This window comes from Jannaschia sp. M317, assembly GCF_025141175.1.
Classification (GTDB): domain Bacteria; phylum Pseudomonadota; class Alphaproteobacteria; order Rhodobacterales; family Rhodobacteraceae; genus Jannaschia.
Map to the genome: position 1 here is coordinate 2,565,458 of NZ_CP081155.1, position 223,744 is coordinate 2,789,201.

Genomic DNA, 223,744 nt, shown 5'->3' on the forward strand with positions numbered 1-223,744 from the left:
AGCCAATGATCGCGGGTTTGAATGCCTGCTGATCGAAGATGCCACGGAAAGCTACTTCCCCGAATTCAAGGCTGCGACGCTGGAAATGATCCGCGCACAAGGCGCGATCGTCGGCTGGACATCCACCTTCGCAGAATTGAAAGACGCCTTGAATGGATAAGCCGCTTTCCCTGAAAGACTTCGTCGACACCTGGCAAGAATTGCCCTTTGAGTATTTTCGCGAAGGTGTGGACATTCACCACATCCGGAAAACCTCCCCGGCTGTCGCCATTCTACGCTATGCTCCCGGTGCGAAAGTACCGCTTCATTTACATACCGGGCTTGAATCGATCCTTGTTCTTGATGGGGTTCAATCCGATGAACGGGGCGATTATTCCAAGGGCGCGCTGATCCTCAACCCGGAAGGCAGCCAGCACTCTGTCTGGTCAGAAACGGGTTGCGCGGTCTTGATCCAATGGGAACGACCTGTCCAAATCCTGGGGTAAGACGCGCTGGAAAACTGACAGGCAATTCTCCGCGCCGGATATCGATGACATAATCGGCCACGGTCGCCCCGAACCGATGGATGTTCGCGGACGCAAGTCGCATGGGTGTCGCAGAACCTGGCGATCGCCCCCGCTCTGCCCCCCTCACTTACTCACGGCCGCCGGTTCAATCTGAACTGTCCACGTTAACAGTCATCCGTGTCCCCAAAAGCCAGAGCGCGGCGGCAGTGAACCGCCGCACACGTCTGTTGCCACCATGAAACCGCCCCGCGACCTGCGTCAGGTGCACGCCGGGCGGATTGCAGTCAGGCCCAAAACTTCCAGAATGGGCGTTTGGCCGGTGCCGCCGGGGCATTTGCAGGCGTCGGCGTGGCTGCAAGGGGGGCTGGCGCGGGATAGGCTGCGTCCTTCATCACGCCGGCCAGAATGCCATAGGCGGTAGCCCAGGCGTCCTTGACGTCCGGGGTAAACCCCTCCCCCAGGCCTTTTTCCAACGTCCGGAGCAGGGAGGCACCGACCTTGTCGTAGTCCTCGGCCTTCACGCCGTAAGCCACGTGCCCGACAGCCAGTTTCTGCGCCACCGGCACGATCTTGTCGAGGTCGCGCAACCCGTTGACCACGACGCCCAAGGTGGCCATCAACTTGGTCCCCTGCTCTTTCATGTCGGAGTTGGCAAAGTAGGGTTTGACCTCGGGCGAGGTCTCGAAAAGGTCGGCGTAAAAGATCTCGGCGGCGGCGTCCTTGATCGGCACGACCTTGGCAAAGCTGTCCTGCACGAGGGTGATTTGTGCGTCGTTCATTGTTCAATCCTGTCTTTGGCTGTCCCATTTGCCCAGTCCAACGCGGGTCGTCGCCCGCCGCTGGCCCAGACCATGAAAGCCACGGCGGCACGCACCTCTGCATCCGAGAGGTCGGGATTGCCGCCGCGGCTGGGCATTTCGGCGTACCGGGGGCCGATGAACCCCTCGATCGCATGGGTGAATAGGGTGGCAAGCCCGGTTTCGATCCTCGGACTCCAGTCCTCGGTCGAGGTGATCTTGGGCGCTCCGGTCAGACGATTTCCGCCGTGACAGATTTCGCACGTGCCACCCCAGACATCCCGGCCAACACGCAAGGCGGGGGCCTCGGGGACCGGCAGGCGGTCCACGGTCACAAAACCGTCCAACCCGCGCGGCCCCGCCTGCCCCAAGGCAGGACCGGACAAGGCGGCAAGCGCCCCGAGTACCAGGCCCGCGCGCCGCATCAGTCCATCGGAATGCGGATGACCACACCACCCATGACATCACCGGCGTCGAAATCGGTACGCGGGCTATCCTTGTGGTCGTTGTGGCAACTGTAGCAGGCCGTCGCCACGGCAACGTCCGGGTAGACGGCAGTGAAATAGTTCGTCCCGCCCAGCTCTTCCTCGCCGTAGAAATTTTCGCCCGGATTGGCCGAGATGAATTCCAGACCTTCCTTTTCCATTTCCGTGGTCGGCGCATTCTGCTTGTTGATCGGCCAAAGCGACAGCAACGAGTAAGAAAATTCGTCGGTTTCTTCGGCGACCATTTCTGCGCCGAACCGGAACATCTGGGCAGGCAACACGAGGGCCTTTTCATCCTCGAAATGTTCAGAGGCCTTGATCACCCCTTCCTCGACCGCGAGGCGGTTCACGATCATGCGGGTATAGACCGTCCTGTCCGAGCTCATGACGAGGTGGAGAAGGTCCGTAACCGTCTCGTAATCCATACCTTCGGCGGTGGCTTGGCCGCCTGTGGCCAGGACACATCCGACGACAAGGGCTTTGACCTTTGCGTTCATCGTTCTCATATCTGTCTTTCCTGTTTCTGTTCCAGTTGCAGGGAGCGTGGCCGGCCGGTCATTGGTTGGCGCCTTCGTCCGGTCGGTCCACGCGGTTCACCGCCCAGTCGATGCTTTCGACATGGCGATCCGGTTCACCCGAGAAATTCCGTCGCACCAGATCCGCATCGGCCAGCGCGTCGATCGAGAATTCGAGGCTGTGGCAGGACATGCAGACGGGACGGATCATCTTTTCATTCGGGCGAAGAGTGTCGTTCTGGTTGTGATTGGTGCTGACCACACCGCGGCGCTCGGCCTGGGGCATGTGACAGGTGGCACAGGTCACCCCAGACCCGGGCGGCAAGTCGCCCGCCCGTTCGGCCAGCACCAGGTCGTGGTGCGGGCTGTCCTGGTAGGCCTGGCTGTGGTCGTCGGAATGGCAGGTCAGGCAGGCCCCGACGGACGCAACCTGCAGATCCTGTTCGTGCGGGGCGTGACAGGTGGAACAGGTGACGTGGCGGCCCAGGGCCTCTGGGTGCAGATCGACGCGGGCCTCGGACGTGGACATCAGAGGCGGCGGCGCGGTGTCGCCCAGATAGGCCTCCAGCGCGGTCACGACGCCTTCGGCAGGGTCGTCCCAGCCCAGCCGCTTGAGCATCCGTTCGGTGTTTCGCGGACGCGCAATTTCGGGATGGCCGCGCATGCCGTGGCGCCCCAGGGCGAATGTCTTGGCCTGACCGCGATGACAGTCGGTGCAGACGGCCTCCTCCGGGGCGTCGATCCAGGCGGCTTCGATCTCGGCCGGGGTTTCGGCCTCGGGCGCATGACATCCGCCGCAACCGACGTCCGCCGCCGCATGGGCGGAGGCGGCCCAGTGGGTATCGGCCTGCGTGCCCTGTGCGACCTCGGGCGCGACGACCGCTGCAAGGTAGCCTGCCAGCGCATCCGCATCCGGGCGCAGACGGGCACGGGCCAGCACGGCGGGCGGGTGCACAGGCTCGGGCGCGAGCCATGGCTGACCGGCGTGCTTGACCAGAAAGTCCTCATAGAGCGCGCGGTTGTCATGAAAGTTGTGGCACCCCGAAGACGCGCAGGTATCGAACGTCAGCCCCTCGTGCGTGGGGCGATTCACGCGCACATCCTGTTCACCTTCGGAATGGCAGGCGACGCACAGGTCACCGGGCAGGGTCAGCAGACCGGCCAGTGTGATCTCGGGTTCATGTTCGGAATGACACGATGTGCAGAACCGCGCGTCGATCCGGTCCCAATAGGCGGCCATCCTTGGGTTCTTGAATTTCTTGACCGGATGGCTGTCGTTGGCCTCTTTCAGGTCGTCCTTGTGACAGGTGACGCAGGTCTTGTTCAGATCCTTGCGAATGGAGTTCTGATCCTCGAAAGGCTCCGAGGTATGGCAGGTTTCGCAGGCGACCTCGAACTGATGGTGCACCCCGGATGTCTCCCCCGGCAGAAACGCCGTCCGATCGCCACCGACGTACAACCGGGCTGAGGCGGCAAAGCCCAGCCCCACCGTCAGCGCGATCCACAACAGCCAAAGATGCTTGGTCTTCATCAGGCCCCCTCAGAACGCATAGGACGCAAGCGCGTGAAACAGGACGAGCAACGGCAGCGGCCAAAGCAGCAGGATGTGCGCCCAAGTCGGAACCCGGCGCGGCGGGTTGCGGGCGGTTCCGATCTGGCGCGCGCGCAGGGCATGATCCCCACCGGTCGCAAGCCCCGCCAAGGCACCGATCAGGATGGCCCCCAGAAACGTCAGCCCCAAAGCCAGGTTCCAACCGGATCCAAGCGCAAAACCGGTGTGCAACAGAAACCCGGCCAAGGCGACCAGCCCGATGCCGTTGTGCACCAACCGCCACCCATTGAACCCGCCAAGCCTGTCCAGCCAGCGTACCCGCTTGCGCAGACCCAGTGCAAAGGCGGCCAACGTCAGGCCGACCAGCAGAAACCCTGTCCATTGCTTGACGATGTTGTCCCGCCACAGCCAATCCCGCAGGCTGTCGGGCGCGTAGCTGTCCGGAAACGGCACGGCCCCGACCACCAGGGGTACAGCCCCGATCAGCATGGCCACCGACGACAGCCCCAGCACCGGTTTCCACAAGGGGATCGGTTCCGGCGCGCCACCCGCGTCGATCATCTCGGCCATCAGCGGCTGGCAGGTACCGCAGACGGTCCCTGCCCCGGTCGCCGCAGACAGATCCGGGACGGTCGCGGCACCCTGCGACATGGCACGGCGCAGCTGACCCGCAGTCACCCCCGTGCAATTACAGACCGTCGCGCCATCGGCCATCACCTCTGCGCTGTGGTCGCTTTCCGGCCAGAGGTGACCGTTGGCGCGAAACCGGAAGACCATCCAGGGCTGCACCGTCAGCCCGTGACCAACCGCGTCCTGCACCCGTCCGACATCGCGCCAGCCGCCGACTGCGATGGCGGCGACCAGACGCCCCCGCTCGATAAAGATGCGGCGGTAGGCACCGCCGCTTTGCCAGGCATGGGTGCGGACGTTTGCGCGGGCCTCCAGTTGTTCGACCGGTCCTGCGGAAAAAACCTCGGCCCCGATGACCTTCAGCTTTGTGGCGGGTGGGCGGGCATCGAACCGCGACGCGTGACCCGCGATCCGGTCGGCGGCGACCTCTGCCTGCAACAGGCCGGGACCGACCAGCCCGTAGAGCTGACCATCATGTTCGGCGCATTCGCCGACGGCCAGGATATCCGGGTCCGAGGTCTGCATGCGATCATCGACCGTGATGCCCCGACCAAAGGCCAGCCCGGCGTCGCGCGCCAGGTCCAGATTGGCGCGGATGCCGGTGCAGATCACGACCGTGTCGCAGGCGATCTCCGTCCCGTCGGACAGCGCGAGTCCTGCGACACGTTCCGTGCCGGTGATTTCCTTGACCGCGACCCCTGTGCGCACGACGACCCCCATGTCCGCGACCCGGTCCGCCAAAAGGGCACCGCCTGCGGCATCCAGCTGACGTGGCATCAACCGGCCCTCGTGTTCGACAATGGTGACCGCACAACCGCGCTGTGCCATGCCGCGCGCCGCCTCCAATCCCAGCAGCCCGCCACCGATCACCGCGACACGCCGCGCCGAAAACGACCGCGCCAGCAGGGCCGAGGCGTCATCGGCGCTGCGAAAGCGGAACACACCGTCGCGATGCCGTCCGGGGATGTTGGGTACAAAGGCGCGCGATCCGGTCGCCAGGACCAGCTTGCGATAGGGCCAGATCGCCCCTGCGGCTGTCACGACCTTGCGCGTGGTGCGGTCGATTCGCACAACGTGCTGCCCCAGGCAAAGCTGCGCGGCCTGCTCGGGCCTTGTTGGCCCCGGCAGGATGATGTCCCGAAACTGTGCCTCGCCCGCAAGCAGGGGCGTCAGTTGCACGCGATTGTAGGGATCGACCGTCTCATCCGTCAGCACGACCGATGCCAGGCCCGCGCGTGCCAGCACCTGCGCCGTGCGCATTCCAACCGGGCCACCCCCGACGATCACGATCCCGTCGTGCGGGGCCGCCGTTCCGGGGTTGGATATGGAGTTGAACTCTGCGGACACAGAAACGCTCCTTTCACGGGAAAACCCGATCCGATGAGCGTCTTTGCCCCTTGTCGATCCTAGCGACGCGACCACCATTGCTCGCGCTGCGCCCTCAGGATTGTGCAGGTGCAGAAACTGTCAAGGCAGATGCGGCAGGGGCCGCGAAATTGGCCTGTCTCGGCGGTTCATTGCGCCGGTGTCCTGCGCCGGATGCACAATGTCGCGGCTTGATTGCGCGATTGTTGACCGGTCTGGGCACATCCTTCAGGGCACGTGCAGGACCCGACGGAATGCCTCGATGACAAGAATCACGTCTCGTCGATCATGTCTGTGCGCCCCAGGTCCAAGATAATGCCGCGCACGCCCCCGACGCAGACGCAACCCGGGCCGCAACCGCTTGCACCGATGGCGTCGATGGCGTCTATTCTGGGCAAAACACACGAGGGAGTTCCAAAATGATCCGTCTGACACTGACCGCGTCCGCGCTGGCCCTTTCCGCCGCAGCCGCACAGGCCGCCTGCGAAGAGGTCAACTTTGCCGATGTTGGCTGGACTGACATCACCGCAACCACAGCCGCGACCTCCGTTCTGCTGGAGGCGCTGGGCTATGAGACGGATGTCAAGGTGTTGTCCGTTCCGGTGACCTACACCTCGATGGCCGCAGGCGATATCGACGTGTTCCTGGGCAACTGGATGCCCACGATGGAAGGTGACATCGCCCCCTACCGTGAGGCCGGGACCGTGGACACGGTTCGCGCCAATCTCGAAGGGGCCAAGTATACGCTGGCCGTGAACGACGCCGCGCAAGCCCTTGGAATTGCGTCCTTCGGGGATATTGCAGCCTATGCCGATGCGCTGGACGGCAAGATCTTTGGCATCGAGCCGGGCAATGACGGCAACCGTCTGATCCAGTCGATGATCGACGCCGACGCCTTTGGCCTGTCGGACTTCGAGGTGGTCGAATCCTCCGAACAGGGGATGCTGGCGCAGGTGGAACGTCTGACCCGGCGCGAAGAGCCGATCGTCTTTCTCGGCTGGGAACCCCACCCCATGAACGCCAACTTCGATCTTACCTATCTGGAAGGTGGCGACGATTTCTTCGGGCCGAACCTGGGTGGCGCGACCGTCTACACCAACACCCGCGCCGGCTATGTCGCGGACTGCCCGAACGTTGGCAAACTGTTGGAAAATCTCAGCTTCACCTTGTCGATGGAGAATGAGATCATGGGCGCAATCCTCAACGACGGCGAAGACCCGGAGGATGCGGCAACGACCTGGCTGAAGGCGCACACCGACGTGCTGGACGGCTGGCTTGACGGTGTCACCACCCTGGACGGGGGCGATGCCCTCGCCGCCGTGACCGCCGCTCTTCAATAATTACCCCATGAAATGACGGGACGCTGCCGGGCCGCTTGCCCGGTGGCGACCGTTTCCGACAGAACTGGCAGGCACGATGGACTGGCTAACCGACAACAAGATCCCGGTGGGAAAGGTCGCGGCCAGCGTCTTCGACTGGCTGCAAGACAACTTCTACTGGGCGTTCGACGCCTTCGCCGTGGCGATGGAAGTTATGATCGACGCGATCCTCTGGGTGCTGCAAACACCGCATCCCTTGATCATCGTCGGCGTTTTCGTCGCCTTCACCTGGTATCTGCGACGCAGCTGGAAAACCTGCCTGTTCATCGCCCTCGGTTTTCTGTTCATCCTGAACCAAGGCTATTGGGAAGAGACGACCGAAAGCCTGACATTGGTCCTGTCGGCTTGCGTCGTATGCATGGCGGTCGGGGTCCCGATCGGCATCGCGGCGGCCCACCGACCCAGGTTCTACGCCACGATCCGCCCTGTTCTGGACCTGATGCAGACCCTGCCGACCTTCGTATATCTGATCCCGGCCATCGTGTTCTTTGGCATCGGCATGGTGCCGGGCCTGATCGCGACGGTGATCTTTGTGCTGCCCGCACCGATCAGGTTGACCTACCTCGGCGTCGTGTCCACCCCGATGCCCCTGTTGGAAGCCGCGCGCGCCTTTGGTGGCACCCCGCGTCAGGTTCTCTGGAAGGTAGAGCTGCCCTATGCGCTGCCCCAGATCATGGTCGGCCTGACGCAAACGATCATGCTGTCGCTGTCGATGGTCGTGATCGCCGCGCTGGTCGGGGCCGACGGGCTGGGCGTGCCGGTTGTGCGTGCGCTCAACCAGGTGAACACGGCGTTGGGCTTTGAAAGCGGCTTCGTCATCGTGGTCGTCGCCATCATGCTCGACCGGATGCTGAACCGCGGAGACAGCCAATGACCGCCGTGCGTTTCGACAACGTTTCCATCGTTTTCGGGGACAAGCCCCAAGTCGCCCTGCCCCTTATGGACCAAGGGCTTGACCGGTCCGAGATCCAGAAGAAAACGGGCCAGGTTCTGGGCGTCCACAACTGCTCGCTCGATGTGGCCGAAGGTGAGATCCTGGTGCTGATGGGTCTGTCCGGTTCGGGCAAGTCGACCTTGTTGCGGGCGGTGAATGGTTTGAACCCGGTGGTGCGCGGGTCGGTTACGGTGACCGACGGGGCCTGGTCGTCGACCCTGCCCGATTGCTCGGCGGATGATCTGCGCAAGCTGCGGCGCGAATGCGTGTCCATGGTTTTTCAGCAATTCGGCCTGCTGCCCTGGCGCAGCGTGCGCGACAACGTGGGCCTGGGGTTGGAGCTGTCCGGCATCGCCGCGCCTGAAATCGCGACCCGCGTCGATCGGCAACTGGCGCTGGTCGGCCTTTCGGATTGGGCCGACCGCAAGGTGGGCGATCTGTCGGGCGGGATGCAACAACGTGTGGGCCTGGCCCGTGCATTCGCAACCGAAGCCCCGATCCTGCTGATGGACGAGCCGTTCTCGGCGCTCGACCCGTTGATCCGGTCCCGCCTTCAGGATGAACTGTTGGAGCTGCAATCGGACCTGCAGCGCACGATCATTTTCGTCAGCCACGACCTGGACGAGGCGTTCAAGATCGGCAACCGCATCGCCATCATGGAGGGGGGGCGCATCGTTCAATGCGGCACCCCGCAGGAAATCATCGCCACACCCGCGAACGACTATGTGGCGGATTTCGTGTCGCACATGAACCCGCTGACCGTTCTGACCGCAGGTGACGTTATGGTCACCGGCACCCCCGCGCCAGAGGCGACCGCCCTGCCCCACGACACCCCGGTCGAAACGGTGATGCGCGAGGTGCTAAGCACCGGACCGGTTGCCATCCATCAGAACGGCAAACCGGTCGGTCAGATCAGCGAGACGGACATCCTGCGCGCGCTGTCCAAGGACGATCAGCCAAGCGCATAGCCCGCGCCCCGAACCGTACGGATCGGGTCGTCGGATCCACTGGCATTGCGCAGCGCCTTGCGCAGGCGCCCGACGTGGACGTCGACGGTGCGACTGTCGACATAGATATCGCGCCCCCAGACCCGGTCCAGCAACTGATCCCGCGACCAGACCCGTCCCGGCCGTTCCATGAATGTCGTCAGCAGGCGGAACTCGGTCGGCCCCAGGTGCAACTCGGCCCCCTGGCGGAAGACGCGGTGTTCCTCGGTGTTGACAGAAATGTCATCGAATTCAAGCACCTCGCCAACCGATGCGGGCCGCACACGGCGCAGTTGGGTGCGGATACGGGCCATCAATTCGACCACGGAATAGGGTTTGACCACGTAGTCATCGGCCCCGGTTTCCAACCCCCGCACCCGGTCCACTTCTTCGGACCGCGCAGAGATCATGATGACCGGAATGCCGCGCGTTTCCGGCCGGGATTTCAGGCGACGGCACACCTCGATGCCCGACACCTCGGGCAGCATCCAGTCCAGCAGGATCAGATCCGGCGCATCTTCGCGCGCCAGATCCATGGCGGCATCACCCGAAGTGGCCTGACGCACGTCATAGCCTTCGGCCTCCAGGTTGTAGACGAGGATTTCCCGTTGCGGGGCCTCGTCCTCTACAACCAGGACAGAGGGGTTTGCAGACATCTCAGCTCACCGTGCCGCCCTTGGTGGACGAGGTGATGTCGGCCTTCGTCCGCTCATCATCGGGCATTTCGCCGGTCACCAGATAGATGACCTGTTCGGCGATGCCGGTGACCAGATCGCCCATGCGCTCTATGTTCTTGGCCATGAAATGCAGGTGCATGCAGGCCGTGATGTTGCGCGGGTCTTCCATCATGTGGGTCAGATATTCACGGAACAGACCGTTATACATCTGGTCCACTTCTTCGTCGCGGGCGCGCACGTCGGCGGCCAGATCGGCATCGCGCTGGATATAAGCGTCCAGCGCATCCTTCAGCATCAGCTGAACGGCCTTGGACATGCGGCGCAGGCTGGCGGTGCCACCTTCGACCGGATGCAGCTCCAACAGGATTTCGGACCGCTTGGCCATGTTCTTGGCATAGTCCCCGATACGTTCCAGCGCCGCCGAGATGCGGAAGATGGTCAGCACGGTGCGCAGGTCGGTCGCGATGGGCTGGCGCAGGGCGATGACGCGCGCGGCCTCTTCGTTGACGTTGTGTTCCATGGCGTCGATGATCTTGTCCCCGGCGCGCACCTTGGCCGCCAGTTCCGAGTCGCCCTCGATCAAGGCGATGGTTGCCTTGTCGATGGCGTCCTCGACCTGCCCGCCCATTTTCATGATCAGGGCCTGGATCGCCTCCAGATCACGGTCAAACGCCGTCACGATGTGGTTCGATTGGATCATTGTCCTGCTCCTCAGCCGATCCGGCCGGAAATGTAGCTTTCGGTGCGACTGTCTTCCGGCTGGGTAAAGATCTTGCCGGTTTCGCCGTATTCCACCAGGTTGCCGAGGTGGAAAAAGGCCGTGCGCTGACTGACCCGCGCCGCCTGCTGCATGGAATGGGTGACGATCACCACGGAATAGTTCTGCCGCAGCTCGTCGATCAGCTCTTCCACCTGGGCGGTGGCAATGGGGTCGAGGGCCGAACAGGGTTCGTCCATCAGCAGGATCTCGGGGCTGGTCGCGACGGCCCGTGCAATGCAAAGCCGCTGCTGCTGCCCGCCCGACAGGCCGGTGCCTGGCTGTAGCAACCGGTCCTTGGCCTCATCCCAAAGAGCCGCGCGGCGCAGGGAGGATTCCACGATGTTGTCCAGATCCGCCTTGTCCGTCGCCAGCCCGTGAATGCGCGGGCCGTAGGCGACATTGTCATAGATCGACTTAGGAAACGGGTTCGGTTTCTGGAAAACCATGCCGACCTTGGCGCGCAGCTGCACCGGGTCGACCCGTTTGTCATAGATGTCCTCGCCGTCAATACGGATGTCGCCTTCGACGCGGGCCACCGAGATCGTATCGTTCATCCGGTTGATGCAGCGCAGGAAGGTGGACTTGCCGCACCCCGACGGGCCAATGAAGGCGGTGACCATCTTGTCGGCGATCTCTACGTTCACGTCCTTGATGGCATGGGTGTCGCCGTAATAGACCTGCACGCCGCGCGCGGTGATCTTGGCCTCTTGATTGTCCACGGCTCTCTCCGTCAATCGCATATCGTTCATTGTATCGGCCCCTTACCAGCGGCGTTCGAATTTGCGGCGCAGATAGATCGCCGTCAGGTTCATGATCAGCAGGAAAACCAGCAGCACGATGATCGCACCCGAGGCCCGTTCCACAAAGGCCGGATCGGACCGTTGCGTCCAGTTGAAGACCTGCACCGGCAAGGCGGAGGCCGGGTCGAAGAAGCCTTCGGGCGGGGCGTCTGGATATTCCCGCACGAAAGCCACCATGCCGATCAGCAGCAGCGGGGCGGTTTCCCCCAGGGCCTGCGCCAAGCCGATGATCGTGCCGGTCAGGATACCGGGCATGGCCAGAGGCAGAACGTGATGAAACACCGATTGCATCTTGGACGCGCCCAGGCCCAGGGCCGCATCGCGGATCGACGGCGGCACGGCTTTCAACGCGGCACGTGTGGCGATGATGATCGTCGGCAGGGTCATCAACGTCAGGACCAGCCCGCCCACGATGGGTGCCGATTGGGGCAGCCCCGCAAAGTTGATGAAGATCGCCAGACCCAGGATGCCGAACACGATGGACGGAACAGCCGCCAGGTTCGAGATATTGACCTCGATCAGGTCGGTAATCCGGTTTTGCGGCGCGAACTCTTCCAGATAGATGCTGGCGGCGACGCCGATGGGCAGGGCCAGAACCAGCACGATCAGCATCATGTACAGGGATCCAAGGATCGCGACGCCCAGACCCGCAGCCTCTGGCCTTGTGTCCGATGCATCGGGCCAGGTCAGGAATTTCCAGTTGAAACCGGTCCGGAGCAGGCCCGCTTCCTCCAGCGCGACGGCCAGATCAAGCTGTGCGGGCGAGACGTTGTTGTCCAGCTCTGCCGAAGCATAGGTGACGCGCCCCTTGTAGAAACCGTCGATGCGTCCATTGGCCAGCACCTCGACCGGGATCGTGCTGCCGACGATCTCCGGGTTGGCCAGAACGTAGTTGCGCAGCTGCGCCACGCTCTCGTCCGAAATGATCTCGGCGGCGTCCTTGGCGGACAGCTCGGTTTTGATGCCGTTGGCTTCCAACGTGGCGGCCAGACCTGCGCGCAGCAGCGGCGCATACCCGAAGGTCGTGACCTTCCGCATGACGTCCAGATCCCGAACGCCGGATTTGTCCAGCTTGTCCTCGGGCAGTTCGACCATGATCTGGATCGAGGTCTGGCGGAACGCGGAAAGGCCCGCGCCCAGGATCGAAGTCATCAGCAGGATCAGCATCAGGATGCCGATACAGACCGCGGCAAAGCCGTACATCTTGAACCGGGCTTCTGCCGCGTTTCGTTTCGTCGTGTGGGCGTCGGCGGACATGAGAGAGCCCTTGCCGGCCCCGGATGCCGCAGGTGCGGTGGCGTCGGTCATTCGTACTGCTCCCGGTACTTGCGCACGATATAGAGGGCGAGGACATTCAGCCCCAGCGTGATCACGAAAAGGGTGAGGCCAAGGGCAAAGGCCACAAGCGTCTCGGGCGAAGCGAAATCGGTGTCGCCGGTCAATTGGCTGACGATCTTGACCGTCACGGTGGTCATCGCCTCGAACGGGTTCAGGCCCAGCCGGGCCGCGGCCCCCGCGCCCAACACCACGATCATCGTCTCACCGATGGCGCGCGAAGCCGCCAGCAGGATGGCCCCCACGATGCCAGGCAAGGCGGCGGGCACGATGACCTGGCGGATGGTTTCGGACTTCGTCGCCCCCAGACCCAACGATCCGTCGCGCATCGCCTGCGGCACCGCGTTGATGATGTCGTCCGACAGCGATGACACGAAGGGGATAAGCATGATGCCCATCACCAACCCGGCCGTCATGACCGACGAGGCAGAGTTGCCAAGGCCCATCGGTTCGGCGATGACATCGCGCAACAACGGGCCCACGGTGATCAGCGCGAACAAGCCGTAGACGATGGTCGGGATGCCGGCCAGGATTTCCAGCAAGGGCTTGGCAAAGGCGCGAAACTTGGGCCCCGCGTATTCCGACAGATAGATCGCTGCGAACAGACCCACCGGCACCGCGACCAGCAAAGCGATCAGCGAGATGTACAGCGTCCCCCAAAGCAGCGGCAGGATGCCCAGCTCCGACGCGCCGCCCCGGCCCGAGAAACTCGGCGACCAGGTGGTCGAGAAAAAGAAATCCTGCCAGCGATACTGCGAGAAGAAGTTCATCGTTTCGAACAACATCGACAAAACAATGCCCAACGTCGTCAGGATCGCGATGGACGCAGCCGCCATCAGCAGGACCAGAACACCCTTCTCGACGACGTTGCGGGCACGAAAGGCCCCATCGCTGCGCTTGATCGCCCAGGCAGCCCCGATCAGGGCCAGGACGGTGACAGCGGCAAACATCATCATCGACAGCGTGGCGCGCGCACCGCGGTAGTCGTTTGCCGCATCCAGAATGGCCGCGTCCAGATCCGCACCAAGCGCCACACCCCCAGAGGCGAGCGCGGCGGAAATGTCTTCGGTAGACATGGCCGACAGCCGCTGTGGCGCGATGCCCGAAACGTCCAGCCCGTCGGCCACGCGGCGCACGTCGGACATCACCAACCCGATGGTCGATCCTTCGGGGATCGCGCTTTCGGGAAAGTCGGCGGCAACGGAGCGTTCCAATATCATGGGCTGCACCAGCAGCCAGACGACCAACAGCCCCAAAGCAGGCGTCAAAGCCATCAAGAGACCGTTCAATCCGTAATAGATCGGCAGGCTATGCAGCTCTCGCGCATCGCCCGAGACAGAGGCCAGCGCCCGACCTCGGGCCAGAATGAATGCAGCCGTCCCAAGGACGGCCAGCAGGATAATCAACCATGACAACGGCATCGAAAGCTCCGGTCAGCGCGGGCAAGGATGGGTTGGGGCACGCCGCATGCGCGCCCCAACCCGGTGGTGACTTAGTTCATGGTCACTTCATCGGACACCGTCGCCTGCACGGCGGGCAGTTCCGGGTCGGACACCAGACCGTAGTCCGACAGCGGGCCGTCGGGGCCCGAGATGTCGTCGGAGACGAAGAATTCTGCGAATTCCTTCAGGCCGGGGATCGCGCCGATGTGGGCCTTCTTGATGTAGAAGTAGAGCGGGCGCGACACGGGGTATTCACCGGTCGAAATCGTCTCGGTCGAGGGCGCGACGCCGTCCATCGTGGCGACTTTCAACTTGTCGGTGTTGTTCTCGTAGAACGACAGACCGAAGACACCGATCCCGTTCGGCGAGGCGTCGATGCGGGCCAGGGTTTCGGTGTAGTCGCCGTCGATGTCGACCGAACGTCCGTCGGTGCGAACCTCCAGGCAGGCGTCCTCGGCGTCGTCTTCCGACATGCCGGCGGCCATCATCGCCTCAAAGGCACCGGTGGCTTCGCAACCCTCGGCGATCACCTTCTCTTCGAAGACTTCGCGCGTGCCGTGCTTGGTGCCCGGAATGAAGGCCAGGATCTCGGCGGCCGGCAGGTCGGCGTTGAAATCCGACCACTGGGTGTACGGGTTGTCGACCAGGGCACCGTCAACCATGACCTTGGGGGCCAGGGCGTTGAACAGGTCGGACGGCGTAAAGGCGGTGAAGGCCGGGCCCGACTGCTGGCTGGCAAAGACGATGCCGTCATAGCCGATGCGGACTTCGATGATGTCGGTCACGCCGGCCTCGGCACAGGCGGCGATTTCCTTGTCGCGGATCTTGCGCGAGGCATTGGCGATGTCGATGGTGTTCTCGCCCACGCCTTCGCAGAAACGCTTCAGGCCAGCGGAGGAGCCACCGGATTCGACGACGGGCGTCGGAAATTCAAAGTTCTCGCCAAAGGCCTCGGCAACGATGGAGGCATAGGGCAGCACGGTCGAGGAACCGGCAACCTGGACCTGGTCACGGGCGGCAGCGGCGGTCGCGGAAACGGCGGCAACGGCCAGCACGGACACGGCGGTCTTGGTGAAAGACATGACAACTCCTGTTTGTGTCTTCGAACATGACCGCCCCCTTGGACGATCATCTGACGCGGCAGCTAGGCATCGGGTGTTGGGCTTTTGTGACGGCTTGGTAACAGTTTTATGACGGCGGCCGATTTAGGCAAAATTTGCAGAAAATCGGACGCTGATCACACCTGCGCGGGCACGGTGATGGTCACCCGCGTCCCCCGACCTTCGCGGCTGTCGATCCGCATGCGGCCTCGGTGGCGATTGACGATGTGCTTGACGATCGACAGGCCCAGACCGGTGCCGCCCTGTTCCCTGGATCGCCCTGTATCGACCCGGTAAAACCGCTCTGTCAGGCGCGGCAGGTGTTCCGGCGGGATGCCCGGTCCGTCATCGCGCACCTCCAACACCCAGGCAGGACCGCGCAGCACGGGTTCCCGCGCGATTTCCACAAGCGATACATCGACCGCCCCCGGACGCCCGCCATATTTGATCCCGTTCTCGATCAGGTTCATGGCAACCTGCATCAGCTGATCCCGATCGCCCACAACCATGGCCGTTTCCGGCAACACGGGGCGCAGCGCGACTTCGGCCAGGTCGGCCCCCATGGACAGGGATTCAACCGCATCGCGCAGCACCTGGGCCAGATTGACCTGATCCTTGGGGCGCCTGCGCGTCAGTCCTTCCAACCGGCTAAGCGCCAGCAGGTCGGACACAAGCCGGTTCATCCGCGCCGTTTCCAGCGCCATAAGCCCCAGAAACCGCTCCTGCGCGGAAGGATCCCGGCGCGCCGGTCCTTGCAGCGTTTCGATAAAGCCCATGATCGCGGTCAGGGGGGTCTTCAGCTCGTGACTGACGTTGGCCACGAAATCCCTGCGCATCGATTCCTCGTTGCGCTTGGCCGACACGTCCCGAAACACCAGCAAGACCATGCGCCGTCCGGGCTGGGCCGCGATTGGCGAGACGGACACCTCGAACAAGGTCTCTACCGCACCCGCAGAATGCGAAAACTGGGCCGTTCCGGCGCGTCCGTATCCAAAGGCATCCTCGACAGGGCCAAGCAGATCCGGCTGCCGCAGAACGCTGACGTATGATTGACCGTCAATCCACGTGCCAAACCATTCATGCGACGCCAGATTGGCCGCCGCCACGCGACCATTCGGATCCAGCAGGAGCGTCGGCTCCTTCAGGGCATCCACCATCTGTTCCAGCAACGGCAGCGATTCAGGTACGAGCGGCGGCATTGATCAGGTATCCTTGCGACAGGGCGTGTGGGGCTGTCCTGCGAAAGCTACGCACGGAATGTGATACTGACCAGACAAGGCCGCCCGTCCTAGGGCGCGGCGACTGCGTTCAATGCATTGGTGAAATCGTTGGTCAGCAAGCTGATCGGTTCGCAGCCGACGGACACGCGAAAGAACCCTTCGGTGATGCCCAGTGCCGCACGCCCCTCTGCCGTCAGGCCCCTGTGGCTGGAGGACGCCGGATGCGACAGCGTGGTACCCACATCCCCAAGCGTCGGCGCAAACGCAACCTGCGGCGCCGCGCGCGTCAAAGCATTGGCCTGATCGCGCCCGCCATGCAGACGGAAGCTGAGCATGTTGCCGAATTGTCCATTCAACAGCGCCCCCGCCCGGTTGTGATCGGGGTGGTCGGGCCGACCGGGGTACAGCACCGCCTCGACTGCCGGATGCGCGGCGACGACCTCGGCCAGGGCGGCGGCATTGGCCTGCGCCCGTTCAAACCGCATGTCGAAAGTATAGAGCCCCCGCTCCGCCATCCAGCAGTCCCAGGGGCTGGGCGTAAGGCCCAGCGTGACGATGGTGTCGTAGATCGCCTTGCGATGCGTCGCGTCGCGCGTCAGCACATAGCCAAGCGTGACATCGCTATGGCCAGCCAGCAGCTTGGTCACCGAATGGATGACCACATCCGCGCCACGCGCGTAGGCCGGAAAGCCGTAGGGCGTCGTAAAGGTGTTGTCGACGACCAGGATCAACCCGTGTTCCTGCGCCAGCCGTTCGATCCCTTCCATGTCGGCCACGCGCAGCGTGGGGTTCGAAACGACCTCCACCAGGATCATCTTTGTAGCGGGGGTGATTGCGGCCTTCATCGCCGCAACATCGGTCGGGTCCGCCAGGGTCGAGGTGATGCCCCATCGCGGCAGATCCTGCGTCATCATACGCAAGCTGCGGCCATACAACTGATTGCCGCCCACGATGTGATCGCCCTGCCCCAACAGCCCCAGGATCACACCGGTCACAGCAGACATGCCGGACCCGGTGACAATACCACCTTCGCCGCCTTCAAGCCGGTCGATCATGCCTGCCAGGACATCTGCGTTGGGGTGTCCTTCGCGGCCATAGGTATAACCGCGCGTCTTGCCGTCATATTGCGCGTCCAACGCGTCAGGGTCGGGCGACGCGTAGACGACCGAAGGCTGCAAGGGCGTGACGACCGCGCGGCTGACGCTGTCGGGAAAAACCGTGCGACGCACGAGGTTTGGGCGCTCTGACATGAACGTCACCTTTCAGGGTATTGATTTAACGGTGTTACCCGCGAATGGCACCATCGGCGGTGACGAGGTATTTGAAGCTGCAAAGCTGCTCTGCTCCGACGGGTCCACGGGCATGCATCTTGCCTGTCGCGATACCGATCTCGGCCCCCATCCCGAACTCTCCACCGTCGGCAAACTGGGTCGAGGCATTGTGCATCAGGATCGCGCTGTCGAGCCGGTTGAAGAACCGCTCCACCGGGGCGGCATCCTCGGACAGAATGCAGTCCGTGTGGTTCGAGCCGAAGCGCCGGATATGCGCGATTGCTTCGTCAACGTTATCAACAACTTTTGCTGCGATCTTCATGTCGAGGAATTCATGCCCCCAATCCTCATCGCTCGCCTCTTCGGTGCCGCGCAGCCCCGGTCCGGCATGCACATCGACACCGGCTTGCATCAACATGTCCAACAGATCCTGCCCCAAACCGGAGACGAGATCGCGGTGAATCAGCAGGCATTCGGCCGATCCGCAGATGCCCGTGCGGCGCGTCTTGGCGTTCAGCACGACCTTGCGCGCCATCTCGGGATCGGCGGACACGTCGACATAGATGTGCACGATCCCTTCCAGGTGCGCGAAAACGGGCACGCGGGCCTCGCGCTGGACCAGACCGACCAACCCCTTGCCGCCGCGCGGCACGATCACGTCGATGTGGTCGGTCGCGGTCAACATGGCGGCCACCGCGGCGCGGTCACGGGTGGGGACCAACTGTATCGCCGCCTCGGGCAGGGCCGCTGCGCGCAGCCCCTCGACCATGGCGCGATGAATGACCTGCGACGAATGGAACGACTCCGACCCGCCGCGCAGGATCACCGCGTTCCCGGCCTTCAGGCACAGCGCACCTGCATCGGCGGTCACATTCGGACGGCTTTCATAGATCACGCCGACCACGCCAAGCGGCGTGCGTACCCGGCGGATATGCAAGCCGTTCGGCTCGTCCCATTCTGCCAGGACCTGCCCCACGGGATCGTCCTGCTGCGCGATCGAACGCAGGCTGTCGACGATGCCCTGGATACGGCTCTCGTCCAGGGCCAGCCGGTCCATCATGGCATCTGACAGACCCTTGTCACGACCATAGTCGAGGTCGCGCGCGTTGGCCTCCAGAACCTCTGCGCGCAGGCCCCAAAGGGCATCGGCAGCCGCATTCAGGGCCTGGCGTTTCTGCGCCGGACGGGCCGAAGCGAGGTCGGCGGCAGCAGCACGGGCATCCGCGCCGATTTTCGCCATCAGGGCGGGAATGTCGTCGCTCAGGTCTTTCATCAGATCACCATATCATCCCTGTGGATCAGTGCGGCGCGGCCGGGATAGCCCAGCGTCGCCTCGATATCGCCGGAGCGCAAGCCCTTGATCTGCCGCGCTTCGTCCCCGGTGTAGCGGATCAGGCCCTGCCCCATCGCGCGCCCGTCGGGGCCCTCGATCGTGACCGGCTCGCCCCGGCCAAAGCTGCCGCCGACAAAGGTAACCCCCGCAGGCAGCAAGGATTTCCCCGCCATCAACGCGCGCGCCGCCCCGTCATCGACCGCAATCGTCCCGCGCGGTTTCATCGACCCGATCCAGCGTTTGCGCGCCACCTGAGGGTCGTCCTTGGGCAGGAACCAGGTCGCGCGCGCGCCCTCAGCCAAGGCCGTCAACGCCCGGTCACCGCCCAGGGTGATCGCCAGCGCGCACCCGGCTTCGGTGGCGATGCGCGCGGCCATGATCTTGGTGATCATGCCGCCCTTGGACAGGCCCGACACTCCTTCGCCCGCCATGGCGGCAATATCAGGCGTGATTTCCGACACGACCGGCAGGTGTTCCGCCGCCGGGTCCAGATTGGGGTTTGCGGTATACAGGCCATCGACATCCGACAGCAATACGCAGACATCCGCCCCTGCCATCGCCGCCACCTGCGCGGCCAACCGGTCGTTGTCGCCAAAGCGGATCTCATCGGTGGCGATGGTGTCGTTTTCGTTCACGATGGGCACGACACCCAAGGCCAACAACGTCTCAAAGGTCGCGCGCATGTTTAGATACCGCCGCCGGTCCGAGCTGTCGTCCAGCGTCAACAGGACCTGAGCAGAGGTCACGCCCAGCGGATCCAGAACCTCCGCATAGGCCCCGGCCAGACGGATCTGACCGACCGCCGCCGCGGCCTGCGATTGTTCCAGCGACAGCGGCGGCGTCAGGGACAGGACATTGCGGCCAAGCGCGATGGAGCCGGAGGAGACAAGGATCACATCCGTCCCCCGTGCCCGCAGCGCAGCCACGTCCGATGCCAACCCGCGCAGCCAGTCGGCGCGCACCGAACCAGTGGCCGTATCGACCAACAGGGCCGATCCGATCTTGACGACGACGCGGCGGGCGGCAGAGAGGGTTAAAGCGGTGTCCACGGCGCATCGGACGGGGCTGTTTCGGCCGCGACCGCCTCCCGTTTGATGAGCTTGCGCAGCGCGCGGAGCACGTCTGTCACGCCGTCGCCGGACACGCCGGACATGGTCATGACATCGGTGCCGGCGGCTTCGGCAAGGGCTGCGCGACGGGCTTCGACCTCGTCTTCGGGGACGGCGTCGATCTTGTTGAGAACCGTGAGGCGCGGCTTGCTGGTCAGCCCCTCACCATACATCTCCAACTCGGTGATGATGGTTTGGTAATCCTCGACAACGTGATCCGATGTGCCGTCGACCAGATGCAGCAACGCGCCGGACCGTTCGACGTGCCCCAGGAACCGGTCGCCAATGCCCCGCCCCTCGTGCGCGCCCTCGATCAGGCCGGGAATATCGGCCACCACGAATTCCACCCCGTCCACGGCGACAACGCCCAGATTGGGGACAAGCGTGGTAAACGGGTAATCGGCGATCTTGGGGCGTGCGTTGGACGTCGCGGCCAGAAAGGTCGACTTGCCCGCATTGGGCAGGCCGAGCAGGCCCACATCCGCGATCAGTTTCAGCCGTAGCCAGATCGTCCGTTCGACCCCCGGCTGGCCAGGGTTGGCGCGGCGCGGGGCCTGGTTGGTGGCGGATTTGAAATGCTGGTTGCCAAAACCGCCGTTGCCGCCCTTGGCCAGCACGATGCGCTGTCCCAGCTCGGTCATGTCGGCGATGACGGTTTCCTGATCCTCGTCCAGGATTTCGGTGCCCACGGGCACGCGCAGCAGAATATCTTCGCCATCCTTGCCGGTGCGTTGACGGCCCATGCCGCCCTGCCCCGACTTGGCAAAGAAATGCTGTTGATAACGGAAATCGATAAGGGTGTTCAGACCCTCGACCGTTTCGATGATAACATCGCCACCGCGTCCGCCGTTGCCGCCGTCGGGGCCACCAAATTCGATATACTTCTCGCGGCGGAACGACACCGCGCCCCCACCTCCGCCGCCGGAGCGGATGTATACCTTGGCAAGATCCAGAAACTTCATGTGGTGCCCTTACGCCCCGCGTGCGTCAGCCTCAAGTCATCTGACGGATATAGGTCCATTGGGGCACGATTGCCCCACGCGCCACCGAGAAAGCTTCGGCGTCACCGATATAATCGAACCCCGCGTTGGTCAGAACGCGGGCGGATGGCGGATTGTCCTGAAACACCTTGCCGAACACCTGGGCATTGCCAAGTGGGTTCGCCTGCATGAGACCTGTGACGGCTTCGCTGCCCAGGCCCTTGCCCCAAACGGACGGCGCGACCCAATAGCCGATTTCAGCCTGATTGCGGTCCATCGGATGCAATGAAATCAAACCGACCAGTTCCCCCAAGGCGATGTCGACCGCGTCCATCACCCAGACGATTTCCCCATCCGGGTCCGACATGCAGCGCGTCACAAAGGCATCGGTGGCACCGGGGGGCAAGGGATGCGGAATCGTGGTGGTCATGCGCGATACGCGCAGGTCGCCGGCGTAATGGTCGATCAGACCCATGTCGGATCGGCGCACCGGTCGCAGGGTCAGGCGCGACGTCTTAACCACGGCCTGGTCGGCGGTGGCGACAGCATCCAGACGAACGGGAGCTTTCTGTGGGGTCATGTCGTTCCTCCTCCGAACAGCACGAACAGGACGCTGGCCACGGTAAGCGCGGCCAAGGTCCACATCAGGTAACGTTCTGCGGCGGTGCCGCGAATGTGACGGGCCATGAGGCTGCCGCCCCAGGTCCAAAGCGGGTGCATCAACAGCTGGCACCCCAGCAGCACCGCCGCGATGGTCGCCGTCGCCTCCAACGACGGCGTCCCCGGGGCCACGAAGGCGGTGAAACCGCCGGTGATCATGGCCCAGGCCTTGGGGTTGAGCGGATGCACGATCAGGCCCGCGGCAAACCCGGGTGCCCGCGCGTCCTGACCTTCGCCCAGGCGCATGTTGGCCACCTTCCAGGCAAGCCAGATGATATAGGCCGCCGACACCCATTTCAGGGCTTCGAAGATCAACGGCGCACGGGCGGCCATTTCCATCAGGCCGAAGCCGACGGGCCAGATGATCAACTGCTTGCCAAGTGCCACACCTGCCACGAACGGCAGCGCCGCGCGCAAGCCGAAGCGCGCGCCCGTGGCCATGAGCGCCAGGTTCGCGGGACCAGGCGTGCCAACCTGGGACGCCGCAAAGATCGCAAAGGAGGCGACGGCCACGCTCATGCTCTTGCCCACCGGCCGAGGCAGAACGCAGGCCGCATCAGGGCGGGCAATCGAGACTGCGTGGCATACATGGCGTGGGTCCTTTGCGGGCCCGGAAAGGACAAAGGGGACCGGCTCTCGCCGATCCCCTGAATGCTTGAAACCTTGAGGTTCGGCTTACTCGGCGGCCTCCGCCACCGGGAGAACCGAAATATAGGTGCGGCCCTTGAAGCCCTTGCGGAACGTCACGGCGCCTTCGGTGGTCGCAAAGATCGTGTGGTCCTTGCCTTGACCCACGCCTTCACCCGGCCACCACTTGTTGCCGCGCTGACGCACGATGATGTTGCCCGCGATCGCGGCCTGACCACCATAGAGTTTCACGCCCAGGCGGCGACCAGCAGAGTCGCGGCCGTTACGGGAGGAGCCACCGGCTTTTTTGTGTGCCATTGATCTTTACTCCTGTTCTGCGGCGAAGGTCTTCGCCTGGTCGATCCAACCGTCGCGCTCAATGCGACCTTTGAACGACAGCTTGTCATCCATATAGGCGATTTCGTCTGATCCCCAAGCGGCGATCTGGTCGAAGTGGAACACGCCATTCTCGTGCAGCAGGCCTTCCAGCTTGGGACCAACGCCGGAGATCTTCTTCAGATCGTCGGCACCACCCTCGCGGGCTTCCTTCAGCAGGTTCGCAGGCTTGGTGCCCGACAGCTCGGCCACTGGGGCTTCGTTGTCGGCAACCTTGGCAGCCGGAGCGGCCTTCTTGGCGGGCTTCGCAGCCTTCTTGGCGGGCGCTGCCGCCTCAACCGCGGCAGCGGAGACAGAGCCGGAACCGATAGCGGCCTTCACGCCGGTCGCATCCGCGCCGGAGGCCAGGATCTCGGTCACGCGCACCAGCGTCAGCTTCTGCCGGTGGCCCTTCGTCCGCTTGGACGAGTGCTTGCGGCGGCGCTTGACGAAGTGGATCAGCTTTTCGCCCTTGATCTGGTCGATCACGTCGGCCTGAACGGCGGCGCCGTCCACGGTCGGCGCGCCAACGGTGACCGTGTCACCGCCCAGCATCAGCACTTCGTTGAACTGGATCTTCTCACCGGCTTCGCAAGCCAGCTTTTCGACACGCAGCACGTCACCTTCAGTGACCCGGTACTGCTTGCCTCCGGTCTTCAGAACGGCAAACATTCCGCTCTCCTTGATCTGTCGCGCCCTGTGGTCCCCTTTCGGGTGTTCGCGCGGCCCCCACTTGGGAAGGCACCGCACCTCGGACAGCGTGCCCTCTGGGGGCAAAGTTACGTCGCATCAAGCGACTCAAAATAGGAACGGGCCGCAAGTTCCCTTACGGCCCGGCGTCCCTATCTCAGGGCGACCCGATCATGTCAAGCAGCTCAGGTATCGGTTTGCAGAATGAACTCCGCCGCCGCCCGACCCAGATCGTACGAAGTCACTTCGAACACGCGCCCGAACCCGTCGAACATCGCCGCGTTATAGCGTCGTCCGGCATCGGTGCGCGAAAAGCTGACATAGTCTTGCAGCTCTCCGTCGCTCAGCGGCGCATAGGCGATCATCAAATAGGCGTCGAGCCAGTCTTCGGTCGCCGAGCGGATCTCGCTCTCCTGCTCCCGGACCATAGCCAGCATCTCCATCTCGCCCAACCGTTTTACCATGGCGCCGCCATCCGACAGCCCACGATAAAAGGCAAAATTGGCGTTCATCCCCGCCGACACATTGGTCGTCACCAGGTCCAGGGCGTCTTTCAGATCCGCAATCAGCGCGGCGCGCGGGGTCATCGCCTCGATCAACACGGCAGAGGCGCTCTTGGCCTGCATCTCGATCTCACTGTCGAGCATGGCACGCCGGGCCGAAAGCTCCCCTTCGATCACGGATCGCCCCAGATGGCTGGAAAAGAAGCGTTGCGCCGCAGCGGCGTCGCCGGGACGCAGCATTTCCTCCAGGCTGGCGCGGATCAGCGGCGTCAGGCGGTCCGGAGACTGAATGCGACCGACAACCGCGCCCCAGCGATCACCGCCCCGGCCCGGAAACATCGCCGGCTCCAACGAGCGGCCATGGCGCGCGCCCTCGGTGGCGACCACCTGCATCAAGGCGGGCACGCCCGTCACCTCCAACAGGTCGGTCAGTTCGTAGCCGGCCATCGGGGCCGCCGTCGCCGTCTCGGCCCGCGCCCCGTCCCAACCAAACACCGACACCAGGCAGACCGCAGCGGTCATCAGCATAAACGGTTTCATCGACTGCTCCTCGGTTCGTTCCGGAATCGGACCACAGGCAAACAGCCTTGCAAAGGGTCGCATCAGAAATTGTGGCGAAGTGATGATTTCCCGTCTCATCCACTTGCACGCCTCCGGCAACCTGCCTAAAGACGCGCCACCACTGGTGCGGAGAGGTGCCGGAGTGGTCGAACGGGACGGTTTCGAAAACCGTTGTGGATGCAAGTCTACCCAGGGTTCGAATCCCTGTCTCTCCGCCATCCCCCCAGATACCGACCCACTGCATCCATCGACACAGGTGGGCCGTGGCCGTGGTCAATTGCCGGGACGGCGTGCGGAGCTGCGCAGGATCAGCGGTCCTTCGATCTGGATGCGTTGCGCCGGTCGGGTTGGGTCCTTGATCTGGTGCAACAACGTCTCGACCGTGGCCTCGACCATCCGGTTGAGCGGTTGGCGCAGGGTCGTGAGGTCGTAGGCCCGCCAGGCCGCTTGCGGCACGTCATCGTAGCCGACCACCGAAACGTCACCCGGAACCGATAGTCCCATTTCGTGCCGCAGGGTGTCGAGCACCGCCAAGGCCATGTGGTCGTTGCCCACGAAAATCGCATCCGGCACCCGGTGGGCGGCCATCAGATCGCGCGCCGCCTGCGCCGCGACGCTGCGGTCATACATGCCGTCAATGATTGCGACCGGTGTCATCCCCGCCGTGGCCATCGCCTCTTCAAAGCCAGAGCGGCGGTCGCGCCCGGTAGAGGATCCCTGCCACCCCGCGATATGGGCGATATGGCGGTGGTTTCCGGCCAGCAGGAACTCGGTCACCCGGCGCGCGCCATCGACGTTCGCGGACGTGACAGAGGACAGGCCGACCCCTTCCTGCCCCCGGTTGAACATCACCACGGGGATGCCGGCCGCGGTACACCGCGCAGTCAAGGCACCCGTCATGTCGACCGATGCAGTTATGATGCCATCGACGCTGTAGTCCGTCAGTTCCTGAACGACGGTTTCGATCGCTTTGGGATTGTTTTCGGCCATGAAGACCAGGATGTGATAGCCCTGCGCCTGCAACTGCATCGACAGACGTTCCAAGGCCGCAGGGTAAAACTGATTGTCGAGGTAGGCCACGACCAGGCCGATGATCTTGCTTTGCCCCGTGACCATGGCCCGTGCCAGCGGATTGAGGCGATAGCCAAGTTCGGACGCGGCGCGGCGGACCTTGTCTGCGGTGGCCGCGCTGGCCGAGGCCCCCGAAAATACACGGCTGACCGCCGATTGGCTGACCCCCGCGCGGCGCGCAACGTCCAGGGATGTGACCCGTCCGGTCACCGCATCGGCAGGGGCGAGCGGCCCCTGCCCTGTGTCGGTGTTTCTGTCACTCGGCCGCCGCGCCATAGGGCACGTTCTGCCCGCCATAGCGCCGCACCCGCAGGTTGCACTGCTCGGCGTGGCCCACGAACCCCTCCAGCATGCACAGCCGCGACCCGTAGGCCCCGATCTCGGCGGCAGCCGCGTCGGACGTCACCTTCTGATAGCTGTGGGTCTTGAGGAACTTGCCGACCCAGAGGCCGCCAGTATAGCGCCCTGCCTTCTTGGTGGGCAGGGTGTGGTTGGTGCCGATCACCTTGTCACCATTGGCGACGTTGGTGCGCGGCCCCAGGAACAACGCGCCATAGCTGTGCATATTCTCCAGGAACCAATCGTCGCGGTCGGTCATGACCTGCACATGTTCAGAAGCGATATCATTCGCGACGTCAAGCATCTCCTCATAGGTTTCGCACAGGATCACCTCGCCGTAGTCCCGCCAGGACGCCGAGGCGGTGTCGGCGGTCGGCAGGATCGTCAGGATGCGGTCGATTTCGACCAGCGTTTCCTCGGCCAGCTTGCGCGAGTTGGTCAGCAGGACAGCGGGCGAGTTGTAACCATGTTCGGCCTGCCCCAGCAGGTCGGTCGCGCACATCTCGGCGTCGACCGTGTCGTCGGCGATGACCATCGTTTCGGTCGGGCCCGCAAACAGATCGATCCCGACGCGCCCGTAAAGCTGCCGTTTGGCTTCGGCAACAAAGGCGTTGCCGGGGCCAACCAACAGATCGACAGGCGCCATCGTCTCGGTGCCGATGGCCATGGCACCGACGGCCTGAATGCCGCCCAGCACATAGATCTCGTGCGCCCCGCCCAGATGCATGGCGGCGATCACGGCGGGGTTCGGCTTGCCCTTGAACGGCGGCGTGCAGGCGATGATGCGCGGCACCCCCGCGACCGAGGCCGTGGCCACGGACATATGAGCCGAGGCAACCATCGGAAACTTGCCGCCCGGCACATAGCAGCCGACCGATTGCACGGGGATGTTCTTGTGCCCCAGAATGACGCCCGGCATCGTTTCCACCTCGATGTCGAGCATGGAGTCGCGTTGCGCCTGGGCAAAGTTGCGGACCTGCTGCTGGGCGAACTTGATGTCCTCCAGGTCGCGGGGCGCGACTTCTGCGATCAGGGCGTCGATCTGGTCCTGGGTCAGGCGGAAGGCGTCGGGCGTATAGCCGTCGAATTTCTCCGACAGGTCGCGCACCGCCAGGTCCCCGCGCGCCTCGATATCGGCCAGGGTGCCTTCGACGATGGCGCGAACCTTGGCGTCGTCCTCGGCCCGCTCGGTGTCCGGGCGGCTTGTCTTGAGGTATTCGATGGTCATCGGGGTCTCACTCGGGTTTTGCAGGTTGCGCGTCGCCGCGGTCATAGGTTTCCCAACCATGGCCCTCGAACACGTCGCGGCCCAGTTGCATCATGACACTTGCGAAATCGACAGACACCGGGTTGTCGGCGATGCGCCCGTCCTCGACGCGCCAGAAATCCATGTATGGAATTTTCACGCGCTTTCCGGTCGCCGGAATGCCCATGAATTCGCCGCTATGGGTGGCTTCGATATGGCCAAAACAGGCGGCCCATTCGCCGTCCGCCATGAAGTGTTCGGTCTTGTAGTCCCGCTCGGTAAAGGCGGCGCGGATCGGGAATTGCCAGTTGCGCTGAAACTCCTCGACACCTTTCTTGAGGCCGCAGCCCTGATTTCCACGCCAGACGAAGTCTTCGTGGAAATACTTCGTCATGTCCATTTCGTTGCGGGCCAGCCCCTCTTCCATCCGTTTGACGGCGGCGAGGCTTTCGGCAGTTTGGGTCGCGTGATCGGTCATCGGTAACTCTCAGACTTGGGCATCGGGGGTCCAGCCACGACCATCCAGACGCTCGCCCGAGGCGGCATCGAACAGGTGGCAGATTGCGGGCGGAATGCTGAACGCCGCCGGAGATCCGATCTCCGCGCGGAAATCCTTGGGCGCCTTGACGGAGGCAAGTCCGCCGCCCGCCTTGACGGTGATCATCGTCGCGTCGCCCAACAGCTCCAGCGAATAGATCGGCGCGGCGATCTGGCCATCCGCCGGGGCCAAGGCAGCATCCTCTGCGCGGTAGCCCAGCACCACCTTGCCGTCCTTGTGGGCCGGCAGGCCAGTCACGCGCACGTTCTTGCCCTCGAACACGCCGTCTTTCAGCGTGCCGTCCAGCAGGTTCATCGCGGGGCTGCCGATGAAGCTGGCCACAAAGGTGTTCGACGGGGTGTCATAGATGTCCGTCGGCGTACCGACCTGCTGCACCACGCCCTTGTTCATCACGACCACACGGTCGGCCAGGGTCATCGCCTCGATCTGGTCGTGGGTCACGTAGATCGTCGTCACCTGCAATTCATGGCTGAGGTTCTTGATCTGTGCCCGCGTGGATACGCGCAGCTTGGCGTCCAGGTTCGACAGCGGCTCGTCCATCAGAAAGACGTTGGGTTGACGGACAATCGCACGGGCCAGGGCCACGCGCTGCCGTTGACCGCCGGACAACTCGGCGGGGCGGCGGTGCAGAAAATCGTCAAGCTCCACCATAGCCGAGGCGCGGCGCACCCGCGCGTCGTGTTCCGCCTGCGGGATCTTGCGAACCTTCAGCGGGAAGCGGATGTTTTCGTAGACATCGAGGTTGGGGTAAAGCGCGTAGCTCTGGAACACCATGGCCACGTCGCGATCCTTGGGATCCAGGTCGTTGACCCGCTGTCCGTCGATCAGGATGTCCCCACCGGACGCTTCCTCCAGACCGGCGATCATCCGCATCGTGGTCGTCTTGCCGCAGCCCGACGGCCCAAGCAAAACAAGGAATTCACGGTCAGGAATGGTAAGGTCGAAATTGTCGACGCCCACAAAATTTCCCCAGACCTTCGAGATGTTTCTCAGCTGGACTTCAGCCATGGCGCGACTCTCTTTTTTGCATTCGAATGCAAAATAACTAGGCTCGTTTCTGTTTACTTGGCAAGAAATCTTTGTCCCAGCGGCTTCGATGGTGAAAATTCTTGCAATCGTATGCGACGGCGGGTCACCTTTGACGAATAACAACGCGGTCGCTCGATTCGGGTGGCCGATATCCTTAGGACAGGCGCGGGCATTCCGCGTCTCCGACACGGAGGTCACGACTATGAACCACAAGACAACAATCGCGGTCGCAGGCGCGCTGGCCCTGGCCGGCGGCGCGGCACAGGCCTGCGAAATCGGCGCTGACGTTTCTATTCTCGGGAACGATTTCGGGCCCATCCACGCAATCGTCGACCGCGCCAGCGCCTGCACAGGCGCCGAAGTCGAGGCCAACCTCACGACCGAGCACCGCGACATCCAGGTCGCCGCGCTGACGGCCAGCCCGGCGCAATATTCCGTGGCCATCGTCGCAAACAGCTCCATCGTGCCACTGCTCAACGACGATCTGATCCGCCCGCTAGATGATTTGGTCGCCAAGCACGGTCAGTCCATCGGCAAGGGCCAGCTGATCACCGTCGGCGGCAAGGTCATGGCCGTGGCGTTCATGGCAAACGCCCAGCACCTGTTCTACCGCGCCGACATCCTGGAAGCGGCTGGCGTCGAGGTTCCAACGACCTACGAAGACGTCGTCGCGGCGGCCAAGGCCATCGAAGACGCGGGCATCATGGAAGATCCCTTTGCCTTGAACACCGCCACCGGTTGGAACCTGGGCGAAGAGTTCGTGAACATGTACCTGGGACACGGCGGCACCTTCTTCGAGCCCGGCTCGGCCGCGGTCTCGATCAACAACGAACAGGGCGTCGCGACGCTGGAGATGCTCAAGGCGCTGACCGAGTATTCCAAGCCCGACTTCCTGACCTTCGATTCCAACGCGACGACCGCGCTTTGGGAATCGGGCAGCCTGGCGCTGGCGACGATGTGGGGGTCGCGCGGCGCGCCGATCCTCGACGACGAAGGCTCCACCGAGGCGATCGTGGCGAGCACCGTTCTGGCCGCCGCCCCCAGCGTTGGCGGCAACGATACACCGGCCACCACCCTGTGGTGGGACGGCTGGACCATCGCCAAGAACCTGTCGGACGAAGCCGCAGAAGCAGCCTTCATCGCGATGACCCATGGTATCGATCCGGCCATCCTGGAAGAAAACAACGACCTCGCTGTCTGGCTACTGGATGGCTATCGGCCCGCCCCCGCAGCCGCCGGCGTCTCTGCCAGCGCCCAGGCCGGTGCCAAGCCCTATCCGATGGTTCCCTACATGGGCCTGCTGCACACCGCTGCCGGCAACGAGCTGTCGCAGTTCCTGCAAGGCCAGGAATCGGCTGAACAGGCGCTTGCCGATATTGAAGCTGCCTATACGACGGCAGCCAAGGAACAGGGCTTCCTGAACTGATCCGATCAATCCGCAGCCGCCCCGGAAACGGGGCGGCTTCTTTCTTCGCAGGCTAACCCGGAGAGCCGCGACATGCCTCACAGAACATTCATTTGGTTCATTCTTCCGTCCCTGTTGGCCATGCTGCTGTTCATCGCGGCACCGCTGGTCTCTGTGGTGATCCAGTCCCTTCATATCGAACACGAACAGGTCGTGATCACCGTCGAGAACTGCGGCCCCTTTGGCTGCACCGAAGAGACGATGGTGGACAACGAAGCGACCGCCGCGCTGCGCGCCGAGGCCCCGCTGGGCCGGTTCAACGGGCTGAGTACGTATTTCGACCGGGGCCACCTTGCCACGCAGGAATTCGCAGCCGCCTGGGCCGAGGCAGACGGCATCGCCGATTTCACCAACCGCTTGATGAACCTGCCGTTCTATCGCGCCCTGGGTTTCACGCTGGCCTATACCTTCATCGTCACGCCGCTGACGATCATCCTGGGTCTGGCCATCGCGTTGGGCGTCAACGGCCTGCCGCGACTGTTGCGGGGACCGACGATCTTTTTCTCGTTGTTGCCGATGATCGTGACGCCGCTGATCGGGTCGCTGATCCTGTTCTGGATGATCGACGCCGAAGGCGTGATCGGCGCGACGCTGCAAAACCTCACGGGGGATCCGAACCTGTCGCTAAAAGGCTCGCCCGCACTGACATGGGTGACCTTGATGGTCTACGGCACCTGGAGCTCTGCGCCCTTTGCCTTCATCGTCTATTACGCGGGCCTGCAGACAGTCCCAGGCGAAACCCTGGAGGCCGCGATGATCGACGGGGCCAGCCGTTGGGAACGCATCCGCTACGTGGTCATCCCGCACCTGGCCCCGCTGACCGTCTTCATCATGCTGATCCAGTTCATGGACAACTTCCGCGTGCTGGAGCCGATCATCGGCTTCTCCGCCGAAGCGAATGCAAGTTCGCTCAGCTACAATATCTTCAGCGACCTGCGTGGCGACACGGCACGCTTCAACTCTGCCGCCGCAACCTCGGTGCTGACGGTGCTCGGCGTGGCGGTCCTGCTAACCCCGGTGCTGATCCGCACCTGGCGTGACTTCAACCGGAAAAGGGTCTGAGCCATGAGCGACGCCGCAAACAAGCGTTCCCCCGCCGTCATCTGGGCCTCGACCGCCTTCGTCCTCGTCTGGCTGCTAATCGCCGCCTTCCCGTTCTTCTGGACGGTCTGGGGCTCCTTCAAGGTAGAGGCGGACTTCTTCTCCAAGGCCGACTGGACCAACGCCTTGTCCGGAACCCGCACAATCGCGGAAACCGGCTCTGCCTTTACGCTCCGGGGCTATGAAGGGGCCTGGATCGAAGAGGAGTTCTGGCGCGCGACATTGAACACCTTCATCGTCGTGGTCTTTACCGTCATCATTTCGCTGACGCTGGGCACGTTGGGTGGCTATGCGCTGGCGCGTTCCGGCTATCGCTATGCGTTCTGGCTGCTGATGCTGGCGCTGGTTTTCCGGGCGATGCCGCACATCACGCTGGTGTCCGGCTATCTGCTGCCGTTTTTCGAATGGAATCTCTGGGGGCATTTGCCTACGACGATCATCGTGCTCGTCGCAATCAACCAACCCTTCACGCTCTGGATGCTGCACTCCTTCTTCCTCAACATTCCCAAGGATCTGGACGAAAGCGCGATGGTCGACGGCTGTACCCGGTTTCAGGCATTCCGCCATGTGATCGTGCCGGTCATGTGGCCGGGTGTGATCACCACGGGCCTGTTCAGCTTTTTGCTGGCCTACAACGATTTCACGGTCACCGCCCTGCTGCTCAATCAGGAAAACCAGACCATGGTGCCCAAGATCGCCTCGTTCCTCGGGTCCGTGTTTGAAGCCGGGAACGTGATGTTCGCAGTGGCCGCGGTCGTTTCGGCGACGGTGCCGCTGTTCATCCTGATCCTGTTCTTCCAGCGTCAAATCGTCAGCGGCCTGACCGCCGGTGCCGTCAAAGGATAAAATCAAGACATGACTTTCCAGGCCGAAAAGGCGCTGGTTTCGGAACATTACGCGGCCCTTGCGAAAGCAGGGGCCGCAGATGTTGCGGCGACCCTCGCCAAAAGAACATCAGACGACTGGCTATGGCGTGGCGTGCATCCGTTCCACGAACAAACGGGCGCGGCGGATGTAGCCGCAACCTTCTGGACCCCGTTTCTGACCGCGATGTCGCGGGTACAGCGGCGCCAGGACATCTTTATCGCCGGGCACAACGGCCTGGACGCGGCCCATGGCACCTGGGTCATTTCGATGGGCCATCTCATGGCGCTGTTCGACAAGCCGTTTCTGGGTATCCCCCCCACACGCAAGATCGCCATGCTGCGCTATGCGGAATTCAACCGCGTCGCTGACGGCAAGATCGTTGAAACCGCGTTCTTCTGCGATCTGATCCATCTCATGCACCAGGCGGGGCTGAACCCCCTGCCCCCGCAGACCGGGGCCCATCTGGTGCAGCCGGGTCCGGCGACCCATGACGGGCTGCTGTTCGGTGACAGCGACCCGGCCGAAGGTGCCAAGACGCTGGACCTGATCGAGCGGATGATCCGCGACATCGGCCGCAACTCCAACACCGGCGAGGGCAGCACACCCTATGACGCCACCCCCCAGGATGAGCTGTCACGCTGTTGGCATGACGACATGCTGTGGTGGGGGCCCGACGGGATCGGCGCGACCTACACCATCGACCGTTACATAGAGCAACACCAAAGACCGTTCCGGACACATCTGAGCAACCGGACCTTCAACGGACATGTCTGCCGCCTGGGCGAGGGCAACTTCGGCGGCTTTTTCGGCTGGCCCAACCTCACGATGACCCCGGTGGGGGGCTACATGGGGTTACCAGCCGGTCCCCCCGCCGACATGCGCGTCGTCGACATGTATCGGCGCGACGGCGACAAGCTGGCCGAGAACTGGATCTTCATCGACATGCTGCATTTTCTGAACATGCAGGGGCTGGATGTTCTGGGACGGATGGCGGCGCTGGCGGTGCGCTAGACCGCGACGCTGTGGCGACCGGCCTGGGTGACGTAGCCGTCGAACTCGGCGGCGATCATCCGGGCCAGGTGCTCCGCCTCGGGCAGGATGGCGACCCTGTTCCCGCGGCGCACCATTGCCCCCGGCCAGGCGGCCATGGCGCGGTCGATCAACTGACGGATCATTGCCGGGTCCGAGCTGTCGTCGGCGTCCAGAGCGAAATCGCACAGCAACCTTTCGATCGCGGCCCCCCGCACCCGGTCATCCGACGTCAGGGTATGACCGCGCACGACCGACAGCCGCCCCGCCTGAACCCGTGCCTTCCAGTCGGCGGTCCGGGCGGCATTCTGGGCAAACCCGTGGGGCAGCATGGAAATCGCCGATGCACCCAGCCCGACCAGGTATCCGGCATCATCGGTCGTATAGCCCTGAAAATTGCGCCGCAGCCGTCCGTCACGTGCTGCGGTGGCCAACGGATCATCCGGGCGAGCGAAATGGTCGATGCCGATCCGTTCGAACCCGGCCTGGACCAGCCGCGCCCTCGCCAGGTCGAACATGGCCAGGCGGCCCTCGCCATCGGGCAAGGCATCGGCCTTGATCATGACCTGTCGTTTGGACGCCCAGGGAACGTGGGCATAGCCGAACAACGCGATGCGGTCCGGGTCCAGTGTCTCGGCCAGGTCCAGCGTGTCGCGCAGTGTCGCCTCGGTCTGATGCGGCAATCCGTAAAGCAGATCGAGATTGATCCCCGTGATGCCCCGCGCCCGCAGACCGTCGATGGCCGCCTTGGTCTGAGCAAAGCTCTGGTGCCGCCCGATGGCGTCCTGAACCTGCGGCGCAAAATCCTGCACCCCCAGACTGGCACGGGTCACGCCCGCCTCGGCCAGGGCGTCCAGCCGGGCTTCGCCCAGTTCGGTCGGATCCACCTCGACGGATACTTCGGCACCGGGGCGCAGCGGGAACAAGTCGCGCAGCCCCGCGAACAGGCGCAACAGCAACGGCGCAGGCAGCAACGTCGGCGTGCCCCCGCCCAGATGCAGATGCGACAGACCGACGCCAGCAGGCAGGGCTGCGGCCACCGTCTCCGCCTCGCGCAGCAGGTCGTCGACATAGGGGGCCAACGGCGCGTCGGTGCGCGTGCCCTGGGTCCGGCAGGCACAGAACCAGCACAACCTGCGGCAGAACGGAATATGTGCGTAAAGGGATATGGCGGCCCCCGCAGGCACCGCGCCCAGCCAGCGCCCCGCAACCTCGGGTCCGACCGATCCGTCGAACTGCGTCGCGGGCGGGTAGCTGGTGTAGCGGGGCACGCGAGCGGTCAAGGCGCGGGCGGTCAGGGCCGGGTCGAACTGTGTCATGTGGACGGAATGCCGCGTTCGGGCGGATCGCGCCTTGATGCAGGTCAACACCGGTGCGAAACAAGGGTATGGTGAAACTTGATCCCTTTCTCGCCCTCGCCTCTGACGATTGTTCCAATTGTCCGATTCGCCACCGTGCCGTCTGCGCATCCTGCGAAGGGGAGGAATTGGAACGTCTCGCAAGGATGAAGTCCTACCGCAGCTGGAAAGCCGGTGAGACGATCGTCATGGAGGGCGACGCTCTGCCCTTTGTCGGCTCTATCGTGTCGGGCTGCGCCACGCTGACACGCTCGATGGAAGACGGGCGGATGCAGATGGTGGGTCTGCTCATGCCGTCGGATTTCGTGGGCCGCCCCGGGCGAACGACTGCCCCCTACGAAGTGGTGGCCGCCACGGACGTGACCCTGTGCCTGTTCCGGCGCAACAGCTTTGAGGACATGATGCAGGACACGCCGCATGTGTCGTCGCGCCTGCTGGAAATGTCGCTTGATGAACTGGACGCCGCGCGGGACTGGATGCTGGTTTTGGGCCGCAAGACAGCGCGCGAAAAGGTCGCGACCCTGCTGGCGATCGTGCTGCGCCGGGCCGCCACCAGCGGCCACCCGCTGCGCGCCGAACTGCCCCTGACCCGCGAAGCGATGGCCACCTATCTTGGCCTGACCATCGAAACCGTCAGCCGTCAGATCGGAGCCCTGAAACGCGACGGCATCATCCGGCTGGAAGGCAAACGCGGCGTTCTGTGTGACGATCTGGGCGCGCTGTTGACCGAAGCGGGCGACGACGAAGACGGGGCCGTCCTTGGCTAGGACCCAAGGGCCGCGCCCGCCCTGCTAACCGCGTCGCCGCATGGCAAGCGCGTCTTCGGTCGTCAGAACGTTGCCCGCATACCCGTAAGAGCCGCTGCGCACGTCATGGATCCTGACTGATGTGCCGCCTCTGATCGTCTCGCCGGCGACAGACCCAAAGGCATCGGTCACGCGGCGAATGATCTCGGCCTTTTCCGCGTCCGAGAAAACACCTTCGAGAACCTGGATATCAATGGACGGCATGGGCCACGCTCCTCTGGGGGTCCTGATACCTAGACACTATTTCGCCGCCCATCCCCCTTGTCCACCGCGCGCTTGACCCAGATCAAGGCTGCACATCGCAACCCATCCTAAGCCCAGCCTCGAAGGGGTCCGTTTGACGACCCCTCTGAGACGGAAGGGACGACCGGATGGACTATTTCAAGCTCGTTGCATTCGGGCTGGTCGGGTTGCTTGCGGCTATTTTGGCCAGCAAGGCACACGACGCAGCCTATATGTTGCACGCAATTATCATCATGTTGCTGTCTGCGGGGGCCTTCCTGTGGACCCTGCGGCACATGGAAACGGGGGCCCCGCGCGTCGTGGCCGCCGAAACCGGCTATATGGACGGGCCGATCCGCTATGGCGTGATCGCGACGGCGTTCTGGGGCGTGACCGGGTTCCTCGCCGGGACGTTCATCGCGTTTCAGCTGGCCTTTCCGGAGCTGAACTTCGACTGGGGTCAGCCCTTCACGAACTTCGGTCGCCTTCGCCCGCTGCACACCAGCGCGGTGATCTTCGCCTTTGGGGGCAACGCCCTGATTGCCACGTCCTTTTATGTGGTGCAGCGAACCTCGGCTGCGCGTCTCTGGGGCGGCAATCTGGCCTGGTTCGTGTTCTGGGGCTACAACCTGTTCATCGTTCTGGCGGCCACCGGCTACCTGCTGGGCGCGACCCAGTCCAAGGAATACGCCGAACCCGAATGGTACGTGGACATCTGGCTGACGCTGGTCTGGGTAGCCTACCTGGCCGTGTTCCTGGGCACGATCCTGAACCGGAAAGAAAAGCACATCTACGTGGCGAACTGGTTCTTCCTGGCCTTTATCGTCACCGTCGCGATGCTGCATATCGTCAACAACCTGTCGATCCCGGTCAGCATCTTCGGCTCCAAATCGGTGCAGGTCTTTGCCGGTGTACAAGACGCGATGACGCAGTGGTGGTATGGCCACAACGCGGTCGGCTTCTTCCTGACGGCGGGCTTTCTGGGGATGATGTACTACTTCGTGCCCAAGCAGGCGGGCCGCCCTGTATACAGCTACAAGCTGTCGATCATCCACTTCTGGGCGCTGATCTTTCTGTACATCTGGGCCGGTCCGCACCACCTGCACTACACCGCGCTGCCTGACTGGGCCTCGACCCTGGGCATGGTGTTCTCGATCGTTCTGTGGATGCCCAGCTGGGGTGGCATGATCAACGGTCTGATGACGCTGGAAGGTGCCTGGGACAAGATCCGCACCGACCCGATCATCCGCATGTTCGTGGCGTCGCTCGCCTTCTACGGGATGTCGACCTTCGAGGGCCCGATGATGTCGATCCGCGCGGTCAACTCGCTGTCGCACTATACGGACTGGACCATTGGTCACGTGCATTCGGGCGCGCTGGGCTGGAACGGGCTGATCACCTTTGGCTGCCTCTATTTCCTGACGCCAAAGCTGTGGAACCGCGCGCAGATGTACTCGGTGCCCGCGATCAACGCGCACTTCTGGCTCGCGACGGTCGGCATCGTTCTCTACGCCGCCTCGATGTGGGTCACCGGCATCATGGAGGGCCTGATGTGGCGCGAAGTGGATGCCAACGGCTTCCTCGTGAACTCTTTCGCCGACACGGTTCAGGCCAAGTTCCCGATGTATGTCGTGCGCGGCCTGGGCGGGGTTCTCTACCTCAGCGGTGCGCTGATCATGGTGTGGAACATGTGGATGACCATCCGCAGCCCCCGCACCGCCGCAAACGCCGACAACGCCATTCCCGCGGAGTAAACGGATATGACCGATACGAAAAATCCCCGCGATCCGAACGCAACCCCGGAGGCCCCGGCCTCCGGCACCGAGAAGATCACCTTCCATCAGCGGTTTGAACGCAATGCAACGTTGCTGATGGTCGGCTCCTTGTTGGTGGTGACGGTGGGCGGCATCGTCGAAATCGCACCGCTGTTCTGGCTGGAAAACACCATCGAGGACGTGGAAGGCATGCGCCCCTACACCCCGTTGGAGCTGACCGGGCGGGACATCTACGTCCGCGAAGGATGCTATGTCTGCCACAGCCAGATGATCCGCCCGATGCGCGATGAGGTGGAACGCTACGGCCACTACTCGCTGGCGGCGGAATCGATGTACGACCACCCGTTCCAATGGGGCTCCAAACGGACGGGGCCGGATCTGGCACGGGTCGGCGGGCGCTATTCGGACGAATGGCACGTCGATCACCTGCGCGATCCGCAGTCGGTCGTGCCCGAAAGCATCATGCCGAAATACGCCTTCCTGGCCGATACCAAGCTGGAGACGGAGCACGTCGGCGACCTGGTGGCCACGCACCAATTCGTGGGCGTCCCCTACACCGACGAAATGGTCGAGATGGCGCGCGCCGACATGGCCGTGCAGGTCGATCCCTTCGGCGACTACGACGGGCTGCAGGAACGGTATCCCGGCGCGCAGGTGCGCAACTTCGACGGACTTCCCGCGCTGACCGAGATGGATGCGCTGGTGGCCTACCTTCAGATGATGGGCACGCTGGTGGACTTCTCCACCTTCGAACCCGACGCGAGCCGTTGAGGAGACGCGACCATGGACCTCTATTCTATCCTGCGTGAATTCGCCGACAGCTGGGCGCTGCTGGCCTTGTTCACCTTCTTCATCGGGATGGCGCTGTTCGTGTTCCGTCCCGGATCCAAGGCGCTGCATGCGGACGCGGCCCAGGTGCCGCTGCGCGAACGCGATACGCCGATGACCTGTGCGGGGGCCTGCCCGGCCTGCACCTGCGCCACGATCCCGGAAGGGGGTGCGAAATGAGCGGCAAGCGTCTGGACGAAGCCACCGGCACCGAAACCACCGGCCACAGCTGGGACGGCATCGAAGAGCTGAACACACCCCTGCCCCGCTGGTGGCTGTGGACGTTCTACGCCACGATCGTCTGGGGGATCATCTATGTGATCCTCTACCCTGCCTGGCCCCTGGTGTCGGGTGCGACCAGCGGTGTGCTCGGCTGGTCCACCCGCGGCGAGGTGGCCGAACAGATCGACGCGGTGAACCTGTCCAACGCAGAGCTGATCGACAGCCTGACGACAACCGATCTGGCCGTTCTGCCTGCCAACGAGGCGCTGCATGGCTTTGCCATTCAGGCCGGGGCCTCGGTCTTTGCCAACAACTGCTCGCAATGCCACGGTCGTGGCGCGGCCGGGGTGCAGGCGGCGGGCTATCCCAACCTGCTGGACGATGACTGGCTTTGGGGCGGCACGTTGGACGACATCGCACAAACCGTCCGCCACGGCATCCGCAACGACGAAGACCTGGACGCCCGCTGGTCCGAGATGCCCGCCTTCGGCGAGATGCTCGAGGACGAGGAAATCACCACTCTGGTCGCCCATGTCCGCAGCCTGTCCGGCCTGACCGAGGCCCCCGGCACGGCGGGCGAGGAGCTTTACCTCGACAACTGTGCGTCCTGCCACGGCGACAACGGCCTGGGCGACCGCGTGGTCGGTGCCCCGAACCTGACGGACGCCATATGGCTTTACGGCGGCTCGGCGGAAGACGTGGAATACACGATCCGCAATGCCCGCTTTGGCGTGATGCCGCCCTGGCAGGGCCGCTTGGGCGAAGCCCAGGTCCGCGCCGTGGCCGCCTACGTCCACAGCCTCGGCGGCGGCGAAGCGCAAATCGGCGAGTAAAGGAACGCCCGCGCTGGTCTGAGGGGACCGGCGCGTGGCCAGCGGCCGGCTTGAGGGAGCCTGGCCCACGCCCCCGGTGTCCATCCGCACCGGGGGTGTTTTCATTTCGGCATCGGTGCCTGCGGCAAACTGACTTCGCACGCGGTTGGACCGCGCGCTTGATCCACGTCAAGGAAGCCACCGCGCCTGCGTGCAATCCAACGGCCAGCGGACTCCCTCCCCCGCGAAGGATCGACCAATGACAGACCAACCACTTTTTGCCGCGCAGGAACCCATCTTTCCCCGCAAGGTCCGCGGCACGTTCCGCAACCTGAAATGGGTCGTGATGATCGTGACCCTGGGCATCTATTATCTTGTGCCCTGGATCCGCTGGGATCGGGGCCCGAACCTGCCCGATCAGGCCGTCCTCGTGGATCTGGCCGGACGCCGGTTCTATTTCTTCTGGATCGAGATCTGGCCGCACGAATTCTACTTCGTCGCGGGCCTTCTGATCATGGCGGGGCTGGGGTTGTTCCTGTTCACCTCGGCGCTGGGCCGGGTTTGGTGCGGCTATACCTGCCCACAGACCGTCTGGACCGACCTGTTCATCCTGACCGAACGCTGGATCGAAGGCGACCGCAACGCCCGTGTCCGCCTGTGGAAGGCGAAATGGGACGCCCACAAATGGCGGCTGCGCCTGACCAAATGGGTGATCTGGGGGCTGATCGGTCTGGCGACCGGGGGGGCTTGGGTGTTCTATTTCGCGGATGCGCCGACCCTGCTGGGGGATCTGGTGACCGGACAGGCGCACCCGGTGGCCTATACCACCATGGCGATCCTGGCCTTTACCACGGTCCTGCTGGGTGGCTTCGCACGCGAACAGGTCTGCATCTACATGTGCCCCTGGCCGCGTATCCAGGGCGCGATGATGGACGAAGGCACCCTGACCGTCGGTTACCGCGACTGGCGCGGAGAGCCGCGCGGCAAGCCCCGTCAGAACCGAGAGGGCGACTGCATCGACTGCATGGCCTGCGTGAACGTCTGCCCCATGGGCATCGACATCCGCGAAGGTCAGCAGATGGCCTGCATCACCTGCGCGCTGTGCATCGATGCCTGCGACGAGGTGATGGACAAGATTGGCAAGCCGCGCGGCCTGATCGACTATCTCGCCCTGTCCGACGCGCCGCCCGACACCCTGGCCGAACGTGTGGCCGCCAATCCCATCGGCATCCGCGCCACCGGTGACGCCAGCACGATCCCCGCCCCTGGTGCCCCCGCCCCCGCGCCCAATGCCAGCCCGGTGCCGATCCTGACCCGCGCCGACATCAAGGGATGGAAGCCGCAGCCGGTCTGGAAACACATCCTGCGCCCGCGCACGATCTTCTACACGATTGCCTGGGCATTGATCGGCGTGGCCCTTGTCGTCGCGCTGTTCATCCGGCCGGAAATCGACATGACCGTCGCTGCGGTCCGCAATCCGACATATGTGACCCTGTCGGACGGGACGATCCGCAATGCCTATGATATCCGCCTGCGCAACAAGCACGGCGAGGCGCGCGATTTCCACCTGTCGCTGAACTCGGACGAGATTCTGCGCATCGTGGTCGAGGGCCGCGACGATCTGGTCGTCCCCGTGCCCCCGGACAGCACCACCCGCACCCGCGTCTATGTACAGGCCCGGCCGGGCGATCCGGCGGCAGGCGCCAACCGCGTCGACCTGCGGTTCTGGGTCGAAGACCTGATCAGCCAGGAACGCGCCTACGTCGACACCCACTTTCTCGGAACGGAGAGCAACTGATGACTGCCCTGCTCACAGGCCCGCTGACGGGCCGCAAGGTCCTCGCCATTTTCACCCTGCTGTTTGGCACGATCATTGCCGTAAACCTGACGCTGGCCTTCAACGCCGTGCAGACCTTTCCAGGGCTGGAGACGAAGAACAGCTACGTCGCCTCGCAGAAATTCGACGCCGAACGCGCCGCGCAGCAGGCGCTGGGATGGCAGGTCGCCGCCCATGTCGAAGGCGGGATCCTTGTCCTGGACCTGCGCGACGCGCAGGGGGGGGCCGTGGGCACTGCGGACATCTCGCTGACGCTGGGCCGCGCCACCAACGTGGCCGACGACCAGACGCCCGCATTGGCCTTTGACGGCACCGTGTGGCGTGCCCCGGTCGACGTGGCGCCGGGCAACTGGGACATCCGCATGGTCGCCACGGCCGAAGACGGCACCACCTTCCGGCGCCGCATCAAACTGGGCCGCATCCAATGACCGCCTTCGCCGATCCCGCCGATCTGCAGACGCCCGCGCCTATCCGCAGCCTGATCCTGTCGGTGCCCGACATGCGTTGCGCCGGGTGCATCGGCGGGGTGGAGGGCGCGCTGACCGCCCTGCCCGGCGTCACCGGGGCCCGCGTCAACCTCAGCGACAAGCAGGTGCGCGTGACCGGTGCGGACCTGGACGCCGCGCCGCTGATCGCGGCGCTTGACCGGGCCGGTTTTACCGCCGCCGAGGTGGACGCCGCCGCGCTCGCCCCCACCACCGACGCCGAAGGCCGTCGCCTGCTGTCGCGGATCGGCGTGGCCGGGTTCGCGATGATGAACGTGATGATCCTGTCGGTCGCGGTCTGGTCCGGCGCGACCGAGGCGACGCGCACTCTGTTCCACTGGATTTCCGCCCTGATCGCCGTGCCCGCCTTGGCCTATGCGGCGCGGCCCTTCTTTGCCTCGGCGTTGACCGCGTTGCGGGTGGGGCGCGTCAACATGGATGTGCCGATCTCGCTCGCCATCGTTCTGGCGGCGGGCGTGTCGGTGCACGAAACCTGGATCGGCGGGGCCGAGGCCTGGTTCGATGCCGCCCTGTCCCTGACGCTGTTTCTGCTGATTGGCCGCTACCTCGACCATCGCACCCGGCGTGCTGCCCGGTCCGCCGTGGCCGCCTTGACCGCGCTGGAGGTGCCGCGCGCCACGCTGATCGACGAGGCGGGCGCGCGCGCCGTGCCGACGGCGGACCTGCGTGTCGGTGACCGAATCCGCGTGGCCCCCGGCGCGCGCATCCCCGTCGATGCCGAGGTTCTGGACGGCTGCGCCGATCTGGACCGGTCACTGATCACGGGCGAAAGCTTGCCCGTCCGTATGACGCCCGGCATGGCCGTCGCCGCCGGGGAAATGGTGCTGGACGCGCCCCTGACCCTGCGCGCGACAGCCGTGGGCGAGGATACGTCGCTGCGCCGCATGGCCCGCGCCGTGGCCGTGGCCGAAGGCGCGCGCGGGCGGCACGTGGCCCTGGCGGACCAAGCCGCCAAGATCTATGCGCCGCTGGTACACGGGTTGGCCGCCGCAGGGTTCCTGGGCTGGTGGCTGACGACGGGGGATGTGCACCACGCGATCCTCGTGGCCGTCTCGACCCTGATCATCACCTGCCCCTGCGCGTTGGGCCTGGCCGTGCCGACGGTGGCTGTCGCCACGTCTGGCCGGTTGTTCCGGGCGGGGCTTCTGCTGACCTCCTCCACCGCGCTGGAACGTCTGGCCCAGGTCGATGCGTTGATCCTGGATAAAACCGGCACGCTGACCACGGGCACCGCCCGATTGGACCATCTGGACGCCGAGGCGGCCTCGGTCGCGGTCGCGCTTGCCCGCACGTCGGATCATCCGGTGGCGCGGGCGGTCATGGCCGCCCTGCCCGACGTGCCCGCCGCCGAGTTGACCGACATTCGGGAAAATGCAGGCACGGGGATGACCGCGCTCTGGCACGGGAAACCGGTGTCACTGGGCCGTGGCGCGCAGGGAACCGAGCTGGGCCTGCCAGGCCGCGCGCCCATCGACGTCTCGCCGGTGGAAACCCTGCGCCCCGGCGCGGCAGAGTTGATCCGCGCCGCACAGGCGCGCGGCCTGCCCGTGACACTGCTGTCCGGGGACAGGACCCGCGCGGTGCAAAAGGTGGCCGCGGACCTGGGCATTCCCGATTGGCGGTCCGAAGTGTCCCCTCAGGACAAGCTGGACCTGTTGCGCAGCGAGGCCAAGGCCGGCCGCCAAGTCCTGATGGTCGGCGACGGGTTGAACGACACCGGCGCGCTGGCTGCGGCCCATGCCTCCATCGTGCCGGCGACCGCGCTGGACGCGGCGCGGGTGACCGCAGACGCGGTGCTTCTGGGCGGTGACCTGTCGGTCATCGCGCAGACCCTGCGCGCGGCGCGAACGGCACGGGCGCGGATGTTGCAGAACTTCGGCCTGGCTGCCGCCTATAACGCGATCAGCATCCCCTTTGCGCTGGCAGGCCTTGCCACACCGCTGATGGCGGCGGCCGCGATGTCGGCCTCGTCGATCTTCGTCGTCCTCAACGCCATCCGCCCAGAAAGGAAGTCATGAACGTTCTGGTTTTTCTGATCCCGGTGTCGCTGTTGCTGGGGGCCTGCGGGCTGCTGGCGTTCCTCTGGACCCTGCGCAAGGGACAGTACGAAGATCTGGAGGGCGCGGCGGCGCGGATGCTGACCGACCGCGACCCGAACTAGGTCCTTGGGCGCGTCGTCTCGCCCACCAACAGATCAAGCGGCAGATCGACCGTGGACGGACCTTCGCCCCCGCCCCCCCGCAAGCGGGCCAGCACCATCTGCCCGGCCCGCCGTCCGATTTCCGTGCGCGGCGTGCGGATGGTGGTCAGGCGGGGGTGGATGCCGTCGCGCATCTCCAACCCGTTGAAACCGCCGATCGCGATGTCGCCCGGCACGGCCATCCCCTGTCCCATGCAGTGAAACATCGCGCCAAGGGCCAGGTCGTCGTTGGCAAAGAACAATGCGTCCAGGTCGGGATGCGCGCCCAGCAGGATCTGACAGCTTTCCGCCCCGGCTGCGAAGGACGACGCCGCATCCGTGATGTGGCGCGCGGCCAGGGGCGTGCCCAGTTCCGCCAGACGTTCCTCAAAGGCCAGCCGCCGTTTCAGCGACCGCACAGGCCGTTCCCCCCAGGCCCCAACATAGCCGATCCTGCGATAGCCGTTGGCGTGCAGGTGATCGGCCATCAGACGCCCTGCGCGCCGCTGCGAAAAGCCGACGCTGCTGTCGATGGGGGCGCCGTCGGTGTCCATTACCTCCACCACCGGACACTCTGCCGCGCGCAGCAGGGCGGCGGACCCGTCGCTGTGTTCCAGGCCCGAGATGATCACGGCAGAGGGGTTCCAGGACATCAGGTCGCGCAGCACCTCTTCCTCCTCTGCCATGTTGTAGTGGGTCAGGCCCAGAACGGTGCGGAACGACGTGCCGACGAACGCGTCGTTGATGCCGTCCACGATGTTGGAAAAGACGTGATTGCTCATCGAGGGGACGATGACGGCGATCAGATCGGTCGTCTGACCGCGCAGTGATCCGGCGATCCGGTTGGGCGTATAGCCCAGATCCGTCGCCGCCGCCTGCACCTTGGCGCGCAGCTTGGCGGAAATGTGCGGCGCATCCCGCATCACCCGCGACGCAGAGATGAGGCTGACGCCTGCCTGCGCCGCGACATCCTTCAAGGTCGGTTTGGTGCTGTGTTTCATGGTCCGCCCGGTCGATCATTCGGCGTCAGGCTACGCCGTATGATTCCCGTTGACAACGTTATCATCCTGCATGACAACGTTACCAATGGATCATTTGGAGGTGATCTGTCGCTTTCTGGGAGGAACTCGAAAATGAAACTGACTCTGTCCTGCGCCGCAGTCACAGTGGCGGCCGCACTGGTCGGCACCACCGCACTGGCCCAAGATTTTCCGCAACGCCCCATCAATCTGGTCGCGCCGTTCAACGCAGGCGGCGGCACGGATCTGTTGCTGCGCGGCCTTGCCCCGCATCTTGCCGAGGCGTTGGACGGCGACGTGTTCGTGTCGAACATGGCCGGCGGCTCCGGCACGGTGGGCGCTGCCGCGCTGGCCGGACAACGGCCCGACGGCTATCAGCTGGGCTATTGGTCGGTGACCGTGGCCACCATCCAGCCGCAGATCAAGGACGTCCCCTACGGCGTCGACAGCTGGACGCCGATCTGCTCGGTCGCGGCCTCGCCCACGATCCTGTTCGTGAATGCGGACAGCCCGTTTCAGACGATCGAAGACGTGGTGACCGCCGTCAAGGCAGAGCCGGGCAAATACATCTACGGATCCTCGGGTCCCGGCGCGATCACCCATCTGACCGTGGTGTCCGCCTTTGAAGGGTTGGGCATCATCGACGACATGAAGCATCTGCCGTTCCAGGGCTCTGGCCCCGCGCTGCAGGCGATGGCGGCGGGCACGATCCAGTTCTTCGGCGATACCGAGATCCTGCTGACGCGCGGTGATTTCCGCCCCCTTGTGGCGTTCAACAGCGAACGGCTGGCGTCCCTGCCCGATGTGCCCACCGCCGCCGAAGTCGGCATCGAGGCGCCATTGAACGAGCTTTACCTCTGGGGCGGTCTCTTCGCCCCCGCCGGGTTGGAGCCGGATGTGACGGAGAAGCTGTCGTCGGCATGCGAAACGGCCGTGGCCTCTGACGGGTTCCAGGCCTTCGCCGAGCAGACGTCGACGGTCATCGACTATCGGAACGCGGCGGATTTCGATGCGTTCTTCCGCGCGCAATACGGCTCGAACGGGGCCTTGATTGAGGCCGCCGGCCTCTGACCTGACCCGTTCCCTCGCGCGCCGGCAGCCCCGGCGCGCGACCCTTTTCCCGCTCAAGGGTATGCTCATGCTGGCTCGTCTTTCGTCTGAACGCGCGGTCATCGCGCTTTGCCTGCTACTGCTTGCGGTCGCGCTCACGATTTCCACTTTCGGGCTGCAATTCGCCGATCTTGGCGGGGCCTTCGATCCGACCTTTTTTCCACGCATCATTCTGATCTGCTGGGTCCTGCTTGCGGCCCTGAACCTGGCTGTCGACATGCGCGCCGACGGCGGCTGGAAACTGGCTGGCTTTGCCAAGGTCGTTCCGATGGCGCTGGCGACCTGCGTCTATGTCTGGTTCCTGCCGACCTTGGGGTTTTTCGTCTGCTCGGTTATCCTCGCGACCGTCTTTCTGTTGATCCTGGGCGTGCGCCATCCGATCGGCTTTGCGCTGGTCGCGCTGGGCGTTCCGCTCTCTCTTGTCATCTTGTTCAACCACGTGCTGAAAATGCCGCTGCCGACCTCCCCTTGGGTCTGGTGGATCTGAGGAGCACGCGATGCTGAGCGTCCTGCCCGAGGCCATGGGCCTTATCTTTACCGTCGAGGGGCTGTTGGTCCTGACCCTTGGCACCATGTTGGGGATCGTCCTGGGCGCCCTGCCCGGCATCGGGTCCACCGTTGCCGTGGCGATGATCCTGCCCTTTACCCTGACCATGAGCCAGGCCCCCGCGATCCTGCTGCTGCTGGCGATCTACGCGGGGTCGGTTTACGGCGGCTCGATCTCGGCCATCCTGATCAACACACCCGGCACGCCGCAATCGGCGGCCACCTGCCTTGACGGCTATCCCATGTCGCAGCGCGGCGAGGCGGGCAAGGCGCTGGGCTGGGCCACAATCGCCTCGGTCGTGGGCGGGCTGGTCTCGGCGGTGGTGCTCATATTCGCGGCCCCGCAACTGGCGGCCTTCGCGCTGAATTTCGGGCCGATCGAAACCTTCACCCTGATCCTTCTGGGCATGACCTGCATCGTCTCCGTCTCCGAAGGATCGCTGATCAAGGGGTTGATGGCGGGCATGATCGGCATCTTTCTTTCGACCGTTGGCGGCGACCCGATTACCGGCGAGGCGCGGTTCACCTTCGGGAATTTCCAGCTGATCGCGGGGCTCAATCTGCTGGCGGTCGTCATCGGCGTCTTCGCCCTGTCCGAAGTCCTGATCCGTGCCACTCGTGGTGAGGACGATACGGCCAGCCTGATCGACTTCAACGGCATCGTGCTGCCGAAGCTGGCCGAATGGAAGGGCCGGTGGAAAAACCTGGCCAAATCCGTGGCCATCGGCAACGGCATCGGCATTCTGCCGGGCACGGGTGCTGCGACGGCCGCCTTCATCAGCTACGCCGAGGCCCGCCGCTCCGCGCCCACACGCGCGAATTTCGGCAAGGGGGAACCCGATGGTTTGATCGCCTCGGAATCCGCCAACAACGCGGTGACCGGCGGCGCGCTGGTGCCGACCATGGCGCTGGGCATTCCCGGCGACGCAATCACCGCCGTGATGCTGGCCACGCTGACGCTGCACGGGGTCACGCCCGGCGTCCGCCTGATGGAGGACAATCCGATCCTCATGGCGGCGATCTTCTCGGGGTTCTTCGTCATCAACCTGATGCTGCTGCCGCTGGGCATGCTGGTCAGCCGCGTGTCCGCCCCGCTGCTGCGCATGCGCGAAGCTTACATGCTGGTGGTCATCACCCTGCTCTGCACGCTGGGCGTCTATTTCGTGCGCGGCAATCCGTTCGACCTGCTGGTCATGGTGGCGGCGGGGGTCGGCGGGTTCCTGCTGCGCCGTCAGGGCTATCCGATGGCGCCGCTGGTCATCGGCATGGTGCTGGGGCCGACGCTGGAAATCAGCCTGCGCCAGGGTCTGATCATCACCGACGGCAGCTTTGTCGCCTTCTTCGTGGGCCACCCGATTGCCGCCGTCCTGCTGGTCGCCGCGCTGGGCATGCTGTCGCTGCCGTTCGTGCGGATGTGGCGTGAACGGGGGACGCGCGCGTGATCGCCGGGTTTTCCATCGCGGCGCTGGCCGGGCTGACCATCGGGCTGCTCATCACCGGGGCGATTGCGGGGGTCTTGGCCGGGCTGCTGGGCGTGGGCGGCGGGATCGTCATCGTGCCGGTGTTGATCGTCTTCGCCGAGATCTTTGACGTGCCCCGCGATGTGGCGATGCTGACGGTCGTGGGCACCTCGCTGGCGACGATCATCCCGACCTCGATGTCTTCGGCCCGGGCGCATCGGCGCAAGGGGTCTATCGACACGGGCATTCTGCGCGGCTGGGTCGTGGCCATCTTTCTGGGCGCGCTGGCGGGCGGCTTTGCGTCCCGGGTCTTCGGCTCCGACGGGTTGACCATCGTGTTCGGCGTCGTGGCGCTGGCGGTTTCCGTCAACCTGGCCCTGCCCCGCACGATGCAACTGGCCCCCGCGCCCCCCGCCTCCGCCGCTGGACGCGCGGCCATCGCCGCGCCGATCGGGTTCACCTCGGCGCTGATGGGGATCGGTGGTGGCACGCTGTCGGTGCCCGTGATGACCATGCTGTCGGTGCCGGTGCACCGCGCCGTCGGCACGGCGTCGGTCTTTGGGCTGGCAATTGCGGTGCCCGCCGTCGTGGGCTTTGTCTGGGCCGGCTGGGGGGTCGAGGGGCGCCCGCCCGGATCGCTGGGCTTCGTCAACCTGCCTGCCGCCGTGGTCCTGTTTTCGACCAGCGTTCTGACCGCGCCCTTTGGCGCGACGCTGGCGCACAAGCTGGATGCGCGCAAGCTGAAGCTGGCCTTCGCCGGGTTCCTGTTTCTCAGCGGGCTGCGCATGTTGTGGAAGGCCCTGGCCTGATGGCAATGACCCACGTCGACACCCCGCGCCTGCGCATTCATATCCGCCACGAAGGGCGCGGCCCGCGTCTGTTGTATCTTGGCGGCTCCGGGTTTGATCTGTCGCTGCGCGCGCCGATCTTCGACAGCCCGCTCGTCGACCTCTACGAGATCGTGGCAGCCGATCCCCGCGGCCTTGGCCTGACCGACGCGCCGCCGGGCGACTGGACGATGACGGACTATGCCGACGACGCCCTGGCCCTTTCGGATGCGCTGGGATGGGACCGGGCGCATGTCCTGGGCGAAAGCTTTGGGGCAATGACCGCGCTGCACCTGGCCGCCGCCGCACCCGATCGTATTGACCGGCTGTGCCTCAGCGTCGGCGCGGCCGGGGGCGCGGGCGGGCAATCCTTTCCCATCCATCAGTTCCAGGACCTGACCGACCCCCGCGCCCGCGCGGTCGCCTCACTGACGTTGCAGGATCGCCGGTTCGCGGATCTGTGCGCCCGTGATCACGCCACCGCAGACGCAATGGTGACCGCCCGGATCGAGACGGAGCGCGCGTTCCTGGCACATGCGGGCAATGCCACCGGGTATCTGCGGTTGCTGGCGGCGCGGGCCGGGCATGATTGTTGGGACAAACTCCCTGACATTCCGCATCCGACCCTGATTCTCAGCGGACGCTACGACGATCAATCGCCGCTGGATCGGTCACAGGCCATTGACCGCGCGTTGCGCGACAGCAAACTTCGGATCATTGATGATGGGCACGGACTTTTGTTCCGTCACCCCGACGCAGTGCAGGCCGTGCGGGATCACCTCGCCGCAAAGACGTAAGGACAACGACATGAATGCGACCAATATCGGGGTCTTCGGGCTAGGCTCCATGGGCTACGGCATGGCGCAATCGGCGCTGAAGGCCGGGCTGGTGACCCATGGGTTCGACATCAATGCGGCCCAGGTCGCGCGCTTTCAGGCCGAAGGCGGCGCAGCCGGTGCGCCTGCGGATGTCGCCGCGTCGCTGTCCGCCGCAGTGATCGTGGTGCTGAACGCCGCCCAGACCGAAGCAGTCCTGTTCGGCGACGCCGGGATCGTGCCCCAGATGACCACAGGGGCCGTCGTTCTGGCCTGCGCCACCGTCCCCCCCGCCTTCGCCCGCGAGATGGAGGCGCGTTGCGCCGCGCATGGGGTCTATTACCTCGACGCGCCGATTTCGGGCGGTGCGAAAAAGGCCGCGTCCGGCCAGTTGTCGATCATGGCCTCTGGCACGCCACAGGCCTTTGCCGCCGCCCAGCCCGTGCTGGACGCGCTGGCCGAAACCGTCTTCCGCCTGGGCGACGCCGCAGGGGCCGGATCGGCCATGAAGGCGGTCAACCAGCTGCTGGCCGGGGTGCACATTGCCGCCATGGCCGAGGCGATGACCTTCGGCATCAGCCAGGGCGTGACGCCCGAAGCCTTCATGGAGGTGATCCCGAAATGTGCGGGCACCTCCTGGATGCTGGAAAACCGGGGGCCGCATGTGCGCGACGGCGACTACACCCCCCATTCCAGCGTCAATATCTGGCCCAAGGATCTGGGCATCGTGCTCGACATCGCGAAATCCGCCAGCTTTGGTGCCCCTATCGCCGCCGCCGCGCTGCAACAGTTCCTGGCCGCCGCCGGGTCGGGTCTAGGGGCCGAGGATGACGCCGCCGTGGCCAAGGTCTATGCCCGCAACGCGAGGCTGGCCCTTCCGGGGGATGGCTGATGTTTTCGCACAATACCTCGGGCCGGCCGGCGCGCGCATCCGATCGCCGCACCGGACGTGTCCACTTTTCGCGACAACCGGCGTTTGACCCGGCAGGAGGCCCGTCATGACCATTTTTTCCGCCAACCTCGGCTTTCTCTGGGCCGACCGGCCCCTGCCCGACGCGATCCGCGCGGCCAAGGCGGCGGGCTTTGCCGCCGTCGAATGCCACTGGCCCTATGACACCCCTGCCGCAGAGGTGCGCGCCGCGCTGGATGAAACGGGGTTGCCGATGCTGGGCCTGAACACGGCGCGGGGCGATGTGGCGGGCGGTGAAAACGGCCTGTCCGCCCTGCCCGGACGCGAGGCGGATGCCTGCGCGGCCATCGATCAGGCGCTGGACTACGCGGCGGCCATCGACTGCGGCGCGGTGCATGTCATGGCCGGTTTTGCCAAGGGCCCGGACGCTGAGGCCGCCTTTGTCGCCAACCTCGCCTATGCCTGCGCGCGCGCAGGCGACAGAACGATCCTGATCGAGCCGCTCAACCGCTACGACGCCCCCGGCTACTTTCTGAAAACGACGACACAGGCCATCCGTCTGATCGAGACGGTGGGCGCCCCCAACCTGCGCCTGATGTTCGACTGCTATCACGTGCAGCTGATGGAGGGGGACCTGACCCACAAGCTGACCGAGCTGATGGATCGGATCGGCCACGTGCAGTTCGCCTCCGTCCCCGACCGCGCTGCACCGGATCGGGGCGAGATCGCCTTTGCCCACATCTTCGCGCACCTGCGGCAGATGGGCTACGACCGCCCGCTGGGGGCCGAATACAAACCCGGCGGCGACACTGACGCGACGCTGGGCTGGATGTCGGACCCGACGCTGACCGGGGCCTGACGCAACAACCTGACGCAAAAAAAGGGGCCGCGGCGAACCGCGACCCCCACCCTGCTCGATCAGTCGTCCCCTCAGCTACAGCCGGAGGTTCCGCCGCAGGTGTTGCACTTCATGCAGGTGCCGTTGCGGACCAGCGTGTAGTTGCCGCATTCGCCACAAGCCTCGCCCTCATAGCCCTGCATCTTGGCCTTTGCGCGCGGGTCCAGTGCAGTGGCCATGGCCACGGTCGAGGTTTCGGTGGTCTTGACGGCCACGGCGGTCTCACCGCTCACCAACTCTGCCGCGACCCGGTCGGCCCCGCCGCGCAGCGCGACCAGATCCTTGGGCAGACGCTTGCGCAGGTAACCAGACGAGGTGACCGACTTGATGACCTCCAGCGATTGCGATGCGGACGATCCGACCGGGGCCAGGTTTCCATCCTCGGCCCGCGCCTTCTCGGCTTCGCCGATGGAGTCGAACGTGGCCCCCTGCGGCTTTACGTGGGCCAGGTCTTCGCGGTCCAGATAGCTGACGGCCAGCTCGCGGAAGATGTAGTCCAGAACGCTCGTCGCGTTCTTGATCGAGTCGTTGCCCTGCACCATGCCCGCCGGTTCGAACTTGGTGAAGGTGAAGGCGTCCACGAACTCCTCCAGCGGGACGCCGTATTGCAGGCCCACGCTGACGGCGATGGCGAAGTTGTTCATCATCGCCCGGAAGCCAGCGCCTTCCTTGTGCATGTCGATGAAGATTTCGCCCAGGTTGCCGTCCTTGTATTCACCGGTGCGCAGGTAAACCTTGTGCCCGCCAACGACGGCCTTCTGGGTATAGCCCTTGCGCCGTTCCGGCATCTTTTCGCGGTGCGAACGGACGATTTCCTTGACGATGACCTTTTCGATCACCTTCTCGGCCAGAACCTGCGCCTTGGCGGCAGGCGTCCCGCTTTCCAGAATCTCGGCGGCCTCGTCGTCATCCTCGACCAGCGACGCGGCCAGCGGCTGCGACAGTTTGGAGCCGTCACGGTACAGCGCGTTGGCCTTCACGCCGAGGCTCCAGGACAGCTCATAAGCCGCCTTGCAGTCGTCGATCGTGGCGCCGTTGGGCATGTTGATCGTCTTGGAAATCGCCCCCGAGATGAACGACTGTGCCGCCGCCATCATGTGGATATGGCTGTCGACGGACAAGAAGCGCTTGCCCTTTTTCCCGCAGGGGTTGGCGCAGTCGAAGACGTTCAGATGCGCCTCCTTCAGGCCCGGCGCGCCTTCCAGGGTCATCGTCCCGCAGACGTGGTCATTCGCCGCCTCGATCTCGGCCTTGGAGAAACCCAGGTGCCGCAGCAGGTCGAAGGTCGGATCGTTCAGCTTTGCCGCCGGAATGCCCAGCGTCTGCGTGCAAAATTCCGCGCCCAGGGTCCACTGGTTGAACACGAAGCGGATGTCGAAGGCCGAGGGCAGCGCGGCCTCGATCTTCTTGATCTCCGCCTGGCCGAAGCCGTGGCCGATCAGCGCAGTGTGATTGATGCCGGGTGCCTGCCCCAGCGATCCATGGCCCACCGCATAGGCGATGATCTCGGCGATCTGCGCCTCGCCATAGCCCAGCGTGCGCAGGGCGGCGGGAACCGACTGGTTGATGATCTTGAAGTAGCCGCCACCGGCCAGCTTCTTGAACTTCACCAGCGCGAAATCCGGCTCGATGCCCGTCGTGTCGCAATCCATGACCAGACCGATGGTGCCCGTGGGCGCAATCACGGTCGACTGCGCGTTGCGGTAGCCATGCGTCTCGCCCAGCTTGACGGCCTCGTCCCAGACTTCGCTTGCCAACGCGGCAAGACGCGCATCGGGACATCCAGCAATATCAAGGGGAACGGGGGCGACGTTCACGTCCTCATACCCTTCGCGCAGGCCCTTGGACGCGGTGCGGTGGTTGCGCATCACGCGCAGCATATGATCGGCGTTCTTGGCGTAACCCGGAAACGGCCCCAGCTCTCCGGCCATTTCGGCCGAGGTGGCATAGGACGTGCCGGTCATCACAGCCGTCAACGCACCGCACAGCGCGCGCCCTTCACGGGAATCGTAGCCCAGGCCCAGGTTCATCAGCAGACCGCCGATGTTGGCATAGCCCAGACCCAGCGTGCGGAAATCATAGGACCGCTGCGCGATTTCCTTGGACGGAAACTGTGCCATGGCGACCGAAATTTCCAGCGTGATCGTCCAGAGCCGCGAGGCGTGGACATAGAGCTCGTGATCGAACTGCCCGTCCTCGCCGAGGAACTTCAGCAGGTTCATCGACGCCAGGTTACAGGCCGTGTCGTCCAGGAACATGTACTCCGAACAGGGGTTCGAGCCGCGGATCGCGCCGTCTTCCGGGCAGGTGTGCCAGGCGTTGACGGTGTCGTGGAACTGGATGCCGGGATCGGCGCAGGCCCAGGCGGCGTGGCCGACCTTGTCCCACAGATCGCGCGCCTTGACGGTGCGGGCAACCTTGCCGTCGGTGCGGTTCGTCAGCTCCCAATCCGCGTCCTTTTCGACCGCATAGAGGAACGCGTCGGTGACCCGGACGGAGTTGTTGGAGTTCTGGCCAGAGACCGAGTTATAGGCCTCGCTGTCCCAATCGGTGTCGTAGGTCGGGAATTCGATGCTGTCATAGCCCTGGCGCGCGTACTGCAGCACGCGCATGATGTAGGCTTCGGGGATCATGTGCTTTTTCGCGGCACGGATCACGCCCTTCAGGGTGTCGTTGACCGCCGGATCGCAGGCGTCGTCCAGCTTGCCGTCCCAGGCGCGCACGGCTTCCATGACTTTGGTCAGCTGCGCCTGATGCGCCTTGGACCCGGCGACCAGGGCCGCGACTTTCTGCTCTTCGATAACCTTCCAGTCGATGAAGGCCTCGATATCGGGGTGGTCCATGTCGACGATGACCATCTTGGCCGCGCGCCGCGTGGTGCCGCCCGACTTGATCGCGCCCGCCGCACGGTCGCCGATCTTGAGGAAGCCCATCAGGCCCGACGATTTGCCGCCGCCCGACAGGGCCTCGCCCTCGCCGCGCAGATGGCTGAAGTTGGTGCCCGTGCCCGAGCCGTATTTGAACAGCCGTGCCTCGCGGACCCACAGATCCATGATGCCGCCGTCGTTCACCAGGTCGTCGTCGACCGACTGGATGAAACAGGCGTGGGGCTGCGGGTGCTCATAGCTGGACTTGGACCGCGTCAGCTTGCCGGTCTTGGGGTCGACATAGTGGTGCCCCTGCGCTGGGCCGTCGATGCCATAGGCCCAGTGCAGGCCGGTGTTGAACCACTGCGGCGAATTCGGCGCGCCCATCTGGCGGGCCAGCATCACGCGCATTTCGTCGAAATAGGCGCGGGCGTCGTCCTCGCTGGTGAAATAGCCACCCTTCCAACCCCAATAGGCCCAGGCCCCTGCCAGACGGTCAAACACCTGCTTGGACGACGTCTCGCCGCCAAAGCGGTCTTCTTCTGGCAGTTCGGCCAAGGCGGCCTCGTCGGGGACGGATCGCCACAGAAACTCCGGCACGTCCTTTTCGCGGACGGCCTTCAGGCGGGCGGGCACCCCGGCCTTGCGGAAGTATTTCTGCGCAATGACGTCAGAGGCAACCTGGCTCCAGCCTTCGGGAATCTCGACGGCGTCCAGACGGAAAACGACCGTGCCGTCGGGATTCTTGATCTCGGACGTCGTGGTCGTGAAGGCAAGCGCCGCGTAGGCGTCTTTGCCCGCCTCAGTGAGTTTCCGTTCCAGCCGCATCTGTCGTGATCCCTATCGTCAGTTTGTCTATCCGGCCGTCCCGTGAGGTGGACGGCTGCTTGCCCTGTGTGGTGGCGCCGCGCACAACGACAAATGATCCGAACCGAAGTTCGAAGGCATTTCCATTTGTCATCAAGCGCCTGCTCGCCTGTCCAACGTGCCACTATATGTAGTGGCTTCGCCCGACGACCACACTAATGGATGACAGAATGGTGACGCGTCAATGTGGATAACGGGGATAACCCTGAATCATTTTTCTTGACTTGCGCGGTGCCCATCCGTCCCGCCGACTGCCGCGAAAAACGACGCTTATGGATCAACAAGATACTCCGATCCGCCCCGAATCTGCGCCGCACCCCAGCCGATGCACAATCACCACAATCCCCGCTCAGCCCCCTCGGACACGCCCCGTCCCCGCCCCCCCCTGTGGAGGAATCGGGCGCCGCGCGGTCGCTTGACGCGACATCACGCGGACCGCAAAACACCACGACCAGACCCGGAGGAAGCCCATGTCCAAGAGTGTTGCGCGCGTCGAAACCGCGGCCAAGGCCGCCGGTCTGGACATCACGGTGCAGCGCATGCCCGACAGCACGCGCACCGCACAAGAGGCGGCGGCGGCCTGCGGATGCGCGGTCGCTCAGATCGTGAAATCCATGATCTTCGAAGGCCAGAACAGTGGAACGCTCAAGCTGTTGCTGGTCAGTGGCGACAGGACCGTGGACCTGGACCAGGCCGCGCTGCACCTGGGAGAGCCGCTGTCACGGGCCGACCCCAAACGCGTCCGGTCCGAGACCGGATTCGCCATCGGCGGCGTTGCCCCCATCGGTCATCTTTCGATGCGGGACTGCTGGATGGATGCCGCGCTGCTGTCGCAAGAAACCGTCTGGGCGGCTGCGGGGGCACCGAACGCGGTCTTCTGCGTGGTCCCCGATGCGCTGCGCCGGGCGTCGCAGGCGCAGGTGTTGGATTTCGACCGAGCGAGCGGCGATTGAAATCAAAGTGGTCGGGGCGAGAAGATTCGAACTTCCGACCCCCTGTACCCAAAACAGGTGCGCTACCAGGCTGCGCCACGCCCCGACTGCGCGCCGACTAGCACCCCCCGCACAGGAAGGAAAGCCTCAGTCGCAGGGCCAGACCGATCCGTCTTGCGGCATTGCCGGCGACCGTAGCTGATCGCCCGCTTCGATCCCCAGAACCGCCGCCATGCCGCCGTTCAACTCCAGCACCGCGCGGGCGGGAACCTCGGACAGGATCACGGTCTCATCCCGGGGCTGTGCCTCGGCGTGAACCTTTACGACGGTTCCGGTTTCATCGACGAAAATCATGTCCAGAGGGATCAGCGTGTTGCGCATCCAGAATCCCAGTTGCTGGGTCCGATCGTAGACGAACAGCATTCCCGCCATCCGGGCCATCGACTCTCGGAACATCAGACCACGGGCCTGGTCTTCTGGGGTCAGGGCCAGTTCGACGCGGAACCGGGCGGATCCCCAATCGCCCCGCAGGTCGACACGACTGTCCGAACAGGCGGCCTGGACCGTACCCGAAACCGCAAGAACCATCACCGCCGCAGCGGCAAGGGCCCTCAGACCATGTAGTATTCCCATCGCCGCACCTCTACCGCCAACTCTCCGCGCGCGCCGTCGATGGCACGCAGGCAGATTGCCTCTCCGGGGGCGAGGTCCGCAAGACCGAAGCGGCGCAACACTTCGATGTGAATGAAGATGTCGCTGTCATGGCCAAAGGCATTCGCAAACCCGAAGCCCTTGGACTTATCGAACCATTTCACCCGTGCGGGCAGAAACGGCAGGTCCTGCGAATAGGGCTGAAGGTATTCCGGTACATCGTTTCCGACGTAGGCGATTTCTTCGGGCTCCGGCGGGGTGATCGACAGGATCTCGACGGCCTGCAGGCCGCGATCACTGGCCTGGATGCGCAGGGAGATCTCGCTCCCGTCCGCGACAGAACTCTGGCCAAAGTTGCGCAGAACATTGACATGAAGAAGCACGTCCCGGTCCGCACCATCGGAGACGATAAAGCCAAAGCCGCGGGCGGCGTCGAACCACTTCACCCGGCCCGAGACAACCTCGCCCTGTGTTCCCGTGCCGACGGCGTCCTGATCTGTGGCGCTGCTCACAACGTCCCTCATTGGTTTGGATCGATGTTGTTATCGTTAACACAAGCGGTCGTGATATCCGCCTCGGACCTGGGAACAAGACCGTTTCTGTCATGCCGCAGCGGCAGCTTCAATGGTGCGTGCCGACTTGAACAGCCCAGAACGCAGCATTCAGGGGTTGAGGCGTGAAACCGCCCAATGCGCACAGTCGTTGTGCGTTTTTGTCCAGCGGAATCGGTCATGCAGCCGGAAGGCGCCGTCCGCCCAGAACTCGATTTCAACGGGGCGGATTCGGAACCCGCCCCAGAACGGCGGCCGCTCCGGGTTGGTCCCCTGGGTGGCCGTCACGCGCGCCACCTCGGCCATCAGCGCGGTGCGACTTTCCAACGGGCGCGACTGCGCCGACGCCCAGGCCCCAAGGCGCGACTTCAGACTGCGCGACATGTAGTAGGCATCGGCCTGCGCATCCTCGACCCGCTCGACCGGACCCCGGACCCGGATCTGACGCCGCAGGCTTTTCCAATGCATCACAAAGGCGGCTTTCGGCGTCTGCGCCAATTCCTGCCCCTTCGTGCCATCGAAGTTGGTGTAGAAGACGAAGGCATCGGCCTCGATCTCCTTGAGCAGGACCATCCGCACGTTCGGCAACCCATCGGGGTCGACGGTGGCCAGCGCGATGGCGTTCGGATCTTCGGCCTCCGTGCGGGTCGCTTCGTCCAACCAGCCCTGCGCCAACTGGAAGGGGTCCTCACCGGCGAAAATCCCGCTGCGATCCGCTGCCATGCTGTCCTGCCTTCCGTAAACCTTGCCGCCCTAACGGCAATCGCCTAAAGCCTGCGACAACGCAAGCATCGGGCACAGCAATCGGGGGTGGACCATGTCGGGACTTATGGCGGGCAAGCGCGGGCTGATCATGGGGCTTGCCAACGACAAGTCCATCGCGTGGGGCATCGCGCAGGCCTGCGCCGAACAGGGCGCAGAACTGGCGTTCAGCTATCAGGGCGAGGCGTTGAAAAAGCGCGTCGATCCGCTGGCCGCGAAACTGGGATCGTCGCTGGTGCTGCCGTGCGATGTGGGCGACGGGGCCTCGATCGACGCCCTCTTCGACAGCCTGAAGGACCATTGGGACAGCCTGGACTTCGTGGTCCACGCCATCGGCTTTTCCGACAAGTCGGAACTGCGCGGCCGCTATCTGGACACCTCGCTCGACAACTTCCTGATGACCATGAACATCTCGGTCTATTCCTTCACCGCCGTGCTGCAACGCGCCGAAAAGATGATGACCAACGGCGGTTCGGCCCTGACGCTGTCCTACTACGGTGCCGAAAAGGTCATGCCCCATTACAACGTGATGGGCCTGGCCAAGGCGGCGCTGGAATCCTCGGTGCAATACCTGTCCGAGGATCTGGGCAAGGACGGCATCCGCGTGAACGCCATTTCGGCGGGCACCATCAAGACGCTTGCCGCCTCCGGCATCGGTGATTTCCGCTACATCCTGAAATGGAACGAAAACAACTCTCCGCTGCGGCGCACCGTGACGCAGGAAGAGGTGGGCAAATCGGCGATGTACCTTCTGTCTGATCTGTCGTCGGCGGTCACCGGGACGATCCACCACGTCGATGCCGGCTACCACGTTGTCGGCATGAAAAACCCCGAAGCCCCCGACATCACGTTGGACAAGAAAGCCCCCTGATGGAGGTGTTGACCGCCGGACATCTGCTGGCGTTCAACGCAGCGCTGTTCCTTGCCATGGCGGGTCCGGGGCCTGCGTTCGTGCTCTGTGTGCAGTCCAGCCTGCGCGGGGGCCGCAAGGAAGGCATCCTGACCGGTGCCGGTCTGGCCGTGATGGCCGGGCTCTGGACGCTGGCGGCCCTTCTGGGTCTGGAAACCCTGTTCGCGACCTTCCCTGCGGCCTACACCGTTCTGCGGATCAGCGGCGCCGTATTGGTTCTGGCCTTTGCGATCCACACCTGGCGCACGGCATCGACCCCCGTCGGCACGGCCGCCGCGATTTCGTCCCGGCGCGCGTTTTTGCGGGGTTTCCTCGTGAATCTTGGCAACCCCAAAAGCATTCTGTTTGCCGCGGGTGTTTTGCTGGTCATCTTTCCGCCCGGCCTGTCTGCGGCCGAGATGGGGCTGATCACCGTCAACCACATCGTCCTTGAAATGATCGTCTACACCGGCCTTGCCGTGTTGCTGAACCACCCGGCGGTGCAGATGCGCTATCTTGCGTGGAAACCGGTGATCGCCAAGGCGACGGCGGTCGTGCTGGGCGGCTTGGGCCTGCGTCTTCTGGTGACCTCATGACGGGCCGATCCTTCTGGTCCGGCCCCTGCCCGACCCTGCCCGATTTACCGGCCCGCCCGACTTAGGAGAGTGACATGTCCGAAAAACTGCCCCACGAAAAAGGCTTTCACATCAGCTGGGACCAAATCCATCGCGACAGCCGTGCCCTGGCCTGGCGCCTGGACGGACGCGGCCCCGACGGCGGTGCATGGAAGGCGATCGTGGCGATCACCCGCGGCGGCATGGCCCCGGCCATGATCATCGCGCGCGAACTGGACATCCGTCTGGTCGATACGATCTCGATCAAATCCTACGACCACCAATCCCAGGGCGAGGCGCAGGTCCTGTCGAAACCCGACGACGCCATGGTCGGCGACGGCACCGGCGTTCTGGTGATCGACGACCTGGTCGACAGCGGCAAGACATTGGAAGTGGTGCGCAAGATGTATCCCAACGCGCATTTCGCAACCGTCTACGCCAAACCCAAGGGCGAGCCGATGGTCGACACCTTCATCACCGGCGTCAGCCAGGACACATGGATCTTTTTCCCTTGGGATATGGCGCTTCAATACGTCCAACCCTATCGCGGCAAGGACTGAAACGAGCGCACCGTTTGCGGTCACCGATACCGCAAGGGTGCGCAAATCGCGTCGGACGGAAATCCGACCTGGATCACCCGTCAGTACCCCCCCGATATGCGCCGGGTCAGACGGAGTCGAATGCCGTCTTGCGCCCGCACCGTCAGATGGGCCACCGGCACTGGTGGCGGCCCCACCGGTTCCAGCCGGAAGGCACCGACCATGCGCGACAACAGCAATACCCCCTCGGCCATGGCAAAGCCCGCGCCGGTGCAGACACGCGGCCCCGTGCTGAACGGCATATAGGCCGCGCGCTGGCTGTCCGCTGTCTGGGGTCGGGACCAGCGCAGCGGGTCGAAGCCGTCGGGATTTTCCCACAGCCGCTCGTGCCGATGCAGGTGCCAGGGGCTCAGCACAACCTGCGCGCCCTTGGGCGCAGACCGGCCCCGGAACACCTCCGGCTGGACCGTCTCGCGCACCATCATCGGCACAGGCGGATACAGCCGCAGCGTCTCGCGGAATACGTCCCGCGTCAGGGGCAGACGGCTCAGCTGTCCCAGGTCGAAGGCGTCCCAGTCCACCGGTGTCTCTGCCGCGACCCGTTCCTGAAAATCCTCATGCGTGGCAAGCAGATAGAGAGCCCAGGCCAAAGCAGAAGCCGAGGTTTCGTGTCCCGCCAGGAAAAAGATCGCGACCTGATCCACCATCTCTTCGGGGCTGAACAGATGCCCGGTTTCCGGGTCCGCAAAGGTCATGATCTTGGTCGCCAGATCATCGGGCGCGGTGCCCTGCGCGATCTCCTCGCGGCGTCGGTCCACCAGCGCCGCGAGGCTGCCCCTGATGGCCGCCGCCGCCGACAGCGTCCGCCGTCGGTGCAACCGCGGCACCCAGCGGGGCAACGGGATCAGGGCCGCCAGGTTCAAAAGCGGCTGCGTCCGTTGATAGTCGCGGAACTGACGAAAGACTTGCGCGGCCAACCGATCCTCGATCGGGACGGAAAACAGCGTGCGAAAGATCACGTCGGCGGCGGCATAACTCGCCACCTCCTCCACCTCCTGCTCGCCCTCCTCCAGGCGGGTCACCATGGCGGCGGCGGCATCCTTCATCGCCGGAAACGCATCCCGCAAGCGCCCCTTCCCAAAGGCCGGATCAATGATCCGTCGCTGCCGCTTCCACTCTTCTCCGTTGGTCACAAAGACCGACCGCCCCAGCAACGGGGCCAACCCTTCGCGGACGCGGTCGGACTTTGGAAAGTCATCGGGACGCTGTTTCAGGACAAGATCCAGAAGGGCCGGATCATTCATCATGTAGCTGCGGAAAAACGGCGTCCGAAACTCGGCCATCCAGGCCCGATACAGGCGCGCGGGCTGTGCCGACAGGATGTCGCGCCGAAACCGCCGACCGTATTCCAGCAGCCCCACCCGGTCCGGGCGCGGCTGGGGTTTGGGGGGGGTCATGCGGCCATCGCACGGTGCCGATTGACCGGTTCGGTCAGGCGCGACGGACTGGGCGCGCGTCCGGCAAAACGTTCGCCCAGGGTCTGCGGACCCGCCGTAATGCGAAAATAGTCGTAGTCGCCCGGCCGATCAAAGGCACAGAGATACTGGAAATGCAGCCGAAAATACCGCCGCTTCAACTCCGCCCAGCGTTCGGGCGACAGCGTCTTGGTAAAGGCCGCCGAAATCACGAGAGGCCAGCGTTGCTGCGCAGGGGCCACTCCGGTCACGGCCACCGGATCGCACAGCGCAAAGGCGCATCCGTCACCGGGCGCCGTGACATCCACCCAAGGGATCAGGGCCTGGCCGCCCATCACATGAAGGTCGGCGCGCAACCGATTGGCATCCGGCAGAAAACTGACCATTGGCACGACATGCCCCAGGCTGAGAAAGGCACACTTTCCTTCGGGCACGCGCCCTGCCCGGATCAGGTCGGCCAGCACCGAAACCGCCAGATGCGCGCCCGAGGAATGGCCCACGACAAGCACCTCATCCACGTCAGAGGCCAGTGCCGCCGCGATCACCTCCCCAAAGGCTGCCATGCGCGCCTCCAGCTCGGGCGGGTTGGCGCCGTTCCAGCGGGCGGAAAAGGCGTAGTCATGCATCAGGTAGTAGGCGAACACCTTGGAATCCTGACCTTTGAACCAAGCGAGAACCGCCCAGGTCACGCCCCCGCCCAGGATCAGACCCACAACCCAGCCGGTCACCAAAAGGTCCACCCCCATCGGCAAGGCGCGAACCCCCGTCGCGGCCAAGGTGCCGGCCCCCCATCCCAGACCCAGGGCCACGGCAAGTTGCACCAACAGGAACACGATCGGATAGAGCGCCGCGATCACCGGTCCCTTGCGAAGCCGCATCAACCGGAACAAGGCACCCGACCCGATATAGGCCCAGGCAGTGCGCGCCAGCTGCCGATAGGTGGCTGGGATCGACCGGGACATGGATGTGGCGACAATGTCCGACCAGACCAGAACCTCGACCTCGGTTTCGACCTCGGCCCCCTCCATCTTGCTGTCCACGATCCAGGAATAGGGCCCCGCCCCCTTGCGTTGAGACAGCGAATAGCCAGACACCTCGGCCTGCGCGGCGCCTTCCTTGCGGTACAGCTCGCGGTAGCGACGGGGATGGAACGGGTCATAGCCCGGAATATAGAGCACGCGCCGGCGGGTGACGGGCATCGGGGAACCTCTGACTTGCACCTCTGCCCGGCATGATGCCAGAAGCATCGGGCGAAAATAAGGACCCGCCATGCACACCGATCTGGACGTCGATGCCCTTGGCCTGTTGTGCCCCCTGCCCGTCCTGCGGCTCCGGAAACGGATGGCCGACCTGCCGTCCGGCGCGCGGGTCCGCCTGCTGGCCGACGACCCTGCCGCGCTGATCGATGTTCCGCATTTTTGCGCCGAGGCCGGTCACACCTTCGAGGGCAACGACGGCCACACCTACCTTATCCGCAAGGGCTGACGCAGTCTTTAGTGGTCGGGGATGCGCCCTCCGATCCGGGTGCCCCGGACCGGAGGACGCGGCCTGTCACTCCGCGGCTTGCGACACCGATGGGCCGCCCGCCCGGATCACGGCCAACAGCTCTTCGCGCCGCTTGGCTGCCGTGCGCTCGTTGGCTTCCTTCACCGGGCCAAAGCCACGGATCGACATGGGCAGGGCCGCCAGGGCCGTGACCGCGTCGCGCGTTCCTTCGGACAGCAGAGGCAGAACCTCGGCCATGTCGGCCTCGTATTGCGCGATCAGGGCGCGTTCCATGCGCCGCTCGGCGGTCCGGCCGAACGGGTCCAGAACCGTGCCGCGCAGAACCTTGCCCCGCGCCAGCCAAGGATAGAGCCGTTCAATCCAGGCCCCAAAGGCCCGTTTCGCGGGGCGCCCATCCGGGCCCTGCTTTGACAGCATCGGAGGGGCCAGATGATAGGTCAGCTTCAGGTCGCCGTCAAAGGTGGCTCGGGCCTTGGCACGGGTGTCACGCAGCAGGCGGGCCACCTCGTATTCATCCTTGTAGGTCAACAGCTTGTGATACCCTCTGGCCACCGCATCGCGCACCGCAGGATCGGTAATTCCGTCCAGCATCCGGGTGTAGCGTTTGGCATAACGGGCGGACTGATACGCCGTCAGGTGGGTCAGACGCGCCGCTTCGCGCGCCTCGGGCGTGGCGGGCAGTTGGACGACCGTGTCCTGCAGCATCGCCGCAGCTTCGGCCCCGTGAACCACGGCCCAGCGGCCCAGGTCAAAGGCGCGCTGGTTCTTTTCGACGGCAGCCCCGTTCAATTCCACCGCGCGCAAGATGGCGTCGCGTGACAGCGGGATCAGACCCTTTTGCCAAGCGGCCCCCATGATCATCATGTTGGAAAAGATCGTATCGCCCAACAGCTTTTCAGCCAGTATCGACGCGTCGAAGATCGTCAGCCCATCCCGCAGCCGCGCCTCCAGCGACAGGCGCAGACGGTCGGCGGGCAGCTTGAAATCGGCGTTTCGAGTGAATTCGCCGGTCACGATCTCATGGCCGTTGACCACCGCGCCGGTGCGCCCGGTCGTGGTCAGGGCCAGGGTCTTGGCCCCTGCGCTGACCACCAAATCACCCCCGATCAACGCATCCGCCTCGCCCAGGGCCACGCGGATTGCGCTGATATCCGATGGCTTTTCGGCCAGGCGGCAGTGCAGCGCCACCGCGCCGCCCTTTTGCGCCAGACCGGCCATTTCCATCAGGCCCGCGCCCTTGCCGTCCAGATGGGCGGCCATGGCCATAACCGCGCCGATGGTGACCACGCCGGTGCCGCCGACGCCGGTGATGACCGTGTTCCAGGTCCCGTCGATCACAGGCAGCACCGGGTCCGGCAGGTCGGGCAGGTCAACGTCTGCCGTCGCGGCCTTTTTCAGCTTGGCCCCCTCGACGGACACGAATGACGGGCAGAACCCTTTGACGCAGCTGAAATCCTTGTTGCAGCTGGATTGGTCGATGGCACGTTTGGTGCCGAACGCCGTTTCGACCGGGACAAGCGACACGCAATTCGACTGCACCCCGCAATCGCCGCAGCCTTCGCAGACGTCGGTGTTGATAAAGATGCGGCGGTCGGGGTCGGGGAACTGGCCGCGCTTGCGGCGACGGCGTTTCTCGGCGGCGCAGGTCTGGATGTAGAGGATGGCGCTGACGCCCTCGACGGTCTGCATATGCGCCTGGACCTGAGGCATCTCTTCGCGTTCGTACCAGTTCAGGCCGGTGGGGAATTTGGACTTATCGACGTCCTCCTTCTCGTCGTAGACGACGGCGATTTCACGCACGCCCATGGCCTGCAACTCGCGCGCGATCTGTTCGGGGGCCAGATCGCCCTCATTGTGCTGACCGCCGGTCATGGCGACGGCGTCGTTGTACAGGATCTTGTAGGTGATCGTGGTTCCCGCGGCCAAGGCCGCGCGAATGGCCAGAATGCCGGAATGGTTGTAGGTCCCCTCACCCAGGTTCTGGAACACATGCTTGCGGGTGGAAAACAGCGACTCTCCCACCCAGTTCACGCCTTCGGCGCCCATGTGGGTATAGCCCTCGGTCGAACGGTCCATCCACAGCGCCATCACGTGACAGCCGATCCCCGCCCCCGCCCGCGCGCCGTCGGGCACCTTGGTAGAGGTGTTGTGCGGGCAGCCGGAGCAGAACCAGGGCGTGCGGGCCGCCACCTCAGGCGCGCTGTCGGCGCGGCGCGCCTCTTGCACGCGGGCCAGCCCGGCCTCGATCCGGTCCGTGCCGCGACCTTCTTCCTTGAGGATCTCGCCCAGCTTGGCTGCGATATCGGTCGGGTCCAGCGCATAGGCCTGCGGGAACAGGATCGGGCCGCCCGATTGCTTGCGATAGCCATAGACGCGCCGCCCGCGGCGGTCGTCGAAGATGGCTTCCTTGACCTGAACCTCGATCAGCTTGCGCTTTTCCTCGACGCAGACGATCAGATCCAGCCCTTCGGCCCAATCGTGCAGGCCTTTCATATCCATGGGCCAGGTCTGTCCCACCTTGTAGGTGGTGATGCCCAGCCGGTCGCATTCCGCCTCGTCCAGACCCAGCAGGCCCATGGCGTGCACCAGGTCCAGCCAGTTCTTGCCATGGCTGACAAAGCCGATCTTGGCCCCCGGTTTGCCGTGCACCCGGCGGTCCATCTTGTTGGCGTGGCTAAAGGCCTCGGCGGCCCAGCGTTTGTGACCCAGCAACCGGTGTTCCTGCGGGATCCAGTGGTCGTTGAGGCGGATGTTCAGGCCGTCCTCGGGCAGGTCGAAATCGGGCGTGACGAAAGACATGCGATCCGGGCGTCCGTTCACGACAGAGGTGACCTCGACCGTGTCCTTCATCGTCTTCAACCCGACCCAAACGCCCGCATACCGCGACAGCGCCCAGCCATAGAGGCCGAAATCCAGGATTTCCTGCACACCTGCGGGCGACAGCACCGGCATATGCACATCGACCAGCGCCCAGTCAGATTGGTGGCAGACGGTCGATGATTCGCCCGTGTGGTCGTCGCCCATGGCCATCAGAACACCACCATGGCGCGACGTGCCCGCCATATTGGCATGGCGCATCACGTCGCCGGACCGGTCGACGCCCGGCCCCTTGCCATACCAAAGGCCGAAAACCCCGTCGAATTTCCCCTCGCCGCGCAGCTCCGCCTGCTGCGTGCCCCACATGGACGTCGCGGCCAGATCCTCGTTCAGGCCGGGACGGAACGTGATGTCGTTGGGTTCCAACACCTTGCGGGCCTTGCCCATCATCAGGTCGACATTGCCCAGCGGGGAACCGCGATACCCGGACACGAACCCGGCGGTATTCAGCCCGGCCTGCCGGTCCCGCTCCTTCTGCATCAGCATCAGGCGCACAAGCGCCTGCGTGCCGTTCATCAGAACGTGTTCCTTATCAAGGTCGTACCGGTCGGATAGCGAAACGTCATGGCGCATGGATGGATCCTCCTGCACGGGTATATAGGTCACAATTGCTGACCTATAAAGCGATTTCTTGCTCGCCTTCACTGTAACTTCACGTATGGGATGTGCGAAGGGAGGACCCTTCGACAGCTGGATTTGTGATGGACTGGGACAAGCTAAGAATTTTTCACGCGGTTGCCGACGCGGGGTCCCTGACCCACGCGGGTGATGTGCTGCACCTGTCGCAATCGGCCGTCAGCCGCCAGATCCGCGCGTTGGAGGAGAGCCTGGACACCACCTTGTTCCACCGGCACGCGCGCGGACTGATCCTGACCGAACAGGGCGAATTGCTGTTCGATGCGACCCAAAGCATGACCAAACGGCTGGACGCCGCCGCTGCGCGCATTCGCGACACCGAAGAAGAGGTGTTCGGCAATCTGCGTGTGACCACCACGATCGGCTTCGGGTCCATCTGGCTGGCCCCGCGCCTGCCGAAGCTTTATGCGAAATATCCCGACCTCAGCATCGACCTGATGTTGGAGGAACGCGTGCTGGATCTGCCCATGCGCGAGGCGGACGTCGCGATCCGCATGAAAGAGCCGTCGCAGGCCGACCTGGTCCGCAAGCGGTTGATGGATATCCGCATGCAACTGTTCGCGACACCCGCCTACCTGAAGGAGAACGGCACCCCGCAGTCCCTGCACGACCTGTCCCGGCATCGGCTGATCTGTCAGAATGTCGGCTCTACCCAGGTCAGCGCAGGGGCCACGTTGATCCGGGAGCTGATGTCCTACGAAATCGGACGGACGCTGACGGTGAACAACTATTTCGGCGTGTTGCAATCGGTGCTCAGCGATCTGGGGATCGGTGTCCTGCCGGACTACCTGCAACAGGATTTTCCAAACCTTATCCGCGTGTTGCCCACAGTTGAATCGAACGAAGTCCCGGTCTTCCTGGCCTTCCCGGAGGAGTTGCGCGGGTCGCGCCGGATCGAAGCTTTCCGCGATTTTGTCGTCGAAGAGGTGGTCGCCTACCGCAAGGCTCGACAAGGAAACGCTACGTAAGCCATGCGCTGAACGCATAGCGGCATTGCACCTGTCAGTTCAGATTCTGCCTTGCCCGATGGCAGGGTGACGCTTAATTCAGCAGGTGAAGGACGGCGCGACGCGCCCCTTCACCTCCCTGTTGGACTTGGCCGAGCTTCGTGCTCGGCCTTTTTTTTGCCTAGCCCACTGCGGACGCGGCAACCTGGCGAATCCGTTCCACCATGGCACGCAGACCGTTGGACCGTTGCGAAGACAGGTGTTCGTTCAGACCCAGCCGCCCCATTTCCGCGATTGCATCGACTTCGCCCACGGCCTTGACCGTCAGCCCGCCATACAGGTCGTGCAGGACGGCGATCAGGCCGCGGACGATCATCGCGTCGGACTCTCCGTCGAAATCGAACGTCGCGTCTGGTCCCTGCCCGTCGATCCGGGGATGCAGCCAGACCTGGCTGGCGCAGCCGTCGACCTTGGTGGCGGCCACCTTCAGGGCGTCAGGCAACGGCGGGAACGCCTTGCCCATGTCGATCACATGCCGATAGCGGTCTTCCCAGTCGTCGAGAAACTCGAAAGTCTCCACCAGATCTTCGAACCGGTCCTGTGCCATGCGCGCCCTTTCCTTGTCATGCAGCAGGTAGGACGCCCACACCGGAACGTCCAGCCGCTTCCCAAAGGGGACGCGATGGGCTAGCCCGAACAGGCAGAATTCGAGGGGGCTTCGATGGGCTTGGGAACGAAGATCGCGCTGGGCGCACTGGTGCTGACGATTGCGGGCTGCGGGCTTGGCCAATCGCGTCTGAACCCGCTGACCTGGTTTGGTCGCGACAGCTCCGAGGCCATCGATGCGGCCCGCGCCACCCCGCGGGAACCGGTGATCGATCAGGTTCTGTCCCTGACCGTCGACCCGACGCCGGGCGGGGCCATCGTGTCGACCGTCGGCCTGCCACCGACCCAAGGCTTCTGGGAGGCGGAGTTGGTGCAGGTCCCGACCGACGACGCCACCACGTTGTTGTTCGATTTCCGCATCCTGCCCCCGCTGCAGCCGCGCCGCACAGGCACGCAGCCCTCGCGCGAGGTGCTGGCCGGCACGATCCTGTCGAACCAGGATCTGGCCGGCATCCGCACCATCGCCGTGCAAGGTGCACAGAACCGGCGTAGCGTCCGCCGCTGATCAAGGCGGCGACGCTTCTGCCCAGGGCGCTACAGACGTCCGTTCGCCAGCGCCGTGCCCTGCGCCAGGGCCTCCAGCTTGGCATAGGCAATATCCGGGTCCACGGCCCCGAACCCCGCAAAGGTGCCAAAGCCGCAATCGCTGCTGGCGATGACCCGATCACCGCCGACGATGTTCGCAAACCGGCCCAGGCGTTCGGCCACCACCTCAGGGTGTTCCACGAAGTTCGAGGTGGAATCGATCACGCCGGGCACCAGGACCTTGTCGTCCGGGATCTCCGCGGCGCGGTCGCGGAACACCTGCCATTCATGGGCATGACGCGGATTCGAGGTTTCGAACAGCAACTGCGAGGCATTGACCCCCAGAAAGGTCGAAAAGACCGTATCCATGTCGATGTCGCAGATATGCGGCCCCTCGTAGTTCCCCCAACAGATGTGAACGCGCACCCGTGTCGGGTCGATCCCGTCCAGCGCCGCGTTCAATGCCTCTACGTGCGCAGCTGCGATCTTGAGAAACTCTGCATCCGTCAAATCAGCGAACAGCATGTGCCGCGACAGCGCCAGATCCGGGCAATCCAACTGCAGATACAGACCCGCATCGACAATCGTCCGGTACTCCTCGCGCATCGCATCGGACAGCGCCGCCAGATAGGCGTCCCGCGTCGGGTAGAAATCGTTTTGCAAGAACAGCGAAATGACCCCGGGCGAGGCTGCATTCATGAACCCTTCGGACGCACCATGGGTGGCCATAGCCTCCTTGAGGTTCGCGATATCGGTCAACAGCTCGCCTTGGCCCTTGGACCGCACCTCGCCGGTGCACATCGGGCGGGCATATTTCGGCGTGCCGCCATCTGCCGCCAACCGCTTCAGGAACGTCGGGAACCGTTTCAGATCAGCCGGCGCGTTGCGGGGGCTGTCACCGGAAAACCCGGTGTAACGGTCCTTGACGTAGGTCGCATAGCTGATCTTTGACGTCTCGCCGTCGGACACGACGTCAATCCCCGCTTCGACCTGTCGCCGAACCGTGTCCGCGCAGGCCGTGGTCATCTGGCGGGCAAAGGCGGCGGCGTCAAAGTCCGCCCCCTGTTCGCGCGCAAAAATGAAATCGACCGTTTCCTGCGTACGCGGCAGGCTGCCCACATGGGTTACTTTTATGGTCATACTCGTCTCTCCCTCACCGCGCCGACCGGCCCGTTTCCTACAGATGTTGACGCGGCCAACGGCACGATCCCACCCCAAATTTCAAACGCACCCTACCCGCTCCTTCCTCTGGCCATAAATACCTCGGGGGAGTCCCGCAGGGACGGGGGCAGAGCCCCCCGGATCGGGGCCGCAGGCCCCGATCCCAAGCAAACGGCATGCGGCGTCAGCCGCGCCAGCTGGTTCCCGCGCGATCACCGGTGGCGACCACATGGTAAAGCGCCGCCTCCCCTTCCATCGATGGCACCACACGATGCGACAGCCCCGCAGGCACCGAGGCCGTGTCGCCGGGGGCCAGCGTGTCCGACCCGCCGTCCCAGCTCAGCCGCCAATGCCCCCGCACCGGCATCAGAACGGATGGCCGGTCATGCGCATGAGGCGTGTCATCGGCGGACGCCCGGGTGATCAGGTCGATCTCGAAACCGGGCTTGTCGCGGATGATGCCGGTCTCGCCGATCACCTTCGCGGGCGTCCCGGAGGCAAGCGCGACCATGTCCCAGTACCGGCGCACGCCCCAGCCCACGACCTCGGCGGGCGTCAATTCGGGGTAGCCCTCCAACTCGGCCTCCGACAGCAAAGGCATGGGCTTTACCCCCTCGGGCAGGCGCTCCCCCTTCTTGCTGTCATAGAGCTTGCCCGTCTCGGCCAGAACAAGGCCGTGCTCCGCCGCGTCCTCGATCACCTGAGGGGCCCAGATCACCCCGCCGCCCGCGTCGTCGCCCCCCAGCACCGCCATGATCATCCCGTAGTCCGTGCCGATATTCTCGAAGCCACGGAAGATCCCTGTCGGAATGTTGATGATGTCGCCCTGTTCCAGCACGACCTCGCCTGCGGTGCCCCAGCGGCCCCAGAAAAAGCGCCAGCGCCCCGACAGCACGAAGAACACCTCCGCCGTGCGGTGCGAATGCAAGGAGTTGCGGCACTTCGGCGGTTGCCCCGCAGCCCCGATGTTGAAGCCGTGTGGCGTGGTGATGTGGACATGCTGGTCCGCGCTTTCGGAGACGCCGCCACCAATGATGGTAAAGTTCTCCTTCTGGTTCGACCCCGGCGTATGGGCGTCGATGAAGGCGGTCTTGCAGGGGCGGAGCTCTCCGTAGCGGACGATCTCGGGGGTCATTTTCGGTTCCTTAGGGGCGGGATTGGCAATGGTCATGGTGTCTCGCCCAGGGCTCTCAGGCGGGCCTCCAGGCTCTTGATACGGTCTTGCTGGCGGCTGATTTCGGGGCCAAGCATGGCGGCGATCTGCGCCTCGTCGAAATGGGGTGTGATGAACTGCGGGCAGTTCCAATCCGTCGCCTCGACCTCGATGGTCAGCAGGCGTTCGACACGCCCCTGCCCGTCGACCGCCACTTGCCCCGCAAGTTCGACGTCGGCCTCAACCGGGACCATGCGCGCGCGGCCCTGAATCTTCAGACGCGCCTTGCGGGCGTAATCCATTGCAAAGACAGATACGCGGTCGTCGCGGATCAGGTTGCCCTGGGTGATGAACTGCCGGTTGCCGCGATAATCGGACATCCCGATCGTCTGTGGCCCGACCTGCCGCAAGAACCCCTTGGGCCCGCCGCGATGCTGAATGTAGGGCCACCCCTCTTCGGTCAAGGAGGCGATGTAGATCGACGTGCGGTCCGCCAGAAAGGCCCATTCGTCGGGGCCCAGCCCACGTGGGCCAAGATGCCGATACCGTGCGGCGTTCGCCTCGCGCGAAGACGCGGCCTCCTGCAGGGCGCGCGTCTGGGCACCGAACATGATATCATCGTAGGCGCGCATCGGATCAGGCCGCGCCAAGCAGGATCTGTTTCCAGATGGCTGTTTCGTCGTAGACGGTCCATTCCCGGCGCAGACCCCAGGGCCCGAATTCCGCATGGGTGATCCCCATGACGTGAACCATCGCCCCCGTCGGTGCCCCGAACCCGCCCCAGCCGGAATGTCGACCAGTCAGGGACCAGCGCACCGCGGCGCGCGGCGGCATCATCGGATCATCGCGACCGATGACGTGGTGGATTTCGAACGTCGCCTCCGGGAAGGCGGCCCGAAGTTGGATCCAGAACCGGTCGGCATCGCCCGGACCATGCGCCGTGACGCCACCGGGGTATTCCAGTTGGGCGGCGCGGTCATAGATCTCGGGGATCGCGCGCAAATCGGCCCCCATGATGCGGGTCAGCAGCTCGGCCAGCTTTGCCCCCCATGCGTTGTCGTTGCCGCGCCCCTTGTAAGGACCCGGCTGATCAATGTCGGGGGTGAACGGACGCGTTGCCGTCTCGCGCCCGCCTTCCCGCTCGATCAGGTCGGCGGCGTAGGCCTCGGGCGTCCAGCCCAATTGCCGGACGATCGCCCCCTGGTCACGGATCAACCATTCATCGTCGATGGCGATCCCCCGGACGTGGCAATCGGCCATGATGCGATAGACCAGCGTCTTGCCCGTGGCCTTGCCATAGACACCGTCGCCCAAATGGGTCGCCGTCGACAGCAGGCGGTGCGACGACAACATGCCGTCTTCGGGGCTGTCGCCAGACCAGATCACGTCTTCGCCCAGCAGCGTGCGGTCGGGGAATTCCGCCAGCGTCGCCATCGTGGCCCCGATGACCTTCTGATTGCCGATCACGACCGACCCGGGCGAGCGCACGACGATGTCAGGCGCGTAATAATCGTGCAAGGTGGCGAGGCCGCGATCTTCCCAGATCTCCTTGGTGATGCCGATGATGTAGTCAGGCAGGTCTTTCCAGCGGTCGCTGAAGGTCATTGAACATATCCTTGGAGGTGTCGGCAGGAGTCCCGGACCACCAGCGGTCCGTCGATTTCGATGCGGCGGGCGCTGCGGTCCGGATCTTCGATCTGGGCAAGGATTTCCGCCACCGTCGCCTCGACCAGCCGGCGCACCGGCTGGCGCACCGTTGTCAGGCGATAGGCGGGCCAGTCGGCCATGGCGATGTCGTCGTAGCCGATGACGCTGACGTCATGCGGCACCCGCACCCCCATCTCGAAGCGGAGCATATCCAGCACCGCCAGCGCCATGTCGTCATTGCCCACGAAAAGCGCGTCCGGCGGAACAGCCGCCTCCATCATGTCACGCGCGGCGGCGCAGGCGATTTCGCGGTCATAGGCACCATCGGCCAGGGCGTGCAGGTCCTGCCCGGCCGCCTCCAACCCCGCGCGCAGACCTGCCAGGCGGTCGCGTCCGGTCGACGCCCCCTGCCAGCCCGCGACATGCGCAATCCGGGTGTGGCCGGTTTCGATCAGGAACTCCGCGACCTTGCGCCCCCCGGCCCGGTTGTCAGAGGTCACCGCCGACAGGCCGGGCCGCTCGATCGAGCGGTTGAACAGCGCGATCGGCAGTCCCGCCGCCGCGCATTTTTCGACCAGATTGCCCGACAGGGTGACCGAGGCCGCGATAAGCCCGTCCACCTGATAGTCCATCAGCTGATCCACGACCTGATCCAGGTCGATCCCGGACTCGCCCATGGTAAAGATCAGCAGGTGATAGCCTTCCGCCTGCAGCGCGTGGCTCAGCTTCTCGACGGCATCCGCGTAGAACAGGTTGTTCATGTTGGCGACGACGAAGCCGATGATCCGGGACCGCCCGGTAATCAGGCTGCGCGCCAGGACGTTGGGGCGATAGCCCAACTCCTCGGCGGCGGCGCGGACGCGTTTGTCCATCGCGGCGCTGACCGAGGTGCCCTTGGAAAACACCCGGCTGACCGCCGACTGGCTGACCCCGGCCAGGCGGGCAACATCAAGCGAAGTGACCCGTTTGCCCATCAGCCTGCCGTCCAGCCGCCATCGACAAGGATCGACGTGCCCGTGATCATTGCCGCGGCATCCGAGGCCAGGAACACGACCGGGCCCATGATGTCCTCGACCTCACCCACGCGCGGAAGCTTGATCTTCTCGTCGATCCACGCGCGGCGTTCGGGGTCGTTGAACGTGCCTTCGGTCAGGGGTGTGCGGATAAACGTGGGACAGATCGTGTTGACGCGGATGTTCCTTGGCCCCCATTCGATGGCCATGGCCTTGGTCATGCCTTCGACCCCGTGTTTCGTCGCGCAATAGACGGCCCGGTCGATCCCGCCCACATGGCCCATCTGGCTGCTGATCTGAATGATCGAACCGCCCTGGGTCATGCGCCGCGCCACCCGCTGCGCCAGGAAATAAGCGGCCCGCAGGTTCAGGCCGGTCACCGCATCGAAATCCTCGGGCGTTGTGTCCAGCGCCGGACCATGCCGGGCGATGCCAGCGGAATTGCACATGATGTCGAACCCGTCGCGCGCATCCAGAAAGCCATCCAGCGCAGTCAGATCGGACACGTCCAGCGGGGCGCCTTCGGCCTCGTGACCCGCGTCGCGCAGGGCCGACACGGCCTCGGATACCTGTGCCGGCGTGCGCGCGGCAACGGTCACATGCGCCCCGGCCTGCGCCAGGGCCGCCGCGCAGGCAAGGCCGATGCCACGGGTCCCGCCAGGGACGAAGGCGCGGCGGCCGTCTAGACGGAAGGCAGGCGTGCGAGGCAGGGACATGGACGACTCCGAGAAGAATGCATACCTATGCAAACACCTTCGGGCGCGCGCTGGCAAGGGGGCTGCGAACCTTTCATTCCCTCGCGGCATGGTTTTCGTGGCAAGGTGCCGCAGACGAATGGACCAAATCGGTACGGCGGCACCCCTCGCCGCTTTCGTCAGGGTCCGATCCCGTCTGATCGATCAGCGCGGCAGAGCCTGCAACCAGGCGGTCAGGTCCGCGATGGCCGCGGGCGTGTGCCCGGGACTGAGGATGTCGCCCGCGATGACATGGTGATGGGGGTCGTCGCCAGCAGGCAGGGTCACGCGCGATATCTGCACCGGTCCGGCCCATCGCGCGGCCACCCCTTCCGTCGTTTCTGCGTCCACGACGGTATCCTCAGGCGAGAAATAGAACAGCGCCGGAATCTCTGCCTGCGCCCAGTCCAGCCGCATTGCGTAGTCCAACAACGCCTGCATCGGCAGCAGGGCGCGGGTTGGGTATTCGTGCGTCCAGTGTTTCGCGTGCCGGGCATTCGCTGGTTCGAACCTCCGGGTTTCACCGGCGATCAGCGGAACCCATTGGCGCGCAGCGGGCCAGGACAACAGCGATGCAATCGGGTTGGCCACCTTGAAGTTCGGTGAGATCAGGATGACGCCTGCCAGGTCGCGGCGTTGGGTGGCCAGCCCCGGGTCGGCCGCCAGCACAGCGGCCAGGGTTCCCCCCGTCGACGCCCCGATGATCACCACCCGGTCGCCGATCCGACGTCCGATTTCCATCGCCTCGGCCACATCCTCCAACCAGTCGCCCGCCGCAGGTTCGGCCATGGCATCCCCATCGCGCCCGTGCCCGGCCAGCCGTTGATAAAAGACGTTGGCCCCAAGCGTTTCGGCCAGGCGATCGGTCACGGGCCGGGTTTCCCAAAGATCGGCCGAAAACCCGTGCAGATAGACAAGCGACACCGCACTGCGTTGCCCCGGTGCCCCCGCCCAGAGAACGCGTTTTGCCGCGTCCGGTCGCAGGTCCGCCACCTGGCTTTCCCGGTCCGACAGCCAACCGTCGATATCGGCGGGCACGGCCGCAGGGTCGAAGTCGATCTGCGTCTCGACCTCTTCATAGGGGCCGAAAAGCCAAATCGCGGTCCCCGCCAGCCCCAACAGGATCAAACCCCAGATCATACCGCGCAACATCTTTGCCATCGCCCCATCCTCCGCGACGCAGAAAGGCGCAGGGGGTGGGGGCGGGTCAAGCGTTCTGGGCGTCCAGAACCTCTGTGACGCTGCGTTCGATCAGTCGCAGACAGGCATCGTCGGAAAACCGATGGTCGGCGCCATCGACCAACGTCAGCCGCATATCGGGGCTGTCGGCATGGTCCAGCAGGCGCAGCGCCGTCTGGGTCGACACGGCTGCGTCCGCCGTTCCCTGCATCATCCGCACCGGAAACGGCAGCGACAGTGGGTCGCGCAGGACAAGGCGCGCGCGCCCCTCCTCGATCAGGTGGCGGGTGATGATGTAGGGGTCGCCATAATCTGACGGCACGGCAATCTGCCCGTCCCGCGCCAGGGTATCCCGCTGGTCGGCATCGAAAGACGCCCAATACCCATCTTCGGTAAAGTCGGGGGCCGCCGCAATCGTCACCAATCCCGCGATCCGATCTGGGTGCGCCCGGGCCAGCAGCAGGGAAATCCAGCCGCCCATCGACGAGCCGACCAGAACCACAGGGCCCGCATCCACAGCCGCGATCACCGCTTCGGCGTCCTGAAACCAATCCCCGATGCACCCGTCTTCGAAGGCGCCGCCCGATTGGCCATGACCGGAATAATCCAGCCTCAGAAACGCGCGCCCCGCGGCGCGGGCCCACTCCTCCAGGGCGATGGCCTTGGTTCCCTCCATGTCGGATTTGAAACCGCCGAGGAACACGACGCAGGGCCCCTGCCCCGGCGTGTAGTGATAGGCCAGCGCGTTTCCGGCGCGCGTGATGAAGTCCGGCATTTGTCCCCCAGTCGAGTCGCTTGCGGTCAAGACACCCCCGATCGTCTTCAGTTGCAACTGGGTTTGACCAGCGGTGCATTTCAATAGGTGACTATGTGGTCACCTATATTGACAAGTGACCACACAGTCTCCTATCACCGATCCATGGATTCGGTCTTCAAGGCCCTTGCCGACCCGTCTCGGCGCGACCTGCTCGACGCCCTGCGGCGAGAGGATGGACAGACGCTGTCTCAGCTGGAGGCGGCGCTGCCCCTGTCGCGCTTTGGCGTGGCCAAGCACCTGACGGTGCTGGAGGCATCGGGGCTGGTGACCCGCGTGAAACGGGGACGCTTCACGCATCACTACCTCAACGCCGTGCCCCTGGCCGAAGCGTTGGTCAGGTGGATCGAACCCTATCGTGTGGGGCCTGCCGTCAAGGGGGTCCTCGACCTCAAGGCTCGATTGGAGGGCACTGCCATGACCGACAAACCCGACTACGTTCTGCGGACCTACATCCGTTGCACACAGGATGCGCTGTGGGATGCGTTGACCCAGGCGGATGCCGCCGCCAATTATCACCCCTACACCCCCGATGCGGTGCGCGACGGCGACGCCCTGATCTACAAGCTGCCCGACGGCAGCGACATGCTGATCTGTCGCGAGACATCAAGGACCCCCAAGACCCGGATCGAAAGCGAATTTGCCCCCCAATGGGCCCCCGACATCCCGGTCAGCCGCTTTGTCTGGCTGATCGCGCCCGAGGGGGACGCCTGCCAGCTGACGTTGGAACACTACGACATCCCAGACGGCGGCGAAGGCTATGCCGAGGGTTGGGAGCGTCTGACCGCCGGCCTCAAGACCTGGCTGGAAACCGGAACGCCCGCGCGCCTCGCACCGGAGATGCCGCAATGACGCCGGAGCTCTGGTGGATGACCTGGACCGCGATCCTGGCCGGGTCGCTGTGGATTCCCTACATCGTCGGCGTCAATACGGAGCCTGCCACCGAAGGTGCGCGCCCCGAAGATCCCTTTACCCGCCCGCCCAGTCAATCGGACATGCGCCCTTGGGTTCACCGCGCCCACCGCGCGCATCTGAACCTGTTGGAACAGTTCCTGCCGATGCTGGCTCTGGTCCTGATCGCGCATGCGGCGGGTGTCAACACGGGGGTCACCGTCTGGGCGACCGGGCTCTTCTTCGCGGCGCGTGTCCTGCATGCGGTCGGCATGATTACCGGCAAGGCTGGCTTTCCCCTGCGGCCGATGATCTTCAACTTCGGCTGGTTCTGCATCCTCGCGATGGGCGGTGCGATCCTGCTGTCGGCCTGATTCGGAAACCTGTCGCCGCCCCGCGCGTTGGGCGGCGACAACAGGAGGTCCCGATGGTCAAGAACAACCCGACCGGTCAGCAACCCATGCCCGCCAGCCCCGACGCACCAGGCAAACCGAAGCAGCGCGCCTACGGCGAAAGCGCGGCCAAGCCACAGGGCGACGGCCAGACAAAGTGGGACAAGCCCGCACAGGGCGCGGACGATTTCGCCATAGACGAAGAGCGGTCCAAGCCGATCCGGGGCAACGAGGCCCCGAAAGATTAGTCCGCGTCTTCGTCCACCAAGGGCCGGAACCCCATGGCCACGACGAATTTCTCGGAGGAGTCGGACCGGCTTGCTCCGGGTTTGACGTTCGCGACCTTGTCGAAGCGGGTCTTCAGCTGCTTTTGCAACTCCCCCTCCGCGCCGCCTGCCAGGACCTTGGCCACGAAGGTGCCGCCGGGGGCCAAGACTTCGAACGCCAGTTCCGCCGCCGCTTCGCACAGGGCGATGATCCGCAGGTGGTCGGTCTGCTTGTGCCCCGACGAAGACGCCGCCATGTCCGACATGACAACATCGGCTTCGCCGCCCAGCCAGGCCTTCACCTGATCGTCGGCGCCATCCGCAAGGAAGTCGAGCACGTGGATCTCCGCCCCCGGAATCGGGTCGACCTCCTGAAGGTCCAGACCGATGATCCGGCCCTGCGGCTTCTTGGGGTTGTCGCCGGTGGCATTGATGCGCGGCGCGGCAACCTGCAGCCAGCCACCGGGCGCGCATCCCAGATCGAGCACGCGGGCCCCCGGCACGAGGAAGCCGTATTTGTCGTCCAGCTCCATGATCTTGAAGGCGGCGCGTCCGCGATAGCCTTCGGCCCGCGCACGCTGCACGTAAGGGTCGTTCAACTGCCGCTCCAGCCACAGCTTGGACGACAGCCGACGCCCGCGCGCCGTCTTGACCTTTACCGTCAGATCACGGCGACCGCGACCAGAGGTGTTCTTTGTGGGTTTCTTGACCATCAGCGGCAGATACGCCCGCGCGGCGCGCTTGGCCAGCGGGGATCAGGCTTTTCGAAAAGCCTGATCAAATCCTTCGAAGGATTTGACGCCTCAATACGGACCATCGTCCAACACCCCGTCTGCAGACATCTGCGCATAAAGCAGTCCTTCGCGCAGGCCGCGATCCGCGACCGACAGCCGGTCCGTCGGCCAGACCCGCAAAAGCGCCTGCAAAATCGCCGCCCCCGACATGATCAACGTGTGCCGGTCGCGTCCGATCCTCGGATCATTGCGCCGCCCTTCGGGGCCAAGCGCCAGGTACCCCCGGATCACCCGGTCGATCTGATCGGTGGTCATGCTGAGCCCGTCGACCTTGTTGCGGTCATAGCGGCGCAGGTTCAGGTGCGTGGCCGCCACCGTGGTCACCGTGCCGGACGTCCCGACGATCTGGAATCCCGGATCGCTGTCGCCTTCGGCATCGGCGTAGGGGGAAAACTCGGCCAGGCATTCCTCGAAGTGCCAGGACATCAGCGCAAAGCGCGCCGCGTCGTCGGTCACGTCGCGGAACTGATCCTTGAGCGTCGCAACCCCCAGCGGGATCGAGATCCAGTCGACCACCTTGGCGGCGGGAAACGGGCTGTCTGCCCCGGCCTGAAACCCGGAATGCAGGCGCATGATCGCCCGCGCCCGGTCGTGACGCGGCACACGGGTCAGGTCGATCCAGACCAGCTCTGTCGAGCCGCCGCCGATGTCGACGACCAGCAATTGTTCCGTCTTGGTCGAGACCAGCGGCGCGCAGGACACGACGGCCAGACGCGCTTCCTCCTCCGGCTCGATGATTTCCAGCGGCAGGCCGGTTTCCCTTTCGACCAGGCGGATGAATTCATCTGCGTTGGTGGCCCGGCGGCAGGCCTCGGTCGCGACCAGGCGCATGCGCTTGACCTCGTGCGTATCCAGCTTGCGGCGACAGATCTTGAGCGCGCCAATGGTGCGCGCCATCGACGACCGGCTGAGCCGGCCCGATTGCTCCAACCCGTTGCCTAGTTGGACCGACTTGGAAAAGCTGTCGACAACATGCAACTGGCTGCCCTTCGGCTGAGCGATGAGCATGCGGCAGGAATTCGTGCCCAGATCGAGCGCGGCATAAAGCTCCGCCGGGTCAGGGCGGTTTTCGTCGGGTCGGCGAACGGGCGCGGGACCCCGGGCGCGGTGCGGCGCGCTCTGAAGGGGGCGACCGCGGCCAGCCGGGTCTTCCGGTGGCATCTGGGCCTCCGTATTTCAGGTTAAGATCACATTAGCGGTGCAAAAGCCGGTCCGGCAACCATTCTTCATGATGAACTTGAAGGATTCCACGGCTTTCCCCCCTCGCGCGGGGGCGCGCCCTGCCCTATCCCTCGGGTGTCGCCATCGGACGTGGCGATGTCGAAATTCGGCGCATTGCAGCACGGCTCCGGCTTTATAGGTCGGGAAATCGCTTGGCAGGAGGCATCATGGCCCAGATTACGGTCGTCTATTGGCGGGACATTCCCGCCCAGGTCATCGTCGGCAAAGGCCGGCGCGCGGCCAAGGTGCAGCTGTCGGAACGCTTTGAGCAGGCCATCGACCGCGCCGCCATGCGCTCTGGCGCCTCCGAGACCGACGCCTACCTTGCCGATTGGCGCAAGGTGGCAGAGCCGGAGGTGCCTGGCCCCGATGCAGAGGTCGCCGCCGCACGCGCGGCAGAGTTGGAGGCCGCCTGGACCCCGGACCGTCTGCGTGACGCGGCCCTGGCCGGCGGCCATGAAACGCGGGACGCCGCCTGATGGCGATCTTCGGCTTCAAGCGCCGCGAAGAAAAGCCCCCCACCGACGCCGCCCTGACCGGGTTCCTGCAAGGCGCGTCCATCGAAGTGATGCCGCGCACCGCAGAGAAAATCGAGGATTTCGCGGCCATTCTGCCCTTGGGCACACGCGTCTACATCGCGCACATCGACGGCACCCCGATCGCCGAGATGGTCGCCACGGCCGCGCGTCTGCGGGCGCAGGGTATGAACCCCATGCCTCATTTCCCGGCCCGCATCATCGCGGACCGGGCCACCCTGATCGACTGGATCGCCCGGTATCAGGGCGAGGCGGACGTGGATCAGGGTTTGATCCTGGCTGGCGGCGTCACCACGCCGGTGGGTGACTTTGCGACGTCCATGCAATTGCTGGAGTCGGGGGCCTTCGACAATTTCAAACGCCTGCATGTGGCCGGTCACCCCGAGGGCAACCGCGACATCGACCCCGACGGCAGCATGAAGAACGTGTCCGAAGCTCTTCTCTGGAAACAGAAGTTTTCCGATCGCACCGATGCCGACATGGCCATCGCCACGCAGTTCTGCTTTGAGGCGGGCCCCGTCATCGACTGGGCGAACGGCATCAAGGCGGCGGGTGTGGATCTGCCGGTGCATATCGGTGTGGCCGGGCCTGCCAAGCTGCAGACGCTGATCAAGTTCGCCATCGCCTGCGGCGTCGGCCCTTCGCTGCGGGTGCTGCAACGACGTGCGGCGGATGTGACCAAACTGCTCGTCCCGTTCGAGCCGACCGCGCTTCTGAGCGAACTGGCCGCCCACAAGGCCGCCAATCCCGACTTTAACATCGCATCTGTCCATGTTTTCCCCCTGGGCGGAATCAAGGCGTCGGCCACCTGGCTCGACACCCACTCAAAGGATGAAGAATGACCCGCACGGTACTGGAATCAAAAACAAAGACCGTCGTGATCGGCTTTGACGATCCGTTCTGCGTCATTGGCGAACGGATCAACCCGACCGGGCGCAAGAAGCTGGCCGCAGAGTTGGAGATGGACGATTTCTCCACCGTGGAGCGTGACGCAGTGGAACAGGTCGCCTGCGGGGCCATGGTGCTGGACGTCAATTCCGGCGCCGTCTTTACCAACAAGATGGCCGACGATCCGCGCTATGCCGACAACAACTTCGTCGAGCCCATGCTGATGCCGGAATTGGTGCGCCGCGTTCAGGCGCTGGTCGATGTGCCGCTGTGCATCGACAGCTCGGTCCCCGGAGCATTGGAGAACGGGTTGGAGGCCGCCGAGGGCCGCCCCCTTCTGAACTCCGTCACCGGAGAAGAGGAGCGCCTGGAACTGGTCCTGCCCCTGGTCAAGAAATACAACGTACCCGTCGTTGCGATTTCCAACGACGACACCGGCATTTCCGAGGACCCGGACGTCCGCTTTGCCGTCGCCAAGAAGATCGTGGAACGCGCCGCCGATTTCGGAATTCCCGCCCATGACATCGTGGTCGACCCGCTGGTCATGCCCATCGGGGCCATGGCGACCGCCGGACAGCAGGTGTTCACCCTGGTCCGCCGCCTGCGCGACGAGTTGGGCGTGAACACGACCTGCGGGGCGTCCAACGTCAGCTTTGGCCTGCCGAACCGGCACGGCGTGAATGCCGCCTTCCTGCCCATGGCCATCGGCGCCGGCATGACCAGCGCCATCATGAACCCCCTGCGCCCGCAGGAGATGGAGGCGATCAACGCCGCCAACCTGTTGATGAACCACGATGCCAATGGCGGCAACTGGATCGGTTTCACCCGCGTTCTGGACGCCATCAAGGAGGGTGCGACCTTTGCCGAGGCGGCCACGGCCGCCAAGGCATCCGGGGCACGGTCGGGCGGACGCCGCGGCGGACGCCGCCGCGTCTGACGCCACAGACGCGCCCCCGGGCCGGGCCACCGCGCCCGGTCTCCCCCCTGACGAAGAACTTAAGGTCCGCCCACATGAGTGATCCGCTCGTCATTTTCATGCCGTCCGGCAAGCGTGGGCGGTTCCCCACCGGCACCCCCGTCCTGACCGCCGCCCGACAGTTGGGCGTCGACCTCGACAGCGTCTGCGGCGGGCGCGGCATCTGTTCCAAGTGTCAGGTGCAACCAGGCGAAGGCAGCTTTTCCAAGCTGGGCGTGACCGTGGCCCCGGACGCCCTGTCGCCCTTCAACGCGGTCGAGCAGCGATATGACGAAAAACGCGGGCTGCGGCCCGGTCGGCGTCTGGGCTGTCAGGCGACGGTCCAGTCGGACGTGGTCATCGACGTGCCTGCCGAAAGCCAGGTGCACCGTCAGGTGATCCGCAAGGCCGCGTCGGACAGGGCGCTGACCGTCGACCCGGCGACGCGCCTGCACCTCGTCACCGTCGAGGAACCTGACATGGATGCGCCGTCGGGCGATCTGGAACGGCTGCGCGACGCACTGGCGGCGCAATGGGACCTGCGAGACCTGACCATGCCGCTGCCGGTTCTACGGACATTGCAGACCGCGCTGCGCAAAGGAAATTGGCAGGTGACCGTCGCGGTCAATCATCACGCGGGGGCCATCGCGGGCGTTTATCCGGGCCTGCGGACTGACGGCCTGCTTGGGCTGGCAATCGACCTCGGCTCGACCACCATCGCGGCGCATCTGTGCGACCTTGCAACGGGCGAGGTGCGGGCCTCGGGCGGGATCATGAATCCGCAGATCCGCTTTGGCGAGGACCTGATGAGCCGGGTCAGCTATGCCATGATGAACCCGGGCGGCGACGTCGAGATGACGACCGCCGTGCGCAGCGCCCTGGCCGATCTTGCCGCCGAACTGTCGGGTGAGGCGGGCGTCGATGCGCGCGACATCGTCGAGGCGGTCGTGGTCTGCAACCCGGTCATGCACCACCTGTTGCTGGGTGTGGACCCGGTCGAGCTGGGCCAATCCCCCTTTGCGCTGGCCACGTCCGACGCGCTCCGGCTGGAGGCGCGGGACCTGGGGTTGGACGCCTTGTCACCCGGTGCGCGCGCCTACATTTTGCCCTGTATCGCCGGGCATGTGGGGGCCGATGCCGCCGCCGTCGCCCTGTCGGAGGCACCCGATCAGGCCGACCCTCTGACCCTGATCGTCGACGTCGGCACGAACGCGGAAATTCTGTTGGGCAATCGCGACCGCTTACTGGCCTGCTCCTCGCCCACCGGCCCCGCCTTTGAGGGCGCACAGATCAGCGCCGGGCAACGCGCGGCACCGGGTGCCATCGAACGGGTAGAGATCGACGCCGACACCAAGGAACCGCGTTTCCGCGTGATCGGGTGCGACCTGTGGTCCGACGATCCGGGATTTGCCGCCGCGACCGAGGCCACCGGGATCACCGGTATCTGTGGATCGGGCATCATCGAGGCGGTGGCCGAAATGCGGCTGGCGGGCCTGTTGGATGCCGGCGGCCTGATCGGGTCCGCAGCCCAGACCGGGACCGACCGGTGCGTGGCCGAGGGCCGGACCCATTCCTTTCTGCTCTGGCAAGACGGCGATCGCCGCATCCTGGTGACCCAAGGCGACATACGCGCGATCCAGCTGGCGAAATCGGCGCTATATGCGGGGGCGCGGTTGCTGATGGATGAACTGGGCGTCGATACCGTGGACAAGGTTACCCTGGCCGGTGCCTTCGGGGCACATATCTCGCCGCGTCATGCCATGGTTCTGGGCATGATCCCGGACGCGCCGCTGGACGCCGTCGGCTCTGCCGGGAACGCGGCGGGACATGGCGCGCGCATGGCGCTGTGCGATGTATCCGCGCGTGACCGGATCGAGACATTGGTGCGCCAGATCCAGAAGGTCGAGACCGCCGTGGCCCCTCGTTTTCAGGAACATTTCGTGGCCGCGAATGCGATCCCCCACGCCACGGCCCCGTTCCCGCATCTGGGACCCTTGCCAGACGTCAGCTTCAACCAATCCAGCGGGGGACGTCGCCGGCGGCGGTGACGCGTCCGTGCAGGGACGTGATCGGCGTCACAGGCGAAGGATAGCGCCCCCCGCGGCGTTTGCGTCCTCGGCGTCGTGGGTGACCATGACGACGGGCACGCCCACCGCGCGGGCCCGACCGAACACCAGGTCGCGCATCTGCCCCCTCAGCTCGGTGTCCAGCTTGGCGAATGGTTCGTCCAGCAACAGACCATCCGGTGCCGACAACAGCACCCGCATCAGGGCAACCCGCGCCGCCTGACCGCCCGACAGGGTGGCGGGATCGCGCGGGCCATACCCCTCCAACGCGATGTCCGACAGCGCGGCGTCGACGGCTGCCCGGCGTGCCGCCCCGCCGCCCCCGCGAGGCAGGCCAAAGGCGAGGTTCGTGGCCACATCCAGATGCGGGAACAGCAACGGATCCTGATAAAGGATCCCGATCCGCCGAGCCTCGGGGGCAAGGCCGGTCAGGTCACGCCCGTTCAGGGTCACCCGACCCTCCGCCCGGAACACCGGGGCCAAGTCCCCCATAAGATAGGACAGCAAGGTCGATTTCCCGGCCCCGGACGGGCCCATCAGGGTCAGAACCTCGCCCGGTCCGACACGAGCGGTCACCGACAGAAGCGTCTGCCCCCGGCGCGCGATCCGCACACCGTCCAACACCAATCCCTCAGCCATGTCGCAGCCCTCGCCGGTCCCGATGCACGATCGCCGGTATCGCAAGCGCCAGAGCGAACGGCAGAAACGCCGCGACCGTCTGCCCCAATCCCCAGACCCCGATGGCCCGGCGGTCCCCTCCGGCGGCCAATGCCACCGCCTCGGTCGCGAGGGTCGAAACCCGCCCCCCGCCCAGCAAAAGCGTCGGCAGGTATTGCCCCACGCTGACCGCCATGCCCACGGCCGTCGCCGTCAGGATCGGGGCCAGCAACATCGGCACCCGCACCCGCCAAAGCACCCGGTCCTGCCCCGCCCCAAGCCCCGCGCCCACGCGGGCATAGCGCACGTCCCAGGCGCGGAACGGGCCGGACAGCGCCAGAAAGACGTAAGGCAGCACGAAAATCAGGTGGCCAAAAATCACCAGACCCAGCGTTGGCCCGAACCCCAGACTGGCTGGCAGCAACTGCAATCCCGGCAGAAATGCGACCTGCGGGATCACCAACGGCAGATACAACAGCCAAAGCGCGCGTTGCCCGACCGTCAGCCCAAAGCGATGCTCTGCCTCCAGGCAGCCGATGGCCAACAGGACCGAGGCGCCCGTGGCCAGTGCCGCGATCAACAGGGTGTCGGCTGCGACCGAGATCATCTCGGGCCCGAACCGCATCCAGCTACGCGCGGTCAGCGCGTCAGGCAGAAGATCCGGGAACCGCCAGCCAGCAGCCACGGACCAAAGCGCCAGCGCCACGATCCCGGCCAGCACCGCCAAGGCAGAGATCACCGCAAGCGTCAGGCCCAGGCCGCGGGCCGTCCCCTCCGGCAGCCCGCGGCCGGACCAGATCCAGCGTCGTGCCAGGCGCGCGGCGACCCGTTCGCCCAGCCACCAGACCGCCAGGGCCGCAAGCACCAGACCAAGCTGTATCAATGCCCCGGCGGCGGCCACCGCCCGCTGTCCCAGGTCCGGGTCCAGCATCCAGCGGGTGACCTGCACCGACAGGGTCGACGGCGTGTTCGGCCCCAGGATCGTGGCCACATCCACGTTGGTCATCGCGTAGACAAGCACCACCAGAACCGGCAGCCGCACCTGGGCATAAAGGCCCGGAAACACCGCCTTCAGCCAGCCGGCAATGCGCCCCTGCCCCAGACTGCGCGCCACCGCCAGACGGCGGGCGTGGCCGACCTGACCGATGGCGGCAAGCATCATCAGCAACAGGAACGGCAGCTCTTTGGCGATCAACCCGGCGGTCAGGGACAGGCCCAAGGGATCCTGCAGGATCAAAAGGTCCGGCGGCACGTCCCAACCCAGCCCCAACGCGGGGATGCGCGCGATCCAGCCCGAAGGCGCGATCAGGAACGCGAGGCCCAGGGCCGCAGCCGCATGGGGCACCGCCAACAAGGGCGACAACAGACGTTCCAGCCAGGCAAATGCGGGCGTGCCATACCACCCCGCCAGGATCAGCGTCGCCACCGCCAGCGCGCCCATAGTCGACAACAGACCAGAGCTCACCGACAATGCCATGGCACGCGGCAGCCCCGGCCAGTCCAGAACGGCCCGCACCGGGTCAAGCGACAGCCCACGGCCCAGCGGCCCCAGCCCGAGCGCCGGCAGGATCGTTCCGACCAGCCCCAGCAGGACCGGGCCCGCCAGAACCGCCGTCATCAAAAGCGGCAGCGGGCGCAGCACTTAGTTGGCGACACCGTAGCGCGCGACCCAATCGGCGGCCAGGCGTTCGGCCCAGCTCGGGTGCGGCTCTGGCAGGGCCTGACCCAGGTCTGCGGGCGACAGGGTCGCGACGCCAAGGTCCAGCGCGTCGAAGGCGGCGCGGTCCGCCTCGGACAGTGCGTCCATATCGAGGACGGTGCCGTAGCCCAGGACGTCAGGCGTCTGCGCGCGCAGCTGTGCGGCGGGCGACAACAGGATGTCGGCCACGACCATCGCCCCTGCCTTGGCGTTCGCGTTGAACGGGATCGCCACAAAGGACGCGTTGCCCAGCGTGCCCTTGTCCAGAACGTAGGTCCGCGCGGTCGACGGCAATTCGTAGTTCGCAATCGCCGCCGTCGCCTCGCCGGGCGAGAAGCTGATGGCGATGTCGATTTCTCCGTCGTTCATCAGTTGCAGTTGGCGCGGTCCGGTCTGCGGATAGGCGCGGCCCTGGCGCCAGAGAACGGGGGTGATCGCGTCCATGAAGTCCCACAGTGGCGCGCTGATCTCGGCATAGTCGGCCCCGACCGGCGCTTGCAGGGCGGCGGGATCTTCGACCAGGTCGATCAGCATCTGTTTCAGGAACGTCGTGCCCAGGAAATCGGGCGGCTGCGGAAAGGTAAAGCGACCGGGGTTCGCCTGCGCCCAGTCCAGAATCGCATCCGCGCTGGCGGGCGGTTCGGCCAGGCGGTCGCTGTCATGGATGAACACGACCTGCGCCATGGCCCACGGGCTTTCGTAACCCTCGGTGGGCACGGTGAAATCGGTGGTCACCGTCTTGCCGTCCACATCGACGAACTGCCAGTTCGGCAGATCCTCGGCAAAGGGCCCGAACAGCAAATCCTGCGCCTTCATCGAGGCAAAGTTTGCCCCGTTGATCCAGATCATGTCGACGGCACCGCCCTCGGTCTTGCCCGCCTGCCGTTCGCTCAGCACCAGGCCTACGGCATCGGCGGTGTCGGCCAGCTTGACGTGTTCCAGGGTCACGCCCAGCTCTGCCGCGCGGTCACCGATCCAGGCGATGAAATCGTTGGTCGTCGTCGATCCCCCCCAGGCGTGCCAATAGACGGTCTGACCCTCGGCCTCGGCCAGGACGGCGGGCCAATCGGCGGGGGTGGGATCGGCCAGGGCCGGAACAGTGGTCAGCGCAAGCGCGGCGATCAGGGGTAGGCGCATGAGGACTCCTCAGTCGGTCAGGATATGGCGGGCGTTCAGGATGCGGGCGGTCGCGGTGACGAAACACAGCGTGCCGAACCCATAGGCCAGCGGGATGAACCAGCCGGGCAACAGGCAGAGCAGGACAAAGAACACGATCGTTTCTGTCCCCTCCAACAGGCCGGCGGAATAATAGAGCGATTTCTGACCCTGTGCCGAAGTCTGAAGCCCGCGTTTCTCGGCCATGGTCGAAAAGCCCAGGAACGAGGTGCCGTTTACGTAAAAGCTCAGCAACAGAAAGGCGGCGGCGGTGGCGTTGCCTGCGTCCAGGATGGCAAAGGCAAACGGCACCGCGCCATAGAACAGAAAGTCGGACCAGATATCGAGGTAGCCGCCAAAGTCGGTCTTGCGCGTCGCCCGCGCGACCGCGCCGTCCAACCCATCCGCCAACCGCGACGCCAGCAACGGCACCAAGGCCAGTCCCGGCGCCCCCAGGGCGATCGTCAAGGCCGCGATCAGGCCCAGCGTCAGCCCCGCCAATGTCACCCGGTTCGCTGTCACGCCGCGCGCCGCCAGACCGCGCCCCAGGCGGTTCAACGGCGGGTCGATCAGGCGGCGGGCGAGGGTGTCGAGCATGGGTGGCGGGTCCTTTGCCCCTCCTGTGCCCTGAACCCGCCGCGCCGCGCAACCGTTGGCACGCAAACGTGAAGGTCTGTCAGGCTGGCACCGGTCCCGGAATGCGCGCCAGGGCCAGCGCCGAGGCCCCGACCATCGCGGCCGAAACCACCAGCGACAGCGTCAGCCCGCCCGCCTGGTAACACAGGCCCGAAAGCACCGTTCCCAACAGACGGCCGCAGGCGTTGGCCATGTAATAGAACCCGACGTCCATCGTCACACGTTTCGCGCCCGCGAAATGCAGGATCAGAAAGGAATGCAGCGAAGAGTTCACGGCAAAGACCGTGCCGAAGATCATCAGTCCGATCAGGACCGGCCAGGCCGCGGCGGGCATCGCCCCGTGCACCAGCGCCAGCGCACCGGCCACCACCATCAGCAAAACCGCGGCCCCGCGCGCCTTGCCCGTCGATCCGCTGCGCAGCAGGCGCGGCGTCGCCCCCTGTACCGCGCCATAGCCGATCACCCACAGCGCCATGAAGCCGCCGGTGATGAAGAACGCCGTCCCCTCGCCCGCCGTTTCCGTCAGCGTAGCCGACAACCAGATCGGCAGGGCCACCACGAACCAGACATCCCGCGCGCCGAACAGGAACATCCGCGCCAGCGACAGCCAGTTGATGCGCGGATCGGAAGAGAAGACCTCGCGAAACTTGGCCCCCTTGTTCCTGACGGTCAGGTCGCGCGGCAGAAAGGCCAGCACCGCGACCAGGATTGCGCCCAATCCCGCGGCCATGATCCAAAGGCTCGGCTCGAACCCGACCAGCGCCAGCAACCCCGCGCCCAGGAAAAAGCCCAGCCCCTTGATCGCGTTCTTCGACCCGGTCAGAACGGCGACCCAGGTGAACAAGCCCCCCTCGGGCACCAGCAGCTTGACCGCCGATTTCGACGCCGTCTTGGCCAGATCCTTAGCCACGCCCGACGCCCCCTGCACCAGCATCACAAAGACGACCGACGTGCCGATCGCCCAGCCAGGGTCCAGCCGGGTCAACGCAACCAGCGCCGCTACCTGAAGCCCCAGCCCCAGGTGCAACGTCAGCGCCAGCCCGAACCGCGCGGCCAGCCATCCTGCCGTCAGGTTGGTCACGATGCCCGCCACCTCGTACAACACGAACAGCCAGGCCAATTGCAGCGGCGAAAACCCCAGCGTGTGGAAATGCAACAGCACCAGCATCCGAAGCGCGCCATCGGTCAGCATGAAGGACCAATAGGCTGCGGTGACCGCTACGTACCCGCGCAGACTGGTCACGCGGCCATCATCCGCGCGATGTCGGCCAGACGGATCGCATAACCGAATTCGTTGTCATACCAGGCATAAAGTTTCAGGTGGGTGTCCTGCACGACAACGGTCGACGGCCCGTCAATCACGGTGGAACGGCGATCATTGAGGAAATCGCTGCTGACCAGCGGTCGATCCTCGAACCCCAGGATACCGGCCATCGGTCCGTCGGCGGCCTCTCGCAAGGCGGCGTTGACCGCTTCGACGGTGACCGGGCGCGACATCTCGAACACGCAATCCGTCAACGACGCATTGAGCAGGGGCACGCGGACGGCATGGCCCATCAGGCGCCCCTCCAGGTCCGGAAAGATATCCATGATCGCCTTGGCCGATCCGGTGGTCGTCGGGATCAGGTTCATCAGGGCGGATCGCGCCCGGCGCGGGTCCTTGTGCGGGCGGTCGACCATGGTCTGGGTGTTGGTCACGTCGTGGATCGTGGTGAACGACCCGTGATTGATCCCAAAGGCGTCGCGCAGGACCGCAACCACCGGGGCCAGGCAGTTCGTCGTGCAACTGGCCGCCGTCACCAGCGGCTGCCCATCATAGAGGTGATGGTTCACCCCATAGACAAGGTTCAAGGCCCCCCCGTCCTTGACCGGTGCGCTGACCAGAACCTGCTTTACGCCCTTGTCGTAATAGGGCTGTACCTTTGCGCCGGTCTTGAACACGCCGGTGCAGTCGATGACCATGTCAACGCCGTCCAGGGGCAGATCCTCGATCTGGCGGTGCGCGGTCAACGGCAGGCGGCTGTCCCCGATCACGAGGGTCTGGCCTTCGGCCCGGACGGCGCGGGGCCAGCGCCCATGGACGCTGTCGAATTCCAGCAGCAGAGCATGCTGTTCAGCGTCGCCGCCCGCGTCGTTGATGCCAACCAGGTCGATCCCGCCGGGCAAATCAAGCAGATCGCGAAGCACCAGTTTGCCGATCCGGCCAAGACCGTTGAGAAAGACTTTCATGCGTGCCCCCAATAGCGTTTTGCCCGCCCGCTAGTCGGCAAATGTAACAGTCGCGCGACAGCCCTGCGATTTCCGAACCACAGACCCGGGCGGGTCCGTCCCAGCCAGATCGTGCACGCCCTGGGAACCGGCCGCACCGATGGCGCGCCTGGACCAACTTTTCCCGCGCAACCCGGCTTTTCAATCCCGCGCACGCGGTGTAGCCCGGATCCGTCGGAGGTGTGGCCGAGCGGTCGAAGGCACCGGTCTTGAAAACCGGCAGGCGTGAAAGCGTCTCGTGGGTTCGAATCCCACCGCCTCTGCCAACGCCCTGCCCGCCGCATGTTCCCGCCGCGAGGCAGGCCCCGACCTTTCAGTCACATCGCCGCCAGGCCACCGAGATTCGGCGCAGCGTTTCACGCGGCGACGTCGGTGACCGCGCCGCAACATCCGCTTTCGCCGTGTTTAACGCTGAAATAGGGGGCGCAGGTCGGTTCGGTCCCCGACCCGCAATCCCGACAGGCTATCCGACAAGCCCCCTCCAACAGGGAACGCTTGCCCAGATCCGTCTTGCTCGGGCAACTGCGCCAGGGCTCGCCCCAGTCCGACCGTCCGCGTGCGAAGCCTTCGCGGAGCAGCCCGGTCGGGGCCCGTTTCGCGGGTAGGCTCCCTGCCCGAGCTGCCTGACCCTCCGCGCAGTCCGGTCGTGGCGACCTTCACCGGGTCGCCTTCGGTGCATATCCGGCCCGGAACGACCGACACCTGCGGCGCCGTCATCCTGCCGGGCGGTGCGAGATTGCGCGCGGACCACTCCCGCACCAAGACGAAACCATCCCACCGGAGGATCCGCCCCCCAAGGGGGCTGCCGTCAGACTACCGCTGGTCGACCCCAGCGGGTCGCAAACGCATCTGGTCACCGATCTGAACGGGGCTCAGGCCGTGGCCATCTTGCGTCCGCGTCAGGCGGTGCCGCCGCCGCCCCCCGGGCCCTGACCTTCGATCCGGCCAACCGCCACCGGGCGTCGCCCTTCGATGGCTCAGGCGAGCGTCAGGGAAATGCGCCGGTTCGCCCGGCCCTTGTTCTCGATCTTGCCGACGACAACGGCCCCGATCTCTGCGGTGGACCGGACGTGCGTGCCGCCACAGGGTTGCAGATCGACGGGCGTCTCGTCCGTGCCGATCCGCACCAGCCTGATGCGCCCCGCGCCGCGCGGCGGTTGCACCGACAGCGTCTTCACCAGACCGGGGTTCGCGTCCAGCTCCGCCTCGGTGATCCAGGTGTCGGTGACCGGATGGTCGGCGTCGATCAGCTGACCCATGCGGGCCTGAATGAACTCCCGGTCGTGGATCACTTCGGGCATGTCGAAATCCAGTCGGCTCTTTTCCAGGCCGATCTGCCCGCCGGTCACGGGCAAGGGCACGACGACCGACAACAAATGCAACGCCGTGTGCATCCGCATGAACCGGTGGCGCCGTTCCCAATCCAGATGCATCTCGATCTCCAGCCCCTCGGTCGGCATGGCCGCCGGTTCCGCAGGAACCAGGACGACGCCCTGCCCGTCCGGCGTCTTGACGGTCGAGGCGATTTCCGCCGACCCGCCGGCCCAATGAATCCGCCCGCTGTCGCCCGGTTGCCCGCCGCCGCGCGGGTAGAAAATGGATCGGTCGACGACGACGCCGCCCTCTTCGGTGCGGGCGATGATCTCGGCGGTCGCGGTCTTCAGGTAAGGATCGCTGCGGTAGAGGGCCTCTGTCGTCATGGGGTCTCCGTCTCGGGGGGTTGGGGGGGCGGACCGGGCTGCAACACCTCGGGGTTGCGCAGCCAGACGTCGCGCTGGGCAAAGGGAATCTCGATGCCTTCATCGCGGAAACGTTCGGCGATCGCATGGTTGATTTCGGACTTCACGATGACCTTCCAAAGGACATCGCGCAGCACAGCGCGGATCAGGAAATCAAGGCTGTCGGCACCGAACCCCTCAAAGGTGATGACGGGCGGCGGGTTCAACACGACCATGGGGTGCGCTTCGGTGATCTCGCGCAGGATTGCCTCGACCCGCCGGGTATCGGTGCCATAGGCCACGCCAACCGGCACCAGTACCCGGCCCGAAGAATTGCCGAGCGTGTAATTCGTCACGACGCCAGCGATCAGATCGGCATTGGGCACGATCACGTCCTGCCGGTCGAATGTTTCGATCCGGGTGGACCGAACCGAGATTTGCCGCACGAAGCCTTCGACCCCGCCCGCGCTGATCCAGTCGCCCAGCTTGATCGGCCGCTCGATCAGCAGAATGATCCCCGAGACGAAGTTCTGCACGATGGTTTGCAGGCCAAAGCCCACGCCCACCGACAGCGCCCCCGCCACGATGGCCAGCCCCGACAGATCGATCCCCGCCATGGTGATCGCCAACAGGGACGCCAGCGTGATCCCGACATAGCCGGTCCCCGACAGGATCGCGTTGGTGCCGCCGGTATCCAGCTTGGTCTTGGGCAAGACCGAGGTCGACAGGATCCCCTTGACCAGGCGCGTCGCCAGGTAGCCCACCGCAAAGACCACCGCAAACGTCAGGAAGTTCGACGGCGAGAGGGTGAATTCCCCAAAGGTGACGCCGCCCAGAAAGGCGTCCCACCATTCCAGCAGGCGCTGCGGACGCACGCCCCAGATCAGAAAGAACAGCGGCAGCGCGATCAACGCCAGGCCGAACCCGATAAGTGTCGGGGCCAGCGCGTCGCGCGCCGAGTCGGTGGTGCGCGTCAACGCCGCATAGGCGTCATAGACCACGCCCTGCATCAGACCGATGACCACCAGCAGGCCCAGCGTCGCCACCGTAGGCCACAGCAACGCCATGCCCAGATTGACGAAGCCAAAGGCGAACATCGCCGGCGCCAGCAGACCCACGACGATCAGGGCCCGCCCCGTCAGCCGCATCACCTTTGCCCAGAATACACCGTCGCCATCGTCGCCCGCCGTGCGCCCCTCGGCCAGCAACAGCTGTCCAAGCCGCAGCAGGGTCAGCCCCGTGACAACCGCAAGGGCAAATTGCAGGACCCCGCGGAAGGTTTCCAGGTCAGGCGCGCTTTCGACCATGCCCTCGATCAGGCTGGCCGCCGCGAACATCACGCCCAGCAGGATCGCGTGCAGCCGTCCCTCACGCCGTCTGCCCTGGGCCACCGGCAACAGCGCGGGCGTTTCGGGGCGCGGCGGAAAGGCGTGATTGGCCAGCCAGCGCGCCGACAGAACCATCAAGGCCAGCCAGGGGGCCAACCAAAGCGCCATGTCGATGACGCGCGCCTCGGCCCCCGCGATCGAGAAAATACGCGTCAGCGCGAGCACGCCCAAAACCGGCAGACCCATCCGCGCGACCGAGACCAAAAGCAGCGAGAGCCGCGCCATCGGAGACGTCGCCTCATGCGCGACCAACCGGTTGCGCAACCCGCTCAGCCAGCGCCCGGACCGCAGCATGAGAAGGACCGCGACAAACAACAGAAAACCGATCTGCACGCCCTTCGACAGCACGAAGGCGCGGGCCGTTTCCGTGCGGATCGGCGCACTGGCCTCATGGGCCAGCGTCACGAACCATTGGCCCGCCGCCAGCAACGCCGGAGCCCAGAGTATCGGGTTCAGCGGGGTCACTTCCTGCCGGAGCAGGGCCTCGGACCGGCGCGATTCAATGATCAGGTCGGTTTCGACAATCAGCCCCTCGGCCCGCGACAATGCGGCCTGCGCGGCCCGAACCGGGATAAGCAGATCGTCCAGCCGTGCCTGCAGGTCCGCCCGCCGCGAGGCCAGCTCCCGTGGTTCTGTCCCATTTTCCGGCACAGGGCCAAGCGCCTCGATTTCCGAACGCAGCGTGGCGATCCGCCCCGCATTCACGTTCGTCAGATCCCCCAGCCGCTCGCGCCAGTCGATCAATTCCAGACGCAGGTCTTCAAAGGCCTCGTCCGAGGCCAGAGCCGATTCCAAAACCGCCTCTGCCCGGTTCGAAATCACCGACCATTCCGCCGGGATCACGTTGTCCTGCGCCAGCGCAGGCCACGCCAACGCCAGCCAGACGAACAGCGGCGCGAGGCGGCGCAGGGTCATTCGAAGACCGACGGCACCTCGCGCCCCGGCCCGTCCAGCCAATCCGGCACCGGCAGACCCTTTTCGCGCAGGAAGGCGGGGTTGTAGACCTTGGACTGATAGCGCGTTCCGTAGTCGCAAAGCATCGTCACGATGGTATGCCCCGGCCCCATGTCCTGCGCCATGCGCACCGCGCCCGCGATGTTGATCGCAGTCGATCCGCCCATGCACAGCCCCTCGTCGGCCAGCAGATCATAAATGATCGGCAGCGCTTCCTCGTCGGATACCTGGCAGGTGAAATCGGGGCTGAACCCCTCCAGGTTGGCGGTGATCCGCCCCTGCCCGATCCCCTCGGAGATGGAGCCACCCTCGGCCTTCAGCGCGCCGTGGGCATAGTGGTTGAACAGGGCCGATCCCATCGGATCGACCAGCCCGACCTTGACACCCTTGGGCTGCAACGCGGCGCCCACGCCCGCCACCGTCCCGCCGGATCCGGCCGCACAGATGAACCCGGACACCTTGCCGTCGGTCTGGTCCCAGATCTCGGGCCCGGTCGTCTCGATATGGGCCTGTCGGTTGGCCGTGTTGTCGAACTGGTTGGCCCAGATCGCGCCGTTCGCCTCGGTCTGGGCCAGCTTGGCGGCCAGGCGACCGGAATAGCGCACGTAGTTGTTGGGATCCTTGTAGGGCTTGGCCGGAACCTGGATCAGCTCCGCGCCCGCCAGGCGGATCATCTCCTTCTTTTCCTCGGACTGCGTCTCGGGGATGACGATCACGGTGCGGAAACCCATCGACGCGCCAACCAGCGCCAGCCCGATGCCGGTGTTGCCCGCCGTGCCCTCGACGATGGTGCCACCCGGTTTCAACTGGCCCTTCGCCACGGCGTCGCGGATCATGTACAACGCGGCGCGGTCCTTGACCGACTGGCCGGGGTTCATGAATTCGGCCTTGCCCAGAATCTCGCAGCCCGTCGCCTCCGACACCTTGTTGAGCCGGATCAGGGGCGTGTTGCCGATCGCATCGGCGAGGTTCTTGTGAATGGTCATGGGCCCGGCCCCCTTGGATACGTGTGAGACGGGTCTAGACGGCCCCCGTCAGCCGTTCAACCGGAACCGCGCGCGGTGAAGCGCAAGCCACTGCGCGCTGAGGATCAAAGGCGCGTTCGCGGCCTCGCCGGTTTCGATCATCGCGATCAGATCGTCCAGCGGGATCAGGTGGATGCGCAGATCCTCCGCCTCCTCCTCGATGCCGCCGGTGGTGGCCAGCGTATCCGGCAGGTCGGCAATCGCAATGTAGGAATGCAGCACCTGCGCCAAGCCGCCGGGGCTGGGATAGTAGCGGGCGACGAAATGCAGGTCGTCCTCGCCGATCTCCAGATCGGCTTCCTCCTGGGTTTCGCGCAGCGCGGTGGCCACGGCCGTTTCGCCCGCGTCGATCAGTCCGGCGACCGGTTCGATCATCCAGGGGCGCGGGTCGTCCTTGGCCAGAGGCCCGACGCGGATCTGTTCCACCACCAGCACCCGGTCACGCACCGGGTCGTAGGGCAGAACCGTCGCCGCGTCGGTCACATGGCTCAGCGCGCGTTGAATGGTGCCGCTGCGGCTGCCGTCGAACCGCGGATGATCGATCAGCCATTCCTCGACCCGATGAAAGCCGTCGTAGGGATAGCGCACTTCGCGCACCTCGACATCTTCGCGCACGAATTCACCGCCGACCGTGATCTGTCGCGTGGTGGCCCGCCCCATCACAACGCCATGAGCGCGTGCATGCAACACGCCGCGCCGACGCGTCAGGTCGGCAGGCGTGATCACCCCCCGTCCCCGCATCACTTCGGCGCTGGCAATCAAGGTCCGCTCGCCATGCCCCGCGATCCAGGCGTCCAGGCTCCAGCTTTCGCCTGTGCCCTCGCCCGGATCCGTTTCGCGGTAAACGTCCACCAACTGCGTTTGGCCTTCGCCGTCGACGACTTCGACCGCCTCGAAGCCATAGCCGAACGCCGTCTCGTACCAGTCGAGCCGGGCCCGCGCCTCTGCGTCCAGATCCTCGGTCATCAGCCCCTGGGCCAGACCACCGGGCACCAACACCGGCCAATCCCCGGCGGACGCGCGCTGCACCTGCCAGCCGTCCAACGAGGCCGGGGTCGTGGCAACGGGACAGCCCGCGACCGCCTCCAACAGCGGGTGCCATCGCAGGGTGCCGAACAGGAACAGACGGCTCATCGCAGGGTCCGCCCGACGATCCCGCCGATCAGGCCGACCACTGCCGCACCACCAAAGAATGTGCCCAGAACGATCGGATTGACGATCAGCTGCGCATCTTCCCACAGGTATTCCATCCAGGCCGCCGCCGCCGGGCCGACCTCGGTATACTTACTGTCGAGGGATTCGATGATCATCACCGAGAAGCTGTGCAGCACCAGGCCCAGAAGCATCAGAACGAACGCCCCCCCAATCCCCGCCGTGACGGCGCGGGTCATGGTGGTGCCCTTGTTCATCTCGCCCGAACAAACGCGGCCGATATATTTCCAACCGACGATCAACCCGCCAAGCGCGATCCATTCGCGGAACCGACCGACGACGACGCCTTCCGGCAGAACCTCCCGCACGATCGTCTCGCCGGTCCACCAGCCCAGGACAGCAAACAGGACGGCACAGACGAGCTTGGCGGGTGTGGGCATTAGCTGGGCTTTCGAACGATCATCTGGATGACATCGCAATTGCCGTATTCGAAGGCCCCGGCGCAAGACGTAAGGTAAGTATTCCACATCCGGCGGAAGCGATCGTCGAAGCCCTGGGCCGCGACCTCGTCCCAGCGGTCGTTGAACCGGTCGAACCACCGCCGGAGCGTTTGGCTGTAACCCTTTGCAATGCTGAAGGAACTGCCTTCCTCCAGACCCGCGCGGTCGATTTCCTCCGACAGGCGGAAGGGCGCCGGTAAAAACCCACCGGGAAAGATGTATTTCTGAATGAAATCAACGCTTCCGATGTAGATGTCCCAGCGTTTGTCCGGCACGGTGATGATCTGCAAACTCGCCTGACGCCCAGGGCGCAGCCGGTCGCGCAGGGTGTCGAAATACGCAGGCCAGTATCGTTGGCCAACGGCCTCGAACATTTCGATCGAGGCGATCCCGTCATAGCTGCCGGTCTCGTCGCGATAGTCCTGCAACTTGAACTCGACCTGATCAGAAAGCCCCGCTTTTTCAATGCGATCACGGGCGAACTTCAACTGTTCCTTGCTCAGCGTCAGGCAGGTGACCCGCAGCCCCCGTTCGCCCGCCGCATATTCCGCGAACCCGCCCCAGCCGCAGCCGATTTCCAGCACATGTTCGCCCGGCTTCACCTCCATCCGGTCCACGATGGAGGCGTATTTGGCGATCTGCGCCGCCTCCAGGCTTTCTTGTCCGGTCTGAAAGATGCCCGCCGAATAGGTCATCGTATCGTCCAGCCACAGGCCGTAGAACGCGTTGCCCAGGTCGTAATGCGCCGAGATGTTCTTTTTGGCCTGATCCTTGGTGTTCCGCTGCATCCAGAACCGCAGGCGTTCATAGACCCGCAACAGGGCCAGGCCGCGCTGCTGCTGGATCAGGCTGTCGCCTTCCTTGTTGATCAGATCGAACAGAGCCATCAGGTCCGGCGTGGACCACTGCCCTTCCAGGTAGGCATCGGTGAAACCAAGATCACCCTCGCGCACCAGGCGGGCAAAGACGGCAGGGTCATGCACCACGATCTCGCCCACCGGCCCCGGCTGTCCGCCGACATGGCGGAACCTGCGGCCATCGGGCAGCACGACATCCATGCGGCCACTTTGCGTCTGCTCCAGCATCGCCCAACAGGCACCGAAGTATCGCGGCAGGTCGGTCTGTCCATCGAGCGTCGTGATTGCGTCCATCTGGTCCCCCGAACTCTCCTCGGACGGCACGAAACCATCCCTTAACCTTTTGGGCAAGCTTGCAGGTGCCGACATTACGCCGGGTCCCGCTGCTTGTAGGCGTCCAGCGCCCGTTCCCGCCCGGCCTTCAGACCGACGATCGGTGACGGGTAGGAATCCCCCGGCGACAGATCCCAGCTGCGTGGGATCGCATCATAGAACGCCGACGCCTCGGGCGCCGGATCGGCCTGCCCCTCGGCCAGCCAACGGCGGCGATAGACCCCGCGCGGGTCGAATTTTTCCGCTTGGGTATCGGGGTTGAAGATCCGAAAAAACGGGGCCGCATCAGGGCCGGACCCGGCCGCCCATTGCCAGCCCATCGCGTTTGACGCGGGGTCCCAGTCGACCAGGCAGTCGGCGAACCAGTCCGCGCCCAATTTCCAATTTGTCATCAGATGCTTGGTCAAATAGCTGGCGACCAGCATGCGGGCCCGGTTGTGCATCCGACCGGTGACATACAACTCTCGCATGCCGGCATCCACGGCCTCGATCCCGGTGCGGCCGCGCCGCCAGGCTTCGGCCAGCGCCCCGTCGCCCTGCCAGGGAAAGGCATCCCATTCCGGGCGCCAGTTCTCGGACGTCAGGCGCGGCGTATGATAGGCGAGGTGATGGGCGAAATCGCGCCAGACCAACTCCTTGAGAAAGGTCTCCGCCCCGGGCTTGCCATCGCGCAGCGCACCCTGCCCTGCGGCCCAACAGGTGCGGATGCCGATTTCGCCATAGGTCAGGTTTTCGGACAGACCGCTGGTGCCGTCTTGGGCCAGCATGTCGCGTGACGTTGCGTAATCCGCGATAGGGCCATCAATGAACCGGTCCAACCTGTCGCGGGCGGCCTGTTCCCCGACGGTCACGTGCCGCGCCACCACATCGGCCCCTCGCCGCATCGCCTGGCCAAGAGCCCAGTCGCCCAGCACCTCTGTCGCGGGCCAATCCTGTGGCTCTTGCAGATCGGCAACGGGTGCCATGGCATCGCCCGGGTCGCGGTCGCGGACGGCCTTCCAGAACGGCGTGTAAACCTTGTAATAACCGCCACTGCCGGTTTCGACCGTCCAGGGTTCGAACAGGACATGCGCGCCAAAGCTGCGCGCGGTCAGCCCATCGTCCCGCAGCGCTTCCTTGACCGCAGTGTCGCGCGCGCGCTCATCCTCAACGTACAGGCGGTTCCAGACGACGGTATCCGCCCCGGTGTCCGCCACCAACGCCCGCAAACTGGCCAGAGCATCGCCGCGCCGCAGGATCAACCGGCTGCCGATCCCGTCCAGCGCCGTTGCCATCGCCTCCAACCCCAGGCCCAGCCGCCATTTCGGCGCCGCGCCCCAGGTATCGACCACCTCGTCCAGCAAGAAGACCGGGATCACCGGGCGACCCTGGGCCGCGGCCCATGTCAGGGCGGGGTTGTCGGCCAGGCGGAAATCCCGGCGCATCCAATAAAGTATCGCTGTCATGTCGCCCGACATAGTGCATGGGCGCGAGGGGGAAACGGCACATCGCGCCGTTCCCCGATTTAATCAGCCAGCGGCGACATCCACGACGACCCGGCCCCGGACCTGCCCCTTCAGGATATCCGCCCCAAGGCCGGGCAAGTCGCCCAGGGTTGCAGGCACGACCATCGCCTCCAGCTTGTCCATCGGCAGGACCTCGGCCAGCCGCGCCCAGGCCCGCACGCGGTTGTCGTAGGGCTGCATCACGCTGTCGATGCCCAGCAAGTTCACGCCGCGCAAGAGGAACGGAATGACCGTCGCAGGCAGGTTCGCGCCACCGGCCAGACCGACGGCCGCGACCGAGGCCCCGTATTCCATCTGCCCCAGCAGGCGCGCCAGCATGGCCCCGCCAACCGCATCGACGCAACCGCCCCAGGTCTCCGCCTCCAGGGGGCGCTTGACCGTCTCCGCCAACTCTTCGCGGGCCACGATCTGCGTGGCCCCGAGACTGGTCAGATAGTCGGCCTGATCCGGGCGTCCGGTCACGGCCGCAACCTGTTTGCCCATCGCCGAAAGCAACGCCACCGCGACCGAGCCGACGCCCCCCGCGGCCCCGGTCACCAGAACCGGTCCGGACTTGATGCCGTGATCCTCCAGCGCCTGAACCGCCAGCATCGCCGTGAACCCGGCGGTGCCCACGGCCATTGCCTGCCGCGTCGTCAGCCCCTGGGGCAGCGGCACCAGCCAATCGGCCTTGACGCGGGCCTTCTGGCTATAGCCGCCCCAATGCGCCTCGCCCACGCGCCAGCCGGTCAGAACCACCTTGTCGCCGGGCGCATAGCGCGGGTCGTCGGAGGTCTCGACGGTGCCGCTGAAGTCGATGCCAGGCACGTGCGGATACTTGCGCACCAACCCGCCGCCTGGTCCGATGCACAGCCCGTCCTTGTAGTTCACGGTCGAATACTCGACCGCCACGGTCACCTCTGCCTCGGGCAGGTCCGCCAGCGTCAGATCCTTGACCGATGCGCGGGTTCCATCCTCGTCCTTGTCCACCACAAGTGCCTTGAACGTCATGTCGTAACCCTTTCTATCTCCAAAACTTCTCTTTCAGAACGGCGGCTTTGGGCCCGTCCTGAGTGGCGATTGTCACCGCTTCGCCCGCGCCCCAGCGACGATCGACCATGCCGATCGCCACACCGCAGTTGAAGTCCAGCGACCAGGCCGCCGAGGTGACGACGCCGATCCGCTCTCCGTCCAGAAGGATGGGCCAGCGACGGTCGCAACCGGGCACCGGTCCCTCCATCTCGACGGCCATCAGCCGCCGGTTGGACACATAGTCCTTCAACGCCGGGCCGCCGATGCAGTCATAGACCTGCACGTATTTATCAAGCCCCACGTCGAACGGCGTATCCAGGTCGGTCATGTCGTTGCCGTAGCTGAGCATGCCGCCCTCGATCCGCTCCACCAGGTTCGGACAGCCGGCGCGCACGTCCAGATCGCGCCCCGCCTCGAACAAGGCGTTCCACAAGGGCATCGCGTCCTGTTCCCGCTCCACGTAGACTTCGAAACCGCCCTGCTTGGAATAACCGGTGCGGCTGATGATCATCTCGGTCCCGTTGAACGGGAACCGCCCGTGGCGGAAGAACTTGAGCGCGCGCACCTCTTCGCCGAAAACCCGCGCGGCAAGCTCGTTGGCCAGCGGTCCCTGGATGGCAAGCGGCTGCACGTCGGCCTCGAACACCTGCACGCCATAGCCGCCCGCTTCGGCCATGCCTTCGATCCACAACCGCAGCTCTCCGTCGGCCAGGCTGACCCACCAGGTATCCGGACGCGGTTTCAGCGCGACCGGATCATTCAGCATGCCACCATCGTGGTTGCAGATCGGAACATAGGCGCATTGGTTCATCTGCAATTGCGACAGGTCGCGCGGCGTCAGCCGTTGCATCAGCGTGTCGGCATCGGGGCCGGTGATTTCCACCTGCCGTTCGCAGGCGACATCCCAGACCTGAACCGCCCGTTTCAGATGCGCGGCGTCGACGTCCGTGCCCGCAAACGACGCGGGCAACATCATCCGGTTGTAAACCGTGTAGGCGGTGCACCCCGCACGGTCGACGGCGTCGGTCCACCAGGTGCGGCGCACCCGGTTCGAACGGGCCAGCGCGACCATCAGAGCAGCTCCAGTTGTCTGACGTTTGATCCGACCCGGATCACCCGTTGGTCACCCGTCGATCCGACGTGATCTGATACCCCGATCGTCACCGTGGCACCTCTGGTCCGGACCAATCAATCTGACAGATTTCGGCAGAACGTCCGTCAAAGTCCCACACCCGGCCAAAGGCGCGCACGCGGCCCTTGGTGGCGGTGGCAACGGTAATGTCGGACCCCATCCAGTATTCGGTGTTGGTGGCGACGATGTCCTCATCCGGGCGCTTGCCCTTGACCGGCACAACTTCGCCCTGGATCTTCTTGCCCACCATCAGGCGGCGGGTCTTACCCTCGTTTTCATAGGTGATCGTGGCGCGTTCGGCCCCCAGGAATTCGCTGACCAGCAGCTTGAACAACCCGGTCGTCCCCTTGGCCCGGCCCGAGAAGATCTCGATCAGGGCCAGATAGGCCGCCTGATCCGCACGGTCGTCGATGAACGCAGCCGCCTTCCAGTTGCCCCGCGCCATAAGCCCTGGAATTTCCAGCAGCAATCCGACGTTCAGCCCGGACAGATCGCTGTCGCCATAGTGGCCTTCGTCGATCCGGATGCCGGACCAGGCTTGGCAATACCCCTCGGTCGGGGCATGTTTGCCCAGGCTTACGACGCAGGGACAGAACACGGTGCAATTGCAGTTCAGGATCAGCTCTCCCTTGATCGCCCAAGGCGTCTGACCTGCGGCACTGGGCCGGGCGTCGGGGTGGCGACTGGTCACCACGGGGGCAGCAATTTTGGTCATAGGGTTCCTCCGATCAGGTAGCCAGCGCCGGTCAGACAAGCGAGGCCGATGGCCGAGGGCACCAGCGTGCCTCGGGTAAGTTTTTCCAATGTCATCAACAGGGTGGCCAGCGCCATGAAGCCCAGGCTCATGGTGCCGCCGATCAGTCCCAGCGCCATCAGCGCCCAGCAGCAGCCAAGACAGGTCGCCCCCAGACGCAGGCCCATTCGCCAGGGACCTTCGTCCCAATGCTGCATGAAAAAGGTCAAAGGCTGGCGGCACTTGGAAAGGCACGCCTCCTTTATCGCAGAGAACTGATACCCCCCCGCCAGGATCAGCAGCGCGGCGGCCAACCAGACCGATTCCGCCACGCCCGCCCGCGCGGCCAGCATCTGCACGCCCGCCGCGATCACCGCGAACCCGATCCAGATGACACCATAGCCAGCCACCAGCCGCGCGCCGCCACCGGTGCCCTGCGTGTCCGCGATGTCGTCATGGGTCGCAAAGGCAGGCAGCGCCGTCGGCAACATCATGGCCGCCGACATGATCAGCCACATCACGACCAACCCCGGCAGCCCGACCTGAGCGGCGGGCGTCAGGCACAGATCCCGGAGGGCCGCCCCCCAATTGGACGGGACCGAGGCCGCCCAGACCGCCGCCCAGGCCAGGATCAAGCCGGCATAAAGCGCGAGCCAATGCGGCGCGGTCATTCGCGAAAGATGGCGCAAGCGGACCCTCCCCGGTTTGCTTGTGCAGGCAACGATTCTCCCTTATCAAATGTCAGACCTTTAAATGTCTGACAATTGGAAATCGTCTTTGCCCGCCTCCAGACCGCTGTCGACCGACATCTCTGACCAGATCGCCATGCGGATCGCTACCGGCGACCTGATGGCCGATGATCGCCTGCCGTCAGAGGCGGAGCTTGCGGTGCAGTTCGATTGTTCGCGCGCAACGGTGCGCGAGGCGCTCAAACGGCTTGCCGCCCGCAACCTGATCCGCACCAAACGCGGCCATTCCGGCGGGGCCTTCGTCAACCACCTGACCTTTGACGCGGCGGTCGAGGCGCATGTCGCCACCTCTACCCTGCTGTTGTCGATGAACGCCGTCGACTTTGAAACCGCCGCCGAGGCGCGCTTTGCCCTGGAACGGGCCTGCGCCGATCTGGCCTGCGCGAACCACGAACCGGCGGACCTGCACGACATGAAGAAAGCGGTCGATGCCCTGTCCGCGCGGTGCGACGACATCGCGTTTTGCGCCGCCGACGTGGCCTTTCACCGGGCCTTTGTGGATGCCGCGCACAACCCCGTTCTGTCCTATCAACTGGCGGGTGCCGTCGAGGGGATGCAGCCGCTGATGAACATGATCACCTACCCTGATCGCGACCGGCAGGAGATCACGCGCAACTACCGCCGACTTGCCAACGCGGTGCGCGCCCGCGACGGGTCGGAGGCGCGTCTCGTCCTGGCAGAGCTGGAGGCGTTGACCATCGCGCTGTTCCACCGTGGGCAGGCCAGGCGCGGCCGCGTCTGAGACCGCTTGCCGGGGGCGCACAGCCCGCCTAGGTATCCTCGAAACAGGTCCAACACGGGAGAGACCAATGAACGTCAAAGCCACCCTTCTGGGCGGGGCCGCTGCGCTGCTGGCCATGCCTGCCGCAGCCCAGATGACCGTTTTCGACTATGCCGGGTTCGAAGATCCCGCCTTTCACGCCGACTACGTCGCGGCCCACGGCGACAGCCCGGACTTTGCCTTTTTCGGAGACGAGGAAGAGGCGTTCCAAAAGCTGTCCTCGGGCTTCAAGGCGGACGTCACGCATATCTGCGCGGGCTCTGTCACCAAGTTCGTCGCGTCGGGCATTGTCGAGCCCTGGGACCTGAGCCTGATCCCCGAATGGGCCAACCTGAACACCGACCTGACCGGCACCGAGGTCGCAACGACCGAAGACGTGTATTTCATGCCCACGGATTACGGCTCCACCGCGATTGCCTACAACGCCGATGAGGTCCCCGCAGAGGATGTCGCCTCGCTCGACGTGTTCCTGAACCCGAAATACCAGGGCCGCATGACCCTGCCCGACAACGTCGACGACGCCTATGCGCTGGCCTATCTGGCGACCGGCGTGACCGACTGGTCCACCGCCACCACCGAACAGTTCGAGGCTGCGTCGGCATGGCTGCGTCAGGCGCATGCCAACCTGCGCACCTATTGGACCGACCCCGCCGAATTGGCGCAACTGCTGGCCTCGGGCGAGGTTCTGGTCAGCTGGGCCTGGAACGAAACCCTGCCCACCATGGTCGAAGAAGGTTTCCCCATCGGCTTTCAGCGCGAGGCGGCCGAAGGCTCGTCGCTGTGGTTGTGCGGCTACGTCAACATGAAGGACGCCGAGGGCGAAGAGGCGCGCGCCTACGACTACATCAATGCGATGCTGTCGCCCACGTCGACCGTGGCCCTGCTGGACGCCGGGTATGGCCAGTCCAACGCCAAGGCCATGGAAGGTCAGGGCGAAGAGGCGCTGGTCGCGTCCGGCCTCGGCACCATCGACGCGCCGGTTCTGGCGCAGCTGCCGATGGCCGCAGAGCTGCGCGAGATGCAGAACGAAACCTTTGAGCGGATCAAGGCCGGCTTCTGATCCCAAGGATCCACGCCTTGGCCCCGTCGGAGAGATCCGGCGGGGCCTTTTTCATGCGCCCTCTTCGGGCCCGTCCTTGGGCAGGTGCGGGAAATCCCCGGCGGCGATATAGGCCTCCTCCGCCGGAGAGGAGATGCGGGACAGGATCTGGTTGCGGTGCGGATGACGCCCGAAGGTTTCGATGATCGCCTTTACCCGCGCGGTCTGAGCGGAAATCATCGGGCCGACCCCTGCCAGCGACTTGGGCAGGCGGTCGATGACCGTCTCGGTGACGCCATCCAGCATCCCCATGCGATCCACGTGATCCGGCCCTTCGCAATGGCTGATGGCGATGACGAAGAACATGATTTCCCAGGGGGCCAACGTCAGGGCATCCCCGTTCGACAGCCCCTCCATCGCCAGACGACAGGCCTGAATGTCCTGCGCATAAGCAGCTGGCGTGTCACGCCACAAACTGCGCGGGAATTGGTCCAGCACGATCAACAGCGCAAGCCGCCCGCGCGGTGTCTGGGCCCAGTGGTCAAGCAATCCGGCAGCCGCGGCGCGGGTCATGGGCTCGAACTGCTCGATGATGCGGGCGTCCATGCCGCCCTGCATCCGCTCCGTCCAGAAGGCGGAGTGGGTTTCGGGGCTCCGTTCATGCCCGGTGTCGGGAAACCAGAGGTCCAGCACCTCCTGCGGGTCGAAATCAGGCACTCAGTAGCCCCCGGCAGTCATCATCGACATCACATCCAGATCACAATTCAGCCCGTCCGGGTTTCGGGCAAGGGTTTCGTGCAGAACCTCCCGGCTGGCGCGCCGCTCCGCTTCGCATCCCGCTGGCGTGGCGCTGAAATAGCGCCGCAGCGCGGTGCCGATGGCAGGCAGGGTGGGCAAACTGCGGGGCTGTGTCTGGGTCAGGATCATTTCGGCCTCCGGGGCGGGGGTGAACTGACCTCAGGCTAGGGGGTGAACGCCGGGACTGGTATTCGCTGTGATGTTGTGTAGCTCTACATAAATGAAGAGCCGGTTTCGAAATTGGTCCGATATCCGCATCTTCCTCGCGGTGATGGAGACCGGGTCAACCCTGGCCGCCTCCCGAAGGCTGGGCATGGCGCAACCCACGGTTGCGCGGCGCATCGACGCGCTGGAACATGCGCTGGGCCTGACCCTTTTTGACCGCGATACCCGTGGGGCCCGCCCCACCGACGAGGCCCGTGCCCTCTTGCCCGAGGCAAGGACCATCGCCCAGGCCTGCTGCACCCTGGAAGAAAGCGCCGCACGCCTGACATCGGCCAAGGCGGGCACGATCCGGCTGACGGCGATCATCGATGCCTTCAACAGCCGTCTGTCCACCATTCTGGAGGCCTTCGTGGCCGACCACCCGAATGTCGCCTTCGACCTGATGCCCAGCGACGCGCAAATCGATATCTCCGGGGGGGCGTGCGACGTGGCAATCCGGATTGCCATGGGGATCGACGATCCGGACCTGATCTGCCGCAAACTGGTGACCTTTCCACTGTCCCTGTTCGCGTCGCGCACCTATGCCGACCGGCTGTCGCAGCCCTGGTCGGAGGCTGATTTTCACATCCACCGCTTTTTCGTGTTCAGCGGGGCATTGGCCGACCATCCCGCAAACCGTTGGCTTCAGGACCGCATCAGGCCGGATCAGATCGCCATGACCTGCCCCAACATGCAGGCGGTCAAGGCGGCGGTCCTGATGGGCGGCGGCATCGGCATCCTGCCTGCGCGCACGTCGACGCCGGGTCTTGTTCCGGTTCTGCCCTTGCCCGAAACCGTCGCATCGAGCAGCTGGCTGGTCGTCAACCCGACCGCCTGGCGCAGGCCCGAGGTCAAGGCCTTCGCCGCCTTCTTCGCGCCCCGCTACACGGCCTCCTTCGCGGCAGACCGGCACAACACGCCCCTTGAACCCAATCAGTCAAACGCCTAGATCATAACCGTTCCCTCGGGGACTATGGCGATAAACGCACCTGTAATAAGCGGCTCGGACCCGGGGGCGGTACCCGGCGACTCCACCAAATATCCCTGTATTGGGGGATCCTGGGGTCGAAATAGGATCGACGGACGTCTAAAGAGGCCAGCTTTCGCTCGGTGAGTTACCACCGTTATCGGTACACAATGTACAGTTGCCAATACCAACCGTGCTCCGGTCGCCGTCGCAGCGTAAGCTGCGCCGAGATCGAAACTTAAGCCCTTGCGCCTAGCAGCGTAAGGCGGGGTTCGCAGGCACCTGGCAACAGAAGCCTGCACTTTCCCCCCCTTTGAAATCGTAAGCCGTAGGGCGGAGTTCACTCCGCCTGTCTGCCTGGGCCTTGCCTTGTCCACATCTGGACATTATATCCGATACCAGACATCGGAGGCCCCCATGCTTGCCCCACACCAGCCCGCCACCCTGCCCCATCCCTCTCTGCCCAGCCGCGCCGACCGCGCGCGCATCAGCGGGCCGGGCCTGCGCGCCTTTTCGGCCCTGGCCGACACCTGGATCCTGACCGAGCGGGAGCGGATTGCCGTGCTGGGGGATCCGGGTCGGTCGACATATCACCAGTGGATGAAAAAGGCGCGCGACGGGCTGCCCGTGACCCTGCCACTGGACACGCTCCTGCGGATTTCGGCGATGCTGGGTGTTCACAAGGCGCTGGCGATCCTGTTCAGCGATCCGGCACAGGCGATGACCTGGCTGAACGGTGCCCACACCGGCACCGTCTTTCACGGGGCCGCCCCGCGTCGGTTCATCACCGATGGCGCGCTCGACGGGATCATGACGGTCCGCCGCTATCTCGATGCCTGGCGCGGTGGGTCCATGGGCCATGGCGCGCCCGAGGGTGCTTGGCAGCCGGTCACCCCCGGCGACCTCGTCTTCGTATGACCGAGGCCCCCCACGCCGGCGCAACCCTGCCCGGCCCAGACGACAGTTCGCGCCTGATCCCGTCCCGCTTTCCGCCGATCCCGGCTTTCGACGACATCTCCACGCCCGAGGATCTGGTCGCGGTGATGGAGCTGGAGGGTTGGACAAACGACCGCCTGGCCGGTCCCCGTCTTCGTCGTCTCGACCCTGTGGATTGGGTCATGGGGCGGCCCAACGCCAGCGTGGTCATGGCCGCCTTTTTGCACGGGTCCCCCACCGGGATGCGGTTTTCCGACGCTGATCTGGGCGCATGGTACGCCGCCGATGCCCTCGAAACAGCGGTTCTGGAGGTCGCAAACGGGCTGCGTCGCGAATTGGCGGTCAGCGCGCTGACCCGCACGCAACAGGTGTATCGCGAATACAAGGCGCGGCTGGCGGGAACCTATGCCGACATCTTCGGCACCCACCCCGATCTGCACGACCCCGATCCCGCCAGCTATGCGGCCCCGCAGGCCTTTGGCCGCGCCGTTCGCGCAAATCGGGACCTGTCTGGCATCCGCTACGAAAGCACGCGGCACCGCGATCATGCCGCCTGGGTCTGTTTTCGCCCCCCGCACGTGCAGACCGTGACCCAAGCCGGGCATTTCGAACTGGACGTGCCCGAAACCGGGCCGGTTGTGGTGCGCCGCCTCGACACCTGACCGCTCGGGGCTTGTCCCCTGACGCGGCGTCTGGTCTACCTTCGTCAAGGCCAGCCGCGGGGGGCAAGATGACCAAGACGTCCGACACGATCGACTATGGCAGCCGGATGCACGACGCCATGCGCGGGTTGATTGCAGACCTGTTGCGTGACGTGGCCAAGACCGGCCTTCCGGGTGACCACCATTTTTTCATCTCCTTCGACACGCGCCATCCCGGCGTGGCCATCGCCGACTGGCTGCGCGACCGCTATCCAGAGGATATGACCATCGTTCTGCAGCACTGGTTCGACGGGTTGGAGGTCGAGGATGATCGTTTCTACGTGACCCTCAACTTTGGCGACAGCCCGGAACCGCTGGTGATCCCCTTCGACGCGCTGCGCACCTTCGTCGACCCCTCGGTCGAGTTCGGCCTGCGATTCGAAGAACGCCCGCCCGAAGACGCCGAGACCCAGACCGCCGAGGCCGTCGAAGAGGCCCCCTTCGCCGAGATCGAGCCGGAGGACGAAGCCGACGCCCCCCGCCGCGACGCCGAAGTCGTCAGCCTGGACAAGTTCCGCAAGTAAGCGGCAGCATGTTAGCGCAAGCCGTCTGTGGACGCCCCGGTCCGGGGCGGCTAGACCCGTGGCGACAAATCGACAGAGCCGGAGCGCCCAGATGACCGCCACCCGCACAGAAACCGACAGCTTCGGACCGCTGGAAGTTCCCGCCGACAAGTACTGGGGCGCGCAGACCCAGCGGTCGATCATGAACTTCCCCATCGGGTGGGAACGGCAGCCGGTCGCCATCGTCCGCGCCCTCGGCGTCATCAAGAAAGCCGCCGCGACCGTGAACGCCGGTTTCGACGATCTGGACGCCGACCGCGCCGCCGCCATCGCCCAGGCCGCGCAGGAAGTCATCGACGGCAAGTTCGACGACAACTTCCCGCTGGTGGTTTGGCAGACCGGGTCCGGCACGCAGTCCAACATGAACTCCAACGAGGTCATCGCCAACCGCGCGATCGAGATCATGGGCGGCGTGATCGGGTCCAAGGATCCGGTGCACCCGAACGACCATTGCAACATGGGCCAGTCGTCCAACGACACCTTCCCCACAGCGATGCACGTCGGCATCGGCATGATGGCCCGCGACACCCTGCTGCCGGGGCTGCGCAAGCTGCACGATGCCCTTGCCGCCAAGTCTGACGAGTTCAAGGACATCATCAAGATCGGCCGCACCCACACCCAGGACGCGACCCCGCTGACCCTGGGCCAGGAATTCGGCGGCTACGCCCACCAGGTCGCCAAGGGGATCGAACGGGTCGAGGCCTGCCTGCCCGACATCTACGAGCTGGCCCAGGGCGGCACCGCCGTCGGCACCGGCCTGAACACCCGCAAGGGTTTTGCCGAAAAGGTCGCCGCCGAAATCGCGTACATCACCGGCCTGCCCTTCGTCACCGCCCCCAACAAGTTCGAGGCACTGGCCGCCCATGACGCCATGGTCATGTTCTCGGGCGCGCTCAAGACGGTTGCCGCCAGCCTGTTCAAGATCGCCAACGACATGCGTCTGCTCGGCTCCGGCCCCCGGTCCGGTCTGGGCGAGCTGATCCTGCCGGAGAATGAGCCGGGATCGTCGATCATGCCGGGCAAGGTGAACCCGACCCAGGCCGAGGCGCTGACCATGGCCTGTATCCACGTCATGGGCAACGACGCCGCCGTCGGCATGGCCGGATCGCAGGGCCATTTTGAGCTGAACGTCTACAACCCCATGATGTCCTACAACGTCATGCAGTCGATGCAGCTGCTGGGCGACGCGGCCTCCAGCTTCACCGACAACATGGTCGTGGGCACGAAGGCCAACGAAGAGCGGATCGAAAAGCTGATGAAAGAAAGCCTGATGCTGGTCACGGCGCTGGCCCCCACCATCGGTTATGACAACGCCACCAAGGTCGCCAAGACCGCGCACAAGAACGGCACGACGCTGCGCGAAGAGGCGATCGGCCTGGGCCTGGTCGATGCGGAAACCTTTGACCGCGTGGTCCAGCCCAAAGACATGATCGGCCCGAAGTGAGTGGCAAGGTCGTCAATCTGAAGACGGCCAGAAAGGCCCGCGCGCGCACCGAAAAGGCCGCGCGCGGGGATGCCAATGCGGCGAAGTTCGGTCGCACAAAGGCAGACAAGGCCCAGGCCGAAGCCCTGCAAAAGCTGGCGCAGCGGCGGTTGGACGGGCACGAACGGGAATGAACGACGCCCGCCCCCGCAAACGGTCTTTGACATTGCACGGGCATCGCACGTCCGTCTCGCTGGAGGACGCATTCTGGGTGGCGTTCGTCGAAATGGCACGCGCCGAGGACCTGTCCGTAAATGCCCTGGCCATGCGCATCGACAGCAACCGAGGCGTCAGCGCAGGGCTCGCCTCGGCCATCCGGGTCGCGGTGTTGCGCCATGCCCAGGCGTCAGGGCGCGGCTAACCTATCTGGGCGAGTCTGATGTCCTGGGCGTGAACTCGGTCAGATGCGGCGTGGACGCCGTGATGGCACCGGTTTTTCGCGAAACCTTCGGTCAGGTCGCGGCGCGCAGAACGTCCAGAACATCTTCGGCGGGGACGTCCGACGTCACAAACGCCTGTCCGATTCCGCGCGCCAGAATGAACCGCAGTTTTCCGTCCAGCACCTTCTTGTCCTGTCCCATCAGCTCCAGCAGGGCCTCCGCGCCCGGCAAATCGCCCGGAATGTCGGCCAGATTGCGCTTCATCCCCATGGTCTGAAGGTGGTCGCGAACGCGGCTTGGATCCTCTTGCGAACACAAGCCCAACCGCGCCGACAACGCGAAAGCCAGCGCGCATCCGACCGCCACGCCCTCACCGTGCAACAGCCGGTCGGAATAGCCGGTCGCCGCCTCTAGCGCGTGACAGAAGGTGTGGCCCAGGTTCAGAAGCGCGCGATCACCCTGCTCCGTCTCGTCGCGCACGACGATATCGGCCTTCATCTGGACAGAATGGCGAACCGCCTCGGTCCGAAGGGCCACATCGCCCGCCGCAAGTGCGGGGCCATTGGCCTCCAGCCAGGCAAAGAAATCGGCGTCACCCAGCATTCCGTATTTCGCGACCTCACCGTAGCCTGCCAGGAAATCCCGTTCAGTCAGCGTGCCCAGCAGATCGATATCCGCCAACACCAGGGACGGCTGGTGGAACGCGCCGACCAGGTTCTTGCCGTGGGCTGTATTGATCCCGGTCTTGCCCCCGACCGAACTGTCGACCTGCGCCAAAAGGGACGTCGGCACCTGAACGAAACGCACCCCGCGCCTCAGAACAGCCGCGGCAAAGCCCACCAGATCCCCGATCACCCCGCCCCCAAAGGCCACGACCACGTCGCCCCGTTCACAGCGTTGATCCAACAGCCAGGCGACGGTCCGTTCCAACGCGCCCCAACACTTCGTCGCCTCGCCCGCAGGCAGCGTCAGCACCTGGCAGTCGATCCCCCCCAGACCGGCGCGCAAGGCGTCCAGATGCAGCGGCCCGACACGATCCTCGGTGACGACAAAGACGCGCGGGCGACGCAGCAGCGGGGCAATCCGCGCCTCGGCCTGGGCCAGCAGGCCGGGCCCGACCACAACGTCATAGGCCCGCGTGTCCAGCGGCACATGCACCGTCTCTAGCATCTTTCAATCCTTCAGAATGTCAGCCGCACGCAGCGTCGCCACGACCTGATCCACCATGTCCGCGATGGAATACGACGGGTCCGCATCAACCGCCAGCGACGCCTGGGCATACGATGGCTCCCGCTCTGCGAGCAGGGCCTGCAGCGTCGCGCGGGGGTTGTCGGTGCGCAATAGCGGTCGTGTTGTCCGGTGCTTGACCCTGCTCCACAACAAGGGCTCGGCCGCGCGCAACCAGACAGACACACCGGCGCTGCGGATCGCCTCGCGGTTCTCGGCGCGCAAAAACGCCCCGCCCCCGGTCGACACGATACCCGGACCAAGCGCCAGCAATCGTTGCAGGACCTCGGCCTCTCGGGCGCGGAAAAACGGCTCGCCGTCGCGTTCGAAAATCTCGGCGATGCTCATGCGGGACGCATCGACGATCGCTTCGTCGGTGTCGCGAAACGGCACGCCCAGGCGTTCGGCCAAGGCGGTGCCGATCGCTGTCTTGCCACTGCCCATCATGCCGACCAGAACCACGGGCCGCGTCAGCACTCCGATGTCCGGCATCTTGTCGCCTATCGTCTCCATTTCGCTTCAATGACCTGTCCGAGGGGTGATTGCCAACTATATCTCCGACCGCCACAATGGCGGCAACAACAACAGGCGGGCGGGTATGCTAAGAGCGCTGAAATATTTGATCATCCTTGCGGTGCTCTCCGTGATCGGGCTGTTCGGCTATTCTTACCTGCTGGAGCCGGAGGCCGGGCCCGTGTCGCAGACCATCGAGATCGATGCCGGTTAGGGGGCTTCGCCGCGCGCTGAGCCTTTCGTTGGCCTTGGCCGGGGGGGCCGCAGCACAGGACGCGCCACAATCCGCGATTCCCTGGCTCAGCGATTCGATTGCCGCGCGCCCGGCCCCAGCCGACGAAACGCCGGCACAGGCGCTGACGGATACGACGATCACCGTGATGCAACTGGGCCAGACCCGGCGCGATGCGGTGGGCCTGTTGCCGACCTCTCTGACCGGGCTGCCATCAAACGCGGTCGCAGGCAGCGACCCCAAGCGTCTGGCCGAGCTGTTCATGCGGCAACCGGTGGATGCGTTGCCCGCGATGCAGCGCCTGGTCCTGATGCTGCTTTTGGCCGAGTTGGAGCCGCCCCGCGCCGCCACGGACACCGACGCCCTGTTCTTTGCACGCATCGACACCCTGTTGCGGTTTGGCGCATTGGACCAGGCGCAGGCCCTTTTGGAACGCGCCGGAGCGACCGATCCCGGGGCGTTCCGACGTTGGTTTGACACATCGCTTCTGACGGGCTTTGACACGCGGGCCTGTGATGCGATGACAGCAAACCCGGGCATCGCGCCCACCCTGCCCGCGCGTATCTTTTGCCTGTCGCGGTCGGGTGATTGGGCGGCCGCCGCGCTGACGCTGGACACCGGCCGCGCCATCGGTGCCATCACCGAGGAGGAGGACCGCCTGGTCGCCCACTTCCTCGATCCCGAATTGTTCGAAGGAGAGCCACCGCCGATCCCGCCGCGCCCGATGACGCCGCTGGCCTTTCGCCTGCTGTCGGGCGTGGGCGAGGCGCCGGACACCCGTGGGCTGCCGTTGGCATTTGCCGTGGCCGACCTGCGCCCGACGACCGGATGGAAGGCCCAGATCGAGGCGGCAGAGCGTCTGACCCGCGTACAGGCCCTGGACCCAAATCGCCTGCTGTCACTTTATACCGAACGGCGCGCGGCGGCGTCCGGCGGGGTCTGGGACCGGGCGCGCGCGGTGCAACGGTTGGACACCGCCCTGCTGGGCGGCCAGCCCGAGGATATTTCCAACAGCCTGCCCGCCGCCGTGGCCCGCCTGCGCGAGGCCGATCTGCTGGTGACCTTTGCCGCGCTTTACGGCGCGCGGCTGGCGGCCACGCCCCTGTCGCCTGCGGCGCAGGCGCTGGCGCTGCGCGTGGGTTTGCTGTCGCCAGACTACGAAACCGTGGCACAGGCCGCCCGCGCGGCGGGCACACGAACACAGCCGCGCGACACCTTCGCCATCGCCGTGGCCCTGGGCGACGACGCTCCCCCGCCACCCGGTGCCCTGTCGCGTGCCATTGCCGACGGACTGTCCGGTCCCGCCCCCGAAACACTGCTGTCTCTCTCGCGCGAAGGGCGTCTGGGCGAGGCGCTGTTGCGCGTCGGTCTGCTGCTTGCGCCGGGGGCCGAGGCGGATCCCCAGGACATCGCCGAGGCGCTGGCCTTTCTGCGCGCCGTCGGCCTGCACGACACCGCCCGGCAGGTGGCGCTGCAACTGCTGCTGTCATGAACTGGCTCGACCGGTTCCTGGAGGCACAGGCCGCAGAACGCGGGGCGGCGCTGAACTCCCTGCTGGCCTATCGCCGCGACATAGAGGATTTCAACGCCCACCTCAGCGCCCGCAACAAGGACATCGAAGCCGCGAGCCGCGCCGATATCGAGGGTTATCTGATCGCTTGCGAAGCCGAGGGTCTGGCCGCCTCGACCCGTGCCCGACGGCTGGCTGCGATCCGGGGGCTGTATCGGTTTGCCCACGAAGAAGGCCTGCGCACCGATGATCCTGCGATCCGGATCTCTGGGCCGACCAAGCCCAAAAGCCTGCCCAAGACCCTGACCGAGGCGCAGGTGGACGCCCTGCTGGATGCCGCCGAAACCTATGGCAAATCCGAGATGGAGCAGCTGCGCGACACCTGCCTCGTTCAATTGCTCTATGCCACGGGTATGCGCGTCAGCGAATTGGTCGCCCTGCCGATCATGGCCGCGCGGGGTGATCCACGGATGATCCTGGTGCGCGGCAAGGGCGGCAAGGAACGCATGGTGCCCCTGTCCCCGCCCGCCCGCGATGCGCTGGCCCATTGGCTGACCTGGCGGGACGCAGAAGACGACCGCGCGCGCCTGGAAAAAGGGGCCGCCCCCTCGGCGCACCTGTTCCCGTCGCGCGGCAAGGCAGGACACCTGACCCGCATGTGGTTTCATGGCCGCATCAAGGACATCGCCGCCTACGCGGGCCTGGACCCGACCGGCGTCAGCCCCCACGTCCTGCGCCACGCCTTTGCGACGCATCTGTTGTCCGGCGGTGCGGATCTGCGCGCGATCCAGACCATGCTGGGCCACGCCGACATCTCGACCACCGAAATCTACACCCACGTGCTGGAGACGCGGTTGCAGGAACTGGTGCTGACCCACCACCCCCTGGCCAAGGAATGACGGGGGGCCGCCGCGTGCCCCTGAAATGCCGGTCCGGACGCATTGTGCGAAACCGCTTGCCAGCCGCTTGAACCACCTCGGTCCGCACCCCATAACCCTGACATGGAAACCACCGTCACAACGCTCAGCATGGGCGCCACCTGGGGCATCGCAGGCGCGATCCTGTTCCTTTTGGCCCTGTCCGCCTTTTTCTCCGGCTCCGAAACCGCGCTGACCGCCGCGTCGCGCGGCAAGCTGCGCAGCCAGGCCGACAAAGGCAGCGCCGGGGCCGTGCGCGCGCTTCAGGTGACCGAGGACAACGAGCGGCTGATCGGCTCCGTCCTGTTGGGCAACAATATCGTCAACATCCTCGCCGCGTCACTGGCCACGGCGCTGTTCACCTCTTTGTTCGGGCAACAGGGCGTGGCGGTGGCGACCCTGGTGATGACGGCTCTGGTCCTGATCTTTGCCGAGGTGCTGCCCAAGACCTACGCCATTTCCAACCCCGAGGCGGCCGCGTCCCGCGTGGCGCCGATCATCGCGCTGGTCGTGCGGATCTTCAGCCCCGTCGTCTCGGTGGTCCGCGCACTGGTCCGTGGCATCCTGCGCATCTTTGGCGTCAACATCGACGCGGACGCCGCAATCATGTCCGCGCATGAGGAAATCGTCGGGGCCATCACGCTTGGCCACACCGAAGGCGGCGTCCAGAAGGAGGATCGCGACCGGCTGCTGGGCGCGCTCGATCTGGGCGACCGCTTCGTGGAAGAGATCATGCTCCACCGGTCCAACATCGAAATGGTCGACGCCGCCGCCTCGCCCGAGGCGATCCTCGATCAATGCCTGGCCTCCCGCTATACACGCCTGCCGGTGTTCCGCGATGAGCCGGAAAACATCATCGGCATGATCCATTCCAAGGACATGCTGCGCACCATCGACCGTCTTGTCCGGGGCGATGGCGGCGGGGTCGAGGCGGTGGCCAAGTTCGACATCACCGACGTGATGATGGAACCCTATTTCGTGCCGGAAACGACGACGCTGGACGATCAGATGCGCCAGTTCCTGAAACGGCACACGCATTTCGCCTTGGTTGTGGATGAATATGGCGCGCTTCAGGGGTTGATCACGCTAGAGGACATTCTGGAGGAAATCGTGGGCGAAATCACCGATGAATTCGACCAGCCGGACGAGCCGATCCTGACCCCGGACGCCGATGGCAGCTATAGGATCGACGGCGCCATGACGATCCGCGACCTGAACCGTGCCACCGATTGGGGCCTGCCCGACGACGAGGCCAACACAGTCGCGGGCCTCGTCATCCACGAGGCGCAGTCGATCCCGACCCGTGGTCAGGTCTTCAGCTTCCATGGCTTCCGTTTCGAAGTGGCCGCCCGCGAAGCCAACCGTATCACCCAGCTGCGCATTCGCCCCCTGGGCTGATCGGATCAGGAAATCCGGCGCGCCGGGGCGGTCGTTCGGTTGGTTTCACCGGGATCGTCGGGCGCACGGCTCATCCATGTCCGCAAGCGGGCCGCCGCCTGGTGGCCGACGGCACTGGGGTGCAGGCTCTCTGACGGGTCGATGCCGACCTCGCGTCGCTTGCGGGCCAGAAACAGCGGGCCAAAGCCGCGCCAATTGCCCGCCGAGGGCGCGGTTGCATCCGCCGGGAACCGGTCCCGCCAATCCGGCGGCAGGTCCAGTCCGACCGATTGCAGGCGCGACAACATCCAGTGCAACGGCACATTCGCCAGGGGTCGCGCCGCGCCGAAGCCCATCAGTTGCCCGCCCAGATCCCCGTGAGAGCCGCGAAACCAGACCTGTTCCACCGTGCGCGTCCGCTCTCCGCGCGTGCGCCAGCGTTCCAGGGCAAAGGCCCGGCGCGTCTCATCCAGAGCCATGGCATGAAACCCGTACTGCACGCGGGGCCCCAACCGATGAGACCGAAACCGGTGCACCTCCGGGAACAGCCGCCACAGCACGGGCCAGCGGATGCCCACGGCCTGCACGGTGTCGAACACCCCGATCGCGCGGATCTGCGCCTTGGGGTGACAATAGCGGGAATGAAACGACCGCGCCTCGGCGCTGGTCGGATCGGCACGATAGTGGTCATAAGCTTCCTGGACACGGGCGTCGGTCAGCTCTTCGTTGCGCAACAGGCCGACGCGGTCGATCATCCCGGCCAGCGCGCGCACCCCGTAGGCACCGCGCGAATAGCCCAGCAGAAACACCTTGTCGCCGGGCGTATAGCGATGGGCGAGAAAGAAATAGGCGCGCCGGATTTGTCGGTTGATACCGACCCCGGCCATGACCTCATCCGCCCGTTTCAAGCCGCGCCATTCGATGCCCGGCTCGTAATACAGACAATCGTGGCCCTCATCGCGCAGCATCTTCCAGATCAGCCCGATCGAGGTTTCGCGCCCCTCGTCCAGCGTCGACATCGTCCCGTCAAGCAGGACGATATGCGTATCGGCCTGGGCAACGGGGCGTTCCCGTGGCCCCGCGCGCCCCGTAAGCCGCCGCCAGAGTGCGCTATTCCGCAGCAACGGCAACCTCGGCCTGTTGCAGCATCGCCCAAACCCGCGACGGCGTGAATGGCATGTCCACCTGGCGCAGGCCCAGCGGCCACAGCGCGTCCAGCGCCGCATTCGCGACCGCGGCCATGGCCCCGACGGTCCCCGCCTCGCCGCAGCCCTTCATGCCCATGGCGTTGCGGGTCGACGGCACCGGTTCAGAATGAAACTCGATCATGGGCAAACCCTGCGCCCGTGGCATCCCATAGTCCATGAACGAGGCCGTGAGCAGCTGGCCGTCTTCGTCGTAGACCACATGTTCCGACACCGCCTGACCGATGCCCTGGACGACACCGCCATGGACCTGCCCCTCGGCCATCATGGGGTTCATCAAGTTGCCGAAATCATCGACGACCGTGTATTTCACCACCTCCAGCAGCCCCGTCTCGCGGTCGATCTCCACCTCGCACAGATGCGCGCCGTTGGGATAGGACCGCCCCGGCAGCTTGGTCGTGGCCTTCACCTGCAACAGGTCATCGCGCCCAGCCGCCCGCGCGGCGTCGGCGGCCTCCAACAACGTCATCACGCGGTTGGATCCCGTGGCGCGGAACTGGCCGTCTTCGAAATCGACGGACTCGACCTCCAACCGGTCGGCAACAAAGGGCGCGAACCCGGCGATCACCTTCTCGGCCACCGCCTTGTTGGCCGTGCCCTGGGTCGTCACAGACCGCGACCCGCCGGTGCCGCCGCCCTTGGCAATCCGGTCGCTGTCGCCCTGCACGATGTCCACCGCCTCGGGCGGCAGGCCCAGATCGGTCGCCAGAAACTGCCGGTAGACCGTCTCGTGCCCCTGCCCGTTCGACTGCGTGCCCACCAGCAGCGTGACCCGGCCATCGCCGGCGAACACGATCTCTGCGCTTTCCTCGGGGGCCCCCAGAATGCTCTCGATATAGTAGCACAGGCCCAGCCCGCGCAGCTTGCCCCGTGCCGCACTGTTCGCCTGGCGCGCGCCGAACCCGGCGACATCCGCCTCGGCAACGGCCCGGTCCAGCACGCGCGCGAAATCGCCCACGTCATAGCTTTCGCCGACAGCCGTCAGATAGGGGAACTGCTCCGGCTTGATGAAGTTGCGGCGGCGCAGCTCGAACCGGTCGACGCCCAGCTCCTTGGCGGCGTAGTCCATCGCCCGTTCCAGGATGAAAATCGCCTCGGGCCGCCCGGCCCCACGATAGGCATCGACCTGGGTTGTGTTGGTGAAAATGCCCGTCGACGACATGTAGACGTCCTGAACATCGTAGACACCAGGCAACACCTTGGCAAACAGCTCCGACTGGATATTCTGAGCGTACCCAGACAGATAGCCGCCCATGTTAGCCACATTGGTCGACCGATAGGCAACCAGCCGATTGCCCGCGTCAAAGCCCAGTTCCGCCTTTTGCCAAAGATCGCGCCCCGCATTGTCCGACAGCATGGATTCGGACCGGTCGCCCATCCAACGCACCGCGCAGCCCAGTTTGCGCGCGGCATGAGCCACCAGGAAGGTTTCGGGATAGGCCATGCCCTTCATGCCGAAACCGCCACCCACATCCGGGTTGGTGACCCGGATCTGATCCTTGTTCAGTCCCAACACCCGCGCCGCCTGATCCTTGGTACCCCAGACGCCTTGCCCGTTGAAGCAGATGTGCAGGCGGTCGCCTTCTATCGGTTCCGCGTAACAGCCCCGCGGCTCCATCGAGGCGCAGATGATCCGGTTGTCGGCGGCTTCCAACGTGACGACACGGTGCGCGGCCTTGAGGGCGGCATCGACGCGGGCCGCATCCCCCTTGTCCCAGACGTAGGCGACGTTGTCGTCTGCCTCTGCGTGGATCACGGGGCCGCCCGGCGCCACATCCACCTTGACCGGCAGATCGTCGAAATCGACCATGATCGCCTCGGCAGCATCGCGCGCCTGGGCCAGCGTGTCCGCCACGACCATGGCCAGACCTTCGCCCACGAACCGCACCCGCCCGTTTGCCAACAGCGGTCTGCGCGGCGTCTTGCCCCGCGTGCCGTCCTGCGATTTTGCCGGCGTCGAAGTGATGTGGTTGTCGACGCCGTCCGCCTCGATGCTGGCCGAGGTCAGGATCGCCCGCACCCCATCCATGTCCAGCGCATCGGCGACATCCAGCTCCGTCACGACCGCATGGGCCACCGGCGCGCGCAGGACATAGGCATGCAGCGCGCCGTCGGGTGCAATGTCGTCCACGTAAGCGCCGCGTCCGGTCAGGAAACGGTCATCCTCGCTGCGCAGGTTGGATTGGCTCAAACCGAATTTCCGCATCAGGGGCTCCGCAGGCAAAGGACGTGTTTTTCGGACCTTAGCGGGTGTGCGGGGGTTGTCCAGCGTCTGCCGGAAAGGCCCGCGTCAGCAGCGACTTCACAAAGGCCTCCTTCTCGGGCGGGTCCATGTTCTGCGCCAGGTGAATCCGACCAGAGGCGAGCAGGTCGGCGATCCCATGCACCATGCCCCAGATCGCAAAGGTATCGGCAAGGTGACGCACGTCGTCCTGAAGCGGCAGGCCCGTCATTTCGGACACGTCCTCGGCCAGGGCAAAGAACGCCCGGTCCGCGACCTGCGACAGATCGGTGTCGTCATCCATCGGCTTGACCGACGCAAAGCACAGCCGAAACAGGGCCGTATGGTCCTGCGCAAAGGCGCAATAGGCCAGACCGTAGGCCATCAATCGGTCCCGTGCGGTCATATCCCCATCGGTCAAGCGCATCGCGCGCATGTCCAGCAGCCGCGTGAACCCGCGCGCCGCCAGCGCCGTCAACAGCCCGCGCACATCGCCGAAATGATGCGCCGGGGCCGCGTGGCTGACGCCCGCACGGCGCGCCACCTTGCGCAGGCTGAATCCCTCCAGCCCGGTTTCCTCCAGCTCCGCTTCGCCCGCCGTCAGCAGGGCCTGGCGCAGATCGCCGTGATGATAGGTCTTGGTCATGGCCTTCTGTAGCTGCCAATCCTGACAGCGTCAAAATCTTTTCTTGACACTGTCAGGATGACTCGACTACCCCCCAATCTTGTCACCGTCAACATACTCCGGAGCCCCCATGACCCCGACCCTCATGTTCGACCTCACCGGTCCCCTTGCGTTGTCCGGCTGGGTGCTGCTGGCGGCCACGCCCCTGGCCCCGCGCATCGCGCTGCCCCTGGGCGGCGTGGCGATCCCGCTTTTGCTGTCGGTGGCCTATGCCGTCTCGGCGGCGCTATGGCTGCCCGGCGCGCCGGGCGGGTTCGACAGCCTCGCAAACGTCATGACGCTGTTCACCCAGCCCGGCCCGACCATGACCGGCTGGGTCCACTACCTGGCCTTTGATCTGCTGGTCGGGGCCTGGCAGGTCCGCGATGCCCGCGCCCGCGGCGTGCCCCATCTGGCGGTGGTTCCCTGCCTGTTCCTGACCCTGATGCTCGGCCCTGTCGGCCTGCTCTCCTACCTCGCCCTGCGCACCCTCTGGACACGAAAGGTCGTCTTCGCATGACAACGCTCACCCTGCCCGCCCGCAACCGCTTGTTGTCGGACGCTCCGCTGCTGACACGAACCGCCGCTATCCTGCTGCTGCTCTCGCTGGTTCTGACCCTCGCGCTGTTGATGGATCCCCGCACCTTCGAGGCAGAGCCGCTCTGGCTGAAACCGCTGAAGTTCTCGACCGCCCTGGCGCTCTACTGCCTGACGCTCGCCTGGGCGGCCCGCTTTCTGCCGACTGCCCTGCGCCAGGCGCGTTGGTTCAACATCTACACCGCCGTGGTCGTTGCCTGCATCGCGGCCGAACAGATCTGGGTCACCGGGGCCGCCGCTGCCGGACTGCGGTCGCATTACAACGATGCGCAGCCGCTGCTGATCGCCGTGTATCCGATGATGGGGATCGCCGCCGTGATCCTGACCTCTGCCACGGCTGTCTGGGGTTGGCACATCCGTCGACACGCCTGGACCGAGATAGAGCGCGCCGTCGCCTGGTCCTTCCTCGCCACCTGTGCCCTGACGGTGCCGATTGCCATGACCTTGTCGAATGCACCCGCGCCGGGCGTGGGCCTGCCCCCCTTCGGCTGGACGTTGCAGCCGGGCGACCTGCGCCCCGCGCATTTCCTGGCGACCCACGCGATGCAGGCGGTGCCCCTCGCCGCGCTTGCCCTCGCGCAGTTGATCCGCCTGCCGTACGGAACCGGGGCCACCTTGACGGCGGGCTGGTCCGCGCTGACGCTGGCGGCGGCGGCCTACGGCCTCGGCTGGCTCTGATCGAAGCGGCGCTCCGGGGTTCCCCTCCGGCGCGCCGCGCGCTAACTCCGGGCGCAAGCGACGGAGTGCATGAGATGGCGATGGAAAAGACCTTCAACGCGGCCGAGGCCGAGGACCGGATCAGCCGTGCCTGGATCGAAGGCGGATACTTCAAGGCCGGGGCCAACGCGTCCCGCCCCGAGACGTTCTCCGTCGTGATCCCCCCGCCCAACGTGACCGGATCGCTGCACATGGGGCATGCATTCAACAACACGCTTCAGGACATTCTGGTCCGCTGGCACCGGATGCGCGGCTTTGACACGCTCTGGCAGCCGGGCACCGACCACGCGGGCATTGCCACGCAGATGGTGACCGAACGTGAGATGGCCACCAATGGAGAGCCGACTCGCGCAGAAATGGGCCGCGAAAAATTCCTCGACCGCGTGTGGCAGCAAAAGACGAAATCGCGCGGCACCATCATCGGTCAGCTGCAACGCCTTGGCGCATCCTGCGATTGGGACCGGGAGGCGTTTACGATGGGCGGTGCCCCCGGCGACTCCGATCCCACCGAACAGAATTTCCACGACGCCGTCATCAAGGTCTTTGTCGAGATGTACGACAAGGGCCTGATTTACCGTGGCAAACGCCTGGTGAACTGGGATCCCCACTTCGAGACCGCGATATCGGATCTGGAGGTGGAGAACATCGAGACGGCGGGCCACATGTGGCACTTTCGCTATCCGCTGGCGAATGGCGCGACCTACGACTACGTCGAAAAGGACGAGGACGGGAACGTCCTCTTCACCGAGACGCGCGACTATATTTCCATCGCCACCACCCGGCCCGAGACGATGCTGGGCGACGGGGCCGTGGCCGTGCACCCCACCGATGAACGCTACGCGCCGATCGTCGGTCAGCTCTGCGAAATTCCCGTCGGACCCAAGGATAGCCGCCGCCTGATCCCCATCATCACCGACGAATACCCGGACCCAACCTTCGGTTCCGGCGCGGTGAAGATCACCGGTGCCCATGATTTCAACGACTACGAAGTCGCCAAGCGCGGCGGCATCCCGATGTACCGTCTGCTGGACACCAAGGGCGCGATGCGTGCCGACGGGGTCCCCTATGCCAAGGCGGCTGCCGTCGCGATGGCCGTGGCCCAGGGCACCCGCACCCTGACCGAGGCGGAGTGCGACGCGCTCAACCTCGTCCCCGATCACCTGAGGGGCCTGGACCGGTTCGAGGCGCGCAAAGCCGTCATCGAGGAAATCACCTCCGAAGGTCTGGCCGTCATGGTCCCCGCAACCGATCCACGCCTCGGCAAAGGGGCAGCCTCCGCCAAGAAGGACCCCACCGGAGAGCCGCCGGCCGATGCCTCGGAAGGCGGCGACATGCGCACCGATGCCGACGCGCTGGTTCCCCTGGTCGAACCGAAGCCGATCATGCAGCCGTTCGGCGACCGGTCGAAAGTCGTCATCGAACCGATGCTGACCGACCAATGGTTCGTCGACACCGCCCAGATCGTCGGCCCCGCGCTGGACGTGGTGCGCGACGGCACCATCCAGATCGTGCCGGAGTCGGATCGCAAGGTGTATTTCCACTGGCTGGAAAACATCGAGCCCTGGTGCATATCACGCCAGTTGTGGTGGGGTCATCAGATCCCGGTTTGGTTCGACGCAGAGGGCAATCAGTATTGCGCCATGACCGAAGCCGAGGCGCAAGCCAAGGCCGGCAGTGGCGTCGCCCTTACCCGCGATCCCGACGTGCTCGACACCTGGTTCTCCTCCGGCCTCTGGCCGTTGGGCACCCTCGGCTGGCCCGAGGACACCGATGAACTTGCAAAGTACTTCCCGACCTCCACGTTGATCACCGGGACCGACATCCTGTTCTTCTGGGTCGCCCGGATGGTGATGATGCAGCTGGCCGTGCTGGCCGACTCGAAACCGGTTGTAGAGCGTATTCCTTTCGAAAAGGTTTACCTCCACGGGCTCGTGCGCGACGCCAAGGGCAAGAAGATGTCCAAGAGCGTCGGCAACGTCGTCGACCCCCTCGACATCATCGACGAATACGGGGCCGACGCGCTGCGGTTCACGAACGCGGCCATGGCGTCGCTGGGGGGCGCGCTCAAGCTCGATACCCAGCGGATCGCGGGCTATCGGAATTTCAGCACGAAACTCTGGAACGCCGTGCGCTTTGCCGAGATGTACGAGGTCCCCTTTGCGCGTCCGACCGGGATCACCCGTCCGTCCGACGTGGATCATACCGTCAATCGCTGGATCATCGGCGAGACGGCGCGCGTCCGCGAAGAGGTCGATGCGTCACTCGCTGCTTACCGGTTCGACGACGCGGCGAGCGCGCTTTACAAGTTCGTCTGGAACGTCGTCTGCGACTGGTACGTCGAGCTGTCGAAACCGATCCTGCAGGGCGAAGCTTCTGATATCAAATCGGAAACTCAGGCGACGATGGGCTGGGTCCTGACCCAGTGCATGACCCTTCTGCACCCCTTCATGCCGTTCATCACCGAAGAGCTGTGGTCCGTCACCGGCCATGACGGCATGTTGGTCCATGGTGCTTGGCCCGAGGGCCTGACCTCCGAACATGTTGATTCGACTGCGGAAACTGAAATCCGCTGGGTCATCGGGTTCATCGAGTCCATCCGGTCCGCCCGCGCACAAATGAACGTGCCGGCCTCGGCTCATATCCCCGTCGTCGCGGTGGATTGGTCGAAGAACGCAGCGCAAGCCTTTGACAACAATAAAGACATGATCTCCGCTCTCGCCCGAATCGAGGGCTTGACGGAGGGGGCCGCGCCCAAGGGGGCGATTGCCGTGACCACCGGGGGCGGGCGCTTTGCCTTGCCGCTGGACGGGGTCATCGACACCGCCGCCGAACGCGCCCGACTGGAAAAGTCTCTTGCGAAACTTGGAAAAGAGATCAAAGGCTTGCAGGGTCGGGTCAAGAACCCCAAGTTCGCAGAAAGCGCCCCGCCAGAGGTTGTGGAGGAAGCCCGCGCCAACCTGGCGGCCCGCGAAGGCGAAGCAGCGGTGCTAGAGGCGGCCCTGGCCAGCCTTGCCGAGCTCGGGTGACGTTCAACATCCTGATAATAGGTCAGAAAGGCCGCCTCCAACATGAGGCGGCCTTGTTCGGGGCAACCCTTCGCCACACATCGCCCAACTGGTCCGGCCGCCTGATTGTCGCCGAACCCCAACCCGGCCCCCGCTGGCCCGAAGATCCCCGCATCCCCGACGGCCCGCAAAGGGACCTGCTGCAAAGCCTGGGCGCAGAGATCCTGCCGTTTGAAAACAAGCACTTCGGCACCGTTTATCCGCAGGGCAACAAGATCGAGGGCCTGTCCGCATTGCCGGACGGGCCCTTTGTCTTCTTCGATACGGACACCGTGATCACAGGGGACGTGACGCAGCTGACCATCGATTTCGACCGCCCCGCCGCCAGCATGAAGCGGGAGGCGACCTGGCCCAACGTCGAACTTTATGGACCTGATTACAATGCGATATGGGGCGCTCTTCATGCAAGGCGCGGCGGCAGGTTAGAGGATACGCTCGACACCGCATGGCCGGATCTGCATTGGCGGCGCTACCTATATTTCAACGCCGGCTGGTTTTTCGGCCCCGATCCACGCACCTTCCAGAAGGCCTTTCTTGAAGCCGCCTTGATGATCCGCAACGATCCGCCGCCAGAGATCGTGACGCAGGTTCTGGACCCCTGGCTGGACCAGGCGGCGCTGCCGCTGGCGATCCATGAATTGGGCGGGGGACGCCCCGGGGCCAAGGGCGGAATCGACGACGGGATTTTTGACGGAAGCCACAGTTTTCACTATCGTTTCATGCCGCTTCTCTTTGCGACGGCCCCTGATCACGTGCTTGATGGCGTGACCGCCGCGACGGCGCCAAATCCAGTCAAACGCGTCCTGAAGGAATATGAGCCGTTCAAGCGGTTTCTCTATCAGGGCAAGGGCGCGCGGGCGCGGGCACTGTTTGATCGCGACAACCTGCCCAGCAAGGAACAGGCAATCCGCAATCGCCTGCGCCGAGAGAACCTGTGGGAGCGGTGAACGTCGTCCCTCAACCCCCTGAAATATCAGAAATTCGACAGGCTGGACGCCGCCGCCGCCGCGAAGCGTTCCATCAGCACCAAGTCCCACATGCGCGCCGTTTCCTCGGTCTCGGCGTCATGGATCAGGGTCAGCCGGGTCCCGTCTGGCAAAGGTTCCATCCGGACAGTCACGGTCGACCCCCCAGGCGTGCCAAGCGCCCAGTCGAACACGATCCGCTCACCCACGGCAGCCTCGCGCACGGTGGCCCAGACGGCCTCTGATCCGTCAAACAAGATCTCGCGCAGCGATCCGCCCGGTTCGGCCGATAACACAACGGCTTGCGGCAAGGCTCCTTCGGAGCTGGCCGAGACGGAAACGACGGCGACCGGCCACCAGATCGCCAGATCCTCGCAGAACAGCTGCCAACATTCGGTGGGGGTCAGGCGCACCGCAAGGCTGCGCATCAGCCCATCGATGACCATGGCCTCTGGCCGGGCAGACAGATCCCCCAGCCAATCGACCAAGGCCGCAGCCCCGCCGGGGGCCAGCGCATAAAGGTTGCGACGCCCGGCGGATGTCATGGTGACCAGACCGGCCTCGGCCAGCACCTTCAGGTGCTGCGACACGGCGGGACGCGATACCGGCAAGGGGTCGGCAATCGTTCCGACGGCCAACGGCCCGCCCCGCATCCGATCAAGGATCGCGCGACGCGTGGGATCGGCCAGCGCAGTTAGGATCGCCTCGTAGCTCATGCAGGCAGCCTATTCACGCCGGGCGCGACCCGGTCAACCGCAAGGGGCGCGCAAGCGGCGAACTGGCAGGGATATGTCCCAAGATGTCCGCATCCGCTTGAAGCCCCCGCACGCACCCCATAGGTTCGCCCCCACGGCCCGTCGCGACAGGCGCGGCGCGGGCATATGAGGGCAGAGCAGATGCACGATCCAGTCGACCATTTCCAGAACAACCTCGTCCCGATGGTGGTCGAACAGACCAGCCGCGGCGAACGCGCCTACGACATCTTTTCGCGCCTCCTGAAGGAGCGGATCATCTTTGTGAACGGCCCGGTGCACGACGGCATGAGCCAGTTGATCGTAGCCCAGTTGCTGCACCTGGAGGCGGAGAATCCGTCCAAGGAAATCTCAATGTATATCAACAGCCCCGGCGGTGTCGTGACCGCAGGCCTGTCGATCTACGACACGATGCAATATATCCGCCCGGCCGTGTCCACGCTGGTCGTGGGTCAGGCCGCGTCGATGGGGTCGGTCCTGTCGGCTGCGGGGGCCAAAGGCATGCGGTTCAGCCTGCCCAACAGCCGCATCATGGTGCACCAGCCGTCGGGCGGCTACCAGGGCCAGGCCACCGACATCATGATCCACGCCCGCGAGACGGAAAAGGTGCGCAAGCAGCTTTATGACATCTACGTCAAGCACACCGGCCAACCCTACGAAGAGGTGGAGCGCGCGCTGGAGCGTGACAACTTCATGTCGCCGCAGGAGGCCAAGGATTGGGGTCACATCGACGAAATCGTCGAAAGCCGCGCCGAAGCGTCCGAGGACACCTCGTCGTAAGCGACCGCAAATCAGGGCGGCGCGCCGGTATGACGCGCTGCCCACACCGCCAGAACAACAGACCTTTTTGCCATTGTGGCCCACAGGCGAAGTTCCTAGGGTGGCGAAAAACCGACGGAAACACACGCGCGCGACTGATCGGGTCGGCGCGGGCAGCCCAGCCAGAGGGCAGCCAACGAGGAGGCTTCGACCATGGCCAACAACACGTCCGGTGACGGCAAAAACACCCTTTACTGCAGCTTTTGCGGCAAATCGCAGCACGAAGTTCGCAAGCTGATTGCCGGTCCGACGGTCTTCATCTGCGACGAATGCGTCGAGCTGTGCATGGACATCATTCGCGAGGAAACGAAGGCCGCGGGCCTCAAGACCTCCGAAGGGACGCCCACGCCCCGTGAGATTTGCGAAGTTCTGGACGATTACGTCATCGGCCAGGAACACGCCAAACGGGTGCTGTCGGTTGCGGTCCACAACCACTACAAACGGCTGGACCACGCGGGCAAATCCGACATCGAGCTGGCCAAATCCAACATCATGCTGATCGGCCCCACCGGTTGCGGCAAGACCCTGCTGGCCCAGACGCTGGCGCGGATCCTGGACGTGCCGTTCACCATGGCCGATGCAACCACGCTAACCGAAGCAGGTTACGTGGGCGAGGATGTCGAGAACATCATCCTCAAGCTGCTGCAGGCCAGCGAATACAACGTCGAACGCGCGCAGCGCGGCATCGTCTACATCGACGAGGTCGACAAGATCACGCGCAAGTCCGACAACCCGTCGATCACGCGGGACGTGTCTGGCGAAGGCGTGCAGCAGGCGCTGCTCAAGATCATGGAAGGCACCGTCGCCTCGGTGCCGCCCCAGGGGGGACGCAAGCATCCGCAGCAGGAATTCCTGCAGGTCGACACCACCAACATCCTGTTCGTTTGCGGCGGGGCCTTTGCCGGTCTCGACAAGATCATCGCACAGCGCGGCAAGGGATCGTCGATGGGCTTTGGTGCCGAGGTGCGCGCCCCTGACGAGAAATCGGTGGGTGAGTTCTTCAAGGAGTTGGAGCCCGAGGATCTGCTGAAATTCGGCCTGATCCCGGAATTCGTCGGCCGCCTGCCGGTGATTGCGACGCTGACCGATCTGGACAAGGACGCGCTGGTCATCATCCTGACCCAGCCCAAGAACGCATTGGTCAAGCAATACCAGCGCCTGTTCGAGTTGGAAGGCGTGACCCTCACCTTTACCGACGACGCCCTGCAGGCCATCGCGCAGCGCGCGATCGAGCGGAAGACGGGGGCCCGTGGCCTGCGCTCCATCATGGAGGATATCCTGCTGGACACGATGTTCGAACTGCCCGGAATGGACACCGTCGAAGAGGTCGTGGTCAACGAAGAGGCCGTCCGCCGAGAGGTGAAACCGCTGCTGATCCATTCGGAAGAGAAGGCCGAGCCCGCCTCTGCCGGCTGACACCAGCCTAGGCGTCACGCCTCTGACGGCCCTCGCGATTGCGGGGGTCGTTTTCGTTTGCAGCCCGGGGGTCAGGTGGAACAGCCTGCGTGTGACGTCGCCGCTTGCGGCGCTATCTCCCACTTCATGATTGAGTTTCCGCCGTCCCGATCCGCCGCCTGCGCCCGTCTGACCGCCTTTGTCCCCCGCGCCGGTCGCGCCTATGCCGAAGGACGCAACGCCGAGGTGCCGGGCCATTCCGCCGTCTCGACCCTGTCGCCCTATCTGCGCCATCGCGCCCTGACCGAGGCCGAAGTGGCCATGGCCGTCAACGACCAGCACGGCCCCCACGCCGCGTCGTTCCTGTCCGAGATACTCTGGCGCAGCTATTTCAAGGGCTGGCTGGAACGGCGGCCCGGCATATGGTCCGCCTATCAACAGGGCCTGCACGCCGCGCGCAATCGGATCGCAACAGAGGCCGGCCTGCGCATCACCTGGCAGGAGGCCTGCGAGGGTCGCACCGGCATCGCGCCCTTTGACCACTGGGCGGCAGAGCTGCGCAGCACCGGCTACCTGCACAATCACGCGCGGATGTGGTTCGCCTCGATCTGGATGCACAGCCTCCGCCTCCCGTGGGAGTTGGGGGCGGATTTCTTTCTGCGGCACCTTCTGGACGGCGATCCCGCTTCCAACACCTTGTCTTGGCGATGGGTTGGCGGGCTGCACACGCGGGGCAAGACCTATCTGGCGCGGCCTGACAACATCGCGCGCCATACCGGCGGGCGGTGGAACGCGGAGGATCTGACCGCGCAACTGGCACGCACGGCCGCCCCGCTGGACGGGCCGCCCCACCCGGCACCGGGACCGGTTCCCCGTGATGGGTCCTGGGACCCAAGCCTGCGCACCGGTCTTTTGCTGACCGAAGACGATCTGCATCCCGATTTCTTTTTTGCCAGGGGGCTGATCCCCGCCGCCGGTGCGGTTCTCATCGCGCCAGAGGGGCGGTCGCCACTGACCGTGGCAGACCCCGTGCAGCGTTTCACACGGACCCTTGCAATGGATGCCGCGACCCGCCTGGCCGAGCATTGCCCAACCGCGCCCGTCACAGACGACGTGAACACCATCCTGGACTGGACCCGCGCAGAGCGTCTGCAGCAGCTTGTCGTACCCTACGCGCCGACGGGGCCCGCCGCGACGAAGCTGGTCACGCTTGCCGCAGGCCTCGACATCCCGATGGTCCGCCCGCTGCGCGCCTGGGACGCCGCTGTCTGGCCCCATGCCACCGCCGGGTTTTTCAAGGTCAAGGCGCGGATGCAGACGATTCTGGAAGCAGCGCCACAGGATCTGGCCCGCTGAGCCGCGCAGGCTTCACAGGTTGCCGCATCTGCGCTACAGTCCCGGCAAGGCAGGGCCGACCAACGGACCGCCATGGCATGAGCAGAGCACGGGGCCAGACAGTGCAGCAGGCAATGAACGGGACCGGTGCGTCCAAAACCACCATTCGATTTCTGACGACCGCCGCGGCCATCGCGGCCCTGTCCGCGTGTCAGCCCGGTGCGGGCGGGGGCGGCAGTGACGCCACGCGTGCGGCATCGGTGGGCAACAGCGTCCAGCTGATCGAACGGGACGTCGAAGCACCCGAGGTCTTCAAAGCCAACGAAAGCGCGCTTTGGGATGGACGGCCGTCCTTGGGCGGTGTCTGGGTCGCCGCCCCGGGCGTCAAGGACCCTGAGCGGATCATCATCCGCAACGAGGCGAATGGGAAATTCGTCATCGGTGCCCTGTTCAAGCGAGAGCGGTCGAACCCCGGCCCCGCCCTGCAGCTCAGCTCTGATGCGGCCACCGCTCTTGGTATCATCGCGGGCAAGCCCACCGTGATCGATGTCGTGGCCCTGCGCCGCGAAGAGGTTCCGGACCCGGCCGCGGCCCCCGTGACCTCCGCGCCCGAGGCCGTGGCCGACGCGCCCGAGGCCATCGCCGAAGAAGAGATCGTCCGCACCGCTGATCTGCCACGGGCCCAGGCCGCCGCGCCCGCCCCTCAGGCCGAACGGCCCGACGCGATCGCCGCCGCCGTTGCGGCTGTCGATGGGCTCGAGACCGGCGGCGAGACGGCGGGTGCGGCCAGCGAAACCGTTGCCGCCGCCGCCCCCGAAACCCAGACGCAACCGCGCGGCAACTGGTTCCAGCGCACCTTTGGGCGCAAGCAGGCCGAGGCCCCGGCCCCCCTGCCCGCCTCTGCGCCCGCAGCCGATGCAGCCCCCTTGGCCAGCAGCGCCGCCGCCCCCGCGATCGCGGCCACCTCGCTCGATGCGCCCGCACAGACGGCTGCCGCACCACGCGCCACACCGCCCCGCAACACGGGCGGGCTGGAACGGGCCTATGTCCAGATCGGCATCTTCTCGGTCGAACAGAACGCCCGCAACACCGCCACCGCGCTGTCGCAAGCCGGTGTCCTGCCGACGGTTCTGGAACAGGAAAGCCGGGGCCGCAAATTCTGGCGCGTCATCGTTGGCCCCGCCACCACCGCCAGCGATCGGGCGGCGGTAATCCGCAAGGCCAAGGGGCTCGGCTTCACCGATGCCTATGCAGTGCGGGGATAGGCCCTATATAGCGCCCTGACCGACCTTAACCCCCGGAGAAGCTGCCACATGCTCCGCACTGCTATCGCTGCCCTTCTGCTCGGTGCTGCGCCCCTTTGGGCGCAGGATTTCCAGACCCGCGCCGGATCCGCCATCGTTGTGGACCACAACACCGGGCAGGTCCTGATGGAGAAGAACGCGAACGTGCCCTTGCCGCCCGCGTCGATGTCCAAGTTGATGACGCTGAACATGACCTTCGAGGCGCTCCAAAGCGGGCGCCTGTCGCTTGATACGGAATTGCCCGTGTCCCAGGCTGCGGCGGCTTACGGCGGCTCGACCATGTTTCTGGACAGCCGCGACCGGGTCACGGTGGAAGATCTGGTCCGGGGCGTCGTCGTCCTGTCGGGCAATGACGCGACCGCCGTCCTGGCCGAAGCGCTGAGCCCCGACGGCACGGAGGATGGCTTCGCCGCGTTGATGACCGACCGGGCGCGCGACCTGGGCATGATGCATTCGGTTTTCCGCAATTCCAACGGGTGGCCGGAACCCGGGCACGTCATGTCGATGAAGGACCTGTCGATCCTGGCCGAGCGGCTGATCACGGAGTTCCCCGAATACTACGCCTATTTCGCCGAGCGGGAGTTTCCGTTCGACGGCCGCTCCCCTTCCAACCGGTTCAATCGCAATCCTCTTTTGCGGTTGGGCATCGGGGCCGACGGGTTGAAAACCGGGCACACCCAGGAGGCGGGCTATGGTCTTGTGGGCTCGGCGGTTCAGGGCAACCGGCGCGTGACCTTTGTCATTTCAGGCCTGGAAAGCGAACAGGCCCGCGCCGAGGAAAGCGAACGTATCGTCAACTGGGCCTTCCGCCAATTCGCCGAAGAGCGTTTGCTGGACACCCCGCAAGAGGCCGTGATGCAGGCGCAGGTCTTCATGGGCGACGTCGACACCGTGCCGCTGGTGCCCGAGGCGGGCGTGACTGTCCTGCTTCCGGTGACGGGACGCGAACCGCTCAAGGGTGAGATCGCCTATGACGGCCCGCTTGAGGCACCGATTGCGGCGGGCACGCGCCTGGGTCTGCTGACGCTGACCCATCCGGGCATGCCGTCGGTAGAGGTGCCGCTGGTCGCGGGCACCGACGTGGCCCGTGCGGGTCCCTGGCGGCGCATCCAGATTGCCGGTGCCGTGGTCGCGGAACGGGTGCTCGGCTCGGCACTGGAACGCGTCCAGTAGGCGCTTGCCTTGCGCGGCGGGCCTGATAAGCCCGAGGCCATGTTCATTTCCTTCGAAGGCATCGACGGCTGCGGCAAATCCACCCAATCGCGCCTGTTGGCGGATTGGCTGACCGGTCAAGGCCGCACCGTTTTGCACAACCGCGAACCCGGCGGCAGCGCGGGCGCCGAAGCGATCCGCAGCCTGCTGGTCGAGGGCGATCCGGATCGCTGGTCCCCGGTGACGGAACTGCTGCTGTATAACGCCGCGCGGCGCGACAATCTGGAACGGCGCCTGATCCCGGCCCTGACCCAGGGCGACTGGGTGGTCAGCGACCGCTGGACCGACAGCACCCGCGTGTACCAGGCCACGCGCGGCGGCGACCGGGCCACTGTCGACGCATTGCAGAAACTGGTGATCGGGCGCGAACCCGACCTGACCTTTGTGGTCGACATGGACCCCAGGGTTGCCTTGTCGCGCGGTTTGGCGCGCGGCCATGAGGAAGACCGGTTCGAGCAGTTGGGCCTGGAATTTCAGCAAACGATCCGCGCAGGCTATCTGTCGCTGGCACAGGACTTCCCCGACCGCATCCACGTGATTGACGGCAATGACACCCCCGAAGCGGTGGCCGCGCGCATCCGCGCCGCGCTGCCGTGACCGAGGCCGACGCCCTGCCAGAGGCGGACCGCGCAGGCGACGCGCCGCATCCCCGGGACACCCCGGTCCTGTTTGGTCAGGCCGCGGCAGAGGCGTCGTTTCTGGATGCCTGGACCACCGGACGGATGCACCACGGCTGGCTGTTGACCGGGCCGCGCGGGGTCGGCAAGGCGACGCTGGCCTGGCGCATCGCGCGCTTTCTGTTGACCGACCCGCCCGCCGATGCCGACAGCCTGGACCCCACGCCCGGCCATGCCACCCTGCCCCAGATCGCCGCGCTGTCGGCACCTGGTCTGATGCTGCTGCGGCGGCCCTGGGATCAAAAGGCCAAGCGGCTGGCCACGCAGATCACCGTCGACGAGGTGCGCCGCCTTGGCCCCTTTTTCGGGATGAGCGCGGGCGGGCGACGCGTGGTCATCGTCGATGCCGCCGACGACCTGAACCCCTCGGCCGCGAACGCGATCCTGAAACTGTTGGAGGAACCGCCCGCCCGGTCCACCCTGCTGTTGATCGCGCATCAACCGGCGCGGCTGCTGCCGACGATCCGGTCACGGTGCCGGGTTCTGCGGCTTGCCCCCCTGGCCGGATCCGATCTGTCTGCCGCCGTCGAGCAGGCAGGCGGTGTGCCGGACCCCGCGCAGCTGGCGCTGGCCGAAGGGTCGGTGGGCGCGGCGTTGTCATTGGCCGACGGCGGCGCGCGGATCTATGGCGATCTGATCGACCTCTTGTCGCGGACCCCCATGGACCGGGCCCGCGCGCGCCGCTTGGCGGATGCCTGCGCCGGCAAGGCCGGGGCAGAGAGATTGCAGCAGACATTGGACGCGTTGGACCGGCTGCTGCACCGGGCCGCGCGCGCCGGTCTGCTGGGCCCGCCCGAGGACGCGCCCGAGGCCGAGGCAAAAGTGCTCGCGCGTCTGGCCCCCCACGACCAGGCCGCCCGCGCCTGGGCGCAACTGGCACAGGATGTGGGCGACCGCGCGGGGCATGCGCGGGCCGTGAACGTCGATCCGGCCTCGATCGTCTGGGACGCCTTGTCGCGCATCGACGCGCAGGCCCGACGCGTCTGATCGCCGCCCCTTGCGCCTGCGACCGCTGCGCCCTAGCTGCGGGCCATGGAACCGATGATAACCGACAGCCACTGCCACCTGGATTTCCCTCAGTTCGAGGGGGGATTGCCCGATCTTCTGTCCCGCGCCGCCGATCTGGGCGTGCACCGGATGGTGACGATCTGCACCAAGCTGCGCACCGCCCCTGCCGTGCGCGCCCTGGCCGAGGCCCATGCCCCTGTCTTCTGGGCCGCCGGAACTCACCCGATGTCCGCCGCCGAAGAACCGCTTGCCTCGGTCGAGGATCTGGTCACCCTGGCCCAGCACCCCAAGATGGTCGGCATCGGCGAGACAGGGCTGGATTACCACTACACCGCCGACAGCAAGCCCGTGCAGCAGGAAAGCCTGCGCATCCACATCGAGGCCTGCCGCCAAACCGGCCTGCCATTGATCATCCACAGCCGTGACGCCGACACCGACATGGCCCGCATCCTGACCGAGGAACATCGCGCGGGGGCCTATACCTGCGTCATGCATTGCTTCAGCTCTGGTCCGGCCCTGGCCGAGGCCGCTTTGGACCTTGGGTTCTATTTGTCGATGTCGGGCATCGCGGCCTTTCCCCGGTCACAAGAGGTGCGCGACATCTTTGCGCGCGCCCCGCTCGACCGGATCCTGGTCGAGACCGACAGCCCCTATCTTGCCCCCCCGCCTCATCGCGGCAAACGCAATGAGCCCGCCTTCGTCAGCCACACGGCCCGCAAGGGTGCGGAGGTGTTCGGCCTGGATTACGCCGCGTTCGCCGCCGCGACCGAGGCCAACTTCGAGCGGCTGTTCACCAAGGCCGTGGCATGACCGTCTCCAAGGCCTTGACCGCCGAAGTCCGCCACGAGATCGAGCATCTGCACGCCTTCTTTCAGGATTGGTACAGCGGCCATTCCGCCGTCTCTGATCTGGGTCCGCGCTTTCTGGATCGGATGGATCCGGCGCTGACCTTCATCGGGCCCGACGGCCGCCAGCAGACGCGGGACGATCTGCACCGGGCGTTCGACCGGGCGCATGGTGCCCAGGCCCACCTGCGGATTGCCGTGCGCAACCTGCGGCTGCTGCGCACCGAGGCGGAGATGTTCTTTGCTACCTACGAGGAATGGCAGCACCGTGGCCCGAATGCCCCCGACGGCCGCACGGCCCGCATCGCGACCGTCATCATGACACGCGGCCTGCCGTTCCGTTGGCTGCACGTGCACGAAACCTGGTTGCCCGACGCGGTACGCGACGCCGGGTCCTTCGACTTCTAGTGACAATGCAGCGGTTGCGATCCCGCGTGGCAGCACTGCCCCGGAGGCGAAGACTTGCGACATCCGCCGCTGTGGCCCGTCTCCTGGGCCAGGGCGGTCGTCAGGGACTGCGCGGGCATTGCCGCAACGCCGAAGGACGAGGCGAGCAACGCGAGCATGGCCGCAAGGATTTTCATGGGACCGCCTTTCAAGGCATTTCAGTCGTTCGTTAACGATGTGTTAACGCGCAATCGTGTCAGCATTGAAGGCCAGATTTCGGAAACATCGCGGGGCGCCGCGTCGATCCTGTAGCAACGCCTACCGCTGGCGCAGGCCGTCGGGCGGCAGGCTGCGGCCCTCTCGGCGCTCCATTTCGGCGATACAGGTTTTCAGGCTCCGCTCCGGGTGGCGGACAAAGGGTTCCTCAAGCGGCTCGGCCTCGGCCATGCGGTCGACGCGGAACATACGGAAATCCGCGCGCAGCTCGCACCAGCCCAGCAACGTCCAGGTGCGCCCCCAGAACATCAACGCGAGCGGATGCACCCGCCGGTCGGTCACACGTCCAGCGGCATCCATATAGCCCAGACGCACCACGCGCCCTGCCTGCGCCTGAGCGTCCAGCATGTCGAGGCGGGCGCGTTCCTCCTGAGACATGCCCACCCTTGGCGCGGCGAGCCGGTTCAACGCCAGGTCAAGGTCGTCCGGTTTGGGCAGAACGGCCTCGATCTTGGACAACGCATCGCGGGCGGCGTCGGCCATGTCGGTCCCGCCCCAGCCCGACACCATCCGCGCCCCAAGCGCCAGCGCCGCCACCTCTCGCTGGGTGAACATCAGGGGTGGCAGGTCAAAGCCGTCGCGCATCATATAACCGACCCCGGCCGCGCCTTCGATCGGCACGCCCGAGGCCATCAGATCGGCCACGTCGCGATAGACGGTGCGCTCAGACACCTCCATCGCCTCGGCCAGCCGCGCCGCCGTCCACAACCGCCCACCGCGCAGGACCTGCACGAGACGGAACAGACGATCGGCGCGGCGCAAGGCTCAGACCTCGAACAGACCGACGGAATTGCCGTCCGGGTCGATAATATAGGCAAACCGTCCGACCGGGATCTGGACCGGTTCGCCCAACACCTTGCCGCCGGCCTGCCAGACGCGGTCCATCGCCGCCTCCAGCGGCGCGGGCACGGTCAGGTGCACGGTGGGGCCGGTCCCGTCCGCGGCGGGCTTGCCGGGATAGATATGGCCGCCCACGCCGGGGCCCTGAGCGTAGCGAAACAGCGACACCCGGTCCGGGCCCATCTGCGTTTCAGTCATGTCCTGGCCCAGCACGGCGCCATAGAATGCGCGGCCCTTGTCCAGGTCCCGCACCGGGATTTCCACCCAGATGGCGGCGTGGTCGGATCCGGTCCCGGCAACGGGGGCGGCGTCAAGTGTCGGTGTGGTCATGGTGTCATCCTTCAATGTGTCTGCCCCGTCATCGGGGCACACCGAGGATGTCGCACAGCCCTCCTGACAGCGTTCTGTCAGGAGGGTGTCAGGGGATCAAACTTTTTCGGCCAAGCCGCCTTCGCGGCGGATGAAGGCCTCGATCTCTGCGACGCCCTGCCCCTGGCGCAGGGACGCCATGACAAAGGGCCGCCCGGCGCGCGCCACCTCCAAATCGGACCGCGCCAGGTCCAGATCCACGCCGACATGGGGGGCCAGATCGTTCTTGTTCAGGATCAGCAGGTCGGACCGCGTCACCCCGGGGCCGCGTTTGCGCGGAATGTCCTGTCCCGCGGCTGTGTCGATCAGGTAAAGCGTCAGATCCGCCAATTCGGGCGAGAACGTCGCGGCCAGGTTGTCGCCCCCGCTTTCGATCAGGATGACGTCCAGGTCGGGGTGCACCTTGCGCAGATCAGCGATGGCGGCCAGGTTGATCGACGCATCTTCGCGGATGGCGGTATGCGGACAGCCGCCCGTCTCGACCCCCCGGATACGGTCTGCGGGCAAGGCCTGTGCGCGCAGCAGGAACTCCGCGTCCTCGCGGGTGTAGATATCGTTGGTGATGACCGCGACCGACAGATCGCGCGACAGCGCGCGCGACAGCGCCTCGGTCAGGGTGGTCTTGCCGGCGCCCACCGGGCCACCGATGCCCACGCGCAGCGGGCCGTTCTGGGATGGCATGGAAACCTCCGTTCAGGTGAAAGACAGCAACAGGGCCAGCACCGCCAGCCCCAGGCAAAGCGGGCCATAGGCCAGCCGATCATAGGTGCGGAACGGCTGTTCCGGGGTCAGCCGTTCCCAGGCGGGCAATCGCGCGGCAATGCCCCGCACGCCAAAGACCGCAGCCACCGACACCAGCAGCAGAAACCGCAACGGACCGTCCGGCCACCACGGCAGGCTGGCCAGGGCAGTCAACGCGACCGCAACCCCGGCGCAGGCTGCGGGCGGGGGCATCCGGTCGATACCGGCAAAGCCCGCGACGGCGCGGGCCAGCGCGCCTTCCTGCCGGATGGGCCACCAGATCCGCGCGGCCCAAAGAGCGTGCAGCCCCGCCAATTCCAATAGGATCAGCGACCACAAGATGGCGAGCCAGGTCATGCGGCCTCTTCGGCGGCGAAAACCTCCAACGCGGCGTTCAGCCCGTTGATCGCAGACGGCATCCCGCCATAAAGCGCCATCTGCCAGATCACGGCGGCGATTTCCCTTTGTGTCAGTCCGGCCCGACGTCCGCCCGCGATGTTGACCTTCAGCTGCGGGATGGTGCCCTGCGCGGTCAGGGCCGCGATGGTGGCGATATAGCGTTCGCGCAGCGGCAACGCCTCATCGGCGTAGTGGCGCCCATAGGCCCAATCGACGACGCCTTCGGCCAGGCCGGGCACCAGATCGCCATAGCGCGCCTGCAAGGCGGCTTCCATTCCGGGGTTCATCTGTTCGGACAGCGCGCGGCCCGCTTCCGTGGTATCTGTCATGTTCTGAATATCCTTGGTTGCAGGGTCTCATGCGCCATCGCGTCCATCTCCGCCAGCAGGGCCGCGCTGCCAGGGGGGGCGGTTGGCGTGGCTATGGCGACCTCTGTGATGACCGGGTGCAGCGCGCGCAGCGCGGCCTGTGCCTCGGTCTGGCCAAGGGGCAGAAACCGGGTGGCTGCGGAAATCAGCTGGCCCGCCAGCGATTGCAGGTAAAGCGTCAGGACCGTCGCCGCGTCCATCCCCCGCGCCCGCAGCCCCAGCGCAACCGGGAATGGCAGATCCGACAAGGGTGGCTCCCCCATGCCCGAGGTCACCTCGCAGAACGCAGCCCCCATGGCGCGCGTTTCTTCCCACCTTTCGGCGCAGCCCGCGCGCGCGCGGATCAGGTCGCACAGCGTGGCGGGGTCCGCCCCCGCCATCGCCTGCCGGATTACCCAGGCGTCCAGGGCACCCGACCCGGATCGCAGGACCGTCTCGGCCCAGGCGGCAGCGCCGGCTGCGTCGATCACACGGCCCTCGGCCATCGCCGCCTCCAACCCATGCGAATAGGCGTAGCCGGACAGCGGGAACGCAGGCGACAGCCATTGCGTCAGGCGCAGCAGATCAGTGGTCATGGCCATGGTCGTGTCCCATGGTGCGCCCGTGGCCGTATGCCCCGCCTTCGGGGTGAAAGGGTCGCGTCGCTTCGGTGATCTCGGCCCCCAACCCCGCCAACATGCCGCGCAAGACGTGATCGCTACGGATGATGAGGTGATCCTCGGCCATCTGACAGGGCGTGTGGCGATTGCCGATGTGCCAGGCCAGACGCGGCAGGTCGCCCCGGATCACCAGAACCGGTTCGGGTGCCGCCTCCAGTGCGATTTCGGAGCCATCCGGCAAGATCAGGCCCGCATGGTGGCTAAGGTCAGTCAGGTCCGGCAGGTCCAGCAGCACGGCGCGCCCGCCCTCGGTAACCAGCCGTTTGCGCCGCACCAGCCGCGCGTCATAGTCCAGACGGATCACGTCCACCGGCCCGTGCAGATGATCCACCAATCTCGGCCCGGAATTAACGGTTTCTTCAGACATTCTGTCCAACCCTCGTGTCATGAATGATCAGCTCCGTCCCCAGACCCCGCATGCCACGCTGTGCCTCCTGTCCGAGGTCCAGCGCAAGATCGACTGCCTGACGCAGGAGGCGGTGGCGCTGCGCGCGCACCTCTTGTCGTTGCCCGAGGGTCCAAAGACCGGGTCCACACCCGATGTACGGGGCCCAATCTAGCCGCACGGTTGCCGCCGTCGGCCGGGATCGCCCGGACCGGCATCCTGGGGCATCAGAGGGCACCGCACGTGCAGCCATCAGGCCCCCTCTCGCAGGTCGTGCCCGGACAGCGGCGATGTCACCCAGGCAAAGGTGACGTCGACCCCCGAAAACCTGGCCATGACCGGCGCACCGTCGCGCGCATCAAGCCCAAGCAAGGCAAGAAACGCGCCATAGTCGTCGAACCAACGACGCTCGGGCGAAAAGGATTGCACCACCATCATGGCGCGCGTCGTATGATAGCGGCGCGCAGCCAAAATGGCCGAGGCCGTTCGGTGCAGCAGTTGATACCGGATCGTATCGGGCACGCGATCCAGGCCAAGAAGGTCGCGCAAAGCATCCAGGCGCGCCACCTTGCCTGAAAGATTGCGGCCATCCGCCCGCCATTCGCCCAAAGTGGGGCCAAAGGGTTCATCCCGCTTTGCCTCGACGACGCAGGCAATCAGCCCCTGCGCATCCGAGAGCAACGCAAAGACGTCGGACTTGCTGTCCGTCCCCCCGCCCGGCAGGGCCACGGGGTATTCCACGATCGCCTGAATCATCCGCGTGTCAGGTTGCACCACCGCCGCAATCGCAGGCGGCAACCCTCCGCCCGCTTCTTCCCAGCAAAGCGCCGTCTCCATCGCGCTGCGTCCGGGTTTCCAGTGCAGCGTGGGCTGAGCAAGATGCTTGCGCCAGTCTTTCGGCCCGGCGGTCGCCTCGAGGATCAGAGACATCAGAACATGAAATACCGCTGCGCCATAGGCAGCTCAGACGCCGGTTCACAGGTCAGAAGTTCGCCATTCGCGCGCACTTCGTAGGTTTCGGGGTCGACCTCCACGTCGGGGGTCAGATCGTTGAGAACCATGTCTTTCTTGCCGATGCCCCGCGTACCCTTGACCGCGACCAGATCCTTGGCGAGGCCCAGCGTCGCGCCGATACCGTCGTCGATCGCGGCCTGCGACGTAAAGACCACCGCGCCGCGTTCGACCGACCGGCCATAGGCCCCCCACATGGGCCGGGAATAGACCGGCTGCGGGGTCGGGATCGACGCATTCGGATCGCCCATCTGGGCGCAGGCAATGGACCCGCCGATCAGAACCATCTCGGGCTTGACCCCGAAGAAAGCCGGGTTCCACATCACCAGATCGGCGCGCTTGCCAACCTCGATGGACCCGATTTCATGGCCGATGCCGTGGGCGATGGCCGGGTTGATCGTATATTTCGCGATGTAGCGGCGCACCCGCAGGTTGTCGTTATCCCCCGTCTCGCCGGCCAGACGCCCGCGCTGTTTGCGCATCTTGTCGGCGGTCTGCCAGGTGCGAATGATCACCTCACCCACCCGGCCCATCGCCTGACTGTCGGAGGCGATGATCGAGAACGCGCCCATGTCGTGCAGGATGTCTTCGGCGGCGATGGTTTCCTTGCGAATACGGCTCTCGGCAAAGGCCACGTCCTCGGGGATCGCCTTGTCGAGATGGTGACACACCATCAGCATGTCCAGATGCTCCTCCAGCGTGTTCACGGTGTAGGGGCGCGTGGGGTTGGTGGACGACGGGATCACATGGTCCAGACCGCAGACCTTGATGATGTCGGGCGCATGGCCACCGCCTGCCCCTTCGGTGTGAAAGGCGTGGATGGTGCGGCCCTTGATGGCGGCCACGGTGTTTTCGACAAAACCGCTTTCGTTCAAGGTGTCGGTGTGGATCATCACCTGCACGTCCATGTCATCGGCAACCGACAGGCAGGTGTCGATGGCCGAGGGCGTGGTGCCCCAATCCTCGTGCAGTTTCATCGCGCAAGCCCCGGCGCGGACCATTTCCTCCAATGGGGCGCGTTGCGAGGCGTTGCCCTTGGACGACAGCGCCAGGTTGACGGGAAAGGCGTCAAAGCTCTGCATCATGCGCCCGATGTGCCAGGGACCCGGCGTGCAGGTCGTGGCCAGGGTGCCGTGCGCGGGACCGGTGCCGCCACCCAGCATCGTGGTCATGCCGGAATGCATGGCATCCTCGATCTGCTGCGGGCAGATAAAGTGGATATGCGCGTCAAAGCCGCCCGCGGTCAGGATGCGCCCCTCGCCCGCGATGGCCTCGGTTCCGGGGCCGATGACGATGTCGACGCCGGGCTGCGTGTCCGGGTTGCCGGCCTTGCCGATGGCCGCGATGCGCCCGCCCTTCAGGCCGACGTCGGCCTTGTAGATGCCGGTGTGGTCCACGATCAGCGCGTTGGTGATGACCGTGTCCATCGCACCGTTGGCATTGGTGCGCTGCGACTGGCCCATGCCGTCACGGATCACCTTGCCGCCGCCGAACTTGACCTCTTCGCCATAGGTGGTGTGGTCGCGTTCGACCTCGATGATCAGGTCGGTATCAGCCAGCCGGACGCGGTCGCCGGTGGTGGGGCCATACATGTCGGCATAGCTGCGGCGGGAAATCGTGGCGGGCATGGGCGGCTCCGGGGTCTATCTTGTCCGGCCATAGTCAGACCCGCTGCCGCAAGGGATGTCAAAGGCCCCGGCGGCGATTGCCCAAAGGATAGGCAGTCTGCAAACCTAGGCGGAACGGGCCACCAGCAAACGTGTCCGACCCTTGTGCCGGTGGGAATACAACGTCGTGGCCCAGAACCGGAACGCGGGCGTCATCAGGCCTGCGTCGATGTCGATCGTTTCTGTGACGCGGGCCCCACGCTCCCCTTGGGGAATGACCCGCAAGGCGTGATCCCACTGCCGCACGCCCGCGCCGAATTCGTGGCTGCGCAGGAACATCTCGTGTTCGTCGCAGGTCAAGACCTCCATCCGGTAGGTCTGACGCGGGAGCCAGCCAAACAGACGAACGCCGACCTCGATGGCCTGCCCCGCGCGCACCCGGCCATCGGGCAGGCCGTCGAAGGTGATCAGGGGCCGACAGACCTCGGCCAAAGCCGCAAAATCGGTGCAGACCGTCCAGACGGCGCGGGCCGGGGCGTCGTAGTCATGGGTCAGCGTAATCTTGGTCATTGTATTCAGCGGCCGTGTCCGGGCGCGCCGGGTGTGGGCCACGCTTCTCCGACAGGCACCCTTCCTTGCGGGGGGCGGCCTGTCAACGCGATGCGCCTATTCGATGTCCCCGAAAATCGTCAACTCGTCTGTGCGCACGAGTGTCATGCGCAACAGGCACAGCGTTCCGGCCATCGGCGCTCCGGTGCCGCCGCGCCAGGTCAGCGCCTCTGCGTCGCAGGCGGCATCGCGATACGGGATCCAGGCGCGCTGCGCCTCGCGGAGCGTCTCCTCCAGGGTGACGGGCACATCTCGCCCCTCGGCGGCCATCGTCTCGTCGAAGGCCTTGGCGTTGGTGATGGCGATCCGGTAGGCCGCGTTCAGCTCTGCGTCGGCCTCCTCGTAGGCGAGACCGGCGCAAAACCGCATCTCGACCCCTGACAGATCGGGGGCCTGACAGTCGACCTGCTGGGCCGAAGCAACGCCGGACACCCCGGTCATCCCGATCAACGCGATCGCCAGCCGGTTCATCCGCGCGCCCTGCGCCGGGTCAGGCGCTGTGCGTTGCTGTGCGTGGTCCGGCCAATTGGGGCCAGTGCCAGGCCATAAGCCTGGGCAGGCGTCTTGCCCGACCAGAGCGCCAGCGTCGCGGCCATCCCGGCCTTTGCAAAGGCGGTCTGCTTTTCCGTCACCATGCGGGCATTTTCGCCCTTGGCGGCGGGGGTGACGCCCATCCATCCCAACATGCGCATCCCGATCACGGTCTGCGCCTCGGTCAACATATGGGCGGTACGCATCTGCAACTTGAGCAGTTCCAGCATCTTACAGGTCTCCGTTCACCTGCGCGTTGAATCCGAAAACGCGACGGTCGCCCGACAGGGGCACCAGTCTAACGCGTCGGGTCTGTCCCGGTTCAAATCTGACGGCGGTTCCCGCGGCGATGTCCAACCGTTGCCCCCGTGCCGCGGCGCGGTCGAAGTCCAGCGCCGGGTTGGTTTCCGCGAAATGGTAATGGCTGCCGACCTGAACGGGGCGGTCGCCGGTATTCGACACCTCCAGCGTGGTCGCCTCGGCGCCCTCGTTCAGGGCGATGTCACCGGGGGCGGTCAGGATCTCTCCGGGGATCATGCGTCGGCCCCTTCCTTGGTGCGAATGGGGTGGTGGACGGTGACCAGTTTGGTGCCATCGGGAAACGTCGCCTCGACCTGCACGTCGTGGATCATCGAGGCGATACCGTCCATGCACTGATCGGCGGTGATCACATGCGCCCCCGCCTGCATCAGATCCGAGACGGAGCGTCCGTCGCGCGCGCCTTCGACCACGTAATCGGTGATCAGGGCGATGGCCTCGGGGTGATTCAGTTTTACGCCACGCGCCAGGCGATTGCGGGCCACCATGGCGGCCAGGCTGACCAGCAGCTTGTCCTTTTCGCGGGGGGTCAGGTTCATGTCAGGGCCTTTCGGATCAGAGGTCGCTTTGCCAGACGCGCGGGACCGCACGGCCCCGAAGCGGAAGGATGGCGCGGATAAGGGCACGGCGCAATGGGGCCGCTGCGGGCGCGACAAGCCGGGCCACCAGCCGCCCGTCCCAGGCAGAGGCATGGCCGTCCGTGCCCAAGGCGTCGCGCAGCGGTCCGAGCGCGTCTTCGGCCCCCTGCCCCAGGAACACCAGCGTCGCCATGGCGCAATTGCCGCCCAACGCCGCCGGATCGGCCAGCGCGGCGGCATCCAGGGCCAGGTGTTCCTGATGCACCAAACGGCCGTCGCGGCGGATGGTGCGGATGTCGTCCAGGATGGCGCGGGTCACGACCTCGCCGTGGGCGGCGCGGCCCAGGACGACGGAATCCACCGCCAACACCGTCGCATCCCCCGACAAGGTCACCGTGGTGTCCCGCCGGATCGCCGCCCCGTCGAAGACAATCAATTCCTGAGGCAGCCAATCGAGACGGGCCCCCTTGCCCACCGTGATCTCGGTCGCGACCACGCCGTGTTCGGCATCTCGGGCGCGGTAGGCGCGTTCTGCGGTCTGGGTGGCACCGGTCACACGCGCGCCTGCGCCAACCTGCAGGGAATAATCCAGCCTGTCGCCGCCGGTCACGCCGCCGGCGGTGTTCAGAAACACCACCTCCGGATCGGGGTCGTCGGTGCGCGGCAGCATCGCCTTGGCCGACCCCTGCTGACGCAGATCGGCCAGCCCGGCACGGGTGACGCGCACATGGGCCGCGCCTTTGACTCGCTGCATCCGGATCGGTTGGTCTAACATGGCGGCAATCTGCCCGCCCCCCAGGCAGAGGTCCAGCAATCCGGCGCGCCCTGCCCATAATTCGGGCACCTTGCGCATGCCCTCGCCCCCTAGCCAAGCGGGGCTGTGCGGGCTAAGCCCCGCGTCCATGGACACGCTCTCGATCCGCCGCCCCGACGACTGGCACCTGCACCTGCGCGATGGCGACATGCTGCGCCTGGTTGCGCCGCAATCCCGTCATTTCGCCCGCGCCATCATCATGCCGAACCTGGTGCCGCCCGTCGTCACCGGGGCCGAGGCCGCAGCCTACCGCGACCGGGTCACCGCCGCCGGGTTCGCCGGGCCGCTCATGACGCTGTACCTGACCGAGGACACGGACCCGGCGGATGTTGTGCAGGCCCATGCGGACGGGATCATCACGGCGGTGAAACTGTATCCTGCGGGGGCGACCACCAACTCCGCCTCGGGGGTGCGCGATTTCGAGGCGGTGCGCCCGGTGCTGGCCGCGATGGAGAAAGCGGGCGTGCCGCTGTGCATCCACGGCGAGGTCACGGACCGCGACATCGACATTTTCGACCGCGAGGCGACCTTTGTGGACCGCACGCTGGCCCCGTTGCGCGCGGCGCATCCCGCGCTGAAGATCACGTCGGAACATGTCACCACCCGCGAGGCGGTGCAGTTCGTGCAGGACCACGACAACATCGGGGCCACGATCACGGTTCAGCATCTGATGGCCAACCGCAACGACATGCTGGCGGGTGGCATGCGGCCGCATTTCTACTGTCTGCCGATCCTGAAACGCGCCACCCACCAGGAGGCGCTGCGCGCCGCCGCCACCTCGGGCGATCCGAAGTTCTTTCTGGGCACCGACAGCGCGCCGCATCCGACCCATGCGAAAGAGGCGACCTGTTGCGCCGCCGGTTGTTTCACCGCGCCGCATGCCCTGTCCTGCCTGGCCCACGTGTTCGAGGAAGAAGACGCGCTGGACCGGCTGGAGGGATTCACCTCGCTGCATGGTCCCGCGCACTACGGGTTGGACGCGAACGTCGACCGGATCACCCTGACCAAGGGCGCAGCCCTGGATCTGCCCGACAGGATCGAGGCGCACGGCCAGTCCGTGACGCTGTTCGATCCGGGGCACCCGCTTTACTGGCATGTCGAGGACAACGCATGATCCCCACCTCTTTCCCCCCCGCCCAGGACATCGCCCGCCTGACCGCCCGTGCCCTGCTGGAAGTGGGCGCGGTGCATTTCAATGCGCGCGAGCCGTTCACGCTGGCCTCCGGGCTGCCGTCGCCCACCTATATCGACTGCCGCAAGCTCATCTCCTATCCACGGCTGCGCGCGACGCTGATGGATTTCCTGGCCGTCACGGTGATGCGTGATGCCGGGTTCGAGGCGTTCGACAACGTCGCGGGCGGCGAGACGGCGGGCATTCCCTTTGCCGCCTTCATGGCCGAACGGCTGGCCCTGCCGATGACCTACGTGCGCAAAAAGCCCAAGGGCTATGGCCGCAATGCCCGGATCGAAGGCCTGATGACCGAAGGACAGAGGGTCCTGCTGGTCGAGGACATGACCACGGACGGCGGATCGAAGCTGTCTTTCGTTGACGCCATCCGCGAGACCGGCGCCACCTGCGGGCATACGGCGGTGATCTTCAGCTACGGCATCTTTCCGGAGATCACCAAGACCCTTGGCGACCACGGGGTGCAGTTGCACGCGCTGGCAACCTGGTGGGACGTGCTGGCCGAAGCAAAGGCGCAGGGCAGCTTCGACGAAGAGACGTTGTCGGGTGTCGAGGCGTTCCTGAACGATCCCCGCGCCTGGCAAGAGGCACACAAGGCCTGATCCCGGCGCGCCTGCGTCGGGTCGCGGCGGGGGCCCTGCCCCCCCGTGGCTGACGGTGCCACCCAGAGGTATTTCTGGCCAGAGCAACACAGGGTCGGCGTCGGAAGGCAGGTCGGGCGCGGAGTTATGCCCAGATCATTTGGCTTATGCACATCTCCTTCACAGGGTGGCGGATTGCCGGGTTTCGGCGCATGGGCTAGTCTGCGCCGTAAGCACAACAGCAAGGCCGGTCCAACGGCCGTGACATCGCGCAGTCGGGGGACAGGCAGATGAATGAGATCATGCGTTTGGATCAGGGCGTTCCGGCAGCCTCGGACGGCACTTTGCCGCACAACATCGAGGCCGAGCAGCAGCTGCTTGGCGCGCTGTTGATCGACAACGATCTGTATGATCGGGCGGCCTCCGTCATCAAGGCGGAGCATTTCTACGACCCGGTGCACGCGCGGATCTACGAGATCTGCGCCGCGCGCATCCAGAAAAACGCGCTGGCCTCGCCGGTCACGCTGAAGCCGTTTCTGGAGGAGGACGAGGGCCTCAAGGCGCTTGGCGGGCCGTCCTATCTGGTGTCCCTGGCGGCCTCGGCCATCGCGGCCTATGCGGTGCGCGACTATGCCCAGATGATCTATGACCTGGCGATCCGGCGCGAGCTGATCAGCCTGGGGCGCGACATCGCCGCCCAGGCCACCGATGTGACCGTCGACAAGGAACCGAACGAACAGATCGTCGACGCCGAATCCCGGCTCTACGCCCTGGCCGAACAGGGCCGCAGCGAGAGCGGGTTTCAATCGTTCCTGTCGGCCATCAAGCAGGCCGTCGATGTGGCCAACGCGGCCTATCAACGCGACGGCGGCTTGGCGGGGATCTCGACCGGGCTGACCGACATGGACAAGAAGCTGGGCGGCCTGCACCGGTCCGATCTCTTGATCCTGGCCGGACGCCCCTCGATGGGGAAAACGTCGCTGGCCACGAACATCGCGTTCAACGTGGCCAAGGCCTATAAGCGCGGCACAACCTTTGACGGGCGCGACGGTGCGGTCGAGGGCGGCGTCGTGGGTTTCTACTCGCTGGAGATGTCGGCCGAACAGCTGGCCGCGCGGGTCCTGTCGGAGGCCGCCGAGGTGCCGTCAGAGCAGATCCGCAAAGGCGACATGACCGAGGCCGAGTTCCGCCGATTTGTCGAGGCGGCCAAGGCGCTGGAAAGCTGCCCTTTGTATATCGACGACACGCCCGCCTTGCCCATCGCGCAGTTGTCCGCGCGGGCCCGGCGTCAGAAACGGACGCACGGGCTGGACCTGCTGATCGTGGATTACCTGCAACTGGTGAAGGCACCAGGGGCTGGGGACAACCGCGTCAACGAGGTTTCGGCGATCACCCAGGGCCTGAAGGCCATCGCCAAGGAACTGGACATCCCGGTCATCGCCTTGTCCCAGCTGTCGCGTCAGGTCGAAAGCCGGGAAGACAAGCGCCCGCAGTTGTCTGACTTGCGGGAATCCGGCTCGATCGAGCAGGACGCGGATGTCGTGATGTTCGTCTACCGCGAGGAATACTACAAGGAACGCGAAAAGCCTGGTGACCATCAGCTCGACAAGATGGCCGAATGGCAGGCCGCGATGGAAGCGGTGCACGGCAAGGCCGAGGTCGTCATCGGCAAACAGCGCCACGGTCCCATCGGCACCGTCGAGTTGTCGTTCGAGGGCCGCTTCACCCGCTTCGGGAACCTCGTGAAACCCTGGCAGGAGCGCGGCTGACGGCCCGGCCCCGACTTGACGTCGGGGCTTGAGGCGGCGAAGACGCGTGTCATGCCAACGGGAACCCTGCATATCGACCTGGAAGCCATCGCCGCCAACTGGCGCGCGCTGGACCGGATGTCCGCCCAGTCCTGCGAAACGGCGGCGGTCGTCAAGGCCGATGCCTATGGGCTGGGCCTGACGCAGGTGGCGCCACGACTGGCGCAGGAAGGCGCCCGCGCGTTTTTCGTGGCCACCACCGACGAGGGGCTGGAGCTGCGCCGCACGCTGGGCCCGGAGCCACGGATCTATATCCTGTACGGGCACATGTCCGGCGACACGCAGATGATAAAGCGCGCCGATCTGGTGCCGATGATCTGTTCGATCGAGCAGTTGACCCGGCACCTCGAAACCCTGCCGCGTCATCCTTTCGGCTTGCAGCTGGACACGGGCATGAACCGTCTGGGCCTGCGCGAGGCGGAATGGCAGGTCGTGGCCGACCTGGCGCTGGCCGCGGAACCAGTTCTGATCGCGTCGCACCTGCATTCCGCCGATGAACCAGACAGCCCCCACAACACCGCGCAGCTAAGCGCCTTTCGCCGCATGACCGAAGGCGTCGAAGCGCCGCGCAGCCTGTCGGCCACCGGTGGCATCCTGCTGGGACCGGGGTTTCATTTCGACATGACCCGTCCGGGCGTGGGTCTCTACGGCGGCCTGCCATACGCCAAGGCAGAACCGGTGGTCGCGCTGGATCTGCCGGTCATCACCTGTTTCGACATCGAGGCGGGCGAGTCGGTCGGCTATGGGGCCAGCTGGACCGCGCGCGCGCCGTCACGGATCGCCACCGTGGCGGGGGGCTATGCCGACGGGATGCACCGCGCGCTGCAACCCGGCATGGAATTGATGGCCGGTCCGGTGCCCTGTCCGGCCGTGGGCCGGGTGTCGATGGATCTGTTAACCATTGATATCTCTCACCTTGATCACGACCCGGACGTTCTGACGCTGCTTGATCCGCATCATACCGTGGATGCGTTGGCTCAGGTGGGCGGGACGATCGGCTATGAGGTTTTGACCTCGCTCGGGGCGCGATATGCGCGGCGGTATCGCGGGGCCGCGACCTAAGGCTCGCCCCTATTCTGCCTTGGATCTCAGTTATTAACTTTTTTGAACCCACGATGTTGTGTGGAACTTTTTTGCTTTTCCAGTGCTTGTATAGGCGAAAACCTGCTACTCATACTTTTGAGCAGCCAAGAAACCCGAATGCGACTTACCTTAACAGGGGTCTGGCTATGACTAATTCTACGCGTCAACTTACCGTTCTGACGTCCGTTGTGCAGCAGCTTTGCACGTTTCTTCTTGTTGTGATCGCGCTGGCCCTCACCGCGACGACTGCGGCGGCCTTGTTCGGCATATTGCCCTGGCTGGATCTGCCCGTCGCCGTCGGCGGTGCCGATGTCGTGAACGCGGGCATGTTCGCGCAATTGGGCCTGACGGCTCTGTTGCTGATCCTTGTGGGCTTTCTGCCTGCGAACAGTCGCGTCCGGCGGCTGGAGGTCACGAACCGCGATTTCCACATCTCCATGTCCGATGTGGCCGAAGCCTATGCCTACGTACACCAGGCCGACCGCGAAGGGACGTTTCAGCTGAGCCGAGAGTTTGACGCCATGCGCGACCGGATCGAGTGGATGCGCCAGCACCCTGACCTGCGCGAGATGGAACACGACGTGCTGCAGGTCGCCGCCCAGATGTCGGTCGAAAGCCACGAACTGGCCGAAGTGTATACCACCGAAAAGGTTGACCGCGCCCGATCCTTCCTGCGGCAGCGCCAGCAAGAGGTGGACGAATACCGTCAGCGCATTTCCATGGCGCAAGCCACCGTGGGCGAGATCAAGCGCTGGATGCAGGCGGTTTCCGTTGACGAAGGTCTGGCAGAAAAACAGTTGGAGCGGCTGCAGGATGACCTGGCCGAGATCACCGACGCACTGAAGCTGACTGGCCACGATCGCCCCCAGAACGTCGTGGGATTGTCGCGCAAGCGCAGTGGCGGTGCGGAACCGATGGCGACCCCCGCCGAATAATCCTCCGCTGACCTGTATCGGCCCGGTCCCCGCGACCGGGCCTTTTTCATGCCCGCCCTTGCCTTTCCCACGACAAGGGACCAAAACAAGAACATGGCCAAACCCGTCACTCAATTCGCCTGCACATCCTGCGGAGCCGTCCACAAGAAATGGACCGGTCGCTGCGATGGGTGCGGGGCCTGGAACACGATCCAGGAAGAGGTGCCCTTGTCACAGGGGCCATCCAAGAAATCGCTCGGCACGGCCAAGGGGCGACGCATGGCCCTGACCGATCTTCAGACCGAGGAATCGCCGCCCCCCCGCACCCTGTCCCACATGGGAGAGCTGGACCGCGTGCTGGGCGGCGGCCTCGTGCCGGCCTCGGCGACCTTGGTGGGTGGGGATCCGGGTATCGGCAAATCCACTCTCTTGCTGCAGGCTGCCGCGGCCTTCGCACGCGCGGGCGAATCGGTGGTCTATGTCTCTGGCGAAGAGGCGACGGCCCAGGTGCGCATGCGCGCGCAGCGGCTGGGCCTGGGCGACGCCCCGGTGAAACTCGCCTCCGAGACGAACCTGCGCGACGTGCTGACCACGCTGGAGGCGGAGAAACCCGCCCTGGCCATCATCGATTCGATTCAGACCATGTGGGTCGATACGGTCGACAGCGCCCCCGGTTCCGTCAGTCAGGTCCGCGCCTCGGCGCAGGAACTGACGAGTTTCGCCAAGCGCCACGGCACGGCTGTCATTCTGGTGGGCCACGTCACCAAGGAAGGCCAGATCGCCGGCCCCCGCGTGGTCGAGCACATGGTCGATACCGTCCTTTATTTCGAGGGTGAGCGGGGACATCAGTTCCGCATTCTGCGCGCGGTCAAGAACCGCTTCGGCCCCGCGGATGAAATCGGCGTCTTCGAGATGACGGGCGCGGGCCTGGCCGAGGTGGCGAACCCTTCGGCCCTGTTCCTGGGGGACCGCGACGCCCCTGCCCCCGGCTCCGTCGTCTTTGCGGGGATCGAGGGGACACGCCCTGTTCTGGTGGAAATCCAGGCGCTTGTGGCGCCATCGCAGCTAAGCCAACCGCGTCGCGCGGTGGTCGGCTGGGACGGTTCGCGCCTGTCGATGATCCTTGCCGTTCTCGAGGCGCGGACGGGAATCTCCTTTCAGGGGCTCGACGTCTATCTGAACGTCGCGGGCGGGATTCGCATCAGCGAACCGGCCGCCGACCTGGCCGTGGCCTGCGCCCTTTTGTCTGCGCGCGAAGATGCGGCGATCCCCCCGGAAACCGTCGTCTTCGGCGAGCTGTCGCTGTCCGGGGCGCTGCGTCCGGTGTCTCAGGCCGAAAACCGGTTGAAAGAAGCGGCCAAACTTGGTTTTACCGCCGCAATGGCCCCGAAGGGCTGCAAGACGGGTGATGCGGGGGAGTTGTCTCTGCGACTGCTACCGGATCTGACCACGCTTGTGGGCGAGGTCTTCGGCGCAGCCTGATCCCGGCGACCGTGACGGAAGGACGGGCATGGAAGGTTTCACCATCGTCGACGGCGCGGTCGCGCTTATCATCGTGGTTTCTGCGATTCTGGCGTATTCGCGTGGTCTGGTGCGCGAAGGCATGGCCATCCTGGGCTGGATCGCCGCTGCTGTTCTGGCCTTTACCTTTGCGGGCGCTGCCGAACCGTTGGTGCGTGAAATTCCCTACGTAGGCGATATTCTGGGCGACAGCTGCGAATTGGCCGTGATCGCGGCCTTTGCGCTGGTCTTTGCGTTGGCACTGGTCCTGACCTCGTTCTTTACGCCGTTGCTGTCGTCGGCCATCCGCCATTCGGCGCTTGGCCCGATCGACCAGGGGCTGGGGTTCGTGTTCGGCGTCGTGCGGGGTGTGCTGCTGGTTGCGGTGGGCTTCGTCGTCTATGATCGGGTGGTCGTCAACGAAGGCATCCCGCAGATCGAAGACAGCCGGTCGGCCATCATCTTTGAGCGGGTCCAGACCGGCATCGAGGACAACATCCCCGAGGATGCGCCCGGCTGGATCGTCACCCGCTACGAAGCCCTGGTCGGCGAATGCGGCGCGCCGGTTTCGGCAGACACAGATGTAACCGCCACACCGTCGAACAACTAAGGGTTGCAGACAGCTTTTCGGTGACAGCTAGGTGACAGCGCCCTCGCGCTGGCTTATGTGACGCGCGAAGCCTTCTGCCCCTCCCTCAGAAAGAGCGATCTCATGACCGATCCCGTCTGGCGCAGCACTCCTTTCGACAGTCTCGATGACGACAAGCTGAAGGAGGAATGCGGCGTCTTTGGCGTGGTCGGCGTCTCCGAAGCCGCCAATTTCACCGCGCTCGGCCTGCACGCCCTGCAACATCGCGGCCAGGAGGCGGGCGGCATCGTCGTCCATCATCCAGAACATGGGTTCAATTCGGTCCGCCGCTTTGGCTATGTCCGCGACAATTTCACGTCGCAGGATGTGATGGACATGCTGCCGGGCCATGTGGCGATCGGCCATGTCCGCTATTCCACCTCCGGGTCCAAGGGGGCGACCGCCATCCGCGACGTGCAGCCGTTCTTTGGCGAGTTCGCCATGGGCGGCGCGGCGATTGCGCACAACGGGAACATCACGAACGCCGACAGCCTGCGGCGGGAATTGATCGAGCGTGGGTCCATCTTTCAGTCGTCCAGCGACAGTGAATGCATCATCCACCTGATGGCCCGGTCGCTGCAACGCAACATTCCCGAGCGGATGAAAGATGCGCTGCGTCGGGTCGAAGGCGCGTTTTCCGTGGTTGCCATGACCCGCACCAAGCTGATCGGCGTGCGTGATCCGCTGGGCGTGCGCCCGCTGGTGCTGGGCCGTGTGCCGACGTCGGACGGGGACGGCTGGGCCTTGGCATCGGAAACCTGCGCGCTGGACATCATCGGCGCGGAATTCATCCGCGAAGTCGAGCCGGGCGAAATGGTCGTGATCTCGGAAAAGGACGGTGTCGTCTCGCACCGCCCGTTCGAGGCAAAGCGTCCCCGATTCTGTATTTTCGAGCATGTCTACTTCAGCCGCCCGGATTCGATCCAGGGCGGCCGGTCCGTCTATTCCACCCGCGAAGCGATCGGGCGCGAGTTGGCCAAAGAGGCCCCGGTCGATGCCGACCTCGTCTGTCCGGTGCCGGATTCGGGAACGCCTGCGGCCATCGGCTACGGTCTGGAATCGGGCATCCCCTATGCCATGGGGATTATCCGCAACCAGTACATGGGCCGCACCTTCATCGAGCCGACCGAGTCGATCCGCAACATGGGCGTCCGGCTGAAGCTGAACGTCAACCGCGCCCTGGTGAAGGGCAAGCGCATCATCCTGGTCGACGACAGCGTCGTGCGCGGCACCACGTCCCGCAAGATCAAGGAAATGATCCTGGATGCGGGCGCCGCCGAGGTCCACTTCCGCATCGCGTCCCCGCCCACGGCCTGGCCCTGTTTCTACGGGGTCGACACGCCACAACGCGAAAAGCTGCTGGCCGCGACCATGTCCGAAGAAGAGATGCGCGATCATCTGGGCGTCGACAGCCTGCGCTTCATCTCGCTCGACGGGCTTTATCGTGCGGTGGGCGAGGCCAAGGGCCGGGACAATGCCGCGCCGCAGTATTGCGATGCCTGCTTCTCGGGCGAATACCCGGTCGAGCCTTCGGATCAATTGGACCGCGGCTTTCGTCTGAAGGCGGCGGAGTAGGCGCGGCGGGCCGCCGTGGCGCCTATCCGTTGTCTGAGCCACGCGGCAATCGTACCTAGATCGCCATGTCAGTTCGACTGAGACCCCATCACGTGCTTTGCGCCATCGGCTTCGAGGGCAAGGGCTATGACGGGCCGTTTACGGCCAATCTGGCCCATATCGTCCAAGGCCAGTTGCGTGGTCCGGGGGGCGAAGAAATCGCGGTCGTCATCACAGGCGAGGCGGATTCCATCTGCGCCCCCTGCCCCAAACGACGCGGCACCTCGTGCGAGGCGGCACCCAAGATCGCGGGGCTGGACGCGCGCCATGGCGCGGCGCTGGATCTTGTACCCGGTCAGGCGCTGACCTGGGGCGACTGTCTGGACCGGGTCCGCGCACGGGTCGTGCCCGCGGATCTGGTACAGCTTTGCGCCGGATGTGGCTGGCTTGACCAAGGCATGTGCCAGCGACGGTTGGCTGACTTGCTGGACGGTCGTCCCCCTACGGTGTGACCCCGCCAACGAAAAAGGGCCGCCCGCAGGCGACCCTTTCAATCGTTCTGGACCCGGGGGTCAGCCTTTGCGCGACTTCAACCAGCCGAGGCCACCCGACACGATCAGCGCGGCCAACACGGCCTTGACCACATCGCCCAGCAGGAACGGCGTCATGAAGGCTTCGGTCAGCGGGCCAAAGGCCAGATCCGCCCCCCAGACCGAGATGCCCATCGCCGAAGCAACGCCCATCGGCCAGGCTAGGCCGGGCACATACAGCAGCAGCGACGCGGCGATTGCCACCAGCGACAGCTTGACCGGGTTGGTGATGCCCCGGTCGGTGGCCAGACCGGCCATCCAGGCCAAACCGACGAAGCCGACGAGGAAACCACCGGTGGGGCCGAAGAAGGCCGCGCCGTTGCCGAAGTTCGCGAAAACCGGCAGGCCCATGGCCCCTTCGGCCAGGTAGGCCAGCAAGGTCACCGCACCCAGGCGCGAGCCCAAAGCAAAACCCACGCCCAGAATCGCCAACGTCTGCAGCGTCATCGGAACCGGGATGAACGGGATCGAAACCTGCGCCGCCAGCGCGATCACGACCGTGCCGGCCAGCACGAGCGCCGCCTTTCTGGCGAGGGACATCTGGCCGAGGGCCATGGTGGTCGGTGTCATAAGCAGCTCCTTTGCGGGCGTTCACTGTCTCTTGGGCACCTTTTCAGCCCCGCAGAGGGCGCTGTCAACTTGATGACGCTAACAAGACGTGCGACGGGGCGGGGATACGGAGGGTCCCATGACGATACAGCCCAAACTCGCCCTGATTACCGGCGCCTCGCGCGGGCTTGGCGCGGCGCTTGCCGAAACGCTGGCCGCGCGCGGCACGCATGTGGTCTGCGTTGCCCGCACCCAAGGCGCGCTGGAAGAGCTGGACGACCGTATCCAGGCCGCCGGGGGCCAAGCCACCCTGGCTCCGATGGACATCACCGACGCGGGCGCGATGCAGCACCTTTGCCGGGGAATCCATGATCGGTGGGGCGCACTGCCGCTGTGGCTGCACACGGCGGTTCATACCCCCCCGCAGGCCCCCGCGCAGATGGTGAACGAAAAGGACATGGCCAAGTCCCTGGCTACCAACGTCACCGCATTGTCGCGCCTGATCCCTTACGTCGCCCCCTTGCTGCAGGCTGCGGGCGGCGGCACGGCTGTGTTTTTCGACGATGACCGCCCGCTGAAATTCGCCGCCGCCTATATGGCGACCAAGGCCGCGCAACGCGCGATGGTTACCGCCTGGCAGGCCGAATCGACCACCGACCGGGCCCCGACCGTTCACCTGCTGACCCCTCGGCCCATGGCCACCGCCGTGCGCGCCCGGTTCCACCCAGGCGAAGACCGCACGGGCCTGGCATCCAGCAAATCCGAGGCCGCACGCCTGCTGGGCTTGATCGGCCTCGGGTAATCGATCCCCCAAGGGTCGCGGTCCGGGGGTTCAGGCCGCGTCCCTGGACATGAAACGGCTTTGAACCCAGGCGGCGGTCATCCCGACAGTCGCCAGAACCGCCAGAAATCCAAAGACCGCCAGGCCGACGCTCGCGAAAAAGCCGAAGGCGGCGAAGGCGATGCAGGTGCCCAGAATGGCGGCGGCGGCAGAGGTGATGCGGGTCATGGTGCGTATCCTTTGTCTTTCGTTTCGATGAACAAGAGGTAGGGACCCGACCTGTCTGCCGCCTGACGCCCGTCTTACAATTCTGCAAGGTTCGCGAACCGGATCGATGCCTGCAGGCCGCGCCCGTCTGGACCATCCGACAGGCTCAGTTCAGCGTCGTGCAGGGCACTGATCGCGGCCACCATCGACAGGCCCAGCCCGAACCCGTCGCCCTGTCGCGCAGATTCCAGTTGAAACAACGGCAGCAGGACGCGCGCCCGGTCCGCCTGTGGAATGCCCGGCCCCTGATCCGTCACGGAAACCTCTGCCCCGCGCACGCGCAAGGCGATTTCTTGCCCGTCCGTGCCATGCCGCAAGGCGTTCTGGATCAGGTTGGCCACTAACTGCACCAGCAGATCCCGGTCGCCACGGATGCAGGCGGGATCGGCACTTTCGATGCGAAGATGCTGACCCGCATCCTCGACGACCGGCGCAAACGTCTCGGAAATCTGATCCAGCAGCGCGCCCAGATCGACCGTGTCGAAGGCCGCGCGCCCCGCCCCGCTCTCGATACGTGCCAGGCGCAGCAATGCGTTGAAGGTGCCGACGATGCGGTCGATCTGTTCCAGCGCCGTCCCCAGCATCTGCGCATCCACGGGCTGATCTCGTTCCGTCAGGTCGATCAGACCGGTTTCCAACCCCGCCCGCAATCGCGCCAGAGGCGTGCGCAGGTCGTGGGCGATGTTGGATGTCTGGACGCGCATCTGCGCCATCACCTGCGCCAGCCGGTCCGTGGTCGCGTTGATCCGGTCCGCCAATTGGCTGAGATCATCCTGCGGACCCGGCAGATCAATCCGCGTGTCCAGCCGCCCCTGTGCCACCTGGGCCAGGCCCGCGCGGATCAGATCCAACCGTCGTTGACCGCGCCGGGCCAGCCAGACCCCGGCCAGAAGACCCACAACCAGCATCCCGATCAGGGTGACCTTCAGACCGCCGGTCAGCGTCTCCAACAGCTCGTCCTGACGCGCCACCACCTCTGAGACGACGATTCGATCCCCGTCAGGCAGGCTGCGCAGCAGATAGCGTCTTTCTGGCCCGCGTTCGTCCAGAACATATGTCCCGTCCGGCCGCGACAGCAGATCACGCGGAACATCGCGTGCCCCTTCCGAAAGGATCGCGACGCTTTGACCAAAACCTGCGACCGGCAGGGGGGCCCCGGTGCGCAATGCCTCGCTGACCAGACCCGCCTGTGCCGAAAGCCGCGCATCGGTCATGCGGTTCATTTCGCCGCGAACCAACCAATAGGTCCCGGCCCAGGCCAGTGCGGTTATGGCGGCAAAGACGCACAGCAAGCTGAGAGTCAGGCGAAACGCCGACAGTCGGGTCAGCGCCCTAAGTCGGTTCAAAGACATAGCCCGCCCCTCGGATCGTGCGGATCAACGTGTCGCCGAACGGCTTTTCGATCTTGGCGCGCAGGCGCGAGATATGCGTCTCGACCACGCTGGTGGTCGGGTCGAAATTCATGTCCCAGACCCGCTCCAGCAACATGGTCCGGGTTTGGACCCGCCCCTTGGCGCGCATGAACACCTCCAACAGAAGGAATTCCTTGGGGTTGAGATCGACGACCTGCCCCTGACGCTGGCAACTGCGTCTGTGCAGGTCGATCCGAATGTCACCCGCCACCAGTTCGGAGCTCTGCTCCCCGGCACCATCCCGGCGACGGGTCAGCACGTCGATGCGCGCGCTCAACTCGCTGAAGGCAAAGGGTTTGACCAGATAGTCGTCGCCCCCGGCCCGCAGCCCCTCGACACGGTCTTCCACCTCGCCCAGGGCGGTGAGAAAGATTGCGGGCGCGGTGATGCGGGCCTGACGCAAGGCTTTCAGGACCGCCAGACCGTCCAGGCCAGGCACCATCCGATCGAGAACCAGAACGTCGTATTCCTGGGCCATGGCACCGATCAACGCGTCCTTGCCGTCGGTGAACAGGTCGACGACATGGCCCGCCTCGCTCAGCCCCTTTTCGATCCAGGGGCCGAGCGTCGCGTCGTCTTCAAGAACGAGAAGGCGCATGGGTCTGTCCAGTTCTGCGGGCGGAATCCAGCATAGATTGGCCGATGTAGATCAGGTCGGTCAATCCGTAGGCCCCGCGGAAATCAAAGCGTTCGCTATGGATACGGCCCGATTTGCCGGCACCCGCCCAAACCTCTGACACCAGTGCCTTCAACCCCTCTGGCCCGCAAAGGTAGACATCGCACGCGGGTGCCATCTCCGCCATCCAGCCTTGGAGGCGCGCGGCGGTCAAGCCACCGCGATTGCGGTCGGAGAGGACGATCAACCTTACCTGAGGCAGACGCGCCGCATGGCGTTCAACGCAGGCCAAGCCGCCGGCCGTGGCGCGGGATCGCGTGCAGTAGATCAGCGTGACAGGCGCCCCGTCATCGGGCTGCATCCGGTCCAGCGCGGCCAGAAAGGGCGTGATCCCCACACCGCCCGCCACCCAGAGCTGTTCGCGCCGCGTGGCGCCCGTCTGCGGCAGGAACCGCCCGACCCCGCGCCCCAGGCGCAGCTTGTCGCCCACCTGGACCGTGTCGACCAGCGACCGCGTCCAATCCCCTGCCGACCGGATGATGAACCGGCGCGAGGTGTCGTCTCCGCCCGCAATGGTAAAGGGGTGCGCCTCGGCCCGTGCCCGGTTGTGGGCCAGCGTCGCGAATTGACCGGGGCGGAAGGCGCGCAACTTGCCTTCGGCCCGCAGGGTCACGTCGCCCCCCCCGTCGAAGAGGACGACCCGCTCTACCGTGACCAGGCGCGACGGGGCCACCTTGCGGATCAGCGTCTGCGCCCAGGCCAGCACGCCCAGACCCGATGCGCCCGCCATGATGGCCCAGGGCACCAGACCCAGGGCTGCGGGGCTGGAAACGAACACCGTGTGAAAGGCCGCCACCAGGAATACAGGCCCCATCAGCATATGGCTCGCCTTCCACAGGTGGTAGGGAATTGCGCGGATCATCGCCGCCGCCGACAGGGTCAGCAGCCCCGAAGCGGCCAGCGTGCCGACCTCCTCTACGGCGTCGCCCAGGCCGGGGACAAGACCTGCGCCCAGCGATGTTGCCGTTCCCCAATGCCCAAGCGCACCCGCAAGTGCCAAGAACCCCAGCCAGCGATGCGCGACATAGGACTTGTCCGGTCCCCCCGTGATCCGGTCAACAACGCGCCACCGCGCCGCCAACACAAGCGAGAGCGCCATGGACGTCATCGACACCATGCCAAGCGCGGTCGGCAAGACCGCCAGCAACGGCACAAACGGCAGCAGAACGGCAATATGGGCCAGCAGAAAGGCGGCCGCCAGAATAAGGGATCGTTTCGTCATCGAAGGCTCCGGTCATGGGACGGGACCTCATCTAGCGATGGCAACATACAGGGGCCTGAACCGCAGCTTACAGTTTTGTAAGCTGCGGAAGGAAACGGGTGCCCCTACCCCGCGCGGTCGGAGACGGTCGCGGCCAGAACCTCGGCCTGATCCGCCAGTTTGGTCAGACGCTCCAGCGCGCCTTCGGGCAGCACCTCGCGCACGACCTCTTTCTCGACTTCCTTGACCACCTCGACTTCTCGCACGACCTCTACCGGTTCGGGGGTCGGACGGCTCTGCAACTCGTCGAGCAGCTTGGACTGCTGTGCCAGCCGACGATCCAGCGTGCGCAGCTCTTCCTCGGCTGAGATCGACTTGTCGGCCAGCATCAGCCCGGCCATCAGCAACATGCGATCCTGGGTCAACCGTGACCCGGTGCCCAACAGCACCTGCGCCTCGCGGTCCAGAAGGTCGGCTGCGGCGTTCAGATAGCCCTCTTCGCCGTCCTGGCAGGCCACGGTAAAGGCGCGACCGCCGATTTCGATGGTGACGTCAGGCATCTGCACGCTCCAGCATGGGTTCCAATTCAGCCAACAGGGCCTGCATCTCGGCCAGGTCCAATTCCCGCGCGGCGCGAAGCGCCTGGACCTCGGCGCGCAGGCTGGCGTCCGCCGCACCTTCCGCATTCTCCCGCAGCCCCTCGACCGAGGCCGACAGCTCCGAAAGCGAGGCGCGCAAGCGGCCTGCCTCGGCTTCGCCGACCGGGGCCTCTGCCGGGGCCGCCGCAGCTGCGGCCTGCAACTCGGCAATGGTCGCCGCGCTTTCCTGCGCGTTGGTCGCGGCGTCCGCCGCTGCCTGACTCGCGCGTGCCTCTGCCGCCTCAAGCGCAGCCGCCTGTTCGGCCGCGGCCCCTTTCAGGTCCGCGATCCGGGCCCGTGCTTCGGCCAGGTCGGCCTGTGCCTCGGCCAGGTCGTCGCTCAGGTCTGGCACGGTTTCGACTGCGCCCTCGACCTGGGCCTTCGATACGGCCGCCAGGGCCGCCTCCAACCGGGCGAGCGTGCTGCTCAGATCCGCCTCATCCGCCATTTTCGATCCCTTCTTGTGGGTGTTTTGCCCAAAGGACCGCAATCTGGCCCCCATGTCAAAGCGAACGGCCCGCCCTGCGCCTTGCGCGCCGGGTCCAGCCTGCTAACAGGAAGTGCAACCGACACCTGTCCCCGGAGCCGAGACGATGAGCGCGACACCCCAGACCCCAGACCTCGACGCCCTGCGGGCCGCAAACCCCGGCCACTGGCGCCGCGCCGCCGCAATCCGCACCCTGACGCTGGATGCCGTCGCCGCCGCGAATTCCGGCCACTCCGGGATGCCGATGGGCATGGCTGACGTCGCCACCGTGCTTTATGAAAAACACCTCAAGTTCGACGCTTCGGCCCCGACCTGGCCCGACCGTGACCGTTTCGTGCTGTCTGCCGGTCACGGGTCGATGCTGCTGTACTCGCTGCTGCACCTGACCGGCTATCCCGAAATGACGCTGGACCAGCTGCGCAACTTCCGCCAGCTGGGCGCGATCACCGCAGGTCACCCGGAATTCGGCCATGCACCGGGCATCGAGACGACGACCGGCCCGCTGGGCCAGGGCATCGCCACCGCCGTCGGCATGGCCATCGCCGAGGAAGTGCAACGCGCCCGCTATTCCAAGAAGATCGTCGATCACCACACCTATGTCATCGCCGGTGACGGTTGCCTGATGGAGGGCGTCAGCCAGGAGGCCATCGCCCTGGCCGGTCGGCTGGCCCTGTCCAAGCTGATCGTGCTTTGGGACAACAACGGCATCACCATCGACGGCAAGGTGTCGCTGTCGGACATCACCGACCAGCCCATGCGCTTCCGTGCCTCCGGCTGGGACGTGATCGAGGTCGATGGCCATGATCCGGAGGCGATCGACGCCGCGCTGACCCAGGCCAAGACGGGTGACAAACCCACCATGATCGCCTGCAAGACCCATATCGCAATCGGGTCGTCCGCGCAGGACACTTCCAAGGGGCACGGTGCCTTGACCGACCCCGACCTGATCGCGGCCACCAAGCGCGCCTATGGCTGGGACGCCGCCCCGTTCGAAATCGCCGACGACCTGAAGGCCGAATGGGAAGAGATCGGCCGCCGCGGTGCCAGCGCCCGCGCCGATTGGCAGACCCGTTTCGACGCCATGGGCACCGGCAAGCGTGGTGAGTTCGAGCGGGCACTGGCGGGCGACGCCCCTCGCCGTCTGCCCGCCACCATCAAGGCGCTGAAGCGTCAGATGGCCGAAAGCCAGCCCAAGGTCGCGACCCGCAAGTCGTCGGAAATGGTGCTGGAGGTCGTGAATCCGATCATGGCCGAGACCATCGGCGGATCCGCCGACCTGACCGGGTCCAACAACACCCTGACCGAGGGCCTGGGCACCTTTTCGCCCGAAGATCGCGCCGGGCGCTACATCTACTACGGGATCCGTGAACACGGCATGGCGGCGGCGATGAACGGCATCGCGCTGCACGGCGGCGCGCGTCCCTACGGCGGCACCTTCATGTGCTTTACCGATTACGCCCGCCCCTCGATGCGTCTGTCGGCCCTGATGGGTATCCCGGTCACCTATGTCATGACCCACGATTCCATCGGCCTTGGCGAAGACGGCCCGACCCACCAACCGGTCGAGCATCTGGCGATCAGCCGCGCGACCCCGAACATGAACGTGTTCCGCCCCGCCGATACCGTGGAAACCGCCGAAGCCTGGGAATTGGCGCTGACCGCGACGTCCACGCCTGCGGTCCTGTCGTTGACCCGTCAGGGCCTGCCGACGGTGCGCAAGGACTTTACGTCCAAGAACCTGACCGCGCAGGGCGCCTATGTCCTGGCCGAGGCCGAGGGCAAGCGCATGGTCATCCTGATGGCCACCGGGTCCGAAGTGGAAATCGCGTTGAAGGCCCGCGATCTGTTGCAGGCCGACGGCATTGGCACGCGCGTCGTATCCATGCCCTGCTGGGAGCTGTTCGAGCAGCAGGACGAAAAGTACCGCAAGCGCGTCCTGCCCGCCGGACCGGCCCGTGTCGCCGTCGAGGCCGGCGTGCGCATGGGTTGGGACCGCTGGCTGACGGGCGAGCGCGGCAACCGGTCCAAGGCGGCCTTTGTGGGGATGGAGGGCTTCGGCGCCTCCGCGCCCGCAGGCACCCTGTACGAGCATTTCGGCATCACCCCCGAGGGCGTCGCAAAGGCCGCGCGCGACCTTTTGTGATGACGCGGCGGGCTGAGAGCATGCTTTTCAGCCCGCTGTCACTGCCCTGTGGGGTGGTTCTGAAGAACCGGATCGTCAAATCGGCGATGTCTGATTCCATGGGCGACGGGCGCGGCGATCCGGGCCCGTTCCAGGCCGACCTGTATGAACGTTGGGCGCGCGGTGGGCTTGCCGCAGCCATCATCGGAGAGGTCCAGGGCGACCCGCTGGCCGCCGAGAAACCGGGCAATCTGGTCCTTGGGCCGAAATCGAACACCGATGCGCTGCGGCGGTTGGCTGATGCAGGCCGCGCGGACGGCGCACATCTTTGGCTGCAGCTGGGACATGCGGGGGCTTTGACAGACCCCGCGATCGGTCAGCCACGCGGCCCCTCGGCGTTGAACCTTCCGGGGCTGCGCTGCGCCTCCCTCACCCTCGACGAGATCGAGGCCCTGCCGGGCCTGTTCGGCGCGACCGCGCGCCAGGCGCGCGACCTCGGTTTTGGTGGGGTACAAGTCCACGCGGCCCATGGGTTCCTGTTAAGCCAGTTCCTGTCGCCCCTGTTCAACAAGCGAACAGATGACTGGGGCGGGTCCCTTGAAAACCGGATGCGCCTGCCTCTGGCTGTCGTGGAGGCCGTGCGCAGGGCCGTCGGTCCGGACTTTCCTGTCGCCATCAAGGTCAACGCAAGCGATCTGCTGGACGGGGGACTGGAGGAAGACGAAAGCCTTCGGTTTCTTGCGGCGCTCGACAAGACGACCGTCGATCTGATCGATATCAGCGGGGGGACCTATTTCCCGGGTGCCGCCTCCTCTTCCGACCGGCGGACGGAAGGGCCCTACTTCCTGGCCTTCGCCCGGCGCGCCAGACAGGTCACGACGAAACACCTGATGGCGACGGGCGGTTTCAAGACAGTCGAGCAGGCCAGGGATGCAGTGGCGCGGGGGGACGTTGATCTGGTGGGCCTGGCCCGCGCCCTGATCCTGGACCCGGACCTGCCCCGCAAGTGGGCGGACGGAGAGGCGGGAGGCCCGGCCTTCCCGCGCTTTGCCTCTCCGCCAGAGGGGGGCGTGACGGCTTGGTACACCATGCAGATCACTGCCTTGGCCCAGCATCGCCCCATCGACACAGCCGGAACCCTGCCACAGGCAATCGCGGACTACGCAGACCGCGACCGGGCACGCGTCGTCTTGTGGCGGGACCGTTTCCAGGCCGGTTAATGGGCCTCGGCGTCCTTCTTGCCGAACATCCCCGAAACCACGCCGATCACGGGCATCAGAAGCAGGCCCAGGCAGACACCCAGAACTCCATCGATCAGGGCCGTCACGGTCCATTCGATGAACCCGTTGCCCTGCCCCACCGTCACGGCAACCCCGTGGATTAGGTCGTAGGGCAGATGCCAGCCCATCTCGTGCAGGGCATGCACCACGATATTGCCGCCAACCCACAGCATCGCGGCGGTGCCGACGATTGTCAGACCGGTCATGAACCGCGGCATCCCGCGCACGATCGCAGCCCCCATCTTGCGCCCGAACGACGTGTGACCGTTTTCGACCAGATGCAGGCCGACATCATCGGCCTTAACGATCAATGCCACGGCCCCGTAGACGGCGGCGGTGATGGCCACCGCGATGACGGCAAGGACGGCGCCCTGAAACATCCAGCCAGACGAGGAATCCGTTGCCGCCAAGGCAATCGTCATGATCTCGGCGGACAGGATGAAGTCGGTCTTGATGGCCCCCTTCACGCGCTGCTCTTCCAGGTGGGCCATGTCGAGCGGCGTGTGTTCCGGGTCCTTGATCTTGGCCAGCGTGTCGTGAGGCACGAGCCAGTGATAGACTTTCTCCGCGCCCTCGAAACACAGGTAGAGCCCGCCCAGGATCAAAAGCGGCGCAATCGCCCAAGGCGCGAAGTTCGACAGCAACAGAGCGACCGGCAGCAGGATGACCAGCTTGTTGAATGCCGAGGCCCGCGCGATTTTCCACACGATAGGCAGTTCGCGCGCGGCGGCAAAACCGTGCACGTACTTCGGCGTCACGGCGGCGTCGTCGATCACGGCGCCCGCCGCCTTGGCCCCGGCCTTGGCCGCCTGTCCGACAATGTCGTCGATGCTGGCCGACGCCACCTTTGCGATGGCCGCGACATCATCCAGAAGTGCCAGTAATCCGCTCATGCCTGCTGCGTCCTTCGCGTCCGAATCCTTGGTGTCGCCGGGGACCAGATAGCCCCGAACCTCCGGGGTCAACGCCGCCGGACCGTCCCCGGTTGCAGCGCGTTAGCGTTAACCGTTACCGCAACCAGGGATGTTTAACGCTAACATATTGTCCTGACGTCGTTTTTCCGTTTTGCGGTCGCAATCTTGGCGCCTATACCGGCAACCAAGGCAGACAGTGCAATCGCGACGAGGACGAAAACAATGACGGTCACCATCGGCATCAACGGCTTCGGGCGCATCGGGCGCTGCACTCTGGCTCACATCGCGCAGGCCGCGCGCAACGACGTGGCGGTGGTCAAGATGAACGCTACCGGGCCGATCGAGACCAACGCGCACCTGCTGCGCTACGACAGCATTCATGGCCGCTACGCAGGCGAGGTTCGGGTCGAGGGCAACACGCTGGATCTGGGTGCCGGACCAATCGAGGTCATGTCGACCTACGACCCCGAGGAGCTGGACTGGGAGGGCGTCGACGTCGTTCTGGAATGCACGGGCAAGTTCAACGACCGCGACGCGGCCGCCGTGCACCTGTCGCGCGGGGCCAAGCGGGTTCTGGTATCGGCCCCCGCCAAGAATGCCGACCTGACCGTTGTCTACGGCGTCAATCACCGGTCACTGACGACAGATCACCACGTCGCCTCGAACGCATCCTGCACCACCAATTGCCTGGCACCCCTGGCCAAGGTCCTGCACGAGGCCATCGGCATCGAGAGCGGCATCATGACCACGATCCACAGCTACACCGGTGATCAGCCGACGCTGGATCGCCGCCACAAGGATCTGTACCGCGCCCGCGCCGCCGCCATGGCGATGATCCCCACGTCCACCGGCGCGGCCAAAGCCATCGGCGAAGTCGTGCCGGATCTGGCGGGCAAGCTGGACGGCACTGCCCTTCGGGTTCCGACGCCCAACGTCTCGGCGGTGGACCTGACGTTTCAGGCGGGCCGCGACGTGACTGTGGCCGATGTGAACGAGATCGTCCGCGACGCCGCTGCCGGTCACATGGGCGCCGTGCTGGCCTACGACCCGGAGCCGAAGGTCTCCATCGACTTCAACCACACGCCGCATTCCTCGATCTTTGCGCCCGACCAGACCAAGGTTGTGGGTCGCACCGTGCGCGTGCTGGCCTGGTACGACAACGAATGGGGCTTCTCCTGCCGGATGGCCGACGTGGCCGGACATATGGGCCGACTGATTTAGCGAAGACGAAATCAGTCGGCGCGGCAAAGTGGTCTTTTCGCAGAAAAGATCCACAGCCGCCCCTCTCGGCCCCTTAGACGTCGCCCGCGCCAAACCTGTCGCGGGCGACGTTCGTTTTCCGAAGCCTCGGCCCTACCCCGTCGCCATCGCCTTGATGTCGTCCGCGCTCGGCGTGCTGCCACCGATGCCCCACTGACCGCTGCGCACTTCCTTCACGCGGACCCAGGTGACGCCGCGCATCGCCTCCCCTTCGACTTCGACCATGGCGTTGGTGACTTTTTCGATCATCTGCGCCTTCTGCGACTGGTCGAACACGCCTTCGATCACTTCGATATCCACGAGCGGCATTGTTCATCTCCTTCAATGTGTTGAACGAGGTTGAAGGTGCCTCGGCGACCGCAGGGCCAACCAGTCAACGAACTGAAGCAATGCCACTACAGTTTCCGTACTAGGCGAATGCTGGTGCGGTAAGGAATACTGACGGCGGAGGTGCCCCGATGACCAAAACAGTCTACCCCCTGTTCTGTCCCGTCGCCATGGCCGCAGATCTGTTGGAACCGCGTTGGACGATGCTGCTGCTGTGCGAGATGTGGAACGGCTCTTCCCGGTTCAACGAGCTCAGCCGGGGCCTGCCGGGCATGTCACCCGGATTGCTGTCGAAACGCCTGAAGGAGATGGAAGCGAAGGGCCTTGTCGAACGACGCGTCGGCGCCGCCGGACAACATGCGGAGTATCTGACGACAGACATCGCGGATGAGTTGCAGCCGATTATCGTCGCCCTGGGTGTCTGGGCCCATCGCAACATCGACACCGAGGTCTCGCTTGGCTGTCTCGATGCGCGGATGCTGATGTGGAACATCCGGCGCAAGATCAATCTGACGGAACTGCCGATCGGCAAATGCGTGATCCAGTTCACGCTCAACAACGCGCCGGACGTGCAGGCCAACTATTGGCTGGTGATAAAGCCGGGATTGCAGACAGATCTTTGCTACATCGATCCCGGCCACAACGTCGATCTGTTCGTGATCAGCGATCTGCGATCGCTGGCATCCGCCTGGATGGGCCACAGCAGTTTCGAACATGAGATCGCAAACGAGGGCATCACGCTGATCGGGCATAGTGGGATGGCCAGAACCCTTACCAAATGGCTGATCCGCAGCAAGTTCGCGGATGCGGCCGGGGGCGCAAAGCCGCAAGCCAACGCGCGTCTGTCCGCCTAGACGCGCGACGGCTTGCCCCGAGCGGCCTCAGCTGGACAGAACGGCAACGCCGGGCAGTTCCTTGCCCTCCATCCATTCGAGGAAGGCACCGCCTGCGGTGGAGATGTAGGTGAACGACTCGGCCGCCCCGGCCTGGTTCAACGCCGCGACCGTGTCGCCCCCGCCCGCGACCGAGATCAGCTTGCCCGCCGTCGTCAGCTCGGCCGCGTATCTGGCGGCCGCGTTGGTGGCCGCGTCAAAGGGCGTCATCTCAAAGGCACCCAACGGGCCGTTCCAGATCAACGTGGCGCAGCCGTCGAGGACGGTCTTGATATGGGCGACGGAATCTGGGCCCGCGTCCAGGATCATGTGACCTTCGGGCACGGCGTCGGCCTTGACGGTCTGGGTTGCCGGGTTGGCCTTGAACTCGGCGGCGACCACCACGTCGCGGGGCAGTAGGATGGCGCAGCCCGCCGCCTCGGCCTTGGCGATGATTTCGCGGGCTGTATCCAGCAGATCGTGCTCGCACAGGCTGTTCTTTACGTCGACTCCCTGCGCGGCAAGGAAGGTGTTGGCCATGCCACCCCCGATGATCAGGTGCTGCACCTTGGTAACCAGGTTGCCCAGCAGGTCCAGCTTGGATGACACCTTGGCCCCACCCACAACGGCGGCGACCGGCGGTTGCGGCGTGCCGAGCGCTTTTTCGAGGGCGGTCAGTTCCGCCTGCATCAAACGACCGGCGCAGGCGGGTAACAGGCGGGCGACGCCCTCGGTCGAGGCGTGCGCGCGGTGCGCCGCCGAGAAGGCATCGTTGCAGTAGACATCCCCAAGCGAGGCCAAAAATTGCGCCATCTTGGGGTCGTTCGCCTCTTCCATTGGGGAAAAGCGGGTGTTTTCAATCAGGATTGGGCCGTCCGTCGCCTCCAGCGTGGCACGGTCGGGGCGTTCCACAAAAGCCACGTCGGAGCCGAGCGCCTTTGACAGCGCGGGCACAACCTGGCGCAGCGACATTTCGGGAACGTGCTTGCCCTTAGGGCGGCCGAAGTGCGCCAACAGGACCGGCTTGCCGCCCCGGGCCTGAATGTCGCGGATCGTGGGCACGATGCGGTCGATGCGTGTGGTGTCGGTTACGCGGCCATCTTCGACCGGCACATTGATGTCCACGCGGGTCAGAACGATCTTGCCGTCCAGGTCCATGTCGTCGAGGGTATTGAAGGCCATGCGCGCATCCTCCGAGGTTGCCGTGCGGCAACTCAAGTCTTTGTTTTAAAAATAGAACATGCAAAATGCAGCTCGTGATGCCAGTGGTAACATGAGGGCACGCGGAGGGCTAGCGCGCCGTGACCGGGCAGGCACCGACGACCGGGCGACCGGGCGGATCATTGACAGCAAAGCGCCCGCAACCTTGCGGCGCGGGCGTTGGATTGCGTCACCTGTCAGTCAGGACGAGCGGCTGTGGACACGATCTCGCGAAAGTGCCGCTCTGCCGCCCAAACTGATCTAGTCTTCGCTAAATCAGGTCTGCGCAGAACAGAACCGAGCGGCTGTGGACACGATCTCGCGAAAGTGCCGCTTTGCCGCCCAAACTGATTTAGTCTTCGCTAAATCAGTTTGCCCATCGCGACCGCCGTGTCGGCCATGCGGTTGGAGAAGCCCCATTCGTTGTCATACCACGACAGAATGCGGACAAGCTTGCCGCCTTCCATCACCTTGGTCTGATCCATGTGGAAAATCGAGGAATGCGGATCGTGGTTGAAGTCGGTCGAGACAAGCGGTTTGTCGGTGTAACCGAGGATGCCCTTGAGCGGACCGCTATCTGCGGCGGCCTTGATCGCCGCGTTGATTTCCTCGACCGAGGTGTCGCGCGACGCGGTGAAGGTCAGGTCGACGACCGATACGTTCGGCGTGGGCACGCGGATGGCGACGCCGTCCAGCTTGCCGTTCAGTTCCGGCATCACCAGGCCCACGGCCTTGGCGGCACCGGTTGAGGTCGGGATCATCGACAGAGCGGCGGCGCGGGCACGGTACAGATCCTTGTGCATCGTGTCCAGCGTGGGCTGGTCGCCGGTATAGCTGTGGATCGTGGTCATGAAGCCGCGCTCGATCCCGACTGCGTTGTGCAGCGTGTGGGCGACGGGCGTCAGGCAGTTCGTGGTGCAAGACGCGTTCGACACGATCAGGTCGTCGGCGGTCAGCGTGTCATGGTTGACGCCGTAGACGATCGTCTTGTCGGCATCGGTGCCCGGGGCAGAAATCAGAACGCGGCTCGACCCGTTTTCCAGGTGTGCCTGACACTTTTCCTTGGAGGTGAAGATGCCGGTGCATTCCATGACAACGTCCACATCCGACCAGGGCAGATCGGCGGGGTTGCGTTCGGCGGTGACGCGCATGGGGCCACGGCCCACGTCGATCCAGTCGTCGCCAGTGGTGACGGGCGCGGGGAACCGGCCATGAACGCTGTCGTATTGCAGCAGATGAGCGTTGGTTTCGACGGGGCCCAGATCGTTGATGGCGACGACTTCGATGTCGGTGCGGCCCGACTCGATGATGCCGCGCAGAACGTTGCGCCCGATGCGGCCGAAGCCGTTGATTGCTACTTTGACCATGGGTCCTCCGAGTGTTTTGCAACGTCGTGGGCGGCAACGAGCCGTTACCGCTAACGGTTCCGATGTCGCGCTAGCATGTCAACGGACGCAAAGGCAACCGGGCGCTCTATCGCCAGAAAGCCAGGGCTTCCACCAATAGCAGCATGCGCCGCCCGAGGAAGATCATCCAACCCCCGCCATTGAAAAGCGCGTCGGCAAGTACGAACGCGATCAGCAGCAGCGCGAGGATCAGAGCAGTCAGGTTCGTCATGGGCCGACCATCGCAGGGATGGGTGGCTTTGCAAGTCCGGGCGTGGCCCGCCTCGAAATGACCACGACCCTGCCCATTGTTAGCGCTCACAGTACCTTGCCCGACCCTGCCCCGCCCGCGTAGGTCGGTCACAAGTGAATTTCAGACCCGGAGCCCCCGCCATGACCCAGACCGACAAAGCCGCCAAAATCCGTGCCGGACAGGGCTTCATCGCCGCGCTCGACCAATCCGGTGGATCCAGCCCCAAGGCGCTGCGCCTTTATGGGGTCGAGGAAAATCGGTACTCCAACGACGACGAGATGTTCGACCTGATCCACGGCATGCGCGCCCGGATCGTGCGCGCGCCTGCCTTTACCGGTGACAAGGTGATCGGCGCGATCCTGTTCGAACAGACGATGGACCGCGATTTCGAAGGCACGCCTTCGGCCGCCTACCTTTGGGACAAGAAAGGCGTCGTGCCGTTCCTCAAGATCGACAAGGGGCTGGAGGACGCGAGTCAGGGTGTGCAGCTGATGAGGCCGATGCCGGACCTGGACGCCACCCTGGAACGTGCGCGTGGGCTGGGGGTCTTTGGAACCAAGGAGCGGTCCGTCGTGGGCGCCGCCGATGCGGCGGGCATCGAGGCCATCGTGGCCCAGCAATTCCAGGTCGGCAATCAGGTGCTGTCGCACGGCATGGTTCCGATCCTGGAGCCGGAAGTGACCATTTCAATCGCGGACAAGGCGCAAGCCGAGGCGCTGCTGCGTGATACCATCCTGAAGCATCTGGACAGCCTGCCCGACGGTCAGGAAATCATGCTGAAGCTGACCTTGCCGGAAGAAGACAATTTCTATCAGCCGCTGGCCGACCACCCCAAGGTCATGCGCGTCGTGGCCCTGTCGGGCGGGTATTCCCGTGACGAGGCCAACGCCCGCCTGGCCCGCAACCGCGGCATCATCGCCAGCTTCAGCCGCGCCCTGACCGAAGGCCTGTCGGATCAGCAGGACGACGATACATTCAATGCCGAGATCGGCCGCACCATCGAAAGCATCCGCGCGGCGTCTGTCGCCGGGTGATCCGCTGCCCCGTGGCGGGGCGGCAACGTGTACGACAACGGGGCGGCGCGGGGGATTCCTCCGCGCCGCCTTGTCTGTCATAAGACACGACAACAGGGTCCGTCAGAGGCCCGGGCATGAGGGCTGCGGATGACCAACAGGATTAAGACACCCGAATACGGCCTGCTGGTGCCGCTGGCCTTGTTGGGGTTTGGCGGCTACTTTGTCTTTGCGGGGATTCAGGGCGACTATGGCGTGTTGCGCCGGGTCGAGTTGGAGGCAGAACGCGATCTGCTGCGCGAAGAGCTTGCGCTGTTGACGACAGAGGTGGACCGGATGACCGACCGCACGACGCGTCTGTCGGACGACTTTCTGGACCTGGACCTGCTGGACGAACGCGCACGTCTGGTTCTTGGCGTGGCCCGAACCGACGAAATCGTCGTCGAATAGTCCCGCTTACCCAATGAAACCAGGCTTTTCGTTCCGCGGGTAACGGGTTTGCGCTAACGCGTGGTCAAGGGGCTTTGCCTTTTGCAAAGGGGTGCGCTACCAGATTGTTTAACGTTGAACGTTTTTCGATCCGGAGGAATCCCGCCCATGGCCCCACGCAAGCAGCCTGCCAAGGCAAAACCGAATGTCTCGAAGGAAGAGCTCCTTCAATACTACCGGGACATGCTCTTGATCCGGCGGTTCGAGGAAAAGGCGGGTCAGTTGTATGGGATGGGTCTGATCGGCGGCTTCTGCCACCTGTATATCGGTCAGGAAGCAGTCGTGGTCGGCCTGGAGGCCGCCGCGAAAGAGGGCGACAAGCGCATCACTTCCTACCGCGACCACGGTCACATGCTGGCCTGTGGCATGGACCCCAAGGGCGTCATGGCCGAGCTGACGGGCCGCGAGGGGGGCTATTCCAAGGGCAAGGGTGGCTCGATGCACATGTTCTCCAAGGAGAAGCATTTCTACGGCGGCCACGGCATCGTCGGCGCACAGGTGCCGCTGGGGGCCGGCCTGGCATTCAGCGACAAGTACAAGGGGAACGACAACGTCACCTTTACCTATTTCGGGGACGGCGCGGCGAACCAGGGTCAGGTCTATGAGGCCTACAACATGGCCGAAATCTGGTCCCTGCCCTGCATTTTTGTGATCGAAAACAACCAGTACGCCATGGGCACCTCGACCAAGCGGTCGACGCATTCACCGTCTTACTGGGAACGCGGCGCGGCCTACGGGATCGCGGGCGAGGAAGTCGACGGCATGGACGTCCTGGCCGTCAAGGCCGCCGGTGAAAAGGCCGTGGCCCACTGCCGTGCGGGCAAGGGCCCCTACATCCTCGAAATCAAGACCTATCGCTATCGCGGTCACTCCATGTCCGACCCGGCCAAATACCGGACCCGCGACGAGGTGCAGAAAATGCGCGAAGAGCGGGACGCCATCGAAATGGTGCGCCAGATGCTGTTGACCGGGGATCACGCCAGCGAGGACGACCTCAAGGCAATCGACAAAGAGATCAAGGACGTGGTCAACGCCTCGGCCGAGTTCGCCAAGGAAAGCCCGGAGCCCGCGCTCGAAGAGCTCTGGACCGATATTTATGCAGACGAAGTTCCGCAGGAGGCCGTGTAAATGGCGACTGAAATCCTGATGCCCGCCCTCTCCCCCACGATGGAGGAGGGCACGCTCGCAAAATGGCTGGTCAAGGAGGGCGACACCGTTTCGTCCGGTGACATCATGGCCGAGATCGAAACCGACAAGGCCACTATGGAATTTGAGGCCGTTGACGAAGGTGTCATCGGCAAGATCCTGGTCGCCGAGGGCACCGAAGGGGTGAAGGTCAACTCCCCCATCGCCGTACTGCTGGAAGAGGGCGAGAGCGCCGACGATATCCAGACCACGACCGAGGCCCCAACCCAGGACGCCCGCGAAGAGGCCGCGACCCCGGCACCCGCTGCCGCCCAGGTGGCCAGCGAAGAGCCCACCCCGCAGTCCAACGCATCGCCCGATTGGCCCGAGGGCACCGAGATGGTCAGCCAGACCGTCCGCGAAGCCATCCGCGACGCCATGTCCGAAGAGATGCGCCGCGACGAAAACGTTTTCCTGATGGGGGAAGAGGTGGCCGAGTATCAAGGCGCCTACAAGATTTCCCAAGGGATGCTGGACGAATTCGGTGAAAAGCGCGTCATCGACACACCGATTACCGAACATGGGTTCACGGGTATCGCCGTCGGCGCGGCCTTCGGCGGCCTGCGTCCGATCGTGGAATTCATGACCTTTAATTTCGCCATGCAAGCCATTGATCAAATTATCAACTCGGCTGCTAAGACCCTCTACATGTCCGGTGGTCAGATGGGGGCACCCATGGTGTTCCGTGGTCCCAATGGCGCTGCGGCGCGCGTCGGCGCCCAGCATTCTCAGGACTACGCCGCCTGGTATGCCAGCATTCCGGGCCTCAAGGTCGTGATGCCCTATTCGGCTGCGGACGCGAAGGGCCTGATGAAGACCGCGATCCGTGATCCTAATCCGGTCATCTTCCTTGAAAACGAAATCCTCTACGGCAAATCCTTCGACGTGCCGAAGCTGGACGATTTCACGATCCCCTTCGGCAAGGCAAAGATCTGGCGCGAAGGGTCCGACGTGACCATTGTCAGCTGGGGCATCGGGATGACCTACGCCCTCAGCGCCGCGGAAAAGCTAGCAGCAGATGGGATCGAGGCCGAGGTTATCGACCTTCGGACCCTGCGGCCCGTCGACTACGACACCGTGTTGGCCTCCGTCATGAAGACCAACCGCTGTGTTCTGGTCGAAGAGGCGTTCCCCGTCGCATCGTTCAGCGATCATATGGCGTCGACCATCATGCAGCGCGCCTTTGACTACCTGGACGCGCCGGTCGTGACCTGCACAGGCAAGGATGTGCCCATGCCCTACGCCGCGAACCTCGAAAAGCTGGCTTTGGTGACCACCGATGAGGTCGTCGAAGCTGTCCGCTCCGTGACCTACAAATAAGGGACATCAGATATGGCAACCGAAATCCTGATGCCCGCCCTGTCCCCCACGATGGAGGAGGGCACGCTTGCCAAGTGGCTCGTGAAGGAAGGCGATACCGTCTCTTCTGGCGACTTGCTGGCGGAAATTGAAACCGACAAGGCCACGATGGAGTTCGAGGCCGTGGACGAAGGCGTCATCGGCAAGATCCTGGTGGCCGAGGGCAGCGAGGGGGTGAAGGTCAACTCCCCCATCGCCGTGCTGCTGGAAGAAGGCGAAGACGCCTCTGCAATGGACAACATGTCCTCGGGCGACGGGGCGGCAGCCCCCGCACCAGCCGAAGCAGCCCCCGCCGAAGTTCCTGCCCCGTCTGCCGCGCCCGCTGCCGCCCCGACGGCCAAAGGCGACCGCGTCTTTGCGACCCCGCTCGCGCGGCGCATAGCCAAGGACAAGGGGCTGGATCTGAGCCAGATCACCGGCTCTGGCCCACGCGGTCGCATCGTCAAGGCAGACGTGGAAAACGCGCAGCCGGGTGCCGCCAAGACCCCTGCCGCCGCAGAGGCCCCCAAGGCAGCACCGCAACCGGTAGCTGCTGCACCCGCAGGCCCCTCGACCGAAGCCGTGTTGAAGATGTACGCGGATCGCGAGTTCGAAGAGGTCAAGCTGGACGGCATGCGCAAGACGATCGCCGCGCGCCTCACAGAAGCCAAGCAGACGATCCCGCACTTCTACCTGCGCCGGGACGTCCACCTGGACGCTCTGCTCAAGTTCCGCAGCCAGCTGAACAAGCAGCTGGAACCGCGCGGCGTAAAGCTGTCGGTCAATGACTTTGTCATCAAGGCATCGGCCTTGGCACTGCAGGCCGTGCCGGACGCCAACGCTGTCTGGGCTGGGGACAGGGTTCTGAAGCTGAAGCCTTCGGACGTCGCAGTCGCCGTGGCCATCGAAGGTGGTCTCTTCACTCCCGTTCTTAAGGACGCGGAAATGAAGTCACTGTCTGCACTGTCCGCTGAGATGAAGGATCTGGCGAAACGGGCCCGTGATCGCAAACTCGCCCCCCACGAATACCAAGGCGGCAGTTTTGCGATTTCCAACCTTGGCATGTTCGGGATCGATAACTTCGACGCCGTCATCAATCCGCCCCACGGCTCCATCCTCGCTGTCGGCGCGGGTGTGAAAAAGCCCGTGATCGGTGCGGACGGAGAGATTACCGCCGCGACCGTCATGTCGGTCACACTCAGTGTTGACCACAGGGTGATCGATGGCGCGCTTGGTGCCGAGTGGTTGAAGGCGTTCGCCGACAACCTCGAGAATCCCATGACGATGCTCGCCTAAACCCTACAGATACGAAAAAGGGGCGGCCGAATGGCCGCCCCTTTTTTTGCTCCTGAGTACCAGCCTAGGTTTCCGTTCCGCGCACGCCTATAAGCTGATCCATCATGATTGACGGTTGCGCACATCCCGCTTCTCCGACGATGCGCGCTGGAACACCCGCGACAGTCTTCATTGCCGGCACGGGTTCAAGCACGACGGAACCGGCGGCAATCCGGCTACAATGCCCGACACGGATATTTCCCAACACCTTCGCACCAGCGCCGATCAGCACACCGTCCTCGATTTTCGGATGCCGGTCGTCATCTTCCTTGCCGGTCCCGCCCAAAGTGACCGAATGCAGCATCGATACATTGTTACCGACCACGGCAGTCTCGCCGATGACGATACTATGGGCGTGGTCGATCATGATCCCCCGCCCGATCCGAGCGCCAGGGTGGATGTCCACACCAAAGGTCTCACTCACCCGCATCTGAACAAAATACGCGAGATCCTTGCGGCCGGTTCGCCACAACCAATTGCCAATTCGATAGGCCTGAATTGCCTGGAACCCCTTGAAGAAAAGGATTGGCTGCAAAAACCTGTGGCAAGCCGGATCCCTTTCGAAAACTGCCACGATGTCAGCCCGCGCCGCCTGCCCCAGTGTCGGATCAGCGGCATATGCCGCGTCCGAAATCTCACGCAGAAGCTGATCACTCATTTCGCCAGAAGCAAGTTTCTGCGCGAAACGATACGCCAACGCCTTTTCCAGGCTGTCATGGTGCAGGATCGAAGCGTGGACCAACCCTCCCAGCAACGGCTCGGCGCGGATTGCGTCGCGGGCCTCTTCAAGAGTCTGGTCCCAGACCTTGTCAACGGAACGCACGGTGATCTGGGTTTGGGTCATGACGATCTTCCCTTGTCAGACCTCCTACCTAAGCCCGCAATCAACAGCTTGCAAACCTGCGCATCCGCTGTGGTCACGCAAGCGTGAGGTCAGCCCAATGACCGGGACCGAAGACGTCGGACATTTGAGCTACCCGCAACCGCCCCCCACCGCCAGCAACCAGCGCCAACTCCAAGGCCGATACGACAACCTGCGGGGTATCCACGTCCCGGCTCAGCACGAGCTCTCCGCCCCCATCGCGCAGTTCGACGCGATACCGCTCGGACGCTTCCGCCAAAGGCACATCAGAAATGTCCCAAGCCTCCCCGACGGCCCTGCTCCGACGAACCCAACTGACCCCAAGATCAGCGCCTTGCGGCATCGCACGCAGGTGCACTGGTGCATAGGGTCGCAACCCCTCACCCCGGATTGTCCGGGTCTGCTGGCGGTAGGTTTCATGATCCAGAGGAAGCCGGGCTGCCCCATATCGATAGTACCGGGGCAAGCCCAAGGCATCCGGAGGCAAGTCCAGCTGCTCCGGCCCTCCATCCAACAAGGCAACAACGCTGCCCGCAGGCCACGAAGCTGGCATATTCGCCTCGGTGCCGCGCTGTCCACGCAGGCGCATCGACAAGCCCCAAACACCGGGTTCAATGACGCGCGCGTCCCGAAATTGCAGGATTTCCCAACCGCTTGCGGCACCGGTTCCAACCGCCATCGCATTTGCACCCGCCAGCAGGCTCGCTTCCGACACACTGGCAAGCGTCCCGCCCGCGACACGGACCACGACTTCCTCTCCCCGGTCCCAAAGCCCCGGTCGTGCTGCCAGTAACTCCGTTTCCGTCCGTCCCAAAATCGAAGGAACATCTACAAGCGTATTCAAACGGTAATCGGCGTCCGCCACCGATGAATAGATCGCGACGCTCCCAGGCCAGGGGCGGGCGGATACAGCAACATGCGGGGCCTGCGGATCTTCCTTGCCGGTCAGAAGCGGCAGATCCATGATCACCGCCTCAACCGGAAGCGAAGCGCGCGGACGCAGTTGGCCAGACCCATCTTCGACCGCATCACTGGGTTCCAACGTCGCTTTCTCGGTCCGAACGGCCTGAATTCGACGCTGTCCCGCATCCTCGATACGGTCGACGCGATACGTTTCGCCATCGCCATCCAGTGTGATGAGGTCACCCGCCCGCACCTCCCGCGCGGAGGGCGGCAAAGCCGTCTGCAATCCGTCACGTGCGATCCGGGCTTCTGCAAGAAACCGCTCCGCCAAGGCATGTCCTTCACCCGTCGTCAGAGACAAGGGTAGTTCGCTTTCTGCGATCGGCAAAGCCGCACCGCCAGGCAGCACCGCGTCCCCTACCTTGGTGGTAAAACTGCCAACTGCATCGATGTGCTGGACCCGTACGCGCCCCGACACATCTGCCTCTGCCGCCCGCTCGATATGAACAGTGGCGTCTCCCTCAGGGACAAGATGCGCTCGCTCCAACGACCAGACGACTGCATCCGAACGCATGAAAAACGCCACTACTCCGTCCCGCTCTGCCACATCAACGCCATGGGCAAGCAAGAGCGGTTGCAGATCCGCGCGCGCAGATTGGACATTCTGAACCGGATAGCCACGCAGGGCCCCATGGACCCCGGACACGTCGATGGCTTGAAGGCCCGAGGACCGGCAAATCTCTTCGATTACATTGGCCAGGGGCACGTTGCCGGATCGACCGTTGATCCAATGGCCTCGTCCGTAGTTATCCCCATCGCTCCAGAAAGACAAAAGATCCGGGAACGCCGGCCATGGCCGCGCATCCCATGCCCAGGCCAGTGATCGATCCATATCCACCATTGCCTGATCATAGACATCCGAAACGGGGTTCTGATCCGGGTCGCTCCAATGGCTCAGCATTGCCCGCAAATACTGCATCTGGATCATATCGTCCCGCCTACCGTTGGAATGGCGCGGCAGTTGGGACTCCGATGATTTCGGATCCAGGAACTTGTTGGGTTGGTTGGTTCCCTTATCGATCGCCGCACACCCGAACTCGGTAAACCGAATAGGTTTGGAACGCGGCACCCAGGCTGTCGGCGTATTCAGGCGAACCCCATCGATCCGGTCGTGATGAGGCTCCTGCCACCAGGACCGAATGTCCTTGTAGCGAAAGACCCAAGGCTCTCCGTGCGCGCCATCCTCAATCGGGACCCGTCGCTGCGCAGCCCGCGCTTCCTCCGTCGGATAGTACCAATCGAACCCCTCACCACCCTCGATATTGGCGCGCAGATAATCGAGGTTTCCGATATTGCGGTACGCGCTGTCGGCGTGATCCTCTCCGTCGCGCCAGTCTGACAAAGGCATGTAGTTGTCGATCCCGATGAAATCGATCTCCGGCGCGGACCAGAGCGGATCGAGATTGAAATGGACGTTGCCGCTGTCAGCAGGATGATAGCCATAATACTCCGACCAATCCGCAGCATAGCTTATTTTCGCATACGGCAGCAGCTGTCGGACTTCCGCGGCGAGCGAAACCATCTGCGCAACCGCCGGAAAACTGTCTCCTGCCCCACGAATTCGTGTCAGCCCACGCATCTCCGACCCGATACAAAAGGCTTCAACGCCACCCGCTGCCGCGCAGAGCGCGGCATAATGCAGAATAAACCGTCGGTACGACCATTCCTGCGGACCACTGTAGGTGACCACCCCGTCTCCCACGTGAAAATGCTCCGAAGCGGCCGTCCCAAAGAAAGCTTCAACCTCACCTGCCGCTGCCGCGGTCCGATCGGCGCTGCCTGACTGGTCTGGTGCCAGTTCCGTGGTAATCCGACCTCGCCAGGGCAGAACCGCCTGCTCTGCCGCACCATAGGGGTCGGGCAGGCCATTCCCCTCCAACTGATCCATCAGGATGAACGGATAAAAGGTCACCTCAATGCCCCGCGACGTCAGATCGCGCACCGCTTCAACGACCGACGCATCGCCAGGCGTGCCACCGTAGACCGGTCGCTCCTCGACAATCGGCACAATGCCCGCGACATCCCTGCCGGCACCGGCAACCGTCCAGGCGATCGGAGTCCCCTCTGCGTCCAGATGCTCTGCCCTCGGGCGGACAGTGCAATGGCTGCATCGCAGATCATCCCCGAACCAGGACACGACGAGCGATGCGGCCCCGACGTTCGGAAGTTCCTCTTCAAGGTCACGCATGGACACACGGAAATCACTGATATCCTGCAAGGTACTGACGTTGGCCGATTGACTGTCGCCAACCCCACCGCCGTAATGAACCGCTGTGGTCGCCAGCGAGTATTCACCTGTTCCGGGTACCAGCGCGACACCGCGTAACAGCTCTGCCGGGGACCCAACGCCTTCGGCATTCATCCGACTGCGTACAACCTCGAACGACATTTGAGGGACCCGATTGCCAAACTGGGTCAGGTCCATGTCCTCGATGACGACATAAGCTGTTCCACGAAACGCCGGTGCCGCTTCCTCTCCTTCGATGGCCGAAATCAGCGCATCCGGCAGCTGATCCTCGGAACCATCGTAGACGCGCAAGGTCAGGCTATCCCGCGAAATCTCGCTTCCGTCTGCCCAGATCCGCCCGATCCGCGTGATCGGCCCTTCTGACAGCGCGACTGCCACCGAAATCGAATAGCTGAACTGCGTGACCTGCGGCGATTTCGGCGCGCCCTTGCCACCTCCCGACACGTTTCGTTCCTCCCGGAACCGGCTGGCCCAGATGACCTGACCTCCGACCCGCACGCGCCCATAGACGCGCGGTATAGCTGCCCCTTCCGCCGCTCCGGTCAGGCGGAACCGATCGATCCGTCCGTGTTCAACAGCATCCGCTCCGGCTCCCATGATCCGCTGGTCGATCACCCGCCCCAGCGTCGCGCCTGCCGCCCGCCCGATCACAGCCGCGCTCAGGCCCAAGACAGACCCGCCCAGACTGCCGCCGATAGTCGCGCCAACCGCGCCCAGTACGAGTGTGGCCATAGATCAGTCCTCCGGTTCCGCCGTGGCGGGAAAGTCGAAGCGCGCCGCGATCCGGCGCGCCCAAGGCTTCGACAGGGCACTTTCGACGACCCCGTGGCCTGAGTAGGCATGAATGAATGCAGGGGTTTCCCCGCTGCGGCTCAAGATGCCCAGATGCTTGGCCACCGACCCGTCCCGCATTCGAAACAGCAGACACTCTCCGTCCGACAACGCACGGTTCGGGGGAACCGGAGTCAGATGCCGAAGGGCAGCTTCCCACAGGCGTTCCTCGTGCTGAGGCTCAGACCAGTCGGCGGTGTACGCAGGCACGACCTCCGGCTCTCCGCCATAGACAGCGCGCCAAACACCACGCACCAGACCAAGGCAGTCTGTCCCGACCGCCTTCGATGACCCTTGATGCAGATAGGCCGTCCCGATCCAGGACCGTGCTGCCGCCACCACGCGGCTCATCGCTTGCCACCATCGTTCACGGCACGGCTGTTTGGATATGCCATCATCCAATCGTCACCCGGAATATGCGGGAAACCGCGAAAATTCAGAAGGTTGTCGAACTTGAACCGACAGGTCGCCATCCGTTTGTCGCATCCAGCCTGCAGCCGGACCCGGTCGCCAGCGGCAATCGGTGCACGCAGCCCAGCCCAAAGCTCGATGCGCCGGGACGTGGTACCGATACGGTCGGTCTTGACCTGTTCGCTCAATCCGGACGCGGCTCCGTCGAGCACGTCGAGACGACCTCGTTCAAACCAACGCGCCTCATAAAGATCCGGGATCGGCAGGAACAGAACACGCGCGTCCTCGACCTCGACCACCTCAACTTCCAACGTAAAGATATCGTCCGACAGATCCTTTCGACACCGCCCATCCCCCAACACCGCATCGCACCGCGATTGAAAGACACGTCCCTGCGTCTTGTTCAGCGCCTCTGCCAAGCCCCGCAGCTCCGCCGAAAACCGCCCATCCCCCCAGCTGATCTCTCCGAGGGATCCTCGAAACAGGATCTCGAAGCTCCCCGGATCCTGCCAGTTCACCAGATAGGCCGTCACCTCCGCCGCATCCCAGCGCCCTGCCTTCAGGTCGGCCTCCGAAATGACATCGTGCTGCAAGGCCCCGCTCGCCTCGACGTTATCGACCGCCATTCCGGTCGACGCCTGTAGCGCGCCTGCCGCCATACCCGAAGACGCAAGACAGGCCACGCCATCGACGATCATGTCGCGATCGTGATCGGTAAATCCATGCACGATCCCGTCCTTGCGCCGCAGCACCCAGGCGCGACACACGGTCGAGGTGCCAATGGCGAGATGATCCGCCAGCGCGCTCACGACCGCAGCTCCACAACCGGCACGTCCGGCACATCGCCCGCATGAAAACTGGCGACAGAGGTTTGAATACCATCACTGTCGAACCGCACCGGCACGTCGAACTCGAACCCTGCCGTCACATCGACGCCCTCATCTGGCGGCGAAAAGAACGTCACCACGCCGCTGGCCACATCGACGTCATAGTGGATCGTGTCCTGCAACTCGTCATTCTGAACACCGACCCGCACCGTGCCAAACACAGGTTTCGTGATTGGGCGGCGATAGCTCTGCTCGCCGGAAACATAGGCTTTCGACAGCGAGAACGCCGTCTGAACGCCGTCACCCACCCCGATGATCTGGTCCGTAAAGGCCACCTTCTTGGACGGGGCACAGGATTTGTGATCCGACCAATCCTTCCACCTGAACCCGAAAAGCCGCCCACGTCGTGCCTCGAAAAAGGCGATGAGGTCAGCAATATCGTCCAACGACCGCATCCCTACGCCAGCGTCATAGCGTCTGCGCGAATGCGCCCAGGGCGTGTTCCGCTCTTCGTGGCCATTGGCCATGGCGACGATCTCGGTCAGGCGTTCCGGCCCGCCGACAGATCCCAGCGACAGGCGTGGCGGGAACTGAATTTCGTGAAAGGACATGGTCCGCTCCTCACCGGTTGCGTGCGCCGCGCGACAACGCGCGCGACATTTCCGCAGCGATCTGGCTGCGCGACCTGCGGAAACCTGCGGCGTCCGGGGTCTGAATGTTCATGGTCACGTGAATGTTGCCGCCCTGGCCCTGCATCTCGACGCCCAACCGACCGTTTGGACCACGCGTCAGCGGCATGATTGCCTCCGGCCCGGCTTCACCCATCAGCCCGGTGCCACCGCGCATCGGAAATGTCGTAGGCGACGAAACGATCCCACCCTTGGCAAACGGCATCACGCGCCCCTGGGCAAAGGCTCCACCATCGGCGAATGGCAACACCGCATTGATGCCATGGGCCAAGGCACTGCCCAGCGCTGTCTGAACCGGCTTCATGGCTGTGTTGTAGGTCGCGTTGATCATCGTCTTGGCCAGGCCACCCAAGGCATCCGACAGCTTCAACCCGTCGAACACGACCCCATCAAAGGCCTTGCGCAGCCCGCCGGCAAAGGACCGGGACAGCCCCTTCACCTCCTTCTGGGTGAACAGCATCTGTCCCTCCAGCGACCCCAGCTCCGCCGAAAAGCGAGAGGCGACCTGCGCCCCTCCGCCCATCTTGGCGATAACCTCGTCATAGGCGTCCCCCGCCTCGTCGATGTCTCTGTCATCCATTGTGTGTCTCCGTCCTGTCAGGGAACCGGGCCGCCAGCGCCTCCAGCCCGGCCCGATCCATGGGCAAACGCCCTTCGCTGTGTCCCAGCAGGAAAGCCAACTCCGCCGGTGTCAGGGCCCAGAATGCAGCAGGCGACAGGCCCAGACCGCGCATCCCGGCTGCCATCAACGTCGGCCAGTCGAACTTCTCCGCACTCATGCCAGGGGCCCCGGCAAGGCAAAGGCGCGCCCCAGCAAAAGGGCTGCCACCCGCGTGACCTCCAATGGGCCGCCCTCGATCTCAGCGGACAGCAAGGTTTCGACGTCACCCCGCCAGCCCCCCCCGCGCAGCCCCGCCAGCAACAGGACGATCACATCCCGTGCAGAAAACGCCTTCGTCTCGAACCGTTCGACCAGAGCGACCAGGCTATCGGCCTCCAGCCCGGCCTCAAGCTCCGCCAAGGCACCCAGCGTCAGCTTCAGAACGTGGCGCTCCCCATCCAGGGTCAGCACCACCTCCCCTGCATAGGGATTACCCTCGCTCATCAAAGCGGCGTGAAGGTCAGCTCACCCGCCGAGGCGAGCGAGATTTCATAGGTCGCTTCCCCGTCGTGGCTGCCTCCGTATTCCAACGAGGTGATCTGAAACGCGCCCTCGACGATACCGAAGTCAGGGATGATGACCTGAAACTCCGGCACTTCGCCGTCAAAGAACAACTGCCTTGCCCGTGTGTCCGTGTCAGCGTCGCGAAACACGCCCGAGCCGGAGACAGAGGCGGACTTCACCCCGCCGCCGCCCAGCAACTCCCGCCAACCGCCACTGCTATCCAGCGAGGTCACGTCGATCGACCCCGCGTTGAAGGTCAACCGCGTCGCACGCAGACCCGCCAGCGTGGTAAACACACCAGTCCCATCGATATCGACCTTCAGCAGAAGGTCCTTGCCGCTTTGCACAGTCATCTCGTCACTCCTCAGGAATTGTCGTCGTCAAGTCTGGCGCGGAACGTCATGTCGATGCGCCGGGTGCCCTCGGCACGGTCCCGTCGTGCCCGCGCCCGCAGGAACCGGAGATAGACCACACGCCCCCGCGTCAGCGTCAGCGCGCCCGACAGCAACGTGTCGGACACCAGCGCCGCCGCCTCCTTGGCCGCCAGGTAGCCGTCACCTGTGGTCACCACGCTGATCGTCATCTCGTGCAAGGCGCCCGCGCCACTCTTGTCAGAGGCATCGCGCACCCGCTCAGGCCCCAGCGCCACGAACAGGTCCGGCGCGCTCTGAGGGACAGCGTCATAGATTGCCCCACCCAGCAGCGTATCCATGGCCGGATCGCCAGACAGGCGGCTGTAGATCGCCATTTGCAGGCTGTCACCCATCGCATAGGTCATGCGCCCGCCTCCTCTGCCGGCAATTCGCTGGCCAGGATGGCAAGATAGTGACCCTGCACGTCGCTCTCATGGACTGCTTCGACCAGGTAGATCCGGCTGCCTTCTTGCAGGTGGTCGCCGGGCCTCGGGCGCGCTGGATGATCCGGGGGTACCGCCCTCGTCAGGATCCGCACCTTCAGGCGCGGCCGTTCCCCGAACTCGGTCTGCTTCAGGTCGCCCGACCGCATCCTGACTTCACACCAGATTGCGCCCTGCACGACCCAGCTTTCCAGAAAGCCACCTGCCCCGTCCGCGGTCCGCACAGCCGCAAGATGGGTCAGGCGCCGCGTCAGCATCCGGCTCATTGCGCCCGCCCTCCCAGGCGGACCGACTTCCAGGGCGCGATCAGCGCCTCGACCGCTTGCGTCAGGATCGGCCCGCTCCCTTCGTCCAAGGCTTCCGCCGTCGAAAGAACCGCTTGGGCCAAGGCACCCGGCACCGCGTCCCAGTCTGCCCATCCGGCCAGAACCGTGACCCGCAGCGGTCCGCCGGGAATGCGAGACCCAGGCAGGATCAGATCCGCCCCCTGTCCCGTCACCTCCAGCCGTGCACCATCCAACATGACGGGCGCGTCTGGCCGCAGCTCCTGAACGGATACGATGGCCGAGACAGGCGCGACCGGCAGCGTGACGCGGGTCGCGTTCACCACACCCGCCAGCACGACATCCCGCGCCAGCAAGATCCGGCCCAGCCGCCGTTCCAGAAAGGTGATCGCCGCGCGCAACCGCAGCTGCAGCCGGGCATCCTGGCCGGGCACGGCGGCATATCCTTCGGGCAGCCGCATCTGCGCGGCCAACTCCGCGACCGGCAAGACGCCGTCGGCCAAGGCCTCGGTTTCATGAACCATCAGAACCATGGGGTCCTCCGCTGGATTGAAGATGTCGTTTGACGGGACCGGCACGCCGCACGTGCGGACCAAGGCCGGAAGCACACCGGCCCCGCCCCCCGCACCACTCGGCACGGGGAGGCATGGGGGGGCCGCCCGATCAGGGCCGCCCCCGGACGTCAGATCAGACGACCGTGCATTTCAGCAGTTTGATCGCCGCAAAGTCGGTCACATCCCCGCCCACGCGTTTGGTGGCGTAGAACAGGACATGGGGCTTGGCGCTGAACGGGTCGCGCAGAACCCGCAGGTCGGGCCGCTCCGCGATGGTGTAACCCGCGCTGAAATCACCAAAGGCGATGGCCGTGGCGTCGGTGCCGATATCCGGCATGTCCTCGGCGATCAGCACCGGATACCCCATCAGCTGCGCCGGCTGACCGGCGGCCAGGCTGTCCGACCACAGGAACCGTCCATCGGCATCCTTCATCTTCCGCACCGCACCTGCGGTCTTGGAGTTCATTACAAAGGCCGCATTCGCGCGATATTTCGCGCCCAGCGCATAGACCAGATCGACGATGGCATCGGACGGCGAGGAGACGTCGAAATCATCCGCCGCGCCCGTCGCCACATATCCCAGGGACCCCCAGGCCCAGGACGCCTCGTCCACGTCCGGATAGGTCAGGAACCCCTTGGGCTTGTCGATCCCGTCACCCACCACAAAGGCCGAGGCCTCGGCGGTGGCGAACTTGTCGGCAATCCGACCGGCCAACCAGCTTTCGATGTCAAAGGCCGCGTCATCCAGCAGACGCTGCGACGCCTTCGGCATGGCCGACAGCTCGTGCAACGTGATCGAGATGCGGTCGAACTGCGGGCTGTCCGTCTCTGCGAACGACCCGCTTTCGGTGGCCCAACCGGCCCCGATCTCTGCATGGTCGACCAGCACGTCGTAGGATGTCGCCTCCACGTTCACGACGTTGGAAATCGCCCGCAGAGAGGCAGAGCCGCGCAGAACGGACTGCACCGTCTCGGCGGTCTGCGGGTCGACCAGATAGCCACCCTCGGCGGCCACGGCGGTGTTCATCGCCTTGCCTTCCAGGGTCAGCGCGCGCAGCCCGTCGTCGTCGCCCGACCGCAGATAGGCATCCATGGCCTTCTGATGGGGGGCGGCACCGGTTTCGGCGGTTTCAAGCTGGGGACGTTGGGTCTTGTAGGTCATTTTCAGACGCTCTTCCTGTTGCTGCATGTCTCGGGTGATCTGATTGCGGAAGCCTTTGAAATCGCTGACCAGTCCGGCCAACGCTTCAGTCACTTCCCCGACGCCGTCATGGCTCATCGGGTTCTCCTTTCAGGGATGTTCGGCGGCGTCAGTCGCGCGCCAGTTCCAGACGCGCGGCGTGGATCGCCCGCGCAACGTCACGCATGGGGTCCGCCTTGGCCCCCACCCGTGCACTGGGCAGCATTGGAAAGGTCACAAGCGACACTTCCCAAAGCTCCAGCTCCTGCAGAAGCCTGCGCCCCTGCGGATCCTTGATGGCCGTCTTGACCGTGTAGCCGATGCTCAGCCCATCCAATGCGCCCGCTTCGATCAGCGCGGCGGCCTCGCGGGCCTTTTCGACACCGGGCAGCAACCGCCCCTCGACGTACAGCCCGCGCTTGTCCTCTCGCACGACGTCCCAAACGCCGATGACCTGCGCCGGATCGTGTTGCCACAGCATCTTGATGCCCCGCCCCTCGGCGCTGGCCCGCGCCAGGCTGTCGCAATAGGCACCCGGTGCGACCACATCGCGGCCCGTGTCTTCCTGTCCGAACCAGGACGCATAGCCGCTGATGCGCGCGCCCTCCCCCAACCGCACAGAGGTCTCTCCCCGTGCGAATTTATGTTCCAGGATCATAGCGTCCTCCTACAATGAAATCAGATAGTTGACGCCCTGTGCCAGCACCGCCCCGGCAACACCCATCACCGCCAGCCAAAGCCTGCGCTCCAGCCGTTCCAGCGCGGTTTCGATCTGCTCCAACCGAAACGTCAGCGCGTCCCAACGTTCCTGAAGCACGCGCTCATTGGCCTCGATCCGGGCATTGGCCGCATCGAAGGGATCATAGAGAAACCGGGATCCGCCGGTTTTGATCGCGCTCATCAGACATCCAGCGGCGGCAGACCCAGCATCCGCCGCTTTTCCTCGGCGGTCAGGAAATCCGCGCCCGCGATCCGCGACCACTCCGCGTCCCGATCCGCCTGCAATGCGCCGATCCGGTCGCGATCCGCCTCGATCCGCAGCGTCTCACCGGCCTGCTGCGCCAACCAGTACGACAACGCTTCGGTTACGCGCCCGACCAGCGGCAGAACCGTCAGGCGATAGAATGCCCGGTTCGCTTCGACGTAATTGGCATAGGTCGCGTCGCCGGGGATCCCCAGCATCATCGGAGGCACCCCGAAAGCAGTCGCGATCTCGCGGGCGGCGGCCTCCTTGGTTTTCTGGAACTCCATGTCCGACGGGCTGAACCCCATCGGTTTCCAATCCAGCCCACCATCCAACAACATGGGCCGACCGGCGTTCCGCGCGCCTTGATGCAGGGCCTCCATTTCGGTGGCCAGGCGTTCATACTGGTCCGGGGACAGGTCCTCGCCGCTGTTCACGATCGCGCCCGACGGGCGCGCCGCGTTGTCCAACAACCCCTTGGACCACCGCGACGCCGCATTGTGCACGTCCATCGCGGTCGCCGCCGCCTGCATGGGCGACAACCCATAGTGGTCGTCCTGCGGATGGAATGATCGCACATGCAGCACCGGCGATACCTCGCCCACCTTGAACCGATGCTTCCGCCCACCCACGGCATAGTCATAGGCCACCGGCCAGCCATCCGTGCCGGGGACCACCGACATCCGATCTGACCGCAACACATGCAACTCGACCGGCAATCCGCCGCCACCGACCGCCTCGACATACCCGTTGCCCGACAACAGCAGCTGCCCGAACAGCGCTTCGAACCATTCCGCCTGCCCCTGCGCGCCATTGGGCCGCCGCAGCAACTCCAGCACCGGATGCACATCGAACCGGGCCTGCCCGTCGCCCGCCACCAAAGGCACCGCCGCCGCCGCCTCCGCGATCAGCTTCACGGCGCGGAACCCGACCGGGTTGCCCGTAAACCCCAACCGCGTCAGCGTGCCGGTGTCCCGCGCCGACCAGACACTGCGCCCCGCCGCGCCCCAGGCCACCACCCGACCGGTGGCCGATGCCTTGGCCTCCGCCGGGCCATCGTCTTTCCTACCAAATCCGAACATTGCCCGTCCTTTCGGTCTTGCCCATGAAAAAGGGCGCTCCGCGGCGCCCCTCAAATCCGTTCACAACAACCGCATCCGCGGCCCCGACCTCTGCCGGACCGGGTCCAGCATCGCTTCCCATAGGGCCCAGACCAGCGCGTCCACCCGGTCGGGCGATCCCCGCCCCTGAAACCCGGTCGCACCCATCCGGCACATCTGATCCTCCAGCCGCGCCAATCCGCGCGCATGGCGCACCCGGCCCTGTTCGTACAACGCCGCCACCGGCTCCGCCCGGACGCCCTTGGCCTGCCGCGCGGTCACCTTTCGGTAGCTGACCATAGGGGCCACCTGCCGCAGCACCGCTTCGATCATCTCGCCACCCTGATTGCCTTCGGCCACCACCCGGTGCGCGCCCCATCGGTCGTAGGCCCCGGCCACCGCCGCGGCCCATTTACTGGGCGAGGCCGCCGACACGCTGGCATCTTCCAACACCCAGGCGCGCCAATCCTTCGGTGCACCCTGCGTGACGACGCCGACGACAACGATCCCCGTTTCGTCGGACGCGCCGCCCGAACTGACTGCCGGATCGACTCCGACAACCACTCGGTCAAACACCGGCAGATCATCGACCCGCAGCGCGTCCAACATCGCCGTGGTCCAAAAGGCCCCTTCCATGTCCTCCAGCAGAACACCGTCCAGCTCTTGCCGGCCCAACCGCGTGCCCGCGTATTTCGCCCGAACCTCCTCCAGAAAGCTGTCGGCCAGATGCGCCCGGTTCGCCTCGGTGGGCGCGTGGGTCGATACCGTCGACGGCCGCGCCAGCACGTCCTTGAGAACCTCGACGTTGCGCGGTGTCGTAGTGACAACCACGCGCGGGTCGTCCCCCAGCCGCAGGCAGAACTGCAAGTTGTCCCATGTCTCCGCCCCGCGCTTCCACTTGGCCAGCTCATCGACCCAGGCCGCATCGAACTGCGGCCCCCGCAAGGCTTCGGGGTCGTGGGCGGAATAGGCCTGCGCCTCTGCTCCGTTGGGCCAGACCAACTTGCGCTGTGTCGCTTTCCAGACCGGTCGCCGGTCAGGCGGCGAACAGGCCAGAATTCCACTCTGCCCCTCGATCATCACGTCGCGGACCTGCTCATAGGTTTCCCCCACCAGCGCCACGCGACGGCAAAGTCCGGGTTGCAAGGCCCGCGGTCCCTCGACCTGCGCCCGCACCCATTCGGCTCCGGCGCGGGTTTTCCCCGCGCCGCGCCCGCCCAGGATCACCCAGGTCCGCCATTTCCCAACCGGCGGCACCTGGTGCTCCAAGGCCCAAAAGTCGAACAGCCAGGGCAAGGACGCCAAGGCATTGTTGCTCAACCCATCAAGGAAGGCCGCCCGCTCATCCGGCGGCAGCAAGGCTATCGAGGCGGCTCCAGATTTCAGCCCGCGCGTCCTCAAGGTCGAGCCCATCGCCCCCACGTTCGATCCGTCTGGCATCCGCCACCTTCCCTTCCATTTCGACCGCCAGCGTGACGGCCTTCGCAAGATCCCGTTGCAGCTTCGTCAGGTCTTCGGGCTTCACCCCCTCGACCGGCATCTCCCGCAGCATCTCGGCCTTGCGATCCAGCACATCGCGAAGCGTCTCCATGCTCCGCAGCGCGGCCTGAGCGCGCGCTTCGATTCCGTCGGGGGTGACAACCCCGTCGGTCTCCATTTTCAGGTCTTCCATCAGACAAGCTCCCGTGCAGGTTTCCCCGGTCCGCACGATCCAGAAATGCAAAAGACGGGCCGGGGTTACCCCGATCCGCCTCGCCCACTTCTTCCAGCTTGACCTAAACGTCTCCAAGAGCGTTCGGTGGGTCAACAGGGAAAATGCGGACGCCACACGAAAATGTTCAAAGGACTGATATTAGATCATATTTCAAGAACAGCGCACGCCTGCTCCTCGCAGCTTCCTCAAGGTCAAATAAATCCTTGACTCGACTCGTGTTCGGGATCAATGCGCGTAAATCACCCCCGTGTTCGAGCAGCAGATCCTCTCCGGCTCGCCCCACCTGCCAGGTTCAAATCATGAAACGCAAACTGACTGCTATCGCTGCGGCCTCTGTCGTCGTGGCCTCTGCCCTGTCCGCCGCCGCCGCGCCGGTCATCATCCGCACCGGGAACACCACGCGCGTCGTCACGGTCACACCGCAGGTCTCTGGCCCGCCGGTGATGATCCGCGACGGCAAGACGCTCGGCTCTCAGGTCGCGCTGGACATGGACTTGACCCCGATCGAAGGCACGCGCCACGCCTTCACCAATCGCGCCGGTCAGATCGTGATCATGGTGCCCAACGGCGGTCGCCTCGCCTACGTGCCCAAGTGATCGCCCCTGCCACGTAGGGCGAGGGACACCCCGCCCTATGGCGACCGTCAGTTGCCGGACGTAGCGCCCCGCGCCGCTTCGATCGCCCGCCAGGCAGCCACGTTCTGATTGTGCTCCGCCAAGGTCACCGCAAAGGCATGGCCCCCGGTTCCATCCGCCACAAAGAAGATGAAGTCGCTGTCTTCCGGGTCCATCGCAGCACGGATCGCGGCCGCGGACGGGTTGGCAATCGGCCCCGGCGGCAGCCCGTTGATCCGATAGGTGTTATACGGCGTTTCCCGGTCCAGCTCACTGCGCCGCAACCCACGGCCCAGGCCGCCTTGGCCCCGCGTGATGCCATAGATCACCGTGGGGTCCGTTTGCAGCCGCATGCCCTGGTTCAGCCGGTTGATGAAGACGGCGGACACCAGCCGCCGTTCTTCGGCCACACCGGTTTCCTTCTCGATGATCGACGCCAGCGTCAGCGCCTCTTCTGGGGTCTCGATCGGCAGGCCCGGCACGCGATTGGCCCAGGCCTCTGCCAGGATCCGTTCCTGCGCGGTGCGCATGCGCTGCACCAGATCGCCGACATCGGACCCTCGCGCCACATCATAGGTGTCGGGTGCCAAGGCCCCCTCGGGTGGGACCGGCACCTCGCCCGTCAGGAAATCCGCCCCCTCCAACCCCTCGACCACCTCCCAGGAGGTCAGGCCAGGCGCGACGGACACCCGCCAGGTGATCGGCACGCCCCGATCCACAAGCGCCGTGTATTCCTCCGGCACCGCGTCCACTCCGGGCTCGAACGTCGCGACTTCGACCGGGGTGTCCTGTCCCGGGACGCGTTTGCGCACCCGCACCTCGGGGCCCCGCGCACGCAACAGATAGGTCACCGTATAGGGGAAGACCGAAGGCCCGCCGGCGGTGATGATGTCCAGCACTTCGGGCATGGAGGCCCCAGCAGGGATCTCATAGGTGCCGAACTTCAGTTCATTGTCACGCTCGGCGTATTTGACCCCGATGCGAAAAATACTGTCCGAGGTGACAATCCCCTCTTCGGCCAATGCTTCGCTCACGCGGTTCAACGTGGCCCCGCGCGGCACCTCGAAAAAGCGCGCTTCGGTCAGGGGGCCGGGCTCGGTCCACCGGGATTTGCCCAGTTGGACGACACCGATCAAAACCACGATGGCAACAATGCCAAGGGTCAGCGCGTTGGCCGCGATATGTTTCCACATCAGATGCTTATGCCCCGATCTTAATCCGGTTTCGCCATGATCAGCGTCGCATTCGTACCGCCAAACCCGAAAGAGTTCGACAGAACCGCGTTGATCTCGCGCTTCTCGGCGACCTTTGGCGCAAGCGACAGCTTCGGCTCCACCGCCGGGCTATCCAGGTTCAGCGTCGGCGGCGCCACCTGGTCGCGCAGCGCCAGGATGCAGAAAATTGCCTCAACCGACCCGGCGGCCCCCAACAGGTGCCCGATGGCCGACTTGGTCGACGACATGGTGACCTTCGGCGCGTGATCGCCCAGCACCCGCTCCACCGCGCCCAGCTCGATCGTGTCGGCCATGGTCGATGTCCCGTGAGAGTTGATGTAGTCGATATCCCCCGGCTCCATGCCCGCCGACTTCAACGCCGCACGCATCGCCCGCTCGCCACCGTTGCCGTCCTCGGACGGGGCGGTGATGTGATAGGCATCGCCCGACAGGCCATAGCCCTTGATCTCGGCATAGATCTTCGCGCCGCGCGCGCGGGCGTGTTCATATTCTTCCAGAACGACGACGCCGGCACCCTCGCCCATGACGAACCCGTCGCGGTCGTCGCTATAGGGACGCGACGCCTTGGTCGGATCGTCGCCCCACTTGGTCGACAGCGCCTTGCAGGCGTTGAACCCGGCGATCCCGATTTCGGAAATCGGGCTTTCCGCCCCGCCCGCAACCATGACATCCGCGTCGCCCAGCATGATCAACCGTGCCGCGTCGCCAATGGCATGGGCCCCGGTGGAACAGGCGGTGACAACCGCATGGTTTGGTCCCTTGAAGCCGTAGCGGATCGAAACCTGGCCCGAGACCAGGTTGATCAGTGCCGAGGGGATGAAGAACGGCGACACCCGGCGCGGTCCCCGTTCCTTCAACAGGACGGCGGTTTCCGCGATGGTCTGCAAGCCGCCGATGCCGGATCCGATCATGACCCCGGTGCGCAGCTTGCCCTCTTCTCCGGGGGTCCAGCCGGAATCCTCGACCGCCTGCACGGCAGCGGCCATTCCGTACAGGATGAACTCATCGACCTTGCGCTGTTCCTTGGGGGCCATCCAGTCGTCGGGGTTGAACGTCCCGTCCGTTCCGTCACCGCGCGGCACTTCGCAAGCATAGGTGGTCGCCAGGTGCGACGCGTCAAAGCGCGTGATCGGACCGGCACCCGACTGACCGTCGATCAGACGGCGCCAGGTTTCCTCGACCCCGCTGGCCAGGGGGGTCACCATTCCAAGTCCTGTCACGACAACACGGCGCGTCTGCATGCCCGATCACCTTCTCACTTGTTTCGTGCGTTCCTACACAGGGCGGGAAACGGGGGCAACATTGCGCAGGTCAGCGTCCCTCAAAGGACGCGGGCCGTTTGTCGAGAAAGGCGATGACCCCTTCCTTGAAGTCGCGCGTTTGCCCGGCCTGCCCCTGCAGGCGCGCCTCCAACGCCAGTTGCTCATCCAGCGAGTTCTCGAAACTGCCCCGGATCGCCTGTTTGACGGCCCCGTAGGCGACCGACGGCCCGCGCGACAGATGCCGTGCACGTTCGGCCCAAACCTCCGCAAAGCGGTCATCCGCGACCGCTTCCCAGATCATCCCCCAGTCAGAGGCCTGCTGCGCCGTCACCGGCTCTGCAAACAGCGCCGCACCCATGGCCTTGGCGGTGCCGATCTGACGCGGCAACCAATAGGTGCCGCCCGCGTCCGGGATCAGGCCGATACGCGTAAACGCCTGAAGAAAAACGGCGCTTTCGGTCGCGATCACCACATCACAGGCCAGCGCCAGGTTCGCCCCCGCCCCCGCCGCAGGTCCGTTGACGGCGGCGATAGTCGGGATCTTGCAATCGAAAATGGCGCGCAGCATCGGCTCGTATTCGTCGCGCAGCGTGCGTTCCAGGTTAAGCGTGTTCATGTTCGCCTTGTCGCCCAGATCCTGGCCCGAGCAGAAACACTTGCCCTTGCCCGTCAGCACGAGAACCCGCGCCTTTGTCTCGACGTCCTGCACCGCGTGAAGGATTTCGGCGCGCATCTGGGTCGACAGCGCGTTCATCACGTCGGGGCGGTTGAGCGTCACGACGGCGACGTCCTCGCGGATGCTCAGACGGATGGTTTCGTAGTTCATGGCGCGGCTCCTCGCGTGTTCGGCGGCGACCCTATCAGAGCGGTGACCGGGCGAAAGGGAAACGCGCCGTCACCAAGACGTCAGGCGTCCCTGTCGCCCATCAGATCGCGCAACCGCGCCTCTTCCGCGTCGCTCAGGGTTTCGCCCGTTGCGGGCCGCTGCCGCGTGACATGGGCCACAGCCACCCCGCCACCCAGCAGGAGCAGCGCCAGTGGCGCCCCCCAGAGCAGCAGGTTCGACCCCGACGCGGGCGGGTTCAGCAGGACGTATTCGCCATATCGGTCGACAAGATATGCAATCACCTCTGCATCGCTGTCGCCCGCCGTCAGCCGTTCCCGTACCAAAAGGCGCAGATCGCGGGCAAGGTCGGCGTTGCTTTCGTCGATGCTCTCGTTGCGACAGACAAGGCAGCGCAGATCCTTTGACAAGGCGCGGGCGCGGTCCTCCAGAATCGGATCATCCAGCACCTCGTCGGGCAGGACAGCGGCCACCGGCGTGGCCAGCAACAAGGCCAATACGCAGGCCAGAGCACGCCAGCGCCCGTTCATTCCGCCGGCACTCCGCCTGCGACGGGCTTGCGCGCGCCCGCCGCCACCCGATACCTCCGGTCGGTCAAAGACACGATGCCGCCCAGCGCCATGATGATCGCCCCACCCCAGATCCAGTTCGCGAAGGGCTTGATATAGACCCGCACGGCCCAGCCGCCGCCCTGCTGCGGATCACCGATTACCGCATAGACGTCGCGGGTAAATCCGTTGTCGATACCCGCCTCGGTCGTGGGCATCTGCGCCACGGGATAGACCCGCTTTTCCGGCAACAATGTGCCGATATCGCGCCCGCCTTCGTAGACATGCATCCGCGCGACCGTGGCCAGATAGTTCGGCCCCTCGACGCGGGACACATCCTCCAGCACCACTTCGTAGCGACCCAAGGTCATGCTGTCGCCGATGTCGAGCACTTCGATCGCTTCCTGCTGCCAGGCGGTCAGACCCGCGACCCCAAAGATCGTGATCCCAAGCCCCCCATGCGCCAGGGCCTTGCCCCAATCAGCCCCCGGCAGGCGGGTCAGCCGGCCCAAACGGCTCCGCCAATCGCCCCGTCCGGTCCGCGTCAACAGATCGACCGTCGATCCGACCACCAGCCACACACCCAGCGCAGCCCCCAGCGGCCCGCCCAGGCTGGACCCGGTCTGCATCGCCCAGACCAACCCGGCCACCGCCAGCGCCAGCACCAGCGCGGGCAGCATCGTGCGCACGACCCGCCCCGTCCCGCGTTTCCACGGAAGGATGGACCCCAGCGGCACCAGGGCCCCCAGGGCGATGACAAACGGCGTGAAGGCCGCGTTGAAGAACGGCGGGCCGACCGACAGCTTGCGGTCGAACATCAGTTCCGCCACCAGCGGCCAGATGGTGCCGATGAAAACGACGAAACAGCTCACCGCCAGCAAAAGGTTGTTGATCACCAGCGCGCTTTCGCGGCTGACCACGCCAAAGACGCCCTTGGCCTGCATCACAGGGGCGCGCACAGCGTAGAGCAACAGGGCCCCGCCGGTGAAAACGCCCAGGATCATCAAGATGAAGACGCCGCGTTCGGGATCGTTGGCAAAGGCATGCACGCTGGTCAGAACCCCCGACCGCACGATGAACGTTCCGATCAGCGAAAAACCGAAGGCGAGGATGGCAAGCAGGATCGTCCAAGCCTTCAACGCCTCGCGCTTTTCGACCACGATGGCGGAATGCAGCAGCGCGGCCGCGATCAGCCAGGGCATGAAGGACGCGTTCTCGACCGGATCCCAGAACCAGAAGCCGCCCCAGCCCAGCTCGTAGTAGGCCCACCAGGACCCCAGCGCGATGCCAATGGTCAGGAACAACCAGGCCGCCAGCGTCCAGGGCCGCACCCAGCGGCCCCAGGCCGCATCGACGCGCCCCTCAAGCAGGGCCGCGACGGCGAAGCTGAACGCCATGGAGAGACCGACATAACCAAGGTAAAGAAACGGCGGGTGAAAGGCCAGGCCGGGATCCTGCAACAGCGGGTTCAGATCCTCACCGTTGAAGGGGGGATTTACCAGCCTTGTGAAGGGGTTGGATGTGAAAAGGATAAAGGCGTAGAAAGCGACGCCGACGCTGGCCTGAATGCCCAGCACGCGGGCACGCAATGTGTCGGGCAATTGCCCGCCGAACCAGGCGGCCGCGGCCCCGAACAACGCCAGGATCAACACCCAAAGCAGCAACGACCCCTCGTGATTCCCCCAAACCCCCGAGATCTTGTAGAGCATCGGCTTGTCGGTGTGAGAGTTCAGGACCACCAGCTTCAATGAGAAGTCGGAGGTCACAAAGGCATAGGTCAGCGCCGCAAAGGCAAAACCGACCAGCAGGACCTGAACGGTCGCGGCAGGTCCGGCGACGGCCATCCAACCGCTCCACCGATAGTGCGCCCCGATCAGGGGCACCACGGTCTGTGCGATGGCGACGGCAAAGGCGAGGATAAGGGCGAAGTGGCCAAGCTCTATGATCATGCTTCGGGTATAGGCCGGGCAGCGCGCCGGGCCAATGGGTCAGCACGTCACGCCTGCGTCAGGGATGGGCGGGGCCGCGCGGTCAAATCCTTCGAAGGATTTGATCAGGGTTTTCGAAAACCCTGATCCCCGGTCAACGAGTGGCGTGCCAGTCGGCTAGCGCCGGGTTGCCGCCCTCCGCTTCATCCCCTCGCTCGCCCGGGACTGCGTCGGCCCGCCAGGCCGAATGCACCGGGGCGGGCCGCACGGGTGGATCGGGACGGCGCAGGTAATGCAGTTCCCGCGCGCCGAAGTAGAAGCTGACGATCGCGCCCAGCAACCACCAAAGCGGATCAGGCACAAAGGACAGCCCCTCCATCCGCCCGGCAAACCGCACCGGATCGACCATGGCAAAGACGAACAGGCCCAGCGTGCCCAGCGCCAGCAGGGGCCGCGGCACCCGGTTCAGCCCATCGACCACGCGGTCGAACCACCCCCTGCGCGGCAATGCGAATTCGGCACCCAACTGCTCCAACGCGGCGCGGTGGGCCGCCGCCGCCTGAGCCTGGCCCTGGGTCGCATCCGGGATGAAGACGCGCGACAGTCCCTGTGCCGCCCGCCCCAGTTGCGTGACCGCCCCCGTGCCGCCCGCCAATTGATCCATCAGTACCATGCCGCTGTCCTTTCCGCATGTTGCGCCGCCGTCAGGTGGTAGCGGGGGGTGATGAAATCCTCGGCCCGCGTGATCCAACCCCCCTTTCCCCCATCCCGCCGACGCGCGTATTTCCGTGACGCCGCACGCCTGTCGGCCAGAGCGTAGTAGTAATTGCGTCGGGCGATTCCGTAGGCATCGGCAATATGATCGGGCGCGGCGCGCGCAGCCGCCTCGGCAGCAGCCGCCGTTTGCGGGCCGATCACACCATCGACAGCCACGTCTTGCCCCATCTGGATCAGCAAGCGTTGCAGGATCTTCACCGCGTTGCCCCCCGCGTTCACATACATGTCGAAAACGGAAGCGCGGAGCGCCTGTGGCAGCAGACCGATCCGGGGCGCAGTGTAATAGTGATCCAGAAAGATCTGGACCGCCTGCGCCTGCGGCAGCCGCCGAACGTCCTGCGCGTCCGTATCGCCGTCGCCGTCCAGGTCCAGCCCCAGCCGCCGCATCGTATGAATTGTGACGCCGTGGTTGGTGGCCCCACCCGGATCGTCCGGGTCGTTCACAAAGCCGCCCTCGCGCGCGACGATTTCTTCGGCAATGCTCCGAACGCTGTTCATGGTCTGCCCCCCGCGATACTGTGACTGCGGGAAAGTTGGGTCGGAGCGGTTAACGCGGGGTTAGCATTTGATGTGGCCGGGCGGCGGTCTTTCTTAGGGCAAGCGGCGGGCGGTCAGATCGACGGTGACCGTTACCCCGAATCCCACGTTCGATTCGTCGGTATAGTCTGCCCCCATTCCAAAGCTACGCCGATCCAGCGTGACGCGGCCCTCTGCGCGCGCCCGGTCCCCCTCCAGGGTCAGATCGAAGGGCAACCGCAAGGGCATCTCCGCCCCGCGCAGGGAAAACGTGCCTTCGGCCACGTAGCCGTCGCCGTCGGGCATCAGGGTCGCGACAAAGCGTGCCTCGGGGTGGGACGCGGCGGCCAGGAAATCAGGACCGATCGCCTGTCCGCTGACTGAGCCCAACGTCAAAGAGCCGGTCGCCACGGCGACCTCGACCTGCCCGACCGTTCCATCGGCGCGCGGCGTCGGGTCGAAATCGATCGCAGCCTGCCAATCGGCAAACCGACCGGTGACCGGCGTGCCAAGCTGGGTGACCGTGATCTCCAGGGTTCCGTCCTCGACCGTCCAGGTCGCGGGGGCCGCCAAGCGGGGTGTTGGCGCGGTCGATGTCGCTGCTGCGGGCGCAAGCGCCAGCCCGATCCCCAACGCGCCGGCCCAGACCACGAGCGCTGCGCCGGGGGCCAACAGATGCCCGCGACTGGCGGGCAGCGGGCCGGGGTCGGTCCCTTTCCACATCCGGGCGAGCGTCGAGTCCCGGTCGATGACCACATGTTTCACCGCGCCCAGAATATGCAGCAGCAGGGCCGCGACCATGACCCGTTCGAACACCATGTGCAAAGTGGCCAAGGTCGCCGAAAGCTCCGCGTTCTTGGGCAGGAATGGCAGGCCCTGACCAAAGGGCCACCAGATCGGCGCGAACCCCTCGGCAGTGGCGTGGTGCGCCCAGCCCAGCGCCGGGACCAGCACCAGCGATCCATACAAAAGCCAGTGCACCAAGGCGGCCGCAAAGGTCTCGGCACGTCGGTCGGGATGCAGCGGCGCAGGGCGCGGCTGGCTCAACGCCCAGACAATCCGTGCGAGGGCAATGAAGAAGATCACGACACCTACCGTCTTGTGCGCCGAGAACAGCCAGGCCTTTCGCGCCAGGGCCGCATCCGTATCGAAAGGCGCATCGTGGGCGATGACGCCCAAGGCGATCGCGGTCGGGATCAGCAAGGCAATGGACCAGTGAAACGCACGCTCCACCCAGCCGTAGGCGGTGGGCGTGTTGGTTGCGGCCGTGTTGCGAGGGGGCATGGCGATCTCCGATCCGGGGTTCGCATGATGTAGCCAAGGCGATTGTTCGAATGAACCGGCGCCGGCGCACAGACTCCGTGCGGAACAGGCGGCAGGGTGCGGACAGGATGGCGCGCCCTTGAGCCGCCGCCCGACGCCGCGTAAGGGACGGACCAGCAACGAGGGAGGGGACATGACCCGCGCATTCGTCTTTCCGGGCCAGGGTGCCCAGACCATCGGCATGGGCCGCGACCTGGCCGAAACCTATCCGGCGGCCCGCGCCGTGTTCGACGCCGTGGACGCGGCCCTGGGCGAGGATCTGTCCGGGCTGATCTGGTCCGGCGATGCCGAGACATTGACGCTGACCCGCAACGCGCAGCCCGCTTTGATGGCGACCTCCATCGCCGCGATGCGTGCGCTGGAAGCGGAGGGCATCTCGGTCGCCGGACACGCGGCCTATGTCGCCGGGCATTCGCTGGGCGAATATTCGGCGCTGGTCGCCGCCGGTGCGTTGGACCTGGGCGATGCCGCGCGCCTGCTGCGCCTGCGGGGCGAGGCGATGCAATCGGCGGTGCCGGTCGGCGAAGGGGCCATGGCGGCGCTGCTGGGTCTCGGCTTCGAGGATGCGCAGGCCGTCGCGGCAGAGGCGGCGCAGGGCCAGGTCTGCCAGGCGGCCAACGACAACGATCCGACGCAGGTGGTCATTTCGGGGCACAAGGACGCCGTCGAACGCGCCCTGCCCATCGCCAAGGCACGCGGTGCCAAGCGCGCGATGCTGTTGCCCGTGTCCGCCCCGTTCCACTGCGACCTGATGGAACCGGCGGCGCGCGCCATGGCCAACGCGCTGAACGATGTGGACATCGCGAACCCGGTGGTGCCGGTCTTTGCCAATGTCTCGGCCAGCCCGGTGCAGGATGCCACCCGCATCCGGTCGCTTCTGGTCGATCAGGTCACCGGCTCCGTCCGCTGGCGCGAGAGCGTGGCGGCCATGGCCGCGGCGGGGGTCACCGAGGTCTGGGAGATCGGCGCGGGCAAGGCCCTGTCGGGCATGATCCGTCGGATCGACAAATCGCTGGCCACCCGGGCAGTGGGCACGGCGGCGGATGTGGCCGAGGCTGCGAAATCACTTGAAGAAGGCGTCTGAGATGTTTGATCTGACTGGAAAATCAGCGCTCGTCACCGGGGCCTCGGGCGGCATCGGTGCGGCCATCGCCACGGCGCTGCACGGTGCGGGCGCGACCGTCGGCCTGTCGGGCACGCGGGTCGAACCGTTGGAGGCCCTGGCCGCCGAGCTGGGCGACCGCGCCCATGTGCTGCCTTGCAATCTGTCGGATGCCGAGGCCGTCAACGCCCTGCCCAAGCAGGCTGCCGAGGCGATGGGCGCGGTAGACATCCTGGTGAACAACGCGGGCATCACCCGTGATAACCTGTTCATGCGCATGTCCGAGGACGAATGGCAGTCGGTTCTGGACGTCAACCTGACCTCCGCGTTCCGCCTGTCCAAGGGCGTGATGCGCGGCATGATGAAGGCGCGCTGGGGGCGGATCGTCAACATCTCCTCCATCGTGGGGACGACGGGGAATCCGGGCCAGGCCAACTATGCCGCGTCCAAGGCGGGCTTGGTCGGCATGGCCAAGTCGCTGGCCTATGAAGTCGCGTCGCGCGGGATCACCGTGAATGCGGTGGCTCCCGGTTTCATCGCCACGGCCATGACCGACAAGCTGACCGACGAGCAGAAAGACAAGATCAACGTCCAGATCCCCGCAGGCCGCATGGGCACGCCGGAGGAAATCGCGGCCGCGACGCTCTACCTCGCCTCGCCCGAGGCGGCCTATGTGACCGGGACCGTGCTGCACGTGAACGGCGGCATGGCGATGCTGTGAGGCAGAATATCCCCTCTGGCAGCTATCTGGAGCCGATCATGGGCTTCAGCCGTGCGGTGCGGGTCGGCAATCATGTGGCGGTTGCGGGCACCGGTCCGATCGGGACCGATGCGACCGACACCTACGGCCAGCTTGTCCGTTGCTTCGAGATCACCCGCGCGGCCCTGGCGGAGGCGGGCGCGCGTATGGAGGACGTGGTCCGAACGCGTATCCTGTTGACCGACATAGCAGATTGGGAAGAGGCCGCCCGCGCCCACGGCGAAGTGTTCAGCACGATCCGCCCGGTCATCACCGTGATGCAGGTGTCCGCCTTTGTCGATCCCGCCTGGCGGGTGGAAACCGAAGTGGACGCCATCCTCTCGGACCCGACGCCGGCCCCCTGACAAAAGATTTGCCATCAGGCGACCCCGTGATATAGGCGGCGCACAATTCCCGGGGGGCTTGAACGGTCGCCCGGTGTTCACATCTAGGTGAGCAGCCCGGCATGGGGCCAGACATGCATGACAGGCCCCTATGGGTCACGGAATGAGGTAGAGACATGAGCGACATCGAGGACCGCGTCCGCAAGAAAGTCGTCGAACATCTGGGCGTCGAAGAAGAAAAGGTCGTGCCGAACGCGTCTTTCATCGACGATCTCGGCGCCGATTCGCTCGACACGGTCGAGCTGGTCATGGCCTTCGAGGAAGAGTTCGGGATCGAGATCCCCGACGATGCCGCCGAGTCGATCCAGACCTTTGGCGACGCCGTCACCTTCATCTCGGCCAACACCTGAGCCGAGGTCGCGACATGCGATGATCTGGGCACCCTTCGGGGTGCCTTTTTCGTTTCCAGATCAGCCAGCCTGTCGCACAGTAAGACCGATGACCCAGACCAGTCGAAGCACCGCACGCCAGATCAGCTATGCCACCGGCGCACGCACCCGTCGGGGGCGAATGGTGATCCGGGGGATGGAATTGCTGGGCGGGCGTTCTGGCCTGTTGCGCCGGGCGCGCGGCTATGACGCCGCGGTCTCCGAGGGGACGTCGTTCTGGGAAGAGATGTGCCGCCGCTATGGTCTGCGACCCCAGGTCGTGCGCGGCACGCTTAGCGCGATCCCCGCGACCGGCCCGGTGGTCGTGGTCGCGAACCACCCCTACGGCATCCTGGACGGACTGGTCCTGTCGCTGATCCTGTCGCGGGCCCGGCCCGGTGGATTTCGCGTCATCGCCAACGACGTCTTTCTGCGCGCCCCGGACATGGCGGATGTGGTGCTGCCCGTTTCCTTTGACGACAGCCGCGCGGGCCGGGCCACCAACCTCGCCATGCGGCGCACGGCGCTGTCGTTTCTGGCAGGTGGCGGCCTGATCGGCGTGTTTCCCGGCGGGGCCGTGTCAACGCCCGCGCGCCCGTTCGGCCCGGCCCGGGACCCGCATTGGCGCGGGTTCTCGGCAAAGCTGATCCGGCAATCGGGTGCCACCGTTGTGCCGATCCACTTCGAGGGGGCGAATTCCCGGCTGTTCCACCTTGCGTCGCACCTGCATGCCACGCTGCGTCTGGGCCTGTTGATCCGTGAATTCGGTGCCCGCACGGACGGACCGGTCCGGTTTTCCGTGGGCGATCCGATTTCCCCGGCGGAAATCGCCGCCCATCCCGGCAACCAGACGGAGTTGATGGACTGGCTCCGCTGCAAAGCCTATGCAGCCGGGGATGAGGATCCTGCGAAGGGGTTCGAGTTCGACACGCAAAAGGCGGGGTGCACATGAGCGTCGGTATCTTCGATTCCGGTTTGGGGGGGCTGACGGTCTGGGACGCGGTCACGCGCCGCCTGCCCGATCTGCCGGTCAGCTATTTCGGCGACAACGCCAACGCGCCCTATGGGGTGCGCACCGCCGACGACATTCACGGCCTGACCCGGCGCGCGGTCGAACAGATGTGGGACGAAGGTGCCAACCTGGTCGTGCTGGCCTGCAACACCGCCTCGGCGGCGGCCCTGCGCCGCATGCAGGAAGATGGCGTGCCGCAGGGCAAGCGGGTGCTGGGCGTCTTCGTCCCCCTGATCGAAGCGATGACCCAGCGCAACTGGGGCGACAATTCCCCTCCGCGCGAGGTGGACGTCAAACAGGTCGCCCTGTTCGCGACCCCTGCCACCGTCGCCAGCCGCGCATTTCAGCGCGAACTGGCCTTTCGGGCCATCGGCGTCGATGTCGAGGCGCAGGCCTGCGGCGGCGTGGTCGATGCGATCGAGGACGGCGACATGATCCTGGCCGAGGCGCTGGTGCGCAGCCACGTGGACGCCCTGAAACGCAAGATGCCCAAACCGGACGCAGCGATTCTGGGCTGCACCCATTATCCATTGGTTCAGGATGTGTTCCAACGCGCGCTTGGCGAAGATGTGACCGTTTTCAGTCAGGCCGACATTGTCGCCGAGAGCCTGGCCGACTACCTGTCGCGCAGGCCAGAGATGGTGGGCGACGGTGGGGCGCGAATGGTGACCACCGGCGACCCCGAACAGGTTTCGGCCCGTGCGACGCAATTCCTGCGCCGTCCCATGAGTTTCGAGGCCGCCTGAGGAGGGAGCCATGCGTTCGCTGAAGAAAACCCGCCGCATTCAGGTCATCGCCCTGGCCGTCGTCGCGCTGGCCGGGTCGGCTGCGTTGATCGGGTACGGATTCCGCGATGGCATCAACTTCTTCCGGTCGCCCAGCCAGGTGGCCGAGGCCCCGCCACCGCCCAGCGAAGTGTTCCGCATCGGCGGACTGGTTGCAGACGGCAGCCTGACACGCGGCGCGGGCACGACCGTCCGCTTTGCGGTGACCGACGGCGGCGCATCCATCCCGGTGACCTATACCGGCGTTCTGCCCGATCTGTTCGGTGAGGGCGAAGGCATGGTCGGCACCGGCAGCTATGTCGACGGCACCTTTGTCGCGACCGAGATCCTGGCCCGCCACGACGAAACCTACATGCCCAAAGAGGTCATCGACGCCCTGAAGGAACAGGGCGTCTATCAGGCTCCGGAAAGCTAGGGCGTGACCAAAACCTCTGCGCCGATGGCGACGAATCTGCGCGCCGCGCTTTGGATGCTGGGCGCGATTGCCTCTTTCACCTCCATGGCGGTGGCGGGGCGCGCGGTCTCGCATCTGCACGACACCTTCGAAATCATGTTCTACCGCTCGGCCGTGGGCGTGGCGATCGTGCTGTGCGTGATCGTTCTGGGACGCCGCCGGACCGAAGTGTCGACCGCGAACCTGCCCATGCAGCTGTTTCGCAACGTCTGTCACTTTACCGGACAGAACCTGTGGTTCCTGGCGATCACGCTTGCCCCGCTGGCGCAGGTGTTCGCGCTGGAGTTCACGGCCCCGTTGTGGGTGCTGCTGCTGGCCCCCGTGATCCTGGGGGAGCGGGTCCGGCGCGTGCAATACCTTGTGGCGCTTGTGGGCTTCGCCGGTGTTCTGCTGGTGGCGCAACCGTTTTCGGGGACGATGGCGCCTGGTGTGCTCTGGGCCGGGCTGGCGGCGGTGTTCTTTGCTCTGACGAACCTGCTGACGCGGCGATTGACCCGGACCGAAAGCGTGCTGAGCATCCTGTTCTGGCTGACAACGCTGCAACTGCTGTTCGGGTTTGTCTGTGCGGGCATCGACGGGGCCTTTGCCCTGCCCAGCGCGGCCACCCTGCCCTGGCTATGCCTGATTGGCCTTGCAGGGCTGAGCGCGCATTTTTGCCTGACCAACGCGCTGGCGCTGGCACCTGCCTCGACCATCATGCCGGTTGATTTCGTCCGACTGCCCCTGGCCGCGCTGATCGGTGCCTATCTTTATGGCGAAGGCGTCGATCCCCTTGTGCTGATCGGCGGTGCCGTCATCCTGGGGGCCGCCTGGGCCAATTTGCGCCTGGCCGATGTAAGACAATCTTAACGATTCTACGCGAAAGATTGTTGCGAAGCTGCAACCACAGGTCGGCTGTCGCAACGACCACAGTTTTGTGACGTAGGGTCGGAATTGACCGGGGTGCCCTGCGGTTGTTTCCAATCCGTCAAGACACCACCCGGAGGAGGAGCCGGGCCAACGCCGACACGATCGGCGCAAACCAGGGATGAGGACTACATGAACCGCTTTACACTCGCCGCCCTCGCGGCCTTCGTTGGCACGGGCGCGGCCACTGCGGGCGGGCTCGACCGTTCGGGCCAGTCCGTTCTGGCGATCTTTGACGACCCGATGACCGCGGGAATTGGCCTCAGCTACGTGCAGCCCAGCCTGAATGGCGCGGATGTTGGCGGGGCGACGGGCACCTATGACGCGGGGCGCAGCTACTCCTCCTACTCCTGGAGCTTTGCGAACGAGGTCAACGACCGTTTCAGCTATGCCGTGATCGGCGATCAGCCGTTCGGTGCGGATATCTTTTACAACGACAACCCGCTGACATCGAACCTGGGCGGCACCACGGCTGATCTGTCGTCGGACGCCATCAGCTTTATCGGCAAGTACCAGTTCACCGACCGTGTCAGCGTCTTTGGCGGACTGCGGGCGGAACAGGCGGGCGGGCGCGTCGCGCTGAACGGTCTGGCCTATGCCAATGCGATCCCGGCGGCCGGTGTGGCCCGCGCGATCAACGCGGCCAATCCGAATGCTGGCGTCACCACCGCCGCCGTGGGCGGGGCGCTGCAGTTTGCCAACGGCAACCAGAACGCCCAGACGCAGGCGGCCTTCAACCAGGTTGCCGCAGCCGTGGGCGGACCGGCCAATTTCGCCGCCGCCGTCGCCACCCCGTTCGGCCAGGCACGCGGTGCGTTCCAGGCCACCGGCGGCTACTCGGTCGAGCTGGAGCAGGACTGGGGCGTGGGCCTGACCCTGGGTGCCGCCTATGAGATCCCGGAAATCGCTTTGCGCCTGGCCGTGACCTATCACAGCGAGGTCGAGCATTCGACCAACACCTCCGAAATCCTGGGTCCGGTTGGCGGGGCCGCGGCCATTCCCGGCACGCTGACCTTCAACTCGCCGCAGTCGGTGAACATCGATTTCCAGACCGGCGTGAACGAAAAAACGCTGGTTCTGGCGTCGATGCGTTGGACCGACTGGGATGATTTCGACGTGATCCCCCAGACGTTGGGCGCGGATCTGGCGAATATCGACGACAGCTATCGCTGGACGCTGGGTGTTGCGCGGCGCTTCTCGCCCGAGTTGGTGGGTCTGGCGTCCCTGACCTACGAAAAGGACGGCGGCGGTGCGACGATTTCGCCCCTGGGGCCGACTGACGGCCAGATCGGCCTGTCGATCGGCGCGCGCTACACCAAGGGCAACCTGAACGTATCGGGCGGCATCAACTACACCAAGGTCGGCGATGCCTTTGCCGGGGTCGGTGGCCAGCCCGTCGCCAGCTTCACCGACGGCAGCGCCGTGGGCGTGGGCCTGCGGGTCGCCTACAAGTTCTGAGGTCCCCCCGGGACCGACGCGCAGACGCCCCGCCCGACCCGGCGGGGCGTTTTGCGTCCAGCCAGGCAGATAGCTGATCCGTCAATTCCTGATAGCCGCAAGTTCCGGGTTTTCCGACGCTCTGCCGCCCCGTAGCAGGGGGCCATGACACAGAACATGACATCCCGCGCCTGGGGCGAACTTATGCTGCTGGCGCTGATCTGGGGCGGCAGTTTTCTGTCGATCCGGGTTGCGCTGGACGAAATCCCGTTCGTGACCTCGGTGGCCTTTCGCGTGGGAGTTGCGGCGTTGGTTCTTTGGGGCTGGGTTGCCTTGCGCCGCCTGCCCCTGCCCCGCGATCCGCGGATCTGGGGCGCGCTCTTGGTGATGGGGGTTCTCAACAACGTGCTGCCGTTCTCTCTGATGGCTTGGGGACAGTTGCATATCGAAACGGGCCTGACCTCCATCCTGAACGCGGGAACGGCGGTGTTCGGGGTGCTGGCCGCGGCGATCTTTCTTGCAGACGAACGGCTGACGCCCCGCCGCGCCCTGGGCGTCACCATCGGGTTCTTCGGCGTGGCCGTGGCCATCGGGTTGGAGAACCTGTCCAGCTTCGACCTCCGCTCGGCCGCACAGCTGGCGGTCGTGGCCGGCACCATCTGCTATGCGCTGGCGGGGGTCTGGGCGCGCACCCGGTTGACGGGTCTGGCCCCGCAGGTGCAGGCCGCAGGCATGTTGACCGGGTCCAGCCTGGTCATGGTGCCCGCCGCGCTGATGATCGACGGCATCGTCGTGCCGCAACAGTCCGACACGATCCTGGCCGTGGGGTATTACGCGGTGGTCGCGACAGCGCTGGCCTACCTTCTTTATTTCCGGGTGCTGGCGACGGCAGGCAGCGGCAACGTCATGCTGTGCACCTTGATGATCCCTCCTGTGGCGATCCTGCTGGGGGCCTGGGTGCGGGGCGAAGTCCTGGCCCCGACGGTCTACCTGGGCTTTGCTCTTCTGATTGCAGGCCTGCTGATCCTTGACGGACGGCTGTTCAGGCAACGTTGACCGCGCTGCGCGGCACGGCTACGCCCACGCCATGATTTATGCGACCGAAGCCGACTGGCGATCCGCCCCCAACCGCCGTGTAGCGTTCTTTGGCATGTCCGGTCTGGGCAAGACCCACGTGTCCGAGATCCTGCGAGACTCGGGCGAGTGGTTCCATTACTCGGTCGATTACCGCATCGGCACCGCCTACATGGGCGAGCATATCAACGACAACCTCAAGCGCGAGGCGATGAAGGTCCCTTTCCTGGCCAAGCTGTTGCGGACCGACAGCATCTACATCGGCTCCAACATCACCTTCGACAATCTCGACCCGCTGTCGACCTATCTGGGCCAGCCGGGCGACCCGTCGAACGGCGGCCTGCCCCTGCCCGAATATGAACGCAGGCAGGAATTGCACGTCCGCGCCGAGGTCAACGCCCTGCTGGACACGCCGCATTTCATCGACCGCGCGCAGGAGATCTACGGCTACGACAACTTCGTCTGCGATACCGGCGGATCCACCTGCGAGGTAGTCGATGCCGAGGACCCGGACGACCCGGTTCTGACCGCGCTGAGCCAGAACACACTGATGGTCTGGATCGAGGGGACCGAAGATCACACCCAGACCCTGATCGACCGGTTTTCGCGCGCGCCCAAACCGATGTGCTATCGCCCCACGTTCCTGACCGCCGCCTGGGCCGCCCATCTGGACCGCACGGGCAAACGCCCCGATCAGGTCGATCCGACTGAATTCGCCGTCGAGGCCTATGCCGCCGCCATTCGCGAACGCCAGCCGCGCTATGCCGCCATGGCGCGCAATTGGGGCGTCAAGACGACCGCCGCCGAGGTCGCGTCGGTCCGCGATGCCGAGGACGTGAATGATCTGGTCGCCGCCGCCCTTGGCAGGGCCGCCGCGCGCGACTAACTAGGCCTCCCACTGCCGAGGATACGACCATGCCCATCACCCTGCCCCGTGACCTGCCTGCCTATGATGTGCTGGGGTCCGAGGGTGTCATGGTCATGTCCGACGACGATGCCACCCGGCAAGACATCCGCCCGCTGCGCATCGCGCTGCTGAACCTGATGCCGATGAAGATCACGACCGAGACGCAGTTCGCGCGGCTGATCGGCGCGACGCCCCTTCAGATCGACCTGACGCTGGTGCGGATGAGCGAACACCAGACGCGCAACACGTCGGCGGCGCATATGGAGGCATTCTATCGCCCGTTTCAGGACGTGAAGGCCGAAAAATTCGACGGACTGATCATCACCGGTGCGCCCATCGAACAGATGCCTTTCGAAGAGGTCACCTATTGGGATGAACTCTGCGAGGTCATGGACTGGACACAGACCAATGTGCATTCCACCTTCGGCGTCTGCTGGGGGGCCATGGCGATGGCCTGGCATTTTCACGGGGTGAAAAAGCATCTGCTGGATCACAAGGCGTTCGGGTGCTTTCGCGTTCACAACGAAGACCCGTCCTCACCTTACCTGCGCGGATTTTCCGATGACTGCGTGATCCCGGTGTCGCGCTGGACCGAGATGCGCCGCGACGAGATCGAGGCCGCCGGCATGGAGGTTCTGCTCGGCTCTGACGAAACGGGGCCCTGCCTGATCGAAGACCGCGCACACCGCGCGTTGCATATCTTCAACCACTTCGAATACGACAGCGACACCCTGCAAAAGGAATACGAGCGCGACGTGGCCAACGGCACGCCGATCAACGTGCCTGGGCACTACTATCCGGGCGACGACCCGACGCAGGTGCCGCAGAACCGGTGGCGCAGCCATGCGCATCTGCTTTACGGCAACTGGATCAATCAGATCTACCAGACGACCCATTTTGACATGTCGAAAATCGGGACCTGACTGTGGCGCGGCGTCGGTTGCTGGGCATAGGAGCGGTCGGCGCGGGTGTGACCGCGCTGTGCTGCTTCACGCCAGTCCTGCCGATCCTGCTGGGTGCCTTGGGGGCCGGGGCGCTGATCCCCGTCGTTTACAATGATCTGTTGTTGCTGCCCCTGCTGGCCGGGTTCCTGATCCTGATCGGCTATGCCCTGCTGCGAGGGCGCCGATGACTCGGCGCGGCCTGCTGAAGGGCGGGACGCTGGCCGGGCTGACTGCCTTGGGGGGTGGTGCCCTTTCCCGGCGGATCCGCGCCCGTGAGGCCGGGGCAGAGGCCGCCTTTCCGCCCGAGGGCCGCATCCTCGACGTGGACGGCGTGCCGGTGCATGCGGTCGTGCGCGGAACGGGACCGGATCTGGTGATGATCCACGGCGCGTCGGGCAACGCGCGGGAGTTCACCTTCGATCTGATCCCCCGGCTTCAGGACCGCTACCGCTGCATCGCCTTCGACCGTCCCGGTCTGGGCCATACGGGGCGGACGGACCCAGCCTATGACGCCGCCTTCACGTCCCGCGCCGAAAGCCCGGGCGAACAAGCCGGCCTTCTCGCAAGGGCCTACGCCCAGATCGGCACCGGCACGCCCCTCGTTCTGGGCCACAGCTTCGGCGGCACGGTCGCACTGGCCTGGGCGCTGGATCATAAGGCGCGTGCGCTGGTCCTGCTGGCCCCTGCGGCGATGGAGTGGCCCGGTGGTCTGGGCACGACCTATGCCGTCACGGCCTCCGCCCCCGGTGGCGCAGTGGCGGTACCCCTGATCACCGCGCTGGTACCCGATGCGCAGATGGACAAGATCACGCGGACGATCTTTGCCCCCGATCCCGTGCCGCCGGGCTATCTGGATCACATCGGCGGACAGTTGACCCTGCGCCGCCGGTCTCTGCGCGCCAACGCGCGGCAGGTGAACGGGTTGAAACCCCATATCGTCGCAATGCAGGCCCGCTATCGCGAATTGTCGCTGCCAATCGAGTGGCTGCATGGCACGGCCGACACGATCGTCCCCGCGACCATTCACGCGCACCCCTTCAAGGCGCTGAGGCCGGGCACCAATCTCACGCTACTCGACGACGTGGGACACATGCCGCACCACGCCGCCCCTCAGGCGGTCATCGCCGCCATCGACCGCGCCGCTGCGGCCTAGGGGGCCTGGCTTCCTCTGGCCAAAAATACCTCGGGGGTCCGGGGGCAGAGCCCCCGGCGGATCGGCCCGCGCCAGCGGGTCGATCCCTTGGACCTGAAACAGGAAAGTTGCCCCCCTCCGCTCTGGCACCCATATAGACAGGACCCGACCCGAGGAAGATCATGCCCAAGCCCTTCGACGCCGCCATCACCCGTTTCTACGAAGACGAGGCCCCCAAATCGGTCCGCGAGGCCATCGCGGAGGCGAAGAAGAAAGACATCGTCACCCCGGACTTCCCCTACGACGCCTGGATGGACAAGGACGACTATGAGGCCGCGTTGGCCACGCTACAGATCGAGTTGGTGAAATGTCAGTCCTGGCTGCGCGACAGCGAAACCCGCGTCGCCGTCGTCTTCGAGGGACGGGACGCGGCAGGCAAGGGCGGCACGATCAAGCGGGTGCGCGAAAACCTGAACCCCCGCATCGTGCGCACCGTCGCCCTGTCGAAACCGACAGAGCGGGAAGCGGGGCAATGGTATTTCCAGCGCTACGTTCAACACCTGCCCTCGGCGGGCGAAATGACATTGTTCGATCGGTCGTGGTACAACCGGGCCGTGGTCGAACATGTCTTTGGTTTTTGCACGCCGGATGCCAGGCAGCACTTTTTCCGCCAGGTCCCCAAGTTCGAGGAAATGCTGGTCGATGACGGGATCATCCTGATCAAGCTCTGGCTCAACGTCGGTCGGGCCGAGCAGTTGCGCCGGTTCCTCGCGCGCGAGGATGATCCGCTGAAACACTGGAAATTGTCCGAGATCGACGTAAAGGGCCTGTCGCGCTGGGATGCCTATACCGATGCCATCGAGGAGACGTTCGCCCGCACCCACACCGATCCTGCCCCCTGGACGGTCGTGCGGTCCGATGACAAGCGGCGGGCGCGGCTGAACGCGATCCGCGTGATCCTGAGCCGGATTCCCTATGCCGGGCGCGACGACGCGGCGCTCAAGATCGACGATCAGATCGCGGGCGGCCCGGAGCTTTGGCTGAACGGTGCCTAAACGCGGGTACCATCACGGCAACCTGCGTCAGGCCCTGGTCGACGCGGCCCTGTCCCTGATCGAGGAGAAAGGGCCGACCGGCTTTACCCTGTCGGAGGCAGCCAAGCAGGCGGGGGTGACCCCGGCGGCGGTCTATCGCCATTTCGAAGGGCGCGAGGATCTGATCATCGAGTGCGCCCTGCAAGGGCACGCGATCTTTGGCGATCTGATGGAATACGCCTTCGAGACCGGGCAACCATCGGCCCTGGCCGCATTCGAGGCGACGGGCCGTGCCTATCTGGCCTTCGCCCGCAAATACCCCGGTCACTACATGGCGATGTTCGAATCCGGCCTGTCGCGCCATGCCACGCCAGAGCTGAGCCGCGCAGTGAACCGGTCACGGGGTGTCCTGGAAAAGGCCGCCCAGGATCTGTCGCAACATATCCCCGCCGACCGGCGCCCCCCCGCCGCGATGGTCAGCGCGCATATCTGGGCCATGAGTCACGGCGTGGTGGAGCTGTTCGCACGGGGCAATCCCGGCGCGAACACCCCCTTTCCCCCAGAGGACCTTCTGGAGGCGGGAATCGGGGTCTATCTGCGCGGGCTTGGTCTGATTGCTGCGGAAGCCTGAGGGGGCTGACAGTTCTTGGTTCGACTGGCGGCCCGCTTCGACGCTTTTTTTTCCGTCGGCGTAGGCCGACTCCCCCCCCCTGAGCGTCCGACTCACCCCGTCATAGCGACCTGTCCCCTCACCTTTGTTGCGGTTTCGCAGGGTTCAATCACGCCCGCGTGAGGCCTCGTCGCGCGGGCGTGAGGGGGGTGCGGGGCGGAGAGGTATATGTGCATATATGCACGCTTATCGCGTCATACTCACGGTTTCGTTTGTTGAATGTCAGGTCCGCAAGGCGCAAATAGGGTTCATCAGCAGGGCAAAACACACCGCCTCGCATCAAACCCAAACGGGCCCGCCGCAACCACAGGGTCCACCGAAAAAGGACTAACGTTATGAAAACCCTCATCATCTCCGCCCTCGTCGCTTCCGCCGCTCTGACCGGTGCCGCCTCTGCTCAGGTCGGTTCGGGCGCTGCCGCTGCCACCGCGCACTTCAACCAGGACGTGAACGTCGCCAACGACGCCGTTTCGCTGATCAACCTGGACGGCGACCGGGTCGTGGTCTCCAGCCGCTCGGGCGGTCTGGGCGCGGTCTTCGCGCTGTTCAACTCGGACGCGGACACCGCGAACGACTTCACCGGCCAGAACGGCGCTACGTTGGCCGCCACGACCCCTGCCTACAACGCCGACATCTTCGCCGAGATCGAGCGTCAGCGCGAACTGGACGACTGATCGACTAGACGACGCCAGCAAATAATCGAACGGGCTGCGCAATTGCGCGGCCCGTTCTGCGTTTGGGGGGTGGATCGTCACGACCACGCAACGGCTGGGCAATCGGGGGCCCGCGCGCTAGGTCTGACACGAACGAGCCGGAGGATCAGATGTTGCGCCGATTGACCATCATACCCGCCCTGTTTTGCGCCCTGCCCGTCCTGGCACAGGACACCATGGATCAACGCGACGCCAAGCGGCAGCTTTTCGGCACGCGCACATCCGAGACGTCGATCCTGCCGCAACCGTTCTTGGCCGAAGGCGATCTCGCGACGCTGCGCGCCATGCCGAAGGTGGCGAGCCTGAAATATTATGGAGCCTTGGCGGTTTCACCCGAGGCCGGGCTTCAGAACGCGGCCTCGACCGGGGCCTTCAACTATCATTCCCTCGACGCGGCGCGCGCCGCCGCGATCAAGGAATGCAATGCCAAACGGCCGGGCGGCCCGGCCTGCGTGGTCGTGGCCGAAGTGACGCCCCGCCGTTTCGAAGAAGACCGCGCCCTGACCCTGAGCCAGGATGCCACCAAGGTCGTCGCCGGACGCGATTTCCGGCGCGCGGGCGACAATGCGGCGATGGCGATCAGCGAGGCATCCGGCGCCTGGGGGATCGGCGACGGGGCCGACGCGGCGATTGCGATGTGTGCCGCCGATGGCGCGCGCGATTGTGAAGTCGTCGTCGCCAACTGACTTTGCGCGACATTATGGTATCTGGTTTAAGCGGCCTCGCTGCCTTAGGCCCGCTGCGAAAGACGGGCCGCCTGGGCCAAACGATAAGGACGACCCGATGACGGATTACACGGACGCGCTCGATCAGGCCCTGTCAGCCCTGCACGAGGAAGGCCGCTACCGGACCTTCATCGACATCGAACGCCACCGTGGTCAGTTCCCCCATGCGACGTGGAACAAGGCCGATGGGACGACCCAGGACATCACCGTCTGGTGCGGCAACGATTATCTTGGCATGGGCCAGCACCCCGTGGTTCTGGCCGCGATGCACGAGGCGATCGACGCGACCGGTGCCGGGTCCGGTGGCACGCGCAACATTTCTGGCACCACCGCCTATCACAAGGCGTTGGAGGCGGAGCTGGCGGACCTGCATCAAAAAGAGGCCGCGCTGATCTTCACGTCGGCCTATATTGCCAACGACGCCACGCTCAGCACCCTGCCAAAGCTGTTTCCAGGTCTGATCATCTACTCGGACGCGCTGAACCACGCCTCGATGATCGAGGGGGTGCGTCGCAATGGTGGGGCAAAGCGGATTTTCCGCCACAACGACGTGGCCCATCTGCGCGAATTGCTGGAGGCAGACGATCCTGCCACCCCCAAGCTGATCGCGTTCGAATCGATCTATTCCATGGACGGCGACTTTGGCCCGATCGAGCAGATATGCGACCTGGCCGAGGAATTCGGTGCCCTGACCTATATCGACGAGGTTCACGCCGTCGGCATGTATGGCCCGCGCGGGGCCGGTGTGGCTGAACGCGATGGGCTGATGGGCCGGATCGACATGATCAACGGGACATTGGCCAAGGCCTACGGCGTGATGGGCGGGTATGTCGCCGCGTCGGCCAAGATGTGTGATGCGATCCGCAGCTATGCCCCCGGCTTCATTTTCACCACCTCCCTGCCGCCCGCTGTTGCCGCCGGCGCCGCCGCGTCGGTCAGACACCTGAAAGGCGACCAGGCGCTGCGCGACCTGCAACAGGATCGCGCCGCTGTTCTGAAGCTGCGGCTGCGTGGGCTGGGATTGCCGATCATCGACCACGGCAGCCATATCGTGCCAGTCCACGTGGGCGACCCGGTCAAATGCAAGATGATCTCGGACAGATTGTTGACGGATCACGGTGTCTACGTGCAGCCGATCAATTTCCCGACGGTCCCACGCGGCACCGAACGCCTGCGGTTCACCCCTTCGCCCGTGCACACTCCGCCCATGATTGATGCATTGGTGCGCGCCATGGACGACCTTTGGTCGCACTGTGCGCTGAATCGCGCCCAAGCGAGCGCCTGACGAAAACCGTGCATTGTGGGCTTTTTGCTGCTACTCTAGGGGTGGCAGTGGAACTTCGATGGGGAGTCGGGGTTCGTTTATCAGGACGGAATCGTGCCCAAAGAGGCGTGACCGCAATGTTCGAGGGGCAGGCTCATGTTTGGCCGGAAGTCGAAGTTTATCTCCAAGGTTGAAAGCCCTGATCGGGGCTTCGACTCCTTCGAAATGCGTTTGGGCGATGAAATGCGGGGCGAACGTGCCACGCTGGGCAAATCGCTGATGGATGTGCAGCGCGAGCTGCGGATCAAGGCCAGTTACATCGCCGCCATCGAAAATGCCGATCTGACTGCCTTTGACAGCCAGTCTTTCGTGGCCGGCTACGTGCGCAGCTATGCGCGCTATCTGAACATGGATCCCGAAATCGTCTTTGCCCGCTTCTGCGAGGAATCCGGTTTCGGTGGAATATCGGCGCTCAAGCCGATGGAATCCGAAATCACCCGGCGCGATGCGCCTGGCCTGGCCGTGATCCCCCGTCGCAAGGCCGCAAAGCAGGCGCAACCGATCGACCCCTTGATGGGCGCGGGCAATCCGTTCGCCAACAAGGCCACGCCGGTCTTTGCAGGGTTTGAACCCGGTGCGCTCGGCTCGTTGGCGGTTCTGGCGATGCTGGTCGGCGGCATCGGCTATGGCGGCTGGACCCTGGTGCAGGAAATTCAACGGGTGAATGTGGCCCCGGTCGAACAAGCGCCAGAACTTGTGGCCGAGCTGGATCCCCTCGCCCCCACGGTCACGCAGGCGGATGCACCGCAAGTGGCGGGTGTCGACGTGCCCACGACCGAGGCCTTGTCGCGCCTTTACAGACCGCAAGCCTTGGACGCTCCGATCCTGACCGCGCGCGATGCGCCGATTGCAACGATTTCGCCGCGTTCCACCGGGGCCTTGGCCGCGTTCGAACCGGCTGGCCTGAACGGGCCCGATGCTGATGCGTCTTCGCAGATCGCATCGGCCGTCAATGGTGCCCTGTCCGAGGCCCTGGGCGAAACGGCCCCCGGCGCAACCCCGCCGCGGGTTCTGGCGACCGTTCCCGATGCAGTGGTTATCGTGGCGGCAAGCAACGCATGGGTCCGTGTCCGCACTGCCGACGGAGAAGAGCTGTTGCAACGCAACCTGGCCGCTGGTGAAACCTTTGAAATTCCGCCCAGCGATGCGCCCGTCTCGCTGCGCACCGGCAACACCGGCGCGGTCTATTTCTCCGTGGCCGGTCAGACCTATGGCCCCATCGCACCGGGCGCGCAGGTGTTGACCACAGAGATTTCGGCAGATCTGGTGACCGAGCAATATGCCTTGGCCGATCTGACCGATGGCAGCGACATCGCCCGCGTTGTCGCAGAGCTTTCGGCAGACGTGCCGCTGCCCGGGGCCGACACCCCGACAGAGTGACGCGCTTGCGCCATGGGCGCGCGGGCCTTACCTGTCGGATGTGATCCGAAAGTCCGAGGCCGCGCCCATGTCACTCCACGCAATTCGCCCCTGGCGCCAAATCGACCGCCGCAAGTCGCGTCAGATCATGGTCGGCAATGTGCCTGTGGGCGGCGATGCCCCCATCACTGTGCAAACAATGACGAACACGCTGACCACGGACGTGGCCGCGACTGTCGCGCAGGTGCAGGCCGCCGCCGAGGCCGGGGCCGATATCGTCCGGGTTTCCGTCCCTGACGAAGCCTCTTCGAAAGCGTTGAAGGAAATCGTGCGCGAAAGTCCGGTGCCCATCGTGGCCGACATCCATTTCCACTACCGTCGCGGAATCGAAGCCGCCGAGGCCGGGGCCGCCTGCTTGCGCATCAACCCAGGCAACATCGGCAGCGCGGATCGCGTCCGCGAGGTCATCCAGGCCGCGCGCGACCACAATTGTTCGATCCGTATCGGGGTGAACGCCGGGTCGCTGGAAAAGCATCTGCTTGAAAAATATGGCGAACCTTGCCCCGATGCGATGATCGAAAGCGGGCTGGACCACATTCGTATCTTGCAGGACAACGACTTTCACGAGTTCAAGATTTCCGTGAAGGCGTCGGACGTCTTCATGGCCGCCGCCGCCTATCAGGGTCTGGCTGACGCAACGGACGCACCGATCCACCTGGGCATCACCGAGGCCGGGGGGCTGACATCTGGCACGATCAAGTCCGCCATCGGGCTGGGCAACCTGCTTTGGATGGGGATCGGCGACACGATCCGCGTGTCCCTGTCGGCGGATCCGGTCGAAGAGGTGAAGGTCGGCTACGAGATCCTGAAATCGCTGGGCCTGCGCCATCGGGGCGTCAACGTCATTTCCTGCCCCAGCTGTGCGCGGCAAGGCTTTGACGTGATCAAGACGGTCGAAGCGCTGGAAAAACGGCTGGAACACATCAAGACGCCCATGTCGCTCAGCATCATCGGGTGTGTCGTCAACGGCCCCGGCGAGGCGCTGATGACCGATGTCGGCTTCACTGGCGGCGGAAATGGCGCGGGCATGGTCTATCTGGCCGGCAAGCAAAGCCACAAGCTGTCGAACGACCAGATGGTCGATCACATCGTCGAACAGGTCGAAAAGAAAGCCGCCGAGATCGAAGCCGCGCAGTCCGCCGAGGCAACTGCCGCCGAATGAGATTCGCGGTCGACAGGATCGCACCCCGATCCTAGAAACACATATGGTGTCCCCGGACGAAACCACACCCAGATATGCCGAATTCTTCTGCGGAGGAGGCATGGTCCGCGCCGCCTTGGGCGCGGGCTGGACCTGTGTTCTGGCCAATGACATCGACCCGATGAAGTGTCGGGTTTATCAAGACAATTTTGGCGCGCACGGCTTGGTCCGGGGCGATATCGCCACGCTGGACCCCGCCCCGTTGATGCGTGACGTGGATCTCTACTGGGGGTCCAGCCCGTGTCAGGATTTCAGCCTGGCGGGCAACGGCAAGGGTCTGGCAGGACAGCGCAGCGGGGTGTTCCGGCACTGGATCGATGTGATCGCGCAAGCCGTCGCCGCAGACCACGCGCCGCGCGTCATCGCCTTCGAGAATGTCACCGGCCTGTTGTCGCGCGCGGGCGGTGCGGACTTCGTGGCCGTGGTGACCGCGCTGTCCTCCTTGGGCTATCGCGTCGGCGGGTTGGAGATCGACGCCAGGCACTTCGTCGCGCAAAGCCGTCCGCGCCTGTTCGTGATCTGTGCCCGCGATGACATTGATGTGGGCGGCCTGACCCGTGCCACGCCCGATGGCCCCTTTCACTCCGCCAAGCTGCGCCGTTTTGCTCAGGCGCACCGCAGACAGCTTTCCGATCGCTGGGTCTGGTGGTCCCTGCCCGCCGCGCCCGCCCGCGCGCAGCGGCTGGAAGACGTATTGGACCCTCGCCCCGACACACCATGGTTCACCCAAGCCGAAGTGCGGCACCTGACCGCCATGATGTCCCCGCCCAGCCTGTCCCGCCTGAAGACCGCGCAGGCCAGCGGCAAGATGACCATCGGGACGATTTATCGCCGGGGGCGCCCGGATGCCCAGGGCACCGTGCGGCAGCGGGCAGAACTGCGGTTGGACGGGATCGCGGGTTGCCTGCGAACGCCTGCGGGCGGATCCTCGCGCCAGACCCTTGTCCTGATCGAGGGGCGGCGCATTCGGGCCCGGCTTTTGTCCTCGCGCGAGGCGCTGCGGCTGATGGGCCTGCCTGACGATTACCGCGTCACGGGCCGCTACAACGAGGCCTACAAGGTGGCGGGCGATGGCGTGGTCGTCCCCGTCGTGGCGCATCTTGACCGCCATCTGTTTGCGCCGATCCTGGCCGCCGCACGCCTGCGGTCCGCCGCATGACGCCCGAACAGGCGTTCCGCCACAAGGCGTTGAAATCACTGACCGACGATATCGGAGTTTACGCGCTCTGCGATCTTGATGGACAGCCGATCTATGTGGGGCAATCGGTTGACGGCATCCGCACACGGGTGCGCCGACATCTGACATCGGCCAGGTCCGACGTCATCGCAAACCGGCAGATCGACGTCTGGGAGGTGGCCTTCGTCCGCGCCTGGGTGGTTCCCGAGCGGGCGGATATCGGACCGTTGGAGGCGGCCCTGTTCGCGTATTACGACGCGCAGTTGCCGTTGATGAACGGACAGAACCTGGAGGCATCGGCCGATGTCACCCTGGCCCGTGACCCCGACCAGATCGTTCAGGTCATCGAGGAAGACGACCGCACCGACCGCCTGAACCCCCTGCGCCGCCTGCCCCGGCAGATTGCGCAATATGAGTTGCTGGTGGACTATATCCTGACGGTCAAGGATGCGCCGCACCTGCGGAAGGCGCTGGACGCGCACTTCCGCAGGCTGGTCAATTACCACGGCGCATTTCTGCGGTGATCACCTCTCGGGGATCAGGCCCTTGGGTGAGAACCGCAGCACCAGCAAAAGGATAATCCCCATCGTCAGCAGCCGCATATGCGCCGCTGCATCCAAGAGATGCGTCTTGAGCCAGGTGCCGTCGGCCATGCCCGCCGTGATCCCCTGCATCAGCAGGGCACCAATCGGTTCTACCTGAACCCAAAGCCACCAGACCAGGAAGCCGCCCAGGACCGCGCCCCAGTTGTTGCCGGATCCACCGACGATGACCATGACCCAGACCAGGAACGTATAGCGCAGCGGCTGATAAGTGCCGGGCGTCAGCTGCCCGTCCAGCGTGGTCATCATCGCCCCTGCGAGGCCCACAACGGCAGATCCCAGAACGAAGATCTGCAGATGCCGGCGGGTCACGTCCTTGCCCATCGCCTCGGCGGCGACTTCGTTGTCGCGGATCGCACGCATCATGCGGCCCCAGGGCGACGCCAGCGCGGCCTGAGCCAGCCAGATCAGGATCGCCAGAACGATCAGGAATAGCGCCGAATAGCCAAGCTTCACCGTGATCGACGAGGCAGTGACAGGGTCAAACCCCCAGCCCTGCATCCGATCCACAAAACTGGCGGAGTTCTGGAGGTCGATCTCATATGGGACGGGCCGGTCCAGACCGATGACGTTCTTGACCCCGCGCGCCAGCCAGTCCTCATTCTTGAGGATGGCAATGATGATCTCTGCGATGCCCAGCGTGGCAATCGCCAGGTAATCGGACCTCAGGCCCAGCGCCGTCTTGCCGATCAACCAGGCCGCGCCAGCCGCCAGCAGGCCGCCCACCGGCCAGGACAGCACGATCGGCAGGCCAAGACCGCCCAGATAACCTGAAACCGCGGGGTTCACGGCCTCGACCGCCTCGACGCCCGCATCAAAGACCGCACGAAAGGCAAAGAACCCGACCAGCAGGATGGCCACGACGCCCAGCCCTTTGAACCGGGGCAATCGGGAATGGGCCATGATCGCCGCGACGACCGTCGCCGCACCCAGCAGCAGCCCGCCCAGCAGGCGCAGCCCGCCCGCAGACCAGGCCTCGCCCACGGGCGGAGCCGAGACGAGGACGGCACCCAGCCCCCCCAGGGCCACGAAGCCCATGATCCCTACGTTGAACAGCCCGGCGTAGCCCCACTGCATGTTCACGCCGAGCGCCATGATCGCCGAGATAAGCCCCATGTTCAGGATCGTCAGAGACACGTTCCAGGACTGCACGAAGCCGGTCCCGACAAAGAGGACAACGACGAAGGCAAAAAGCGCGAGATCGCGCGGCTTGAGCGTGTTCATACCGATTTCCCCGCGAACAATCCGGTGGGCCGGAACAAAAGAACAATCAGCAGGATCACGAAGCTGACCGCGAATTTGTAGTCGGTGGACAGAAGCTGAACCAAGCCATGCGGCTCCAACGACTCTGGCAAGGCGTAGCCCAGCACCTTTTTCAACGGATAGGTGATCGTCACCTCGGCAAAGGCGATCAGGAAGCCGCCCGCGATGGCACCCAGCGGACTGCCCAGGCCGCCAACGATGGCGGCGGCGAAGATCGGCAGCAGAAGCTGGAAATAGGTGAACGGCTTGAACGATTTGTCGAGACCGTAAAGCGTGCCCGCCACGGTCGCCAGGCCCGCGACGATGATCCAGGTGATGACCACGACCCGTTCGGGATTGATGCCCGACAGCAGGGCCAGATCCTCATTATCGCTGAACGCCCGCATGGATTTGCCGGTGCGCGTCCGGTTGAGAAACCAGAACAGGACCGCCACGACGATGATCGCGACCACCACGGTGATGGCCTGCGTGGTCTTGATCGCAAGCCCTTCATCCAACCCGGTCATGGTCTTGAAATCGCGCGCCGTGATGATGAACCGCTCGCCATCCGCGAACCGTTGATCGTCTGGACCGATGATAAAGCGCACCAGCCCGTTCATCACAAACATCACCCCCAGCGAGGCGATCACGAACGTCACCGGCACCGCCTTGGCCCGGCGGTAGAAGCGATAGACCAGCCGGTCCGTGCCCAGAACCAGGAGTGCGGTCAAAGCGATCCCGAAAGGCAGCGCCAACAGCGCCGTGGGAAGCGGGCCGAACCCGATGCCCACCGCCTGCATTGCCCAGGTCACCAGGATCACCGACATCGTGCCAAAGGCCATCGTGTCGCCGTGGGCAAAGTTCGAGAACCGCAGGATGCCATAGATCAGCGTCACGCCCAGCGCGCCCAGCGCCAGTTGCGACCCGTAGGCGATGGCCGGGACCAGGACGAAATTCGCCAGCGTCACGAATGCGTTGAGAAGTTCCATCAGCCCTCGCTCCGGCAGGTTCCAAGGTAAGTTGTGACAAGCGGCCCCGGCAGATGGACCGAGGCGCGCGCCGCGCCGTCCTCGCCGCGCGACAGCAGAAGGCTCATGCCCTGCCCCTGTGCCAGCCAGGTGTCGTCTGCAAAGTAGGTCATCGCCAGATCACCGAATTCGGTGACAAAACGGATCGGGTCGCCGTCCACGATGTCCAAGGCGAACGTCGTCCCGGCGCAGGCCTCCGTCTCAAAGCACTCTGCCTCGAACGCGCAGGTCATCTCTGCCCGCGCCGCCCCGGCGCAGAGCGCGGCGACGATCGTCAGATGTAGGGCGGGGTTCACGCCGCCTGTCCCTCGCAACATCGCTCAGCCCCCCAGGAAACTGCGCCGGACCTGTTCATCCGCCAACAGTTCCTTGCCAGTGCCGGTGTGGGCATTGCGCCCCTGCACCAGCACATACCCCTTGTCCGCGATCTCCAACGCTTGCCGGGCATTCTGCTCGACCATGAGGATGGAGATACCGGTGCGCGCCACCTCGATGATGCGGTCAAATAGCTCGTCCATGACGATGGGGCTGACGCCAGCCGTCGGTTCGTCCAGCATCAAGACTGTCGGGTGCGTCATCAAGGCGCGCCCCACGGCGACCTGTTGGC

General features: G+C 65.1%; 236 protein-coding genes, 3 tRNA genes and 1 other RNA gene (2 of these 240 cut by a window edge). 111 read left to right on the plus strand and 129 right to left on the minus strand.

Annotated features, from left to right (window positions below; all coding sequences use genetic code 11):
• A protein-coding gene (locus K3551_RS13010) for a cysteine hydrolase family protein (RefSeq protein ID WP_259913931.1) crosses the window boundary here: on the plus strand, positions 1–160 show its 3' portion. The gene continues 509 nt to the left of window position 1, outside the view; the window shows 160 of its 669 coding nt (coding positions 510–669); the start codon falls outside the window, past its left edge; the stop codon is at positions 158–160.
• Complete coding sequence (locus K3551_RS13015; RefSeq protein ID WP_259913934.1) at positions 153–485, plus strand: cupin domain-containing protein; 333 nt, start codon at positions 153–155, stop codon at positions 483–485. Before K3551_RS13010 ends, K3551_RS13015 begins: the two co-directional genes overlap by 8 nt.
• Positions 486–790: 305 nt before the next feature.
• Here K3551_RS13015 and K3551_RS13020 read toward each other — a convergent pair whose 3' ends face one another.
• From K3551_RS13020 to K3551_RS13040, 5 genes are read right to left on the minus strand one after another with little or no spacing between them, the layout of a single operon-like run.
• Positions 791–1,285 (minus strand): globin family protein, encoded by a 495-nt coding sequence (locus K3551_RS13020; RefSeq protein WP_259913936.1) that lies wholly within the window; start codon positions 1,283–1,285, stop codon positions 791–793.
• Positions 1,282–1,728 (minus strand): cytochrome c5 family protein, encoded by a 447-nt coding sequence (locus K3551_RS13025; RefSeq protein ID WP_259913938.1) that lies wholly within the window; start codon positions 1,726–1,728, stop codon positions 1,282–1,284. The genes K3551_RS13020 and K3551_RS13025 overlap by 4 nt, the downstream gene beginning before the upstream one ends.
• Positions 1,728–2,294, minus strand: a complete 567-nt coding sequence (locus tag K3551_RS13030) for a DUF3365 domain-containing protein (RefSeq protein ID WP_259913941.1) — start codon at positions 2,292–2,294, stop codon at positions 1,728–1,730. Before K3551_RS13030 ends, K3551_RS13025 begins: the two co-directional genes overlap by 1 nt.
• Positions 2,295–2,343: 49 nt before the next feature.
• Entirely contained in the window at positions 2,344–3,834 is a 1,491-nt protein-coding gene (locus K3551_RS13035) for a cytochrome c3 family protein (protein WP_259913943.1), read from the minus strand.
• A 9-nt stretch (positions 3,835–3,843) separates the two neighbouring features.
• Positions 3,844–5,832 (minus strand): FAD-dependent oxidoreductase, encoded by a 1,989-nt coding sequence (locus K3551_RS13040; protein WP_259913946.1) that lies wholly within the window; start codon positions 5,830–5,832, stop codon positions 3,844–3,846.
• 437 nt (positions 5,833–6,269) lie between these two features.
• On the opposite strand from K3551_RS13040, the gene K3551_RS13045 reads away from it, so the two are divergent.
• The 3 genes from K3551_RS13045 (at position 6,270) to choV (ending at position 9,131) form a co-directional block, all read left to right on the plus strand.
• Positions 6,270–7,190, plus strand: coding sequence for a choline ABC transporter substrate-binding protein (locus K3551_RS13045; RefSeq protein WP_259913949.1), 921 nt, complete (start codon positions 6,270–6,272; stop codon positions 7,188–7,190).
• A 76-nt stretch (positions 7,191–7,266) separates the two neighbouring features.
• Positions 7,267–8,103: a choline ABC transporter permease subunit gene (gene choW, locus K3551_RS13050; protein ID WP_259913950.1), complete on the plus strand. Its 837-nt coding sequence runs from the start codon at positions 7,267–7,269 to the stop codon at positions 8,101–8,103.
• Complete coding sequence (choV, locus tag K3551_RS13055) at positions 8,100–9,131, plus strand: choline ABC transporter ATP-binding protein (protein ID WP_259913952.1); 1,032 nt, start codon at positions 8,100–8,102, stop codon at positions 9,129–9,131. The genes choW and choV overlap by 4 nt, the downstream gene beginning before the upstream one ends.
• On the opposite strand, the gene phoB is transcribed toward choV, so the two are convergent.
• The 16 genes from phoB to K3551_RS13135 all read right to left on the minus strand — a co-directional run bounded on the left by phoB (position 9,116) and on the right by K3551_RS13135 (position 24,571).
• Positions 9,116–9,805 (minus strand): phosphate regulon transcriptional regulator PhoB, encoded by a 690-nt coding sequence (gene phoB / locus K3551_RS13060; RefSeq protein WP_259913955.1) that lies wholly within the window; start codon positions 9,803–9,805, stop codon positions 9,116–9,118. The genes choV and phoB overlap by 16 nt on opposite strands.
• 1 nt (position 9,806) lies before the next feature.
• Positions 9,807–10,526 carry a phosphate signaling complex protein PhoU gene (gene phoU / locus K3551_RS13065; protein ID WP_259913958.1) on the minus strand — a complete coding sequence of 240 codons (720 nt, stop codon included), beginning with the start codon at positions 10,524–10,526 and terminating at the stop codon, positions 9,807–9,809.
• An 11-nt stretch (positions 10,527–10,537) separates the two neighbouring features.
• Entirely contained in the window at positions 10,538–11,335 is a 798-nt protein-coding gene (pstB, locus tag K3551_RS13070; RefSeq protein ID WP_259913960.1) for a phosphate ABC transporter ATP-binding protein PstB, read from the minus strand.
• 12 nt (positions 11,336–11,347) lie between these two features.
• A complete protein-coding gene (gene pstA / locus K3551_RS13075) occupies positions 11,348–12,694 on the minus strand; it encodes a phosphate ABC transporter permease PstA (RefSeq protein ID WP_259913962.1) in 1,347 nt (448 codons plus the stop codon).
• A complete protein-coding gene (gene pstC, locus K3551_RS13080) occupies positions 12,691–14,142 on the minus strand; it encodes a phosphate ABC transporter permease subunit PstC (RefSeq protein ID WP_259913964.1) in 1,452 nt (483 codons plus the stop codon). The genes pstA and pstC overlap by 4 nt, the downstream gene beginning before the upstream one ends.
• A gap of 71 nt (positions 14,143–14,213) precedes the next feature.
• On the minus strand, positions 14,214–15,245 hold the full coding sequence (locus K3551_RS13085; protein WP_259913967.1) for a substrate-binding domain-containing protein: 1,032 nt from the start codon (positions 15,243–15,245) through the stop codon (positions 14,214–14,216).
• Between the two features lie 155 nt (positions 15,246–15,400).
• Positions 15,401–16,462, minus strand: coding sequence for a cell wall metabolism sensor histidine kinase WalK (locus K3551_RS13090; RefSeq protein ID WP_259913971.1), 1,062 nt, complete (start codon positions 16,460–16,462; stop codon positions 15,401–15,403).
• An 89-nt stretch (positions 16,463–16,551) separates the two neighbouring features.
• On the minus strand, positions 16,552–17,733 hold the full coding sequence (locus tag K3551_RS13095) for a PLP-dependent aspartate aminotransferase family protein (RefSeq protein WP_259913979.1): 1,182 nt from the start codon (positions 17,731–17,733) through the stop codon (positions 16,552–16,554).
• Between the two features lie 34 nt (positions 17,734–17,767).
• Complete coding sequence (locus tag K3551_RS13100; protein WP_259913983.1) at positions 17,768–19,027, minus strand: glutamate-5-semialdehyde dehydrogenase; 1,260 nt, start codon at positions 19,025–19,027, stop codon at positions 17,768–17,770.
• Positions 19,027–20,136, minus strand: coding sequence for a glutamate 5-kinase (gene proB, locus K3551_RS13105; protein WP_259913986.1), 1,110 nt, complete (start codon positions 20,134–20,136; stop codon positions 19,027–19,029). The genes K3551_RS13100 and proB overlap by 1 nt, the downstream gene beginning before the upstream one ends.
• Positions 20,121–21,158, minus strand: coding sequence for a GTPase ObgE (obgE, locus tag K3551_RS13110; RefSeq protein WP_259913989.1), 1,038 nt, complete (start codon positions 21,156–21,158; stop codon positions 20,121–20,123). The genes proB and obgE overlap by 16 nt, the downstream gene beginning before the upstream one ends.
• Before the next feature lie 31 nt (positions 21,159–21,189).
• Positions 21,190–21,756 (minus strand): GNAT family N-acetyltransferase, encoded by a 567-nt coding sequence (locus K3551_RS13115; RefSeq protein WP_259913992.1) that lies wholly within the window; start codon positions 21,754–21,756, stop codon positions 21,190–21,192.
• Positions 21,753–22,355, minus strand: a complete 603-nt coding sequence (locus tag K3551_RS13120; protein WP_259913995.1) for a LysE family translocator — start codon at positions 22,353–22,355, stop codon at positions 21,753–21,755. Before K3551_RS13120 ends, K3551_RS13115 begins: the two co-directional genes overlap by 4 nt.
• Positions 22,356–22,511: 156 nt before the next feature.
• Positions 22,512–22,781 (minus strand): 50S ribosomal protein L27, encoded by a 270-nt coding sequence (gene rpmA / locus K3551_RS13125; RefSeq protein WP_259913997.1) that lies wholly within the window; start codon positions 22,779–22,781, stop codon positions 22,512–22,514.
• Between the two features lie 6 nt (positions 22,782–22,787).
• Positions 22,788–23,510, minus strand: coding sequence for a 50S ribosomal protein L21 (locus K3551_RS13130; protein WP_259913999.1), 723 nt, complete (start codon positions 23,508–23,510; stop codon positions 22,788–22,790).
• Between the two features lie 203 nt (positions 23,511–23,713).
• Entirely contained in the window at positions 23,714–24,571 is an 858-nt protein-coding gene (locus K3551_RS13135; protein ID WP_259914000.1) for a hypothetical protein, read from the minus strand.
• Between the two features lie 149 nt (positions 24,572–24,720).
• Between K3551_RS13135 and K3551_RS13140 the strand changes: the two genes are divergently transcribed.
• Positions 24,721–24,810 (plus strand) — tRNA-Ser (locus K3551_RS13140).
• A 55-nt stretch (positions 24,811–24,865) separates the two neighbouring features.
• Here the strand turns inward: K3551_RS13140 and K3551_RS13145 are convergent.
• From K3551_RS13145 to K3551_RS13160, 4 genes are read right to left on the minus strand one after another with little or no spacing between them, the layout of a single operon-like run.
• Positions 24,866–25,939, minus strand: coding sequence for a LacI family DNA-binding transcriptional regulator (locus K3551_RS13145; RefSeq protein WP_259914003.1), 1,074 nt, complete (start codon positions 25,937–25,939; stop codon positions 24,866–24,868).
• A complete protein-coding gene (gene hisD, locus K3551_RS13150) occupies positions 25,920–27,230 on the minus strand; it encodes a histidinol dehydrogenase (RefSeq protein WP_259914005.1) in 1,311 nt (436 codons plus the stop codon). Before hisD ends, K3551_RS13145 begins: the two co-directional genes overlap by 20 nt.
• Positions 27,231–27,237: 7 nt before the next feature.
• Positions 27,238–27,726, minus strand: a complete 489-nt coding sequence (locus K3551_RS13155; RefSeq protein WP_259914008.1) for an ester cyclase — start codon at positions 27,724–27,726, stop codon at positions 27,238–27,240.
• Positions 27,727–27,735: 9 nt separating this feature from the next.
• Positions 27,736–28,815: an ABC transporter ATP-binding protein gene (locus tag K3551_RS13160; RefSeq protein WP_259914009.1), complete on the minus strand. Its 1,080-nt coding sequence runs from the start codon at positions 28,813–28,815 to the stop codon at positions 27,736–27,738.
• A gap of 223 nt (positions 28,816–29,038) precedes the next feature.
• Between K3551_RS13160 and K3551_RS13165 the strand changes: the two genes are divergently transcribed.
• The 4 genes from K3551_RS13165 (at position 29,039) to K3551_RS13180 (ending at position 33,280) form a co-directional block, all read left to right on the plus strand.
• Positions 29,039–30,262 (plus strand): ABC transporter substrate-binding protein, encoded by a 1,224-nt coding sequence (locus K3551_RS13165; RefSeq protein WP_259914011.1) that lies wholly within the window; start codon positions 29,039–29,041, stop codon positions 30,260–30,262.
• A 72-nt stretch (positions 30,263–30,334) separates the two neighbouring features.
• Positions 30,335–31,363 (plus strand): carbohydrate ABC transporter permease, encoded by a 1,029-nt coding sequence (locus K3551_RS13170; RefSeq protein WP_259914013.1) that lies wholly within the window; start codon positions 30,335–30,337, stop codon positions 31,361–31,363.
• Between the two features lie 3 nt (positions 31,364–31,366).
• Positions 31,367–32,248, plus strand: a complete 882-nt coding sequence (locus K3551_RS13175; RefSeq protein ID WP_259914015.1) for a carbohydrate ABC transporter permease — start codon at positions 31,367–31,369, stop codon at positions 32,246–32,248.
• Between the two features lie 9 nt (positions 32,249–32,257).
• Entirely contained in the window at positions 32,258–33,280 is a 1,023-nt protein-coding gene (locus tag K3551_RS13180; protein ID WP_259914017.1) for an ester cyclase, read from the plus strand.
• Here K3551_RS13180 and hemN read toward each other — a convergent pair.
• Positions 33,277–34,617: an oxygen-independent coproporphyrinogen III oxidase gene (hemN, locus tag K3551_RS13185; protein ID WP_259914019.1), complete on the minus strand. Its 1,341-nt coding sequence runs from the start codon at positions 34,615–34,617 to the stop codon at positions 33,277–33,279. The two genes, K3551_RS13180 and hemN, sit on opposite strands and share 4 nt — an antisense overlap.
• A gap of 68 nt (positions 34,618–34,685) precedes the next feature.
• On the opposite strand from hemN, the gene fnrL reads away from it, so the two are divergent.
• Positions 34,686–35,423: a transcriptional regulator FnrL gene (gene fnrL, locus K3551_RS13190; RefSeq protein WP_259914029.1), complete on the plus strand. Its 738-nt coding sequence runs from the start codon at positions 34,686–34,688 to the stop codon at positions 35,421–35,423.
• Between the two features lie 24 nt (positions 35,424–35,447).
• Here the strand turns inward: fnrL and K3551_RS13195 are convergent, their stop codons facing one another.
• On the minus strand, positions 35,448–35,666 hold the full coding sequence (locus K3551_RS13195) for a tautomerase family protein (RefSeq protein ID WP_259914031.1): 219 nt from the start codon (positions 35,664–35,666) through the stop codon (positions 35,448–35,450).
• A gap of 167 nt (positions 35,667–35,833) precedes the next feature.
• Between K3551_RS13195 and ccoN the strand changes: the two genes are divergently transcribed.
• From ccoN to ccoS, 8 genes are all read left to right on the plus strand, one after another.
• Complete coding sequence (ccoN, locus tag K3551_RS13200) at positions 35,834–37,438, plus strand: cytochrome-c oxidase, cbb3-type subunit I (RefSeq protein ID WP_259914034.1); 1,605 nt, start codon at positions 35,834–35,836, stop codon at positions 37,436–37,438.
• Between the two features lie 117 nt (positions 37,439–37,555).
• A complete protein-coding gene (gene ccoO / locus K3551_RS13205) occupies positions 37,556–38,230 on the plus strand; it encodes a cytochrome-c oxidase, cbb3-type subunit II (RefSeq protein ID WP_259919614.1) in 675 nt (224 codons plus the stop codon).
• Between the two features lie 12 nt (positions 38,231–38,242).
• Positions 38,243–38,467, plus strand: coding sequence for a cbb3-type cytochrome c oxidase subunit 3 (locus K3551_RS13210; RefSeq protein WP_259914037.1), 225 nt, complete (start codon positions 38,243–38,245; stop codon positions 38,465–38,467).
• Positions 38,464–39,342 carry a cytochrome-c oxidase, cbb3-type subunit III gene (gene ccoP / locus K3551_RS13215; protein WP_259914051.1) on the plus strand — a complete coding sequence of 293 codons (879 nt, stop codon included), beginning with the start codon at positions 38,464–38,466 and terminating at the stop codon, positions 39,340–39,342. The genes K3551_RS13210 and ccoP overlap by 4 nt, the downstream gene beginning before the upstream one ends.
• Before the next feature lie 238 nt (positions 39,343–39,580).
• Positions 39,581–41,119 carry a cytochrome c oxidase accessory protein CcoG gene (gene ccoG, locus K3551_RS13220; RefSeq protein WP_259914061.1) on the plus strand — a complete coding sequence of 513 codons (1,539 nt, stop codon included), beginning with the start codon at positions 39,581–39,583 and terminating at the stop codon, positions 41,117–41,119.
• A complete protein-coding gene (locus K3551_RS13225; protein ID WP_259914063.1) occupies positions 41,119–41,586 on the plus strand; it encodes a FixH family protein in 468 nt (155 codons plus the stop codon). Before ccoG ends, K3551_RS13225 begins: the two co-directional genes overlap by 1 nt.
• A complete protein-coding gene (locus K3551_RS13230; RefSeq protein ID WP_259914065.1) occupies positions 41,583–43,682 on the plus strand; it encodes a heavy metal translocating P-type ATPase in 2,100 nt (699 codons plus the stop codon). Before K3551_RS13225 ends, K3551_RS13230 begins: the two co-directional genes overlap by 4 nt.
• Complete coding sequence (ccoS, locus tag K3551_RS13235) at positions 43,679–43,825, plus strand: cbb3-type cytochrome oxidase assembly protein CcoS (protein ID WP_259914067.1); 147 nt, start codon at positions 43,679–43,681, stop codon at positions 43,823–43,825. Before K3551_RS13230 ends, ccoS begins: the two co-directional genes overlap by 4 nt.
• Here ccoS and K3551_RS13240 read toward each other — a convergent pair.
• The gene (locus K3551_RS13240) at positions 43,822–44,844 is read right to left on the minus strand and encodes a LacI family DNA-binding transcriptional regulator (protein WP_259914069.1); all 1,023 of its coding nucleotides are present in this window, start codon (positions 44,842–44,844) and stop codon (positions 43,822–43,824) included. The genes ccoS and K3551_RS13240 overlap by 4 nt on opposite strands.
• 132 nt (positions 44,845–44,976) lie before the next feature.
• Here K3551_RS13240 and K3551_RS13245 point away from each other — a divergent pair, with 132 nt between their 5' ends.
• The 7 genes from K3551_RS13245 (at position 44,977) to K3551_RS13275 (ending at position 51,389) form a co-directional block, all read left to right on the plus strand.
• Positions 44,977–45,933, plus strand: a complete 957-nt coding sequence (locus K3551_RS13245) for a tripartite tricarboxylate transporter substrate binding protein (RefSeq protein ID WP_259914072.1) — start codon at positions 44,977–44,979, stop codon at positions 45,931–45,933.
• A 67-nt stretch (positions 45,934–46,000) separates the two neighbouring features.
• Entirely contained in the window at positions 46,001–46,459 is a 459-nt protein-coding gene (locus K3551_RS13250) for a tripartite tricarboxylate transporter TctB family protein (protein ID WP_259914074.1), read from the plus strand.
• Positions 46,460–46,469: 10 nt separating this feature from the next.
• The gene (locus tag K3551_RS13255; protein ID WP_259914076.1) at positions 46,470–47,960 is read left to right on the plus strand and encodes a tripartite tricarboxylate transporter permease; all 1,491 of its coding nucleotides are present in this window, start codon (positions 46,470–46,472) and stop codon (positions 47,958–47,960) included.
• On the plus strand, positions 47,957–48,787 hold the full coding sequence (locus tag K3551_RS13260; protein ID WP_259914078.1) for a sulfite exporter TauE/SafE family protein: 831 nt from the start codon (positions 47,957–47,959) through the stop codon (positions 48,785–48,787). Before K3551_RS13255 ends, K3551_RS13260 begins: the two co-directional genes overlap by 4 nt.
• Entirely contained in the window at positions 48,787–49,602 is an 816-nt protein-coding gene (locus tag K3551_RS13265; RefSeq protein ID WP_259914080.1) for an alpha/beta fold hydrolase, read from the plus strand. The genes K3551_RS13260 and K3551_RS13265 overlap by 1 nt, the downstream gene beginning before the upstream one ends.
• A 10-nt stretch (positions 49,603–49,612) precedes the next feature.
• The gene (ltnD, locus tag K3551_RS13270) at positions 49,613–50,512 is read left to right on the plus strand and encodes an L-threonate dehydrogenase (RefSeq protein WP_259914082.1); all 900 of its coding nucleotides are present in this window, start codon (positions 49,613–49,615) and stop codon (positions 50,510–50,512) included.
• 106 nt (positions 50,513–50,618) lie between these two features.
• A complete protein-coding gene (locus K3551_RS13275) occupies positions 50,619–51,389 on the plus strand; it encodes a hydroxypyruvate isomerase family protein (RefSeq protein ID WP_259914085.1) in 771 nt (256 codons plus the stop codon).
• A gap of 71 nt (positions 51,390–51,460) precedes the next feature.
• Here K3551_RS13275 and K3551_RS13280 read toward each other — a convergent pair whose 3' ends face one another.
• Positions 51,461–55,123: a vitamin B12-dependent ribonucleotide reductase gene (locus tag K3551_RS13280; RefSeq protein ID WP_259914087.1), complete on the minus strand. Its 3,663-nt coding sequence runs from the start codon at positions 55,121–55,123 to the stop codon at positions 51,461–51,463.
• A 509-nt stretch (positions 55,124–55,632) separates the two neighbouring features.
• Between K3551_RS13280 and K3551_RS13285 the strand changes: the two genes are divergently transcribed.
• Positions 55,633–56,115, plus strand: a complete 483-nt coding sequence (locus K3551_RS13285; RefSeq protein WP_259914089.1) for a YbaK/EbsC family protein — start codon at positions 55,633–55,635, stop codon at positions 56,113–56,115.
• An 8-nt stretch (positions 56,116–56,123) separates the two neighbouring features.
• On the opposite strand, the gene K3551_RS13290 is transcribed toward K3551_RS13285, so the two are convergent.
• The 4 genes from K3551_RS13290 to pdxH form a co-directional block, all read right to left on the minus strand.
• Positions 56,124–56,200, minus strand: a tRNA-Pro gene (locus K3551_RS13290).
• 41 nt (positions 56,201–56,241) lie between these two features.
• A complete protein-coding gene (locus K3551_RS13295) occupies positions 56,242–56,727 on the minus strand; it encodes a DUF192 domain-containing protein (protein WP_259914092.1) in 486 nt (161 codons plus the stop codon).
• Complete coding sequence (locus K3551_RS13300) at positions 56,706–57,257, minus strand: cold-shock protein (RefSeq protein ID WP_259914094.1); 552 nt, start codon at positions 57,255–57,257, stop codon at positions 56,706–56,708. The genes K3551_RS13295 and K3551_RS13300 overlap by 22 nt, the downstream gene beginning before the upstream one ends.
• A gap of 150 nt (positions 57,258–57,407) precedes the next feature.
• A complete protein-coding gene (gene pdxH, locus K3551_RS13305) occupies positions 57,408–58,019 on the minus strand; it encodes a pyridoxamine 5'-phosphate oxidase (protein ID WP_259914096.1) in 612 nt (203 codons plus the stop codon).
• A gap of 94 nt (positions 58,020–58,113) precedes the next feature.
• Here pdxH and fabI point away from each other — a divergent pair, with 94 nt between their 5' ends.
• The 3 genes from fabI to gpt all read left to right on the plus strand — a co-directional run bounded on the left by fabI (position 58,114) and on the right by gpt (position 60,121).
• Positions 58,114–58,929, plus strand: coding sequence for an enoyl-ACP reductase FabI (gene fabI, locus K3551_RS13310; protein WP_259914098.1), 816 nt, complete (start codon positions 58,114–58,116; stop codon positions 58,927–58,929).
• Entirely contained in the window at positions 58,929–59,543 is a 615-nt protein-coding gene (locus K3551_RS13315; protein ID WP_259914099.1) for a LysE family translocator, read from the plus strand. The genes fabI and K3551_RS13315 overlap by 1 nt, the downstream gene beginning before the upstream one ends.
• A gap of 74 nt (positions 59,544–59,617) precedes the next feature.
• Positions 59,618–60,121 carry a xanthine phosphoribosyltransferase gene (gene gpt / locus K3551_RS13320; protein ID WP_259914101.1) on the plus strand — a complete coding sequence of 168 codons (504 nt, stop codon included), beginning with the start codon at positions 59,618–59,620 and terminating at the stop codon, positions 60,119–60,121.
• 80 nt (positions 60,122–60,201) lie between these two features.
• On the opposite strand, the gene K3551_RS13325 is transcribed toward gpt, so the two are convergent.
• Both K3551_RS13325 and K3551_RS13330 read right to left on the minus strand, forming a co-directional pair.
• Entirely contained in the window at positions 60,202–61,557 is a 1,356-nt protein-coding gene (locus K3551_RS13325) for a cytochrome P450 (RefSeq protein WP_259914103.1), read from the minus strand.
• Entirely contained in the window at positions 61,554–62,774 is a 1,221-nt protein-coding gene (locus tag K3551_RS13330) for a hypothetical protein (protein ID WP_259914105.1), read from the minus strand. Before K3551_RS13330 ends, K3551_RS13325 begins: the two co-directional genes overlap by 4 nt.
• Before the next feature lie 70 nt (positions 62,775–62,844).
• Between K3551_RS13330 and K3551_RS13335 the strand changes: the two genes are divergently transcribed.
• Entirely contained in the window at positions 62,845–63,060 is a 216-nt protein-coding gene (locus K3551_RS13335; protein WP_259914108.1) for a sulfurtransferase TusA family protein, read from the plus strand.
• A gap of 66 nt (positions 63,061–63,126) precedes the next feature.
• Here the strand turns inward: K3551_RS13335 and K3551_RS13340 are convergent, their stop codons facing one another.
• A complete protein-coding gene (locus K3551_RS13340) occupies positions 63,127–66,531 on the minus strand; it encodes an indolepyruvate ferredoxin oxidoreductase family protein (protein WP_259914109.1) in 3,405 nt (1,134 codons plus the stop codon).
• Between the two features lie 128 nt (positions 66,532–66,659).
• On the opposite strand from K3551_RS13340, the gene K3551_RS13345 reads away from it, so the two are divergent.
• Positions 66,660–67,562: a LysR family transcriptional regulator gene (locus K3551_RS13345; RefSeq protein WP_259914111.1), complete on the plus strand. Its 903-nt coding sequence runs from the start codon at positions 66,660–66,662 to the stop codon at positions 67,560–67,562.
• A 160-nt stretch (positions 67,563–67,722) separates the two neighbouring features.
• Here K3551_RS13345 and K3551_RS13350 read toward each other — a convergent pair whose 3' ends face one another.
• Positions 67,723–68,148, minus strand: coding sequence for a SufE family protein (locus tag K3551_RS13350; RefSeq protein ID WP_259919616.1), 426 nt, complete (start codon positions 68,146–68,148; stop codon positions 67,723–67,725).
• A gap of 114 nt (positions 68,149–68,262) precedes the next feature.
• Here K3551_RS13350 and K3551_RS13355 point away from each other — a divergent pair, with 114 nt between their 5' ends.
• Positions 68,263–68,712, plus strand: coding sequence for a hypothetical protein (locus tag K3551_RS13355; protein WP_259914112.1), 450 nt, complete (start codon positions 68,263–68,265; stop codon positions 68,710–68,712).
• Between the two features lie 29 nt (positions 68,713–68,741).
• Here the strand turns inward: K3551_RS13355 and K3551_RS13360 are convergent, their stop codons facing one another.
• From K3551_RS13360 to K3551_RS13395, 8 genes are all read right to left on the minus strand, one after another.
• Complete coding sequence (locus tag K3551_RS13360) at positions 68,742–69,872, minus strand: cobalamin-independent methionine synthase II family protein (RefSeq protein ID WP_259914113.1); 1,131 nt, start codon at positions 69,870–69,872, stop codon at positions 68,742–68,744.
• A gap of 205 nt (positions 69,873–70,077) precedes the next feature.
• Positions 70,078–71,028 (minus strand): cupin domain-containing protein, encoded by a 951-nt coding sequence (locus K3551_RS13365; RefSeq protein WP_259914114.1) that lies wholly within the window; start codon positions 71,026–71,028, stop codon positions 70,078–70,080.
• 32 nt (positions 71,029–71,060) lie between these two features.
• Complete coding sequence (locus K3551_RS13370) at positions 71,061–71,678, minus strand: pyridoxamine 5'-phosphate oxidase family protein (RefSeq protein ID WP_259914117.1); 618 nt, start codon at positions 71,676–71,678, stop codon at positions 71,061–71,063.
• 4 nt (positions 71,679–71,682) lie between these two features.
• Positions 71,683–72,651, minus strand: a complete 969-nt coding sequence (locus tag K3551_RS13375) for an ester cyclase (RefSeq protein ID WP_259914119.1) — start codon at positions 72,649–72,651, stop codon at positions 71,683–71,685.
• Entirely contained in the window at positions 72,648–73,667 is a 1,020-nt protein-coding gene (locus tag K3551_RS13380) for a LacI family DNA-binding transcriptional regulator (protein ID WP_311199732.1), read from the minus strand. The genes K3551_RS13375 and K3551_RS13380 overlap by 4 nt, the downstream gene beginning before the upstream one ends.
• Entirely contained in the window at positions 73,667–74,422 is a 756-nt protein-coding gene (locus tag K3551_RS13385) for an SDR family NAD(P)-dependent oxidoreductase (RefSeq protein ID WP_259914121.1), read from the minus strand. Before K3551_RS13385 ends, K3551_RS13380 begins: the two co-directional genes overlap by 1 nt.
• Positions 74,423–74,605: 183 nt before the next feature.
• Positions 74,606–75,601 (minus strand): carboxylesterase, encoded by a 996-nt coding sequence (locus K3551_RS13390; RefSeq protein ID WP_259914123.1) that lies wholly within the window; start codon positions 75,599–75,601, stop codon positions 74,606–74,608.
• A 46-nt stretch (positions 75,602–75,647) separates the two neighbouring features.
• A complete protein-coding gene (locus K3551_RS13395; protein WP_259914124.1) occupies positions 75,648–76,394 on the minus strand; it encodes a carboxylesterase in 747 nt (248 codons plus the stop codon).
• Between the two features lie 144 nt (positions 76,395–76,538).
• On the opposite strand from K3551_RS13395, the gene K3551_RS13400 reads away from it, so the two are divergent.
• Genes K3551_RS13400 through K3551_RS13410 form a run of 3 tightly spaced genes read left to right on the plus strand, consistent with a single transcriptional unit; the run spans position 76,539 to position 77,964 of the window.
• The gene (locus K3551_RS13400; RefSeq protein WP_259914127.1) at positions 76,539–77,285 is read left to right on the plus strand and encodes a helix-turn-helix domain-containing protein; all 747 of its coding nucleotides are present in this window, start codon (positions 76,539–76,541) and stop codon (positions 77,283–77,285) included.
• Entirely contained in the window at positions 77,282–77,698 is a 417-nt protein-coding gene (locus K3551_RS13405; protein ID WP_259914129.1) for an MAPEG family protein, read from the plus strand. Before K3551_RS13400 ends, K3551_RS13405 begins: the two co-directional genes overlap by 4 nt.
• A 53-nt stretch (positions 77,699–77,751) precedes the next feature.
• Positions 77,752–77,964, plus strand: coding sequence for a hypothetical protein (locus tag K3551_RS13410; protein ID WP_259914132.1), 213 nt, complete (start codon positions 77,752–77,754; stop codon positions 77,962–77,964).
• Here K3551_RS13410 and K3551_RS13415 read toward each other — a convergent pair.
• Together K3551_RS13415 and K3551_RS13420 are read right to left on the minus strand one after the other, a co-directional pair.
• Positions 77,961–78,695: an RlmE family RNA methyltransferase gene (locus tag K3551_RS13415; RefSeq protein ID WP_259914135.1), complete on the minus strand. Its 735-nt coding sequence runs from the start codon at positions 78,693–78,695 to the stop codon at positions 77,961–77,963. The genes K3551_RS13410 and K3551_RS13415 overlap by 4 nt on opposite strands.
• A gap of 90 nt (positions 78,696–78,785) precedes the next feature.
• On the minus strand, positions 78,786–79,937 hold the full coding sequence (locus K3551_RS13420; RefSeq protein ID WP_259914138.1) for a Ppx/GppA phosphatase family protein: 1,152 nt from the start codon (positions 79,935–79,937) through the stop codon (positions 78,786–78,788).
• Between the two features lie 227 nt (positions 79,938–80,164).
• Between K3551_RS13420 and K3551_RS13425 the strand changes: the two genes are divergently transcribed.
• The 4 genes from K3551_RS13425 (at position 80,165) to K3551_RS13440 (ending at position 84,424) form a co-directional block, all read left to right on the plus strand.
• A complete protein-coding gene (locus K3551_RS13425) occupies positions 80,165–80,476 on the plus strand; it encodes a virulence factor (RefSeq protein ID WP_259914140.1) in 312 nt (103 codons plus the stop codon).
• Positions 80,476–81,375 carry a methylenetetrahydrofolate reductase gene (locus K3551_RS13430; RefSeq protein WP_259914143.1) on the plus strand — a complete coding sequence of 300 codons (900 nt, stop codon included), beginning with the start codon at positions 80,476–80,478 and terminating at the stop codon, positions 81,373–81,375. Before K3551_RS13425 ends, K3551_RS13430 begins: the two co-directional genes overlap by 1 nt.
• On the plus strand, positions 81,372–82,358 hold the full coding sequence (locus K3551_RS13435) for a methyltetrahydrofolate cobalamin methyltransferase (RefSeq protein WP_259914146.1): 987 nt from the start codon (positions 81,372–81,374) through the stop codon (positions 82,356–82,358). Before K3551_RS13430 ends, K3551_RS13435 begins: the two co-directional genes overlap by 4 nt.
• 74 nt (positions 82,359–82,432) lie before the next feature.
• Positions 82,433–84,424, plus strand: a complete 1,992-nt coding sequence (locus K3551_RS13440; protein ID WP_259914148.1) for an ASKHA domain-containing protein — start codon at positions 82,433–82,435, stop codon at positions 84,422–84,424.
• Between the two features lie 27 nt (positions 84,425–84,451).
• On the opposite strand, the gene K3551_RS13445 is transcribed toward K3551_RS13440, so the two are convergent.
• The 6 genes from K3551_RS13445 to K3551_RS13470 all read right to left on the minus strand — a co-directional run bounded on the left by K3551_RS13445 (position 84,452) and on the right by K3551_RS13470 (position 90,818).
• Positions 84,452–85,081: an ATP-binding cassette domain-containing protein gene (locus K3551_RS13445; RefSeq protein WP_259914150.1), complete on the minus strand. Its 630-nt coding sequence runs from the start codon at positions 85,079–85,081 to the stop codon at positions 84,452–84,454.
• On the minus strand, positions 85,074–86,717 hold the full coding sequence (locus K3551_RS13450) for an ABC transporter permease (protein ID WP_259919619.1): 1,644 nt from the start codon (positions 86,715–86,717) through the stop codon (positions 85,074–85,076). The genes K3551_RS13445 and K3551_RS13450 overlap by 8 nt, the downstream gene beginning before the upstream one ends.
• A gap of 24 nt (positions 86,718–86,741) precedes the next feature.
• Positions 86,742–87,935 (minus strand): ABC transporter substrate-binding protein, encoded by a 1,194-nt coding sequence (locus K3551_RS13455; RefSeq protein WP_259914153.1) that lies wholly within the window; start codon positions 87,933–87,935, stop codon positions 86,742–86,744.
• Positions 87,936–87,944: 9 nt separating this feature from the next.
• Complete coding sequence (locus K3551_RS13460; protein WP_259914167.1) at positions 87,945–88,550, minus strand: CDP-alcohol phosphatidyltransferase family protein; 606 nt, start codon at positions 88,548–88,550, stop codon at positions 87,945–87,947.
• Between the two features lie 79 nt (positions 88,551–88,629).
• Positions 88,630–89,781: an organoarsenical effux MFS transporter ArsJ gene (arsJ, locus tag K3551_RS13465; RefSeq protein ID WP_259919623.1), complete on the minus strand. Its 1,152-nt coding sequence runs from the start codon at positions 89,779–89,781 to the stop codon at positions 88,630–88,632.
• A 47-nt stretch (positions 89,782–89,828) separates the two neighbouring features.
• On the minus strand, positions 89,829–90,818 hold the full coding sequence (locus K3551_RS13470; protein ID WP_259914169.1) for an ArsJ-associated glyceraldehyde-3-phosphate dehydrogenase: 990 nt from the start codon (positions 90,816–90,818) through the stop codon (positions 89,829–89,831).
• A 215-nt stretch (positions 90,819–91,033) separates the two neighbouring features.
• On the opposite strand from K3551_RS13470, the gene K3551_RS13475 reads away from it, so the two are divergent.
• Positions 91,034–91,123: transfer RNA gene (locus K3551_RS13475), tRNA-Ser, on the plus strand.
• Between the two features lie 711 nt (positions 91,124–91,834).
• Here K3551_RS13475 and K3551_RS13480 read toward each other — a convergent pair.
• The 11 genes from K3551_RS13480 to K3551_RS13530 all read right to left on the minus strand — a co-directional run bounded on the left by K3551_RS13480 (position 91,835) and on the right by K3551_RS13530 (position 103,854).
• Complete coding sequence (locus tag K3551_RS13480; RefSeq protein WP_259914172.1) at positions 91,835–92,557, minus strand: alanyl-tRNA editing protein; 723 nt, start codon at positions 92,555–92,557, stop codon at positions 91,835–91,837.
• Positions 92,554–94,878, minus strand: a complete 2,325-nt coding sequence (locus K3551_RS13485) for a mechanosensitive ion channel family protein (protein ID WP_259914175.1) — start codon at positions 94,876–94,878, stop codon at positions 92,554–92,556. Before K3551_RS13485 ends, K3551_RS13480 begins: the two co-directional genes overlap by 4 nt.
• Positions 94,875–95,903, minus strand: a complete 1,029-nt coding sequence (locus tag K3551_RS13490) for a cysteine synthase A (RefSeq protein WP_259914178.1) — start codon at positions 95,901–95,903, stop codon at positions 94,875–94,877. Before K3551_RS13490 ends, K3551_RS13485 begins: the two co-directional genes overlap by 4 nt.
• Before the next feature lie 48 nt (positions 95,904–95,951).
• Positions 95,952–97,076, minus strand: a complete 1,125-nt coding sequence (locus K3551_RS13495; RefSeq protein ID WP_259914182.1) for an NUDIX domain-containing protein — start codon at positions 97,074–97,076, stop codon at positions 95,952–95,954.
• On the minus strand, positions 97,073–97,534 hold the full coding sequence (locus K3551_RS13500) for a TrgA family protein (protein ID WP_259914184.1): 462 nt from the start codon (positions 97,532–97,534) through the stop codon (positions 97,073–97,075). The genes K3551_RS13495 and K3551_RS13500 overlap by 4 nt, the downstream gene beginning before the upstream one ends.
• The gene (locus tag K3551_RS13505; RefSeq protein WP_259914187.1) at positions 97,534–98,745 is read right to left on the minus strand and encodes a cyclopropane-fatty-acyl-phospholipid synthase family protein; all 1,212 of its coding nucleotides are present in this window, start codon (positions 98,743–98,745) and stop codon (positions 97,534–97,536) included. The genes K3551_RS13500 and K3551_RS13505 overlap by 1 nt, the downstream gene beginning before the upstream one ends.
• 74 nt (positions 98,746–98,819) lie before the next feature.
• Positions 98,820–100,229: a deoxyribodipyrimidine photo-lyase gene (locus K3551_RS13510; RefSeq protein WP_259914190.1), complete on the minus strand. Its 1,410-nt coding sequence runs from the start codon at positions 100,227–100,229 to the stop codon at positions 98,820–98,822.
• 63 nt (positions 100,230–100,292) lie between these two features.
• Positions 100,293–101,279, minus strand: a complete 987-nt coding sequence (acuI, locus tag K3551_RS13515; protein WP_259914193.1) for an acryloyl-CoA reductase — start codon at positions 101,277–101,279, stop codon at positions 100,293–100,295.
• A gap of 13 nt (positions 101,280–101,292) precedes the next feature.
• A complete protein-coding gene (locus K3551_RS13520) occupies positions 101,293–102,372 on the minus strand; it encodes a dimethylsulfoniopropionate demethylase (RefSeq protein ID WP_259914196.1) in 1,080 nt (359 codons plus the stop codon).
• Positions 102,373–102,460: 88 nt separating this feature from the next.
• Positions 102,461–103,147, minus strand: a complete 687-nt coding sequence (locus K3551_RS13525; RefSeq protein ID WP_259914198.1) for a DUF1326 domain-containing protein — start codon at positions 103,145–103,147, stop codon at positions 102,461–102,463.
• Entirely contained in the window at positions 103,144–103,854 is a 711-nt protein-coding gene (locus K3551_RS13530; RefSeq protein WP_259914201.1) for a DUF2182 domain-containing protein, read from the minus strand. Before K3551_RS13530 ends, K3551_RS13525 begins: the two co-directional genes overlap by 4 nt.
• A gap of 64 nt (positions 103,855–103,918) precedes the next feature.
• On the opposite strand from K3551_RS13530, the gene K3551_RS13535 reads away from it, so the two are divergent.
• Positions 103,919–104,656: a FadR/GntR family transcriptional regulator gene (locus tag K3551_RS13535; RefSeq protein ID WP_409197380.1), complete on the plus strand. Its 738-nt coding sequence runs from the start codon at positions 103,919–103,921 to the stop codon at positions 104,654–104,656.
• 67 nt (positions 104,657–104,723) lie between these two features.
• Positions 104,724–105,755, plus strand: a complete 1,032-nt coding sequence (locus K3551_RS13540) for an ABC transporter substrate-binding protein (RefSeq protein WP_259914203.1) — start codon at positions 104,724–104,726, stop codon at positions 105,753–105,755.
• Positions 105,756–105,806: 51 nt separating this feature from the next.
• Here the strand turns inward: K3551_RS13540 and K3551_RS13545 are convergent, their stop codons facing one another.
• On the minus strand, positions 105,807–106,451 hold the full coding sequence (locus tag K3551_RS13545; RefSeq protein ID WP_259914205.1) for a DUF924 family protein: 645 nt from the start codon (positions 106,449–106,451) through the stop codon (positions 105,807–105,809).
• The gene (locus K3551_RS13550; RefSeq protein WP_259914208.1) at positions 106,452–106,661 is read right to left on the minus strand and encodes a hypothetical protein; all 210 of its coding nucleotides are present in this window, start codon (positions 106,659–106,661) and stop codon (positions 106,452–106,454) included.
• A 142-nt stretch (positions 106,662–106,803) separates the two neighbouring features.
• Here K3551_RS13550 and K3551_RS13555 point away from each other — a divergent pair, with 142 nt between their 5' ends.
• The 8 genes from K3551_RS13555 to K3551_RS13590 all read left to right on the plus strand — a co-directional run bounded on the left by K3551_RS13555 (position 106,804) and on the right by K3551_RS13590 (position 111,747).
• Positions 106,804–107,685, plus strand: a complete 882-nt coding sequence (locus K3551_RS13555) for a LysR family transcriptional regulator (RefSeq protein ID WP_259919628.1) — start codon at positions 106,804–106,806, stop codon at positions 107,683–107,685.
• Positions 107,656–108,006, plus strand: a transfer-messenger RNA (tmRNA) gene (gene ssrA, locus K3551_RS13560). Before K3551_RS13555 ends, ssrA begins: the two co-directional genes overlap by 30 nt.
• Before the next feature lie 114 nt (positions 108,007–108,120).
• Positions 108,121–108,621: an MbcA/ParS/Xre antitoxin family protein gene (locus tag K3551_RS13565; RefSeq protein ID WP_259914210.1), complete on the plus strand. Its 501-nt coding sequence runs from the start codon at positions 108,121–108,123 to the stop codon at positions 108,619–108,621.
• The gene (locus K3551_RS13570; protein WP_259914213.1) at positions 108,618–109,301 is read left to right on the plus strand and encodes an RES family NAD+ phosphorylase; all 684 of its coding nucleotides are present in this window, start codon (positions 108,618–108,620) and stop codon (positions 109,299–109,301) included. Before K3551_RS13565 ends, K3551_RS13570 begins: the two co-directional genes overlap by 4 nt.
• A 68-nt stretch (positions 109,302–109,369) precedes the next feature.
• Positions 109,370–109,864 (plus strand): SspB family protein, encoded by a 495-nt coding sequence (locus K3551_RS13575; protein WP_259914216.1) that lies wholly within the window; start codon positions 109,370–109,372, stop codon positions 109,862–109,864.
• A 91-nt stretch (positions 109,865–109,955) separates the two neighbouring features.
• Positions 109,956–111,347: a class II fumarate hydratase gene (fumC, locus tag K3551_RS13580; RefSeq protein ID WP_259914218.1), complete on the plus strand. Its 1,392-nt coding sequence runs from the start codon at positions 109,956–109,958 to the stop codon at positions 111,345–111,347.
• Positions 111,344–111,520: a DUF4169 family protein gene (locus K3551_RS13585; protein WP_259914219.1), complete on the plus strand. Its 177-nt coding sequence runs from the start codon at positions 111,344–111,346 to the stop codon at positions 111,518–111,520. The genes fumC and K3551_RS13585 overlap by 4 nt, the downstream gene beginning before the upstream one ends.
• On the plus strand, positions 111,517–111,747 hold the full coding sequence (locus K3551_RS13590; protein ID WP_259914221.1) for a ribbon-helix-helix domain-containing protein: 231 nt from the start codon (positions 111,517–111,519) through the stop codon (positions 111,745–111,747). Before K3551_RS13585 ends, K3551_RS13590 begins: the two co-directional genes overlap by 4 nt.
• 91 nt (positions 111,748–111,838) lie before the next feature.
• On the opposite strand, the gene aroB is transcribed toward K3551_RS13590, so the two are convergent.
• Together aroB and K3551_RS13600 are read right to left on the minus strand one after the other, a co-directional pair.
• Entirely contained in the window at positions 111,839–112,936 is a 1,098-nt protein-coding gene (aroB, locus tag K3551_RS13595) for a 3-dehydroquinate synthase (protein ID WP_259914223.1), read from the minus strand.
• Between the two features lie 3 nt (positions 112,937–112,939).
• Positions 112,940–113,485: a shikimate kinase gene (locus K3551_RS13600; protein ID WP_259914225.1), complete on the minus strand. Its 546-nt coding sequence runs from the start codon at positions 113,483–113,485 to the stop codon at positions 112,940–112,942.
• A gap of 263 nt (positions 113,486–113,748) precedes the next feature.
• On the opposite strand from K3551_RS13600, the gene K3551_RS13605 reads away from it, so the two are divergent.
• The 3 genes from K3551_RS13605 to K3551_RS13615 all read left to right on the plus strand — a co-directional run bounded on the left by K3551_RS13605 (position 113,749) and on the right by K3551_RS13615 (position 117,563).
• Positions 113,749–115,230, plus strand: a complete 1,482-nt coding sequence (locus K3551_RS13605) for a hypothetical protein (protein ID WP_259914234.1) — start codon at positions 113,749–113,751, stop codon at positions 115,228–115,230.
• The gene (locus K3551_RS13610; protein WP_259914236.1) at positions 115,227–116,147 is read left to right on the plus strand and encodes a site-specific tyrosine recombinase XerD; all 921 of its coding nucleotides are present in this window, start codon (positions 115,227–115,229) and stop codon (positions 116,145–116,147) included. The genes K3551_RS13605 and K3551_RS13610 overlap by 4 nt, the downstream gene beginning before the upstream one ends.
• A gap of 102 nt (positions 116,148–116,249) precedes the next feature.
• Positions 116,250–117,563: an HlyC/CorC family transporter gene (locus tag K3551_RS13615; RefSeq protein ID WP_259914239.1), complete on the plus strand. Its 1,314-nt coding sequence runs from the start codon at positions 116,250–116,252 to the stop codon at positions 117,561–117,563.
• 5 nt (positions 117,564–117,568) lie between these two features.
• On the opposite strand, the gene K3551_RS13620 is transcribed toward K3551_RS13615, so the two are convergent.
• From K3551_RS13620 to K3551_RS13630, 3 genes are read right to left on the minus strand one after another with little or no spacing between them, the layout of a single operon-like run.
• Entirely contained in the window at positions 117,569–118,666 is a 1,098-nt protein-coding gene (locus tag K3551_RS13620) for a DUF2235 domain-containing protein (RefSeq protein WP_259914241.1), read from the minus strand.
• Positions 118,653–120,953 (minus strand): xanthine dehydrogenase family protein molybdopterin-binding subunit, encoded by a 2,301-nt coding sequence (locus K3551_RS13625; RefSeq protein WP_259914243.1) that lies wholly within the window; start codon positions 120,951–120,953, stop codon positions 118,653–118,655. Before K3551_RS13625 ends, K3551_RS13620 begins: the two co-directional genes overlap by 14 nt.
• A gap of 37 nt (positions 120,954–120,990) precedes the next feature.
• Positions 120,991–121,614 carry a TetR/AcrR family transcriptional regulator gene (locus K3551_RS13630; RefSeq protein ID WP_259914252.1) on the minus strand — a complete coding sequence of 208 codons (624 nt, stop codon included), beginning with the start codon at positions 121,612–121,614 and terminating at the stop codon, positions 120,991–120,993.
• 109 nt (positions 121,615–121,723) lie between these two features.
• Here K3551_RS13630 and K3551_RS13635 point away from each other — a divergent pair, with 109 nt between their 5' ends.
• The 4 genes from K3551_RS13635 (at position 121,724) to K3551_RS13650 (ending at position 126,958) form a co-directional block, all read left to right on the plus strand.
• Positions 121,724–122,152, plus strand: a complete 429-nt coding sequence (locus K3551_RS13635; protein ID WP_259914255.1) for an ABA4-like family protein — start codon at positions 121,724–121,726, stop codon at positions 122,150–122,152.
• Entirely contained in the window at positions 122,149–122,907 is a 759-nt protein-coding gene (locus K3551_RS13640) for a hypothetical protein (RefSeq protein WP_259914257.1), read from the plus strand. The genes K3551_RS13635 and K3551_RS13640 overlap by 4 nt, the downstream gene beginning before the upstream one ends.
• A gap of 74 nt (positions 122,908–122,981) precedes the next feature.
• Entirely contained in the window at positions 122,982–125,972 is a 2,991-nt protein-coding gene (locus K3551_RS13645; RefSeq protein ID WP_259914265.1) for a valine--tRNA ligase, read from the plus strand.
• A gap of 53 nt (positions 125,973–126,025) precedes the next feature.
• Positions 126,026–126,958, plus strand: coding sequence for a hypothetical protein (locus tag K3551_RS13650; protein WP_259914267.1), 933 nt, complete (start codon positions 126,026–126,028; stop codon positions 126,956–126,958).
• A gap of 26 nt (positions 126,959–126,984) precedes the next feature.
• On the opposite strand, the gene K3551_RS13655 is transcribed toward K3551_RS13650, so the two are convergent.
• Entirely contained in the window at positions 126,985–127,692 is a 708-nt protein-coding gene (locus K3551_RS13655; RefSeq protein WP_259914269.1) for a metalloregulator ArsR/SmtB family transcription factor, read from the minus strand.
• A 180-nt stretch (positions 127,693–127,872) separates the two neighbouring features.
• Between K3551_RS13655 and K3551_RS13660 the strand changes: the two genes are divergently transcribed.
• The 9 genes from K3551_RS13660 (at position 127,873) to K3551_RS13700 (ending at position 136,731) form a co-directional block, all read left to right on the plus strand.
• Positions 127,873–128,508: an ATP-dependent Clp protease proteolytic subunit gene (locus K3551_RS13660; protein ID WP_259914272.1), complete on the plus strand. Its 636-nt coding sequence runs from the start codon at positions 127,873–127,875 to the stop codon at positions 128,506–128,508.
• Positions 128,509–128,700: 192 nt separating this feature from the next.
• Entirely contained in the window at positions 128,701–129,963 is a 1,263-nt protein-coding gene (gene clpX / locus K3551_RS13665; protein WP_259914275.1) for an ATP-dependent Clp protease ATP-binding subunit ClpX, read from the plus strand.
• Between the two features lie 126 nt (positions 129,964–130,089).
• The gene (locus tag K3551_RS13670) at positions 130,090–131,298 is read left to right on the plus strand and encodes an FAD-binding domain-containing protein (protein ID WP_259914277.1); all 1,209 of its coding nucleotides are present in this window, start codon (positions 130,090–130,092) and stop codon (positions 131,296–131,298) included.
• A gap of 77 nt (positions 131,299–131,375) precedes the next feature.
• A complete protein-coding gene (locus K3551_RS13675) occupies positions 131,376–132,542 on the plus strand; it encodes an SPOR domain-containing protein (protein WP_259914280.1) in 1,167 nt (388 codons plus the stop codon).
• 48 nt (positions 132,543–132,590) lie between these two features.
• Positions 132,591–133,754, plus strand: coding sequence for a D-alanyl-D-alanine carboxypeptidase family protein (locus K3551_RS13680; protein WP_259914283.1), 1,164 nt, complete (start codon positions 132,591–132,593; stop codon positions 133,752–133,754).
• Positions 133,755–133,793: 39 nt separating this feature from the next.
• The gene (tmk, locus tag K3551_RS13685) at positions 133,794–134,390 is read left to right on the plus strand and encodes a dTMP kinase (protein ID WP_259914285.1); all 597 of its coding nucleotides are present in this window, start codon (positions 133,794–133,796) and stop codon (positions 134,388–134,390) included.
• Entirely contained in the window at positions 134,387–135,457 is a 1,071-nt protein-coding gene (locus K3551_RS13690) for a DNA polymerase III subunit delta' (RefSeq protein WP_259914288.1), read from the plus strand. Before tmk ends, K3551_RS13690 begins: the two co-directional genes overlap by 4 nt.
• Before the next feature lie 45 nt (positions 135,458–135,502).
• The gene (locus tag K3551_RS13695; protein ID WP_259914292.1) at positions 135,503–136,288 is read left to right on the plus strand and encodes a TatD family hydrolase; all 786 of its coding nucleotides are present in this window, start codon (positions 135,503–135,505) and stop codon (positions 136,286–136,288) included.
• The gene (locus tag K3551_RS13700) at positions 136,285–136,731 is read left to right on the plus strand and encodes a hypothetical protein (RefSeq protein WP_259914295.1); all 447 of its coding nucleotides are present in this window, start codon (positions 136,285–136,287) and stop codon (positions 136,729–136,731) included. The genes K3551_RS13695 and K3551_RS13700 overlap by 4 nt, the downstream gene beginning before the upstream one ends.
• Positions 136,732–137,028: 297 nt before the next feature.
• Here the strand turns inward: K3551_RS13700 and K3551_RS13705 are convergent, their stop codons facing one another.
• The 7 genes from K3551_RS13705 to K3551_RS13735 form a co-directional block, all read right to left on the minus strand.
• Entirely contained in the window at positions 137,029–137,748 is a 720-nt protein-coding gene (locus tag K3551_RS13705) for a YafY family protein (protein WP_259914298.1), read from the minus strand.
• A 3-nt stretch (positions 137,749–137,751) separates the two neighbouring features.
• Positions 137,752–138,156 (minus strand): VOC family protein, encoded by a 405-nt coding sequence (locus tag K3551_RS13710; RefSeq protein ID WP_259914299.1) that lies wholly within the window; start codon positions 138,154–138,156, stop codon positions 137,752–137,754.
• 96 nt (positions 138,157–138,252) lie between these two features.
• Positions 138,253–138,876, minus strand: coding sequence for an urease accessory protein UreG (ureG, locus tag K3551_RS13715; protein WP_259914300.1), 624 nt, complete (start codon positions 138,874–138,876; stop codon positions 138,253–138,255).
• 12 nt (positions 138,877–138,888) lie between these two features.
• Positions 138,889–139,293 (minus strand): DUF3995 domain-containing protein, encoded by a 405-nt coding sequence (locus tag K3551_RS13720; protein WP_259914301.1) that lies wholly within the window; start codon positions 139,291–139,293, stop codon positions 138,889–138,891.
• Complete coding sequence (locus tag K3551_RS13725; RefSeq protein ID WP_259914303.1) at positions 139,290–139,664, minus strand: carboxymuconolactone decarboxylase family protein; 375 nt, start codon at positions 139,662–139,664, stop codon at positions 139,290–139,292. Before K3551_RS13725 ends, K3551_RS13720 begins: the two co-directional genes overlap by 4 nt.
• Positions 139,661–140,284, minus strand: a complete 624-nt coding sequence (locus tag K3551_RS13730) for an urease accessory UreF family protein (RefSeq protein ID WP_259914304.1) — start codon at positions 140,282–140,284, stop codon at positions 139,661–139,663. Before K3551_RS13730 ends, K3551_RS13725 begins: the two co-directional genes overlap by 4 nt.
• Positions 140,268–140,729 carry an urease accessory protein UreE gene (locus K3551_RS13735; protein WP_259914306.1) on the minus strand — a complete coding sequence of 154 codons (462 nt, stop codon included), beginning with the start codon at positions 140,727–140,729 and terminating at the stop codon, positions 140,268–140,270. Before K3551_RS13735 ends, K3551_RS13730 begins: the two co-directional genes overlap by 17 nt.
• A gap of 19 nt (positions 140,730–140,748) precedes the next feature.
• Between K3551_RS13735 and K3551_RS13740 the strand changes: the two genes are divergently transcribed.
• Complete coding sequence (locus K3551_RS13740) at positions 140,749–140,922, plus strand: hypothetical protein (RefSeq protein WP_259914307.1); 174 nt, start codon at positions 140,749–140,751, stop codon at positions 140,920–140,922.
• 77 nt (positions 140,923–140,999) lie between these two features.
• Here K3551_RS13740 and K3551_RS13745 read toward each other — a convergent pair whose 3' ends face one another.
• The 8 genes from K3551_RS13745 to K3551_RS13780 all read right to left on the minus strand — a co-directional run bounded on the left by K3551_RS13745 (position 141,000) and on the right by K3551_RS13780 (position 146,176).
• Entirely contained in the window at positions 141,000–141,677 is a 678-nt protein-coding gene (locus K3551_RS13745) for a DUF6946 family protein (protein ID WP_259914309.1), read from the minus strand.
• Complete coding sequence (gene ureC, locus K3551_RS13750; RefSeq protein WP_259914313.1) at positions 141,677–143,386, minus strand: urease subunit alpha; 1,710 nt, start codon at positions 143,384–143,386, stop codon at positions 141,677–141,679. Before ureC ends, K3551_RS13745 begins: the two co-directional genes overlap by 1 nt.
• Positions 143,387–143,491: 105 nt before the next feature.
• The gene (locus tag K3551_RS13755; RefSeq protein ID WP_259914316.1) at positions 143,492–143,935 is read right to left on the minus strand and encodes an SRPBCC family protein; all 444 of its coding nucleotides are present in this window, start codon (positions 143,933–143,935) and stop codon (positions 143,492–143,494) included.
• Between the two features lie 96 nt (positions 143,936–144,031).
• Positions 144,032–144,445: a lysozyme inhibitor LprI family protein gene (locus tag K3551_RS13760; RefSeq protein WP_259914318.1), complete on the minus strand. Its 414-nt coding sequence runs from the start codon at positions 144,443–144,445 to the stop codon at positions 144,032–144,034.
• Positions 144,442–144,735 carry an antifreeze protein gene (locus K3551_RS13765; RefSeq protein ID WP_259914320.1) on the minus strand — a complete coding sequence of 98 codons (294 nt, stop codon included), beginning with the start codon at positions 144,733–144,735 and terminating at the stop codon, positions 144,442–144,444. The genes K3551_RS13760 and K3551_RS13765 overlap by 4 nt, the downstream gene beginning before the upstream one ends.
• Position 144,736: 1 nt before the next feature.
• The gene (locus tag K3551_RS13770; protein ID WP_259914325.1) at positions 144,737–145,042 is read right to left on the minus strand and encodes an urease subunit beta; all 306 of its coding nucleotides are present in this window, start codon (positions 145,040–145,042) and stop codon (positions 144,737–144,739) included.
• Positions 145,039–145,362 (minus strand): urease subunit gamma, encoded by a 324-nt coding sequence (locus K3551_RS13775; RefSeq protein WP_259914326.1) that lies wholly within the window; start codon positions 145,360–145,362, stop codon positions 145,039–145,041. The genes K3551_RS13770 and K3551_RS13775 overlap by 4 nt, the downstream gene beginning before the upstream one ends.
• A 16-nt stretch (positions 145,363–145,378) precedes the next feature.
• The gene (locus tag K3551_RS13780) at positions 145,379–146,176 is read right to left on the minus strand and encodes an urease accessory protein UreD (RefSeq protein ID WP_259914328.1); all 798 of its coding nucleotides are present in this window, start codon (positions 146,174–146,176) and stop codon (positions 145,379–145,381) included.
• 127 nt (positions 146,177–146,303) lie between these two features.
• On the opposite strand from K3551_RS13780, the gene pyrC reads away from it, so the two are divergent.
• The 9 genes from pyrC (at position 146,304) to K3551_RS13825 (ending at position 155,981) form a co-directional block, all read left to right on the plus strand.
• Complete coding sequence (gene pyrC / locus K3551_RS13785; protein ID WP_259919630.1) at positions 146,304–147,329, plus strand: dihydroorotase; 1,026 nt, start codon at positions 146,304–146,306, stop codon at positions 147,327–147,329.
• A complete protein-coding gene (locus K3551_RS13790) occupies positions 147,326–148,003 on the plus strand; it encodes an orotate phosphoribosyltransferase (protein WP_259914329.1) in 678 nt (225 codons plus the stop codon). The genes pyrC and K3551_RS13790 overlap by 4 nt, the downstream gene beginning before the upstream one ends.
• 269 nt (positions 148,004–148,272) lie before the next feature.
• The gene (locus tag K3551_RS13795; RefSeq protein ID WP_259914331.1) at positions 148,273–149,751 is read left to right on the plus strand and encodes a replicative DNA helicase; all 1,479 of its coding nucleotides are present in this window, start codon (positions 148,273–148,275) and stop codon (positions 149,749–149,751) included.
• 51 nt (positions 149,752–149,802) lie between these two features.
• Positions 149,803–150,852: an alanine racemase gene (gene alr, locus K3551_RS13800; protein WP_259914333.1), complete on the plus strand. Its 1,050-nt coding sequence runs from the start codon at positions 149,803–149,805 to the stop codon at positions 150,850–150,852.
• 167 nt (positions 150,853–151,019) lie between these two features.
• On the plus strand, positions 151,020–151,808 hold the full coding sequence (locus K3551_RS13805; RefSeq protein WP_259914335.1) for a DNA repair protein: 789 nt from the start codon (positions 151,020–151,022) through the stop codon (positions 151,806–151,808).
• A 93-nt stretch (positions 151,809–151,901) separates the two neighbouring features.
• A complete protein-coding gene (gene radA / locus K3551_RS13810) occupies positions 151,902–153,269 on the plus strand; it encodes a DNA repair protein RadA (RefSeq protein ID WP_259914339.1) in 1,368 nt (455 codons plus the stop codon).
• 28 nt (positions 153,270–153,297) lie between these two features.
• Positions 153,298–153,897, plus strand: coding sequence for a CvpA family protein (locus K3551_RS13815; RefSeq protein WP_259914341.1), 600 nt, complete (start codon positions 153,298–153,300; stop codon positions 153,895–153,897).
• Between the two features lie 102 nt (positions 153,898–153,999).
• Positions 154,000–155,490 carry an amidophosphoribosyltransferase gene (gene purF / locus K3551_RS13820; RefSeq protein ID WP_259914349.1) on the plus strand — a complete coding sequence of 497 codons (1,491 nt, stop codon included), beginning with the start codon at positions 154,000–154,002 and terminating at the stop codon, positions 155,488–155,490.
• Between the two features lie 65 nt (positions 155,491–155,555).
• A complete protein-coding gene (locus K3551_RS13825) occupies positions 155,556–155,981 on the plus strand; it encodes a DUF1284 domain-containing protein (protein WP_259914352.1) in 426 nt (141 codons plus the stop codon).
• A 60-nt stretch (positions 155,982–156,041) separates the two neighbouring features.
• On the opposite strand, the gene K3551_RS13830 is transcribed toward K3551_RS13825, so the two are convergent.
• Positions 156,042–156,629: a biotin transporter BioY gene (locus K3551_RS13830; RefSeq protein WP_259914353.1), complete on the minus strand. Its 588-nt coding sequence runs from the start codon at positions 156,627–156,629 to the stop codon at positions 156,042–156,044.
• Positions 156,630–156,747: 118 nt separating this feature from the next.
• Here K3551_RS13830 and K3551_RS13835 point away from each other — a divergent pair, with 118 nt between their 5' ends.
• Positions 156,748–157,410: an SDR family oxidoreductase gene (locus K3551_RS13835; protein ID WP_259914355.1), complete on the plus strand. Its 663-nt coding sequence runs from the start codon at positions 156,748–156,750 to the stop codon at positions 157,408–157,410.
• Positions 157,411–157,440: 30 nt separating this feature from the next.
• On the opposite strand, the gene K3551_RS13840 is transcribed toward K3551_RS13835, so the two are convergent.
• The 6 genes from K3551_RS13840 to K3551_RS13865 form a co-directional block, all read right to left on the minus strand.
• On the minus strand, positions 157,441–157,617 hold the full coding sequence (locus K3551_RS13840; protein ID WP_259914357.1) for a hypothetical protein: 177 nt from the start codon (positions 157,615–157,617) through the stop codon (positions 157,441–157,443).
• Between the two features lie 74 nt (positions 157,618–157,691).
• The gene (locus tag K3551_RS13845; protein WP_259914359.1) at positions 157,692–159,008 is read right to left on the minus strand and encodes a HAMP domain-containing sensor histidine kinase; all 1,317 of its coding nucleotides are present in this window, start codon (positions 159,006–159,008) and stop codon (positions 157,692–157,694) included.
• A complete protein-coding gene (locus tag K3551_RS13850; protein ID WP_259914360.1) occupies positions 158,989–159,666 on the minus strand; it encodes a response regulator transcription factor in 678 nt (225 codons plus the stop codon). The genes K3551_RS13845 and K3551_RS13850 overlap by 20 nt, the downstream gene beginning before the upstream one ends.
• Positions 159,647–160,966, minus strand: a complete 1,320-nt coding sequence (locus K3551_RS13855) for a ferric reductase-like transmembrane domain-containing protein (RefSeq protein ID WP_259914362.1) — start codon at positions 160,964–160,966, stop codon at positions 159,647–159,649. Before K3551_RS13855 ends, K3551_RS13850 begins: the two co-directional genes overlap by 20 nt.
• 104 nt (positions 160,967–161,070) lie before the next feature.
• Positions 161,071–161,505: a cell division protein ZapA gene (locus K3551_RS13860; protein ID WP_259914364.1), complete on the minus strand. Its 435-nt coding sequence runs from the start codon at positions 161,503–161,505 to the stop codon at positions 161,071–161,073.
• On the minus strand, positions 161,498–162,031 hold the full coding sequence (locus tag K3551_RS13865) for a hypothetical protein (protein ID WP_259914366.1): 534 nt from the start codon (positions 162,029–162,031) through the stop codon (positions 161,498–161,500). The genes K3551_RS13860 and K3551_RS13865 overlap by 8 nt, the downstream gene beginning before the upstream one ends.
• Before the next feature lie 145 nt (positions 162,032–162,176).
• On the opposite strand from K3551_RS13865, the gene tkt reads away from it, so the two are divergent.
• Entirely contained in the window at positions 162,177–164,213 is a 2,037-nt protein-coding gene (gene tkt, locus K3551_RS13870; RefSeq protein WP_259914376.1) for a transketolase, read from the plus strand.
• Positions 164,214–164,233: 20 nt separating this feature from the next.
• Positions 164,234–165,412, plus strand: a complete 1,179-nt coding sequence (locus tag K3551_RS13875) for an oxidoreductase (RefSeq protein ID WP_259914378.1) — start codon at positions 164,234–164,236, stop codon at positions 165,410–165,412.
• Here the strand turns inward: K3551_RS13875 and K3551_RS13880 are convergent.
• Positions 165,409–166,365 (minus strand): DUF808 domain-containing protein, encoded by a 957-nt coding sequence (locus K3551_RS13880; protein ID WP_259914380.1) that lies wholly within the window; start codon positions 166,363–166,365, stop codon positions 165,409–165,411. The two genes, K3551_RS13875 and K3551_RS13880, sit on opposite strands and share 4 nt — an antisense overlap.
• Positions 166,366–166,608: 243 nt before the next feature.
• Between K3551_RS13880 and gap (K3551_RS13885) the strand changes: the two genes are divergently transcribed.
• Positions 166,609–167,607 (plus strand): type I glyceraldehyde-3-phosphate dehydrogenase, encoded by a 999-nt coding sequence (gene gap / locus K3551_RS13885; protein WP_259914382.1) that lies wholly within the window; start codon positions 166,609–166,611, stop codon positions 167,605–167,607.
• 132 nt (positions 167,608–167,739) lie between these two features.
• Here gap (K3551_RS13885) and K3551_RS13890 read toward each other — a convergent pair whose 3' ends face one another.
• Positions 167,740–167,955 (minus strand): tautomerase family protein, encoded by a 216-nt coding sequence (locus K3551_RS13890; RefSeq protein WP_259914384.1) that lies wholly within the window; start codon positions 167,953–167,955, stop codon positions 167,740–167,742.
• Positions 167,956–168,104: 149 nt separating this feature from the next.
• Between K3551_RS13890 and K3551_RS13895 the strand changes: the two genes are divergently transcribed.
• On the plus strand, positions 168,105–168,827 hold the full coding sequence (locus K3551_RS13895; protein WP_259914386.1) for a helix-turn-helix domain-containing protein: 723 nt from the start codon (positions 168,105–168,107) through the stop codon (positions 168,825–168,827).
• Positions 168,828–168,854: 27 nt separating this feature from the next.
• On the opposite strand, the gene K3551_RS13900 is transcribed toward K3551_RS13895, so the two are convergent.
• From K3551_RS13900 to K3551_RS13910, 3 genes are all read right to left on the minus strand, one after another.
• Positions 168,855–170,027, minus strand: coding sequence for a phosphoglycerate kinase (locus tag K3551_RS13900; protein WP_259914389.1), 1,173 nt, complete (start codon positions 170,025–170,027; stop codon positions 168,855–168,857).
• Between the two features lie 380 nt (positions 170,028–170,407).
• Entirely contained in the window at positions 170,408–171,412 is a 1,005-nt protein-coding gene (gene gap, locus K3551_RS13905) for a type I glyceraldehyde-3-phosphate dehydrogenase (protein WP_259914391.1), read from the minus strand.
• Positions 171,413–171,518: 106 nt separating this feature from the next.
• Positions 171,519–171,662 carry a hypothetical protein gene (locus K3551_RS13910; RefSeq protein WP_259914393.1) on the minus strand — a complete coding sequence of 48 codons (144 nt, stop codon included), beginning with the start codon at positions 171,660–171,662 and terminating at the stop codon, positions 171,519–171,521.
• A 161-nt stretch (positions 171,663–171,823) separates the two neighbouring features.
• Here K3551_RS13910 and K3551_RS13915 point away from each other — a divergent pair, with 161 nt between their 5' ends.
• From K3551_RS13915 to K3551_RS13935, 5 genes are all read left to right on the plus strand, one after another.
• Entirely contained in the window at positions 171,824–172,717 is an 894-nt protein-coding gene (locus K3551_RS13915) for a fructose bisphosphate aldolase (protein WP_259914396.1), read from the plus strand.
• Positions 172,718–172,846: 129 nt separating this feature from the next.
• The gene (locus tag K3551_RS13920; RefSeq protein WP_259914399.1) at positions 172,847–173,146 is read left to right on the plus strand and encodes a septum formation initiator family protein; all 300 of its coding nucleotides are present in this window, start codon (positions 172,847–172,849) and stop codon (positions 173,144–173,146) included.
• 147 nt (positions 173,147–173,293) lie between these two features.
• Positions 173,294–174,313 carry a pyruvate dehydrogenase (acetyl-transferring) E1 component subunit alpha gene (gene pdhA, locus K3551_RS13925; protein WP_259914402.1) on the plus strand — a complete coding sequence of 340 codons (1,020 nt, stop codon included), beginning with the start codon at positions 173,294–173,296 and terminating at the stop codon, positions 174,311–174,313.
• Positions 174,314–175,690 (plus strand): pyruvate dehydrogenase complex E1 component subunit beta, encoded by a 1,377-nt coding sequence (locus K3551_RS13930; RefSeq protein ID WP_259914404.1) that lies wholly within the window; start codon positions 174,314–174,316, stop codon positions 175,688–175,690. It begins immediately after the preceding gene.
• A 12-nt stretch (positions 175,691–175,702) separates the two neighbouring features.
• Positions 175,703–177,004, plus strand: coding sequence for a pyruvate dehydrogenase complex dihydrolipoamide acetyltransferase (locus K3551_RS13935; protein ID WP_259914406.1), 1,302 nt, complete (start codon positions 175,703–175,705; stop codon positions 177,002–177,004).
• 64 nt (positions 177,005–177,068) lie between these two features.
• Here the strand turns inward: K3551_RS13935 and cysE are convergent, their stop codons facing one another.
• The 18 genes from cysE to K3551_RS14025 all read right to left on the minus strand — a co-directional run bounded on the left by cysE (position 177,069) and on the right by K3551_RS14025 (position 191,649).
• On the minus strand, positions 177,069–177,887 hold the full coding sequence (gene cysE / locus K3551_RS13940) for a serine O-acetyltransferase (protein WP_259914408.1): 819 nt from the start codon (positions 177,885–177,887) through the stop codon (positions 177,069–177,071).
• 73 nt (positions 177,888–177,960) lie between these two features.
• Positions 177,961–181,848 (minus strand): glycoside hydrolase/phage tail family protein, encoded by a 3,888-nt coding sequence (locus K3551_RS13945; RefSeq protein WP_259914410.1) that lies wholly within the window; start codon positions 181,846–181,848, stop codon positions 177,961–177,963.
• Positions 181,849–181,851: 3 nt separating this feature from the next.
• A complete protein-coding gene (locus K3551_RS13950; RefSeq protein WP_259914412.1) occupies positions 181,852–182,298 on the minus strand; it encodes an NlpC/P60 family protein in 447 nt (148 codons plus the stop codon).
• Complete coding sequence (locus K3551_RS13955; protein WP_259914414.1) at positions 182,295–183,167, minus strand: DUF2163 domain-containing protein; 873 nt, start codon at positions 183,165–183,167, stop codon at positions 182,295–182,297. The genes K3551_RS13950 and K3551_RS13955 overlap by 4 nt, the downstream gene beginning before the upstream one ends.
• The gene (locus K3551_RS13960) at positions 183,164–183,796 is read right to left on the minus strand and encodes a DUF2460 domain-containing protein (RefSeq protein WP_259914416.1); all 633 of its coding nucleotides are present in this window, start codon (positions 183,794–183,796) and stop codon (positions 183,164–183,166) included. The genes K3551_RS13955 and K3551_RS13960 overlap by 4 nt, the downstream gene beginning before the upstream one ends.
• Positions 183,797–183,806: 10 nt before the next feature.
• Positions 183,807–184,454, minus strand: a complete 648-nt coding sequence (locus K3551_RS13965) for a phage tail tape measure protein (RefSeq protein WP_259914419.1) — start codon at positions 184,452–184,454, stop codon at positions 183,807–183,809.
• Entirely contained in the window at positions 184,447–184,653 is a 207-nt protein-coding gene (locus K3551_RS13970) for a rcc01693 family protein (RefSeq protein WP_259914422.1), read from the minus strand. Before K3551_RS13970 ends, K3551_RS13965 begins: the two co-directional genes overlap by 8 nt.
• The gene (locus tag K3551_RS13975) at positions 184,650–184,979 is read right to left on the minus strand and encodes a gene transfer agent family protein (protein WP_259914425.1); all 330 of its coding nucleotides are present in this window, start codon (positions 184,977–184,979) and stop codon (positions 184,650–184,652) included. Before K3551_RS13975 ends, K3551_RS13970 begins: the two co-directional genes overlap by 4 nt.
• Positions 184,979–185,392, minus strand: coding sequence for a phage major tail protein, TP901-1 family (locus K3551_RS13980; protein ID WP_259914428.1), 414 nt, complete (start codon positions 185,390–185,392; stop codon positions 184,979–184,981). The genes K3551_RS13975 and K3551_RS13980 overlap by 1 nt, the downstream gene beginning before the upstream one ends.
• Before the next feature lie 11 nt (positions 185,393–185,403).
• Positions 185,404–185,817, minus strand: a complete 414-nt coding sequence (locus K3551_RS13985) for a DUF3168 domain-containing protein (protein ID WP_259914430.1) — start codon at positions 185,815–185,817, stop codon at positions 185,404–185,406.
• Complete coding sequence (locus K3551_RS13990) at positions 185,814–186,161, minus strand: head-tail adaptor protein (RefSeq protein ID WP_259914432.1); 348 nt, start codon at positions 186,159–186,161, stop codon at positions 185,814–185,816. The genes K3551_RS13985 and K3551_RS13990 overlap by 4 nt, the downstream gene beginning before the upstream one ends.
• Positions 186,158–186,712: a hypothetical protein gene (locus K3551_RS13995; protein WP_259914434.1), complete on the minus strand. Its 555-nt coding sequence runs from the start codon at positions 186,710–186,712 to the stop codon at positions 186,158–186,160. The genes K3551_RS13990 and K3551_RS13995 overlap by 4 nt, the downstream gene beginning before the upstream one ends.
• Before the next feature lie 154 nt (positions 186,713–186,866).
• The gene (locus tag K3551_RS14000; protein ID WP_259914436.1) at positions 186,867–188,012 is read right to left on the minus strand and encodes a phage major capsid protein; all 1,146 of its coding nucleotides are present in this window, start codon (positions 188,010–188,012) and stop codon (positions 186,867–186,869) included.
• A 31-nt stretch (positions 188,013–188,043) separates the two neighbouring features.
• Positions 188,044–188,571 carry an HK97 family phage prohead protease gene (locus tag K3551_RS14005; protein ID WP_259914438.1) on the minus strand — a complete coding sequence of 176 codons (528 nt, stop codon included), beginning with the start codon at positions 188,569–188,571 and terminating at the stop codon, positions 188,044–188,046.
• A 9-nt stretch (positions 188,572–188,580) separates the two neighbouring features.
• A complete protein-coding gene (locus tag K3551_RS14010) occupies positions 188,581–188,814 on the minus strand; it encodes a hypothetical protein (protein ID WP_259914441.1) in 234 nt (77 codons plus the stop codon).
• A complete protein-coding gene (locus K3551_RS14015) occupies positions 188,814–189,959 on the minus strand; it encodes a phage portal protein (RefSeq protein WP_259914443.1) in 1,146 nt (381 codons plus the stop codon). Before K3551_RS14015 ends, K3551_RS14010 begins: the two co-directional genes overlap by 1 nt.
• A 60-nt stretch (positions 189,960–190,019) precedes the next feature.
• Positions 190,020–191,390, minus strand: coding sequence for a DNA-packaging protein (locus K3551_RS14020; protein ID WP_409197430.1), 1,371 nt, complete (start codon positions 191,388–191,390; stop codon positions 190,020–190,022).
• Positions 191,320–191,649, minus strand: a complete 330-nt coding sequence (locus K3551_RS14025; protein ID WP_259914447.1) for a hypothetical protein — start codon at positions 191,647–191,649, stop codon at positions 191,320–191,322. Before K3551_RS14025 ends, K3551_RS14020 begins: the two co-directional genes overlap by 71 nt.
• A gap of 341 nt (positions 191,650–191,990) precedes the next feature.
• On the opposite strand from K3551_RS14025, the gene K3551_RS14030 reads away from it, so the two are divergent.
• On the plus strand, positions 191,991–192,287 hold the full coding sequence (locus K3551_RS14030; protein WP_259914450.1) for a hypothetical protein: 297 nt from the start codon (positions 191,991–191,993) through the stop codon (positions 192,285–192,287).
• A gap of 47 nt (positions 192,288–192,334) precedes the next feature.
• On the opposite strand, the gene mltG is transcribed toward K3551_RS14030, so the two are convergent.
• The 8 genes from mltG to K3551_RS14070 form a co-directional block, all read right to left on the minus strand.
• Complete coding sequence (mltG, locus tag K3551_RS14035; protein ID WP_259914451.1) at positions 192,335–193,498, minus strand: endolytic transglycosylase MltG; 1,164 nt, start codon at positions 193,496–193,498, stop codon at positions 192,335–192,337.
• A gap of 20 nt (positions 193,499–193,518) precedes the next feature.
• Complete coding sequence (gene fabF, locus K3551_RS14040; protein WP_259914453.1) at positions 193,519–194,781, minus strand: beta-ketoacyl-ACP synthase II; 1,263 nt, start codon at positions 194,779–194,781, stop codon at positions 193,519–193,521.
• Positions 194,782–194,851: 70 nt separating this feature from the next.
• A complete protein-coding gene (locus K3551_RS14045) occupies positions 194,852–195,628 on the minus strand; it encodes an enoyl-CoA hydratase-related protein (protein WP_259914454.1) in 777 nt (258 codons plus the stop codon).
• An 80-nt stretch (positions 195,629–195,708) separates the two neighbouring features.
• Positions 195,709–196,176 (minus strand): cytochrome c-type biogenesis protein, encoded by a 468-nt coding sequence (locus tag K3551_RS14050; protein ID WP_259914456.1) that lies wholly within the window; start codon positions 196,174–196,176, stop codon positions 195,709–195,711.
• Positions 196,173–198,143 (minus strand): heme lyase CcmF/NrfE family subunit, encoded by a 1,971-nt coding sequence (locus tag K3551_RS14055; RefSeq protein WP_259914467.1) that lies wholly within the window; start codon positions 198,141–198,143, stop codon positions 196,173–196,175. Before K3551_RS14055 ends, K3551_RS14050 begins: the two co-directional genes overlap by 4 nt.
• Positions 198,144–198,276: 133 nt before the next feature.
• The gene (locus K3551_RS14060; protein ID WP_259914469.1) at positions 198,277–198,795 is read right to left on the minus strand and encodes a holin family protein; all 519 of its coding nucleotides are present in this window, start codon (positions 198,793–198,795) and stop codon (positions 198,277–198,279) included.
• The gene (locus tag K3551_RS14065) at positions 198,786–199,397 is read right to left on the minus strand and encodes a holin-associated N-acetylmuramidase (protein ID WP_259914481.1); all 612 of its coding nucleotides are present in this window, start codon (positions 199,395–199,397) and stop codon (positions 198,786–198,788) included. The genes K3551_RS14060 and K3551_RS14065 overlap by 10 nt, the downstream gene beginning before the upstream one ends.
• 93 nt (positions 199,398–199,490) lie before the next feature.
• Entirely contained in the window at positions 199,491–200,699 is a 1,209-nt protein-coding gene (locus tag K3551_RS14070) for a cytochrome b/b6 domain-containing protein (protein ID WP_259914482.1), read from the minus strand.
• Positions 200,700–200,871: 172 nt separating this feature from the next.
• Here K3551_RS14070 and fabD point away from each other — a divergent pair, with 172 nt between their 5' ends.
• The 23 genes from fabD to K3551_RS14185 all read left to right on the plus strand — a co-directional run bounded on the left by fabD (position 200,872) and on the right by K3551_RS14185 (position 220,789).
• Positions 200,872–201,822 carry an ACP S-malonyltransferase gene (gene fabD, locus K3551_RS14075; RefSeq protein WP_259914484.1) on the plus strand — a complete coding sequence of 317 codons (951 nt, stop codon included), beginning with the start codon at positions 200,872–200,874 and terminating at the stop codon, positions 201,820–201,822.
• 1 nt (position 201,823) lies between these two features.
• Positions 201,824–202,561, plus strand: coding sequence for a 3-oxoacyl-ACP reductase FabG (fabG, locus tag K3551_RS14080; RefSeq protein WP_259914486.1), 738 nt, complete (start codon positions 201,824–201,826; stop codon positions 202,559–202,561).
• On the plus strand, positions 202,558–202,944 hold the full coding sequence (locus tag K3551_RS14085) for a RidA family protein (RefSeq protein WP_259914489.1): 387 nt from the start codon (positions 202,558–202,560) through the stop codon (positions 202,942–202,944). Before fabG ends, K3551_RS14085 begins: the two co-directional genes overlap by 4 nt.
• A 155-nt stretch (positions 202,945–203,099) precedes the next feature.
• Positions 203,100–203,333 carry an acyl carrier protein gene (locus tag K3551_RS14090; RefSeq protein ID WP_259914490.1) on the plus strand — a complete coding sequence of 78 codons (234 nt, stop codon included), beginning with the start codon at positions 203,100–203,102 and terminating at the stop codon, positions 203,331–203,333.
• 88 nt (positions 203,334–203,421) lie between these two features.
• On the plus strand, positions 203,422–204,303 hold the full coding sequence (locus K3551_RS14095; protein WP_259914492.1) for a lysophospholipid acyltransferase family protein: 882 nt from the start codon (positions 203,422–203,424) through the stop codon (positions 204,301–204,303).
• Positions 204,300–205,109, plus strand: a complete 810-nt coding sequence (locus K3551_RS14100; RefSeq protein WP_259914498.1) for a glutamate racemase — start codon at positions 204,300–204,302, stop codon at positions 205,107–205,109. Before K3551_RS14095 ends, K3551_RS14100 begins: the two co-directional genes overlap by 4 nt.
• 10 nt (positions 205,110–205,119) lie before the next feature.
• Entirely contained in the window at positions 205,120–205,563 is a 444-nt protein-coding gene (gene ccmE / locus K3551_RS14105) for a cytochrome c maturation protein CcmE (protein ID WP_259914501.1), read from the plus strand.
• 3 nt (positions 205,564–205,566) lie between these two features.
• Positions 205,567–206,451 (plus strand): DMT family transporter, encoded by an 885-nt coding sequence (locus K3551_RS14110; RefSeq protein WP_311199736.1) that lies wholly within the window; start codon positions 205,567–205,569, stop codon positions 206,449–206,451.
• Positions 206,452–206,640: 189 nt separating this feature from the next.
• Entirely contained in the window at positions 206,641–207,966 is a 1,326-nt protein-coding gene (locus K3551_RS14115; RefSeq protein WP_259914514.1) for an OmpP1/FadL family transporter, read from the plus strand.
• 144 nt (positions 207,967–208,110) lie between these two features.
• A complete protein-coding gene (locus K3551_RS14120; protein ID WP_259914516.1) occupies positions 208,111–209,001 on the plus strand; it encodes a DMT family transporter in 891 nt (296 codons plus the stop codon).
• A gap of 31 nt (positions 209,002–209,032) precedes the next feature.
• Entirely contained in the window at positions 209,033–209,905 is an 873-nt protein-coding gene (locus K3551_RS14125) for an ATPase (RefSeq protein ID WP_259914518.1), read from the plus strand.
• Between the two features lie 29 nt (positions 209,906–209,934).
• Positions 209,935–210,849 (plus strand): homoserine O-succinyltransferase, encoded by a 915-nt coding sequence (gene metA / locus K3551_RS14130; RefSeq protein WP_259914520.1) that lies wholly within the window; start codon positions 209,935–209,937, stop codon positions 210,847–210,849.
• A 2-nt stretch (positions 210,850–210,851) separates the two neighbouring features.
• A complete protein-coding gene (gene merF / locus K3551_RS14135; protein WP_259914521.1) occupies positions 210,852–211,058 on the plus strand; it encodes a mercury resistance system transport protein MerF in 207 nt (68 codons plus the stop codon).
• A complete protein-coding gene (locus K3551_RS14140; RefSeq protein WP_259914523.1) occupies positions 211,055–212,023 on the plus strand; it encodes an alpha/beta fold hydrolase in 969 nt (322 codons plus the stop codon). Before merF ends, K3551_RS14140 begins: the two co-directional genes overlap by 4 nt.
• A gap of 161 nt (positions 212,024–212,184) precedes the next feature.
• Positions 212,185–213,057 carry a polyphosphate kinase 2 gene (gene ppk2 / locus K3551_RS14145; RefSeq protein ID WP_259914525.1) on the plus strand — a complete coding sequence of 291 codons (873 nt, stop codon included), beginning with the start codon at positions 212,185–212,187 and terminating at the stop codon, positions 213,055–213,057.
• The gene (locus tag K3551_RS14150) at positions 213,050–213,667 is read left to right on the plus strand and encodes a TetR/AcrR family transcriptional regulator (RefSeq protein WP_259914527.1); all 618 of its coding nucleotides are present in this window, start codon (positions 213,050–213,052) and stop codon (positions 213,665–213,667) included. Before ppk2 ends, K3551_RS14150 begins: the two co-directional genes overlap by 8 nt.
• Positions 213,668–214,041: 374 nt before the next feature.
• The gene (locus K3551_RS14155; protein ID WP_259914530.1) at positions 214,042–214,380 is read left to right on the plus strand and encodes a hypothetical protein; all 339 of its coding nucleotides are present in this window, start codon (positions 214,042–214,044) and stop codon (positions 214,378–214,380) included.
• A 149-nt stretch (positions 214,381–214,529) separates the two neighbouring features.
• Positions 214,530–215,105: a DUF4189 domain-containing protein gene (locus tag K3551_RS14160; RefSeq protein WP_259914547.1), complete on the plus strand. Its 576-nt coding sequence runs from the start codon at positions 214,530–214,532 to the stop codon at positions 215,103–215,105.
• A gap of 97 nt (positions 215,106–215,202) precedes the next feature.
• On the plus strand, positions 215,203–216,429 hold the full coding sequence (hemA, locus tag K3551_RS14165; RefSeq protein WP_259914549.1) for a 5-aminolevulinate synthase: 1,227 nt from the start codon (positions 215,203–215,205) through the stop codon (positions 216,427–216,429).
• 135 nt (positions 216,430–216,564) lie between these two features.
• Positions 216,565–217,848, plus strand: a complete 1,284-nt coding sequence (locus tag K3551_RS14170; RefSeq protein WP_259914551.1) for a helix-turn-helix domain-containing protein — start codon at positions 216,565–216,567, stop codon at positions 217,846–217,848.
• A 67-nt stretch (positions 217,849–217,915) separates the two neighbouring features.
• Positions 217,916–219,049: a flavodoxin-dependent (E)-4-hydroxy-3-methylbut-2-enyl-diphosphate synthase gene (gene ispG, locus K3551_RS14175; protein ID WP_259914552.1), complete on the plus strand. Its 1,134-nt coding sequence runs from the start codon at positions 217,916–217,918 to the stop codon at positions 219,047–219,049.
• A 43-nt stretch (positions 219,050–219,092) separates the two neighbouring features.
• The gene (locus tag K3551_RS14180; protein ID WP_259914555.1) at positions 219,093–220,247 is read left to right on the plus strand and encodes a DNA cytosine methyltransferase; all 1,155 of its coding nucleotides are present in this window, start codon (positions 219,093–219,095) and stop codon (positions 220,245–220,247) included.
• On the plus strand, positions 220,244–220,789 hold the full coding sequence (locus K3551_RS14185; protein WP_259914556.1) for a GIY-YIG nuclease family protein: 546 nt from the start codon (positions 220,244–220,246) through the stop codon (positions 220,787–220,789). Before K3551_RS14180 ends, K3551_RS14185 begins: the two co-directional genes overlap by 4 nt.
• Here K3551_RS14185 and K3551_RS14190 read toward each other — a convergent pair whose 3' ends face one another.
• The 4 genes in view from K3551_RS14190 to K3551_RS14205 are tightly spaced (at most 24 nt apart) and all read right to left on the minus strand, a layout consistent with a single transcriptional unit that may run on beyond the window.
• Complete coding sequence (locus K3551_RS14190; RefSeq protein WP_259914558.1) at positions 220,790–222,091, minus strand: branched-chain amino acid ABC transporter permease; 1,302 nt, start codon at positions 222,089–222,091, stop codon at positions 220,790–220,792.
• A complete protein-coding gene (locus K3551_RS14195) occupies positions 222,088–223,098 on the minus strand; it encodes a branched-chain amino acid ABC transporter permease (protein WP_259914561.1) in 1,011 nt (336 codons plus the stop codon). Before K3551_RS14195 ends, K3551_RS14190 begins: the two co-directional genes overlap by 4 nt.
• On the minus strand, positions 223,098–223,433 hold the full coding sequence (locus K3551_RS14200) for a hypothetical protein (protein ID WP_259914565.1): 336 nt from the start codon (positions 223,431–223,433) through the stop codon (positions 223,098–223,100). Before K3551_RS14200 ends, K3551_RS14195 begins: the two co-directional genes overlap by 1 nt.
• Before the next feature lie 24 nt (positions 223,434–223,457).
• A protein-coding gene (locus K3551_RS14205; protein ID WP_259914568.1) for an ABC transporter ATP-binding protein crosses the window boundary here: on the minus strand, positions 223,458–223,744 show its 3' portion. 529 nt of this gene lie beyond the right edge of the window; only the last 287 of its 816 coding nucleotides appear in the window; its start codon lies off the right edge, out of view; its stop codon occupies positions 223,458–223,460.

Coding starts and splice junctions, on each gene's coding strand:
- K3551_RS13015 (WP_259913934.1), top strand. CDS start 153: ATGGATAAGCCGCTTTCCCTGAAAGACTTCGTCGACACCTGGCAAGAA.
- K3551_RS13020 (WP_259913936.1), bottom strand. CDS start 1,285: ATGAACGACGCACAAATCACCCTCGTGCAGGACAGCTTTGCCAAGGTC.
- K3551_RS13025 (WP_259913938.1), bottom strand. CDS start 1,728: ATGCGGCGCGCGGGCCTGGTACTCGGGGCGCTTGCCGCCTTGTCCGGT.
- K3551_RS13030 (WP_259913941.1), bottom strand. CDS start 2,294: ATGAGAACGATGAACGCAAAGGTCAAAGCCCTTGTCGTCGGATGTGTC.
- K3551_RS13035 (WP_259913943.1), bottom strand. CDS start 3,834: ATGAAGACCAAGCATCTTTGGCTGTTGTGGATCGCGCTGACGGTGGGG.
- K3551_RS13045 (WP_259913949.1), top strand. CDS start 6,270: ATGATCCGTCTGACACTGACCGCGTCCGCGCTGGCCCTTTCCGCCGCA.
- choW (WP_259913950.1), top strand. CDS start 7,267: ATGGACTGGCTAACCGACAACAAGATCCCGGTGGGAAAGGTCGCGGCC.
- choV (WP_259913952.1), top strand. CDS start 8,100: ATGACCGCCGTGCGTTTCGACAACGTTTCCATCGTTTTCGGGGACAAG.
- phoB (WP_259913955.1), bottom strand. CDS start 9,805: ATGTCTGCAAACCCCTCTGTCCTGGTTGTAGAGGACGAGGCCCCGCAA.
- phoU (WP_259913958.1), bottom strand. CDS start 10,526: ATGATCCAATCGAACCACATCGTGACGGCGTTTGACCGTGATCTGGAG.
- pstB (WP_259913960.1), bottom strand. CDS start 11,335: ATGAACGATATGCGATTGACGGAGAGAGCCGTGGACAATCAAGAGGCC.
- pstA (WP_259913962.1), bottom strand. CDS start 12,694: ATGACCGACGCCACCGCACCTGCGGCATCCGGGGCCGGCAAGGGCTCT.
- pstC (WP_259913964.1), bottom strand. CDS start 14,142: ATGCCGTTGTCATGGTTGATTATCCTGCTGGCCGTCCTTGGGACGGCT.
- K3551_RS13085 (WP_259913967.1), bottom strand. CDS start 15,245: ATGTCTTTCACCAAGACCGCCGTGTCCGTGCTGGCCGTTGCCGCCGTT.
- K3551_RS13090 (WP_259913971.1), bottom strand. CDS start 16,462: ATGCCGCCGCTCGTACCTGAATCGCTGCCGTTGCTGGAACAGATGGTG.
- K3551_RS13095 (WP_259913979.1), bottom strand. CDS start 17,733: ATGTCAGAGCGCCCAAACCTCGTGCGTCGCACGGTTTTTCCCGACAGC.
- K3551_RS13100 (WP_259913983.1), bottom strand. CDS start 19,027: ATGAAAGACCTGAGCGACGACATTCCCGCCCTGATGGCGAAAATCGGC.
- obgE (WP_259913989.1), bottom strand. CDS start 21,158: ATGAAGTTTCTGGATCTTGCCAAGGTATACATCCGCTCCGGCGGCGGA.
- K3551_RS13115 (WP_259913992.1), bottom strand. CDS start 21,756: ATGACCCCACAGAAAGCTCCCGTTCGTCTGGATGCTGTCGCCACCGCC.
- K3551_RS13120 (WP_259913995.1), bottom strand. CDS start 22,355: ATGAGCGTGGCCGTCGCCTCCTTTGCGATCTTTGCGGCGTCCCAGGTT.
- rpmA (WP_259913997.1), bottom strand. CDS start 22,781: ATGGCACACAAAAAAGCCGGTGGCTCCTCCCGTAACGGCCGCGACTCT.
- K3551_RS13130 (WP_259913999.1), bottom strand. CDS start 23,510: ATGTTTGCCGTTCTGAAGACCGGAGGCAAGCAGTACCGGGTCACTGAA.
- K3551_RS13135 (WP_259914000.1), bottom strand. CDS start 24,571: ATGAAACCGTTTATGCTGATGACCGCTGCGGTCTGCCTGGTGTCGGTG.
- K3551_RS13145 (WP_259914003.1), bottom strand. CDS start 25,939: ATGGCGCGGCGGCCGAGTGACAGAAACACCGACACAGGGCAGGGGCCG.
- hisD (WP_259914005.1), bottom strand. CDS start 27,230: ATGACCATCGAATACCTCAAGACAAGCCGCCCGGACACCGAGCGGGCC.
- K3551_RS13155 (WP_259914008.1), bottom strand. CDS start 27,726: ATGACCGATCACGCGACCCAAACTGCCGAAAGCCTCGCCGCCGTCAAA.
- K3551_RS13160 (WP_259914009.1), bottom strand. CDS start 28,815: ATGGCTGAAGTCCAGCTGAGAAACATCTCGAAGGTCTGGGGAAATTTT.
- K3551_RS13165 (WP_259914011.1), top strand. CDS start 29,039: ATGAACCACAAGACAACAATCGCGGTCGCAGGCGCGCTGGCCCTGGCC.
- K3551_RS13170 (WP_259914013.1), top strand. CDS start 30,335: ATGCCTCACAGAACATTCATTTGGTTCATTCTTCCGTCCCTGTTGGCC.
- K3551_RS13175 (WP_259914015.1), top strand. CDS start 31,367: ATGAGCGACGCCGCAAACAAGCGTTCCCCCGCCGTCATCTGGGCCTCG.
- K3551_RS13180 (WP_259914017.1), top strand. CDS start 32,258: ATGACTTTCCAGGCCGAAAAGGCGCTGGTTTCGGAACATTACGCGGCC.
- hemN (WP_259914019.1), bottom strand. CDS start 34,617: ATGACACAGTTCGACCCGGCCCTGACCGCCCGCGCCTTGACCGCTCGC.
- fnrL (WP_259914029.1), top strand. CDS start 34,686: ATGGTGAAACTTGATCCCTTTCTCGCCCTCGCCTCTGACGATTGTTCC.
- K3551_RS13195 (WP_259914031.1), bottom strand. CDS start 35,666: ATGCCGTCCATTGATATCCAGGTTCTCGAAGGTGTTTTCTCGGACGCG.
- ccoN (WP_259914034.1), top strand. CDS start 35,834: ATGGACTATTTCAAGCTCGTTGCATTCGGGCTGGTCGGGTTGCTTGCG.
- ccoO (WP_259919614.1), top strand. CDS start 37,556: ATGGTCGGCTCCTTGTTGGTGGTGACGGTGGGCGGCATCGTCGAAATC.
- K3551_RS13210 (WP_259914037.1), top strand. CDS start 38,243: ATGGACCTCTATTCTATCCTGCGTGAATTCGCCGACAGCTGGGCGCTG.
- ccoP (WP_259914051.1), top strand. CDS start 38,464: ATGAGCGGCAAGCGTCTGGACGAAGCCACCGGCACCGAAACCACCGGC.
- ccoG (WP_259914061.1), top strand. CDS start 39,581: ATGACAGACCAACCACTTTTTGCCGCGCAGGAACCCATCTTTCCCCGC.
- K3551_RS13225 (WP_259914063.1), top strand. CDS start 41,119: ATGACTGCCCTGCTCACAGGCCCGCTGACGGGCCGCAAGGTCCTCGCC.
- K3551_RS13230 (WP_259914065.1), top strand. CDS start 41,583: ATGACCGCCTTCGCCGATCCCGCCGATCTGCAGACGCCCGCGCCTATC.
- ccoS (WP_259914067.1), top strand. CDS start 43,679: ATGAACGTTCTGGTTTTTCTGATCCCGGTGTCGCTGTTGCTGGGGGCC.
- K3551_RS13240 (WP_259914069.1), bottom strand. CDS start 44,844: ATGAAACACAGCACCAAACCGACCTTGAAGGATGTCGCGGCGCAGGCA.
- K3551_RS13245 (WP_259914072.1), top strand. CDS start 44,977: ATGAAACTGACTCTGTCCTGCGCCGCAGTCACAGTGGCGGCCGCACTG.
- K3551_RS13250 (WP_259914074.1), top strand. CDS start 46,001: ATGCTGGCTCGTCTTTCGTCTGAACGCGCGGTCATCGCGCTTTGCCTG.
- K3551_RS13255 (WP_259914076.1), top strand. CDS start 46,470: ATGCTGAGCGTCCTGCCCGAGGCCATGGGCCTTATCTTTACCGTCGAG.
- K3551_RS13265 (WP_259914080.1), top strand. CDS start 48,787: ATGGCAATGACCCACGTCGACACCCCGCGCCTGCGCATTCATATCCGC.
- ltnD (WP_259914082.1), top strand. CDS start 49,613: ATGAATGCGACCAATATCGGGGTCTTCGGGCTAGGCTCCATGGGCTAC.
- K3551_RS13275 (WP_259914085.1), top strand. CDS start 50,619: ATGACCATTTTTTCCGCCAACCTCGGCTTTCTCTGGGCCGACCGGCCC.
- K3551_RS13280 (WP_259914087.1), bottom strand. CDS start 55,123: ATGCGGCTGGAACGGAAACTCACTGAGGCGGGCAAAGACGCCTACGCG.
- K3551_RS13285 (WP_259914089.1), top strand. CDS start 55,633: ATGTCCAAGAGTGTTGCGCGCGTCGAAACCGCGGCCAAGGCCGCCGGT.
- K3551_RS13295 (WP_259914092.1), bottom strand. CDS start 56,727: ATGGGAATACTACATGGTCTGAGGGCCCTTGCCGCTGCGGCGGTGATG.
- pdxH (WP_259914096.1), bottom strand. CDS start 58,019: ATGGCAGCGGATCGCAGCGGGATTTTCGCCGGTGAGGACCCCTTCCAG.
- fabI (WP_259914098.1), top strand. CDS start 58,114: ATGTCGGGACTTATGGCGGGCAAGCGCGGGCTGATCATGGGGCTTGCC.
- K3551_RS13315 (WP_259914099.1), top strand. CDS start 58,929: ATGGAGGTGTTGACCGCCGGACATCTGCTGGCGTTCAACGCAGCGCTG.
- gpt (WP_259914101.1), top strand. CDS start 59,618: ATGTCCGAAAAACTGCCCCACGAAAAAGGCTTTCACATCAGCTGGGAC.
- K3551_RS13325 (WP_259914103.1), bottom strand. CDS start 61,557: ATGACCCCCCCCAAACCCCAGCCGCGCCCGGACCGGGTGGGGCTGCTG.
- K3551_RS13330 (WP_259914105.1), bottom strand. CDS start 62,774: ATGCCCGTCACCCGCCGGCGCGTGCTCTATATTCCGGGCTATGACCCG.
- K3551_RS13335 (WP_259914108.1), top strand. CDS start 62,845: ATGCACACCGATCTGGACGTCGATGCCCTTGGCCTGTTGTGCCCCCTG.
- K3551_RS13340 (WP_259914109.1), bottom strand. CDS start 66,531: ATGCGCCATGACGTTTCGCTATCCGACCGGTACGACCTTGATAAGGAA.
- K3551_RS13345 (WP_259914111.1), top strand. CDS start 66,660: ATGGACTGGGACAAGCTAAGAATTTTTCACGCGGTTGCCGACGCGGGG.
- K3551_RS13350 (WP_259919616.1), bottom strand. CDS start 68,148: ATGGCACAGGACCGGTTCGAAGATCTGGTGGAGACTTTCGAGTTTCTC.
- K3551_RS13355 (WP_259914112.1), top strand. CDS start 68,263: ATGGGCTTGGGAACGAAGATCGCGCTGGGCGCACTGGTGCTGACGATT.
- K3551_RS13360 (WP_259914113.1), bottom strand. CDS start 69,872: ATGACCATAAAAGTAACCCATGTGGGCAGCCTGCCGCGTACGCAGGAA.
- K3551_RS13365 (WP_259914114.1), bottom strand. CDS start 71,028: ATGACCCCCGAGATCGTCCGCTACGGAGAGCTCCGCCCCTGCAAGACC.
- K3551_RS13370 (WP_259914117.1), bottom strand. CDS start 71,678: ATGCGCGCCTACGATGATATCATGTTCGGTGCCCAGACGCGCGCCCTG.
- K3551_RS13375 (WP_259914119.1), bottom strand. CDS start 72,651: ATGACCTTCAGCGACCGCTGGAAAGACCTGCCTGACTACATCATCGGC.
- K3551_RS13380 (WP_311199732.1), bottom strand. CDS start 73,667: ATGGGCAAACGGGTCACTTCGCTTGATGTTGCCCGCCTGGCCGGGGTC.
- K3551_RS13385 (WP_259914121.1), bottom strand. CDS start 74,422: ATGTCCCTGCCTCGCACGCCTGCCTTCCGTCTAGACGGCCGCCGCGCC.
- K3551_RS13390 (WP_259914123.1), bottom strand. CDS start 75,601: ATGGCAAAGATGTTGCGCGGTATGATCTGGGGTTTGATCCTGTTGGGG.
- K3551_RS13395 (WP_259914124.1), bottom strand. CDS start 76,394: ATGCCGGACTTCATCACGCGCGCCGGAAACGCGCTGGCCTATCACTAC.
- K3551_RS13400 (WP_259914127.1), top strand. CDS start 76,539: ATGGATTCGGTCTTCAAGGCCCTTGCCGACCCGTCTCGGCGCGACCTG.
- K3551_RS13405 (WP_259914129.1), top strand. CDS start 77,282: ATGACGCCGGAGCTCTGGTGGATGACCTGGACCGCGATCCTGGCCGGG.
- K3551_RS13410 (WP_259914132.1), top strand. CDS start 77,752: ATGGTCAAGAACAACCCGACCGGTCAGCAACCCATGCCCGCCAGCCCC.
- K3551_RS13415 (WP_259914135.1), bottom strand. CDS start 78,695: ATGGTCAAGAAACCCACAAAGAACACCTCTGGTCGCGGTCGCCGTGAT.
- K3551_RS13420 (WP_259914138.1), bottom strand. CDS start 79,937: ATGCCACCGGAAGACCCGGCTGGCCGCGGTCGCCCCCTTCAGAGCGCG.
- K3551_RS13425 (WP_259914140.1), top strand. CDS start 80,165: ATGGCCCAGATTACGGTCGTCTATTGGCGGGACATTCCCGCCCAGGTC.
- K3551_RS13430 (WP_259914143.1), top strand. CDS start 80,476: ATGGCGATCTTCGGCTTCAAGCGCCGCGAAGAAAAGCCCCCCACCGAC.
- K3551_RS13435 (WP_259914146.1), top strand. CDS start 81,372: ATGACCCGCACGGTACTGGAATCAAAAACAAAGACCGTCGTGATCGGC.
- K3551_RS13440 (WP_259914148.1), top strand. CDS start 82,433: ATGAGTGATCCGCTCGTCATTTTCATGCCGTCCGGCAAGCGTGGGCGG.
- K3551_RS13445 (WP_259914150.1), bottom strand. CDS start 85,081: ATGGCTGAGGGATTGGTGTTGGACGGTGTGCGGATCGCGCGCCGGGGG.
- K3551_RS13450 (WP_259919619.1), bottom strand. CDS start 86,717: ATGACGGCGGTTCTGGCGGGCCCGGTCCTGCTGGGGCTGGTCGGAACG.
- K3551_RS13455 (WP_259914153.1), bottom strand. CDS start 87,935: ATGCGCCTACCCCTGATCGCCGCGCTTGCGCTGACCACTGTTCCGGCC.
- K3551_RS13460 (WP_259914167.1), bottom strand. CDS start 88,550: ATGCTCGACACCCTCGCCCGCCGCCTGATCGACCCGCCGTTGAACCGC.
- arsJ (WP_259919623.1), bottom strand. CDS start 89,781: ATGCTGACCGATGGCGCGCTTCGGATGCTGGTGCTGTTGCATTTCCAC.
- K3551_RS13470 (WP_259914169.1), bottom strand. CDS start 90,818: ATGAAAGTCTTTCTCAACGGTCTTGGCCGGATCGGCAAACTGGTGCTT.
- K3551_RS13480 (WP_259914172.1), bottom strand. CDS start 92,557: ATGACGACAGAGGCCCTCTACCGCAGCGATCCTTACCTGAAGACCGCG.
- K3551_RS13485 (WP_259914175.1), bottom strand. CDS start 94,878: ATGACCCTGCGCCGCCTCGCGCCGCTGTTCGTCTGGCTGGCGTTGGCG.
- K3551_RS13490 (WP_259914178.1), bottom strand. CDS start 95,903: ATGACCATTCACAAGAACCTCGCCGATGCGATCGGCAACACGCCCCTG.
- K3551_RS13495 (WP_259914182.1), bottom strand. CDS start 97,076: ATGAGCCGTCTGTTCCTGTTCGGCACCCTGCGATGGCACCCGCTGTTG.
- K3551_RS13500 (WP_259914184.1), bottom strand. CDS start 97,534: ATGCCCACACCCGCCAAGCTCGTCTGTGCCGTCCTGTTTGCTGTCCTG.
- K3551_RS13505 (WP_259914187.1), bottom strand. CDS start 98,745: ATGGACGCAATCACGACGCTCGATGGACAGACCGACCTGCCGCGATAC.
- K3551_RS13510 (WP_259914190.1), bottom strand. CDS start 100,229: ATGACAGCGATACTTTATTGGATGCGCCGGGATTTCCGCCTGGCCGAC.
- acuI (WP_259914193.1), bottom strand. CDS start 101,279: ATGACGTTCAAGGCACTTGTGGTGGACAAGGACGAGGATGGAACCCGC.
- K3551_RS13520 (WP_259914196.1), bottom strand. CDS start 102,372: ATGGTCGCGCTGGCCCGTTCGAACCGGGTGCGCCGCACCTGGTGGACC.
- K3551_RS13525 (WP_259914198.1), bottom strand. CDS start 103,147: ATGACCAAAATTGCTGCCCCCGTGGTGACCAGTCGCCACCCCGACGCC.
- K3551_RS13535 (WP_409197380.1), top strand. CDS start 103,919: ATGTCTGACAATTGGAAATCGTCTTTGCCCGCCTCCAGACCGCTGTCG.
- K3551_RS13540 (WP_259914203.1), top strand. CDS start 104,724: ATGAACGTCAAAGCCACCCTTCTGGGCGGGGCCGCTGCGCTGCTGGCC.
- K3551_RS13550 (WP_259914208.1), bottom strand. CDS start 106,661: ATGATCCTGACCCAGACACAGCCCCGCAGTTTGCCCACCCTGCCTGCC.
- K3551_RS13555 (WP_259919628.1), top strand. CDS start 106,804: ATGGAGACCGGGTCAACCCTGGCCGCCTCCCGAAGGCTGGGCATGGCG.
- K3551_RS13565 (WP_259914210.1), top strand. CDS start 108,121: ATGCTTGCCCCACACCAGCCCGCCACCCTGCCCCATCCCTCTCTGCCC.
- K3551_RS13570 (WP_259914213.1), top strand. CDS start 108,618: ATGACCGAGGCCCCCCACGCCGGCGCAACCCTGCCCGGCCCAGACGAC.
- K3551_RS13575 (WP_259914216.1), top strand. CDS start 109,370: ATGACCAAGACGTCCGACACGATCGACTATGGCAGCCGGATGCACGAC.
- fumC (WP_259914218.1), top strand. CDS start 109,956: ATGACCGCCACCCGCACAGAAACCGACAGCTTCGGACCGCTGGAAGTT.
- K3551_RS13590 (WP_259914221.1), top strand. CDS start 111,517: ATGAACGACGCCCGCCCCCGCAAACGGTCTTTGACATTGCACGGGCAT.
- aroB (WP_259914223.1), bottom strand. CDS start 112,936: ATGCTAGAGACGGTGCATGTGCCGCTGGACACGCGGGCCTATGACGTT.
- K3551_RS13600 (WP_259914225.1), bottom strand. CDS start 113,485: ATGCCGGACATCGGAGTGCTGACGCGGCCCGTGGTTCTGGTCGGCATG.
- K3551_RS13610 (WP_259914236.1), top strand. CDS start 115,227: ATGAACTGGCTCGACCGGTTCCTGGAGGCACAGGCCGCAGAACGCGGG.
- K3551_RS13615 (WP_259914239.1), top strand. CDS start 116,250: ATGGAAACCACCGTCACAACGCTCAGCATGGGCGCCACCTGGGGCATC.
- K3551_RS13625 (WP_259914243.1), bottom strand. CDS start 120,953: ATGCGGAAATTCGGTTTGAGCCAATCCAACCTGCGCAGCGAGGATGAC.
- K3551_RS13630 (WP_259914252.1), bottom strand. CDS start 121,614: ATGACCAAGACCTATCATCACGGCGATCTGCGCCAGGCCCTGCTGACG.
- K3551_RS13635 (WP_259914255.1), top strand. CDS start 121,724: ATGACCCCGACCCTCATGTTCGACCTCACCGGTCCCCTTGCGTTGTCC.
- K3551_RS13640 (WP_259914257.1), top strand. CDS start 122,149: ATGACAACGCTCACCCTGCCCGCCCGCAACCGCTTGTTGTCGGACGCT.
- K3551_RS13645 (WP_259914265.1), top strand. CDS start 122,982: ATGGCGATGGAAAAGACCTTCAACGCGGCCGAGGCCGAGGACCGGATC.
- K3551_RS13655 (WP_259914269.1), bottom strand. CDS start 127,692: ATGAGCTACGAGGCGATCCTAACTGCGCTGGCCGATCCCACGCGTCGC.
- K3551_RS13660 (WP_259914272.1), top strand. CDS start 127,873: ATGCACGATCCAGTCGACCATTTCCAGAACAACCTCGTCCCGATGGTG.
- clpX (WP_259914275.1), top strand. CDS start 128,701: ATGGCCAACAACACGTCCGGTGACGGCAAAAACACCCTTTACTGCAGC.
- K3551_RS13670 (WP_259914277.1), top strand. CDS start 130,090: ATGATTGAGTTTCCGCCGTCCCGATCCGCCGCCTGCGCCCGTCTGACC.
- K3551_RS13675 (WP_259914280.1), top strand. CDS start 131,376: ATGAGCAGAGCACGGGGCCAGACAGTGCAGCAGGCAATGAACGGGACC.
- K3551_RS13680 (WP_259914283.1), top strand. CDS start 132,591: ATGCTCCGCACTGCTATCGCTGCCCTTCTGCTCGGTGCTGCGCCCCTT.
- tmk (WP_259914285.1), top strand. CDS start 133,794: ATGTTCATTTCCTTCGAAGGCATCGACGGCTGCGGCAAATCCACCCAA.
- K3551_RS13695 (WP_259914292.1), top strand. CDS start 135,503: ATGGAACCGATGATAACCGACAGCCACTGCCACCTGGATTTCCCTCAG.
- K3551_RS13700 (WP_259914295.1), top strand. CDS start 136,285: ATGACCGTCTCCAAGGCCTTGACCGCCGAAGTCCGCCACGAGATCGAG.
- K3551_RS13710 (WP_259914299.1), bottom strand. CDS start 138,156: ATGACCACACCGACACTTGACGCCGCCCCCGTTGCCGGGACCGGATCC.
- ureG (WP_259914300.1), bottom strand. CDS start 138,876: ATGCCATCCCAGAACGGCCCGCTGCGCGTGGGCATCGGTGGCCCGGTG.
- K3551_RS13720 (WP_259914301.1), bottom strand. CDS start 139,293: ATGACCTGGCTCGCCATCTTGTGGTCGCTGATCCTATTGGAATTGGCG.
- K3551_RS13725 (WP_259914303.1), bottom strand. CDS start 139,664: ATGACAGATACCACGGAAGCGGGCCGCGCGCTGTCCGAACAGATGAAC.
- K3551_RS13730 (WP_259914304.1), bottom strand. CDS start 140,284: ATGGCCATGACCACTGATCTGCTGCGCCTGACGCAATGGCTGTCGCCT.
- K3551_RS13735 (WP_259914306.1), bottom strand. CDS start 140,729: ATGTCTGAAGAAACCGTTAATTCCGGGCCGAGATTGGTGGATCATCTG.
- K3551_RS13740 (WP_259914307.1), top strand. CDS start 140,749: ATGAATGATCAGCTCCGTCCCCAGACCCCGCATGCCACGCTGTGCCTC.
- K3551_RS13745 (WP_259914309.1), bottom strand. CDS start 141,677: ATGTCTCTGATCCTCGAGGCGACCGCCGGGCCGAAAGACTGGCGCAAG.
- ureC (WP_259914313.1), bottom strand. CDS start 143,386: ATGCCCGCCACGATTTCCCGCCGCAGCTATGCCGACATGTATGGCCCC.
- K3551_RS13755 (WP_259914316.1), bottom strand. CDS start 143,935: ATGACCAAGATTACGCTGACCCATGACTACGACGCCCCGGCCCGCGCC.
- K3551_RS13760 (WP_259914318.1), bottom strand. CDS start 144,445: ATGAACCGGCTGGCGATCGCGTTGATCGGGATGACCGGGGTGTCCGGC.
- K3551_RS13765 (WP_259914320.1), bottom strand. CDS start 144,735: ATGCTGGAACTGCTCAAGTTGCAGATGCGTACCGCCCATATGTTGACC.
- K3551_RS13770 (WP_259914325.1), bottom strand. CDS start 145,042: ATGATCCCCGGAGAGATCCTGACCGCCCCCGGTGACATCGCCCTGAAC.
- K3551_RS13775 (WP_259914326.1), bottom strand. CDS start 145,362: ATGAACCTGACCCCCCGCGAAAAGGACAAGCTGCTGGTCAGCCTGGCC.
- K3551_RS13780 (WP_259914328.1), bottom strand. CDS start 146,176: ATGTTAGACCAACCGATCCGGATGCAGCGAGTCAAAGGCGCGGCCCAT.
- pyrC (WP_259919630.1), top strand. CDS start 146,304: ATGGACACGCTCTCGATCCGCCGCCCCGACGACTGGCACCTGCACCTG.
- K3551_RS13790 (WP_259914329.1), top strand. CDS start 147,326: ATGATCCCCACCTCTTTCCCCCCCGCCCAGGACATCGCCCGCCTGACC.
- K3551_RS13795 (WP_259914331.1), top strand. CDS start 148,273: ATGAATGAGATCATGCGTTTGGATCAGGGCGTTCCGGCAGCCTCGGAC.
- alr (WP_259914333.1), top strand. CDS start 149,803: ATGCCAACGGGAACCCTGCATATCGACCTGGAAGCCATCGCCGCCAAC.
- K3551_RS13805 (WP_259914335.1), top strand. CDS start 151,020: ATGACTAATTCTACGCGTCAACTTACCGTTCTGACGTCCGTTGTGCAG.
- radA (WP_259914339.1), top strand. CDS start 151,902: ATGGCCAAACCCGTCACTCAATTCGCCTGCACATCCTGCGGAGCCGTC.
- K3551_RS13815 (WP_259914341.1), top strand. CDS start 153,298: ATGGAAGGTTTCACCATCGTCGACGGCGCGGTCGCGCTTATCATCGTG.
- purF (WP_259914349.1), top strand. CDS start 154,000: ATGACCGATCCCGTCTGGCGCAGCACTCCTTTCGACAGTCTCGATGAC.
- K3551_RS13825 (WP_259914352.1), top strand. CDS start 155,556: ATGTCAGTTCGACTGAGACCCCATCACGTGCTTTGCGCCATCGGCTTC.
- K3551_RS13830 (WP_259914353.1), bottom strand. CDS start 156,629: ATGACACCGACCACCATGGCCCTCGGCCAGATGTCCCTCGCCAGAAAG.
- K3551_RS13835 (WP_259914355.1), top strand. CDS start 156,748: ATGACGATACAGCCCAAACTCGCCCTGATTACCGGCGCCTCGCGCGGG.
- K3551_RS13840 (WP_259914357.1), bottom strand. CDS start 157,617: ATGACCCGCATCACCTCTGCCGCCGCCGCCATTCTGGGCACCTGCATC.
- K3551_RS13845 (WP_259914359.1), bottom strand. CDS start 159,008: ATGTCTTTGAACCGACTTAGGGCGCTGACCCGACTGTCGGCGTTTCGC.
- K3551_RS13850 (WP_259914360.1), bottom strand. CDS start 159,666: ATGCGCCTTCTCGTTCTTGAAGACGACGCGACGCTCGGCCCCTGGATC.
- K3551_RS13855 (WP_259914362.1), bottom strand. CDS start 160,966: ATGACGAAACGATCCCTTATTCTGGCGGCCGCCTTTCTGCTGGCCCAT.
- K3551_RS13860 (WP_259914364.1), bottom strand. CDS start 161,505: ATGCCTGACGTCACCATCGAAATCGGCGGTCGCGCCTTTACCGTGGCC.
- K3551_RS13865 (WP_259914366.1), bottom strand. CDS start 162,031: ATGGCGGATGAGGCGGATCTGAGCAGCACGCTCGCCCGGTTGGAGGCG.
- tkt (WP_259914376.1), top strand. CDS start 162,177: ATGAGCGCGACACCCCAGACCCCAGACCTCGACGCCCTGCGGGCCGCA.
- K3551_RS13875 (WP_259914378.1), top strand. CDS start 164,234: ATGCTTTTCAGCCCGCTGTCACTGCCCTGTGGGGTGGTTCTGAAGAAC.
- K3551_RS13880 (WP_259914380.1), bottom strand. CDS start 166,365: ATGAGCGGATTACTGGCACTTCTGGATGATGTCGCGGCCATCGCAAAG.
- gap (WP_259914382.1), top strand. CDS start 166,609: ATGACGGTCACCATCGGCATCAACGGCTTCGGGCGCATCGGGCGCTGC.
- K3551_RS13890 (WP_259914384.1), bottom strand. CDS start 167,955: ATGCCGCTCGTGGATATCGAAGTGATCGAAGGCGTGTTCGACCAGTCG.
- K3551_RS13895 (WP_259914386.1), top strand. CDS start 168,105: ATGACCAAAACAGTCTACCCCCTGTTCTGTCCCGTCGCCATGGCCGCA.
- K3551_RS13900 (WP_259914389.1), bottom strand. CDS start 170,027: ATGGCCTTCAATACCCTCGACGACATGGACCTGGACGGCAAGATCGTT.
- gap (WP_259914391.1), bottom strand. CDS start 171,412: ATGGTCAAAGTAGCAATCAACGGCTTCGGCCGCATCGGGCGCAACGTT.
- K3551_RS13910 (WP_259914393.1), bottom strand. CDS start 171,662: ATGACGAACCTGACTGCTCTGATCCTCGCGCTGCTGCTGATCGCGTTC.
- K3551_RS13915 (WP_259914396.1), top strand. CDS start 171,824: ATGACCCAGACCGACAAAGCCGCCAAAATCCGTGCCGGACAGGGCTTC.
- K3551_RS13920 (WP_259914399.1), top strand. CDS start 172,847: ATGACCAACAGGATTAAGACACCCGAATACGGCCTGCTGGTGCCGCTG.
- pdhA (WP_259914402.1), top strand. CDS start 173,294: ATGGCCCCACGCAAGCAGCCTGCCAAGGCAAAACCGAATGTCTCGAAG.
- K3551_RS13930 (WP_259914404.1), top strand. CDS start 174,314: ATGGCGACTGAAATCCTGATGCCCGCCCTCTCCCCCACGATGGAGGAG.
- K3551_RS13935 (WP_259914406.1), top strand. CDS start 175,703: ATGGCAACCGAAATCCTGATGCCCGCCCTGTCCCCCACGATGGAGGAG.
- cysE (WP_259914408.1), bottom strand. CDS start 177,887: ATGACCCAAACCCAGATCACCGTGCGTTCCGTTGACAAGGTCTGGGAC.
- K3551_RS13945 (WP_259914410.1), bottom strand. CDS start 181,848: ATGGCCACACTCGTACTGGGCGCGGTTGGCGCGACTATCGGCGGCAGT.
- K3551_RS13950 (WP_259914412.1), bottom strand. CDS start 182,298: ATGAGCCGCGTGGTGGCGGCAGCACGGTCCTGGATCGGGACGGCCTAT.
- K3551_RS13960 (WP_259914416.1), bottom strand. CDS start 183,796: ATGTCCTTTCACGAAATTCAGTTCCCGCCACGCCTGTCGCTGGGATCT.
- K3551_RS13965 (WP_259914419.1), bottom strand. CDS start 184,454: ATGGATGACAGAGACATCGACGAGGCGGGGGACGCCTATGACGAGGTT.
- K3551_RS13970 (WP_259914422.1), bottom strand. CDS start 184,653: ATGAGTGCGGAGAAGTTCGACTGGCCGACGTTGATGGCAGCCGGGATG.
- K3551_RS13975 (WP_259914425.1), bottom strand. CDS start 184,979: ATGAGCGAGGGTAATCCCTATGCAGGGGAGGTGGTGCTGACCCTGGAT.
- K3551_RS13980 (WP_259914428.1), bottom strand. CDS start 185,392: ATGACTGTGCAAAGCGGCAAGGACCTTCTGCTGAAGGTCGATATCGAT.
- K3551_RS13985 (WP_259914430.1), bottom strand. CDS start 185,817: ATGACCTATGCGATGGGTGACAGCCTGCAAATGGCGATCTACAGCCGC.
- K3551_RS13990 (WP_259914432.1), bottom strand. CDS start 186,161: ATGAGCCGGATGCTGACGCGGCGCCTGACCCATCTTGCGGCTGTGCGG.
- K3551_RS13995 (WP_259914434.1), bottom strand. CDS start 186,712: ATGGTTCTGATGGTTCATGAAACCGAGGCCTTGGCCGACGGCGTCTTG.
- K3551_RS14000 (WP_259914436.1), bottom strand. CDS start 188,012: ATGAGCCATGACGGCGTCGGGGAAGTGACTGAAGCGTTGGCCGGACTG.
- K3551_RS14005 (WP_259914438.1), bottom strand. CDS start 188,571: ATGATCCTGGAACATAAATTCGCACGGGGAGAGACCTCTGTGCGGTTG.
- K3551_RS14010 (WP_259914441.1), bottom strand. CDS start 188,814: ATGAGCGCGATCAAAACCGGCGGATCCCGGTTTCTCTATGATCCCTTC.
- K3551_RS14015 (WP_259914443.1), bottom strand. CDS start 189,959: ATGTTCGGATTTGGTAGGAAAGACGATGGCCCGGCGGAGGCCAAGGCA.
- K3551_RS14020 (WP_409197430.1), bottom strand. CDS start 191,390: ATGGGCTCGACCTTGAGGACGCGCGGGCTGAAATCTGGAGCCGCCTCG.
- K3551_RS14025 (WP_259914447.1), bottom strand. CDS start 191,649: ATGGAAGACCTGAAAATGGAGACCGACGGGGTTGTCACCCCCGACGGA.
- K3551_RS14030 (WP_259914450.1), top strand. CDS start 191,991: ATGAAACGCAAACTGACTGCTATCGCTGCGGCCTCTGTCGTCGTGGCC.
- mltG (WP_259914451.1), bottom strand. CDS start 193,498: ATGTGGAAACATATCGCGGCCAACGCGCTGACCCTTGGCATTGTTGCC.
- fabF (WP_259914453.1), bottom strand. CDS start 194,781: ATGCAGACGCGCCGTGTTGTCGTGACAGGACTTGGAATGGTGACCCCC.
- K3551_RS14045 (WP_259914454.1), bottom strand. CDS start 195,628: ATGAACTACGAAACCATCCGTCTGAGCATCCGCGAGGACGTCGCCGTC.
- K3551_RS14050 (WP_259914456.1), bottom strand. CDS start 196,176: ATGAACGGGCGCTGGCGTGCTCTGGCCTGCGTATTGGCCTTGTTGCTG.
- K3551_RS14055 (WP_259914467.1), bottom strand. CDS start 198,143: ATGATCATAGAGCTTGGCCACTTCGCCCTTATCCTCGCCTTTGCCGTC.
- K3551_RS14060 (WP_259914469.1), bottom strand. CDS start 198,795: ATGGTACTGATGGATCAATTGGCGGGCGGCACGGGGGCGGTCACGCAA.
- K3551_RS14065 (WP_259914481.1), bottom strand. CDS start 199,397: ATGAACAGCGTTCGGAGCATTGCCGAAGAAATCGTCGCGCGCGAGGGC.
- K3551_RS14070 (WP_259914482.1), bottom strand. CDS start 200,699: ATGCCCCCTCGCAACACGGCCGCAACCAACACGCCCACCGCCTACGGC.
- fabD (WP_259914484.1), top strand. CDS start 200,872: ATGACCCGCGCATTCGTCTTTCCGGGCCAGGGTGCCCAGACCATCGGC.
- fabG (WP_259914486.1), top strand. CDS start 201,824: ATGTTTGATCTGACTGGAAAATCAGCGCTCGTCACCGGGGCCTCGGGC.
- K3551_RS14090 (WP_259914490.1), top strand. CDS start 203,100: ATGAGCGACATCGAGGACCGCGTCCGCAAGAAAGTCGTCGAACATCTG.
- K3551_RS14095 (WP_259914492.1), top strand. CDS start 203,422: ATGACCCAGACCAGTCGAAGCACCGCACGCCAGATCAGCTATGCCACC.
- K3551_RS14100 (WP_259914498.1), top strand. CDS start 204,300: ATGAGCGTCGGTATCTTCGATTCCGGTTTGGGGGGGCTGACGGTCTGG.
- ccmE (WP_259914501.1), top strand. CDS start 205,120: ATGCGTTCGCTGAAGAAAACCCGCCGCATTCAGGTCATCGCCCTGGCC.
- K3551_RS14115 (WP_259914514.1), top strand. CDS start 206,641: ATGAACCGCTTTACACTCGCCGCCCTCGCGGCCTTCGTTGGCACGGGC.
- K3551_RS14120 (WP_259914516.1), top strand. CDS start 208,111: ATGACACAGAACATGACATCCCGCGCCTGGGGCGAACTTATGCTGCTG.
- K3551_RS14125 (WP_259914518.1), top strand. CDS start 209,033: ATGATTTATGCGACCGAAGCCGACTGGCGATCCGCCCCCAACCGCCGT.
- metA (WP_259914520.1), top strand. CDS start 209,935: ATGCCCATCACCCTGCCCCGTGACCTGCCTGCCTATGATGTGCTGGGG.
- K3551_RS14140 (WP_259914523.1), top strand. CDS start 211,055: ATGACTCGGCGCGGCCTGCTGAAGGGCGGGACGCTGGCCGGGCTGACT.
- ppk2 (WP_259914525.1), top strand. CDS start 212,185: ATGCCCAAGCCCTTCGACGCCGCCATCACCCGTTTCTACGAAGACGAG.
- K3551_RS14155 (WP_259914530.1), top strand. CDS start 214,042: ATGAAAACCCTCATCATCTCCGCCCTCGTCGCTTCCGCCGCTCTGACC.
- K3551_RS14160 (WP_259914547.1), top strand. CDS start 214,530: ATGTTGCGCCGATTGACCATCATACCCGCCCTGTTTTGCGCCCTGCCC.
- hemA (WP_259914549.1), top strand. CDS start 215,203: ATGACGGATTACACGGACGCGCTCGATCAGGCCCTGTCAGCCCTGCAC.
- K3551_RS14170 (WP_259914551.1), top strand. CDS start 216,565: ATGTTTGGCCGGAAGTCGAAGTTTATCTCCAAGGTTGAAAGCCCTGAT.
- ispG (WP_259914552.1), top strand. CDS start 217,916: ATGTCACTCCACGCAATTCGCCCCTGGCGCCAAATCGACCGCCGCAAG.
- K3551_RS14180 (WP_259914555.1), top strand. CDS start 219,093: ATGGTGTCCCCGGACGAAACCACACCCAGATATGCCGAATTCTTCTGC.
- K3551_RS14185 (WP_259914556.1), top strand. CDS start 220,244: ATGACGCCCGAACAGGCGTTCCGCCACAAGGCGTTGAAATCACTGACC.
- K3551_RS14190 (WP_259914558.1), bottom strand. CDS start 222,091: ATGAACACGCTCAAGCCGCGCGATCTCGCGCTTTTTGCCTTCGTCGTT.
- K3551_RS14195 (WP_259914561.1), bottom strand. CDS start 223,098: ATGGAACTTCTCAACGCATTCGTGACGCTGGCGAATTTCGTCCTGGTC.